The 230,137-nt window shown below is 71.8% G+C and carries 191 protein-coding genes, 5 tRNA genes, 8 pseudogenes and 2 riboswitches (1 of these 206 cut by a window edge); of the genes and pseudogenes, 62 read left to right on the top strand and 142 right to left on the bottom strand.

Annotated features, from left to right (window positions below):
- From CTZ28_RS19630 to CTZ28_RS19620, 3 genes are all read right to left on the bottom strand, one after another.
- Positions 1-814 carry the 5' portion of an aldehyde dehydrogenase family protein gene (locus CTZ28_RS19630; RefSeq protein WP_121890940.1) on the bottom strand. Its footprint begins 632 nt before the window's first position, so only the first 814 of its 1,446 coding nucleotides appear in the window; the start codon lies at positions 812-814; its stop codon lies off the left edge, out of view.
- A gap of 219 nt (positions 815-1,033) precedes the next feature.
- The gene (locus CTZ28_RS19625; protein WP_121890939.1) at positions 1,034-2,695 is read right to left on the bottom strand and encodes a PucR family transcriptional regulator; all 1,662 of its coding nucleotides are present in this window, start codon (positions 2,693-2,695) and stop codon (positions 1,034-1,036) included.
- Positions 2,696-2,900: 205 nt separating this feature from the next.
- Positions 2,901-5,069 (bottom strand): ATP-binding protein, encoded by a 2,169-nt coding sequence (locus CTZ28_RS19620; RefSeq protein WP_121890937.1) that lies wholly within the window; start codon positions 5,067-5,069, stop codon positions 2,901-2,903.
- Positions 5,070-5,349: 280 nt separating this feature from the next.
- Between CTZ28_RS19620 and gabT the strand changes: the two genes are divergently transcribed.
- Entirely contained in the window at positions 5,350-6,684 is a 1,335-nt protein-coding gene (gene gabT / locus CTZ28_RS19615; protein ID WP_121890935.1) for a 4-aminobutyrate--2-oxoglutarate transaminase, read from the top strand.
- 213 nt (positions 6,685-6,897) lie between these two features.
- A pseudogene (locus CTZ28_RS19610) lies at positions 6,898-7,781 on the top strand (phosphatase PAP2 family protein).
- Here CTZ28_RS19610 and CTZ28_RS19605 read toward each other — a convergent pair.
- The 8 genes from CTZ28_RS19605 to CTZ28_RS19570 all read right to left on the bottom strand — a co-directional run bounded on the left by CTZ28_RS19605 (position 7,720) and on the right by CTZ28_RS19570 (position 17,466).
- Positions 7,720-9,528: a chitinase gene (locus CTZ28_RS19605; protein ID WP_121890933.1), complete on the bottom strand. Its 1,809-nt coding sequence runs from the start codon at positions 9,526-9,528 to the stop codon at positions 7,720-7,722. The pseudogene CTZ28_RS19610 and the gene CTZ28_RS19605 overlap by 62 nt on opposite strands.
- 106 nt (positions 9,529-9,634) lie before the next feature.
- Entirely contained in the window at positions 9,635-10,087 is a 453-nt protein-coding gene (locus CTZ28_RS19600) for a hypothetical protein (RefSeq protein WP_121890931.1), read from the bottom strand.
- Between the two features lie 208 nt (positions 10,088-10,295).
- Positions 10,296-11,708: an NAD(P)/FAD-dependent oxidoreductase gene (locus CTZ28_RS19595; RefSeq protein WP_121890929.1), complete on the bottom strand. Its 1,413-nt coding sequence runs from the start codon at positions 11,706-11,708 to the stop codon at positions 10,296-10,298.
- Positions 11,705-12,505 (bottom strand): ABC transporter permease, encoded by an 801-nt coding sequence (locus CTZ28_RS19590; protein ID WP_121890927.1) that lies wholly within the window; start codon positions 12,503-12,505, stop codon positions 11,705-11,707. The genes CTZ28_RS19595 and CTZ28_RS19590 overlap by 4 nt, the downstream gene beginning before the upstream one ends.
- Complete coding sequence (locus CTZ28_RS19585) at positions 12,506-13,435, bottom strand: ABC transporter permease (RefSeq protein ID WP_121890925.1); 930 nt, start codon at positions 13,433-13,435, stop codon at positions 12,506-12,508.
- 2 nt (positions 13,436-13,437) lie between these two features.
- Entirely contained in the window at positions 13,438-14,610 is a 1,173-nt protein-coding gene (locus CTZ28_RS19580; RefSeq protein WP_183154470.1) for an ABC transporter ATP-binding protein, read from the bottom strand.
- A gap of 5 nt (positions 14,611-14,615) precedes the next feature.
- Positions 14,616-15,863, bottom strand: a complete 1,248-nt coding sequence (locus tag CTZ28_RS19575) for a polyamine ABC transporter substrate-binding protein (protein ID WP_121890920.1) — start codon at positions 15,861-15,863, stop codon at positions 14,616-14,618.
- A 64-nt stretch (positions 15,864-15,927) separates the two neighbouring features.
- A complete protein-coding gene (locus tag CTZ28_RS19570; protein ID WP_121890918.1) occupies positions 15,928-17,466 on the bottom strand; it encodes a gamma-aminobutyraldehyde dehydrogenase in 1,539 nt (512 codons plus the stop codon).
- A gap of 210 nt (positions 17,467-17,676) precedes the next feature.
- Between CTZ28_RS19570 and CTZ28_RS19565 the strand changes: the two genes are divergently transcribed.
- The gene (locus tag CTZ28_RS19565; protein ID WP_121890916.1) at positions 17,677-18,237 is read left to right on the top strand and encodes an NADAR family protein; all 561 of its coding nucleotides are present in this window, start codon (positions 17,677-17,679) and stop codon (positions 18,235-18,237) included.
- A 178-nt stretch (positions 18,238-18,415) separates the two neighbouring features.
- On the opposite strand, the gene CTZ28_RS48375 is transcribed toward CTZ28_RS19565, so the two are convergent.
- Positions 18,416-19,612 carry a hypothetical protein gene (locus tag CTZ28_RS48375; protein ID WP_259471694.1) on the bottom strand — a complete coding sequence of 399 codons (1,197 nt, stop codon included), beginning with the start codon at positions 19,610-19,612 and terminating at the stop codon, positions 18,416-18,418.
- Positions 19,613-19,636: 24 nt separating this feature from the next.
- Here CTZ28_RS48375 and CTZ28_RS19555 point away from each other — a divergent pair.
- Positions 19,637-20,820: pseudogene (locus tag CTZ28_RS19555) on the top strand (adenosine deaminase).
- 54 nt (positions 20,821-20,874) lie between these two features.
- Positions 20,875-21,558, top strand: coding sequence for a glycerophosphodiester phosphodiesterase (locus CTZ28_RS19550; protein ID WP_121890956.1), 684 nt, complete (start codon positions 20,875-20,877; stop codon positions 21,556-21,558).
- Between the two features lie 243 nt (positions 21,559-21,801).
- Here CTZ28_RS19550 and CTZ28_RS19545 read toward each other — a convergent pair whose 3' ends face one another.
- Positions 21,802-22,338: a hypothetical protein gene (locus CTZ28_RS19545; protein ID WP_121890913.1), complete on the bottom strand. Its 537-nt coding sequence runs from the start codon at positions 22,336-22,338 to the stop codon at positions 21,802-21,804.
- Between the two features lie 301 nt (positions 22,339-22,639).
- Positions 22,640-23,230, bottom strand: coding sequence for a TetR/AcrR family transcriptional regulator (locus CTZ28_RS19540; protein WP_121890911.1), 591 nt, complete (start codon positions 23,228-23,230; stop codon positions 22,640-22,642).
- A gap of 81 nt (positions 23,231-23,311) precedes the next feature.
- Between CTZ28_RS19540 and CTZ28_RS48370 the strand changes: the two are divergent.
- Positions 23,312-23,725 (top strand): annotated as a pseudogene (locus tag CTZ28_RS48370) (hypothetical protein); the annotation flags it as partial.
- A 59-nt stretch (positions 23,726-23,784) separates the two neighbouring features.
- Here CTZ28_RS48370 and CTZ28_RS19530 read toward each other — a convergent pair.
- The 3 genes and pseudogenes from CTZ28_RS19530 to CTZ28_RS19510 form a co-directional block, all read right to left on the bottom strand.
- Positions 23,785-25,188, bottom strand: a complete 1,404-nt coding sequence (locus tag CTZ28_RS19530; protein ID WP_121890955.1) for a VanZ family protein — start codon at positions 25,186-25,188, stop codon at positions 23,785-23,787.
- 119 nt (positions 25,189-25,307) lie between these two features.
- Positions 25,308-25,880, bottom strand: a pseudogene (locus CTZ28_RS49555) (hypothetical protein); the annotation flags it as partial.
- 158 nt (positions 25,881-26,038) lie between these two features.
- Positions 26,039-27,487 (bottom strand): gamma-aminobutyraldehyde dehydrogenase, encoded by a 1,449-nt coding sequence (locus CTZ28_RS19510; protein ID WP_121890909.1) that lies wholly within the window; start codon positions 27,485-27,487, stop codon positions 26,039-26,041.
- 169 nt (positions 27,488-27,656) lie between these two features.
- Here CTZ28_RS19510 and CTZ28_RS19505 point away from each other — a divergent pair, with 169 nt between their 5' ends.
- The 6 genes from CTZ28_RS19505 to CTZ28_RS19480 all read left to right on the top strand — a co-directional run bounded on the left by CTZ28_RS19505 (position 27,657) and on the right by CTZ28_RS19480 (position 33,347).
- Positions 27,657-28,175 carry an Lrp/AsnC family transcriptional regulator gene (locus CTZ28_RS19505; RefSeq protein ID WP_121890907.1) on the top strand — a complete coding sequence of 173 codons (519 nt, stop codon included), beginning with the start codon at positions 27,657-27,659 and terminating at the stop codon, positions 28,173-28,175.
- Positions 28,160-29,542 (top strand): aspartate aminotransferase family protein, encoded by a 1,383-nt coding sequence (locus CTZ28_RS19500; RefSeq protein ID WP_398656279.1) that lies wholly within the window; start codon positions 28,160-28,162, stop codon positions 29,540-29,542. The genes CTZ28_RS19505 and CTZ28_RS19500 overlap by 16 nt, the downstream gene beginning before the upstream one ends.
- Before the next feature lie 230 nt (positions 29,543-29,772).
- Positions 29,773-30,513 (top strand): ABC transporter ATP-binding protein, encoded by a 741-nt coding sequence (locus CTZ28_RS19495; protein ID WP_121890903.1) that lies wholly within the window; start codon positions 29,773-29,775, stop codon positions 30,511-30,513.
- Complete coding sequence (locus CTZ28_RS19490; protein ID WP_121890901.1) at positions 30,495-31,916, top strand: hypothetical protein; 1,422 nt, start codon at positions 30,495-30,497, stop codon at positions 31,914-31,916. The genes CTZ28_RS19495 and CTZ28_RS19490 overlap by 19 nt, the downstream gene beginning before the upstream one ends.
- A gap of 104 nt (positions 31,917-32,020) precedes the next feature.
- The gene (locus CTZ28_RS19485) at positions 32,021-32,428 is read left to right on the top strand and encodes a VOC family protein (RefSeq protein WP_121890899.1); all 408 of its coding nucleotides are present in this window, start codon (positions 32,021-32,023) and stop codon (positions 32,426-32,428) included.
- 220 nt (positions 32,429-32,648) lie between these two features.
- Entirely contained in the window at positions 32,649-33,347 is a 699-nt protein-coding gene (locus CTZ28_RS19480) for an LAETG motif-containing sortase-dependent surface protein (protein ID WP_121890897.1), read from the top strand.
- 227 nt (positions 33,348-33,574) lie between these two features.
- Here the strand turns inward: CTZ28_RS19480 and CTZ28_RS19475 are convergent, their stop codons facing one another.
- The 9 genes from CTZ28_RS19475 to rpsB all read right to left on the bottom strand — a co-directional run bounded on the left by CTZ28_RS19475 (position 33,575) and on the right by rpsB (position 43,728).
- Complete coding sequence (locus tag CTZ28_RS19475; RefSeq protein WP_121890895.1) at positions 33,575-34,594, bottom strand: ABC transporter ATP-binding protein; 1,020 nt, start codon at positions 34,592-34,594, stop codon at positions 33,575-33,577.
- Positions 34,594-36,231, bottom strand: coding sequence for an ABC transporter permease (locus CTZ28_RS19470; RefSeq protein WP_121890954.1), 1,638 nt, complete (start codon positions 36,229-36,231; stop codon positions 34,594-34,596). The genes CTZ28_RS19475 and CTZ28_RS19470 overlap by 1 nt, the downstream gene beginning before the upstream one ends.
- A 98-nt stretch (positions 36,232-36,329) precedes the next feature.
- Complete coding sequence (locus CTZ28_RS19465; protein ID WP_121890893.1) at positions 36,330-37,403, bottom strand: thiamine ABC transporter substrate-binding protein; 1,074 nt, start codon at positions 37,401-37,403, stop codon at positions 36,330-36,332.
- A gap of 243 nt (positions 37,404-37,646) precedes the next feature.
- Positions 37,647-38,753 carry a dual-specificity RNA methyltransferase RlmN gene (gene rlmN / locus CTZ28_RS19460; protein WP_121890891.1) on the bottom strand — a complete coding sequence of 369 codons (1,107 nt, stop codon included), beginning with the start codon at positions 38,751-38,753 and terminating at the stop codon, positions 37,647-37,649.
- A gap of 194 nt (positions 38,754-38,947) precedes the next feature.
- Positions 38,948-40,132: a phosphatidate cytidylyltransferase gene (locus tag CTZ28_RS19455; RefSeq protein ID WP_121890889.1), complete on the bottom strand. Its 1,185-nt coding sequence runs from the start codon at positions 40,130-40,132 to the stop codon at positions 38,948-38,950.
- Positions 40,132-40,689 (bottom strand): ribosome recycling factor, encoded by a 558-nt coding sequence (frr, locus tag CTZ28_RS19450; RefSeq protein WP_121890953.1) that lies wholly within the window; start codon positions 40,687-40,689, stop codon positions 40,132-40,134. The genes CTZ28_RS19455 and frr overlap by 1 nt, the downstream gene beginning before the upstream one ends.
- 145 nt (positions 40,690-40,834) lie before the next feature.
- Positions 40,835-41,593, bottom strand: coding sequence for a UMP kinase (pyrH, locus tag CTZ28_RS19445; protein WP_121890887.1), 759 nt, complete (start codon positions 41,591-41,593; stop codon positions 40,835-40,837).
- Between the two features lie 189 nt (positions 41,594-41,782).
- Positions 41,783-42,619 (bottom strand): translation elongation factor Ts, encoded by an 837-nt coding sequence (gene tsf / locus CTZ28_RS19440; protein WP_121890885.1) that lies wholly within the window; start codon positions 42,617-42,619, stop codon positions 41,783-41,785.
- A 158-nt stretch (positions 42,620-42,777) separates the two neighbouring features.
- Positions 42,778-43,728 carry a 30S ribosomal protein S2 gene (rpsB, locus tag CTZ28_RS19435; RefSeq protein ID WP_121890883.1) on the bottom strand — a complete coding sequence of 317 codons (951 nt, stop codon included), beginning with the start codon at positions 43,726-43,728 and terminating at the stop codon, positions 42,778-42,780.
- A gap of 372 nt (positions 43,729-44,100) precedes the next feature.
- Here rpsB and CTZ28_RS19430 point away from each other — a divergent pair, with 372 nt between their 5' ends.
- On the top strand, positions 44,101-44,685 hold the full coding sequence (locus CTZ28_RS19430) for a murein hydrolase activator EnvC family protein (protein ID WP_398656292.1): 585 nt from the start codon (positions 44,101-44,103) through the stop codon (positions 44,683-44,685).
- A 46-nt stretch (positions 44,686-44,731) separates the two neighbouring features.
- Here the strand turns inward: CTZ28_RS19430 and CTZ28_RS19425 are convergent, their stop codons facing one another.
- The 18 genes from CTZ28_RS19425 to proS all read right to left on the bottom strand — a co-directional run bounded on the left by CTZ28_RS19425 (position 44,732) and on the right by proS (position 59,639).
- Positions 44,732-45,289, bottom strand: coding sequence for a TetR/AcrR family transcriptional regulator (locus tag CTZ28_RS19425; RefSeq protein WP_121890881.1), 558 nt, complete (start codon positions 45,287-45,289; stop codon positions 44,732-44,734).
- A 118-nt stretch (positions 45,290-45,407) separates the two neighbouring features.
- Complete coding sequence (gene whiG, locus CTZ28_RS19420) at positions 45,408-46,250, bottom strand: RNA polymerase sigma factor WhiG (protein ID WP_121890879.1); 843 nt, start codon at positions 46,248-46,250, stop codon at positions 45,408-45,410.
- A gap of 311 nt (positions 46,251-46,561) precedes the next feature.
- Positions 46,562-47,722: a DNA-processing protein DprA gene (dprA, locus tag CTZ28_RS19415; RefSeq protein WP_121890877.1), complete on the bottom strand. Its 1,161-nt coding sequence runs from the start codon at positions 47,720-47,722 to the stop codon at positions 46,562-46,564.
- A complete protein-coding gene (locus CTZ28_RS19410) occupies positions 47,719-49,344 on the bottom strand; it encodes a YifB family Mg chelatase-like AAA ATPase (RefSeq protein ID WP_121890875.1) in 1,626 nt (541 codons plus the stop codon). The genes dprA and CTZ28_RS19410 overlap by 4 nt, the downstream gene beginning before the upstream one ends.
- 1 nt (position 49,345) lies before the next feature.
- Positions 49,346-49,780, bottom strand: a complete 435-nt coding sequence (locus CTZ28_RS19405; protein ID WP_121890873.1) for a YraN family protein — start codon at positions 49,778-49,780, stop codon at positions 49,346-49,348.
- Positions 49,781-49,886: 106 nt separating this feature from the next.
- Entirely contained in the window at positions 49,887-50,195 is a 309-nt protein-coding gene (locus CTZ28_RS19400; protein ID WP_003965949.1) for a DUF2469 domain-containing protein, read from the bottom strand.
- 56 nt (positions 50,196-50,251) lie between these two features.
- Positions 50,252-50,776 carry an NUDIX hydrolase gene (locus CTZ28_RS19395; protein WP_121890872.1) on the bottom strand — a complete coding sequence of 175 codons (525 nt, stop codon included), beginning with the start codon at positions 50,774-50,776 and terminating at the stop codon, positions 50,252-50,254.
- Positions 50,766-51,533: a signal peptidase I gene (gene lepB, locus CTZ28_RS19390; RefSeq protein ID WP_121890870.1), complete on the bottom strand. Its 768-nt coding sequence runs from the start codon at positions 51,531-51,533 to the stop codon at positions 50,766-50,768. The genes CTZ28_RS19395 and lepB (CTZ28_RS19390) overlap by 11 nt, the downstream gene beginning before the upstream one ends.
- A 149-nt stretch (positions 51,534-51,682) precedes the next feature.
- Entirely contained in the window at positions 51,683-52,672 is a 990-nt protein-coding gene (lepB, locus tag CTZ28_RS19385) for a signal peptidase I (protein WP_121890868.1), read from the bottom strand.
- Positions 52,560-53,651: a signal peptidase I gene (gene lepB, locus CTZ28_RS19380; protein ID WP_121890866.1), complete on the bottom strand. Its 1,092-nt coding sequence runs from the start codon at positions 53,649-53,651 to the stop codon at positions 52,560-52,562. Before lepB (CTZ28_RS19380) ends, lepB (CTZ28_RS19385) begins: the two co-directional genes overlap by 113 nt.
- Entirely contained in the window at positions 53,644-54,339 is a 696-nt protein-coding gene (gene lepB, locus CTZ28_RS19375) for a signal peptidase I (protein ID WP_121890864.1), read from the bottom strand. The genes lepB (CTZ28_RS19380) and lepB (CTZ28_RS19375) overlap by 8 nt, the downstream gene beginning before the upstream one ends.
- Before the next feature lie 45 nt (positions 54,340-54,384).
- Positions 54,385-54,735, bottom strand: coding sequence for a 50S ribosomal protein L19 (gene rplS / locus CTZ28_RS19370; protein WP_121890862.1), 351 nt, complete (start codon positions 54,733-54,735; stop codon positions 54,385-54,387).
- A 135-nt stretch (positions 54,736-54,870) separates the two neighbouring features.
- Positions 54,871-55,704: a tRNA (guanosine(37)-N1)-methyltransferase TrmD gene (gene trmD / locus CTZ28_RS19365; RefSeq protein WP_121890860.1), complete on the bottom strand. Its 834-nt coding sequence runs from the start codon at positions 55,702-55,704 to the stop codon at positions 54,871-54,873.
- Positions 55,701-56,270, bottom strand: a complete 570-nt coding sequence (gene rimM, locus CTZ28_RS19360; protein WP_121890858.1) for a ribosome maturation factor RimM — start codon at positions 56,268-56,270, stop codon at positions 55,701-55,703. Before rimM ends, trmD begins: the two co-directional genes overlap by 4 nt.
- A 92-nt stretch (positions 56,271-56,362) precedes the next feature.
- Entirely contained in the window at positions 56,363-56,602 is a 240-nt protein-coding gene (locus tag CTZ28_RS19355) for an RNA-binding protein (protein ID WP_003973401.1), read from the bottom strand.
- Between the two features lie 5 nt (positions 56,603-56,607).
- Positions 56,608-57,030 carry a 30S ribosomal protein S16 gene (gene rpsP / locus CTZ28_RS19350; protein ID WP_121890856.1) on the bottom strand — a complete coding sequence of 141 codons (423 nt, stop codon included), beginning with the start codon at positions 57,028-57,030 and terminating at the stop codon, positions 56,608-56,610.
- Between the two features lie 337 nt (positions 57,031-57,367).
- Positions 57,368-57,964 (bottom strand): hypothetical protein, encoded by a 597-nt coding sequence (locus CTZ28_RS19345; protein WP_121890854.1) that lies wholly within the window; start codon positions 57,962-57,964, stop codon positions 57,368-57,370.
- Positions 57,965-58,223: 259 nt separating this feature from the next.
- The gene (proS, locus tag CTZ28_RS19340; RefSeq protein WP_121890853.1) at positions 58,224-59,639 is read right to left on the bottom strand and encodes a proline--tRNA ligase; all 1,416 of its coding nucleotides are present in this window, start codon (positions 59,637-59,639) and stop codon (positions 58,224-58,226) included.
- A gap of 199 nt (positions 59,640-59,838) precedes the next feature.
- Between proS and CTZ28_RS19335 the strand changes: the two genes are divergently transcribed.
- Positions 59,839-60,696, top strand: coding sequence for a class I SAM-dependent methyltransferase (locus CTZ28_RS19335; protein WP_121890851.1), 858 nt, complete (start codon positions 59,839-59,841; stop codon positions 60,694-60,696).
- On the opposite strand, the gene ffh is transcribed toward CTZ28_RS19335, so the two are convergent.
- From ffh to nsdA, 5 genes are all read right to left on the bottom strand, one after another.
- The gene (gene ffh, locus CTZ28_RS19330; RefSeq protein WP_121890849.1) at positions 60,693-62,243 is read right to left on the bottom strand and encodes a signal recognition particle protein; all 1,551 of its coding nucleotides are present in this window, start codon (positions 62,241-62,243) and stop codon (positions 60,693-60,695) included. The two genes, CTZ28_RS19335 and ffh, sit on opposite strands and share 4 nt — an antisense overlap.
- A gap of 155 nt (positions 62,244-62,398) precedes the next feature.
- Positions 62,399-64,843 (bottom strand): [protein-PII] uridylyltransferase, encoded by a 2,445-nt coding sequence (locus CTZ28_RS19325; RefSeq protein WP_121890847.1) that lies wholly within the window; start codon positions 64,841-64,843, stop codon positions 62,399-62,401.
- A gap of 56 nt (positions 64,844-64,899) precedes the next feature.
- A complete protein-coding gene (locus CTZ28_RS19320) occupies positions 64,900-65,238 on the bottom strand; it encodes a P-II family nitrogen regulator (protein ID WP_003997576.1) in 339 nt (112 codons plus the stop codon).
- Positions 65,235-66,572 (bottom strand): ammonium transporter, encoded by a 1,338-nt coding sequence (locus CTZ28_RS19315; RefSeq protein WP_121890845.1) that lies wholly within the window; start codon positions 66,570-66,572, stop codon positions 65,235-65,237. Before CTZ28_RS19315 ends, CTZ28_RS19320 begins: the two co-directional genes overlap by 4 nt.
- A gap of 335 nt (positions 66,573-66,907) precedes the next feature.
- Positions 66,908-68,380 carry a transcriptional repressor NsdA gene (gene nsdA, locus CTZ28_RS19310; RefSeq protein WP_121890843.1) on the bottom strand — a complete coding sequence of 491 codons (1,473 nt, stop codon included), beginning with the start codon at positions 68,378-68,380 and terminating at the stop codon, positions 66,908-66,910.
- Between the two features lie 456 nt (positions 68,381-68,836).
- Here nsdA and CTZ28_RS19305 point away from each other — a divergent pair, with 456 nt between their 5' ends.
- Positions 68,837-69,493, top strand: coding sequence for a bifunctional DNA primase/polymerase (locus CTZ28_RS19305; protein WP_121890841.1), 657 nt, complete (start codon positions 68,837-68,839; stop codon positions 69,491-69,493).
- A 1,127-nt stretch (positions 69,494-70,620) separates the two neighbouring features.
- On the opposite strand, the gene ftsY is transcribed toward CTZ28_RS19305, so the two are convergent.
- On the bottom strand, positions 70,621-71,829 hold the full coding sequence (ftsY, locus tag CTZ28_RS19300; protein WP_121890839.1) for a signal recognition particle-docking protein FtsY: 1,209 nt from the start codon (positions 71,827-71,829) through the stop codon (positions 70,621-70,623).
- Positions 71,830-71,936: 107 nt separating this feature from the next.
- On the opposite strand from ftsY, the gene CTZ28_RS19295 reads away from it, so the two are divergent.
- A complete protein-coding gene (locus CTZ28_RS19295) occupies positions 71,937-73,427 on the top strand; it encodes a purine-cytosine permease family protein (protein ID WP_121890837.1) in 1,491 nt (496 codons plus the stop codon).
- A gap of 62 nt (positions 73,428-73,489) precedes the next feature.
- Entirely contained in the window at positions 73,490-74,461 is a 972-nt protein-coding gene (locus CTZ28_RS19290) for an LLM class flavin-dependent oxidoreductase (protein ID WP_121890835.1), read from the top strand.
- 376 nt (positions 74,462-74,837) lie between these two features.
- Here CTZ28_RS19290 and CTZ28_RS19285 read toward each other — a convergent pair whose 3' ends face one another.
- From CTZ28_RS19285 to CTZ28_RS19260, 4 genes are all read right to left on the bottom strand, one after another.
- Positions 74,838-76,256, bottom strand: coding sequence for a sugar porter family MFS transporter (locus CTZ28_RS19285; protein WP_121890833.1), 1,419 nt, complete (start codon positions 76,254-76,256; stop codon positions 74,838-74,840).
- A 218-nt stretch (positions 76,257-76,474) separates the two neighbouring features.
- Entirely contained in the window at positions 76,475-80,029 is a 3,555-nt protein-coding gene (smc, locus tag CTZ28_RS19280; protein WP_121890831.1) for a chromosome segregation protein SMC, read from the bottom strand.
- 259 nt (positions 80,030-80,288) lie between these two features.
- A complete protein-coding gene (locus CTZ28_RS19270; RefSeq protein WP_055623302.1) occupies positions 80,289-80,492 on the bottom strand; it encodes a hypothetical protein in 204 nt (67 codons plus the stop codon).
- Between the two features lie 383 nt (positions 80,493-80,875).
- A complete protein-coding gene (locus CTZ28_RS19260; protein ID WP_121890827.1) occupies positions 80,876-81,157 on the bottom strand; it encodes an acylphosphatase in 282 nt (93 codons plus the stop codon).
- 169 nt (positions 81,158-81,326) lie between these two features.
- Here CTZ28_RS19260 and CTZ28_RS19255 point away from each other — a divergent pair, with 169 nt between their 5' ends.
- Both CTZ28_RS19255 and CTZ28_RS19250 read left to right on the top strand, forming a co-directional pair.
- Positions 81,327-82,376 (top strand): CAP domain-containing protein, encoded by a 1,050-nt coding sequence (locus tag CTZ28_RS19255; RefSeq protein WP_121890825.1) that lies wholly within the window; start codon positions 81,327-81,329, stop codon positions 82,374-82,376.
- A 73-nt stretch (positions 82,377-82,449) separates the two neighbouring features.
- On the top strand, positions 82,450-82,851 hold the full coding sequence (locus CTZ28_RS19250) for a winged helix-turn-helix transcriptional regulator (protein ID WP_183154468.1): 402 nt from the start codon (positions 82,450-82,452) through the stop codon (positions 82,849-82,851).
- Here the strand turns inward: CTZ28_RS19250 and mutM are convergent.
- The 8 genes from mutM to CTZ28_RS19210 all read right to left on the bottom strand — a co-directional run bounded on the left by mutM (position 82,841) and on the right by CTZ28_RS19210 (position 90,969).
- Positions 82,841-83,701, bottom strand: coding sequence for a bifunctional DNA-formamidopyrimidine glycosylase/DNA-(apurinic or apyrimidinic site) lyase (gene mutM / locus CTZ28_RS19245; protein WP_121890822.1), 861 nt, complete (start codon positions 83,699-83,701; stop codon positions 82,841-82,843). The genes CTZ28_RS19250 and mutM overlap by 11 nt on opposite strands.
- 82 nt (positions 83,702-83,783) lie before the next feature.
- Entirely contained in the window at positions 83,784-84,635 is an 852-nt protein-coding gene (gene rnc / locus CTZ28_RS19240) for a ribonuclease III (protein WP_183154467.1), read from the bottom strand.
- A gap of 7 nt (positions 84,636-84,642) precedes the next feature.
- Positions 84,643-84,816, bottom strand: a complete 174-nt coding sequence (gene rpmF, locus CTZ28_RS19235) for a 50S ribosomal protein L32 (RefSeq protein WP_007493396.1) — start codon at positions 84,814-84,816, stop codon at positions 84,643-84,645.
- A 2-nt stretch (positions 84,817-84,818) separates the two neighbouring features.
- A complete protein-coding gene (locus CTZ28_RS19230) occupies positions 84,819-85,472 on the bottom strand; it encodes a YceD family protein (RefSeq protein WP_121890818.1) in 654 nt (217 codons plus the stop codon).
- A 133-nt stretch (positions 85,473-85,605) separates the two neighbouring features.
- Positions 85,606-86,703, bottom strand: a complete 1,098-nt coding sequence (locus tag CTZ28_RS19225; RefSeq protein ID WP_121890816.1) for a cell division initiation protein — start codon at positions 86,701-86,703, stop codon at positions 85,606-85,608.
- Between the two features lie 57 nt (positions 86,704-86,760).
- On the bottom strand, positions 86,761-87,240 hold the full coding sequence (gene coaD / locus CTZ28_RS19220; RefSeq protein WP_220795361.1) for a pantetheine-phosphate adenylyltransferase: 480 nt from the start codon (positions 87,238-87,240) through the stop codon (positions 86,761-86,763).
- A gap of 26 nt (positions 87,241-87,266) precedes the next feature.
- Positions 87,267-87,854, bottom strand: a complete 588-nt coding sequence (rsmD, locus tag CTZ28_RS19215; protein WP_121890812.1) for a 16S rRNA (guanine(966)-N(2))-methyltransferase RsmD — start codon at positions 87,852-87,854, stop codon at positions 87,267-87,269.
- 61 nt (positions 87,855-87,915) lie between these two features.
- Positions 87,916-90,969 (bottom strand): helicase-related protein, encoded by a 3,054-nt coding sequence (locus tag CTZ28_RS19210; RefSeq protein WP_121890810.1) that lies wholly within the window; start codon positions 90,967-90,969, stop codon positions 87,916-87,918.
- 166 nt (positions 90,970-91,135) lie between these two features.
- Between CTZ28_RS19210 and CTZ28_RS19205 the strand changes: the two genes are divergently transcribed.
- Positions 91,136-92,965 (top strand): HSP90 family protein, encoded by a 1,830-nt coding sequence (locus tag CTZ28_RS19205; RefSeq protein WP_121890808.1) that lies wholly within the window; start codon positions 91,136-91,138, stop codon positions 92,963-92,965.
- Entirely contained in the window at positions 92,962-95,889 is a 2,928-nt protein-coding gene (locus CTZ28_RS19200) for a tetratricopeptide repeat protein (RefSeq protein WP_121890806.1), read from the top strand. The genes CTZ28_RS19205 and CTZ28_RS19200 overlap by 4 nt, the downstream gene beginning before the upstream one ends.
- Positions 95,890-95,949: 60 nt before the next feature.
- On the opposite strand, the gene CTZ28_RS19195 is transcribed toward CTZ28_RS19200, so the two are convergent.
- Complete coding sequence (locus CTZ28_RS19195) at positions 95,950-97,707, bottom strand: DAK2 domain-containing protein (RefSeq protein ID WP_121890804.1); 1,758 nt, start codon at positions 97,705-97,707, stop codon at positions 95,950-95,952.
- Positions 97,708-97,965: 258 nt separating this feature from the next.
- Between CTZ28_RS19195 and rpmB the strand changes: the two genes are divergently transcribed.
- Complete coding sequence (rpmB, locus tag CTZ28_RS19190) at positions 97,966-98,151, top strand: 50S ribosomal protein L28 (protein ID WP_004924906.1); 186 nt, start codon at positions 97,966-97,968, stop codon at positions 98,149-98,151.
- 131 nt (positions 98,152-98,282) lie between these two features.
- On the opposite strand, the gene thiD is transcribed toward rpmB, so the two are convergent.
- Entirely contained in the window at positions 98,283-99,077 is a 795-nt protein-coding gene (gene thiD, locus CTZ28_RS19185; protein WP_121890803.1) for a bifunctional hydroxymethylpyrimidine kinase/phosphomethylpyrimidine kinase, read from the bottom strand.
- Positions 99,074-100,039, bottom strand: a complete 966-nt coding sequence (locus tag CTZ28_RS19180) for a thiamine-phosphate kinase (RefSeq protein WP_121890801.1) — start codon at positions 100,037-100,039, stop codon at positions 99,074-99,076. Before CTZ28_RS19180 ends, thiD begins: the two co-directional genes overlap by 4 nt.
- Before the next feature lie 206 nt (positions 100,040-100,245).
- On the opposite strand from CTZ28_RS19180, the gene CTZ28_RS19175 reads away from it, so the two are divergent.
- Positions 100,246-100,479 carry an Lrp/AsnC family transcriptional regulator gene (locus tag CTZ28_RS19175; RefSeq protein WP_009190833.1) on the top strand — a complete coding sequence of 78 codons (234 nt, stop codon included), beginning with the start codon at positions 100,246-100,248 and terminating at the stop codon, positions 100,477-100,479.
- A 20-nt stretch (positions 100,480-100,499) separates the two neighbouring features.
- Complete coding sequence (locus CTZ28_RS19170; protein ID WP_121890799.1) at positions 100,500-101,015, top strand: DUF3515 domain-containing protein; 516 nt, start codon at positions 100,500-100,502, stop codon at positions 101,013-101,015.
- Positions 101,016-101,111: 96 nt separating this feature from the next.
- On the opposite strand, the gene CTZ28_RS19165 is transcribed toward CTZ28_RS19170, so the two are convergent.
- The 3 genes from CTZ28_RS19165 to CTZ28_RS19155 all read right to left on the bottom strand — a co-directional run bounded on the left by CTZ28_RS19165 (position 101,112) and on the right by CTZ28_RS19155 (position 104,123).
- The gene (locus tag CTZ28_RS19165) at positions 101,112-102,269 is read right to left on the bottom strand and encodes a D-alanine--D-alanine ligase family protein (protein WP_121890797.1); all 1,158 of its coding nucleotides are present in this window, start codon (positions 102,267-102,269) and stop codon (positions 101,112-101,114) included.
- An 82-nt stretch (positions 102,270-102,351) separates the two neighbouring features.
- Positions 102,352-103,362 carry an NAD(P)H-dependent glycerol-3-phosphate dehydrogenase gene (locus CTZ28_RS19160; RefSeq protein WP_121890795.1) on the bottom strand — a complete coding sequence of 337 codons (1,011 nt, stop codon included), beginning with the start codon at positions 103,360-103,362 and terminating at the stop codon, positions 102,352-102,354.
- Positions 103,359-104,123: a lysophospholipid acyltransferase family protein gene (locus CTZ28_RS19155; protein WP_121890793.1), complete on the bottom strand. Its 765-nt coding sequence runs from the start codon at positions 104,121-104,123 to the stop codon at positions 103,359-103,361. The genes CTZ28_RS19160 and CTZ28_RS19155 overlap by 4 nt, the downstream gene beginning before the upstream one ends.
- Positions 104,124-104,267: 144 nt before the next feature.
- Here CTZ28_RS19155 and cofC point away from each other — a divergent pair, with 144 nt between their 5' ends.
- Both cofC and CTZ28_RS19145 read left to right on the top strand, forming a co-directional pair.
- Entirely contained in the window at positions 104,268-104,906 is a 639-nt protein-coding gene (gene cofC, locus CTZ28_RS19150; protein WP_121890792.1) for a 2-phospho-L-lactate guanylyltransferase, read from the top strand.
- 9 nt (positions 104,907-104,915) lie between these two features.
- Positions 104,916-105,128: a hypothetical protein gene (locus tag CTZ28_RS19145; protein ID WP_121890790.1), complete on the top strand. Its 213-nt coding sequence runs from the start codon at positions 104,916-104,918 to the stop codon at positions 105,126-105,128.
- Between the two features lie 99 nt (positions 105,129-105,227).
- On the opposite strand, the gene CTZ28_RS19140 is transcribed toward CTZ28_RS19145, so the two are convergent.
- The 4 genes from CTZ28_RS19140 to leuC all read right to left on the bottom strand — a co-directional run bounded on the left by CTZ28_RS19140 (position 105,228) and on the right by leuC (position 108,528).
- Positions 105,228-105,866 (bottom strand): HU family DNA-binding protein, encoded by a 639-nt coding sequence (locus tag CTZ28_RS19140; RefSeq protein WP_121890788.1) that lies wholly within the window; start codon positions 105,864-105,866, stop codon positions 105,228-105,230.
- A gap of 137 nt (positions 105,867-106,003) precedes the next feature.
- Positions 106,004-106,234 (bottom strand): SCO5555 family protein, encoded by a 231-nt coding sequence (locus tag CTZ28_RS19135; RefSeq protein ID WP_121890786.1) that lies wholly within the window; start codon positions 106,232-106,234, stop codon positions 106,004-106,006.
- Between the two features lie 264 nt (positions 106,235-106,498).
- Positions 106,499-107,092, bottom strand: coding sequence for a 3-isopropylmalate dehydratase small subunit (gene leuD / locus CTZ28_RS19130; RefSeq protein ID WP_121890784.1), 594 nt, complete (start codon positions 107,090-107,092; stop codon positions 106,499-106,501).
- Between the two features lie 5 nt (positions 107,093-107,097).
- Positions 107,098-108,528, bottom strand: coding sequence for a 3-isopropylmalate dehydratase large subunit (leuC, locus tag CTZ28_RS19125; protein WP_121890782.1), 1,431 nt, complete (start codon positions 108,526-108,528; stop codon positions 107,098-107,100).
- A gap of 190 nt (positions 108,529-108,718) precedes the next feature.
- Here leuC and ndgR point away from each other — a divergent pair, with 190 nt between their 5' ends.
- Positions 108,719-109,435, top strand: a complete 717-nt coding sequence (gene ndgR, locus CTZ28_RS19120) for an IclR family transcriptional regulator NdgR (RefSeq protein ID WP_121890780.1) — start codon at positions 108,719-108,721, stop codon at positions 109,433-109,435.
- 507 nt (positions 109,436-109,942) lie between these two features.
- Here ndgR and CTZ28_RS19115 read toward each other — a convergent pair.
- Positions 109,943-110,461, bottom strand: coding sequence for a DUF4188 domain-containing protein (locus CTZ28_RS19115; protein WP_121890951.1), 519 nt, complete (start codon positions 110,459-110,461; stop codon positions 109,943-109,945).
- Between the two features lie 90 nt (positions 110,462-110,551).
- On the opposite strand from CTZ28_RS19115, the gene CTZ28_RS19110 reads away from it, so the two are divergent.
- A complete protein-coding gene (locus CTZ28_RS19110; RefSeq protein ID WP_121890778.1) occupies positions 110,552-111,196 on the top strand; it encodes a MerR family transcriptional regulator in 645 nt (214 codons plus the stop codon).
- A gap of 69 nt (positions 111,197-111,265) precedes the next feature.
- On the opposite strand, the gene CTZ28_RS19105 is transcribed toward CTZ28_RS19110, so the two are convergent.
- The 9 genes from CTZ28_RS19105 to CTZ28_RS19065 form a co-directional block, all read right to left on the bottom strand.
- Positions 111,266-111,338, bottom strand: a tRNA-Glu gene (locus CTZ28_RS19105).
- Positions 111,339-111,366: 28 nt separating this feature from the next.
- Positions 111,367-111,438: transfer RNA gene (locus CTZ28_RS19100), tRNA-Gln, on the bottom strand.
- A 21-nt stretch (positions 111,439-111,459) separates the two neighbouring features.
- A tRNA-Glu gene (locus tag CTZ28_RS19095) sits at positions 111,460-111,532 on the bottom strand.
- A gap of 27 nt (positions 111,533-111,559) precedes the next feature.
- A tRNA-Glu gene (locus CTZ28_RS19090) sits at positions 111,560-111,632 on the bottom strand.
- A gap of 39 nt (positions 111,633-111,671) precedes the next feature.
- A tRNA-Gln gene (locus CTZ28_RS19085) sits at positions 111,672-111,743 on the bottom strand.
- A 90-nt stretch (positions 111,744-111,833) separates the two neighbouring features.
- Entirely contained in the window at positions 111,834-112,565 is a 732-nt protein-coding gene (locus tag CTZ28_RS19080) for an HAD family hydrolase (protein WP_183154466.1), read from the bottom strand.
- Between the two features lie 53 nt (positions 112,566-112,618).
- Positions 112,619-114,142 carry a glutamate--tRNA ligase gene (gltX, locus tag CTZ28_RS19075; protein WP_121890774.1) on the bottom strand — a complete coding sequence of 508 codons (1,524 nt, stop codon included), beginning with the start codon at positions 114,140-114,142 and terminating at the stop codon, positions 112,619-112,621.
- Positions 114,135-114,920, bottom strand: coding sequence for a fumarylacetoacetate hydrolase family protein (locus tag CTZ28_RS19070; RefSeq protein WP_121890772.1), 786 nt, complete (start codon positions 114,918-114,920; stop codon positions 114,135-114,137). The genes gltX and CTZ28_RS19070 overlap by 8 nt, the downstream gene beginning before the upstream one ends.
- Positions 114,921-115,121: 201 nt before the next feature.
- Entirely contained in the window at positions 115,122-115,310 is a 189-nt protein-coding gene (locus CTZ28_RS19065) for a hypothetical protein (protein WP_121890770.1), read from the bottom strand.
- 567 nt (positions 115,311-115,877) lie between these two features.
- On the opposite strand from CTZ28_RS19065, the gene CTZ28_RS19060 reads away from it, so the two are divergent.
- The 8 genes from CTZ28_RS19060 (at position 115,878) to CTZ28_RS19025 (ending at position 126,426) form a co-directional block, all read left to right on the top strand.
- A complete protein-coding gene (locus CTZ28_RS19060) occupies positions 115,878-119,678 on the top strand; it encodes a sensor histidine kinase (protein WP_121890769.1) in 3,801 nt (1,266 codons plus the stop codon).
- A gap of 9 nt (positions 119,679-119,687) precedes the next feature.
- A complete protein-coding gene (locus tag CTZ28_RS19055; RefSeq protein ID WP_121890767.1) occupies positions 119,688-120,101 on the top strand; it encodes a roadblock/LC7 domain-containing protein in 414 nt (137 codons plus the stop codon).
- 111 nt (positions 120,102-120,212) lie between these two features.
- Positions 120,213-120,611 carry a DUF742 domain-containing protein gene (locus tag CTZ28_RS19050; RefSeq protein ID WP_121890765.1) on the top strand — a complete coding sequence of 133 codons (399 nt, stop codon included), beginning with the start codon at positions 120,213-120,215 and terminating at the stop codon, positions 120,609-120,611.
- Complete coding sequence (locus CTZ28_RS19045) at positions 120,592-121,167, top strand: GTP-binding protein (protein ID WP_054219273.1); 576 nt, start codon at positions 120,592-120,594, stop codon at positions 121,165-121,167. Before CTZ28_RS19050 ends, CTZ28_RS19045 begins: the two co-directional genes overlap by 20 nt.
- A 385-nt stretch (positions 121,168-121,552) precedes the next feature.
- Entirely contained in the window at positions 121,553-124,780 is a 3,228-nt protein-coding gene (locus tag CTZ28_RS19040) for a nitrate- and nitrite sensing domain-containing protein (RefSeq protein WP_121890763.1), read from the top strand.
- Between the two features lie 10 nt (positions 124,781-124,790).
- Positions 124,791-125,204 carry a roadblock/LC7 domain-containing protein gene (locus CTZ28_RS19035; RefSeq protein WP_004983065.1) on the top strand — a complete coding sequence of 138 codons (414 nt, stop codon included), beginning with the start codon at positions 124,791-124,793 and terminating at the stop codon, positions 125,202-125,204.
- Between the two features lie 96 nt (positions 125,205-125,300).
- Positions 125,301-125,864: a DUF742 domain-containing protein gene (locus CTZ28_RS19030; protein WP_121890761.1), complete on the top strand. Its 564-nt coding sequence runs from the start codon at positions 125,301-125,303 to the stop codon at positions 125,862-125,864.
- The gene (locus tag CTZ28_RS19025; RefSeq protein ID WP_121890759.1) at positions 125,845-126,426 is read left to right on the top strand and encodes a GTP-binding protein; all 582 of its coding nucleotides are present in this window, start codon (positions 125,845-125,847) and stop codon (positions 126,424-126,426) included. Before CTZ28_RS19030 ends, CTZ28_RS19025 begins: the two co-directional genes overlap by 20 nt.
- 569 nt (positions 126,427-126,995) lie before the next feature.
- Here the strand turns inward: CTZ28_RS19025 and CTZ28_RS19020 are convergent.
- Both CTZ28_RS19020 and CTZ28_RS19015 read right to left on the bottom strand, forming a co-directional pair.
- The gene (locus tag CTZ28_RS19020; RefSeq protein WP_121890757.1) at positions 126,996-127,193 is read right to left on the bottom strand and encodes an acyl-CoA carboxylase subunit epsilon; all 198 of its coding nucleotides are present in this window, start codon (positions 127,191-127,193) and stop codon (positions 126,996-126,998) included.
- 66 nt (positions 127,194-127,259) lie between these two features.
- Complete coding sequence (locus CTZ28_RS19015; RefSeq protein WP_121890755.1) at positions 127,260-128,855, bottom strand: acyl-CoA carboxylase subunit beta; 1,596 nt, start codon at positions 128,853-128,855, stop codon at positions 127,260-127,262.
- 434 nt (positions 128,856-129,289) lie between these two features.
- Between CTZ28_RS19015 and CTZ28_RS19010 the strand changes: the two genes are divergently transcribed.
- Positions 129,290-129,886 (top strand): YceI family protein, encoded by a 597-nt coding sequence (locus CTZ28_RS19010; protein ID WP_121890753.1) that lies wholly within the window; start codon positions 129,290-129,292, stop codon positions 129,884-129,886.
- Positions 129,887-129,915: 29 nt separating this feature from the next.
- On the opposite strand, the gene CTZ28_RS19005 is transcribed toward CTZ28_RS19010, so the two are convergent.
- The 3 genes from CTZ28_RS19005 to CTZ28_RS18990 form a co-directional block, all read right to left on the bottom strand.
- Positions 129,916-131,298 (bottom strand): hypothetical protein, encoded by a 1,383-nt coding sequence (locus CTZ28_RS19005; protein ID WP_121890751.1) that lies wholly within the window; start codon positions 131,296-131,298, stop codon positions 129,916-129,918.
- A gap of 190 nt (positions 131,299-131,488) precedes the next feature.
- On the bottom strand, positions 131,489-133,099 hold the full coding sequence (cimA, locus tag CTZ28_RS19000; RefSeq protein ID WP_121890749.1) for a citramalate synthase: 1,611 nt from the start codon (positions 133,097-133,099) through the stop codon (positions 131,489-131,491).
- Positions 133,100-133,382: 283 nt separating this feature from the next.
- A complete protein-coding gene (locus CTZ28_RS18990; protein ID WP_121890745.1) occupies positions 133,383-134,684 on the bottom strand; it encodes an MFS transporter in 1,302 nt (433 codons plus the stop codon).
- Between the two features lie 8 nt (positions 134,685-134,692).
- Here CTZ28_RS18990 and CTZ28_RS49550 point away from each other — a divergent pair.
- Positions 134,693-134,972: pseudogene (locus CTZ28_RS49550) on the top strand (hypothetical protein); the annotation flags it as partial.
- On the opposite strand, the pseudogene CTZ28_RS18985 reads toward CTZ28_RS49550, so the two are convergent.
- The 3 genes and pseudogenes from CTZ28_RS18985 to CTZ28_RS18970 all read right to left on the bottom strand — a co-directional run.
- Positions 134,954-135,076: pseudogene (locus CTZ28_RS18985) on the bottom strand (transcriptional regulator); the annotation flags it as partial. The pseudogenes CTZ28_RS49550 and CTZ28_RS18985 sit on opposite strands and share 19 nt — an antisense overlap.
- 358 nt (positions 135,077-135,434) lie before the next feature.
- Complete coding sequence (locus tag CTZ28_RS18975; RefSeq protein ID WP_121890743.1) at positions 135,435-136,523, bottom strand: branched-chain amino acid aminotransferase; 1,089 nt, start codon at positions 136,521-136,523, stop codon at positions 135,435-135,437.
- A gap of 242 nt (positions 136,524-136,765) precedes the next feature.
- Positions 136,766-137,809, bottom strand: a complete 1,044-nt coding sequence (locus tag CTZ28_RS18970) for a 3-isopropylmalate dehydrogenase (protein WP_121890741.1) — start codon at positions 137,807-137,809, stop codon at positions 136,766-136,768.
- A gap of 153 nt (positions 137,810-137,962) precedes the next feature.
- Between CTZ28_RS18970 and CTZ28_RS18965 the strand changes: the two genes are divergently transcribed.
- Positions 137,963-139,528 (top strand): purple acid phosphatase family protein, encoded by a 1,566-nt coding sequence (locus CTZ28_RS18965; RefSeq protein ID WP_121890739.1) that lies wholly within the window; start codon positions 137,963-137,965, stop codon positions 139,526-139,528.
- A gap of 75 nt (positions 139,529-139,603) precedes the next feature.
- On the opposite strand, the gene CTZ28_RS48355 is transcribed toward CTZ28_RS18965, so the two are convergent.
- The 4 genes from CTZ28_RS48355 to CTZ28_RS18945 all read right to left on the bottom strand — a co-directional run bounded on the left by CTZ28_RS48355 (position 139,604) and on the right by CTZ28_RS18945 (position 143,912).
- On the bottom strand, positions 139,604-139,735 hold the full coding sequence (locus CTZ28_RS48355) for a hypothetical protein (RefSeq protein ID WP_086025501.1): 132 nt from the start codon (positions 139,733-139,735) through the stop codon (positions 139,604-139,606).
- A gap of 280 nt (positions 139,736-140,015) precedes the next feature.
- The gene (locus CTZ28_RS18955) at positions 140,016-140,555 is read right to left on the bottom strand and encodes a GNAT family N-acetyltransferase (RefSeq protein ID WP_121890737.1); all 540 of its coding nucleotides are present in this window, start codon (positions 140,553-140,555) and stop codon (positions 140,016-140,018) included.
- Between the two features lie 764 nt (positions 140,556-141,319).
- Positions 141,320-142,951, bottom strand: coding sequence for an L-glutamate gamma-semialdehyde dehydrogenase (gene pruA, locus CTZ28_RS18950; protein WP_121890736.1), 1,632 nt, complete (start codon positions 142,949-142,951; stop codon positions 141,320-141,322).
- 34 nt (positions 142,952-142,985) lie between these two features.
- The gene (locus CTZ28_RS18945) at positions 142,986-143,912 is read right to left on the bottom strand and encodes a proline dehydrogenase family protein (RefSeq protein ID WP_121890734.1); all 927 of its coding nucleotides are present in this window, start codon (positions 143,910-143,912) and stop codon (positions 142,986-142,988) included.
- Positions 143,913-144,075: 163 nt separating this feature from the next.
- Between CTZ28_RS18945 and CTZ28_RS18940 the strand changes: the two genes are divergently transcribed.
- Complete coding sequence (locus CTZ28_RS18940; protein WP_398656246.1) at positions 144,076-145,263, top strand: PucR family transcriptional regulator; 1,188 nt, start codon at positions 144,076-144,078, stop codon at positions 145,261-145,263.
- Between the two features lie 124 nt (positions 145,264-145,387).
- Here CTZ28_RS18940 and serA read toward each other — a convergent pair whose 3' ends face one another.
- From serA to CTZ28_RS18910, 6 genes are all read right to left on the bottom strand, one after another.
- On the bottom strand, positions 145,388-146,977 hold the full coding sequence (serA, locus tag CTZ28_RS18935; RefSeq protein WP_121890730.1) for a phosphoglycerate dehydrogenase: 1,590 nt from the start codon (positions 146,975-146,977) through the stop codon (positions 145,388-145,390).
- Positions 146,978-147,209: 232 nt separating this feature from the next.
- Positions 147,210-148,208 carry a ketol-acid reductoisomerase gene (gene ilvC / locus CTZ28_RS18930; RefSeq protein WP_121890728.1) on the bottom strand — a complete coding sequence of 333 codons (999 nt, stop codon included), beginning with the start codon at positions 148,206-148,208 and terminating at the stop codon, positions 147,210-147,212.
- Positions 148,209-148,326: 118 nt separating this feature from the next.
- A complete protein-coding gene (gene ilvN / locus CTZ28_RS18925) occupies positions 148,327-148,851 on the bottom strand; it encodes an acetolactate synthase small subunit (RefSeq protein WP_121890726.1) in 525 nt (174 codons plus the stop codon).
- Positions 148,852-148,871: 20 nt separating this feature from the next.
- Entirely contained in the window at positions 148,872-150,722 is a 1,851-nt protein-coding gene (locus CTZ28_RS18920; RefSeq protein ID WP_183154465.1) for an acetolactate synthase large subunit, read from the bottom strand.
- A gap of 352 nt (positions 150,723-151,074) precedes the next feature.
- A complete protein-coding gene (locus CTZ28_RS18915) occupies positions 151,075-154,101 on the bottom strand; it encodes a putative bifunctional diguanylate cyclase/phosphodiesterase (protein ID WP_183154464.1) in 3,027 nt (1,008 codons plus the stop codon).
- Positions 154,102-154,496: 395 nt separating this feature from the next.
- Positions 154,497-155,447 carry a 2-hydroxyacid dehydrogenase gene (locus CTZ28_RS18910; RefSeq protein WP_121890720.1) on the bottom strand — a complete coding sequence of 317 codons (951 nt, stop codon included), beginning with the start codon at positions 155,445-155,447 and terminating at the stop codon, positions 154,497-154,499.
- A 74-nt stretch (positions 155,448-155,521) separates the two neighbouring features.
- On the opposite strand from CTZ28_RS18910, the gene CTZ28_RS18905 reads away from it, so the two are divergent.
- Together CTZ28_RS18905 and CTZ28_RS18900 are read left to right on the top strand one after the other, a co-directional pair.
- Complete coding sequence (locus tag CTZ28_RS18905; protein ID WP_121890718.1) at positions 155,522-156,520, top strand: aldo/keto reductase; 999 nt, start codon at positions 155,522-155,524, stop codon at positions 156,518-156,520.
- 95 nt (positions 156,521-156,615) lie between these two features.
- Entirely contained in the window at positions 156,616-157,785 is a 1,170-nt protein-coding gene (locus CTZ28_RS18900) for a PQQ-dependent sugar dehydrogenase (protein ID WP_183154463.1), read from the top strand.
- Between the two features lie 33 nt (positions 157,786-157,818).
- On the opposite strand, the gene CTZ28_RS49300 is transcribed toward CTZ28_RS18900, so the two are convergent.
- From CTZ28_RS49300 to CTZ28_RS18825, 15 genes are all read right to left on the bottom strand, one after another.
- On the bottom strand, positions 157,819-160,923 hold the full coding sequence (locus tag CTZ28_RS49300; protein ID WP_121890714.1) for a helix-turn-helix transcriptional regulator: 3,105 nt from the start codon (positions 160,921-160,923) through the stop codon (positions 157,819-157,821).
- A 164-nt stretch (positions 160,924-161,087) separates the two neighbouring features.
- Complete coding sequence (locus tag CTZ28_RS18890) at positions 161,088-161,282, bottom strand: hypothetical protein (RefSeq protein ID WP_121890712.1); 195 nt, start codon at positions 161,280-161,282, stop codon at positions 161,088-161,090.
- Positions 161,283-161,480: 198 nt separating this feature from the next.
- Complete coding sequence (locus CTZ28_RS18885) at positions 161,481-162,086, bottom strand: hypothetical protein (protein ID WP_121890710.1); 606 nt, start codon at positions 162,084-162,086, stop codon at positions 161,481-161,483.
- A 35-nt stretch (positions 162,087-162,121) separates the two neighbouring features.
- Positions 162,122-162,697, bottom strand: a complete 576-nt coding sequence (locus CTZ28_RS18880; protein WP_121890708.1) for a GNAT family N-acetyltransferase — start codon at positions 162,695-162,697, stop codon at positions 162,122-162,124.
- Positions 162,675-164,903: an MMPL family transporter gene (locus CTZ28_RS18875; RefSeq protein ID WP_121890706.1), complete on the bottom strand. Its 2,229-nt coding sequence runs from the start codon at positions 164,901-164,903 to the stop codon at positions 162,675-162,677. The genes CTZ28_RS18880 and CTZ28_RS18875 overlap by 23 nt, the downstream gene beginning before the upstream one ends.
- Before the next feature lie 234 nt (positions 164,904-165,137).
- Entirely contained in the window at positions 165,138-166,652 is a 1,515-nt protein-coding gene (gatB, locus tag CTZ28_RS18870) for an Asp-tRNA(Asn)/Glu-tRNA(Gln) amidotransferase subunit GatB (RefSeq protein WP_121890704.1), read from the bottom strand.
- 15 nt (positions 166,653-166,667) lie between these two features.
- On the bottom strand, positions 166,668-166,910 hold the full coding sequence (locus tag CTZ28_RS18865) for a hypothetical protein (protein ID WP_121890702.1): 243 nt from the start codon (positions 166,908-166,910) through the stop codon (positions 166,668-166,670).
- Positions 166,907-168,400: an Asp-tRNA(Asn)/Glu-tRNA(Gln) amidotransferase subunit GatA gene (gatA, locus tag CTZ28_RS18860; protein ID WP_121890700.1), complete on the bottom strand. Its 1,494-nt coding sequence runs from the start codon at positions 168,398-168,400 to the stop codon at positions 166,907-166,909. Before gatA ends, CTZ28_RS18865 begins: the two co-directional genes overlap by 4 nt.
- Positions 168,401-168,402: 2 nt before the next feature.
- Positions 168,403-168,699, bottom strand: coding sequence for an Asp-tRNA(Asn)/Glu-tRNA(Gln) amidotransferase subunit GatC (gene gatC, locus CTZ28_RS18855; protein ID WP_018544665.1), 297 nt, complete (start codon positions 168,697-168,699; stop codon positions 168,403-168,405).
- 92 nt (positions 168,700-168,791) lie between these two features.
- Positions 168,792-169,286 (bottom strand): cupin domain-containing protein, encoded by a 495-nt coding sequence (locus CTZ28_RS18850; RefSeq protein WP_121890698.1) that lies wholly within the window; start codon positions 169,284-169,286, stop codon positions 168,792-168,794.
- Positions 169,287-169,585: 299 nt separating this feature from the next.
- The gene (locus CTZ28_RS18845) at positions 169,586-171,823 is read right to left on the bottom strand and encodes a putative bifunctional diguanylate cyclase/phosphodiesterase (protein WP_121890696.1); all 2,238 of its coding nucleotides are present in this window, start codon (positions 171,821-171,823) and stop codon (positions 169,586-169,588) included.
- A 260-nt stretch (positions 171,824-172,083) separates the two neighbouring features.
- A complete protein-coding gene (gene ligA / locus CTZ28_RS18840) occupies positions 172,084-174,276 on the bottom strand; it encodes an NAD-dependent DNA ligase LigA (RefSeq protein WP_121890694.1) in 2,193 nt (730 codons plus the stop codon).
- A gap of 15 nt (positions 174,277-174,291) precedes the next feature.
- The gene (locus tag CTZ28_RS18835; protein ID WP_121890692.1) at positions 174,292-175,296 is read right to left on the bottom strand and encodes a methionine synthase; all 1,005 of its coding nucleotides are present in this window, start codon (positions 175,294-175,296) and stop codon (positions 174,292-174,294) included.
- Between the two features lie 628 nt (positions 175,297-175,924).
- Positions 175,925-176,623 (bottom strand): SDR family oxidoreductase, encoded by a 699-nt coding sequence (locus CTZ28_RS18830; protein ID WP_121890690.1) that lies wholly within the window; start codon positions 176,621-176,623, stop codon positions 175,925-175,927.
- Between the two features lie 18 nt (positions 176,624-176,641).
- Positions 176,642-177,181: an LOG family protein gene (locus CTZ28_RS18825; protein ID WP_121890688.1), complete on the bottom strand. Its 540-nt coding sequence runs from the start codon at positions 177,179-177,181 to the stop codon at positions 176,642-176,644.
- Positions 177,182-177,232: 51 nt separating this feature from the next.
- Between CTZ28_RS18825 and CTZ28_RS18820 the strand changes: the two genes are divergently transcribed.
- Both CTZ28_RS18820 and CTZ28_RS18815 read left to right on the top strand, forming a co-directional pair.
- On the top strand, positions 177,233-177,571 hold the full coding sequence (locus tag CTZ28_RS18820; RefSeq protein WP_121890686.1) for a DUF427 domain-containing protein: 339 nt from the start codon (positions 177,233-177,235) through the stop codon (positions 177,569-177,571).
- A gap of 50 nt (positions 177,572-177,621) precedes the next feature.
- Positions 177,622-178,398: an alpha/beta fold hydrolase gene (locus CTZ28_RS18815; protein ID WP_121890684.1), complete on the top strand. Its 777-nt coding sequence runs from the start codon at positions 177,622-177,624 to the stop codon at positions 178,396-178,398.
- Between the two features lie 166 nt (positions 178,399-178,564).
- On the opposite strand, the gene mnmA is transcribed toward CTZ28_RS18815, so the two are convergent.
- Positions 178,565-179,695 carry a tRNA 2-thiouridine(34) synthase MnmA gene (mnmA, locus tag CTZ28_RS18810; RefSeq protein WP_121890682.1) on the bottom strand — a complete coding sequence of 377 codons (1,131 nt, stop codon included), beginning with the start codon at positions 179,693-179,695 and terminating at the stop codon, positions 178,565-178,567.
- Positions 179,696-179,755: 60 nt separating this feature from the next.
- On the opposite strand from mnmA, the gene CTZ28_RS18805 reads away from it, so the two are divergent.
- Entirely contained in the window at positions 179,756-180,436 is a 681-nt protein-coding gene (locus CTZ28_RS18805) for an N-acetylmuramoyl-L-alanine amidase (protein ID WP_121890680.1), read from the top strand.
- Between the two features lie 143 nt (positions 180,437-180,579).
- Here CTZ28_RS18805 and CTZ28_RS18800 read toward each other — a convergent pair whose 3' ends face one another.
- From CTZ28_RS18800 to CTZ28_RS47055, 3 genes are all read right to left on the bottom strand, one after another.
- A complete protein-coding gene (locus CTZ28_RS18800; RefSeq protein ID WP_121890678.1) occupies positions 180,580-181,743 on the bottom strand; it encodes a cysteine desulfurase family protein in 1,164 nt (387 codons plus the stop codon).
- Between the two features lie 148 nt (positions 181,744-181,891).
- A complete protein-coding gene (locus CTZ28_RS18795; protein ID WP_121890676.1) occupies positions 181,892-182,158 on the bottom strand; it encodes a DUF4190 domain-containing protein in 267 nt (88 codons plus the stop codon).
- 61 nt (positions 182,159-182,219) lie between these two features.
- Positions 182,220-182,387: a hypothetical protein gene (locus CTZ28_RS47055; RefSeq protein WP_183154462.1), complete on the bottom strand. Its 168-nt coding sequence runs from the start codon at positions 182,385-182,387 to the stop codon at positions 182,220-182,222.
- 132 nt (positions 182,388-182,519) lie between these two features.
- Here CTZ28_RS47055 and CTZ28_RS18790 point away from each other — a divergent pair, with 132 nt between their 5' ends.
- A complete protein-coding gene (locus CTZ28_RS18790) occupies positions 182,520-183,146 on the top strand; it encodes a TetR family transcriptional regulator (protein ID WP_121890674.1) in 627 nt (208 codons plus the stop codon).
- Between the two features lie 26 nt (positions 183,147-183,172).
- Here CTZ28_RS18790 and CTZ28_RS18785 read toward each other — a convergent pair.
- A pseudogene (locus tag CTZ28_RS18785) lies at positions 183,173-183,575 on the bottom strand (DNA-binding transcriptional regulator); the annotation flags it as partial.
- 178 nt (positions 183,576-183,753) lie between these two features.
- On the bottom strand, positions 183,754-184,632 hold the full coding sequence (locus CTZ28_RS18775; RefSeq protein ID WP_121890673.1) for a thioesterase family protein: 879 nt from the start codon (positions 184,630-184,632) through the stop codon (positions 183,754-183,756).
- A 157-nt stretch (positions 184,633-184,789) separates the two neighbouring features.
- On the opposite strand from CTZ28_RS18775, the gene CTZ28_RS18770 reads away from it, so the two are divergent.
- Entirely contained in the window at positions 184,790-186,016 is a 1,227-nt protein-coding gene (locus CTZ28_RS18770) for an alpha/beta hydrolase (RefSeq protein WP_121890671.1), read from the top strand.
- On the opposite strand, the gene CTZ28_RS18765 is transcribed toward CTZ28_RS18770, so the two are convergent.
- The 9 genes from CTZ28_RS18765 to CTZ28_RS18720 form a co-directional block, all read right to left on the bottom strand.
- Positions 185,925-186,581 carry a trimeric intracellular cation channel family protein gene (locus CTZ28_RS18765; protein WP_121890950.1) on the bottom strand — a complete coding sequence of 219 codons (657 nt, stop codon included), beginning with the start codon at positions 186,579-186,581 and terminating at the stop codon, positions 185,925-185,927. The two genes, CTZ28_RS18770 and CTZ28_RS18765, sit on opposite strands and share 92 nt — an antisense overlap.
- 123 nt (positions 186,582-186,704) lie before the next feature.
- Entirely contained in the window at positions 186,705-188,099 is a 1,395-nt protein-coding gene (locus CTZ28_RS18760) for an ABC transporter ATP-binding protein (protein ID WP_183154461.1), read from the bottom strand.
- Between the two features lie 23 nt (positions 188,100-188,122).
- On the bottom strand, positions 188,123-189,217 hold the full coding sequence (locus CTZ28_RS18755; RefSeq protein WP_121890667.1) for an ABC transporter ATP-binding protein: 1,095 nt from the start codon (positions 189,215-189,217) through the stop codon (positions 188,123-188,125).
- Positions 189,214-190,212, bottom strand: a complete 999-nt coding sequence (locus CTZ28_RS18750; RefSeq protein WP_121890665.1) for an ABC transporter permease — start codon at positions 190,210-190,212, stop codon at positions 189,214-189,216. Before CTZ28_RS18750 ends, CTZ28_RS18755 begins: the two co-directional genes overlap by 4 nt.
- A gap of 138 nt (positions 190,213-190,350) precedes the next feature.
- Positions 190,351-192,147 (bottom strand): ABC transporter substrate-binding protein, encoded by a 1,797-nt coding sequence (locus CTZ28_RS18745; protein WP_121890663.1) that lies wholly within the window; start codon positions 192,145-192,147, stop codon positions 190,351-190,353.
- A 76-nt stretch (positions 192,148-192,223) separates the two neighbouring features.
- Positions 192,224-193,231, bottom strand: coding sequence for an ABC transporter permease (locus tag CTZ28_RS18740; RefSeq protein WP_121890662.1), 1,008 nt, complete (start codon positions 193,229-193,231; stop codon positions 192,224-192,226).
- Between the two features lie 328 nt (positions 193,232-193,559).
- Positions 193,560-194,348: an enhanced serine sensitivity protein SseB C-terminal domain-containing protein gene (locus CTZ28_RS18735; protein ID WP_121890660.1), complete on the bottom strand. Its 789-nt coding sequence runs from the start codon at positions 194,346-194,348 to the stop codon at positions 193,560-193,562.
- 433 nt (positions 194,349-194,781) lie between these two features.
- Positions 194,782-195,567, bottom strand: a complete 786-nt coding sequence (locus tag CTZ28_RS18725; RefSeq protein WP_121890658.1) for an enhanced serine sensitivity protein SseB — start codon at positions 195,565-195,567, stop codon at positions 194,782-194,784.
- Positions 195,568-195,633: 66 nt separating this feature from the next.
- Positions 195,634-196,308: an AAA family ATPase gene (locus tag CTZ28_RS18720; RefSeq protein WP_121890949.1), complete on the bottom strand. Its 675-nt coding sequence runs from the start codon at positions 196,306-196,308 to the stop codon at positions 195,634-195,636.
- A gap of 175 nt (positions 196,309-196,483) precedes the next feature.
- Positions 196,484-196,580: riboswitch (glycine riboswitch) on the top strand.
- Positions 196,581-196,689: riboswitch (glycine riboswitch) on the top strand.
- A gap of 40 nt (positions 196,690-196,729) precedes the next feature.
- Between CTZ28_RS18720 and gcvT the strand changes: the two genes are divergently transcribed.
- The 4 genes from gcvT (at position 196,730) to CTZ28_RS18700 (ending at position 201,084) form a co-directional block, all read left to right on the top strand.
- Complete coding sequence (gene gcvT / locus CTZ28_RS18715; RefSeq protein ID WP_121890656.1) at positions 196,730-197,848, top strand: glycine cleavage system aminomethyltransferase GcvT; 1,119 nt, start codon at positions 196,730-196,732, stop codon at positions 197,846-197,848.
- Between the two features lie 133 nt (positions 197,849-197,981).
- Positions 197,982-198,359: a glycine cleavage system protein GcvH gene (gcvH, locus tag CTZ28_RS18710; RefSeq protein WP_121890654.1), complete on the top strand. Its 378-nt coding sequence runs from the start codon at positions 197,982-197,984 to the stop codon at positions 198,357-198,359.
- Positions 198,360-198,374: 15 nt separating this feature from the next.
- Complete coding sequence (locus CTZ28_RS18705; protein ID WP_121890652.1) at positions 198,375-199,637, top strand: serine hydroxymethyltransferase; 1,263 nt, start codon at positions 198,375-198,377, stop codon at positions 199,635-199,637.
- A gap of 79 nt (positions 199,638-199,716) precedes the next feature.
- Positions 199,717-201,084, top strand: a complete 1,368-nt coding sequence (locus tag CTZ28_RS18700) for an L-serine ammonia-lyase (RefSeq protein ID WP_121890650.1) — start codon at positions 199,717-199,719, stop codon at positions 201,082-201,084.
- Between the two features lie 134 nt (positions 201,085-201,218).
- On the opposite strand, the pseudogene CTZ28_RS18695 reads toward CTZ28_RS18700, so the two are convergent.
- A pseudogene (locus CTZ28_RS18695) lies at positions 201,219-201,584 on the bottom strand (hypothetical protein); the annotation flags it as partial.
- A 43-nt stretch (positions 201,585-201,627) separates the two neighbouring features.
- Complete coding sequence (locus tag CTZ28_RS18690) at positions 201,628-202,317, bottom strand: FadR/GntR family transcriptional regulator (RefSeq protein WP_121890648.1); 690 nt, start codon at positions 202,315-202,317, stop codon at positions 201,628-201,630.
- 206 nt (positions 202,318-202,523) lie between these two features.
- On the opposite strand from CTZ28_RS18690, the gene CTZ28_RS46615 reads away from it, so the two are divergent.
- A complete protein-coding gene (locus CTZ28_RS46615) occupies positions 202,524-202,739 on the top strand; it encodes a hypothetical protein (protein WP_147481168.1) in 216 nt (71 codons plus the stop codon).
- Positions 202,736-203,521: an ABC transporter ATP-binding protein gene (locus CTZ28_RS18685; RefSeq protein WP_121890646.1), complete on the top strand. Its 786-nt coding sequence runs from the start codon at positions 202,736-202,738 to the stop codon at positions 203,519-203,521. The genes CTZ28_RS46615 and CTZ28_RS18685 overlap by 4 nt, the downstream gene beginning before the upstream one ends.
- A gap of 40 nt (positions 203,522-203,561) precedes the next feature.
- Here the strand turns inward: CTZ28_RS18685 and CTZ28_RS18680 are convergent, their stop codons facing one another.
- Positions 203,562-203,774 carry an EF-hand domain-containing protein gene (locus tag CTZ28_RS18680; RefSeq protein WP_121890644.1) on the bottom strand — a complete coding sequence of 71 codons (213 nt, stop codon included), beginning with the start codon at positions 203,772-203,774 and terminating at the stop codon, positions 203,562-203,564.
- Positions 203,775-203,833: 59 nt separating this feature from the next.
- On the bottom strand, positions 203,834-204,769 hold the full coding sequence (locus CTZ28_RS18675; protein WP_121890643.1) for a MerR family transcriptional regulator: 936 nt from the start codon (positions 204,767-204,769) through the stop codon (positions 203,834-203,836).
- Positions 204,770-204,827: 58 nt separating this feature from the next.
- Between CTZ28_RS18675 and CTZ28_RS18670 the strand changes: the two genes are divergently transcribed.
- Positions 204,828-205,496 (top strand): GNAT family N-acetyltransferase, encoded by a 669-nt coding sequence (locus tag CTZ28_RS18670; RefSeq protein WP_121890641.1) that lies wholly within the window; start codon positions 204,828-204,830, stop codon positions 205,494-205,496.
- On the opposite strand, the gene CTZ28_RS18665 is transcribed toward CTZ28_RS18670, so the two are convergent.
- The 7 genes from CTZ28_RS18665 to CTZ28_RS18635 form a co-directional block, all read right to left on the bottom strand.
- Positions 205,450-206,070 carry an ADP-ribosyltransferase gene (locus CTZ28_RS18665; protein ID WP_121890639.1) on the bottom strand — a complete coding sequence of 207 codons (621 nt, stop codon included), beginning with the start codon at positions 206,068-206,070 and terminating at the stop codon, positions 205,450-205,452. The two genes, CTZ28_RS18670 and CTZ28_RS18665, sit on opposite strands and share 47 nt — an antisense overlap.
- Before the next feature lie 77 nt (positions 206,071-206,147).
- Positions 206,148-207,338 carry a YncE family protein gene (locus CTZ28_RS18660; protein WP_121890637.1) on the bottom strand — a complete coding sequence of 397 codons (1,191 nt, stop codon included), beginning with the start codon at positions 207,336-207,338 and terminating at the stop codon, positions 206,148-206,150.
- On the bottom strand, positions 207,338-208,144 hold the full coding sequence (locus CTZ28_RS18655; protein WP_121890635.1) for a polysaccharide deacetylase family protein: 807 nt from the start codon (positions 208,142-208,144) through the stop codon (positions 207,338-207,340). The genes CTZ28_RS18660 and CTZ28_RS18655 overlap by 1 nt, the downstream gene beginning before the upstream one ends.
- A 103-nt stretch (positions 208,145-208,247) precedes the next feature.
- Complete coding sequence (locus CTZ28_RS18650) at positions 208,248-208,751, bottom strand: ATP-binding protein (protein WP_121890633.1); 504 nt, start codon at positions 208,749-208,751, stop codon at positions 208,248-208,250.
- Between the two features lie 276 nt (positions 208,752-209,027).
- The gene (locus tag CTZ28_RS18645; RefSeq protein ID WP_121890631.1) at positions 209,028-209,795 is read right to left on the bottom strand and encodes an enoyl-CoA hydratase/isomerase family protein; all 768 of its coding nucleotides are present in this window, start codon (positions 209,793-209,795) and stop codon (positions 209,028-209,030) included.
- A gap of 987 nt (positions 209,796-210,782) precedes the next feature.
- Complete coding sequence (locus tag CTZ28_RS18640) at positions 210,783-212,051, bottom strand: L,D-transpeptidase (protein ID WP_398656223.1); 1,269 nt, start codon at positions 212,049-212,051, stop codon at positions 210,783-210,785.
- Between the two features lie 176 nt (positions 212,052-212,227).
- Positions 212,228-213,460: a L,D-transpeptidase gene (locus tag CTZ28_RS18635; RefSeq protein ID WP_121890627.1), complete on the bottom strand. Its 1,233-nt coding sequence runs from the start codon at positions 213,458-213,460 to the stop codon at positions 212,228-212,230.
- Between the two features lie 234 nt (positions 213,461-213,694).
- Here CTZ28_RS18635 and glgX point away from each other — a divergent pair, with 234 nt between their 5' ends.
- From glgX to CTZ28_RS18600, 7 genes are all read left to right on the top strand, one after another.
- Positions 213,695-215,950, top strand: coding sequence for a glycogen debranching protein GlgX (gene glgX / locus CTZ28_RS18630; protein ID WP_121890625.1), 2,256 nt, complete (start codon positions 213,695-213,697; stop codon positions 215,948-215,950).
- Between the two features lie 428 nt (positions 215,951-216,378).
- On the top strand, positions 216,379-218,229 hold the full coding sequence (locus CTZ28_RS18625; protein ID WP_121890624.1) for an ABC transporter ATP-binding protein: 1,851 nt from the start codon (positions 216,379-216,381) through the stop codon (positions 218,227-218,229).
- The gene (locus CTZ28_RS18620) at positions 218,226-220,112 is read left to right on the top strand and encodes an ABC transporter ATP-binding protein (protein ID WP_183154460.1); all 1,887 of its coding nucleotides are present in this window, start codon (positions 218,226-218,228) and stop codon (positions 220,110-220,112) included. Before CTZ28_RS18625 ends, CTZ28_RS18620 begins: the two co-directional genes overlap by 4 nt.
- 118 nt (positions 220,113-220,230) lie before the next feature.
- On the top strand, positions 220,231-221,943 hold the full coding sequence (locus tag CTZ28_RS18615) for an ABC transporter transmembrane domain-containing protein (protein ID WP_121890622.1): 1,713 nt from the start codon (positions 220,231-220,233) through the stop codon (positions 221,941-221,943).
- Positions 221,940-223,700, top strand: a complete 1,761-nt coding sequence (locus CTZ28_RS18610) for an ABC transporter ATP-binding protein (RefSeq protein ID WP_121890620.1) — start codon at positions 221,940-221,942, stop codon at positions 223,698-223,700. Before CTZ28_RS18615 ends, CTZ28_RS18610 begins: the two co-directional genes overlap by 4 nt.
- A 351-nt stretch (positions 223,701-224,051) precedes the next feature.
- On the top strand, positions 224,052-225,707 hold the full coding sequence (locus CTZ28_RS18605; protein WP_121890618.1) for a M4 family metallopeptidase: 1,656 nt from the start codon (positions 224,052-224,054) through the stop codon (positions 225,705-225,707).
- A gap of 71 nt (positions 225,708-225,778) precedes the next feature.
- Positions 225,779-226,294: a DUF1990 domain-containing protein gene (locus CTZ28_RS18600; RefSeq protein ID WP_121890616.1), complete on the top strand. Its 516-nt coding sequence runs from the start codon at positions 225,779-225,781 to the stop codon at positions 226,292-226,294.
- Between the two features lie 390 nt (positions 226,295-226,684).
- On the opposite strand, the gene glgP is transcribed toward CTZ28_RS18600, so the two are convergent.
- Positions 226,685-229,306: an alpha-glucan family phosphorylase gene (gene glgP / locus CTZ28_RS18595; protein ID WP_121890615.1), complete on the bottom strand. Its 2,622-nt coding sequence runs from the start codon at positions 229,304-229,306 to the stop codon at positions 226,685-226,687.
- Positions 229,307-229,667: 361 nt separating this feature from the next.
- On the opposite strand from glgP, the gene CTZ28_RS18590 reads away from it, so the two are divergent.
- The coding region (locus CTZ28_RS18590) for a maltotransferase domain-containing protein (RefSeq protein ID WP_121890947.1) at positions 229,668-230,137 on the top strand (470 nt) is incomplete at its 3' end.

Raw genomic sequence — 230,137 nt, 5'->3', positions numbered from 1 at the left:
CGGTCCAGTCGAGGTCGGCGTCGCTCGCGTAGTCGGCGAGGACCAGCGCCGCGCCGTTGCCGCCCAGCTCCAGCGTGCAGTGCTTGCGCGGCACCGAATCCATGATCGCGTAGCCGACCTTCTCGGAACCGGTGAAGGAGATGACCGGCAGCCGCTCGTCCTGCACCAGGGCGGGCATCCGGTCGTTGCTGACCGGCAGGATGCTCCAGGAGCCCGCGGGCAGCTCGGTCTCGGCCAGCAGCTCGCCGATGACCAGGCCGGACAGCGGGGTCGCCGGGGCGGGCTTGAGGATGATCGGCGCGCCGGCGGCGATCGCCGGGGCGACCTTGTGGGCGCACAGGTTCAGCGGGAAGTTGAACGGCGCGATGCCGAGCACGACGCCCTTCGGGAAGCGCCGGGTGAGCGCCAGCCGGCCCTGGCCGCCGGCGTCGGTGTCCAGCCGCTGGGCCTCGCCGCCGTTGAACCGGCGGGCCTCCTCGGCGGCGAACCGGAACACGGACACGGCCCGGCCGACCTCGCCGCGCGCCCACTTGATCGGCTTGCCGTTCTCGGCGGAGATCAGCCGGGCTATCTCCTCGGTGCGCTCGCCCAGACGCCTGCTGACATGGTCGAGGGCGGCGGCCCGGACGTGGGCCGGGGTGGCGGCGAACTCGTCCCGCACGGCGTACGCGGCGGCCACGGCCTCCTCGACCTGGGCGTCCGTCGGCACGCTCACCGTACCGACGAGCCGGCCGTCCCACGGGGAGGTGACGTCGAAGGTGTCCTCGCCGGTGGCCTGGCGGCCGGCGAGCCAGAAGGCGTGGGTGGAAGTCATCTGAGAGTCCCGGCCCTTCCGCGTTGGGGATGTTCTTGGCTTTCGTGGTCCACCGTAGGGCGGGGCCGGGCCGGGGTCGCTTGTCCGAGTCGTAGCAGTGCGGGCGCGGGTTTCTACGCTTTGTCGTACGGGGCGCTGTCGTACAGGGCTTTGTCATACGCGGCGATGCCGTGCGTGCCGGTGGGCCGGGACCTGAGCGCTCCGCTGGAACTGCCGTGCCTAGTCCGTCGCCGTCGCCTTCAGGGCCAGCCACAGTTCCATGCGGACGTCCGGATCGTCCAGGGACCGCCCGAGGATCTCCTCGACCCGGCGCATCCGGTAGCGCAGCGTATGCCGGTGCACGCCCAGGTCGGCCGCCGCCGCGTCCCACTGCCCGTGCCGCGACAGCCACGCCCGCAGCGAGGCCACCAGATCGCCCCGGCCGGTCGCGTCGTGCTCGTACAGCGGGCGCAGCAGCCCGTCCGCGAACGCCTTCACCGCGTCGTCGGCGAGCAGCGGCAGCACGGATCCCGAGGCCAGCTGGTCGTGCTCCACCAGCATCCGGCCGCGCCGCCGCGCCACCGACAGCGCCTGCTCGGCCTGCTTGTAGGCGGCGGCGGTCGCGATCGGCCCGGCGGGCGCCGACATGCCCACGATCAGTTCGTCCTCCTCCACGGCGACCGGCTCGGGCGCGGCGCGCGCCGCCTCCAGCGCCATCGCGTACCGCCTGCCGGCCGCCACCGCGGCGCCCCCGTCGGCGGCCAGCACCACCAGCCGCTCCCCCTCGGGCACCACCAGCACGGCCTCCCCGGATCGCGCGGCGGCGGACTCCACGGACTCGGCGAGCCCGCTCAGCCGGTCGCCGCCCGGGTCCACGGCGGCGAGCGCGGCGACCGAGCCCGCCTTGGCCAGGGGTACGCGCGCGTGCCCGTCGGCGTGCGCCCGCGCGGCCGTGCCGGAGACCGGCTCGGCGACGATCAGCCGGAACGGCGCGTCGAGGAGCCCGCCGTACAGGTCCCCGGCGACGGCCCTGGCGTGGTCCGGCTGCCCGGCGAGCAGCATCCGCAGCACGGCCGCGCCGATCCGCTGCTCCGCCGCGTGCAGCGACCGGGAGCGCTCGGTGGTCAGGGTGAGCAGGGCGATGGCGGAGTGCACCGCGTACCGCTCGGCGGTGCCGAGGGGAGCCGCGGTGCCCACGGCGAGGGCACCCCGCGGGCGCCGCCCGGTGCCGAGGGTGTGCAGCTCGACCCGGTCCTCGTGCTCCGGGCCGCCGACCACCGACGAGGCGGGCGCGGGCCGGTCCCGCAGCCGTTCCACGTCCGGGGTGAGCCGGGCGGCCCGCCGCCCCGCCCACTCGGGCGCGGTGGCGACCACCGCGCCCGCGACGTCGTACAGCGCGGCCCACCCGTCGACCTGCGCGGCGAGCGCGGCGAGCAGCCCCTCCGGGCCGGCGTTCAGGGCCTGCCGGGTCAGTTCACGCTCGGCGGCGAACCCGGCGGTCACCGCCCGGTACTGGTCGGCGGCGATCGCGGCGGACACCGCCTTGCTGATCGCGAGGAACGGGGTGCGGCGCGGCACCTCGAGCAGCGGCAGTCCCTCCTGTTCGGCCGCGTCGACGAGGGCCTTGGGGGTCTCCTCGTAGTTGACGCCGACGGCGAAGCCGAGCCCGACGACCCCGGCGCCCGCCAGCCGGCGCACGTACCGGCGCATCGCCTCGGGATCCTCCGCGTCCAGCTTCAGCGCGGTGATCAGCAGCAGTTCCCCGCCCTCCATGTACGGCACGGGGTCGGCGAGCTCACTGACGTGCGCCCAGCGGACGGGCACGTCGAGGCGGTCCTCGCCCGCGCGCACGATCAGTTTGAGCGCGGAGTGGTGGACGAGCGAGGCGAGCGTCGGAGGCATGGGGCCTTCAGGTCGAGTGGGATCGGACGGTCATGCGGAGATCGAGTGATCGTTGTGATCTATTGGCCGCCGCGTATGAACAGCCTATGCCGATTCTGCCTGACCGTACGGTCGACCGGTGATCCGATGGATGAACCGGCCGATCGTCCTCTCCCGGTCTCGCACCCGGTCTCGGCCCCGATCCCGGGGCCCGCCCCGACGCTCCTCAGCCCCGGAGGTCCACCAGCAGCGGCGGGGCGTGCTCGCCCCGCACCGTCGTCAGGGACAGCACCGCGTGCCCCGGCGGCAACGCGTGCGCCAGCTCCGAGGCGGACCAGCGCTCACGCTCGACCTGCCGGACGGTGACGGCCCGCGCGGTCGGCGCCTTGCCGGTGATCACCCGGCGCACCATGTGCACGGCCTTGCCCGCCGGGGTCTCGGCGATGATCTGCCGGTCGGTCACGTCCCGGGCCTCGGTCCACTCCTTGCCCCACACCTCGGCGAAGTCCTGCCCGTCCCACGGCGTCAGCCCGGACAGCGCCATCCGGCAGCCCACGGCCCCGAGGAGCGGACCACGCAGCGGCCGGGGCACATCGTCCAGGGTGCGCAGGGTGAGCACGGCTCCGGCGTTGCCCGACCGCAGCCGCTGGATGCCCCGCACCGACTCCGGGGTCACCACGCCCGTCGCGTCGTCCAGCACCAGACAGGCGAACAGCGACCTGTCCTCCCGTACCGCGACGCTCGCCGTGAACTGGGCGAGCACCAGCCGGGCCAGGATCCGCGAGGCGTCCGCGTGCCCGCGCTCGGGCAGGTCGATACGGACCCGCACGGGATGGTCGAGGGCCTTGAGCGAGAACGGCCGGGACTGGCCCGAGGTGTCGAAGAACCCGGCGAAGGCGGGCCGGTCGAGCAGCGCGATCCGGTCGGCGAGCACCGCGCCCACGTCCCCGGGGTGCCCCAGCTGCCGCTCCCGCGCGTCCAGTTCGCGCAGCAGCGACTCCTGCCCGGCCTCCTGCACCGCCTTGCGCAGCGCGGCCAGCGGCCCCGGCGTGCCGTCGAGCAGCCGGCGCAGCTCCGGCACGGAGGGGAAGCGGCCGTGCACCGCCCGGAACGGGCCGAGCAGCTGGGCGAGGACGGTGGTGGAACGGCGGCTGTCGCTGCCGGGGTGCGGGTCGGCGAGGTCGCCGACGAGGGCCTCGGCGAGGATGGCCGCGGCCTCGTCCGGGTCGGTGGTGCCGCCGTACAGATCCAGGTCGTGGACCGAGTCGGGGTGGGCGATCCGGACGACGACGTCGTAGGCGTCGGCCGGGCCGAGCCCGGCGCCCGCCGCGCCGACCACCACGACGCAGGCGCGGCCGGCGAGCGCGTGCAGGGACAGCGACTCGGCGAGCGGCCGCACGATGCCGCCGGTCTTGCCGGCGCCGGCCGGGCCCACGGCCAGCAGCGAGGTGCCCAGCAGCTCGGGGCCGAGGGCGAGGCCGCTGCCGCGGTACTGGTAGGGGTTGCGCGGATCGTCGGCGGTCGCACCGAGCCGCACCTGCCCGGTGACCAGGTCGTGCCGCGCCTGCCGCCCCGGCAGGTCGCGCGCGCCTGACGGGTGCGGGCAGGCGGCGGCGCCGTCCTTGACCACGGCGGCCGAGAAGGCGGCCAGGCTGTGCCGGCCGCTGCGCACGCCCTGCCAGGCGCGGGCGATCCGGGCCAGGTCGACGTCCCGCATCAGCCCGGACCTGGCCTCCGCGCCGAGCCGCTCCGCGGCGTCCACCGCCCCGGCGGCCCGCAGCTGGGGCCACTGCGCCGGGTCCTCCTCGGGGGCGGGCGGGCGCTCGGTGATCTGGACGGCCCGGCTCCAGGCGGGCGGCCCGAAGCGCCGCCAGACCTCGCCCCACCGGCCGAGCCGGCCGACGACGAGCATGATGGCGACGGCGATCAGGGTGTAGTAGCCGTACCAGAGGACGGCGTTCCCGACGCGGTTGTCGCTGTGCCGCCAGGAGCCCGGGGTGAACAGTTCGAGCGGCAGCACCCACCAGCCGCCGAGGTAGCCGTTCCACAGCAGGGACCAGACGAGCCAGCCCACCAGGAACGCGATCACCGCTCCGCTCAGCAGCTGGCGTGCCGGGGCCTGCTCGGGCTCCTCCGCGGGGCGCGGCCGGTGTCCGAAGCGCCAGACGCCGGGTGCCGCGTCGGGGCGGGGCGTGCGCAGCCAGGACAGGAACGCCGAGCCGTCCGGCAGCGGTGGCACCCCGGGCGGCAGCGCGGGGCGTGGCGGCAGCGCGGGGCTCTCCCGCGGCGCCGGGGAGCCGTCCTGCGGCGCCGGGGAGCCGTCCTGCGGCACCGCCGGACGCGGCACGGGATTCGCGTGTGTGCCCCGCGCGTCCTGCGTCCCGTCGCTGTCCATCGCCCTTGCCCCCCGACCAGCCGCTCCGACCACCATCAGCGAGTCAATCTAACGCCCTCGCAAGGGGAGTTCACCGCTTACGCGGCCGAGCCCGCCGGCCTCAGGGCCGGCTCGCTATGTCCACCGCGGACAACGGCACCCCGCGACAACTCCCACATGGAGCATGCCCACCGTCCCGCCGCGGCCCTAGCCTGCGAAGAAAGAAGGCAAGCGTCCGCAAACGCACCGCCCGGCACCGCCCGGGAGACCGCCCGGTACGCAAGATCATCAGGGAGCCCCCATGTCCGCACTTCCGCAGGAGCGTCGCGTCGTCACCGCCATCCCCGGCCCGAAGTCGCAGGAGCTGCAGGCCCGCCGTACCGCCGCGGTCGCCCAGGGCGTGGGCTCCACGCTGCCGGTGTTCGTCACCCGCGCGGGCGGCGGCGTCATCGAGGACGTCGACGGCAACAGCCTCATCGACTTCGGTTCCGGCATCGCCGTGACCTCGGTCGGCGCCTCCGCCGAGGCCGTCGTACGCCGCGCCTCCGCCCAGCTGGCCGACTTCACCCACACCTGTTTCATGGTCACCCCGTACGAGGGATACGTGGCCGTCGCCGAGGCGCTGGCCGAGCTGACCCCGGGTGACCACGCCAAGAAGTCCGCGCTGTTCAACAGCGGCGCCGAGGCGGTCGAGAACGCGGTCAAGATCGCCCGCGCGTACACCAGGCGCCAGGCCGTCGTCGTGTTCGACCACGGCTACCACGGCCGTACGAACCTCACGATGGCGCTGACCGCGAAGAACATGCCGTACAAGCACGGCTTCGGCCCGTTCGCGCCCGAGGTCTACCGGGTCCCGGTCGCCTACGCCTACCGCTGGCCGACCGGCCCGGAGAACGCGGGTCCTGAGGCCGCCGCGCAGGCCGTCGACCAGATGTCCAAGCAGGTCGGCGCGGACAACATCGCCGCGATCATCATCGAGCCGGTGCTCGGCGAGGGCGGCTTCATCGAACCGGCGAAGGGCTTCCTGCCCGCGATCCGCCAGTTCGCCGCCGACAACGGCATCGTCTTCGTCGCCGACGAGATCCAGTCCGGCTTCTGCCGCACCGGTCAGTGGTTCGCCTGCGAGGACGAGGGCATCGTGCCCGACCTGATCACCACGGCCAAGGGCATCGCGGGCGGCCTCCCGCTGGCCGCCGTCACCGGCCGCGCCGAGATCATGGACGCCGCGCACGCGGGCGGCCTGGGCGGCACCTACGGCGGCAACCCGGTCGCCTGCGCCGCCGCGCTCGGCGCCATCGAGACCATGAAGGAGCTCGACCTCAACGCCAGGGCGAAGAACATCGAGTCGATCATGAAGGGCCGGCTGGCCGCCATGGCCGAGAAGTTCGACGTCATCGGTGACGTCCGCGGTCGCGGCGCCATGATCGCCATCGAGCTGGTCAAGGACCGCGCCACCAAGGAGCCCCACCCGGAGGCGACCGCCGCGCTCGCCAAGGCCTGCCACCAGGAGGGACTGCTGGTCCTGACCTGTGGCACCTACGGCAACGTGCTGCGCTTCCTGCCCCCGCTGGTGATCGGCGAGGACCTGCTGTCCGAGGGCCTCGACATCATCGAACAGGCCTTCGCGCGCATCTGATCCACCCGGCGGCGCAGCCGGTCCACACAGCGAACTCCCAGCTCATGCACGGGATACCCGGCACATGAGCCCCATCCGCCCCGGACCTGTCACCCCCCGCGGTGCCGGGCCGGGGCGGCGGCCGTCAGGCCGTGTGAAGAAGGTGTGGGAGGTGGATGGCGGGTCGCCGTTCGGTCTGTCTCTGGGCCACCCCCTGGCGTAGGTTCTCACCAGATGAGAGATACACCCCGCCCACAGGGGACTGTGGGCGAACTCAGGCCGGGGCCTCCCCAGCTTCGACCTGGTCGTGCCCTCGCGCACACACCCGGGGCCTCCGGCCCCGGTTCTCCTCACCGATCGGACGGCCGTTCGCCCCAAACCCCCCGGGGCGTGCGGCATTCCGATCCGGACGGCCGCCTCGGAACTACCCCCCCTGTTCCGGGGCGGCCGACCTCCTTCCTCCTTCTCCCGGGCCTCCCGGCCCTGCTTCTCGCCCTGATCACCTGGCAGGTCGTGGCCGACGGCCCGCTGGTGCGCGCGGACGAGCGGCTGAGCCGGGCCCTGCGGCACCCGGACCGGTTCTCCGGACTCCTCTCCGATCTCGGCACGTCCAGGTCGCACTCCCGGTGCTCGCGGCCGTCCTCGTCCTGGTGTCCGGGCAAGGCCGCCGGGCAGGTGTGCGGTGCTGGTGGGCGGCGCCCGCGGCGGCGGCCGTGCTGATGGTCCTGGTGCCGGCGCTCGTGGTGCCCCTGAAGGACTGGACCGCCCGCCCCGGCACCCCGGCCGTGCCGCCTGGCCTCGGCTACTACCCCTCGGGCCACACCGCCACCGCCGTCGTCGCCTACGGTGCCGCGACACTGCTCCTGCTGCCCCGGCTGGGCGGTGCCCGCGCCCGCCGCGCCCTGGTCCTCGGCTGCGTCGCCGTGAACCTCGCCGTCGGCTTCGCTCTGGTGCGGCGCGGCTACCACTGGCCGCTGGACGTGCTGGCCAGTTGGTGCCTGGGCGCGGTGCTGCTGTGGGCGCTGTGGCCGCTCGCCCGCCGGGGCGGCGGGCCGGTCAGCCGAAGTAGGCGTCGAAGTTCTTCTGGAACTCCCAGTTCCCGAACCGGTCCCAGTTGACGGACCATGTCATCAGGCCGCGCAGTGCGGGCCAGGTGCCGTGGGTGGCGTAGGAGCCGCAGTTCGTCTTCTTGGTCAGGCAGTCGAGGGCCTTGGTGACCTCGGCCGGGGCGACATGGCCGTTGCCCGCGTTCACGGACGCCGGCATGCCGATCGCGATCTGGTCGGGCCGCAGCGGCGGGAAGACGTTGCCGGCGTCGCCCGCGACCGGGAAGCCGGTCAGCAGCATGTCGGTCATCGCGATGTGGAAGTCGGCGCCGCCCATGGAGTGGTACTGGTTGTCCAGACCCATGATGGGACCCGAGTTGTAGTCCTGGACGTGCAGCAGGGTCAGGTCGTCGCGCAGGGCGTGGATGACCGGCAGATAGGCGCCGCAGCGCGGGTCCTGGCCGCCCCACTGGCCGGTGCCGTAGTACTGGTAGCCCATCTGCACGAAGAAGGTCTCCGGGGCCATGGTCAGCACGAAGCCGGAACCGTACCTGGCCTTCAGGGTCTTCAGGGCGGAGATGAGGTTGACGATCACGGGGGTCTTCGGGTTCTTGAAGTCCGTGTCGTCGGCGTCCAGGGACAGCGAGTGGCCCTCGAAGTCGATGTCGAGGCCGTCAAGGCCGTAGTCGTCGATGATCTTCGAGACGGAGGAGACGAAGGTGTCACGGGCCGCGGTCGTGGTCAGCTGGACCTGCCCGTTCGCGCCGCCGATCGAGATCAGCACCTTCTTGCCCGCGGCCTGCTTGGCCTTGACGGCCGCCTTGAAGTCGGCATCGCTCTCCACGTTCGGGCACTCGGTGACCGGGCAGCGGTCGAACCGGATGTCGCCCGAGGTGGCCGAGGTCGGCTCGCCGAAGGCGAGGTCGATGATGTCCCAGCTGTCGGGGACGTCGGCCAGGCGGGTGTAGCCGGAGCCGTTGGCGAAGGTGGCGTGGAGGTAGCCGACCAGCGCGTGGGCCGGGAGGTCGGAGGTGCCTCCGCCGCCGGATCCCGCGGAGGTGGTCGCGGTGACCGTCGCCGATTTCGCGGACTCGCCCGCGTCGTTGACGGCCGTCACCTGGAAGCTGTACGCCGTGGCGGCCGCCAGTCCGCCGACCGTCGCCGAAGTACCGCTCACGGTCTGGACCTTGACGCCGTCCCGGTAGACCGCGTAGCCGGTCGCGCCCGTGACGGCGGACCAGGACAGGGCGACACCGGAGGAGGTGACGGTGCCGGTGCGCAGGCCGGTGGGCGCGGCGGGCGGCTGCGCGGTGCCGGCGCCGGGGCCGGTCAGGGAGATGTCGTCGGCGTAGTAGGCGCCGGTGCCGTACCAGCCGTGCGTGTAGAGGGTGACCTTGGTCGTGCCGGGGCCGGTGCGGAAGGTGGTGGTCAGCCGCTGCCAGTCGGGGGCGGACTGGGTCCAGGTGGAGACGTCGGTGGTGCCGGTGCCGCTGGCGCCGAGGTAGACGTAGGAGCCGCGGACGTAGCCGGACAGGGTGTACTGCGCGTCGGGCTGCACGGTCACGGTCTGCGCGCACTGGGCGTTGTCGCTGCCGGCCGGGGTCGCCTGCAGCGCCGCGGCGCCGCTGTGCACGGGAGAGCCGACGGCCGTGCCCGCCGTGCAGGTCCAGCCGTCCAGGCCGGACTCGAAGCCGCCGTTGCGGGCGAGGTCCGCGTCGGCCGCACGGGCGGCCGACGAGAGCACGGTGATTCCGGGTACGGCCAGCAGGGCGGCCGTGAGTGCGGCGAGCAGGGATCTGGTGCGGTGGGGGCGGTCCACAAGTGCCTCCGGGCATGGGGGAATTGGAGGGTGGAGCGCGCTCAATTTGGTCCAGACCAATCCTGTTGTCAAGACCTCCGGTGGTCAACCGGGGCCGGACCGCCCGCTACCCGTCACGTTCCACCGCCGCCACGGCCGCCGCCTCGTGCATCGCCAGTTCCAGCAGCGCCGGGTCGGTGAGCGTGCCGGAGCCGTCCGGGGCCACCAGCCAGCGCACCCCGCGGGTGGCCCGGCCGGGGTACGGCACGACGATCCAGGTGCCCCGCCCGGCCGTACGGATGCCGGTACCGAGCCAGCGCGCGGCAGTGCCCGGCGGCACGAAGAAACCCACCCGGTTGTCCCCGAAGTCGACCAGCACCGGGCCGGGTTGATCGAGGATACGGGTGAGCACGTCGAGCGTCGGGAAGCCGAGATCGCCCGGCAGGATGAGCACGTCCCAGACCTTGCCGGCGGGCAGCAGCGCGACCCCGTGGGCGCTGCGCTCCCATTCCCAGCGGCAGGACTCGGGGTCCGGTGCGACGGATGCCAGCCACTCGACGGCCGTCTTCGCCCCAGTCATCGCAAGACCTCCCTCTCAGTCATGGACGCCGATGGCGTCACAGGTGAGAGAGAGGTCTCCCGCCGAGCATTACGCGACTTACCCAACCCATCCCAAGTGAACTGAATCACACCCAACAACCCCCCGAAGGGGCGCGGGGAACTGCGCGCCCAGCCACCACACACCCGCAGACGACCGACAACCCATCACCGCCGACCCAGCGGAGCGCCTAGCTGTCGAACCCCAGCCCCAGCCGGTCCATCGTGCGCAGCCACAGGTTGCGGCGCCCGTGCCGGCTGTCCGCGCGGGCCAGCGACCACTTGGTGAGGGCGATGCCGGTCCAGGCGAACGGCTCGGGCGGGAAGGGCACCGGTTTCTTGCGGACCATCTCCAGCGCGGTGCGCTCCGTCCGCTCCCCGGCCAGCAGGTCCAGCATCACGTCGGCACCGAACCGGGTGGCACCGACACCGAGGCCGGTGAAGCCCGCCGCGTACGCCACCTTCCCCTGGTGGGCGGTGCCGAAGAACGCCGAGAAACGCGAGCAGGTGTCGATCGCGCCGCCCCACGCGTGCGTGAAGCGGACGCCCTCCAACTGCGGGAAGCAGGTGAAGAAGTGCCCGGCGAGCTTGGCGTACGTCTCCGGGCGGTGCTCGTACTCGGCGCGCACCCGGCCACCGTACGGGTAGACCGCGTCGTAGCCGCCCCACAGGATCCGGTCGTCCGCGGACAGCCGGAAGTAGTGGAACTGGTTGGCGCTGTCCCCGAGTCCCTGCCGGCCCCGCCAGCCGATCGACGCCCGCTGCCCGGGTGTCAGCGGCTCGGTCATCAGGGCGTAGTCGTAGACCGGGACGGTGTAGGCGCGCACCCGCCGGACCAGGTTCGGGAAGACGTTGGTGCCGAGCGCGACCTGCCGGGCGCGGATCGCGCCGTACGGGGTGCGCACCGCCATCCCGGCGCCGTACGGCCGCAGGGTCAGCGCGGGCGTGTGCTCGTACACCCGCACCCCGAGCCCCCGGCAGGCGCGCTTGAGGCCCCAGGCCAGCTTGGCGGGGTGCAGCATGGCCACACCCCGGCGGTCCCACAGCCCCGCCCGGAAGGTCGGCGAGTCCACCTGTTCCCGGACCGCGTCGGCGTCCAGGAACTCGATGCCGTCGGCGAGGCCCCGCTCGCCCAGTTCCCGGTGCCAGGCGCGCAGTTCCTCGGCCTGGTAGGGCTCGGTGGCGACATCGATCTCGCCGGTCCGCTCGAACTCGCAGTCGAGGGAGTGACGGGCGACCGCCTTCTCGATCTCGTCGAGGTTGCGGGCGCCCAACTCCTCCAGCCGGTGGATCTCGTCCGGCCAGCGGGTCAGGCCGTTGCCCAGCCCGTGGGTGAGGGAGGCGGCGCAGAAGCCGCCGTTGCGGCCCGAGGCGGCCCAGCCCACCTCGTGGCCCTCCACCAGCACCACGTCCCGGTCCGGGTCGCGCTCCTTGGCGATGAGCGCGGTCCACAGGCCGCTGTAGCCGCCGCCGACGACCAGCAGGTCGCAGGTCTCGGCCCCGGTGAGGGCGGGCTCGGGGCGGGGCTTGCCGGGGTCTTCCAGCCAGTACGGGACCGGCTGGGCTTCGGAGAGGGACGCGGTCCGGTCGTGGATACGGCTCATGCCTTCTGCCTGTTGCGGCGGTTTCCGACGGCCATGGAGGCCAGGACGAACAGTACGGCGATCAGGAACATGGCCGTACCGATGACATTGATCTGAACGGGCGTTCCGCGCTGCGCCGAACCCCACACGAACATGGGGAAGGTGACCGTCGAGCCCGCGTTGAAATTGGTGATGATGAAATCGTCGAAGGACAGCGCGAAGGACAGCAGCGCGCCCGCGGCGATTCCGGGGGCCGCGATGGGCAGCGTGACCCGGACGAAGGTCTGCACGGGACCCGCGTACAGATCGCGGGCGGCCTCCTCGAGCCGTGGGTCCATCGACATCACCCGGGCCTTGACCGCGGTGACGACGAAGCTGAGGCAGAACATGATGTGAGCGATCAGAATCGTCCAGAACCCCAGCTGGGCGCCCATGTTGAGGAACAGGGTGAGCAGCGATGCCGCCATGACGACCTCGGGCATGGCCATCGGCAGGAAGATCAGCGAGTTGACCGCGCCGCGTGCGCGGAAGCGGTAGCGGACCAGCGCGAAGGCGATCATCGCGCCGAGCACGGTGGCGCCGACCGTCGCCCACACGGCGATCCGGAGGCTGAGGGAGAGCGAGCCGCACATGCCGGCGACACCGCACGGGTCCTTCCAGGCGTCCGTGGAGAACTGCTGCCATGCGTAATTGAAGCGTCCGTTGGGTTTGTTGAACGAGAACACCGTGACAATGACGTTCGGCAGCAGCAGATAGCCGAGGGTCAGCAGTCCCGCGATGACGACGAGACGGCGCCTGAGCCAGTTGACGAAGGGCATTTAGACCAGATCCTCCGTCCCGGACCTGCGGATGTAGAAGGTGACCATGAAAAGGATCGCGGCCATCAGAATGAAGGAGAGCGCGGCGGCCGTCGGATAGTCGAGGATCCGCAGGAACTGCGTCTGGATGACGTTGCCGATCATGCGGGTGTCGGTGGAACCGAGGAGTTCGGCGTTGACGTAGTCGCCGGTCGCCGGGATGAAGGTCAGCAGCGTGCCGGAGACCACGCCCGGCATGGACAGCGGGAAGGTCACCTTGCGGAAGGTGGTGAAGGGCTTGGCGTACAGATCGCCGGCCGCCTCGTGCAGCCGCCCGTCGATGCGTTCCAGCGACGTGTACAGCGGCAGGATCATGAACGGCAGGAAGTTGTAGGTCAGACCGCACACCACCGCCAGCGGCGTGGCCAGCACCCGGTCGCCCGCGGTCCAGCCGAGCCAGCTCGTGACGTCCAGGAGATGCAGCGAGTTGAGCGCGCCGACTACCGGTCCGTTGTCCGCGAGGATCGTCTTCCAGGCGAGCGTGCGGATCAGGAAGCTGGTGAAGAACGGCGCGATCACCAGGATCATGATCAGGTTCCGCCAGCGGCCCGCGCGGAAGGCGATCAGATACGCCAGCGGGTAGCCGAGCAGCAGACACAGGACGGTCGCCGCGGCGGCGTAGAAGACCGAGCGCAGGAACTGCGGCCAGTACTCGCCGAGCGCGTCCCAGTAGGTGGCGAAGTGCCAGGTGACCTTGTACCCCTCTTCCAGGGACCCCGTCTGCACGGACGTGGACGCCTGGTAGATCATGGGCAGCGCGAAGAAGACCACCAGCCAGAGGATGCCGGGCAGCAGCAGCCAGTACGGCGTCCAGCGGCCGCGGCTGCGCGGGGCCTTCCGCTCGGTCGCGGCAGGGCGGAGAGGCGGGGGCGCCTCGGTGAGCGTCGACATCGCTACGCGGCCTCTTCCTCGACGCTCTCCACGCCGGCGGAGCCCGTTGTCCCGGCAAGCAGGGACTGGGCCGCGTCCAGGCCGAAGGTGTGGGCGGGGCTCCAGTGCAGGACCACGTCGGCGCCGGGCACGAGCCGGCCGTCCCGCTCGACGTTCTGCACGTACACCGCGAACTCGGGGCACACGGCGCTGTCCACGACGTACTGCGTGGAGACGCCGATGAAGCTGGCGTCCGCGATCGTGCCGGTGACGCGGTTGCGGCCCTCGGGGATCTCGCCCGCGTCGTCGACGTGCGTGAGGGAGATCTTCTCCGGGCGGATGCCGACCAGCACCTTGTCACCGGTCCGCGCGGACGCGGAACATCGCGCCTCGGGCAGCACCAGCTTTCCGCCGCCCGCGTCGAGGACGATGTCGCCGCCGCCCCGGGTGTCCACCTCGGCCTCGATGAGGTTGGAGGTGCCGAGGAAGTTGGCCACGAACGTGGTCCGCGGGTTCTCGTACAGCTCGGTGGGCGGGCCGAGCTGTTCGACGCGGCCCGCGTCCATCACCGCGACCGTGTCGGCCATCGTCATGGCCTCCTCCTGGTCGTGGGTGACATGGATGAAGGTGATGCCGACCTCGGTCTGGATCCGCTTCAGCTCCAGCTGCATCTGGCGGCGCAGCTTGAGGTCGAGGGCGCCCAGCGGCTCGTCCAGGAGCAGCACCTTGGGGTGGTTGATCAGGGCGCGGGCCACCGCCACACGCTGCTGCTGGCCGCCGGAGAGCTGGTGCGGCTTCTTGCGCGCCTGCTCGCCCAGCTGCACCAGGTCGAGCATCTCCTCCACCTGCTTCTTCACCGACCTGATGCCGCGCCGGCGCAGGCCGAAGGCGACGTTCTCGAAGATGTCCAGGTGCGGGAAGAGGGCGTAGGACTGGAAGACCGTGTTCACCGGCCGCTTGTACGGCGGCAGCCGGGTCACCTCCTGCTCGCCGAGGTGCACGCTGCCCGAGGTCGGCTCCTCCAGGCCCGCGATCATGCGCAGGGTGGTGGTCTTGCCGCAGCCCGAGGCGCCGAGCAGGGCGAAGAAGGAGCCCTGCGGCACGGTCAGGTCCAGCGGGTGCACGGCGGTGAAGGAGCCGTAGGTCTTGCCGATCCCCACGAGGCGGACGTCGCCGCTGCTGTCTGTGGTGTTCATCCTCGTCACGCCCCTGTGAGCTTCGCGAACTTCTCTTCGTAGGCCGTCTCTTCCTTCTGCGTCAGCGCGCGGAAGGCATGGGACCTGGCCTGCATGGCCCGGTCGGGCAGGATCAGCGGATTGTCCGCCGCAGACTTGTCGATCTTCTCCAGATAGGGCTTCACGTCGTCGACGGGAGACACGAAGTTGACGTAGGCGGCGAGCGCCGCGGCCTCCTCCGGCTGGTAGTAGAAGTCGATCAGCCGCTCGGCGTTCGTCTTGTGCCGCGCCTTGTTCGGGATCAGCATGTTGTCGGTCGACGTCATGTAGCCGCCGGCCGGGATGATGTAGTCGACGTCCGGGCTGTCCGCCTGGAGCTGGACGATGTCGCCGCCCCAGGCCACGCAGGCGGCCAGGTCGCCCTTGGTGAGGTCCGACGTGTAGTCGTTGCCGGTGAAGCGGCGTATCTGACCCTTGTCGACGGCCTTCTGCAGCCGGGCGATCACCGCGTCGAAGTCGTCGTCGGTGAACTTCCCCGGGTCCTTGCCCATGTCGAGCATGGTCATGCCGATGCTGTCGCGCATCTCCGACAGGAAGCCGACCCGGCCCTTGAGCCTGGGGTTGTCGAGCAGGTCGGAGACCGACTTCACCTCGACGCCGTCGAGCGCCTTCTTGTTGAACGCGATGACGGTCGAGATGCCCTGCCAGGGGTACGAGTAGGCGCGTCCCGGATCCCAGTCGGGGTTGCGGAACTGGGGCGACAGGTTGGTGAAGGCGTGCGGCAGGTTGGCCGCGTCCAGCTTCTGCACCCAGCCCAGCCGGATCACCCGGGCGGCCAGCCAGTCGGTGAGGACGATCACGTCGCGGCCGGTGTCCTGGCCCGCGGCGAGCTGCGGTTTGATCTTGCCGAAGAACTCGCTGTTGTCGTTGATGTCCTCGGTGTACTTCACCGCGACACCGGTCTGCCGGGTGAACGCGTCGAGCGTCGGACGGCTCTTGCCGCTGTCGTCGACGTCGATGTACTCGGGCCAGTTGGAGAAGTTGACGACCTTCTCCTCCGCCGAGCGGTCCTCGGCGGACGCGCCGCCCTGCGTCTTGCCCGCCGCGGGGATCCCGCAGGCGCTCAGCGCCCCGAGTCCGCCCACCGCGAGCGCGCCGCCCGTGGCGGCGCGCACCAGTGAACGGCGGGTCAGCGCGGCCCTGCCGTTCCGGAAGCTGCGCCGCATGGCGGCCACTTGGGCCGGGGTGAGGCGGTCGGGCTCGAACTGCTCCATGCGCGTGGTGCCCTTTCGGGAGGGAGGGCCGGCCTGCCGTGGTCGGCGACCGGACCCGTCGTCTCTATCGGTCCCCGAAGATCGTGCGGTGCCAGTCCTTCCTGGCAACCGCCGTGTTGTCGAACATGACGTGCTTCACCTGCGTGTACTCCTCGAACGAGTACACGGACATGTCCTTGCCGAAGCCGGACTGTCCATATCCGCCGTGCGGCATCTCGCTGATGATCGGAATGTGGTCGTTGACCCAGACACAGCCCGCCTTGATCTCGCGGGTCGCGCGGTTCGCCCGGTAGACGTCCCGGCTCCACGCGGAGGCGGCGAGGCCGTACGGGGTGTCGTTGGCCAGCCCGATCCCCTCGTCGTCACCGTCGAACGGCAGGACGACCAGCACCGGACCGAAGATCTCGGACTGGACGACCTCGCTGTCCTGGGGCGCGTCGGCGATCAGGGTGGGCCGATAGTACGCGCCGTGCGCCAGATCGCCCAGAGGGGCCGCGCCGCCGGTCACCACGCGCGCGTAGCCGCGGGCCCGGTCGACGAAGCCGGCCACCCGGTCACGCTGGGCGTGCGAGATCAGCGGGCCGAGATCGGTGCCGGGCGCGAACGGGTCGCCGAGCCGGACGCTCTCCATCAGGGCGGCGGTCTGCTCGACGAACGCCTCGTACAGCGGGCGCTGCACGTACGCGCGCGTGGCGGCCGTGCAGTCCTGCCCGGTGTTGATGAGGGCGCCGGCGACCGCGCCGTTGGCGGCGGCCTCCAGGTCGGCGTCGTCGAAGACGACGAAGGGCGCCTTGCCGCCGAGCTCCAGATGGATGCGTTTGACGGTGGCGGTGGCGATCTCGGCGACGCGCCTGCCGACCGCCGTGGAACCGGTGAACGAGGTCATGGCCACGTCGGGGTGACCGACGAGGTGCTCCCCCGCCTCCTTGCCGGTGCCGGTGACGATGTTGACGACGCCGTCCGGGATGCCCGCGGCGGTCGCGGCCTCGGCGAACAGCAGCGAGGTCAGCGGGGTCAGCTCGGCGGGCTTCAGCACGACGGTGTTGCCCGCGGCGATCGTCGGCAGGATCTTCCAGGCGGCCATCTGGAGCGGGTAGTTCCAGGGGGCGATCGAGCCGACGACGCCGATGGGCTCCCGTCGTACGTACGACGTGTGGTCCCCGGAGTACTCGCCGGCGGACTGCCCCTGGAGGTGCCGGGCGGCGCCCGCGAAGAAGGCCGTGTTGTCGATGGTCCCGGGGACGTCGAACTGGCGGGTCAGTTTGAGCGGCTTGCCGCACTGGAGGGACTCGGCGCGGGCGAACTCCTCGGCGTGGTCCGCGAGGACGGCGGCGAACCGGTGCAGGGCGTCGGAGCGCTCACCGGGGGTGAGGGCGGACCAGGCCGGGAAGGCCGCGCGGGCGGCGGCGACCGCGGCGTCCACGTCCTCGGGGCCGGCCAATTCGTAGCGGTACACCTCTGTGCCGGTGGCCGGATCGACCACGGAGTGGGTGCGGCCCGACGTGCCCTTCGTCAGGCGTCCGGCGACGTACTGCGCCCCGTCCGCGAAGCGCTCCTGCGCCGGGAATCGTCGTTCCGGGGTGGCGGTGCCCGGGTGGTGCATGTCGCTCTCCTCCGCCGTCGTCCCGTCCCGGGGGGAGCGGGTGGCGTAGCGCCGGCTCGAATTGAGTGCCGATCCTGACAGAGCAAAGGGACTCCAACAAGTGATTCCGTTGTTTCCATTTGGTTACGCAACGGAATCTGTCGGCCAGGTGTCGAGTCAGCCTGGAAAACGGGGGACGGAGTGTCAGTGGTGCCTGCCAAACTGACGTGCATGGGGACGATCGATTCGGTGGAGACGCTGATCAGGGAGGTCCGCGCGGGGGCGCGCGTGAAGTTCCTGCACTTCTGGGGGCACCGTCCGCGGTCGGACGGGCGGGTCGGGACGAGCTGTCTCAGCCAGTGGTGGCCGGCACCGTTCGTGGTGGACACAGTGGAGTACGCGGCGGCCGAGCACTGGATGATGGCCGAGAAGGCGAGACTCTTCGGGGACGCCGGGGCGGAGCGCCGGGTACTGGCCGCGGAGCACCCGTCCCGGGCCAAGAAGGCGGGGCGGCTGGTGCGGGACTTCGACGAGAGCGTGTGGGAGCGGGAGCGCTTCCGGATCGTCGTCGAGGGCAGCGTGCACAAGTTCGGCGCGCATGCCGGGCTGCGGGAGTTCCTGCTGAACACCGGCGGACGGGTCCTGGTGGAGGCGAGCCCGGTGGACCGCGTGTGGGGCATCGGCCTCGCGGCGGACGACGAGGCGGCCTCCGACCCGGAACGCTGGCGCGGCCCGAATCTCCTGGGCTTCGCCTTGATGGAGGCCCGCGAACGACTCGCGCGACACGGCTGAACCGGCGCGCGGACGCGCCACGGGAATCCTCGCGTCCCCCGTGAGGCCGGCCCGGGTGAGCGACTTGAGCGACTCGGGTGCGCGGGTGCGGGCCGGTGGGTGGGGCGGGGCCCCGGTCCGCACCGCCCCACGAGCCGCGGCGGCCCGGTCGAGCCGTGCCGTTGGGGGCGGGCCGGGGTCAGGCGGCGATGAGGAAGGCCAGCATGACCAGGGCGAGGACGATGCCGGACGCACCGCAGATGACGCCGGCCAAAGCCTGGCCGGGGTTCGTCGCCTCGCCGCGGTGGGCCCTGCCGCGGCCGATCCCGCCGAAGATCACGGCCAGCACGCCCAGCAGGATCGCCACCGGCCACATGCAGAAGCCGATCGCCGCCAGGATGCCCAGCACCATCCCGGCCGTGCCCAGCCCGTTGCTCGGCATCGGCTGCATGCCGGGCCAGCCGTAGGAGCCGGGACCGGCGGCGGGCGGCACCGGGTAGCCCGGGCCGGGCATGTGCGGCGCCGGGTAGCCGTAGCCCGCGGGGCCGCCCGGATAGCCGTACGGGACCTGGCCGGGGCCGCCGGGGGCGATGGGCGGCGGCGGGACCGGCGCGCTCTGGGGCTGTGCGGCGGGGGGTGCGAAGGGCGCGCCCTTGGCGGACTCCGCGCTCGGCGGGGCGAACGGATTGTCCGGGCCGGCCGCGGGCGGCATGGCCGTCCCGGGCGCGGCGAAGGGGTTCGCGGGCTGGGCCGCGGGCAGTGTGCCGCCCGGACCGGGCGCGGCAAACGGATTCGCACGCTCGGCCGCGGGCGGTGTGCCGGCCGGACCGGCCCAGGGCGGCGGCGCGCTCGCCTCCGGGGACGAGGTGACCGTCTGCTGGTCGTGCACGGCGGGCGGGGCCGGGGTGCCGGGGCCGCCCGCGACGACGGTGTTCCCTGGTCCGGCCGCCGAGGCGCCGGGCGCGGGGGCGGTGTCCGCCGGTGCCGCCCAGGGGTCCACACCGGGCCGGGGTGCGGTGGCGTCGGCCGATATGTCCGCCGGCGCCCGGTCGGCGGGCGGGGCCCACGGGTCGGGAACCGTCTCGCGGCCCGTGGACGCCGACGGACCCGGGGCGGCTCCGGCGCCCGCGTCCCATGCCCCCGTGTCCGTACCGGCCTGCGCGGGCCAGACCCCCGTGGCCGGAGCGGCGGGCCCGGGTCCTGACCGGGGATCCGGACCGGCCGGTGCCGGCCAGGACACCACGGTTGCCCCGCCGTCGGCGTCCGTACCGCCGGGCGCGGTCGCGCCGCCACCCCTGACGGGCGCGGCAGGTCCGATGGCCCAGGTGTCGGGCGAGGCAGCGTCGCCAGGCGTCGCTCCGCTCTCCGCGGTGTTCTGCCGTGCCTCGTCGGACATGGCGCACGGTCCCCTCTCGTCGGCGTGCCGTCATGCTACGGGCAGGACGGTGCCGCCCCGGGCACGGCCTACGATGATCCCCGAGTCACCGATCAGCCGATCACCCGCGCCCGGATCCCGGTCCGCCGGCGCCGTTCCCGGGGAGGGACCTCTTGACCGACAGCGCCGCACCCGCCGCCCGCGACCCGCGCGCCTTCATCGCCGGACTGCCCAAGGCCGAACTGCACGTCCACCACGTCGGCTCCGCCTCCCCGCGCATCGTCTCGGAACTCGCCGCCCGCCACGCCGACTCCAAGGTCCCCGCCGACCGGGACGCGCTGGCCGAGTACTTCACCTTCACGGACTTCGCCCACTTCATCGACGTGTACCTGTCCGTCGTCGACCTCATCCGCACCCCGGAGGACGTCCGGCTGCTCACCTACGAGGTGGCCCGCGACCTGGCCCGGCAGCAGGTGCGGTACGCCGAGCTGACCATCACGCCGTTCTCCTCGACCCGCCGCGGCATCGACGAGCGCGCCTTCATGGACGCGATAGAGGACGCCCGCAAGGCGGCCGAGGCCGAGTTCGGGACCGTGCTGCGCTGGTGCTTCGACATCCCGGGCGAGGCGGGTCTCGAGTCCGCTCAGGAGACGGTCCGGCTCGCCACCGACGACCGGCTGCGCCCGGAGGGCCTGGTCTCCTTCGGGCTCGGCGGACCCGAGATCGGTGTGCCCCGGCCGCAGTTCAAGCCGTACTTCGACCGCGCCATCGCCGCCGGGCTGCGCTCCGTGCCGCACGCCGGTGAGACGACCGGCCCCGAGACGGTCTGGGACGCGCTGACCGAGCTGCGCGCCGAGCGCATCGGGCACGGCACCAGCTCGGCACGCGACCCCGAGCTGCTCGCGCACCTCGCCGCCCACCGCATCCCGCTGGAGGTCTGCCCGACCTCCAACATCGCCACCCGCGCGGTCCGCACCCTCGACGAGCACCCGATCAAGAAGTTCGTCGAGGCCGGCGTCGTGGTCACGGTCAACTCGGACGACCCGCCGATGTTCGGCACCGACCTCAACAACGAGTACGCGGTGGCCGCCCGGCTGCTCGACCTCGACGAGCGCGGCCTCGCCGACCTCGCCAAGAACGCGGTCGAGGCGTCCTTCCTGGAACCGGCGGGCAAGGCCCGGATCGCCGCCGAGATCGACACCTACACGGCGGAGTGGCTCGCCTCCTGAGCCCGGCGCGCGGTGTTCACCCGCAGCGCGGTGTTCACCCGCAGAATGGGGTCCATGCAGACCGTGACCGCCGTCGCGCACCGCGGCGACCCCTATCGCTTCCGCGAGAACACGATCGACTCGCTGCGTTCCGCGCTCCTGCGGGGCGCGGACGCGGTCGAGTTCGACGTACGGCTCACCCGTGACGGCGTGCCCGTGCTGCTGCACGACGCGACGCTGGAACGGCTGTGGGAACAGGACCGGCCGATCGGCTCGCTGTCCGCCGCCGAGGTGCGCGGACTCACCGCGGGCGGCGTGCCGACGCTGGAGGAGGCGCTGGCCGCGACGGACGGCAGCCGGGTGATGGTCGACCTGCCGGGCCGGGTCGAGCGCCGGACCGCGCGCCGGATCGTGGAGGTCGTCCACGCGTCCGGGGCGCGGGACCGCGCCTACTACTGCGCGGGCGCGGAGGCGATGCTGGCCGTCCGCGCCGTCGACCCTGCCGCCGAGATCGCGCTGACCTGGACGACGCTCGCGCCGCCGCGGCCGGCCCTGCTGGCGGCGGTGGGCCCGCGCTGGCTCAACTACCGCTTCAGCCTGGTGAGCCGGGACCTCGCCGCCCACGTCCATCACGGCGGCCGGCTGCTGTCCGTCTGGACCCCGGACACCCGCCGCACCATGCGCCGCCTCCTCGACCTGGGCGTCGACTCGATCACCACGAACCGCATCGACACCCTCTGCGCCCTCCGCCAGGGCTAGGAATTCCCACACCTGAGCGTCCGCAGCGCGGCCGTCGCCTTCGGCAGCCCGGAGCGGTCCGGTCCCCCGGCGTGCAGGGGGTGCGCACGAGGCGGCGTACGACGGCCAGTGCCTGCACGTCGTACGCCGCACAGCGGCACCGCGGGCGCGTGCCGAGCGCTCGGTGTCTGCGGCGGCCGGAGTTCAACGGGCTGGTCACGAGCCGCGCGTACGACGGCTCACCGGCCCGGAACGCCGGAAACGCTACGCAAGCGAACCCTGAACACCCGGCACGGGAGCGGGTCCGCCGGTCAGCCGCTCCAGTTGCTTGATCTTCTTCCGTACGACGTACAGCGGGACGACGCCGAACACACCGAAGGACATGTCGATCACGCTCCACCAGAAGGGGATGCCGCGGATCGGTCCGCAGACGAGGGCGAGCGGGACGATCCCGGCGCAGGCGATCATCCCGAACTCCACGACCCAGATGTTGCGGACGGGGTCGCGGTAGGGGCCGTAGAAGGCGACGGCGATGACGAGGTGGGCGAAGGCCAGCCAGTCCGTGCCGTACAGCAGGAACGGGTACGAGGCGTCGGCCTCGTCCAGCCCCTGCCGCACCCGCGTGATCCAGTCGGCGAGCGCCGGCAGGTGCTCCGGCACGGACATGGCCCGCAACACCTCCTCCGCCCAACGGAGTTCATGCACGAGCGGAAAGGCGGTGGCCCCGCTGAGCACGAGACACACGACAAAACAGGCCAACCAGACGCGAATGCCCTTGAGCAGGGCGGCTCTGTCGCTCATACCGGCAGCCTACGCGCGAAGTTGAACACGTTCAAAAAACTTCCCGACCGCCCACCGGGCCACCTGGCCGGAGCACGGACCGCCCGGGACCGGCCAGGCCGTGGGGGGCACCCTCAGCGAACTCGCCCCACCCTGAGTGCACTTCCGTGATCTGCGGCGCGCCCCGCCGAGGACCGACCGCACGACGCGAACTCGGGCCGGGATCCGCGGCTTTCGCGCGGGCGGCGGCCCGCCGGCGCTGGAGGCGCGGCACCGGAGCATGCCGGCCGACCCGGCGAGTCCGGCGATCGCGGCGTCGCACTCAGCGGCTCAGATGACCGCGCCGCAGTATGCCCTCGACACCGCGGAGGAAGGTCTCGCCGATCAGCTCCGGATCGAAGAGACAGCCCGCGGCCATCGCACCGTCTCTCAGCATGACGAAGTGCCGGCCGGCGTCCTCGGCAGCCGCTTCCCAGACATCCGTCAGCAGGTCGGTGACCGTACGCAGGAACCACTGCCGGTGGGCGAGGACAGCCTGGTGAATCGGATGATCGGGGTCGGGATACTCGGCCACCGCGTTGAGGAAGGCACATCCACGGAACCCAGGGGACCGGATGTCCTCGACGATGAACGCGCTCACGGCCCGGATGACGTCGGCCGCCGGCCGGCCACTGGCCTCCGCCTCGGCCACCCGGCCGCGGATCGCCTGATCGGCTGCGCTCAGGTAGGCAAGAACGAGATCTTCCTTGCCGGGGAAGTGCCGGTACAGGGTGGCCCGCGTCACCTGTGCTTCCGCCACGATCCGATCGATGCCGACGGAGTGGATCCCCTCCGTGTAGAAGAGCCTGCTCGCCGTTCCGAGCAGCCGCGATCGCGCTTCTGATGTCCGGCCGCCGGGCTCGCTCCCACTCATGCCGCCCAGCCTATCAGATAGAACGTTCGGTCTTGACCGGACCCTCCCCTCGCCGCCGACGTCTCGGCGCCCCTCCGCCGGCTGTACTTCGTACGGTTCGGATTCGCTGTCGTCTGGGCCGGCTTGCTGTTCGTCACCGCGTCGGATCTCGGGCCGGTCAGCGTGACGCTGCTGGTGCTGTATCCCCTTTTCGACGTGGCCGCCGCCGTCGTCGACTCCCGAGCGTCCAAGGCGACCGGTCCGGTCCGGGGCCCGCACGCAAACATCGCGATCAGCTCACTCGCCGGCATCGGCCTGGCCGTCGCGGCGTCGTCCGGTATCCCGGCGACCCTGCGCGTGTGGGGAATCCGGGCCATCGTCTCGCGGCTCGTCCAGCTCGCCGTCGGCGTCGGCCGCCGAAAGCCGGGCGGCCAGTGGGCGATGATCGCAAGCGGCTCCATATCGACGCTCGCAGGGGCGTCGTTCTGCCTACAGGCCTCCGCCGAAGACGCATCGCCGAACCACCACAGCCCACCGGAACCCAGCCGCACGCCTGGAACTGCAGGCGGCAGCGGTCAACCAGCCGTGACCGGCGTGTCCGCACCGTCATACACCTGCCCGCTCACCGCATCCACCCGCCATGTGTCCGCGCCCGGCGCCAGCGGATCAGCTGCCTGTCCGTCTCCGCTCGGCGACACACTCACGAGCCATTCAGGCCGCCAAGTGCCATCCCGCTCGGCCGCCTTGAGCATGAACGCTTTGGTCTGGAACGTGTCCGGAACGCTGCCTCCGTGAGCCCGCACCAGTGCGGCCATGGCCTTGCGCACCGCCTTCTCTGCCTGCCCGGCTTCCAGCTCTGCCTTCTCCAGCGTCAGTTGCGTCGGGCCAAGAGTGACGTCCAGCCGTGCGATGTGCCCGGTTCTGCCAACCTGCACATCCAGCATCCGGGGCATCAGTACGTCGCCGTCGAGCCACCGCCAGCTGGTGATCCAGCCGAGCTTCGCCCCTTCGGCCACCGGGTACGTGCGGTGCACGACCGCACCCGCTGCCCACGGATAACGCTCACGCATGTACAACTCCGCGACCGCGTACGCTTCTTGCTTCGTGGACGGCTCCTGTGCTCCTGCCACCGGTAAGCCCATGACGCTGGGACGATCGCTCTCTTCGAGCAGCACGTTCAGGTGCTTCTTGTCCGGCCACGAAAGGCTTCCGCTCGCGAACTCCTCGGGGTGGCCCTTGTCCCGGCTGAGCAGGTTGAAGATGACGTTCTTGCAGGGTGCGCCCACGCACGGCTGCTGGTAGATGTGCCCGAGCTCGTACCGGTCGCCGAAAGCCTCTTTCACCGCGTGCCGGACGGCTTGCCGCTGACCGGAGTTCGCCTCCGACAGCCCGCTCCCATCCACGTGCTGGAACGTCACCATCGGACGGGCCACGCCGGCGCCCAGCGTGAGGAACGCGGCGGAGGCGATCAGCGACGGCTTCACACCCTTTCGCCAGTCGAGCGGCCCCCGCACGGCAAGTGCCGCCGCCGCAACGGCAAGACCTGCCAGGCCACCGAGAATGTTCATCTCCGCGTCCGCGCTGTCGCACACACGGCCCAGCCCATCCGCGGTGGCCTGCGTGAACTCGATGGCCAGGGGCAGCACGACGACACCGACCAGGACGGGCAACAGCCGACGCACAGCGAACAGGGCGAAGCATCCGACCGGCACCGTCATGGCGAGATTCCACAACCCCTGGATGGTGTGGAAGGGCTCGGCGAGATCGTGGTTGATGACGCACGTTCCGTTGGCCGGACCGCCGTCCATGAAGGTGACACCGAATATGCCGGTCAGCGTGCCGACCAGCCAGAACCACCACACGCCGTGGGGACTGCCCAGACGGCGAGCGAGCAGCCATGCCGCACCCCCCAGGACGAGGGCGACCGGCACGTACGCCGCCAGGTAGTCGTAATGACCTTGGAAGACCGCGTCATACACAGGCGTGTTCCTTGCACCGTCAGAGCTGGAAGCGGAATAGGGACCGCCTGAGCAGACGGGGCCCGTGGGGCCGCTGGTTTCAACAGCGCGCAACCGACGCCTGGAAAGCGCCACCGCTTCGGGCAGGTCAGCGGATTGTCGGCGAGGGCCGCGGTGTCCTTGTCCTTGGCGGCGGCGAGCACGTCCTCGGCCGCCGGGACCGGGCAGACATAGTTGACCCAGGCGGCCAGCTCCGCACCCTCCTCGGGCACGACGAAGCGGATGCCGGGGTTGTCGGCCTGCAGCTGGATGACGTCCCCGGGGTTGGCCTGGCAGGCCGGCACATCCACTCGCGACCCAGCTGCCGGCGGTCGTACGCGATGCCGGTGACCCCCGACCGGTACGGCACGGAGAACACGCGCCCCGGGTCGAAGGCGGGCGAGTTCTTCGGCAAGATCAGCCCCGCGCTGATGAACCGCCAGCCCACCGGCCGGGACCTGACCTGGTTCCAGGAGATGGACCGCGCCCGGCAGCCCAACGTGGCGAAGCATCCCGACCGCGGCTGAGGTGTCCGGCACGGCACGGTCGGCGGGCGCAACGTACGCGGCGGGCTCTCCGCAGCCGGACAGGGTGCCGAGCGCGGCGCTGCCGCCCAGCGCGCGCAGCACGGAACGGCGGGAGAGCGGAGGCTTCTGCACGGAAGTCCTGGGCACCCGCGCAGCATGCCGAACCGCACGAGGCGGGGACAAACGACGCTGCCGTCCGGCCGCCGGAACGCACCGGCCCCGGACGGGTGTCCCGTCCGGGGCCGGTGGGCGCCTGCCGCCGCGGAGGACCGCCCGCGCGGCGCGCCCCTGCCTGCGGAGAGCGCTCAGGCGTCCAGCGAGGTCATGACGTGCTTGATCCGGGTGTAGTCGTCGAAGCCGTACGCCGACAGGTCCTTGCCGTAGCCGGACTTCTTGAAGCCGCCGTGCGGCATCTCGGCGACCAGCGGGATGTGGGTGTTGATCCACACACACCCGAAGTCCAGCTTCTTGGACATCCGCATGGCGCGGGCGTGGTCCTTGGTCCAGACGGAGGAGGCGAGGGCGTACTCGACGCCGTTGGCCCACTCCACGGCCTGGTCCTCGTCGGTGAAGGACTGGACGGTGATGACCGGTCCGAACACCTCGTTCTGGATGATCTCGTCGTCCTGCTTGAGGCCCGAGACGACGGTCGGGGCGTAGAAGTAGCCCTGCTCGCCGACCTGCCGGCCGCCGGACTCGACCTTGGCGTGCGCGGGCAGCCGCTCGATGAAGCCGGCGACCTGCTTGAGCTGGTTCGGGTTGTTCAGCGGGCCGTAGAGGACGTCCTCGTCGTCCGGCTGCCCGGTCTTGGTGTCGGCGGCGGCCTTGGCCAGCGCGGCGACGAACTCGTCGTGGATGGATTCCTGGACGAGGACGCGGGTCGCGGCGGTGCAGTCCTGGCCGGCGTTGAAGAAGCCGGCCACGGAGATGTCCTCGACGGCCTTCGGGATGTCGGTGTCCTCGAAGACGACGACCGGTGCCTTGCCGCCCAGTTCCAGGTGGACGCGCTTGACGTCCTTGGCCGCGGACCCGGCGACGGAGATGCCGGCGCGGACGGAGCCGGTGATGGAGGCCATCGCCGGGGTGGGGTGCTCGACCATCAGGCGGCCGGTGTCGCGGTCGCCGCAGATGACGTTGAAGACGCCCTTGGGCAGGATCGAGCCGAGGATGTCGGCGATCAGCACGGTGGAGGCGGGGGTGGTGTCCGAGGGCTTGAGGACGACCGTGTTGCCCGCGGCGATCGCCGGGGCGAACTTCCACACGGCCATCATCATCGGGTAGTTCCACGGCGCGACCTGTGCGCAGACGCCGACCGGCTCGCGGCGGACGATGGAGGTCATGCCCTCCATGTACTCGCCGGCCGAGCGGCCCTCCAGCATCCGCGCGGCGCCCGCGAAGAAGCGGATCTGGTCGACCATCGGCGGGATCTCCTCGGAGCGGGTCAGGCCGACCGGCTTGCCCGTGTTCTCCACCTCGGCCGCGATCAGTTCCTCGGCGCGCTCCTCGAACGCGTCGGCGATCTTCAGAAGGGCCTTCTGCCGCTCGGCGGGCGTGGTGTCGCGCCAGCCGGGGAAGGCCGCGGCGGCGGCCGCCATCGCGGCGTCCACGTCCGCCTGGCCGGACAGCGGCGCGGTCGCGTACGCCTCGCCCGTCGCGGGGTTGACCACCTCGGTGGTCCGTGCGTCGGCGGCGTCCCGGAACTCACCGTCGACGTAATTGCGGAGCTTGCGCAGCCGCCCAGGCTCGGTGCTCACTGCCGGCCTCCTGTCAGGTCAGAACTGTCCAGTCGCTGAGACACCCACCCTAGTCCGGGACTCGACGTTTTCAACACCCCTGTTCGGGCTATTGCTGCGAAATCCGCAAGTCTCGATGGCGTAAACAACGAATTTCATCGAAGGAGCCTTGCGGAACTGTCGAGACGTCGTGCACAGTGAGGCCGTGGCCAGTCGAAGCGCAGACCAGAGGGACTCGTCCCGCGAGTCCAGGCACGGCACTCCTCACCTGGATGCCGTCTCCCTCGCCATCATCGAGCAGCTCCAGGAGGACGGCCGCCGGCCCTACGCCGCCATCGGCAAGGCCGTGGGCCTCTCCGAGGCGGCCGTGCGCCAGCGCGTCCAGAAGCTGCTCGACCAGGGCGTGATGCAGATCGTCGCCGTCACGGACCCGCTCACCGTGGGCTTCCGCCGGCAGGCGATGGTCGGGATCAACGTCGAGGGTGACGTCGAGTCCGCGGCCGATGCGCTGAGCGCCATGTCGGAAGTCGAGTACGTGGTGATGACCGCGGGCTCGTTCGACATCCTCGCCGAGATCGTCTGCGAGGACGACGACCACCTGCTGGACGTCATCAACAAACGCATCCGGGCCCTGCCCGGGGTGCGCTCCACCGAGAGCTTCGTCTACCTCAAGCTCAAGAAGCAGACCTATATGTGGGGAACCCGATAGCCGTGAGCACAAAGGACCTGAGCCGCACCGCGTACGACCACCTGTGGATGCACTTCACCCGCATGTCCTCGTACGAGAACTCCCCCGTCCCGACCATCGTCCGGGGCGAGGGCACCTACATCTACGACGACAAGGGCAAGCGCTACCTCGACGGTCTCGCGGGTCTGTTCGTGGTCCAGGCCGGTCACGGTCGCACGGAACTCGCCGAGACCGCCTTCAAGCAGGCCCAGGAACTGGCGTTCTTCCCGGTGTGGTCCTACGCCCACCCGAAGGCCGTCGAACTGGCCGAGCGGCTGGCCGACCACGCGCCGGGCGACCTGAACAAGGTCTTCTTCACCACCGGCGGCGGCGAGGCCGTCGAGACCGCCTGGAAGCTCGCCAAGCAGTACTTCAAGCTGACCGGCAAGCCCACCAAGTACAAGGTCATCTCCCGTGCGGTCGCCTACCACGGCACCCCGCAGGGCGCCCTGTCCATCACCGGCCTGCCGGGTCTGAAGGCCCCCTTCGAGCCGCTGGTGCCGGGCGCGCACAAGGTGCCCAACACCAACATCTACCGCGCCCCGCTCTTCGGCGACGACCCGGAGGCCTTCGGCCGCTGGGCCGCCGACCAGATCGAGCAGCAGATCCTCTTCGAGGGCCCGGACACCGTCGCCGCGGTCTTCCTTGAGCCGGTGCAGAACGCCGGCGGCTGCTTCCCGCCGCCGCCCGGCTACTTCCAGCGGGTGCGCGAGATCTGCGACCAGTACGACGTGCTGCTGGTCTCGGACGAGGTCATCTGCGCCTTCGGCCGGCTCGGCACGATGTTCGCGTGCGACAAGTTCGGCTACGTACCGGACATGATCACCTGCGCCAAGGGCATGACCTCGGGCTACTCCCCGATCGGCGCCTGCATCGTCTCCGACCGCCTGGCCGAGCCGTTCTACAAGGGCGACAACACCTTCCTGCACGGCTACACCTTCGGCGGCCACCCGGTCTCCGCCGCGGTGGGCCTCGCCAACCTCGACCTGTTCGAGCGCGAGGGCCTCAACCAGCATGTGCTCGACAACGAGCCCGCGTTCCTGGCCACCCTGCAGAAGCTGCACGACCTGCCGATCGTCGGCGACGTCCGCGGCAACGGCTTCTTCTACGGCATCGAGCTGGTCAAGGACAAGGACACCAAGGAGACCTTCGACGAGGAGGAGACCGAGCGCGTCCTGTACGGCTTCCTCTCCAAGGCGCTCTTCGACAACGGCCTGTACTGCCGGGCCGACGACCGCGGCGACCCGGTCGTCCAGCTCGCCCCGCCGCTGATCTCCGACCAGGAGACCTTCGACGAGATCGAGCAGATCCTGCGTGCGACGCTGACCGAGGCGTGGACCAAGCTCTGAGCCCGGCACCCGGCGCGGCGGTGCGCCTTTCCCCGCCGCACGGCTGTTCAGCCGACCAACACCGGCCCCGGTGCCGTCCGTTCGAGTGAGAACGGCGGCCCGGGGCCGTGTGCTGTCCGGCCACCCGGCGGCGGCTGCCTAGCGTGCCAGTGACCGATCGGCCCGGCCTTCGTTCCCCCGGAAGGGGGATCAGAGGCCGGGAAAGCGGATCAGAACCGAGGTGTACGCCCATGGAGGCCCCGCCGGACAACGACGTGCTCTGGGCACGCTCCCTGCACTTCACCTACGACGACGGCTCGCCCGCCCTGGGCGGTGTCTCGCTCGGTGTGCGGGAGGGCGAGATCGTCGCCGTCAGCGGGCCGCGCGGCAGCGGCAAGACCACCCTGCTGCGCTGTCTGTCCGGGCTCCTGCCGGTGCGGCGCGGCGAGGTCTGGTTCAACAGCACGCCCGTGCACACCATGGGCGCGCTGACCCGGGAACGCCTGCGCCGCGACCGGTTCGGCTGGATCGACCCGGCGCCGCTGCTCGTCCCCGAGCTGAACGCCTGGGAGAACACCGCGCTGCCCCTGATGCTGCGCGGCACCAGCCGCCGCCGGGCCAAGAACGCCGCCCTGGAGTGGCTGGAGCGGCTCGACGTCGGCGAGCTTTCCCGCCGGCATCCGCGCGAGCTGCGGCAGGCCGAACGCCAGCGCGTCGCGATCGCCCGGGCGCTCGCCCCCGCCCCCACGGTGCTGTTCGCGGACGAGCCCACGGCTCCCCTGCACCGCGCCGACCGCGCCCAGGTGCTGCGTACGCTGACGACGGCGGCCCGCACCCATGGCATCACCGTCGTCCTCGCCACCCACGACGCGGAGACCGCGGCCCTCGCCGACCGCACGGTGGCGCTGCTCGACGGGCGGCGCGTGACCACCGTGCACCTGCCTCCGGTGACCGAGTCGGAAGGCCGGGCCGCGTGCTCGCTCTCCGTCTGACCCGCGGCGCCCACCCCGCCGTCCATCTGCGCCGCCTGCTGGTGGCGGCGGCCGCGGCGGGCACGGGCTTCCTGCTGCTGAGCACCCTCACCTATGCGCTGGGGCACCCCGCCGACCCGACGGAATCGGTGAACCGCCTCGCCTGGTGCACGGTGCCGCTGGCCGCCACCGTCCACTTCGCGGTGGCGGTCGCCCGCACCGACCCGGGCACCAGGCCCCGCCCTGGGCTCTCCGCCCTCGGGCTCGGCCCGGGCGGGCTGATGGCGATCTCGGTCCTGACCACGGCCCTGTCCTGCACGCTGGGCTCGATGGTGGCCCTCCTCGTCTTCCTCCATCTGCGCGGCGATCTCACGGGCATGCCCTTCGACGGGGCGCAGCGGGAGCTGCTGGCCGCGGGCGAGCCGCTGCCCGTACCGGCCGCGCTCACGCTCCTCGCGCTGGTCCCGTTGCTCGCGTCGGGCACGGTGGCCCTGGTGCTGCGGCCCCGGGACGCCCGCCCCGCGCGGCGCGCGGCATGGACGTACGGCCGCTTCGGCTCCTACGGGCGCGCGCGGTCGCCCGAGGCCCTCGGGACGCACGCGGGGTTCGCCACGCAGTCGCGGGGCGGCATGCCGGGCGCCCGTCCGGCCACCGGGGCGCGGGCCGTCACCACGGTGCCCGTCCCGCACAACGGCGACGGCGAGCAGCCGCCCGGCCGCGGGAGCGATCTGCCCGCCCCGGCGGACCCCGAGCAGGACCCCGCGCACCCCGACCGGCTCGACGACGCGCCGGGCTCCGGCTCCGTGTCCCCGGGCGACGGCTGGCGAGACGCCCTCGCCGACCCGCGCCGCGCGCCGTCCGGCCTGCCCTGGGGCGTCGCGGTCCTCGCCGTGGGCCTGGCCGTGGAGACGTACGCCGACCAGTCCGACGCCGCCGACCCGGCCCTCCCCGGTGTGCTGATCGGCTGGGCGCTGACCGCCGTGGGCCTGGTCCTGGCCGGCCCCGGCCTCACCCACCTGTGCGGCCGGCTGCTGCAGGTGGCCCGGCCGGGCGCGCTGCGGCTGCTCGCCGGCCGGGCGCTGATGGCGGAGGCCGTCCGCATCGGCCGCCCCCTCGGCGTGGTCTGCGCGGTCGTCTCGGGCGCGGCCGCGCTGACCGCGTTCTCCTCCACCGCCTCGTCCTACGATCCGGTCACCGTCTTCGGCGTCCTCCTCGTCACCGGCTGCACCCTGGCGACCCTGCTGACGGCGGCCGTGGAGGCCCGGCAGTGCCGCGCCGACGCCATGGCCGCCCTGCTGCGGCTCGGCGCCCCCATGACCCTGCTGCGCTGCGCCGCGGTCCTGCGCGCGAGCGCCCTGCTCGCCCTGTTCGGCCCGCTCACCGTGGTGGTGGCCGACCTGGTGGCGCTCCCGCTGGGCCGCTGAGGGATCCGTACGGCCGCACGGAAAAGGTCGACGGCCGCCGATGAGTTTTCCGACGGCCCCCGGTCTACCCCCTCGAACGGCACCGACCCGAGGGATGAGGCCCCATGTACCAGCAGATGATCTTCGTGAACCTGGCCACACACGACGTCGAGGCGTCGAAGAGGTTCTTCACCGCGCTGGGGTACACGATCAACCCGCAGTTCAGCACGGACGACTGCGTCTGCGTCGTCATCAGCGACACCATCGTCGCGATGCTGCTCAGCAAGCAGCACTACGCCACCTTCACCTCGAAGGAGATCGTCGACTCGGCCAAGTCCAGCGAGGTGCTGGTGTGTCTGAGCGCCGAGAGCCGCGAGAAGGTCGACGAACTGGTGGACAAGGCGATCGCGGCGGGCGGCACGGCGAGCGGCACCCCCCAGGACCACGGCTTCATGTACGGCCGCGCCTTCGACGACCTCGACGGCCACACCTGGGAGGTCATGTGGATGGACCCGGCGGCGGTGCAGGGCTGACATCGCGCCGGTCGGCCGGATCAAGTCGGCTCCCGAGTCGTCGAAACCTCCGGGGAGTTAACAAGAGTGCAAAGTCAACGCCCGTGGGCGGCATCCGGATTGACAGTGCTTATAGAACGCTTATAGACCTGTGAGTCTCATGGGGGCGGTGATGTCTGACCTCGTCGTCACCTCATCTCCCCCGCAAGCCCCCCGCAGATGCACTCTGTAAAGGACAAACGTGTCCATAACTCGCCGTAGCGCACGTCGTTCCGTGCGCATTCTGGGTGTTGCCTCCGCGACCGTGGCGCTCGCTCTGGGCGTCACCAACTCCGCGTTCGCGTGCAACATCCGTGAGTTCTCCGCCGAAGCCAAGTGCGACGGCACCGACGGCGTCATCGTCGTCACCGACAAGGACCCCTCCGGTCAGCCCGCTGTGATCACCGTGTTCCTGGAGAACAACGGTGCCGACGAGAAGCAGGTCGGCGAGCCGCAGGAGATCAAGGGCTCGCGTCAGGGCACCACTGTCTCGTTCACCGAGGACTGGAAGCCCAACGCGACGTACCGGATCCACGTCAAGGCCGGCAACCTGGTGGACGAGGACATCAAGCCCAACCTCACCACCCCGTCCACGGCCTGCAAGACCGAGGACACCCCGGCCCCGACGCCGTCGGAGACCGCCCCGTCGCCGTCGGAGTCCGAGTCCACCCCGGCCGAGTCCGAGACCCCGACCCCGTCGGCCTCGGAGAGCACCAGCACCGCCCCGGCGGAGACGTCGAGCAACGCACCGTCCCCGGCGGTCGGTGACTCGAACCTCGCCGAGACCGGTGCGAACTCCAACACCGGTCTGATCGCCGGTGTGGCCGCCGCCTTCGTCGCCGTCGGCGGTGGCGCGGTGTTCTTCGGCATGCGCCGTCGCGGGGCCAACAGCGCTCGCTGACACCCCGGTTCGGCATGACGCCGTGGCCCGTCCCCGCAGTGCGGGGGCGGGCCACGGCCGTTCGGCCGAAGGCCGTACGCGCCGGCCAGAACGCCGGCAGCCCGCGCTCGCCGACGACCTCCGGCTCCGGACTGTCAGCACGAGATCCAGCCACGCGTCGATCGCGTCGGCGGCGATGCCGGGCGCGACCTCGTACGGCAGCCTGGCTCACCGTAGGCCCGCGGCCGTCAGTCCAGGACGACGATCTCCGCCGCGTCGAACCCCACCCCGACCTCGCTGCCGACCTCCGGCGCCACCCGCAGCGCACACGCCGCCTCCAGCCGCGGCCCGTCCGCCGGCTGAAGGCGCACGGCCACATGGGTGCCCCTGAAGGTGCGGGCGGTCACCGTGCAGCGCAGCCCCTCGTCGGCCGGCCCGAGCCGCACACCGGCGGGCCGCACCAGCAGCGTGCGCCGGCCCTGGGGCGCGGGCTCGGACACCGGGAGCTTCCCCCACGGGGTGACCGCGACCGCCCCGGTGACCTGTGCCCCGACGACGTTCTCGAAGCCGAGGAAGCGGGCCACGAACTCGTCCGCGGGCCGCTGCCACACCTCAAGTGGCGTACCGGACTGGGCGATCCGGCCGTCACGCATCACCACCACCCGGTCGGCGAGCGCGAAGGCCTCGCCCTGGTCGTGTGTGACGGCGAGCACGGTGGTGCCCAACCGGTCGAACAGCTCCCGCAGTTCGACCACCAGCCGCTCACGCAGCGAGCGGTCGAGCTGACCGAGCGGTTCGTCCAGCATCAGCAGCCGCGGTCGGGGCGCAAGGGCCCGGGCGAGCGCCACCCGCTGCTGCTCGCCCCCGGAGAGCCGGTCCACGGCCCGCCGGGCGGCACCCGGCAGCCCCACGAGGTCCAGCAACTCCCGTACGCCGGCATGCTGCCGCTCCTTGGACGCGCCGCGCATCCGCAGCCCGAACGCCACGTTGCCGCCCACGTCCCGCTGCGGGAACAACTGGTGGTCCTGGAACATCAGGCCGACCTCGCGCCGGTGCGCGGGCACTCCCGTCCGGTCCTTCCCGTCGAGCACGACCCGCCCGGCGTCCAGGGGCTGCAGTCCGGCCACCGCCCGAAGGAGCGTCGACTTGCCGCTGCCGCTGGGCCCGAGCACACACACGATCTCGTGCTCGGCCACCTCCAGGTCCACGGCGTCGAGCACGGTCCGCGCGCCGAAGCGGACGGTCGCGGACGTGAGGCTCAGCAGCATCAGAACTCCCCGGTCCGGTGCGGGCGGAGCCGTTCGAGCACCAGCAGCGCTGCCGCGCACACCACCATCAGAATCGTGGAAAGGGCCATCGCCTGGCCGTAGTTGAGGTCACCGGGCCGGCCGAGCAGCCGGGCCACGGCGACCGGCAGCGTGGGGTTGTCGGGCCGCGCGATGAACACGGTCGCGCCGAACTCCCCGAGCGACACGGCGAACGCGAACCCGGCCGCGACCAGCAGCGCCCGCCGCACCAGCGGCAGATCGACCTCCCGCCACACCCGCCAGGGCGACGCCCCGAGCACGGCCGCCGCCTCCCTCAGCCGCCCGTCGACGGCCCGCAGCACCGGCAGCATGGTCCGCACCACGAAGGGCACGCCGACCAGCGCCTGTGCGAGCGGGACGAGGATCCAGGACTGCCGCAGGTCCAGCGGCGGTGCGTCGAGCGCGATCAGGAAACCGAAGCCGACGGTCACGGCCGAGACGCCGAGCGGCAGCATCAGCAGCGCGTCGAAGCCCCGGACGATCCGGTCCGCGACGGGAGTTCCCCCGGCCGAGCGCGGCCGGGCCGGCGGGAGCCGGGACAGCGCGGCGGCGGCGAGGGAGCCGATCAGCACCGCGATGGCGGTGGCGACGACCGCGTACCGCAGGGAGTTCCCGACCGCCGCGATCGGCGCCACCAGGAACGTGCCGCCGTCCTCGTGGGTCAGGGCCCGGTAGTAGCGCAGGCCGGGGGCGTCGAGGGAGCGCTGCACCAGCACCCCGAGCGGCAGCAGGACGAGCGCCACGACGGTGGCCAGGACGCCGGCGAGCAGCGCCCACTGGCCCGCCCCACGCGGCCGGCGCGCCGTCAGCGAGGCGTCGACCAGGCGCAGCGCGGTCTCCCGCCGCCGCACCGTCCAGGCGTGCACGGCGAGGACCGCGGCCACCGCCGTGAACTGGACGAGGGTGAGGACCGCGGCCGTGGACAGGTCGAAGATCTGGGACGTCTGCCGGTAGATCTCCACTTCGAGCGTGGCGAAGGTGGGGCCGCCGAGGATCTGCACCACGCCGAAGGAGGTGAAGGTGAACAGGAACACCATCAGCGCGGCGGCGGCCACCGCCGGGGCCAGCGCCGGCAGGGTGACCGTGCGCCAGGCGGTCAGCGGCGCGGCGCCCAGCATCCGCGCGGCCTCCTCCTGCCGTGGGTCGAGCCCGGACCACAGGCCGCCGACCGTGCGGACGACGACGGCGTAGTTGAAGAAGACGTGCGCGAGCAGGATCGCCCACACGGTGGTGTCCAGCCGTACGCCCCACAGGTCGTCGAGCAGCCCGCCGCGCCCGACGAGCGCGAGGAAGGCCGTGCCGACCACGACGGTCGGCAGCACGAACGGCACGGTGACCACGGCCCGCAGGACCCGCTTGCCCGGGAAGTCGAGGCGCGCGAAGACATACGCGCCGGGCAGCGCGACCAGCAGGGTGAGCGCGGTGGAGGCCAGCGCCTGCCAGGTGGTGAACCACAGCACGTGCCGGAGGTCGGAGCGGGTCACGACGTCCGCGATCCGCCCCAACTGCCAGCCGCCGTCCGGCCTCAGGCCGCGGGCGACGATGGCCGCCACGGGCCAGGCGAAGAAGACGGCGAAGAACGCGACCGGCCCGGCCATCAGCGCGAGCCGCGCCACGCTCCCCGTACGCCGCCCGCGCGGGACCGTACCGTCCGCCCCAGCCGCCCCGCCCGCTCCCACTGATCCGTCTGCTTCGGCTACTTCAGTACGAGCGCGGTCCACGACTTGACCCACTGGTCACGGTTGGCGGCGATCCGGTCGGGCGCCAGGGTCTCGGGATCCTTGGCCTGCGGGCCGTACTTCACGAACTCCTGCGGCACCTTCGCGTCCGCGCGCACCGGATGGACGAACATGTTGAGCGGCATGTCCTCCTGGAACTCCTTGCCGATCAGGAAGTCCAGGAGCGCCTTGCCGCCCGCGCTGTTGCGGGCGCCCGTGAGCAGTCCGGCGTACTCGGTCTGCCGGAAGCAGGTGCCGGTGGCCACCCCGGTGGGCGCGGTGGCCGGCTTCGGGTCGGCGTAGACGACCTCGGCGGGCGGCGAGGAGGCGTACGACACGACGAGCGGCCGGTCACCGCCCGCCTTGCGGCCGCCGGCCGAACCGGAGAACTCCTCGTCGTAGGCCTGCTCCCAGCCGTCGACGACCTTGACGCCGTTGGCCTTCAGCTTCTTCCAGTACTCAGGCCAGCCCCCGTCGCCGTACCGGGCGGCGGTGCCGAGCAGAAAGCCGAGGCCGGGCGAGGAGGTGGCGGCGTTCTCGGTGACGAGGAGGTTCTTGTACGCGGGCTTGACCAGGTCGTCGAAGGTCTGCGGCGGGGTCAGCCCGTGCCGGTCGAAGTACGCCTTGTCGTAGTTGACGCAGATGTCGCCGGTGTCGATGGGCGTGACCCGGTGCCCGGACGTGCCGGCCCGGAACGCGGCCCCGATCCGGTCGGAGCCCTTGGCCTCGTACGGCTGGAACAGCCCGTTGTCGAGGGCCCGCGACAGCAGGGTGTTGTCGACGCCGAAGAAGACGTCGCCCTGCGGGTTGTCCTTGGTCAGGATCGCCTTGTTGACGGCCTGTCCGGCATCGCCGTCCTTGAGGACCTTGACGGTGTAACCGGACTGCTTCTCGAAGTCCTTGAGGACGTTCTTCGAGACGGCCCACGAATCGTGGCTGACGAGCGTGACGGTCTTGGTGTCCGCGGCGCCCCCGCCGTCGGTGGACCCGCACGCGGCCAGCGTGACCAGTCCGAGCCCGGCCGCGACGGCCACAAGGGTCTTGGTGTGCAACTGAATTCCTCCTGGGGTTGACCAGGAAGAGACGCGGCCCTGCCCGGAGGCCGTAAGGGGCGTCCGGGCAGGGCGCAACAGCTTGAGTGAGGACCGATCTCCCTACCCAGAATGACCTGGGCGAGGTTCGGAGGGTCTGCGGCCCATGTGCCGCACTCTCAGCGCTGTGGCGCTCCCCTGTCGGAATGTGAGGTTCGCAATATGAAGTTGTGACGTAATGGACGGCCTCAGACTACCCCCCGGCTACCGCTCGGTGGCAGCCAGCTGACCGCAGGCCCCGTCGATCTCCTGACCGCGGGTGTCCCGGACGGTCACCGGCACCCCGTGCGCCTCGATGGCCGCCACGAAGGCCTTCTCGTCCTCGGGCCTGGAGGCGGTCCACTTGGAGCCCGGCGTCGGGTTGAGCGGGATCAGGTTGACGTGCACGGGCCTGCCCTTGAGCAGCCGGCCGAGCCGGTCGCCGCGCCACGCCTGGTCGTTGATGTCCCGGATCAGCGCGTACTCGATGGACAGCCGGCGCCCGGACCGCGCCGCGTACTCGAAGCCGGCGTCGAGCACCTCGCGCACCTTCCACCGCGTGTTGACGGGGACGAGGGTGTCGCGCAGTTCGTCGTCGGGCGCGTGCAGCGAGATGGCGAGGCGGCACTTGAAGCCCTCGTCGGCGAACCGGTGGATGGCCGGGACGAGTCCGACGGTGGAGACGGTGATGCCGCGCTGGGACAGCCCGAGCCCGTCCGGCTCGGGATCGGTGAGGGCCCGGACGGCGCCCACGACCCGCTTGTAGTTGGCGAGCGGCTCGCCCATGCCCATGAAGACGATGTTGGACAGCCTGGCGGGGCCGCCGGGCACCTCGCCGTCCCTGAGCGACCGCATGCCGTCCACGATCTGGTGCACGATCTCGGCGGTCGACAGGTTGCGGTCGAGACCGGCCTGCCCGGTGGCGCAGAACGGGCAGTTCATCCCGCACCCCGCCTGTGAGCTGATGCACATCGTCACCCGGTCCGGGTACCGCATGAGCACCGACTCAACGAGCGTCCCGTCGAACAGCCGCCACAGCGTCTTGCGGGTGGTGCCCTGATCGGTCGACAGATGCCGGACGACCGTCATCAGCTCGGGGAACAGCGCCTCGCGCAGCCGGGCCCGCGACCCGGCGGGGATGTCGGTCCACTGCTCGGGGTCGTGCGTGTACCGCGCGAAGTAGTGCTGCGAGAGCTGCTTCGCCCGGAACGGCTTCTCGCCGATCGCGGCGACGGCCTCCTTGCGTTCGGCGGGCGACAGATCGGCGAGATGCCGCGGCGGCCGCTGAGCACCGCGCGGGGCGACGAAAGTGAGTTCTCCGGGTACAGGCATGGTGTCGTCCAGTGTCGCACGAGCGGCATGCCCGCCATGTCCGGCGGCCTCGGGGCGCTCAGTGCCCCGACCCGACAGGGGCGCGGGGCACTGCGGGACCGGCCGCGACGGAGCCGTGTGGGCGTCCCCCTGGTCGAGCGGGGCCGGGAACCCGGGGAGAGCGGCGGCCCGTCACGGCCCTGTCGGCGGCGTGCTCACGCGGATCCGACGAACAGCACCATCAGCAGCCACACCACGGGCGCCGTCGGCAGCAGCGAGTCGAGGCGGTCCATGATGCCGCCGTGACCGGGGAGCAGGGTGCCCATGTCCTTGATGCCGAGATCCCGCTTGATCATGGACTCGCCGAGGTCGCCGAGGGTGGCGCTGGCCGCGACCGCGAGGCCGAGGAGCAGGCCCTGCCACCAGGCGCCGCCGTCGATCAGGAACTGCATGCACAGGGCGCCCGCGACCATCGCGAACAGCACCGCGCCGAGCAGCCCCTCACGGGTCTTGCCGGGGCTGATGCGCGGGGCGAGCTTGTGTCTGCCGAAGCGCCAGCCGACCGCGTAGGCGCCGGTGTCGCTGACGACCGTGAGGATCAGGAAGGTCAGGACGCGACGCGGACCGTCGTCGGCGTCCAGCATCATCGCCACGAACGTGGCCAGGAACGGCACATAGAAAGCCGCGAAGACGCCCGCCGTGACGTCCTTGAGATAGCCCTCCGGTGGCTGCGTCATGCGCCACACCAGGACCGCGAGCGCGGTCAGCGCCATGGCCACCCAGGCGCCCTGGGCGCCCCGGACGTATCCGGCGACGACCATCGCGGCGCCGCCGAGCGCCAGCGGGACCAGGGGCGCCTTGATGCCCTTGCGCTCTTGGAGCCGGTTGGTCAGCTCCCACAGCCCGACCACGACGGCGACGGCTATGACGCCGACGAAGACGGCCTTGACGATGAACAGGGAGGCGAGGATGACCACGCCGAGCCCGACGCCGACGCCTATCGCGGCACCCAGGTCCCGGCCCGCACTCTTCTTCTGCGGTGCGGGCGCAGGCTGTGGTGCGTCGGGCATGGGCTCCGGATTCTGCGGCACCGCCCCGTGGGGGTGCGCCGACGGGGTCTCGGGGTGGTACGCACCGTTGGGGTACGCACCGCTGTGGAACGTCTCGTCTCGGGTCGGGGGGCCGCTCGGCCGAGCGGCCCTCCGGCCCCTGTCCTGGTCTCCGCCATGCGCGGGTACGTCGTCCGGGACGATGGGCATGGGGCGAGTCTGCTGGGCGTCATGCGCATCGTACGCGGGACCCGCCGGGGCGGCCGCCCGGCCGTACCCCTGCCCGGGACCGTGGTCGGTGGGCCCCCAGTACCCGGCCTGTGGCGGCGCCCCCCAGGAAGAGTCGTTCATCAGACCTCGAGCAGTTCCGCTTCCTTGTGCTTGAGGAGCTCGTCCACCTGGGCGACGTACTTCGCCGTGGTGTCGTCCAGCTCCTTCTCCGCACGGCGGCCCTCGTCCTCGCCGACCTCGCCGTCCTTGATCAGCTTGTCGATGGCTTCCTTGGCCTTGCGCCGCACGGAACGGATGGAGATCTTGGCGTCCTCGGCCTTGCCCTTGGCGACCTTGATGTAGTCGCGACGGCGCTCCTCGGTGAGCTCGGGGAACACCACACGGATGATGTTGCCGTCGTTGCTGGGGTTGACGCCCAGGTCGGAGTCGCGGATCGCCTGCTCGATGTTGCGCAGCGCGCTCTTGTCGAACGGGGTGACGACCGCCATGCGCGGCTCCGGCACGGAGAACGAGGCCAGCTGGTTGATCGGCGTCGGCGCGCCGTAGTAGTCGGCCACGATCTTGTTGAACATCGCCGGGTGCGCACGGCCGGTGCGGATCGCGGCGAAGTCCTCCTTGGCGACCACGACGGCCTTCTCCATCTTCTCCTCGGCTTCGAGGAGGGTCTCTTCGATCACCACTTGCTCCTGCGTGTCTTGAGTAGGCCCGGCTGCGGTTCCTTGTCGGGGCCCACGGCCGGCTGCGTCGCGTCTTCTTCCTGCACGGTTCCCGACCCGGCAGGTCATTGTCCATCCCCCGGTCAGGGTCCGGGTGATTCTCCGGTCAGTGCCGACCGTCCTGGTCACCCACGAGTGTGCCGATCTTCTCACCCTTGACGGCGCGGGCGATATTGCCCTCGGTGAGAAGCTCGAAGACAAGGATGGGCAGCTTGTTGTCGCGGCACAGCGTGATGGCGGTGGCGTCGGCGACCTTGAGGTCCCGGGTGATGACCTCGCCGTAGCCGAGGGAGTCGAACTTGACGGCGTCCGGGTTGGCCTTCGGGTCGGAGTCGTAGACCCCGTCCACCCCGTTCTTGCCCATCAGCAGCGCCTCGGCGTCGATCTCCAGGGCGCGCTGGGCCGCGGTGGTGTCGGTGGAGAAGTACGGCATGCCCATACCGGCACCGAAGATCACCACGCGGCCCTTCTCCAGGTGGCGCACGGCACGCAGCGGGATGTACGGCTCGGCGACCTGGCCCATGGTGATGGCGGTCTGCACCCGGGACTGGATGCCCTCCTTCTCCAGGAAGTCCTGGAGGGCGAGGCAGTTCATCACCGTGCCGAGCATGCCCATGTAGTCGGAGCGGGCCCGGTCCATGCCGCGCTGCTGGAGCTCGGCACCGCGGAAGAAGTTGCCGCCGCCGATGACGACGGCGATCTGCGCACCGTCCCGGACGACGGCGGCGATCTCACGGGCGATCTTGTGCACCACATCGGGATCCACGCCCAGACCCCCGCCGCCGGAGAACGCCTCTCCGGACAGCTTCAGCAGAAACCGGCCGCGTACTTTGCCGTCGTCGCGCTTCTGGGTATTGGTGGTCATGGGATCCGCCTCTTTCACGTGGTGCGCATACCAAGAAGGCCATTGCCGGTGGGGTCGCTCTTCGCTCCCATGCGCGGCAATGGCCTCCTCGTCAGATCTGCTGCCGTCCGCCGCGTGCCCGGGTGCGGCGGTGTGCGCGGACGACTGCTGTCGACCCTATCGGGGTCGCGTGTCGATCGCGGTACGGACTCAGATGCCGACCTTGATGCGCGTGAAGCGCTTCAGGGTGACACCGGCCTCCTCCAGCACCTTCTGGACCGACTTCTTGTTGTCGAGAGCGTACGGCTGGCCCAGCAGCGTCGCGTCCTTGAAGAAACCGTTCAGGCGGCCCTCGACGATCTTGGCGATCGCGGCCTCGGGCTTGCCCTCGGCGCGGGTGGTCTCCTCGGCGATGCGGCGCTCGGACTCGATGACCTCGGCCGGGACGTCCTCCTTGGAGAGGTACTTCGGCGCGAAGGCGGCGATGTGCTGGGCGACGCCCTTGGCGATCTCGGCGTTCGGCTTGTCGAACTCGACCAGGACACCGATCTGCGGGGGCAGGTCGGGCATGGTGCGGTGCATGTACGCGGTCACGAAACCGTCGGCGAACTGCGCGAAGCGGTCCAGGACGATCTTCTCGCCCAGGTTGGCGTTGGCCTCGTCCACGAACGCCTGGACGGTCTTGCCGGCCTCGATCTCGGAGGCGAGCAGCGCCTCGAGGTCGGCCGGGGAGGTCTTCGCGACGTGCTCGGCGATGGCGCCGGCGACGGCCTGGAACTTCTCGCCCTTGGCGACGAAGTCCGTCTCGCACTTCAGCTCGACGAGGACGCCGGAGGAGTTGTCGTCGGCGATGACCGAGACCACGGCGCCGTTCTCGGCGGAGCGGCCCTCGCGCTTGGCGACGCCCTTCTGGCCCTTGATACGGAGCGCCTCGACGGCCTTCTCGACGTTGCCCTCGGCCTCGTCCAGCGCCTTCTTGCAGTCCATCATGCCGGCGCCGGTGAGCTCACGGAGCTGCTTGACGTCAGCGGCGGTGTAGTTCGCCATGAGTCTGTGAATCTTTCTCGAAGTCTGGAGAATCGAAGATCTGCACGGTCTGCGATCTACATGTACGTGCAGATCCCCGACTCGGTGCTGACCTACGGGTGAACGGCGGGAGCGGACTTCATGTCGCCGCTCCCGCCGTCAACGCTGGCGCTGACGGGTCAGGCCTGCTCGCCCTCGGCGGCCGGGGCCTCGGCAGCGGGAGCCGCAACGGCGGCCGGCGCGTCCTCGGCCGGAGCCTCGACGGCCGCCGGAGCCTCGACAGCAGCCGGCGCCTCGGCAGCAGCGGGAGCCTCGACAGCGGCGGGAGCCTCCGCGGCCGGAGCGTCCTCGGCCTTCTTCTCGCCCTCGAGCAGGTCGCGCTCCCACTCGGCCAGCGGCTCGCCCGCGGCCTTCTCGCCCTTGCCCTCGGTCGCGACACCGGAGCGCGCGATCAGGCCCTCGGCGACGGCGTCGGCGATCACACGGGTGAGCAGGGTGACGGAGCGGATCGCGTCGTCGTTGCCCGGGATCTTGTAGTCGACCTCGTCGGGGTCACAGTTGGTGTCGAGGATGGCGACGACCGGGATGTTGAGCTTCCGGGCCTCGCCGACCGCGATGTGCTCCTTCTTGGTGTCCACGATCCAGACGGCGCTGGGCACCTTCTGCATCTCGCGGATACCACCGAGGGTCTTCTCCAGCTTGGCCTTCTCGCGCGAGAGCACGAGAAGCTCCTTCTTGGTCAGACCGGAGGCCGCGACGTCCTCGAAGTCGATCTGCTCAAGCTCCTTCAGGCGCTGCAGACGCTTGTAGACGGTCGAGAAGTTGGTGAGCATGCCGCCCAGCCAGCGCTGGTTGACGAAGGGCATGCCGACGCGGGTGGCCTGCTCGGCGATGGCCTCCTGCGCCTGCTTCTTGGTGCCCACGAACATGACCGTGCCGCCGTGGGCGACGGTCTCCTTGACGAACTCGAAGGCGCGGTCGATGTACGACAGCGACTGGAGCAGGTCGATGATGTAGATGCCGTTGCGCTCGGTGAAGATGAAGCGCTTCATCTTCGGGTTCCAGCGGCGGGTCTGGTGACCGAAGTGGACGCCGCTCTCCAGCAGCTCCCGCATCGTGACGACGGCCATGGCCGTATCTCCTTGGATTTCTCGGTTGTGCCGCGGATGCCGGACGGCTTCCGCGCCTGACGCCCACGTGCGCCGTTGCCACAGGAGGACCGAGGGGCGCTGACACCAACGGACGTTGCCGGCCGGTGTGTGTCGGGGCGTGCGAAGTCGACCCGGTGACCCGAGTCGCCACCAGAAGTGTACGGGACCGGCGAGGTACCGGGTGACGCCGTTGTCCACAACCCGTCAGTAGTCCACCGGTCCCGGCCATGATCGACGAAGCCGCGGGACGGTTCTCGCATGAGTGCGACGACAGCGAGGCGTGCGACGCGGTCCGCGCGGGGCCCGCGTACGGTCCGGGCCGGGTGGGCGTGGGTGTGGGTGTGGGCGGTGGTGCTTGCGACGGTGGTGCCGGCCGCGGTCCTGGGCGGTCCGGCCCTCCCGGCCCGGGCACAGCCGCCGGGGCCGGCGGCCGTCACGCTCCCGCCTCCCGCGCCACCTCCTGCCCCGCCCCCGTCGGCCCCGGTCCCGGCGCTCGCCCGGGTCTGGCCGGTGGGGACCCGGCCCGTGGTGATACGGGGCTGGGAGCCGCCGGCGACGGCGTACGGCCCCGGGCACCGGGGCGTCGATCTGGGCGCACCGTCCGGTGCTCCGGTGCGGGCGGTGGCGGCGGGCCGGGTGTCCTTCGCGGGCCGGGTCGCCGGTCGGGGCGTGGTCTCCGTCGAGCTGGCGGGCACGGACCTGCGGACGACCTACGAGCCGGTGGACCCGTCGGTGCGCACGGGCGACGAGGTGGCGGCGGGCGAGGTGGTGGGGCGGGTGGCGGCGACCGGATCGCACTGCGCCGCCGGCACCTGTGTCCACTGGGGACTGCTCAGGGGCGACACCTATCTGGATCCGCTCCTGCTGCTGCCCCCGTGGCTGCTGCGCCGGGGCCCGTCGAGACTGCTGCCGGTCCTGGGTGTGCCGCCCTCCTGAGGGCGGGCTGGGCCCTGCCGCCGGGCCCCTCCTGCCCCGGCCGGACTCAGCCCCGCACGCCCCGCAGGGCCATCGTGACGGCCGCGTCGGTGATGTCGGCGGGATCCTCGGCCGCGCCCAGCTCGATGCGCCGGACCGCCGCGTCGACCACGCCCTGCAGCAGCATCGCCGCCAGCCGCGGCTGGGCGTGCCCCATCTCCTCCAGCGCCTCGCCGATCATTGTGACGAGCCCGCCGTGCGCGGCCCGGATCTTCTCCCGCGCCCCGGCGTCCAGCTCGCTCGCCGAGATCGCCACGACGGCCCGGTGCCGCCGGTCCCCGACCAGCGCCAGCTGCTTGCGCACATACGCCTCGACCTTGCCCTCGGCCGTGTCCGCCCGCTCCATCGCCGCCGACACCTCGGCGGCCCACACGGGGAAGTCGACCTCGCACAGCTCCTCGACGACCGCGGCCCGCGAGCGGAAGTACTCGTACACGGACGATCGCGCGAGACCCGTGCGTTCGGCGAGGGCGGGGAAGGTCAGCGCCTCCGTACCGCCCTCGGACAGCAGGCTCCGAGCCGCGTCCAGCAGAGCGGCTCGCTGCATCGACCGGTGCTCGGCCACGGAGGCCGCTCGAATCCTTGGCACGCCCCCCACTGTACGGACGCGTCCGCCCGGACGGGAGTCGACCGGTGCCCCAGGGACGTTCGCACCGGTCGGCCCGGCCGCCGTCCCTGGCCCGTCATCGGCCAAAACTGGCCAGCTTCGCCCGCAGCTGGAGCACGGACTTCGTGTGGATCTGGCTGACCCGGCTCTCGGTCACCCCCAGCACGTTCCCGATCTCCGCCAGCGTCAGCCCCTCGTAGTAGTACAGCGTCACGACGGTCTTCTCCCGCTCCGGCAGGGTGTTGATCGCCCGCGCCAGGAACCGCCGCAGCTCCCGGTCCTCGGCGACCTCCACCGGGTTGTCCGCGGCGGTGTCCTCCAGCGTGTCCATCAGGCTCAGCCGGTCCCCGCCCTCGCCCCCCACATGCAGCAGCTCCTCCAGGGCCACCACGTTCGCCAGGGACAGCTGGCCGAAGACCGCGTGCAGCTCGTCGATGCCGATCCCCAGCTCCGCCGCCACCTCGCCCTCCGACGGCGTGCGCCGCAACCGCGCCTCCAGCGTCGCGTACGCCCGCTCCACGTTCCGCGCCTTCTGCCGCACCGAGCGCGGAATCCAGTCCAGCGCCCGCAGCTCGTCGATCATCGCGCCCCGGATCCGCGTGATCGCGTACGTCTCGAACTTGATCTCCCGCCCGACGTCGAACTTCTCGATCGCGTCGATCAGCCCGAACACGCCCGACGACACGAAGTCGGCCTGCTCCACATTCGGCGGAAGTCCCACGCTCACTCGTCCCGCCACATACTTCACCAGCGGTGAGTAGTGCAGGATCAGCTGCTCCCGCAGCCGCTCGTCCCCCGTCGCCTTGTACGACCGCCACAGCTCGTCGAGTGTCGAGGGAGCGGGCGGCCGCGCGCTGCCACCGTCGCGGGCGGCTGGGGGGATGGCCGCCCGGTCGGACCCGGAGGTGTGCTGGGGCATTCGTCGCCTTGTGCCGTTCTGCCGTGAAGTGCTGTGAAGTGCTGTGAAGTGCTGTGAAGTGCTACGGAGCGGGGTGCCTGAGTGGGCTGTCGGACTGGTATCTGGTTGGGCCGGTCTGCGCCGTGGTCTCGTGAGCGTAGCGTGACTGAGGTGTCGCGGTGTGCGAACGGTGGGGCTCCACCCGGTGGCGGGCACGCTCCGGGACGCGCTCGGGCGGGCCCGGCACATCGCTGTGCGTGACCTGTGCAGCGGGCCAACTCCGGGAAATCCCAAGGACATCGGGATTCCCCCGGACGGCCGAACACCCTCGGTCAGCGAGCGGCCCGGCCGGACCGGACCGACATCACCGCCTGGCGTGTCAACTTCCAGCCATCGCCGTGTCGTTCGACGTACCCAAGTGCTCTAAGCTCGTACAACCTCGCGATCACCTCGTCCGGTGTGGTCTGCGCGTCCGAGGCGATCTCCCGCGGCTGCGCGGGCCGGCGCGCGGGCAGGGCGGCCAGGACCTGACGGGCGCCGGGTTCCAGCAGGTCGCGCGGGAGCACCGGGCCGCGCCGGGCCGGGGCCAGCTCGCCCATGTCCCCGACGAGTTCGACGACGTCCGCGGCATCGGTGACGAGCACGCCCTCCCCGCGCAGCAGTTCGTGCACGCCCGCGGAGAGCCCGCTGGTGGCGGGCCCGGGCACGCCCATCGTGAACCGCCCGAGGCGCTGTGCCGCGCGCGCCGTCACCAGGGAACCGCTGCGGTGGGCGGCCTCCACCACGACCGTGCCCCGGGTGAGCGCCGCGATCACCCGGTTCCGCAGGATGAACCGGCTCGGCGTCGGATGGTCGCCGGGCGGCAACTCCCCCACCACCAGCCCCTGTTCCGCGATCCTGGTGATCAACTCGGCGTGTCCGCGCGGGTAGGGCCGGTCGACACCGCAGGCCAGGACGGCGACGGTGGCACCGCCCGCGCCGAGGGCACCCCGGTGGGCGGCGCCGTCGATGCCGTAGGCGCCGCCGGACACCACGACCCAGCCGCGCTCGGTGAGCCCCGCGGCGAGCGTGGCCGCCATGTGGGCGCCGTACCCGGTACAGGCCCGGGCGCCGACGACGGCGACCGATCTCAGCGCCCATATCCGCAGGCTGGGCCGGCCACGCAGCCACAGCCCCACGGGTCGGGCGTCCCCGAGGTCGTCGAGCTGGGCCGGCCACTCGGTGTCCCCCGGGGCGACGAACCGCACCCCGGCGGCGCGCGCGACCGCCAGGTCCCGGTGCGGCTCGGCCCGCGCGGCGCGCGCCCGCAGCCCGGACCAGCGCGTCCCGCTCACCCCCGGCAGCGGCTCCCCGCCGTCCCGCAGCCGCCGGGCGACCTCCCGCACCCCGTACTCCCGCAACCACCGCCCCCCGACCTCGTCACCGGGTTCGACGACACGGGTGAGCAGGACGCGGAGGAGCAGTTCGCCGTCCGGCTCGGTGTCTGCGGTCACGCCGGTGCCCCGATGGCCATGGGCACGCCCCGTGGGACGCCGGTGCGCAGTTGCAGGGCGAGCGCGACGTCGGTGGCGTCCGGCCGGTCGTGACCGGCGAGATCGGCCACCGTCCAGGCGACACGCAGGACCCGGTCGAGCCCCCGGGCCGTCAGTACGCCCCGCTCCAGGTTCCGCTCCGCGTCGTCCATCGCGCCGCTCGCGGCGTGCCAGCGGCTGCGCAGCTCCCGCCCGGGCACGTCGCTGTTGGTCCGCCACGGGCTTCCCGTGAACCGCGCGGCGGCACGCTCCCGCGCCTCCCGGACCCGGTCGGCGACCGTCGCGGAGGACTCGCCGCGGGCGCCCGGCTGGGTGAGCTCGGCGCGCGTCACGGGATCCACCTCGACGCGGAGGTCGACCCGGTCGAGCAGCGGACCGGACAGCCGCGCCTGATAGCGTCGGATCACCGACGGCGGGCACTCGCACAGGGCGTCCCGCTGCGAGAAACGTCCGCACGGACACGGATTGGCCGCCAGCACCATCAGGAACCGGGCCGGGAACCGGACCACTCCGGCGCTGCGCGCGATCACCACATGCCCCGCCTCCAGGGGCTGCCGCAGCGCGTCCAGGGTCTGGCCGTGGAACTCGGGCGCCTCGTCGAGGAAGAGCACGCCCCGGTGGGCCAGGGACACCGCGCCGGGACGCGCGATGCCGGGGCCGCCGCCGACGAGGGACTGCATGGTGGCCGAGTGGTGCGGGGCGCAGTAGGGCGCGACGTCGATCAGCGGTTTGCCCGGCGGCAGCAGCCCGGCCACCGAGTGCACCGCCGTGACCTCCAGCGATTCCTCCCGGCCGAGCCGGGGCAGCACGGCGGGCAGCCGCTCCGCCAGCATCGTCTTGCCCGCACCGGGCGGTCCTTCGAGGAACAGGTGGTGACCGCCCGCGGCGGCCACCTCCACCGCCGTGCGCGCCGAGTGCTGGCCCACCACGTCGGCGAGGTCATGGTCATGGTCGTGCTGGGCGGCGCCGATGCTGTGCATGCCGGTGGCCGCGCCCGTGCCGGGCACCCGCAGGCCCGCGAGGAGCGGATCCGGTCGGCCCAGGTCGTCGGGTTTCTCGTCGGGTACGGGTTCGTCCGTCAGCAGGGCGATCAACTGGCGCAGGCTGCGGATGCCGAGCACCGACACCCCGGGCACCAGCGCCGCCTCGGCCGCGGCGCACTCGGGCACCACCACCTGCTCGTATCCGGCGTCGGCCGCGGCCAGCACCGCCGGCAGGATGCCCCGGACCGGGCGCACCCGGCCGTCAAGCCCCAGCTCACCGATCATCACGATGTCGGCGAGCACCCTGGGATCGATCCGCTCGGCGGCGCCGAGCACCGCGCACGCCACGGCGAGGTCGAAGCCGCTGCCGGCCTTCGGTACCGAGGCCGGGCTGAGGCCCACCGTGAGCTTCTTCTGCGGCCACTCGGCGCCCGAGTTGACCACCGCGGCCCGAACCCGGTCCCGGCTCTCCGTCAGGCTCTTGTCCGGCAGCCCCACCAGCGTGAACGCCGCCACCCCCGGCTCCAGGTCGGCCTGGACCTCGACCACCACGCCCTCGACGCCCACCAGCGCCACGGAGCACGTACGGGCGAATCCCATCTCAGGCCACCCCCCGCGCGTGCTCGACCACGGGGGCTCCGCGGTCCGGGAGCAGGACGCCTACCAGGTCGATGCGGACGCCGCCGGGTGGGGCGCCGCCATGGCTCTGGATCCAGCGTTCGGCGAGGCCGCGGAGGCGCTCCGCCTTCTCCGGGGTCACCGCGGCCATCGGATGCTCGTAGCCCCCGCCCCGGCGCGTCTTCACCTCGCAGACGACGAGCGCGTCCCCGTCCCGGGCCACGATGTCGATCTCGCCGGACCTGCCGCAGCGCCAGTTGCGCTCCAGGACCGTCATCCCGGCCGCGGTCAGCCGCCGGACGGCCAGATCCTCGCCGTACCTGCCGAGTGCGTGACGTGCCTGGTGCGTCCTTCGGGACCGACGGGTCTGCTCTGACCGGTTCGTCTGTTCTGATGCGTGCGTCTGCTGTGCGTTCATGCGGGCACCACCTCCGGCACCCACCGTCGCGCGCCCGGCCGGAAGAAGTGGATCTTGGTGGGTTACCCGCCGGTTGTGGACAACCCCGTCACCCGTCCGAGGGCCTTCACCCGCCCGGCAGCTCCAGATCGCTCTTGTTCAGCTCCTCAATGTTCACGTCCTTGAACGTCAGAACGCGTACCTGCTTCACGAAACGGGCCGGGCGGTACATGTCCCAGACCCAGGCGTCCGCCATGGACACCTCGAAGAACACCTCGCCCTGGACCGAGTGCACCTGCATCTCGTAGTCGTTGGTGAGGTAGAAGCGCCGCTCGGTCTCGATCACGTATTTGAACAGACCGACGACATCGCGGTACTCCCGGTAGAGCTTCAGCTCCATCTCGGTCTCGTACTTCTCGAGGTCCTCGGCGCTCATGGCATGTTCCCCTTCAGCCGTGCGATCCCACCATTGTGCGCCAGTCCCGCGTCCCTCTAGACGATTTCCGTGTCAAGGGTCATGGGCCCGGCCGGGGGACCTTCGTCGAGCAGCGTCCGGAGCAGCCCGGCGAGTCTGGTCGGGTACACCGTCTCATGCGTACGGGCCAGTTCCCGACACGTCCACCAACGCGCTCCGGCGACGCTGCGCCGCTCCAGCTCGGTCAGGGCCATGGCCTCGGTCGTCGTCTGCGCCGTACGGGCCAGGTAGTACCACTCGTCCTGGTCCCAGCGGCGGCCGGCGAACGGGAAGGAGCACCGGCGCCGCCACAGCACCGGCCCCAGGTCGACCTCGGTGATGCCGGTCTCCTCGGCCAGCTCCCGCAGCGCGGCCTGGGCGCGCGTCTCGTCGCCCTCCAGGCCGCCGCCGGGCGTGAACCACCAGTCGTCGGCCGGGTCGTCCGGCTCGTGTCCGTGCAGCAGCAGGATGCGGTCGTCGGGGTCCAGCAGCACCACCCGTGCGACCTTGCGCAGGCCCCCCGTGTACCCGTCCTCGCCCGCGTCCCTGGCCTCAGTGGACACCGGCGGGCTCCGGACGGGTGCGGGAGCGGCCCAGCCGCTTGGCGACCGGCCCGTAGGCGGCGCCGCCGAGGACGAGGGCGGCGCCGACGACGATCAGGACGACGACGAGGCGCAGCGGCCCGGGCTGGGAGAGCGCCCCGAGGGCCTCGAAGCCGGTGGGGGCCTTGAGCATGCCCTTCATGGGCCAGGCGACGGCGTCGACGCGGGCGGACACGGCGCTGCGGGCGACGGTGCCACGGGCGGCGTCGGTGAGGTGGGCGGTGGAGTCCAGCGAACCCTGCCGCTCGTCGCCGAGGAGGAAGAGGCGGCCCGCGGGGACCTTGACGGTCGGGAAGTCCGACATCTCGGCGAAGTCGCCCTTGGGGAGGTAGGGCTCCTCGATCTGTTCGCCGTTGACGGTCAGCTTGCCGTCGGTGCAGCAGGCGACGGTGTCGCCGCCGACCGCGACCACGCGCTTGACCACGTCGGAATTGGTCACCCAGGTCTTGTCGCGGAAGACGACGACGTCGCCCCGGCGTATCTCGCCGCCGTCGACGCGCTCCGCGAGGACGCGGTCGCCGGCGTCGATCGTCGGGGTCATCGAGCCGGTGGGCACGGTGTACGGCCGGTAGACCACCGCTCCCCACGCGAATCCCCCGAGGAACAGCACCAGGCCCAGTGCCACGGCCACCCCGGACAGCCGGTGACCGAGCGGGCTGCCGATCTGCGCCGCGCCGGTGCCGCTCGGGGCCGTATGTGTCGTGCTCTCGCCACCCATGGACCCGCACCCTACCGGGCGGTTCCGAAGCGGGCCCAGCCTCCCTCCCGACCCGGTCGGGAGCGGGGCCGAACCCAGGCTTCCCCGGACGTGGCGGCCCGGCCTTCCCCGGGACGTGGCGGCCCGGGCGTACGGCCCGGGCGGCAGTTTCAGCGGGTCCGGCTCGCCGCGGCCCGGCGGCGGCGCCACACCGCCACCGGCAGGACGCCCACGAGCGCGATGCCCTCGGGGGCCACCGACAGCGAGGCGGCGGAGGGGGCCTGCTGGTCGAGGCCGGGCTGGTCGAAGGTGTCCGGGACCGGCAGGGTGCCCCAGCGGTTGATCGGCCAAGCCTTGACGATGGCACGCCCGACGACCTTGTCGACCGGGACCATGCCGTGGTTCTTGTCGGCCTGGTTGTAGCGGGAGTCGCGGGAGTTCTGGCGGTGGTCGCCCATCACCCAGAGGTAGCCCTCGGGGATCTTCACACTGAACTGGCCGCCCTGGTCGTCCATGCTGCACGGGGTGTTGCCGGGGTAGACATACGACTCGTTCAGCGCCCTGCCGTTGACCAGCAGCGGGCCGGTGTTCTTGCACTCGACCGTGTCGCCGCCGACCGCGACGACCCGCTTGATCAGGTCCTTCTCCTCCGCGGACGGCATCAGGCCGATCCAGCTGAGGACCTGCTGCACGGCGTTCGGAGTGGGCGTCGGCTCGCCCGCCAGCCAGTTGTCCGGGTCGTGGAAGACGACCACCTCGCCACGCTCCGGCTCCGAGCCGAACCACGGAGTGAGCTTGTCGACCAGGACGCGGTCACCCTGCTGCAGGGTGTTCTGCATCGAGTCCGACGGGATCGAGAACGCCTGCACCAGAAACGTCTTGATCAGCAGCGCCAGCACCAGCGCGATGCCGATCAGGATCGGCAGTTCCTTCCAGAAGGAGCGCGGCTTCTTCGGCCCGGGAGCCGAGTCGCCCCGCCCCCGGTCCGCCGTGCCGTCCACCGGGGGCTGCCCGTCGGCAGGCATGGCGTCTCGCGCCGCCCCTGCGTCATTCCCGGAGGTCACGACGCCGTCCGCCATGGGGCCGCTCGATTCCACGGGGCGCCCGCGGTGTTCCTCGCCGTCGTGTCCCGACCGTGCGCCAACCGCCACATCCCCCACGCCAACTCCTCACTCTGTGCCGCCGCCTGCTCCGGGTACGGTGCAGGCCCACCACTCCCATAACGAGCGGGAGTTCCGCAGGAGTCGGGAGCCGGATCATTCCGTTCGGATCGTCGGAGGCAACCCTATGCGACAGCCGGGGAGCAGCGGTCGACCCCGACACGGAGTTCGTCACGCTTGCGAAGGTTTTTGGCTCGGTCAGGCTGGACCAGTGGCCGATGGGCCAGCCGATGATCATGGCCCGGCCCACCACGGAGTCCACGGCGACCGTGCCGCCGTAGTCGGTGTCCTGGTGGGCACGCGAGTCCGCGGAGTTGTCGCGGTGGTCGCCCATCACCCACAGCCGCCCCTGGGGGACAGTGACGTCGAACGGCGTCGCGGAGGGCGCGTTGCCGGGGTACAGGTAGTCCGTCTCGGACAGGGCAACGCCGTTGACGGTCATCCGGCCCTGCGCGTCGCAGCACTTGACGTGGTCACCGCCGACGCCGATGACCCGCTTGATGAGGTCCTTCTCGTTGTCGGAGGGCAGCAGACCGATGAAGGTGAGCCCTTCCTTGACCTGTTTGACGACGATGGGGTCGTTCTTCTTGGTGGTCTGCTCGTCGGCCAGCCAGCCGCCCGGATCGTGGAACACGACGACGTCCCCGCGCTCCGGCTTGGAGCCGAACCAGGGGGTGAGCTTGTCGACCAGGACCCGGTCGCCGATCTGGATCGTCTGCTCCATGGAGCCCGACGGGATCACGAAGGCCTGCACGAGGAAGGTCTTCAGGACCAGCGCTATCAGCACGGCCACACCGACCAGGAGCGGTATCTCGCGCACCGCGCTGCGCCTGCGCCTGCGCTTGACCTTGCGCTGGAGCTTGCGCCGCTCCGCGCGGGTGCGTCCGCCGGCCGGGCCGGCCGCGCGCCGGGCCCCGGTGGGCAGCAGGTTGTCGGCGGCGCCGCTGGGCACACCGCGCGGCCTGCCCCGGTTACCCATGCGCGTCCTCCGCGGCGGGCACGCGCGCGTAGGCGTCAGGGCGGTGCAGGTGGGTCCAGTGCGCGAAGGGCCAGGCGATCCAGTCGGCCCGCCCGATCACATCGCCGACGGGGATCATGCCGCCGCCCGGGGAGCCCAGGTGGTCGCGGGAGTCGCTGGAGTCGCTGCGGTGGTCGCCGAGCACGAACAGCCGGCCCGGGGGCACGACGACGTCGAAGGGCACGCTGGACGGGCTGTCCCCGGGATGGAGGAACGCCGTCTCGTCGACCGCTCGGCCGTTCACTTCGATCCTCCCCTCCTTGTCGCAGCACACCACATGGTCTCCGCCCACACCTACAACGCGTTTGATGTAGTCCGCGTCCCCGAAATACCCGGTTCCGTCGAACACGACGACATCACCGCGCTGCGGCTCGGCACCAAAACGGTACGCCAACTTATTTACGAGAACGCGGTCCCCGATCCTCAATCCGCCCTCCATGGATCCGCTCGGGATCTGGAAGGGCTGCGCCACGAACGTGTTGAGGAGCAGCAGGAACAGCAGACAGACGAAGAGGGTGAGGGTGATCCGTCCGCCCGGCAGCCAGTCGGCGAATCGCGACACCAACGCGAAACGCGACCGCCTCTCCGCGCCCGGTGTACCGGGGCTGGAGGTGCGGTCGCGTCGCATCGGCTGTGCTTCGGTGTCCATCGGGGGCTGATGCTATCCGGCCCCGCCGCGGACTCCGCGAAGCGCTCAGTTCTCGCGCTTCTCCTTGATCTTCGCGGCCTTGCCGCGCAGGTCACGCAGGTAGTACAGCTTGGCGCGGCGCACGTCACCCTTGGTGACGAGCTCGATCTTCTCCACGATCGGGGTGTGCACCGGGAAGGTGCGCTCGACGCCGACGGAGAAGGAGACCTTGCGGACCGTGAAGGTCTCGCGGACACCGGAGCCCTGGCGGCGGATGACTACGCCCTTGAACTGCTGCACACGGGAGCGGTTGCCCTCGATGACGCGGACGTGCACGTTGACGGTGTCACCCGGGCGGAAGGCCGGGACGTCGCTGCGCAGCGACGCGGAGTCGACGGAGTCGAGCAGGTGAGACATGTCGTCTGCTTTCTTCGCTGATGCCACAGGTCATCAACGGGAACTAGAAGTTCGGGAGGTGTGCCGTGCGGGTCGGGACGGGCGTCGTGTCCCCCTGTGGCAGGGGCGCACGCCGGACGGACGCACAACAGCGACCTATTGTTCCATGCCTTCTGGTCTGCGCCAAAATCGGCCGTACGGCTCGCCGTCCGGGTCCGGGGCCCAGCCGAGGATGGAGAGCATCTCGCGGTCCTTCTTGTCGAGGCCCTTGGGGTCGCAGCGCTCGATGAGGTCGGGCCGGTTGGCCGCCGTGCGCTTCAGGGCCTCGTCCCGGCGCCAGCGGGCGATCTTCCCGTGGTGGCCGCTGAGCAGCACGTCCGGGATGTCACGGCCGCGCCAGAGGGGCGGCTTGGTGTAGACGGGGCCCTCCAGGAGGCCGGCCATCGCACCGGGCGCGAAGGAGTCGTCGCGGTGGGACTCGGCGTTGCCGAGGACACCGGGCAGCAGCCGTGCCACGGCCTCGGTGACGACGAGGACGGCCGCCTCGCCGCCGGCCAGCACATAGTCGCCGATGGACACCTCGTACACCGGCATCCGTGCCGCGTACTCGTCCGTGACGCGCCGGTCGATGCCCTCGTAGCGGGCCGGCGCGAAGATCAGCCAGGGCCGTCCGGAGAGCTCGACGGCCAGTTCCTGGGTGAACGGGCGGCCGCTGGGGGTGGGCACGATCAAGGCGGGCGCCCGGGAGCCGGTCTCGTAGCCGTCGGCCAGCACGGAGTCGAGGGCCTCTCCCCACGGCTCGGTCTTCATGACCATGCCGGGGCCGCCGCCGTACGGGGTGTCGTCGACCGTGTTGTGGCGGTCGTACGCCCAGGTCCGCAGCTCGTGCACGTGCACGTTCAGCTGCCCGCGCGCGCGTGCCTTGCCGACGAGGGACACATTCAGCGGTTCCAGGTACTCGGGGAAGATCGTCACGACGTCGAGCCTCATGCGCCGTCGCCCCCGGACTCGGCGCCGCGTCCGTCGGCGGCCTCGTCGCCGGCCGCGTGGTCGTCGATGAGGCCGGGCGGGGGTGCGACGACGGCCTTCTGCTCCGCCAGGTCGATCTCGGTGACGATCTCCTCGACGAAGGGGATCAGCACCTCGCTGCCGTCGGGCCGCTCGACGATGAACAGATCCTGGGAGGGCAGATGGGAGATCTCGGTGATCCGGCCGATCTCCGTGCCGTCCTCGGTGACCACGTCGAGGTCGATCAACTGGTGGTCGTAGTACTCGTCCTCGCCCTCGGGCAGTTCCTCCGGGTCGATCTCGGCGATCAGGAGGGTGTTGCGGAGGGCCTCGGCGCCGTTGCGGTCCTGGACGCCCGCGAAGCGCAGGAGCAGGCGGCCGCTGTGGACGCGGCCCGTCTCGATGGTGAGCGGTCCCGCGGAGGCGGGGTCGGTGGTGAGCACGGCACCGGGCGCGAGCCTGAGTTCCGGCTCGTCGGTACGTACCTCGACGGTGACCTCACCCTTGATGCCATGGGCACGGCCGATCCGTGCGACTACCAGCTGCACGTGTCCAAATCTCCTGTCGATCTCCTGTCATACGACTGCGGGCCGGGGACGGCCCAGTGGCCTTCCCCGGCCCGAGCCGGTTGCGAAAAGCGTCAGCGGACGTGGTCGACGTCGACGAGGTCGACGCGGACTCCGCGACCGCCGATGGCGCCCACGACGGTGCGCAGTGCGCGCGCGGTGCGGCCGTTGCGGCCGATCACCTTGCCGAGGTCGTCGGGGTGCACCCGGACCTCCAGGACGCGCCCGCGGCGCAGGTTGCGCGAGGCGACCTGCACATCGTCAGGGTTGTCGACGATGCCCTTCACCAGGTGCTCAAGCGCCTCTTCGAGCATGCTGCTCAGGCCTCGGTCGACTCGGAGGACTCGGCGGCGGCCTCGTCCTTCTTCTCGGCCTTCTTCTTCTGGGTGATCGCCTCACCCTTGCCCTCGTCCTCGCCGCCGAGCGCCTCGAACGACGGACGCGTGGCCTTCGGCGCGGCGACGAGCAGCGGCGCCGGAGCGGGCTCGCCCTTGAACTTCTGCCAGTCGCCGGTCTTCTTCAGGATGGCGAGCACGGGCTCGGTCGGCTGCGCGCCGACCCCGAGCCAGTACGCCACACGCTCGGCGTCCACCTCGATGACCGACGGGTTGTAGGTCGGGTGGTACTTGCCGATCTCCTCGATCGCCCGGCCGTCACGGCGGGTGCGGGAGTCGGCGATGACGATGCGGTAGTGAGGCGAACGGATCTTGCCCAGACGCTTCAGCTTGATCTTGACTGCCACGGGAGTGGGTTCTCCTGGATTTGACGTGGTGGGGCACAACGAGATGCCGCGTGGGGTTGCGGTACCCGAGTGGCCCGATGGACGCGTCAGCCGGAGGAGAGAGGGGTCCTGTACGGCTGTCGAGTACAGCTAGCCATTGTGCCACACCCTGCGGGCCGCTCTCGGCCGACGGTACGCGGGCCGTATTCGGGCATGCCCGGCAGGCACCCGGCGTGGAGGTGAAGTCACGCTCACGTCGGGTGCGCTGCCCGGTGCTGCGAGGTGCCGCCGGACAGCGGCACCCTGCATCGCTCGGCCCCACCGGCACCCACGAGATGCCGGTATCGCGGCCCGCGGATTACGCCGCTCCCACGACCTCCGGGATCCGGAACGGCTTGCCGCAGCCGCCGCACATGATGGGCGCCTGGGCCAGCACCGACGGCACGACCCGGACGTTGCGCCCGCAGTCGCAGACGGCCTTGACGCGGACGCCGCCGCCGGAGGAGCCGTGCCGGGCGGCCGGGCCGCGGAAGGTGCGGGAGGTGTCGGCGGAGGTGGCCGCCAGATGGGCCTTCAGCGCGCGCTGCAGCCGCTCCATGGTCGGGCGGTAGCGCCGCTTCGCCTCGGGATTGAGCGTGACCAGCGAGAAGCCGCTGCTGGGATGCGGCTCGTCGGGGTGGTCAAGGCCCAGCTCCTCGGCGATGGCGAGGAATCTCCGGTTGTGGTAGCGGCCGGCTCGGGAGGTGTCGCGCACGCCGCGGGCGGCGGCGACGCCGTGGACTGCCTCATGGAGCAGTCGCTCGAAGGAGAGTTCGTGCCCGCACGCGGACGACGACTCTCCGATCAGGGACTCTGGCGCGGCAAGGTCGGGCAGCTCGGGGTGGTACCGCTGAATGTCGGCCCACGCCTGTGCCAGCTCTGCGGCGAGAACAGGTGGTGTCTGTGTCGTGCTCACGTAATGACAACGAGCCGGAGTGCCGCTGTGTTCCGATTCCGGGGCATCCCAAATAATTTGCACGTACCCGTCAGTTGCCGCTGATGCGTCCTGACGAGGGCGGGTGCGCTGATCTGCGGAGAAGCCGCGCAGCTCATACCAAGCCGGTACGTAGTCCGCCGTAGGACCCGGCGCGTGGACCGTGTCCGCGCGCCGGGGCGACTGCGGTCGGCTGATGCGCAAGAGGCGTTTCGGCCGCTCTCGCGACGAAGACGCCGCCTCAGTACGCGCGCGCGACGACCGCGACGTTACCGGGGGCGTCGTCGGCGTCCGGCACCGACCCGTCCGCGGCGACCAGACACCGTACGGTGACGGCGTGCTCGGCCAGCCTGGCCTCGCCCTCTTCGCCGAGGACGGCCCACGGGATGCGCGCCCAGCCACCGGCGGTGGCGGCCTCGACGGCCTCCTCCACGGTGGTCACATCGGTGGTGCGGGACTCGCGGCGCTCCCGGGACTGGCGCAGGAGCAGCGCCTGGTCCTCGTCGAGGATCTGCGGGAGCAGCCCGGCCAGCGCGTCCAGGGCGACCGGCGCCTTGCCCCCGGGAATCCGGCGGACCAGCATCGCGGTGCCGTTCTCCAGATCGCGCGGGCCGACCTCGATGCGTACGGGCACGCCCTTCAGCTCCCAGTCGACGGCGCGCCGGCCGAACGGGATGTCCGTACGGTCGTCCACCCGGACCCGGATCCCGGCCGCCGTCAGCCGCTCGCCGATCTCGCGCACCTCGGCCACGACCGCCGCGTCGTCCTTCACCCCGAGGACGACGACCTGGATCTGCGCCAGGCGGGGCGGCACGCGCAGCCCGTCGTCGTCACCGTGCATCATCACCAGGGCGCCGACCATGCGGGTGGTGGAGCCCCAGGAGGTCTGCCAGACGTACTCCTGCCGGCCGTCCTTCGACAGGTACTGGGTGTGGAAGGCCTTGGCGAAGTTCTGGCCGAGTTCATGGCTGGTGCCCAGCTGGAGGGCCTTGCCGTCGCCCATCATGCCCTCCAGGGTGAGGGTGTTGATGGCGCCGGCGAAGCGCTCGGCGGCCGTCTTGCGGCCCGCCAGGACGTCCATGGCGAGCACGTTCTCCATGAAGTCGGCGTACACGTTCCGGTGGATGTGCGCGGCGTAGTCCCGGGCGTCCTCGTACGTGGCGTGCGCGGTGTGGCCCTCCTGCCAGAGGAACTCCGTCGTCCGCAGGAACACGCGCGGGCGCAGCTCCCAGCGCACGACGTTCGCCCACTGGTTGATCAGCAGCGGCAGATCGCGGTAGCTCTGCACCCACTTGGCGAAGTAGTCGTTGACGATCGTCTCCGAGGTGGGCCGGACGACGACGGGCTCCTCCAGCTCCTTGCCACCGCCGTGCGTGACGACGGCCAGCTCCGGCGCGAAGCCCTCGACGTGCTCGGCCTCCCGGGTCAGGTACGACTGCGGGATGAACAGGGGGAAGTAGGCGTTGGAGGCACCGGACTCCTTGATCCGGGCGTCCATCTCGGCCTGCATCCGCTCCCACAGCCCGTACCCGTACGGTCGGATCACCATGGTGCCGCGCACCGGACCGTTGTCGGCCAGCTCGGCCTTGTTGATCAGATCCTGGTACCAGCGGGGGAAGTCGACCGCCCGGGGTGTGAGAACGGGTGCCTTTGCCATGGCGCGATGGTACGGGTCCACGTTGCCGGGATGTGAATTCTCGCCACAGCCGCCGGGAAGCCGAGCACCGGGCTCCACGACCCCTGGACGCCGTCGCGAGCCCGGAGTTACCTGGCACACGTGGAGCGTGCGCGCGCACGGCACGGGGGCCACACAACCGCGCACACCGGCAGCCTTCGGCGGATTGGGGCGCTTGTCCATGACACCCACGCTCCTGCGGCAGCACCCGTCCCACGCGGGACCCGCGCCCCGTGCTGACGGGGACGCACGCGCGCGTGACTGGTCCGAGATCCAGGAGCGGATGCTGGTCCCGCTCCACGAGTCGGTCTACGAACGTCTTGAAGTCGGCCCCGCCACCAGGCTGCTGGGCCTTCGCTGCGGTTCCGGGCTCGCCCTGCTGACGGCGGCCTCCAGAGGGGCCGCGGTGACCGGCGTGGACTCCGCCCGGCCCGAACTCCTCGCCCTCGCGCGCCAGCGCCTGCTGCCGGACGCGTGGAGCGCGCGCACGCGTGCGCGCGCCCGGACCGTCGACGGCTCACCGGGGGACGCGGCCGACGCGGAGACACCCCCGTTCACCCTGGTGACCGCCTTCGAACCGATCGGGTGCGCGACGGGCGACGCCGAACGGCTGGGCGCACTGCTCAGCGCCGCGACACCGCTCGCCGCGCACGGGGCGGCCGTGGTGCTGACCGGCTGGGGCCCACCGGAGCGCTGCGCCACCTCGTCCGTGCTGCGGATGGCCGCCAAGCCGGCCGATCCCCTGCGCGGCGCGGGCCGTCGGCACCCGGCCCGGCGCGACGACCTGGAGGAGATCGCCCGGCGGGCCGGGCTGCGGCCGGCCGGTTCCGGCCGGGTGGCCTGCCCGTTCGGATACGCGGACCCCGACAGCGCGGTACGCGGTCTGCTGTCGACGGGGCTGTTCGACGCGGCGATCGCCACCACCGACCGGGCGCAGGTGGACAAGGAGCTGCGGGAGGCGCTGCATCCTTACCGGCGGCAGGACGGAACGGTATGGATGCCGAACGTCTTCCGCTATCTGATCGCCCGCGTTCCCTAGCCCATGAACTTCTTGAACTCGTCCGGCAGCTCGAAGTCCTGCCCGCCCTGCTGCGGCAGGCCGAAGGCGCCGCCCTGCTGGGCCCCGGCCTCACGCCGCTGGGCCGCCTCCAGCTCCTGCTGCTTGCGCTTCATCGGGTTGCCGGAACGCTGCTTGCCCTTGGCCTTCTTCGGCTGCTTCTTCGTCCGGCCGGGGCCGCCGCCCATGCCCGGGATCCCCGGCATGCCGGGCATGCCGCCGCCCTGAGCCATGCGGGACATCATCTTGCGCGCCTCGAAGAACCGCTCGACCAGGTTCTTGACCGCGCTGACCTCGACGCCCGAGCCCTTGGCGATACGGGCGCGGCGCGAGCCGTTGATGATCGTGGGTTCCTGGCGCTCACCCGGGGTCATCGACTTGATGATCGCGGCGGTGCGGTCGACGTCACGCTCGTCGAGGTTGTTGATCTGGTCCTTGATCTGCCCCATGCCGGGCAGCATGCCGAGCAGCTTGCTGATGCTGCCCATCTTCCTGACCTGCTCCATCTGGGCCAGGAAGTCGTCCAGGGTGAAGTCCTGGCCCTTCTTGGACGCCAGCTTGGAGGCCATCTTCTCGGCCTCTTCCTGACTGAACGTCTTCTCCGCCTGCTCGATCAGGGTGAGCAGATCACCCATGTCGAGGATGCGGGAGGCCATCCGGTCCGGGTGGAACGCGTCGAAGTCCTCCAGCTTCTCGCCGTTCGACGCGAACATGATCGGCTTGCCGGTGATCTGGCGGATCGACAGGGCCGCACCGCCGCGGGCGTCGCCGTCGAGCTTGGAGAGCACCACGCCGTCGAAGCCGACGCCGTCGCGGAAGGCCTCGGCCGTGTTGACGGCGTCCTGACCGATCATCGCGTCGACGACGAAGAGGATCTCGTCCGGGGAGACCGCGTCCCGGATGTCCGCGGCCTGCTGCATCATCTCCTGGTCGATGCCCAGGCGGCCGGCGGTGTCCACCACCACGATGTCGTGGACCTTGGACTTCGCGTGTTCGATGGATTCCTTGGCGACCTTGACCGGGTCACCGACGCCGTTGCCCGGCTCGGGCGCGTAGACCGCGACGCCGGCGCGCTCGGCGACGACGCTCAGCTGGTTGACGGCGTTCGGGCGCTGGAGGTCGGCGGCGACGAGCAGCGGCGAGTGGCCCTGCTCCTTGAGCCACCGGCCGAGCTTGCCCGCGAGGGTGGTCTTACCGGCACCCTGCAGACCGGCCAGCATGATCACCGTGGGCGGCTGCTTGGCGAAACGCAGCCGCCGGGTCTCACCGCCGAGAACCTGCACAAGCTCGTCGTTGACGATCTTGAGAACCTGTTGGGCGGGATTCAGCGCCTTGGAGACGTCCGCACCGAGTGCGCGCTCCTTGACGTTCTTGATGAACGTCCGAACGACAGGAAGGGCGACGTCGGCTTCGAGCAGCGCGATGCGGATCTCACGCGCCGTGGCGTCGATGTCCGCTTCGCTCAGACGCCCCTTGCCGCGCAAGTTTTTGAAGGTGGCTGAGAGGCGATCGGAGAGAGTATCGAACACGGCGGCGTCGGTCCTCGGAGTCGGAAGCTGGGTCGCCCTCCAGAGTATCTGGCCCCGCAAGCGAATCGGCCCTGCCCGCCGAGTTCAGCGGGCAGGGCCGGAACCCCCGCGCCAGCGGGGAGTACATCCTGTATACGCACTACATGACCGCAAGGTCACGCCCGCAGCGTCTCCTCCAGCGCCCGGGCCAGCGACCCCGCGTCCTCCGCCGGCAGCTGCGCCCCCGTCCCCGTCGTGACGTAGAACGCGTCGACGGCGTTGGAGCCGAGCGTGCTGACGTGCATGCTCCGCACCCGCACCCCCGCCTTCTCCAGGGCCGTGCCGATCCGGAACAGCAGCCCCGGCGCGTCCTGGGCGCGGACCTCGATCACCGTGGCGTGCCGGGAGGCGGCCGGGGCGACCGTCACCCGGGGCGGCGGGGCCACCCAGCCGCGGCGGCGCGGATAGGCCGCGTCCCGTTCCGCGAGCCGGCCCGCGACGTCCAGGCTGCCGTCCAGCGCCCGTACCAGGTCGGCGCGGAGCCGGGCCGCCTGCGGCAGCGAGCCGTACTCCGCCGCGACCCGCCAGTTCAGCAGCAGGACCGAGCCGTCGTCGACGTCGTCCGGCAGGCGCAGGGCGCGCAGCTCGGCGGTGCGGACGGTGAGCCGGTGCACGGCCAGCACGCCGGCCGCCGCGGGCAGCACCCCCGGCTGGTCGGGCACGGCGATGAGGAGTTCGACGCCCAGCGGCTCGGGGGCGCCGGGTGGCTCCTCGTCCGTCGCGGGTTCCGCCTGCGCGCGCAGCGCGAGCACCGGTCCGCCGGTACGGAACGCCTCGATGGCGAGCCGCTCCTGTTCGGCCGTGGCTGCGGGCTCGGGCTCGTCGGGGGCGTCCCCTGCCAGCACCGCCGCGACCCGTTTCACCAGGTCGGTGACCAGGTTGCCGCGCCAGGACGACCAGGCGGCCGGCCCGGTGGCCAGCGCGTCCGCCTCGGTCAGCGCGTGCAGCAGCTCCAGCGTGCTCGGGGTGCCGACCGCGTCGGCGACCGCGCGGACGGTGGCCGGGTCCTCCAGGTCGCGCCGGGTGGCGGTCTCGATCAGCAGCAGGTGATGCCGTACGAGGGCGGAGAGCACGGCCGCGTCGGCGCGGTCGAAGCCGATGCGCGCGGCCACGTCCTTGGCGATGATCTCGCCGGCCACCGAGTGGTCGCCGGGCCAGCCCTTGCCGATGTCGTGCAGCAGGGCGGCGACCAGCAGCAGGTCGGGGCGGCCGACCCGGCGGGTCAGCTCGGAGGCGCGGACCGCCGTCTCGATCAGGTGCCGGTCCACGGTCCACACATGGACGGCGTTGCGCTGCGGGCGGCAGCGCACCCGCTCCCAGTCCGGCAGCAGCCGGGTGATGAGCCCTTCGGCCTCCAGCGCCTCCCAGACGTCCACCGTGGGGCGGCCCGAGCCGAGCAGGGTGACCAGCTGTTCCCGGGCCTCGGCGGGCCAGGGCGTGGGCAGCGGGCGGACGGTGGCGGACAGGCGCCGTACGGCGTGCAGGGAGAGCGGGAGGCCGGCCTGCGCGGCGGCGGCCGCGGCGCGCAGCGGGAGCACCGGGTCGCGTTCGGGGCGCGCGGCGCGGGCGAGCACCACCTCGCCGTCCTGCTCCACCACGCCCTCGGCCAACGGTGACCGTTCGGTGACCGGTTTGCCGCCCAGCATGGCGCGCAGCCGCGGACGCACGGCGCGCGACCGCAGTACGCGCCCCACTTCGCGCCAGGTGACATCACTGGCGTACGAGATGACACGGGCCGCCTCGTACACCTGCCGCAGGAGTGTGTCGGCGTCCAGCAGGCCCAGGTCCGCCGCCACCTGGTCCTGCTCCTGGAGGGCGAGGCGGTCGGTGGCACGGCCGGTGGCCAGGTGCAGGGCGTCACGGACGTCGAGCAGGCGCCGCCGGGCGTCCGCGAGGCCCTCGCGGGGGGCGTCCGCGAGCCAGGACGCGGCGACCGCGCGCAGGGCGGTGGCGTCCCTGAGGCCGCCGCGGGCCTCCTTGAGATCGGGTTCCAGGAGGTACTGCAGCTCGCCGTGGCGCGCGGCGCGTTCGGCGCACAGCTCCTGGAGTTCGGGCAGGCGTTTCGGCGCCTGGTTGCGCCAGTCGGCGAGCACGGCCGTGCGCATTGCGGAGGTGAGGCCCAGGTCGCCCGCGAGGTGCCGGGCGTCGAGCAGTCCGAGCTGGACCTTGAGGTCGTCGCCCGCCGTCTTCCGGGCCTCCGACGGCGTGCGCACGGAGTGGTCGAGGGCGAGGCCGAGGTCCCAGACCGGGTACCAGATGCGGTCGGCCAGGGCGGCGACCGCCTTGGTGTCGCCGCCGTCGTGCAGCAGCAGGAGGTCGAGGTCGCTGCGCGGGGACAGCTCGCCGCGGCCGTAGCCGCCGACGGCGACCAGGGAGACGCCTCTGAGGCCCTCGGCCGCCGCGGTGAACAGCCCGGTCAGCCAGTCGTCGGTCAGCTCGGCGAGGGCCGCACGGCGCGGCGGCCCGGACCGCGCCCCCTCGGTGAGGAGGCGCAGCCGGGCCGCCGCGTAGCCGCTGGGTCCCGAGTCCTGTGCGTCTTTCCGAACATCCGTACCCGTCACCCGGCGACTCCTGTCCTTGTTCTGCTGGACGGCCTTCTGTTGGACGGCGCGTCCGGTCAGAGGGCGTCCGGGCCGCGCTCACCGGTGCGCACCCGGACGGCCGTCTCGACCGGCAGGGACCAGACCTTGCCGTCGCCGATCTTGCCGGTGCGGGCGGCCTTGACGATGACATCGATCAGCTGCTCGGCGTCGTCGTCCTCGGCCAGCACCTCGATACGGATCTTGGGTACCAGGTCGACCGTGTACTCGGCACCGCGGTAGACCTCGGTGTGTCCCCGCTGCCGGCCGTAGCCGCTGGCCTCGGTGACCGTCAGACCGTGCACCCCGAAGGCCTGCAGGGCTTCCTTGATCTCGTCGAGCCGGTGCGGCTTGACGACGGCGGTGATGAGCTTCATGCGTCCACCTTCTTGCTCTGCTTGGCGGCCAGGGCGGGCGCGGCGGTGCCGACGACTCCGCCGCCGGCGCCGCTGAAGTCGTATGCGGTCTCGGCGTGCTCGGCCTGGTCGATGCCGGAGACCTCTTCATCCTCGGTGACCCGCATGCCCAGGGTCTTGTCGAGGAGGAAGGCGAGGATGGCGGAGGCGATCAGGGAGTAGGCGAGGACGCCGAAGACGCCGGCGCACTGCTTCCAGAACTGGTCCAGACCGCCGCCGTAGAACAGGCCCTCGACGTCGGACTGGCCCTTGCCGCTGGCGAAGAAGCCGATGAGCAGGGAGCCGACGATGCCGCCGACCATGTGGACGCCGACCACGTCGAGGGAGTCGTCGTAGCCGAACTTGTACTTCAGGCCCACGGCCATGGCGCACAGGACACCGGCGATGACGCCGACGGCGATCGCGCCGAGCGGGGAGACCGCGCCACCGGACGGGGTGATCGCGACCAGGCCGGCGACCGCGCCGGAGGCGGCGCCCAGCGTGGTGAACGCGCCGTGCCGGATCTTCTCGTAGGCGAGCCAGGCCAGCATGGCGGCGGCGGTGGCGACCTGCGTGTTGACGAACATCAGCGCGCCGACGCCGTCCCCGTTGCCGAGCCAGGAGCCGGCGTTGAAGCCGAACCAGCCGAACCACAGCAGACCGGCGCCGAGCATGACCAGCGGGAGGCTGTGCGGGCGCATCGGGTCCTTCTTGAAGCCGACGCGCTTGCCGATGACGAGGATCACGCCGAGGGCCGCGGCACCCGCGTTGATGTGGACCGCCGTACCGCCGGCGAAGTCGATCACGCCGAGGTCGAAGGCCCAGCCGCCGGAGCCCCACACCCAGTGCGCCACCGGGAAGTAGACGACCGTGGCCCACAGGACGAGGAAGACGGCCCACGCCGAGAACTTCACACGGTCCGCGAGGGCGCCGCTTATCAGGGCGGGCGTGATGATCGCGAACATCAGCTGGAAGACCGCGAAGACGAAGACCGGGATCGTGTAGCCGTCCCAGAGGGCCATCTTGTCGATCCCGCTGAAGCCGACGAAGTCGGAGGTCCAGCCGACGACGGAGCCCTTGTCGGCGCCGAAGGCCATGGAGAAGCCGTAGAGCACCCACAGAATGGTGACGATGCCCAGGCTGATGAAACTCATCATCAGCATGTTCAGGGTGCTCTTGACGCGGACCATGCCTCCGTAGAAGAAGGCCAGGCCCGGGGTCATGAGCATCACCAGGGCGGAACAGATGAGCATGAAGCCTGTGTCCGCGGCGGACAGCTTGGGTGCCTCCGCGGCAAGCGTGATGGCTGGTGCCATCGGCGTCTCCTCGTCGGTTGGTACGGCCCGTGCGGGCGAAGCCTGAGAGTGGTCCGGCCATGAGAGATGGGCCGGTTATGCGCCCCGAGACTGGCGCAGCGCGGTTTCGGTCGAAGCCCCTCGATGTTTCACCGGGGTGACGAAGGCGCCGTGCGTGTTACGCGTCGATGAACTGCCGGATTCGGGCGACGTCCATCGTTATCGTGGCGCAACCTTCTCCGTGGGAAACGGACCGGGGAGAACGAACCGGCCGCGGGCGGACCTCCGATGACCTGGCGTGGGGGAGCCGAGTCGGGCTGTTCGGGAGGGCCGGCCGCGGCCGGGGCTCTGCGGGGTCAGACCGCTTCCGCGGCCTCCGGGAGGGTGCTGGCGAGCAGGTCGGTGAGGTCGATGACCTCGGCGAGATCGCCGAAGTCGCGCACGGCCGTGTCGACGGTCTTCCGGATACGCGTGTTCACCCGCTCGGAGCGCACCTTCTTGGCGACGCTCATCGCCTGCATGGCGTACGCCGTGCCCTGTCCGGGCTCGCGGCGCAGCAGGTGCACGGTGGCCATGCCGATCAGGTTCAGTGCGTACGACCGCTGGTGTTCGTGGTCCACGGCGAACAGCTTCACGGCCCGCTGCATCAGCGGCTCGGCCAGGGAGGCGTAGGCGGGGCTGCGGCCGGCGACGTAGGCGAGGTCGCGGTAGGAGTGGGAGTTCTCGCCGTACAGCTCGGCCTCGGAGAAGAAGCGGATCCAGTCGGGGTCCGGCTCGTCCCAGTCGTCGGCCTCGGCGAAGACGTCCTCGGCCATCCGCACCGCCCGTTTGCACTTGCCCGGCTGCCCCATGTTGGCGTAGGCGCGGGCCTCCATCGCATACAGCATGGACTGGGTGCGCGGGCTCGCGCAGTCGCGGCTGCCGTACTGGGCGAGGTGGATCAGTTCCAGGGCGTCGTCGGGCCGGCCGAGATGGATCATCTGGCGGCTCATACTGGAGAGGATGTACGAGCCGAGGGGCTTGTCGCCCGCCTCCTTGGCGGCGTGCAGGGCGAGGACGAAGTACTTCTGCGCGGTGGGCTGGAGCCCCACGTCGTAGCTCATCCAGCCGGCGAGTTCGGCGAGTTCGGCGGCGACCTTGAACAGCTTCCTGGTGGTGGCCGCCGGCTGGGGTTCCTGGAGGAGGTCGGTCACCTCGTGCAGCTGGCCGACGACCGCCTTGCGGCGCAGGCCGCCGCCGCACTGGGCGTCCCACTGGCGGAACATCACCGCGGTGGACTCCAGCAGGTCCAGCTCGGGCCTGGACAGCCGGCCGGGGCGCCGGGACTCGGCGGGCTCGGGCTCGGGCTGCGGGGAGGCCGGCGAGGGGACGAGCCAGCGCTGCATCGGTTCGATGAGGGACGGGCCCGCGGACAGGGCCAGCGAGGTCCCGAGGAAGCCGCGCCGCGCCAGCATGAGGTCGCTGCGCGAGTACTCGCTGAGCAGGGCCACCGTCTGCGGGCCCGTCCAGGGCAGGTCGACGCCGGTCGCGGAGGGTGTGGGGCGGGCGGCGCGCAGGCCGAGGTCCTCGACGGAGACGACGCAGCCGAACCGCTCGGAGAACAGTTCGGACAGGATCCTGGGGATCGGCTCGCGGGGGTTCTCGCCGTCCAGCCAGCGGCGCACCCGGGAGGTGTCCGTCGAGATATGGCTGGCCCCCAACTGGCGGGCCCGGCGGTTCACTTGACGGGCCAGCTCGCCCTTGGACCAGCCGCTGCGCACGAACCACGAACCCAACAGCTCGTTGGGGCGCTTGTCAGCGTTCGTCCCACTACCGCCGTTGCCGCCCACTGGAACGCCCCCATTCCTGAGACCACTTGTCACCGCGTGCGCCAAGCCCTATCAGAATGCCGGTGACTACGGCCGCCCGTCCGACGAATCTCACCCGTCGAACGGAATGCCGCCTTGCCTCCGGCATACCCATGAGCGCATGTGCCCCGGGCCTCGTGCACTCAAAGTAATCCTACGATCACCCGCCCAGCCATGGCGAACACAGAAACGCCACCATTCGCCACCCCTTCGAATGAACTCCCGGTCGCCCGGGCGCGATTCACTTGACATAGGACGGCTGAAAGTAGACGCAGCGGTGCACTCGGGGGCGCGTATATCTCAGCGCACCACCGGTGACGCTTCATGGCGCCGCTCGGTTCCCGCAGAGGCGGGGGTAGACGGAGCCGTATGGTCACGTTCCGCTTCCGTCTCGTTCCGCGTCGTAACCATCGGCGCGCAGGACCCGTTGGAGGGGGCATGGGCTTCACGATCGGCGGCATGCGCGAGAACCGCACCGGCACACGTCGGCGCGGTCGCTCGTCGGACTGCACCGCAGTCGCCGAGTTCACCGGACTGTGGGGCTGGGACGTGGTGCCGGGCGCACGGGCCGAGGGGGGCGCCTGTTCGTGCGGCCGGGCGGACTGCCGGGCGCCGGGCGCACATCCACTGGAGTTCGCGCCCCAGATCTCCGCCGGGGCCACGCTCGACGAAGTCACCAAGGCCTGGGGCGAGTTCCCCGGCGCCGCGGTGATGCTGCCGGTCGGCCGCGCGTTCGACGTGCTGGAGGTGGCGGAGTCCACCGGGCGCCGCGCGCTGGCCCGTCTGGAGCGGATGGGGCTGCCCCTGGGCCCGGTCATCGCGACCCCCGACGGCCGCGCCCAGTTCCTGGTCGCCCCCGGCGCCGCCGCCGGACTCCCCACACTCCTCTACCGCCTGGGCTGGGACGACCCGTCCTCCCTCGACCTGCGCGGCCTCGGTCCGGGCAGGTACATCACGGCGCCGCCCTCCGACCGGGGCGGCCTCGGCCCGGTCCGCTGGCTCCGCCCGCCCGCCCTCGACTCGGCGACCAGGCCCCCGGCGGCCCGCCTCCTCCTGGGCACCCTGGCCTATGTGACCCACCGCTCACGAGCCTGACGCTCGCCGGGCCTCCTGCCCCCCGGGGGGCGTTCGGCGCGCCTTGTCAGCGCCGGTGAACGGCATCCGGGCGGAGAAGGGCAACGCCGTGCGGTGCACCTCGTCGGGCCCGACGGCGTGCCGCGGTGGAAGTAGGCCGACTTCGACACGACCGAGGCGTTCGGGTCCCGAACCCGAAGGGGCGGCCCGGCGGGCGGCCGGACGCGAGCACCCTGGTCGGCGACGACCCGCACGGGGACGAGATAGCCCCACAGGCGGGCGGACGCGAACTCCCTGGTTGGCGACGACCCGCACGGGAACGAGATAGCCCCACAGGCGGCCGGACGCCAACACCCCGGTCGACGACGACCCAAACGGAACAAGGCGGTCCGGCGGGCGCGGTCGCGTCGCAGACCCGGCCGGGGTCGTCGTCGGCGACCAGGGCCGACCGGGCGCGAGGGTCCGGCCGGATGCGCACGTGCGGCGAAGCCCCCTCCCCCGAACCGGCGCGCGCCCGGACCGGCACACGCCCCCCGACCCGGCATCCGTCCAGGATCGGTACGCGCCCCCAGACCGGCACACGCCCCGAGACGCGGCACCCGTCCCGGACCGGCGCGCGTCCTCCGACCCGGCACTCATCCAGGACCGGCGCACGCGCCCAGACCCGGCGCCTACCCCGAACCCGCACGCACCCTCAGACCGAGCACCCATCCAGGACCGGCGCACGCCCACACACCCAGCACCCACCCCAGACCGACCGGCACCCGGCACCCGGCACCCGGCACCCGGCACCCGCCTAGGATCGGCGCACGCGCCCAGGCCGGCACATGCCCCGGATCGACACACGCCCCAGACCGGTGCGCGCCCGCAGGCCTGCGCGCGCACCCAGACGCGGCACCCGTCCAGGACCAGCGCACGCCCACAGACCGACACCCGCCCCGGACCAGCACACGCCCACAGACCGACACCCACCCAGGACCAGCACACGCCCCCAGACCGACACCCCGCCCCAGACCAGCGCGCGTCCCCAGGCCCTCATGTGCCCCAAGCCCCCCACGCATCCCAGGTCCGCACGTGGCGGCGCCCGCTCCCGAGTGGGCTCGGGGGCGGGCGCCGGATGCCGGGTGAGGGGTCTCTCGGGCGGGGGGTCACTCCCCGATCAGGGCGTCGACGAACGCCTCCGGCTCGAACGGCGCCAGGTCGTCCGCGCCCTCACCGAGGCCGACGAGCTTGACCGGGACGCCCAGCTCGCGCTGGACGGCGACCACGATGCCACCCTTGGCCGTGCCGTCGAGCTTGGTCAGCACGATGCCGGTGATGTCGACGACCTCGGCGAAGACCCGGGCCTGGACCAGCCCGTTCTGCCCGGTGGTGGCGTCGAGGACGAGCAGCGCCTCGTCGAGCGGGGCGTGCTTCTCGACGACGCGCTTGACCTTCCCCAGCTCGTCCATGAGCCCGGTCTTGGTGTGCAGCCGCCCGGCGGTGTCGATGAGCACCACGTCGACGCCCATCTCCTTGCCCTCCTTCACCGCGTCGAACGCGACGGAGGCGGGATCCCCGCCCTCCGGTCCGCGCACGGTGTAGGCGCCGACCCGCTCGCCCCAGGTCTGCAGCTGGTCGGCGGCGGCGGCCCGGAAGGTGTCGGCGGCGCCGAGGACGACGGTGCGCCCGTCGGCGACCAGGACGCGGGCCAGCTTGCCGGTGGTGGTGGTCTTGCCGGTGCCGTTGACGCCGACGACCATGACGATGCCCGGCTTGCGGTCCTCCGGCTCGGTCTTCACCGTACGGTCCATATCGGTGCCGACGAGCTTGAGCAGCTCCTCGCGCAGCAGCCCGCGCAGCTCCTCGGGGGTGCGGGTGCCGAGCACCTTCACGCGCTCGCGCAGGCCCTCGACCAGCTCCTGGGTGGGCTGTACGCCGACATCGGCGGTGAGCAGCGTGTCCTCGATCTCCTCCCAGGTCTCCTCGTCGAGGTGCTCGCGCGACAGCAGCGTGAGCAGCCCCTTGCCGAGGGCGTTCTGCGAGCGGGAGAGACGGGCCCGCAGCCGCACCAGGCGGCCCGCGGTGGGCTCCGGGATCTCGATCTCGGGCGCCGGCAGCTCTTCGACGGCGGGCGGCTCCGCGACGGCGGTCGGGGCCGAGCCGCCCGGGAGGTCCACCTCCTCGATCGTCCGGCGCGGTTCGTCGTGCGGAGTCTCGGCCTCGTCGCCGACGTGCGGCTCGGCCGGAGGGGCGGTGATGTCGGGCGCGGCGGGCGGCGGGGGCAGCGACCTGCGGCGCCGGCTGCCGATGACGAGCCCGCCGATCGCGCCGAGCACGACCACGGCGATGACTACAGCAAGGATGACGGTTTCCATAACCCGACCAGTATCAGCCATGGGTACAGGCCTGACCCAGCTTGTGCGTTCCTCCAAGCAGCAAAGTCACTTCAGGAATTTTGTCGGCTTACGTACGATGTCTCCCCATGGGCACCGACGCCGACCACAAGGGCGCCAGGCCACCCCGCGCGGGATCCGCGCGGGGCCTCGGTCTCGAAACCCGCGGCATCGAACCGGTCCCGCCGGAGGAACGCACCGCGCGGGCCCGCGGACTCGTCCCCACCTGGATCGCCGCCAACATCACCGTCCTGCTGCTGACCCTGGGCGCGGGCCTGACCGTGACGTACGGGCTGAACTTCTGGCAGATCCTGGTGGTCGGCAGCGCGGCGCCGCTCGTCTCGTTCGGCCTCGTCGGGGTGCTCGGCATCGCGGGCAAGCGCGGCGGCGCGCCCGGCATGGCGCTGTCCCGCGCGGTGTTCGGCCAGCGCGGCAATCTGCTCCCCGGTGCGCTGATCTGGGTCGCCCGCTGGGGCTGGGAGACGATCAACGCGGTGACCGGCGCCTACGCGCTGCTCACCGTGCTGGACATCACCCTCGGCGTCCGACGCAACGGCTTACTGGCCGTCACCGTGCTGCTGTTCTTCGTGCTCGCCACGTTCGCGATCTCGGGTCTGGGCATCCGTGCGGTGCGGTCCTGCGCGGCATGGGCGTCCTGGCTGTTCGGCGCCTTCTCCGTGCTGGTCCTGTGCCATCTGATCGCCAGGACGGACTGGAGCGGGGTCTTCGCGCACGCGGCCGGGCCGGAATCCGCGATGATCGCGGGTATCGGACTGATCGCCGCGGGCGGCATCAGCTGGGCGCCGACCTCCTCGGACTTCACCCGCTATCTGCCGCGTACGGCCTCGTCGCAGGCGATCGTGCTGGGTACGGTCGCCGGTGCCGGTGTCGTCGTCCTGCCGATGGTCCTGATGGGCGCCGTGATGGCCGCCTCCACCCCGCATCTGGCCGTGGCGGCCGATCCCGCCGCCTTCCTCGGCCGGGCCCTGCCGCCGTGGCTCGCGGTCCCGTATCTGCTCATCACCCTGGTCGGCACGCTGCTGATCAACGCGATGTCGATGTACTCGGCGGGCTTCACCGCGCAGACGCTCGGTTTCAAGGTCCCGCGCCCCTGGGCGGTCTCGGTCAACGCGGTGATCTCGCTGGTCCTCGGCGCCGCCCTGATGCTGGTGGCGACGTCCTTCCTCGACTCCTTCGTCGCCTTTCTGTCGCTGCTCGCGGTGGCCTTCTCGGCCTGGGCCGGGGTGTTCGGCACGGACATGCTGCGCCGCCGGGAGTACGACGCGCGGGCCCTGCTCGACACCACGCGCACCAGCGCCTACTGGTACCGGGGCGGCTTCTCCCCCGCCGCCGTCACCGCCTGGGCGCTCGGCCTCACCACGGGCCTGCTGTTCACGAGCTCGGACTGGTTCACCGGCCCGCTCGCCGCGAACAACCCGGTCGGCCGGTACGGGCTCGGCTGGGTGGCCACCGTCCTCGTCGCGGGCCTGGTGTACGCGGTGCTGCCGAAACCGCCGGTGGTGCCGGCCGCGCCGGACGGATCGGGGGCCGCCGAGGAGTCCACGACTCTGGCCGTCTGACGCATCGTCAGCTAACGTCCCCGCGACCGCAGCCAACCGACCCGGTGACAGGAGGACCTCCCATGCCCGCAACGGTCGTCCGTTTCAATCTCGTCGAGCCCGGCGCCGGCCCCGCCGAGCTCGCCGCCCGCTACCGGACCGCCCTGGAGATGGCCGGCTACGCCGACGAGCACGGCATCACCACGGTGCAGACCGAGGAGCACCACGGGGTCGCCGACAACTGGATGCCCTCGCCGTTCGTGTTCGCGGGCGCGGTGTTCGGGGCCACGCGCCGGATCGCCGTCACGGTGTCCGCGGTGATCGGCCCGCTGCACGACCCGCTGCGGCTGGCGGAGGACATCGCCGTGCTCGACCTGCTGAGCGGCGGCCGGCTGGTCACCGTCGCGGGGATCGGGTACCGGCCCGAGGAGTACGCCCGCTGCGGCGTGGACTGGAAGCGGCGCGGGCGGCTCCAGGACGAGCTGCTGGACACCCTGCTGAAGGCCTGGACCGGCGAGGAGTTCGATTACCGGGGCCGGACGGTCCGGGTCACCCCGCGTCCGTGCACCGAGCCGCACCCGCTGCTCCTGGTCGGCGGCTCCTCCCGGGCCGCGGCACGCCGGGCGGCCCGGCTCGGCCTGCCGCTCTTTCCCAGCGCGCACCTGCCGGAGCTGGAGGCGTACTACAAGGAGCGGCTCGTCGAGTACGGCACGGAGGGCTGGACCCTGATGCCCGCCGCCGAGACCCCGCTGCTGCACATCGCCGAGGACCCGGACCGGGCGTGGGCCGAGTACGGGCAGTACTTCCTGCACGAGGCCCTTACGTACGCCTCCTGGCAGTCCGGGGACATCCGCTCCGCGGTGCGCTCGGCGGCCACGACGGTGGACGAGCTGCGCGCGGAGGGCGTGTACCGGATCCTCACCCCCGAGGCATGCGTGGCCCAGGGCCTGGACAACCTGGTCCTGCACCCCCTGGCAGGCGGCATGCCCCTGGCCGAGGGCTGGCGCAGCCTACGCCTGTTCGCGGAAGAGGTACTCCCCGCCCTGGAGAGTTGACGCCCTCAGCGGTGGCCCGCGTCTGTACGCGGAGCGGGTACTCCCGGCCTCGGTGGGCTGACGCCGTCCACGAGCGCGCCACACCCGGCCCGGCGCAGGGCCGGGGCGGCAACGGCGGACGGCCGGATCGCGGTGATCACCGAAGGTCCCGGGCGTCGCGGTCCGCCGAGGAGCGCCGACACCCTTCTGCGGGCCGGCCAAGGAGCATCGAGCCGGCCACGCCCGGCGCGGAGAGGGGGCCGCCGTCCGCATGCGATGACCGCACTCCGCGGCCCGCGGAGTCCGCTGTGTTCGGCAGCATCCCGAAGGGGCGCGGAGCCGTATCACCTGTGGCTCCGCCGGAGCCCGCACAGTGCAGCCCCCTCCAGCGGAGCGCTCAGCCCATCTCCTCCAGCGCCTTGCCCTTCGTCTCCTTGACGAACCTGAGGACGAACGGGATGGAGAGCGCGGCGAAGACCGTGTAGATCACGTAGGTCGCGGAGAGGTTCCAGTCGGCCAGCGACGGGAAGCTCGCGGTGATGGCCCAGTTGGCGATCCACTGCGCGGAGGCGGCCACGCCCAGGGCGGCGGCGCGGATCCGGTTCGGGAACATCTCGCCGAGGAAGACCCAGACGACCACGCCCCAGGAGAGCGCGAAGAAGAGCACGAACACATGGGCGGCGATCAGGGCGACCCAGCCCTGGGTGGCCGGCAGCTTGCCGTCGACCAGGTGGTGGGAGAACGCCCAGGCCTCCAGCGCGAGACCGACGACCATGCCGACCGAGCCGATGAGCGCGAGCGGCTTGCGGCCGATGCGGTCCACGAAGATCATCGCGATCACGGTGCCGACGATGTTGATGATCGACGTGGTGAAGGAGTACAGGAACGAGTCCGTCGGGTCGACGCCGACCGACTGCCACAGCGTCGAGGAGTAGTAGAACGCGACGTTGATACCCACGAACTGCTGGAAGACCGACAGGCCGATGCCGATCCAGACGATCGGCTTGAAGAAGAAGGAGCCGCCGAGCAGGTCCTTGAAGGTGGACTTGTGCTCGCTCGTCATGGCGTGCTCGATCTCGGTGACCCGGGCGTCCAGATCGACTCCCGTGCCCTCGACCTCGGCAAGGATCTCGCGGGCCCGCTCGCGCCGGCCGACGGAGAGCAGGAAGCGGGGCGACTCGGGGATGGCGAAGGACAGCAGGCCGTAGAGGGCGGCCGGGACCACCATGACGCCGAGCATGACCTGCCAGGCCTCCAGGCCCATCAGCCGGCCGCGCTGGTCGCCGCCTGCGGCGTTCAGCAGCCCCCAGTTGACCAGCTGCGAGACGGCGATGCCCACCACGATCGCGGCCTGCTGGAAGGAACCGAGGCGGCCGCGGTAGGCCGGTGGGGCGACCTCGGCGATGTAGGCGGGGCCGATGACCGAGGCCATGCCGATGGCGAAGCCGCCGACGATCCGCCAGAAGGCGAGGTCCCACAGCGCGAAGGGCAGTGCGGAGCCGACGGCGCTGACGGTGAACAGGACCGCGGCGATCTGCATGCAGCGGATGCGGCCGATGCGGTCCGCTATCCGGCCGGCGGTCGCGGCGCCGATGGCACAGCCGATCAGAGCGATGGCGATGACCTGCGCGAGCGCGGCGGAGCCGATGTCGTAGCGGCTGCGGATGGCCTCCACGGCGCCGTTGATCACGGAGCTGTCGTAGCCGAAGAGGAAGCCGCCCATCGCGGCCGCCGCGGCGATGAATATGACGTGCCCGAGGTGGTCGGGGTGAGCCGTCCCGGCTCCTGACTGGGGTGCCTGCGCTGTGCTGGTCACATGTAACTCCTCGGGCCACCGGCAACGCCGCCGGGGTAGGCGTGATCTCTTGCAGGTACCAGTGGCGCACACCATCACGCCGCTCACACCTGAAGTCAAAAGCAACGTTGCAGAGACTATGTCTTCAAGTTTCGAAGTCAAAAGTCGATCACTGTGGGCTAGGAGATAGCCGAGAGAGAGTCGACCCTGTGAGTCGCGTTCACTTCTTGAAGTGAAGATCAGCGGAGTCGCTGCGAGATGACCTTCGACACACCGTCGCCCTGCATGGAGACGCCGTAGAGCGCGTCGGCGACCTCCATCGTGCGCTTCTGGTGGGTGATCACGATCAGCTGGGAGGCCTCCTGCAGCTCCTGCATGATGCGGATCAGCCGCTGGAGGTTGGTGTCGTCCAGAGCGGCCTCGACCTCGTCCATGACGTAGAAGGGGCTGGGCCGGGCCTTGAAGATGGACACGAGCAGCGCGACGGCGGTGAGCGAGCGCTCACCGCCGGACAGCAGGGAGAGCCGCTTGACCTTCTTGCCCGGCGGCCGGGCCTCCACGTCCACGCCCGTGGTGAGCATGTTGTCGGGGTCGGTCAGCACCAGCCGCCCGTCACCGCCCGGGAAGAGCCGGCTGAAGACGCCCTCGAACTCCCGGGCCGTGTCCCGGTAGGCCTCCGCGAAGACCTGCTCGACGCGCTCGTCGACCTCCTTCACCACTTGAAGCAGGTCGGCGCGGGTCTTCTTCAGGTCCTCCAGCTGCTCGCTGAGGAACTTGTGGCGTTCCTCCAGCGCGGCAAACTCCTCCAGGGCGAGCGGGTTCACCTTGCCGAGCTGCTGATAGGCGCGCTCGGCGGCCTTCAGCCGCTTCTCCTGCTCGGCGCGTACGAACGGCCGCGGCCGGTTGCGCGGGTGCTCCGGGTCCTCGGGCAGCACCTCACCCTCGGCGGGCGGGGAGGGCGGCACCGGCTGGTGCGGGCCGTACTCGCCGACGAGTCCGGCCGGCTCCACGCCCAGCTCCTCCAGCGCCTTGGTCTCCAGCTGCTCCATCCGCAGCCGCTTCTCCGCGCCGAGCACCTCGCCCCGGTGCACCGAGTCGGTCAGCTTGTCGAGTTCGGCCTTGAGGTCGCGGCCGGCGTTCCGGGCGGCGGTCAGCTCCTGCTCCCGGCGCGCCTTGGCCGCCTCGGCGGCGGTGCGCTCCGCGTCGGCCCGGCCCAGCGACACCTCGACGTGCGCGAGCAGCTGGCGCGTCCCGAAGGCCACGGCCTCCGCCACGGACGCCTCGTAACGCAGCCGGGCGCGCCGCTGTTCGGCACGCGCGCGTGCCTCGCGTTCCGCGCGGGCGCCCCGGTCGAGGCCGTCGGCGCGCCCGGCGAGCCCCTTGACCCTTTCCTCGTGGGTACGGACCTGGAGCCGTGCCTCCATCTCGGTCTGCCGCGCGTTGGCGCCGTCGGCGGCGAGCCGGTCCCGCGCGGAGGTGTCCGGCTCCTCCTCGATCGGCATCTCCTCGGCGACGGCGAGCCGTTCGGCGAGTTCCTCGGCGTCCTGCACGGCCCGGTCCAGCGCCTCCTGCGCCCGGGCCGCCGCCGCGGTGGACCGCTCGGCCTCGCCGGCCGCGCCCCGTGCCTGCCCGGCGAGCCGCCCGAGCTGCTGGGCGACGGCCGACTTCTCCCGGTCGGCGGCCCGGCGCCGCTCCCCCAGCTCCTCCACGAGCGCGGCGCACTCCCGGCGCCGCTCCCCCGCCGCGTCCTGTGCCTCGGTCAGCTCCGCGCACCGCACGGCCAGCTCGTCGAGCTCGGCGGCGGCCTCGTCGACGGACGCCTGCACTTCGAGCAGGCTGGGCGCCCCGGCCGAACCGCCGTGCGCCACATGGGCGCCGAGCAGGTCGCCCTCGGCGGTGACCGCGGTCAGCCCGGGATGCGCGGCGACCAGTTCCTCGGCGTCGTCGAGCGTGCCGACCACGACGACGCCGCGCAGCAGCCGCCGCACGGCGGGCAGCAGCGCGGCGGGGCCCTGGACGAGGTCGGCCGCGTACGGCGGCCCGTCCGGGCGCGGCTGCTGCGCTACATCGTCCGGGGCGCCGCCCAGCAGCAGCGCCGCGCGGCCCGCGTCCTGCTTGCGCAGCAGCCGGATGGCGTCCGCGGCCGAGGCGGGCGTGGTCACGGCGATCGCGTCCGCCGCCGCGCCGAAGGCCGCCGCCAGCGCGGCCTCGTGGCCCGGCGCCACGGTGAGCAGTTCCGCCGCCGGGCCCAGCACGCCGGTGAGCCGGTCCTTGGCCCCCAGGAGCGCGCCGGTGCCGTCCTTGCGGCGCAGGCCCAGCGCCAGCGCCTCGTGCCGGGCCTGGGTCGCGGCGCGCCTGCGCTCCGCCGCGGTGGCCGCCTCCCGTGCGGCCGTCAGCTCGGACTCCGCCTCGGCCAGCGCCGTCTTCGCCGCGTCGTGCCGCTCGCCGAGTTCGGCGTCGCCGGCGTCGAGGCCGTCGACCTCGGCCTTGAGCGCCTCGTACTCCTCCTGCGCCCGCACGGCGCGGTCCTGGGCCTCGTCCCGTGCCACGGCCAGCCGGTCGATCTCGGACTGGGCCGCGGCGGCGCGCGAACGGGCCGCGTTGACCTGACCGTTCAGCCGGGCCAGGCCCTCCCGGCGGTCGGCGATGGCGCGCGCCACGTCCTTCAGGCGGCGTTCCTCGGCGGCGAGTTCGCGTTCCAGCTCGGCGCGGTGGCTCACGGTGTCGTCGAGGGCACGCTGAGCCGCCTCCAGGGCCGCCGCCAGCTCGGCCTCCTGCTCGCGGATCCGGGCGGCCTCCCGCTCCATGTCCTCCGGGTCCCGGCCGCGCCGTTCCTCGGGCGGCGCGGAGGTGGCGCTCTTGACCCGGGCGTCGGCCAGCGAGATCGTGCCGCGCACCCGCTCGGCCAGCTGGGACAGCTCGTACCAGGTCTGCTGGGCGCGCTGCAGCCGGGGGGTGAGCCGGCGCACCTCGTCCTCGAGGAGCGCCTCGCGCTGGAGCGCCTTCCTCAGCTCCTGCTCGGCGGCCTCCTTGCGCTCCTTCAGCGCCGCCTCGTCGGCGATCTCGGCCTTGAGCGCCTCGCGGAGCCGTACGAGGTCGTCGGCGAGCAGGCGCAGCCGCGCGTCCCGCAGGTCCGCCTGGATCACGGCCGCGCGGCGCGCGACCGCCGCCTGCCGGCCGAGCGGCTTCAGCTGGCGGCGCAGCTCGTCGGTGAGGTCCTGCACGCGCGCGAGGTTGGCCTGCATCGCGTCCAGCTTCCTGAGCGCCTTCTCCTTGCGCTTGCGGTGCTTGAGGACGCCTGCGGCCTCCTCGATGAAGGCGCGGCGGCCCATGGGGTCGGCGTGCAGGACGGAGTCGAGCTGGCCCTGGCCGACGATGACGTGCATCTCGCGGCCGATGCCGGAGTCGGACAGCAGTTCCTGGATGTCGAGGAGGCGGCAGGTGTCGCCGTTGATCTGGTACTCGCTGCCGCCGTTGCGGAACATGATCCGCGTGATGGTGACCTCGGCGTACTCGATGGGCAGCGCGCCGTCGGAGTTGTCGATGGTCAGGGACACCTCGGCGCGGCCGAGCGGCGGACGGCCGGTGGTGCCGGCGAAGATGACGTCCTCCATCTTGCCGCCGCGCAGCGACTTGGCGCCCTGCTCGCCCATGACCCAACTGAGCGCGTCGACGACATTGGACTTGCCCGAGCCGTTCGGTCCGACGACGCACGTGATTCCCGGCTCGAACCGGAGCGTGGTCGCCGAGGCGAACGACTTGAACCCGCGCAGGGTCAGGGCCTTGAGGTGCACGCCGGTGGACTTTACCCGCCGCCGCTATCTCACTCCATGAACCCACGCAAGCTCGCGGTTTCACGCATGAACATGCAGGGCACACCAGACGTTAAAGAAGGTGAAAGGATGCGCGGCGGAAAGAAAGACCCCATAGGAGAGCCGGGCAAGAAAGCGCAAGAAAGAAGGGACGCCGAGGCGTCCCTTGCAACTCTGACAACTTAGCGGTTGATACGGGCAGCCCAACCACTGCGCGTGCTGTCGTGGAGCGATGCAGTGATCAGGTGAGCGCAGGCTCCGCCTGGTGTGCGTCGATGCTCTCCATGATCCTGTCGTGAGAAGCGGCAGCCGTCAGCGCCTCGTTCTCGGCCTGGATCCGTACGAGCTCGGATTCCAGATCCTGGACGCGCTGCTGGAGCCGTCGCATCTCGGCGAGGAGTCGAGGGTCGGAGCCGCCGACGTAACCGAGAAGCGCCTTTGCCATGATGGATGGTCCTCCACACTGAGTGACCGACCGAATCGGTGTGGGTCGTGAGGGATTCGCACCCGCGGTGCTTGACACTGTCGAGTGTTGCTCTGCTGTTGCTCCATGCCAAACAGCTAAGGTGCGCGGGGCTTTCAGCGTCTCACCAAAAAGTTTGACGGTCAACACGATCACGCCCCGTATTGGCGGGCATCCCGGGGGCGCGCGGCCGGAGGACGGGCTGCGCTGCGGCTCCTGCGGGGCCTCGGGGCGTGACGATCATCGCTTGCCCGGGAGCCTGCCACGCCCTGCGGTTCTTGGCAACCACCAGGTCATTTCTGCCGTGGGCAGGTGCCGGTGGCAGGTCCCTCCGCTTCGGCCCGCGGTGCCTCGCCGGCCGGGGGTCAGCGTACGGCGAATCCCTCATAACCCCCGCGAGGTGTGTCCCATATCTCGGTGACGCCGTCCACCCGCCCGGGCGTGTCGTCGCCCTGCAACCAGTCGAGGAGCCCTTCGCAGCCTTCCCGGGGGCCCTCGGCGACCACCTGGACACGCCCGTCCCCGAGATTGAGAGCAAAGCCACTCAGGCCACCGATCTCCAGCGCCTTGGCGCGCGTGAACCAGCGAAAACCCACTCCTTGGACATGTCCGCGCACCCAGGCGACCAGTCGCACTTCCTCGCTCATGGCTGCAACCTAACCGGCCAATGTCCCTTGGGGCACTTCCTCCCCAGGCGTCATGCGGTACCGTCCCGACCCAAATGAATCTCATATGAAACTCACTCGATCGAGTGAGTTGGGTTGACCCACGGAATCGCATGGGGGGGTCGACCGCGAGACCGAGGAAGGCCAGGACATGGGACGCCACCGACGCGCCGCCGCCGGCCGCGCCGCCACGGGTCGCGCCGCGGGCATCACTCCGATGGGCACCGCGCCCTATCTGAACCCGGGGACGTACGCCGAGGCCGACGCGAGGAGCACGGCGTACCTGTACGCGACGGAGGAGCGGCCCGGGCCGGACGGCGGCGGCTTCTTCGTGGGGGAGTTCGCCCCCGTGGACGACGACGCGCCGCGTGAGCCGGGGCACCGGCGGAAGAAGAAGGCCTCGACGCCCGTGCGCTCGAGTCTGCTCGGCGTCTCCGCCGCCGTCGCCCTCGGCACGGTCGCGGTGGCCACGGGCGTGGTGCCCGGCCTGGGCAACTACCGGACCGGCGGCACCGGCGACAGCGACAGCGTGCAGGCCGACGGGGTGCCGAGCAACACGGCCACCGAGCAGGGCGGCACCACCGGTGCCACCGGCGGCGGCGAGCCCGGGCGCGACAGCGGCTCGGCCGGTCTCCCCGGCGCCCCCCGGTCGACCTCTGCGGCACCGTCCGCCCCGGCCTCGTCGGCGCCCGCGCCGTCCCGGACGGCGCCGACGAAGCCGGCGGCCACCGCCACGCCCACGAAGCCACCGGCCGAGACGCCGTCGGCGCCGGCCGCCCCGGAGCCGACTGAGCGGACGTCCGCGCCGACCACGGTCTCCGCGCAGGCCGCCGCCGAGGCGGCGGTGCTGCGGCTGGTCAACGAGGAACGGGCGAAGGAGGGGTGCAGCGCCCTGACGGCGAACGGCGCGCTGACCCGGCTGGCCGAGGCCTTCAGCGAGGACATGGCCGCGCGCGACTTCTTCGACCACACCGACCCGGACGGGGCGTCCCCCTGGGACCGGGCGACCGAGGCGGGCATCACCGGCCTCGGCGGCGAGAACATAGCCCGGGGCCAGGCCGACGCGGCCGCCGTGATGGCGGCCTGGATGGACAGCCCGGGACACCGGGCCAACATCCTGAACTGCGACTTCAAGACCTTGGGCGTCGGCGTGCACTTCGCGTCCGGCGGCCCCTGGTGGACGCAGGACTTCGGTTACTGACCCGACCCTCGGTGCGCTAACTCATGGTTAGTGCAACCTATCGGTTAGCGCTGTGCTCGCGTACGCTTGTGTCATGACCGCGACCCAGGAACGCCCGGAGGAGCAGCACCTCCCCTACGACGTGTTCGCCAGGGCCTGCCCGTCGCGCGGCACGCTGGAGCACGTCACGGGCCGCTGGGGCGCGCTCACCCTGGGTGCCCTGCACGAGGGCTCGTACCGCTTCAACGAACTGCGCCGCCGTGTCGACGGCGTGAGCGAGAAGATGCTGTCCCAGACACTGCACGCCCTGGAGCGCGACGGCCTGGTGCACCGCGAGGCCCAGCCGACGAACCCGCCCCGCGTGGACTACGAGCTGACGCCCCTGGGTCACGCGGTCGCCGAGCGCCTGCTGGCCCTCATCCACTGCGTGGAGGGCGCCATGGACGACGTCCTGACCGCCCGCACGGTCTACGACACCCGCACCGCTACCGCGTGACGCGCGGCGGGCGCTGGCACTTCGGGCAGAAGTAACTGGACCTGTTCATCCACGAGCGGCGGCGCACGGGCGTGCCGCAGCGCCGGCACGGCAGCCCCTCGCGCCCGTACGCGTCCAGGGACCGGTCGAAGTAACCCGATTCGCCGTTCACATTGACGTACAGGCTGTCGAAGCTGGTGCCGCCGACGGCGAGGGCCGCGGTCAGCACGTCCCGCACATGGCCCAGCAGCCCGGCCGTGCCCGGCCGGGTGAAGTGCGCGGTGGGACGCTCGTAGTGGATCCGTGCCCGCCACAGGGCCTCGTCCGCGTAGATGTTGCCGACGCCACTGATCAACGACTGGTCCAGCAGGGCCCGTTTGATGGTGGTCCGCTTCCGGCGCAGCGCCTGGTGGAAGGCCTCGTCGTCGAAGAGCGGATCGAGCGGGTCACGGGCGATGTGCGCGATGGCGTCGGGCAGCCCGTCGGGCGTGTTGGGGTGCAAGGACAGCCCGCCGAAGGTGCGCTGGTCGACGAAGCGCAGCTCCGTGCCCAGGTCGTCGGCGAACCGCACGCGGATTCTGAGGTGCTTCTCGTCCGGCGCCTCGTGCGGCTGGACCAGCAGCTGACCGCTCATCCCGAGGTGGGCGAGGACCGACTGGTCCGTGTCCTCCAGCGGCAGCCACAGGTACTTGCCCCGGCGGCCGGGAACGCCGACGCGGTGGCCCTTGAGGCGGTGCGTGAAGTCGTCGGCGCCGGCCATGTGCCGCCGTACGGCACGCGGGTGCAGCACCTCGGCCTCGGCGACGGTGCGGTGCGCGACCCACCGCTCCAGGCCCCGGCGTACGACCTCGACCTCGGGCAACTCGGGCATGGGACCCCCGTGACGGACCGTGTGGGAAGCCGAGCGCCCGCCCCCCGTCGGAGGGGGCGGGCGGTTCGGATGTGCGTGATGGTCAGGCGGATGCGGCCGTCGCGTCGGGGTCGTCGCCGGTGGCCTCTTCGGCCGCGCCGACGGCCTCCTCGGCGCCCTGCCCCGTCTTGGCGCGCTCGTCCGCCGCGGCCCGGATGGACCGCCAGGCGGACTCGGCGGCCTGCTGTTCCGCCTCCTTCTTGCTGCGGCCGGTGCCGGTGCCGTACGAGACGCCTCCGACGCGGGCGGCAGCAGTGAAGGTCTTCTCGTGGTCGGGTCCGGTCTCCGTGACCAGGTACTCGGGCACGCCGAGTCCCTCCATCGCGGTGAGCTCCTGGAGGCTGGTCTTCCAGTCCAGGCCGGCTCCGAGGTTCGAGGACTTCTCGATCAGCGGGTCGAAGAGCCGGTGCACCAGCTCGGACGCCGCGTCGAGGCCCTGATCGAGATAGACCGCGCCGATCACCGCTTCGAGGGTGTCGGCGAGGATGGATGCCTTGTCCCGGCCGCCCGTGCCCTCTTCACCGCGGCCGAGCCGGATGAAGGAGCCCAGTTCGAGACCCCGGCCCACCTCCGCGAGCGCGCGCGAGTTCACCACCGCGGCCCGCAGCTTGGCCAGCTGGCCCTCGGGCAGGTCGGGGTGGATGCGGTACAGCGTGTCCGTGACGACGAGGCCGAGGACGGAGTCCCCGAGGAACTCCAGCCGCTCGTTCGTCGGCAGACCGCCGTTCTCGTACGCGTAGGAACGGTGGGTCAGCGCTCGCACCAGAAGGGCGGACTCGAGCTTGTAACCGAGCCGCCCTTCCAGAAGCGTGTGGGACGAGGCCGTGTTGTCCGCTGGTCCGCTTCCGCTCGCGCGGGAAGAGTTCTTCTTCGGCGTGGACACAGTGCCTCTCACCAGCCGCTCAGACCTCGAGGACCTGGCGCTTGTTGTAGGTGCCGCATGACGGGCACGCGATGTGCTGCAGCTTGGGCTCGTGGCAGCGCTCGCACGCAACCAGGGTGGGGACCGCAGCCTTCCACTGCGACCGGCGGTGGCGCGTGTTGCTGCGCGACATCTTCCGCTTCGGAACAGCCACGGCTACTTCTCCTGCTTCTCGTCGGCGCGTGCTGATCGAGGCACGTCGCCGCCCATCTCGTCCTTCTCGCCGTCCGTCATGGTGTCGGCGAGTCCCTGCAAAGCCGCCCACCGGATGTCGACGGCGGCGTGGTGGTGGTCCGGGTCGTCCGCGAGCCGCGCTCCGCACTCGGAGCACAGGCCCGGACAGTCGTCCCGGCACACCGGCTGCATCGGCAGTGCGAGCACCACCGCATCGCGCAGCACGGGTTCGAGGTCGAAGAGTCCGTCCTCGATGAAGAGCCTGTCCTCGTCGTCCTCGGCGTCGTCGCCCGGTTCCGCGATCACGCGGCCCCGGTCGTCGGCGTCAGGGTACGAGAACATCTCCTGGAAGTCCGCTTCGAGCGGCAGCTCGACCGGCTCCAGACACCTTACGCACTCCCCCTGGGCGGTGGCACGGGCGGTGCCTGTGACGAGCACCCCTTCCATGACCGACTCAAGTCGGAGTTCGAGCTCCACCGGGGCGCCTTCCGGCACCTCGACGACCCCCTGCAGACCGAAGTCCTTGGGGGCGTCGACCGTGCGGGTCAGCCGCTGGAGCGCGCCGGGACGCCGCCCCAGCTCGTGTGTGTCGAACACGAACGGGTTGCGGTGGTCGAGGCGGGCGTTGGCGGCCATTCCTGCTTTCGGTCTTCTGAACTCAGAGGGACGCCACCCGGCGGTGTTCCGGGGCAGCGCTGATCGCGGCTGTGGGCGCGACCGAAGAGCCAGGATACTGGACCTTTCGCTCACGGCCCAATCCGCTGCTCCGCTACAGGCCCCGGCCCTGTTCGTACGCCCGCAGCTGCTCGGCGCTGATCATGCTGGTGTCGAAGAGGCTGGTCTCGTCGAGGGCGTAGCCCGGCTGGGCCGGCTGCCGGGCCTCGGCGCCCTGGGCCTGGTCGTAGCCGGCCTGCTGGACGTCGTAGCCCTGGCCCTGGAAGGCGGGGTCCGCGGCCGGGGCGTAGCCGGCGGCGTACGGGTCGCTCTGCTGGTAGCCGTACGGGTCCTGCTGGGCGTAGCTCTGCTGCTGCGGGAAGCCGGCGTACGGGTCGGGCTGCTGCTGGTAGCCGTAGGCGGGCTGCGGCTCGTATCCGGCGGCGGGCTGCTGCGGTGCGGGCTGCTGCTGGGCCGACCGCTGGGCCGGGGCCTCGGCCAGGGCCGCGAGGTCGGCGAGGTAGTCTGCGTCGCTGGAGTGCTGGTAGGTCGTGGTGTCGTCGGCGAGGGCGCCGAGGTCGTCGGAGGCGATCCGGCCGTGCAGCTTCTGCCGGCCGCGGCCGACGGCCTCCAGGGTCTTGGCCAGGACCGCCTCGAAGGCGCCCAGCTTGGCGTCCACGTACTCGTCGGCGGTGCGCCGCAGGGTCTCCGGATCCTGGCTGCGCTCGGGGGCGTCCTCGTCCGCGTAGCCGTCCGCGTCCAGGCCGGGGCCCGTGCCCAGCAGCTTCTCGCGGCCACGGCCGACGGAGCCGAGGGTCTTGGTGAGCACGACCTCGAAGTTGGCGAGCTTGGAGTCCACGTAGTCGTCGGCCTCGGCCCGGACCTCCTCCGCCTCCTGGCGGGCCTCGCCGAGGATCCGATCCGCCTCGGACTGGGAGCGGCGGGCGACCTCGGTGTCGGAGACCAGCGAGCCGCGCTCGGCGTGCGCGCTCTGGATGATCTGCTCGGCCTGCTGGCGGGCCTGCTCGACCATCTGCTCACGGCCGCCGATCAGCTCCTGGGCCTGGGCGAGGGAGCCGGGCAGGGCCTGGCGCACCTCTTCGAGCATCGCGAGCAGGTCGGCGCGGTTGACCACGCACGACGCCGACATGGGCATGGCCCGGGCGCTGGAGACCGCGGCCACGATCTCGTCGAGCTTGTTCTGCACGTCCACCTGTGCTCGCCACTCTCTACAGCTGTGTTGGAGACGGACGGGACGACTGTAGCCCCATCAGTCCTTGCGGAGACGCTTGTTGAGGGCCTCCAGGACCACCGGCGGCACCAGGTGCGAGACGTCCCCGCCCCAGGTCGCCACCTCCTTGACCAGGGATGAGGAGAGGAAGCTGTAGGTGGGGTTGGTGGGGACGAAGAGAGTCTCGACGCCCGAGAGGCCGTTGTTCATCTGCGCCATCTGCAGCTCGTAGTCGAAGTCGCTGACGGCGCGCAGGCCCTTGACGATGGCGGGGATGTCGCGCTCCTTGCAGAAGTCGACCAGCAGGCCGTGGAAGGACTCGACCCGTACGTTCCCGTACTCGGCGGTGACCTGGCGGATCAGGTCGATCCGCTCGTCGATCTCGAACAGGCCCCTCTTGGACTTGTTGATCATGACCGCGACATAGACCTCGTCGTACAGACGAGAGGCGCGGGAGATGATGTCGAGATGTCCGTTGGTGATGGGGTCGAACGACCCGGGACAGACGGCGCGGCGCACTTGTGATCCCTCGCTCTCCGGTCCGGTCATCGTGCGTCTTTGCACATAGAGGCGGCGCGACCGTACCAAAACGTTCCCTCGCCGTAGCGACGGGCCCGGAGCGCTTCGAAGCCGTCCGGCCAGTGGAATTCCCCGCCTCTGGTGCTGCGCTCCACGGTGACGAGGGCTTCCTTCGTGAGCCAGCCCTCCGTGCGTAGTGTGAGCAGAATCTCCCGAAGATCGTCGTCGGAGACGGCGTACGGGGGATCGAGGAAGACGATGTCGTACGGCTCGGCCGGGGCCGGCGCGCGCACGATCTGCTCCGCCCGGCCCGCCCTGACCTCGGCTCCCGGCAGGCCCAGGGTGCGCACGTTCTCGCGGACCGTGCGGGCGGCCCGGGCGTCGGCCTCGACGAGCAGCGTGTGGCCGGCGCCGCGGGACAGCGCCTCCAGGCCGACGGCGCCCGAACCCGCGTAGAGGTCGAGGACGCGTTCGCCGTCCAGGGGGCCGCCCAGCAGGGACTGCCAGGTGGAGAAGAGCCCCTCGCGCGCCCGGTCGGAGGTGGGGCGGGTTCCGTTGCCCGGCGGAACGGCCAGACGGCGTCCGCCGGCCCGGCCGGCGATCACGCGGGTCATCTCGGGTCCTTGTCGGGGTGCTGGGCACGGGGTGCGCTCGGGTGGTGGCGATCCCAGTGTCTCAGCCCTTCTCCAGATACTGCTCCCGCTCCTCGTCCAGCAGCGCGTCCAGTGCGGTGCGCAGTCCGGGCAGCCGCTCCAGTTCGGGGTCGGCGGCCACCACCGCGGCCGCCTCCTCGCGGGCCTCGGCGATGATCTCCTCGTCCTCGATGACGGCGAGGACCCGCAGGCTGGAGCGGGCGCCGGACTGGGCCTGGCCGAGCACGTCCCCCTCCCGGCGCTGCTCCAGGTCGATACGGGACAGCTCGAAGCCGTCGAGGGTGGCGGCGACGGCGTTCAGCCGCTGGCGGGCCGCGCTCGCCTCGGGCATCTCGGTGACCAGCAGGCACAGCCCGGGGGCCGAGCCACGGCCGACGCGGCCGCGCAGCTGGTGCAGTTGGGAGACGCCGAAGCGGTCCGCGTCCATGATCACCATCGCGGTGGCGTTCGGGACGTTGACGCCGACCTCGATGACCGTCGTGGCCACCAGGACGTCGGTCTCGCCAGCCGTGAAGCGGCGCATGACCGCGTCCTTGTCGTCGGGCTGCATCCGGCCGTGCAGCACCTCGACCTTGAGGCCGCGCAGGGGGCCGGCGGAGAGCTGGGCGGCCACGTCGAGGACGGCCAGCGGGGGCCGCTTCTCCGCCTCGTCCTCCGGCGACTTCCTGGCGCCGCCCTTCTTCGGGTCGTCCTCCTCGTCGCCGATGCGCGGGCAGACCACGTACGCCTGGTGGCCGCCCGCCGCCTCCTCGCGCACCCGCTCCCACGCGCGCGCGAGGAAATGGGGTTTGTCGGCGGCCGGCACGACATGGCTCGCGATCGGCGAACGCCCGGCGGGCAGTTGGTCGAGGACGGAGGTCTCCAGGTCGCCGAAGACGGTCATGGCGACGGTCCGCGGGATCGGCGTCGCGGTCATGACCAGCAGATGCGGGGGCTGCTTCCCCTTGCCGCGCAGGGCGTCGCGCTGCTCCACGCCGAAGCGGTGCTGCTCGTCGACGACGACCAGCCCCAGGTCGTGGAACTGCACCTTGTCCTCGATCAGCGCATGCGTGCCGATCACGATCCCGGCCTCCCCGGTGACCAGGTCGAGCAGCGCCTGCCGGCGGGCCGCGGCCCCCATGGAGCCGGTGAGCAGCACCACCTTGGTGGCCTGCTCGGCGCCGCCCAGCATGCCTCCCTCGGCCAGCTCGCCCATCATCTCCACGATCGAGCGGTGGTGCTGCTGGGCCAGCACCTCGGTCGGCGCGAGCATGGCGGCCTGACCGCCCGCGTCGACGACGGCGAGCATGGCGCGCAGCGCGACCATGGTGTTGTGGGTCACTGTGAAGTTGTCGGTGACGTAGGCACGGCTCGGGTGGGCGACGCTGATGCACTGGACGGGCTTTCGCCCCACGTACTCCACCGCGCGAATCCCGCGTCGGAAGGCGGGGTCCTCCGGGCGGGGACCCACCTGTGCGGCCTTGCGTGTCAGCCTGAACGGCGCGTACAGGTCGGGCAGGGACACGGAGACGTCGAGCGCCGCCCGCTCCGGCACGATCCGCGCCCGCCCGCCCAGGGAGCGCACCAGCCAGGCGACATCCTCCGCGAGACGCGGCGAGGCCGAGCGGAACGAGGCGCCGGAACCGTCCGTGTGCACGGTGCCGCCGGTGTCCATGAGCCCCTGGAGCACGGCGAGACGGTTCTTGATCGAGGTGTTCTTGAAGACATCGGGAACGCGTGTGTCCAGGTGGTGCCGGCGCGAGCCGTCTCCCAGGCGGAGGCCGAACAGGTACGGATCATGAGGCGGCCCGGAGTCGTCCCCGAGGTCGACCGGGGTGGCGGCCGGGAGGTACCACTTCGGCGATCCGTCGGCCTCGACGATGTCCTGTCGGATCGCCCGAGTCGTCATGACCTCGGGGGCCTGACCTCGTTGCCACGCACCGCTCGTGGCGACGATCCAGAGGTGCTCGTCGTCGCACTCGACGGAGCTTCCGTCGGAGAGGAGCAGCCGCCAGACATCGCGCTCTCCCTGCGGGAAGACCCCGTCGATCAGTGCGATCTCCCCGTCCGGCACGACGACTTCGTCCCCGGTCCGCACGTCCCCCATCCGGCGGAAACCGGCAGGCGTGAGCACGAGGGAGTCGAGGGGCTGTGCCTTGCCCGAACCCACCTCGCCCTGGAGCAGCCGGTGCATCGGGTGTTCGGTGGCCAGGCCGTCGAAGATCTCCTTGGAGACCTTGCGCTGGCCCTCGGTGAGCGTGAACGGCAGCCGGTCGTCGAAGGCGGCCAGCAGGCCGTCGGGGGCGGGTCTGCGCGGGACGGCGGGAAGCTGGGCGTCGGCGTGCCGGCGGCGGGCGAGCGCCACCTGGAGGACGAACGCCTCGTCCCACTTGAGGCGGGCGCGGGCGTCGGCGATGTCCGCCTTGGTGTGCGGGCGGTGGATCTTGTGCAGGGCCTCGGGCAGGGAGACCAGTCCGCGGCCCGCGCGCAGGGACTCGGGCAGCGGGTCCACGGCATCGGCCGCGCCGGGCAGCACCGTCTGCATCGCCTTGCCGATCTTCCAGGACTCCAGCTTGGCGGTGGCCGGGTAGATCGGGATCAGGGCACCGGCCCAGCTCTCCGCCGTCTCCGCCGCTTCGTCGTCGGCGCCGCGCAGCAGCTCGTACGCCGGATGGGCGAGCTGGAGCCGGCGGTTGAAGACGGAGACCTTGCCCGCGAACATCGCGCGGGTGCCCGGCAGGAGTTCCTTGTGGGGCTTGTGGACGCCGTTGCCGAAGAAGACCAGTTGGAGCCGGCCGCTGCCGTCCGTGATCGTCACCTCAAGCCGCTGGCCCTTGCCGCGCGCGGCCTTGGCGGAGGCGAACGAGTGCAGCCGGGCGTCGGCGACCTGGGCGACCACCGTGACGTGCTCGTCCATGGGGAGGTCGGCGAGGTGGGTGAGCTGCCCACGCTCCTCGTATCTGCGGGGGTAGTGGTGCAGGAGGTCGCCGACGGAGTGCAGGCCGAGGTGCTCGGCCATCACCTTCGCGGTGGCGGGGCCGAGCACTGACTTCAGCGGCTGGTTCAGTGGTTCTTCCAGTGCGGGCACGAGATCCATTGCACACCACGACACCGACAATGCCGTATACGTCCCGGGAAACCCCTGGTCAGGCGGGCTGTTCGGGCTCTAGGATGACGCGCTCCGGCCCATGCCCGCGGTCACCGCCCCACCGGGACCGCCCGACCCCGCGCCGTCGCGAAGTCCCCCCGCCGGCGCTGCGACGATGGACTCCCAGACCTCACAGCCACCCCAGGCATCACCGTCACCTCATACGTTCCAGGTCGACCTGCGTGGACTCGTGGACCTGCTCTCCCACCACCTGTACTCCAGCCCGAAGGTCTATCTGCGCGAGCTGCTGCAGAACGCCGTGGACGCCATCACCGCGCGGCGGGCCGAACAGCCCGGCGCCCCGGCCCGGGTGCGGCTGCACGCCGACGGCCGCACCCTGCGCGTGGACGACACCGGCGTCGGGCTCACCGAGTCGGACGTGCACGGCCTGCTGGCGACGATCGGCCGCAGTTCCAAGCGGGCGGACGGTCTTCAGGAGGCCCGCTCGGACTTTCTCGGCCAGTTCGGCATCGGGCTGCTCGCCTGCTTCGTGGTCGCCGAACGGATCCGGGTGGTCAGCCGCAGCGCCCGTGCGCCGGGCGCCCCGCCCGTGGAGTGGACCGCGCGCGACGACGGTTCGTACACGGTGCGGACGCTGCCGGAGTCGGCGCGGCCCGAACCGGGCACCACCGTCCACCTGGTGGCGCGGGCCGGAGCCGGCGAGTGGCTCACGCCCGAGCGGGTCCGCACGCTGGCCCGGGACTTCGGCTCCCTGTTGCCCTACGACGTGCGGGTCGGCGACGAGCCGGTCACCGACCTGCCGGCGCCCTGGGACCGCCCTCACCCCTCCCCCGCGGCCCGGCGGGTGGCCCTGGCCCGGCACTGCCAGGGCCTGTTCGGCTTCACCCCGCTGGACTCCATCGACCTGAACGTGCCGCTGGCCGGTGTCCGCGGGGTGGCGTACGTGCTGCCGGCGGCGGTCAGCCCGGCCCAGCGGGCGACGCACCGGGTGCATCTGAAGGGCATGCTGCTCACCGAGCGCGCCGAACAACTGCTGCCGGACTGGGCGTTCTTCGTGCGCTGTGTGCTGGACACGGACAGCCTGCGGCCCACCGCCTCGCGCGAGTCGCTCTACGAGGACGAGACCCTCGCCGCCGTGCGGGAGGCGCTCGGCGAGCGGATCCGCTCCTGGCTGACCGGGCTGGCCGCGAACGACCCGGAGCGGCTGGCGGCCTTCCTGTCGGTGCACCACCTGGGCGTGAAGTCCCTGGCGCGGCACGACACGGAGATGCTGCGCACGATGCTGCCGTGGCTCCCCTTCGAGACGACCGACGGGCGGCTGTCCCTGGAGGAGTTCGCGCAGCGCCACCCGGTGGTGCACTTCACGCGCGCGGTCGAGGAGTACCGGCAGGTCGCGCCGATCGCCTCCGCGCAGGGCATCGGCGTGGTCAACGGCGGCTACACGTACGACAGCGATCTGGTCGAGGCCCTGCCGTCGGTGCGCCCGGGCACGGTGGTCGCCGAACTGGACGCGGACACCGTGACCGCCCATCTGGACGCGGTCGATCCGGCCGAGGAGCTGGCCCTGTCCGGGTTCCTGGCCGCCGCCCGGGCCAGGCTTGACCCGCTGGGCTGCGACGTCGTGCTGCGCGCCTTCCACCCGCTGTCCGTGCCGGCGCTGCACCTGGACGACCGGGCGGCCCGGCACGAACAGGCCCGCGCCGAGGCCGAGGAACAGGCCGACGACCTGTGGGCGGGCATCCTCGGCTCGCTGCGCGGCAGCGCCCCGCGCGCGCGTCTCGTGCTCAACCACCTCAACCCGCTGATCCGCAGGATCGGCGCGTTGAAGGACGCCGAGCTGATCGGCACGGCCACGGAGTCCCTGTACGGGCAGGCGCTGCTGATGGCGCAGCGCCCGCTGCGGCCCGCCGACTCCGCACTGCTCAACCGCGCGTTCATCGGCCTCCTGGAGTGGGCCACACACGGGGAGGACGGTCACCGATGAGCGAGGTCAGCGACTTCGACGCGCTGCGCCGGGCGATGGCGGAGAACGGCGAGCGGCCGGAGGGTCCGGCCCGCAACGCGCGGGCGGAACAACTGCTCGCCGAGGCGGAGCGGCTGGACATCCCGCTCGCCGTGATCGAGGCGCTCGGACACCAGCTGAAGGTCTACAACTACAGCTCCGAGAAGGACAAGATGTTCGTCCCGTTCGCGCGGCTGCTGCGCATGTGGGACGAGCGCCCGGAGGACTTCGACGCGCACGAGACCCACACCCTGCACTGGGTCTTCAAGTGGATGTCTGTCGGCATGCTGGACCAGCCGCACATCCCGCTCGCCTCCGTCGAGACGTGGCTCGCCGAGATGGCGCACCGCTACCGGCTGGCCGGGCACTCCGAACGGGCCGTGCGCGGGGCCGAGTTCAGCGTGGCCGCGCACATCGGGGACCTGGACCGCGCCGAGCGGGCGTACGCGGCGTGGCTGGCCGCCGACCGGGACAGCATGGCCGACTGCCACGCGTGCGAGCTGCACAGGCAGGGCGGCTGGCAGGTGCGGCGCGGCCGGGACGCCGAGGCGATCGAGCTGTGGCGGCCGGTCCTGGAGGGCGAGTACACCTGCGCCCACGAGCCGCACACCGTCCTCGCGGCCTCCCTGCTGCCGCTGCTGCGCCTCGGCCGCGCGGAGCAGGCCCGCGCCCACCATCTGCGCGGCTTCCGGCTGGTGCGGCCCCTGGAGAGCATGCGCGGCGCGTACGCGGACCACGTGGAGTTCTGCGCGCTGACCGGCAACGAGGCGCGCGGCCTGGAACTGCTCGCCGAGCGCCCCGCGTACTTCACGGACAGCGGGCAGCCACGCAGCCGGCTTGACTTCCTCGCCGTGGTGACGCTGCTGATGGACCGCCTGACCGGGCTGGGGCTCGGCGGGCAGCGGGTGCCGGGCCCGAGCGGGCGGGCGTGGACCGCGGGGGAACTCGCCGCCCACACGCGCGTGGCGGCCCTGGAGCTGGCCGAGCGGTTCGACCGGCGCAACGGCACGCCGTACGTCGGCGAGCGCACGCGCGCGCGGATGGCGCAGCGCCCGCTGGCGGAGCGACTGCCGCTGGGGGTGCGTACGGCCGCCGTGCGCACCCCCGCGCCGCCCGCGCCCGCCGCCGCGGCCCCGGCGGCGGAGCCCGGCCCGGCCGACCTGTCCGCCCTGCTCGACGAGGCGCGGCGGCTGGCGGACACGCTGCGGCCGCATGCCGTCGAGGCATGGGCGGCGGTCGCCAGGGCCGCGGAGGGCGTCGAACTGGACGCGCGCACGCGCGCGGAGATCGCCGACCACGCGGCGATGGACCGCGGCCCCGAGGGCGTCGAGCTGTTCGAACAAGCCGCCGAGCTGTACGCGGAGGCGGGCGACCCCGGGGAGGCGCTGGCGGCACGCGCGCGTGCGGCGTACATACGCGCCCTGTCGGGCCGGGTCGACGAGGGGCTCGCGGCGGTCGCCGGTCCGTACGACGAGGTGCTCACGCTGTACGCCGAGGACGCCACGGGCCTGCGGCAGGCGGCGGCGGTGCTGATGAGCCGGGCGCGGATCCTGATGCGGCGGCTGCACGAGGGCCAGGACGAGGCGGCGGACGCCGCCCCCGCCGCCGAGCGGGCCGTGCGGGAGCTGCTGGCCCTGGTCGACGGCCGCACCGGGGACGACGTACGGCTGGTCTCCCGGGTCGCCGAGGGGCGGGCGATGCTCGCGCAGCTCGCCGAGCACACCGGGGACGAGGACACGGCGGCGGATCTGTTCCGGCAGGCCGTGGACCGGTTCGTGGGCGCGGGGCTGCCGTGGTTCGCGGTGGAGTACGAGGCGCGGCTGGCCGCCCTCGCCCACCGGCGTGACGACATGGTGGAGGCGGAGCGTGCGCTGCGGGCGGCCCTGGAGCACGGCGGGCCGTACGTGGAGGCCGTCGGCCGGGCCCAGCTGCACCTCCAGCTCGCCGAGGTCGTCGGGGGCCGGGGCGAGCTGCGGGAGGCGGCGGAGCACGCCCTGGAGGCGGCGCACTGGGCGGACGAGGCCGCGCAGAGCACCACGCTGGGCTCCTGGGCCCGGCACCAGCTGGGCGGCTTCCTGCTGCGGCAGGGGCGGTTCGCGGAGGCCGCCGAGGTGCTGGAGTCGGCGCTGCCGGATTTGAGCGCCGAGACGCACGGCGAGGGCGCGATCGTGCAGACGCAGTGGTGGCTCGGGGACTGTCTGGGCGAACTCGGCGAGCACCGCGCCGCCGCCGAACGCCGGCTCCAGGCCGCCGAGATCGCCCGGCACTGGCCCGAGCAGCACGACCATGCCACGCTCGCCCATCTCGCCGCCGAGTCCCTCGGGCAGGCGGGGCTGCCCGCCGAGGCGGAACGGGCCTATGCCCGCGCGGGCGACCTGTGGCGTTCGCTCGGCGATGTCCACGGCCTCGTCCGCTCGCTGCGCGCGCGGGCGTGGCTGGCGCTGGGCTCAGCGGCCGGGGCCGACGGGGCGCGGCAGCTGATGACCGAGGCGGTGCGGACGTGCGCGGGGGCGCGTCAGGCGGCCGGCGACGAGCCGGACCGACGCCGGCTGACCGCCGAACTCGCGTACACGCACCGGCAGTTCGGCGACCTGCTGGCCCGCTCGGTGGCCGAGGAGGCCGACGACGACGCGATCCGGGCCGCGTTCGAGGAGGCGCTGTCCCAGGTCACGTTGGCGATCGAGGTGTTCGCGCTGCTGCCGGGCGACGCCGTGCACGACCGCACCGGAGCCGAACTGGCGGCCGGCTGGCTGGAGGCCGACCTGGGCCGGCCCGCCGCGGCGGCCGCACGCGCGCGTGCGGTGCTGGCGGCGTACGAGGGGGCCGACGAGGCGGACGGGACGGTACGGGAGCGGCGGGCGGAGGCGGGCCAGATGCTGGACCTCGCGGTGCGCCAGGAGGACTGACGGCCGGGCGGCGGGCCGGGGTTTCCCGGCCGTGGCCCGGCGGACCGGCGGCGTCCCGTGTCACTCCACGCCGATCAGGAGCAGTGCCCCCTGCCGCCCCCCGCGGTAGACGACGGTGTCGACGGCGAGATACGACTCACGCACGCGTGCCGCCAGCCGGTCGGCGGCCTCGGGGGGCGCGTCGTCGCCGAGGACGACGGTGACCAGTTCCCCGCCGGCCTGGAGCATGCGGTCCAGGACGGCCTCGGCGGTGGCGGTGACGTCCGAGCCGATCACCGCGACGTCGCCCTCGACGAGGCCGAGGACGTCACCGGCCTGGCAGATGCCCGCCATGGTCCAGGACTGGCGTTCGGCGACCGTGACCTCGGCGTAGCGGGTGGCGCCCGCGGCGGAGGTCATCTGGACGACGTCCTCGTCGAAACGGCGCTCCGGCTCGTGCACGGCGAGCGCGGCGATCCCCTGGACCGCGGAGCGGGTCGGGATGAGGGCGACCCGGACGCCCTCGGCACGGGCCTGCTCGGCCGCCGCGGCCGCGGTGTGCCTGAGCTCGCCGTCGTTGGGCAGCAGCACGACCTCGCGCGCGTGGGCCCGCCGTACCGCCTCGACCAGCTCGCCGCTCGCGGGCGGCTCGCCGGGGCGGGCGAGCACGGTGGTGGCCCCGGCCTCGGCGTACAGCCCGGCCAGCCCCTCGCCGGGCACGACCGCGACGACGGCCCGCTGCACCCGCTCCCGGGGCGGCAGCGCGCCGCCCCGGGTGTGGACGTCGCCACGGCCGAAGTGGGTGATCCGGATCCGGTACGGCCGCCCGGCCTCGACGCCCGCCTCCACCGCCGCGCCCGCGTCGTCGACGTGCACGTGGACGTTCCACAGGCCGTCGCCGCCGACCACGACGAGGGAGTCCCCGAGGCCGTCGAGCCGGTCCCGCAGCCGGTCCACGGCGGCGTCGTCGGCCTCCAGGAGATAGATCACCTCGTAGCCGGGCCCGTCCGGCTCCGCGCCGTTGCCGCACCCGGCGTCCTCGGCGCCGGCCGCCCCGCGCGCGTGCGCCGGTGCGACGGGCCGTTCGGTGTCCGTGCCGGGCGCCACGCGCGCGTACGTCCCGCGCACCGGGACGGCGGCGCCCGGTGCCTCCCCCGTGAACGTCTCCACCAGGGCCGCGAGCACCGCCACCAGCCCCCGGCCGCCCGCGTCGACCACTCCGGCCCGCTCCAGGACGGCCAGCTGCCCCGGGGTCGCCGCCAGGGCCGTGCACGCCCCCGCGTAGGCGGCCCGCGCCACCGCGCCGCAGTCGCCCTCGACGTCCCCGGCGGCCTCCGCCGCCGCCGAGGCGACCGAGAGCACGGTGCCCTCGACCGGATGGGCCACGGCCCGGCGGGCGGAGTCGGCGGCGTGCCGCAGGGCGAGCCGCAGCCCCGGCCCGTCGATGTGAGCCGTCTCACCCGGCTTCTCCCCGGTCTCCCCCGGGCCGGTCCCGGCGGTGAGCACCTGCGCCATGCCGCGCAGCAGCTGGGCGAGGATCGTCCCGGAGTTCCCGCGGGCCCCGATCAGGGCGCCGTGCGCCATGGCGTGCAGGGCCTCGGCCGGCGACGGCGCGGCGCCCTCCCCGGCGCCCACCTCGTACCCGGAGAACACCGCCTCGACCGCGGCGGCGGCCGACTCCAGCGTCAGATACAGATTCGTCCCGGTGTCGCCGTCCGCCACCGGGTACACGTTGATCGCGTCGATCTCCTCACGGGCCCGTCCCAGCGCCCGCAGCGCGTGACCGCACCAGCTGCGCACCGCGAGAGCATCGAAGAATGTCTGCGGCACCTGCGCCACCTGCGCCTCCCTGAGCCGGCCGGACGTGGACGCAGCGTAGACCCCGGACGCCCGCGGGCCTCAGCAGGGCCGGGCACGGGCCCTGAGCTGCCATGGTAGTTTCGTGGTACCGGCGCAGCCGTTGTATGCTGCTCCGGTTGCCCGATCCTGAATCGGGCCATTCACCTGGCACCGCCACTCAAGGTCTCGGATCCTAGGATCTCGGTCCCGGCATGCTGGGATCAACCGTAAGTGCATCTGAAGTCTTTGGAGTGACCCGTGGCTGCCAACTGCGACGTCTGCGGCAAGGGGCCGGGCTTCGGCAACAACATCTCGCACTCGCACCGCCGTACGCCCCGCCGCTGGAACCCGAACATCCAGCGTGTGCGTACCGTGGTCGGCGGGACGCCGAAGCGCGTGAACGCCTGCACCTCGTGCATCAAGGCCGGCAAGGTCTCGCGCTGACGCACTGCTGAGCGCGCGGCCACCGTCGGTTCGCCGCATCGAGCCGGTCCACCTCCGGGTGGGCCGGCTTTTTGCCGTGCCCGCACGCCGCGCCGGTGACGCCGTGCCCCGCCGGGCGCCCGCGCGGACCGTCAGCCCCGCCCGAGGCGCCATCCGTGGTCCACAGGACCGATCCCGCCGCCCAGCGCGAACCCGCCCGCGATCGCCCCGGTGACGTACTCCTTGGCCGCGGCCACCGCCTCCGGCACGGACCGGCCCTGTGCCAGCCCCACGGCGATCGCGGACGCCAGCGTGCAGCCGGTGCCGTGCGTGTGCCGGTTGTCGAGCCGGGGCGCCCGCAGCCAGTGCTCCCGTGCACCGTCCGTGAGCAGGTCCACGGCGTCCCCGGACAGGTGCCCGCCCTTGATCAGCACCCAGGCCGGCCCGTACGCCAGCAGGGCGGCGGCGGCCTCGCGCATCCCGGACTCCGACTCGACGCGCACTCCGGTGAGTTGGGCCACCTCGTCGAGGTTCGGAGTGACCACCGTCGCCGCGGGCAGCAGCGCCGTGCGCACCGAGTCCAGTGCGGAGGCGGCCAGCAGCGAATCGCCGTGCTTGGACACGCCCACCGGGTCGACGACCGCGGGCGCGTCCGTCCCGCCGATCAACTCGGCGACCGCCTCGACGAGTTCGGCGGAGGCCAGCATCCCGGTCTTCACGGCCTGGACGCCGATGTCGTCGACGACGCTGCGGTACTGGGCGCGCACCGCCGCCACCGGCAGTTCCCAGGCGCCCTGCACCCCGAGCGAGTTCTGCGCGGTGACCGCGGTGATCACGCTCATGCCGTGCGCCCCCAGCGCCAGCATGGTCTTCAGGTCGGCCTGGATGCCCGCGCCGCCGCCGGAGTCGGAGCCGGCGACCGTCAGCACCCTGGGTGGCGCGCTCATGACTCGATGTCCCCGAAGTGGTCCCAGCCGCCCTTGTCGGTCCAGGGCGCGCCGTCGACCGTCACCTGGGGCAGCGCCGAGGGGTTGAGTACCTCGCCGATCACCTTCCAGCGGGCGGGGAGCTTCACGTCCGGCGGGAAGGTCGCCACGATCGCATGGTCCTCTCCGCCGGTCAGCACCCACTGGAGCGGGTCGACGCCGACGGCCTGCCCGATGTCGTTCATCTGGGACGGGATGTCGATGGCGCCGGACCGGACGTCGATACGGACCTTGCTGGCCTCCGCGATGTGCCCGAGGTCGGCGATCAGCCCGTCGCTCACGTCGCACATCGCGGTCGCGCCGAGCCCGGCGGCGGCCGGACCCGCGTGGTACGGCGGCTCGGGGCGGCGGTGGGCCTCGACGAAGGCGCGCGGCGAGCGGAAGCCCCGGGAGAGCACCGCGTACCCGGCCGCTGACCAGCCCAGCCAGCCGGTGACCGCGACGAGGTCGCCGGGCTGCGCGCCCGCCCGGGTCACGGGCTCCTGGTTGCGCAGATCGCCGAGCGCGGTGATCGACACCATGATCGTGTCGCCGCGCACCACATCGCCGCCGACCACCGAGGCGCCGGCGACCTGGCACTCGTCGCGCAGTCCGTCCATCAGCTCACTGGGCCAGGTGACCGGGAGTTCGGCGGGTACGACCAGGCCGAGCAGCAGGGCGGTGGGCACGGCGCCCATGGCCGCGATGTCGGCGAGGTTCTGCGCGGCGGCCTTGCGGCCCACGTCGTACGCCGTGGACCAGTCGCGGCGGAAGTGCCGTCCCTCCAGCAGGATGTCGGTGCTCGCCACCACCCGGCGGTCGGGCGCGGCGACCACCGCGGCGTCGTCGCCGGGCCCCACCCGGACCGCCGGGGTGGTCGTCAGACGGGAGGTGAGCTCCCTGATGAGCCCGAATTCCCCTAGCTCACCAACAGTGCCCTTCATTTCCCTTTCGCCCCTTCTGTGCCTGTCCGCGCCCGCTCGTACCTCATCGTCGTCCTCGATACGGTCGAGACGGCCGTCAACTTCCGTCGTGCCTGCACCCCGGCGCGCGGACCCCGCTCTCCGCAGGTCTCCCCGTGACGAGCGGCGACGCGATACCGTGGCGTTCCTTTTCCCCACATGATCCTCGTGGCCGCCCTGGAGGTTCCGTGGTACAGGCGTACATCCTGATCCAGACGGAGGTCGGCAAGGCGTCGACCGTCGCCGAGACGATCAGCAGGCTCCCTGGAGTGATCCAGGCCGAGGACGTGACGGGACCTTATGACGTCATCGTGCGCGCACAAGCGGACACCGTGGACGATCTGGGTCGCATGGTGGTCGCCAAGGTCCAGCAAGTGGACGGCATCACCCGCACCCTGACCTGCCCGGTCGTCCATCTGTAGCCCCCGTCTACCCTTGGCCGGTGAACATCTTCCGGCACCGGCTCCTCGGTCTGCCCGCGCTCGCCCTGCTGATCTCCGTCGCGGGCTGTTCCTCAGCAGACGACGACGCCACCGCCGCGGTTCCCAGCCCGGACGCGAAGACGGCCGGGTTGTGTCAGAACCTGGACAAGGCGCTGCCGGGGACGCTGGACGGACGGAGCCGCAACGACCCCGAGCCCCGGTCCGCCTTCACGGCGGGCTGGGGAAGCCCGGCGATCATACTGCGCTGCGGTGTCACCCGGCCGCCCAAGATGACCGACCCCGCGGTCGCGAACGGCGACGACCCCGGCGCGATCGGGGGCGGCGTGAACGGCGTCGACTGGCTGATGGAGAAGCAGTCCGACGGGACGATGCGGTTCACCACGGCCAACCGCGAGGCGTATGTGCAGGTGACCCTGCCGAAGGGGGACGGCGACCAGGAGAGTTCGACGGTACTGGTCGGCCTCGCACCGGCCGTGAAGAAGGCGATCCCCGAGGGAATCGCCTCCATGACCTGACTCCCCCGCGCCCCAAAGGGGCGCGGGGAACTGCGCGCCCAGCCACGACGCAGCCGCAGACAACCGACGACGTGAACGGCTGAACCCGCGGAGCGCTCAGCGCAGACCCGTGGAGCGCCGCAGCGCAGCCCGCACCAGCAGATCCACCAGCTCGGGATAGCTGATCCCGGACGCCTGCCACATCTGCGGGTACATCGAGATCGGCGTGAAGCCGGGCATCGTGTTGATCTCGTTGATCACGAACTCGCCGTCCTCGGTGAGGAAGAAGTCCGCGCGGACCAGCCCCTCGCAGGAGGCCGCCTCGAAGGCCGCCACCGCGAGCCGCCGCACCTCGGCGGTCTCCTCCTCGGTCAGCGGCGCGGGCACGATGCCGGGCGTGGAGTCGATGTACTTGGCCTCGAAGTCGTAGTACGCGTGCGCGTCCGGCGGCGGGATCTCGGCCGGTACGGAGGCCCGCGGGCCGTCCTCGAACTCCAGCACCCCGCACTCGATCTCGCGGCCCCGCAGCGCGGCCTCGACCAGGATCTTCGGGTCGTGCGCCCGGGCCTCGGCGATCGCCTCGTCCAGCCCGGACAGGTCGTCGACCTTGGTGATGCCGATCGACGAGCCCGCGCGCGCGGGCTTCACGAACAGCGGCCAGCCGTGCTCCCCGGCGAAGTCGACGATCCGGCTGCGGGCGGCGGACTCGTCGCGCTCCCACTCCCGCGGCCGGATCACCAGGTACGGGCCGACCGCGAGCCCGAAGGAGGTGAAGACCCGCTTCATGTACTCCTTGTCCTGGCCGACGGCCGAGGCGAGCACGCCCGAGCCCACGTACGGGACGCCGGACAGCTCCAGCAGCCCCTGGAGGGTGCCGTCCTCGCCGTACGGGCCGTGCAGCACCGGGAAGACCACGTCGACCTCGCCCAGCGCCTTCGGCACGGAGCCGGGCTCGCTGTAGACGACCTCGCGGTTGCCCGGGTCGACGGGGAGCACCACGGCGCCCTCGCTCGACTCGGCGAGTTCCTCGACCTCGGGCGTGCGGCGTTCGGCGATGGCCATGCGCTCCGGGGCGTCCGCGGTGAGCACCCAACGCCCGTCCCGCGTGATGCCGATCGGCAGCACGTCGTACTTGGTGCGGTCGATGGCGCGCAGCACGGCGCCCGCGGTGACCATGGAGATCCCGTGTTCGGAGCTGCGCCCGCCGAACACGACGGCCACACGCGGCTTGCGCGGCTGCTGCTCAGGGCTCTGGGGGAGGTTCTCGGTGCTCATATCGCGTTGAGAGTACCCGTTGGTAGTGGTCGGACACAGCGTCTGCCCCGAACGCAAACGGACCAAATACGGCCCGGTTCGCTCACCGTCGTTCGGGTTTGGCGCTGCGCGACATCAGTTCCTTGAGCGCCACGACCGGCGGCTTGCCCTCGTGCACGATGCCGACGACCGTCTCCGTGAGGGGCATGTCGACGCCGTGCCTGCGGGCCAGATCGAGCACGGACTCGCAGGACTTGACGCCCTCGGCGGTCTGCCTCGTGACCGCGATGGTCTCCTCCAGGGTCATGCCCTTGCCGAGGTTGGTGCCGAAGGTGTGGTTGCGGGACAGCGGCGAGGAACAGGTGGCCACCAGGTCGCCCAGGCCCGCGAGTCCGGAGAAGGTCAGCGGATCGGCGCCCAGCACCACGCCGAGCCGGGTGGTCTCGGCGAGCCCGCGCGTGATCAGCGAGCCCTTGGCGTTGTCGCCGAGCCCCATGCCGTCGGCGATGCCCACGGCGAGGCCGATGACGTTCTTCACGGCGCCGCCCAGCTCGCAGCCCACCACGTCGGTGTTGGTGTACGGACGGAAGTAGGGCGTGTGGCAGTGAGCCTGGAGCCGCCGGGCCACCGCCTCGTCGGTGCAGGCGACCACGGCCGCCGCGGGCATCCGGGCGGCGATCTCCCGGGCCAGATTGGGGCCGGTGACCACGGCGATCCGGTCGTGACCGACCTTGGCGACGTCCTCGATCACCTCGCTCATCCGCATCGTGGAGCCGAGTTCCACGCCCTTCATCAGGGAGACGAGGACCGTGTCGGGCGCGAGCAGCGGGACCCAGTCGGCCAGGTTCGCGCGCAGTGTCTGCGAGGGCACCGACAGCACCGTGAAGTCGGCGCCGGCCGCGGCCTCGGCGGGGTCGGTGGTGGCCCGCAGGTTCGCCGGCAGCTCGACACCGGGCAGATAGTCGGGGTTGGTCCGCGTGGAGTTGATCGCCTCCTCGACCTCCGGGCGCCGGGCCCACAGGGTGACCTCGCACCCCGCGTCGGCCAGCACCATCCCGAACGCCGTACCCCACGAACCGGCGCTGAAGACCGCCGCTTTGACAGGCTCGCTCACTTGCCGCCGTTCCCTTCCTGACCGCTCTGCGCCCGCGTCCTGCGTCGCTGCTCGATCCGCTCCCGACGCGGATCGTACGGCGTATCGGGCGCCTTCTCGCCGCGGATCTCCTCCAGCTGGCGGGTGATGGCGGACATGATGACCTCGGTGGCCTCCTTGAGTACCTCCGCGGTCATCTCCTGGTCGTAGAAGCGCGACAGATCCACCGGCGGGCCCGCGAGCACGTGGTGCGTCTTGCGCGGCAGGATGTCGGGCCTCTTGGCGTACGGCGGCAGCAGCTCGTTGCAGCCCCACTGGGCGACGGGGATGACCGGGCACTTGGTCTGCAGGGCCACCCTCGCGGCGCCGGTCTTGCCCGTCATGGGCCAGCCGTCCGGGTCGCGGGTGAGGGTGCCCTCGGGGTAGAAGGCGACGCACTCGCCGCGCTCCACCGCGTCGATCGCGGCCCGGAAGGCGCTGAGCGCGTCGGTGCTCTCCCGGTACACGGGGATCTGTCCGGTGCCGCGCATCCCGGCCCCGACGAAGCCCTTCTTGAAAAGACCGCTCTTCGCCAGGAATCGCGGCACCCGTCCGGTGTTGTACTGATAGTGCGCGTACGCGAGGGGATCGATGTGGGAATTGTGGTTCACCACCGTGATAAATCCGCCCTCGGCCGGAATGTGCTCCATTCCACGCCAGTCCCGCTTGATCAGAACCACCAGCGGCGGTTTGCAGATCACCGCGGCGAAGCGGTACCAGAAGCCGATTCTGCGGCGGGACACGCGTGCACCTTCCTCTAGAGCCTGGGGAGCCGCACAAGTGTCGCTCCAGGCCGCCCGTATGTCGAGGACACCGTACGCCCCGCCGCCCGGGCCGCCGGATGACCCGGGTGACAATGACCGCGACGAGAGAGGGACGGTACGTCGGTGCAGTGGACCTTGGTCATCCCCGTGAAGCCCTTGGCGCTGGCCAAGAGCAGGCTCGCGGACACCGCGGCCGACGGGCTGCGCCCGGGGCTGGCGCTGGCGTTCGCGCAGGACACGGTGGCGGCGGCGCTGGCCTGTGGGGCGGTGCGGGATGTGGCGGTCGTCACGGACGACGCGCTGGCCGGCCGGGAACTCACGGCGCTCGGCGCCCGCATCGTCCCGGACGAGCCGGGCGGCGGCCTGAACGCCGCCCTGGCGCACGCGGCCGGTGTCGTACGGTCGGCGCGCCCGGGAGCCGCGGTGGCGGCCCTGAACGCCGATCTGCCGGCGTTGCGCCCGCCGGAATTGGCCCGGGTGCTGGACGCCGCGGCCGAATTCCCGCGTGCCTTTCTCCCTGATGCCGCCGGAATCGGCACGACGCTGCTGGCGGCGGCCCCCGGGCGGGAATTGCGCCCGGCTTTCGGCGGCGATTCCCGCGCCCGGCACGGTGCGTCGGGCGCGCGGGAACTCCGGCTGGACACGGTGGACTCGGTACGGCAGGACGTGGACACCGGCGCCGATCTGCGCGCGGCACTGGTGCTCGGGGTGGGTCCGCGCACCGCGGCGGCGGCCGCGCGGCTGCTGATCCCCGGGCAGTAGGCTGCCGTCATGCAGGCGACCGCATACACGTACGACCCCGAGACCCGCAGCGGGCAGGTGCTGCTGGACGACGGCACCCCGGTGCCCTTCGACGCGCCGGCGTTCGACGCGGGCGGGCTGCGGCTGCTGCGGCCCGGGCAGCGGGTGCGGATCGAGACGGAACCGGCCGACGGGGCCGGCCCGGGCCTGCGGATCACCCTGGTGACCCTGCAGACGCTCTGAGCGGCGAGATATGACGCCCTGAACGCGAAAAGCCCCCGAACGCGCCGCGGGCCGGACTCCCGAGGGAGTCCGGCCCGGCGTGTGAGTGCCCTGGTGCCCTTACGCCTTGCGGGCGGTGACCTTCTTGGCGGTGGTCTTGCGAGCCGTCGACTTCTTGGCCGGGGCCTTCTTCGCCGGGGCCTTCTTGGCCGTCGCCTTCTTCGCGGTGGCCTTCTTCGCGGTGGTCTTCTTGGCGGCCGCCGCGGTCTTCTTGGCGGTCGTCTTCTTGGCCGTGACCTTCTTGGCGGCCGCCGTGGTCTTCTTGGCGGTCGTCTTCTTCACCGCGGCCTTCTTCGCCGCTGCCGTGGCCTTCTTGGCGGTCACCTTCTTGGCGGCGGCCTTCTTGACCGTCGCGGCAGCACCGCCGGTCAGGCTGCCCTTGGGCGCCTTCTTGACCGAGACCTCGCCGCCCCGCGGGAGCTTCTTCGAGCCGCTCACCAGGTCCTTGAAGCCCTGACCGGCACGGAACCGCGGCACCGAGGTCTTCTTGACCCGAACCCGCTCGCCCGTCTGGGGGTTACGGGCGTAACGGGCGGGGCGGTCCACCTTCTCGAAGGACCCGAAGCCGGTGACCGAGACCCGCTCGCCCGCGACGACCGCGCGGACAATGGCGTCCAGGACATGATCGACAGCATCGGCGGCCTGCTGGCGGCCACCCATCTTGTCGGCAATCGCTTCTACGAGCTGCGCCTTGTTCACGTCTTCCCCTTCGGAGACATCGCCAGAACGAAACTGATCTAGCTTTTTCGCACGTTAGGCAGATATATACCGCAAATCAAACACGAAACGGGCTAATCACCCTTGTGCCGCAACGGACTCGGTCCTCCCGGACTTGTTCAGCGTTCCTCTTCGGGGAATCGACCCGCGTCGAGGTCCGCGGTGAACCGGTCGAGCCGCCTTGCCGCGTCGGCGAGATCGTGCTTGGCCACGGCCGTAATGACCAGCAGCTTCCGGGCCAGCGCCATCCGTACGCCCTCCGGGACTTGCAGTGCGCGCACCCTTGCGTGCGCTTCCTTCAGTTGGTCCGCGACCGCCGCATAGAGCTGGAGTTGGCCGTCGTGTTCCATGCACAGATTGTGCCATCTGGGGCGAGTTGTCGCCTGCCCAGGGGGCAACTGCCGCCGCTCCGGGCCGTCCGGGCGCCCGCGAGATCCGGCGCCCCGTCGGACCTCTACCCCGCTGATCACCCACGTAACGTGGGGAGTTGAGAGACGGACGGGGGCGGGTCGGGGCCGTTCGGGTGCAGACATGGCTGTACCCCCAATCGTGGCGATCGGGGGTACAGAGAGGGTGTTGGCGTGGCCGGATCTCGACCTGTCGGGCCGGTTGGCTCAGACCTTCAGCGTCCGCGGCTTGTAGGCGGGCCGCTTCGCCTCGTACGCGGCGATGTCGGCCTCGTTCCGCAGGGTGATGGAGATGTCGTCCAGCCCGTTCAGCAGCCGCCAGCGGGAGTTCTCGTCCAGCTCGAAGGAGGCGGTGATGCCCTCGGCGCGCACCTCACGCGTCTCAAGGTCCACAGTGACCTCAGCAGTGACGTCCTTCTCGGTCAGCTCCCACAGCGCATCCACGATCTTCTGCTCCAGGACCACCGTGAGCAGACCGTTCTTCAGCGAGTTGCCGCGGAAGATGTCGGCGAACCGGGAGGAGATCACGGCCTTGAAGCCGTAGTTCTGCAGCGCCCAGACCGCGTGCTCACGGGAGGAGCCGGTGCCGAAGTCGGGGCCGGCGACCAGCACGGTCGCGCCCTGCCGCTCGGGCCGGTTGAGGACGAACTCCGGGTCCTTGCGCCAGGCCTCGAACAGCCCGTCCTCGAATCCGTCCCTGGTCACCTTCTTGAGCCAGTGAGCAGGGATGATCTGGTCGGTGTCGACATTGCTGCGGCGCAGCGGGACGGCCCGGCCGGTGTGCGTGGTGAATGCTTCCATGGCTCTCAGACTCCAGCGGGCGTACGGGTGTCGGCGTCGGACAGGTCGGCGGGGGACGCCAGGTGACCCAGGACCGCCGTAGCGGCCGCGACCTGCGGCGACACCAGGTGCGTACGGCCGCCCTTGCCCTGCCGGCCCTCGAAGTTGCGGTTGGAGGTGGACGCGGAGCGCTCACCCGGGGCGAGCTGGTCGGGGTTCATGCCCAGACACATCGAGCAGCCCGCGTGCCGCCATTCGGCGCCGGCCTCCTTGAAGACCACGTCCAGACCCTCGGAGACGGCCTGCAGACCGACCCGCGCGGAGCCCGGGACGACCAGCATCCGTACGCCGTCGGCGACTTTGCGGTCCTTGATGATGCCGGCGGCGGCGCGCAGGTCCTCGATGCGGCCGTTGGTGCAGGAGCCTACGAAGACGGTGTCCACCTTGATGGAGCGCAGCGTCTGACCGGCCTCCAACCCCATGTACTCCAGGGCCTTTTCGGCGGCGAAGCGCTCCGAGGCGTCCTCGTACGAAGCCGGGTCGGGGACCGCCGACGAAAGCGGCGCGCCCTGGCCGGGGTTGGTGCCCCAGGTGACGAACGGCGAGAGCTCGTCGGCGTTGATGACCACTTCGGCGTCGAAGACCGCGTCCTCGTCCGTGCGCAGCGTCTTCCAGTACGCCACCGCGGCGTCCCAGTCGGCGCCCTCGGGGGCGTGCGGGCGGCCCTTGAGGTAGGCGAAGGTCGTCTCGTCGGGGGCGATCATGCCCGCGCGGGCGCCGGCCTCGATCGACATGTTGCAGATGGTCATCCGGGCCTCCATCGAGAGCTTCTCGATGGCGGAGCCGCGGTACTCCAGGATGTAGCCCTGGCCGCCGCCGGTGCCGATCTTCGCGATGATCGCCAGGATCAGGTCCTTGGCGGTGACGCCCCCGGGCAGTTCGCCCTCGACCGTGATCGCCATGGTCCTCGGGCGGGCCAGGGGCAGCGTCTGGGTGGCCAGCACATGCTCCACCTGGGAGGTGCCGATGCCGAACGCCAGAGCGCCGAAGGCGCCGTGCGTGGAGGTGTGGGAGTCGCCGCAGACGACCGTCGTACCGGGCTGGGTCAGGCCCAGCTGGGGGCCGACGACATGCACCACGCCCTGCTCGACGTCGCCCAGCGGGTGCAGCCGTACCCCGAACTCGGCGCAGTTCTTGCGCAGGGTCTCCAGCTGGGCGCGGGAGACCGGGTCGGCGATGGGCTTGTCGATGTCGAGGGTCGGGGTGTTGTGGTCCTCGGTGGCGATGGTGAGGTCGAGGCGGCGCACCCGGCGGCCGTTCTGCCGCAGACCGTCGAAGGCCTGCGGGCTGGTCACCTCGTGCAGCAGGTGCAGATCGATGAAGAGGAGGTCGGGCTCGCCCTCGGCGCGCCGGACGACGTGGTCGTCCCAGACCTTCTCCGCGAGTGTCCTACCCATCGCTTTCCCTCCGGCCGGCAATGCTGCACCGGCCCAACTAGAGATTTCTCAGGAAACGGCGCCCGCGCCCCTGTTCTCCGGACGTCCGCCGCCAAGCCCGTCGGTCCGCGGGCCGCTGTGACTTCCAGAGTGGCGTGTTCCACCGAAAATTGAACTTGCGTTTCACAGAGTGAGACGCGAGTATCGTTGCATGGACAACAGTAGCGGCGTCGGCGTTCTGGACAAGGCGGCCCTCGTCCTGAGCGCTCTGGAGTCCGGGCCGGCCACCCTCGCGGGTCTGGTCGGCGCCACCGGACTGGCACGACCCACGGCTCACCGGCTGGCCGTGGCGCTGGAACACCACCGCATGGTGGCACGCGACATGCAGGGCCGTTTCATCCTCGGACCGCGGCTGTCCGAGCTGGCCGCGGCGGCGGGCGAGGACCGCCTGCTGGCGACGGCGGGCCCGGTGCTCACCCATCTGCGGGACATCACCGGCGAGAGCGCGCAGCTCTATCGGCGCCAGGGCGACATGCGCATCTGCGTGGCCGCCGCGGAGCGGCTGTCCGGACTCCGGGACACGGTGCCGGTCGGCTCCACGCTCACGATGAAGGCGGGCTCGTCCGCGCAGATCCTGCTCGCCTGGGAGGAGCCCGAGCGGCTGCACCGCGGCCTGCAGGGCGCCCGCTTCACCGCGACGGCCCTGTCCGGTGTGCGGCGCCGCGGCTGGGCCCAGTCCATCGGCGAGCGCGAGCCGGGCGTGGCGTCCGTCTCCGCGCCGGTCCGCGGCCCCTCGAACCGCGTCGTGGCCGCCGTGTCCGTCTCCGGCCCCATCGAACGGCTCACCCGGCACCCCGGCCGGATGCACGCCCAGGCGGTCATCGACGCCGCCGGCCGCCTCTCCGAGGCCCTGCGCCGCTCAGGCTGACCCACGCACAACACCGGGAAGACCCGCCTCAACGCCGCGGCAGGCTCTCCCCCACGCACCCGGCCACGCCGCCGGCCAACTCTCCGAGGCCCTACGCCGCCAGGGTGAGCCACACTCAACACCGGGAAGGCCCACTTCAACGCCGCGGCAGACCCTCCCCTGCACACCCGGTCCTCCAGGCCACCACCGCCGACCGGTCCCGCACCGCCCGGCCCACCCAGCACCCGAGCCGGACGCACGCCCAAGCGGTCATCGACGCCGCCGGCCGCCTCTCCGCAGCCCTACGCCGCTCAGGCTGAGCCACACCCAACACCAGGAAGGCCCGCCTCAACGCCGCGGCAGACCCTCCCCTGCACACCCGGTCCTCCAGGCCACCACCGCCGACCGGTCCCGCACCGCCCGGCCCACCCAGCACCCGAGCCGGACGCACGCCCAAGCGGCAATCGACGGACGGCCCTCCTAGCTAGGCCCCGCGCCGCTCAGGTTGAGCCGCGTGCCCGTCCGTGCTCAGCCTGTCTTTCCGGTCGCCTTCGTCGATCGGTAGCCGAAGCGGTCCCGTGCCGTGCGGCCCCGCCGCTCGACCGGCGCCTGTCCGTGGGCCCGCGCGAGGCCGAAGGGCGGCATGTCGAGGTAGATCGACTCGTACGAGCCCTCCGGCACCACGTACGTCTCGTGCCACAGCCCCACATGCCCGCGCACCCTGCCCTTGCGCTCCATGCGGTTGGTGATCGCCCACACCCTGTGATGCAACATGGCGGGTGAGGACGCGTACGCGTAGAGCTGCTCCTTGGACTCCCAGTACTGGACGACGTAGTACGTGCGCGGCGAGGCGGTCAGCAGGACGCGCGCCAGCAGCCCGATGTCACCGTCCCGCGCCAGCTCCCGCAGCATGCGGAACATCGACACCAGGGCCGGCAGCCAGTGGTGCACGGCCCAGAAGCGGTTGATGCGCAGGCCGATGAGGAGGACCACCACGTCCCCCTCGGCGGCCGCGGTCGTACGGCCCGACACCGGCTTCGCGAACATGGCGACCTCCAACGACACTCATCGGATAGCGGCACTATCCGTCCATGTGGTGCTTGGATAGTGACACTTCCCAAGGAGAGGCGCAAGACAGTGCGACTGGCGGAGCTGAGCGCGCGCAGCGGGGTGTCCACGGCGACGATCAAGTACTACCTGCGGGAGGGGCTGCTGCCCCCCGGCCGTCAGGTCAACACGACGACGGCCGACTACGACGAGGAGCATCTGCGCAGGCTGCGCCTGGTGCGCGCGATGATCCACGTCGGCCGGCTGCCGGTGGCGACGGTCCGCGAGGTGCTCGGGCACATCGACGACGACTCACTGGGCCGCACGATCCGGCTGGGCGCGGCGCTGTGGGCGCTGCCGCAGGCCGCCGAGCCGGACGAGGAGGACGAGTACGTCCGGGCCGCGCGCACGGAGGTGGACCGGCTCCTTGCGGCGCTGGGCTGGACGAACGCCCAGGCGCTGACCACGATCTCCCCCTCCTACCGCTCGCTGGTGCTGGCGGTCGCCGCGTTCCGGCGGCTCGGCTACGGCTGGGGGGCGGAACTGCTCGCGCCGTACGCCCAGTTGATGCACCGGGCGGCCGTCCTCGACCTGGATTTCATGGAGACCCACCCGTCGGAGACGGAGCAGGTGGAGACCGCGGTCCTGGAGACGATCCTCAACGAACCGGTGCTGCAGGCGCTGCACCGGCTGGCCCAGGAGGAGGAGTCGGCGCGGCGCTACGGCTTCGAGTAGACCCGGATGCCGCACCGGCCCCGGACACGGCGAAGGCCCTCCACCGAGGTGAAGGGCCTTCGTTCCGTGTACCCCCGACCGGATTCGAACCGGCGCTACCGCCTTGAGAGGGCGGCGTGCTAGGCCGCTACACAACGGGGGCGAGGATCGTACGTTTCCGCAGATCCGAGCTGGTCTACCTGGACTCGAACCAAGACTAACTGAACCAGAATCAGTCGTGCTGCCAATTACACCATAGACCAATGATGGTTTAGACCAGTCAGTACCCCCGACCGGATTCGAACCGGCGCTACCGCCTTGAGAGGGCGGCGTGCTAGGCCGCTACACAACGGGGGCCCTAGCGTCCCAAGATGATCGGGACCGTACCCCCGACCGGATTCGAACCGGCGCTACTGCCTTGAGAGGGCAGCGTGCTAGGCCGCTACACAACGGGGGCTTGCGGATGAGATCCGCTGATGCAGATGAGCTCTGCGAGCTGGCCTACCTGGACTCGAACCAAGACTAACTGAACCAGAATCAGTCGTGCTGCCAATTACACCATAGGCCACTGGAACGCAAGCCCCGCAGGGGATCTTGTTCTAGTTGTGCGCCCGGTTCCCTGGCCTTCCGGCCCGCTCACCGCGGCGCAGGAAGAACATTACCCGAAGGTGGACGGGGCTCCAAAACGGGTATCGGCGTGGACGATCGCGGGGAGTTCGGCCAGCGAGGAGATCCGGTGGGCCGCGGCGGCGGCCGCAGCGGCGGCCGGCGCCCCGCCGCGATCGATCCACACGGACAGCAATCCGGCCTCGGCCGCGCCCCGTCCGTCGATCTCCGGGTGGTCACCGACGTACGCCACCTCGTGCGGCGGCAGTTCCAGTGCCTCGCAGGCCGCCAGGAACGCCTCGGGGGCGGGCTTGGAGACGCCGAGTTCCGCCGCGCACAGCACCGCCTCGAAGCGGTCGCGCACCCCGAGGACGCGCAGCTTGTGCTCCTGGACGCGGGTGCTCGAATTGGACAGCACCGCGTGCCGGTGGCTCGCGGCGAGGACGTCGAGGACGGGCAGCACGTCGGGGAACAGGCTCCAGGCGGCCTCGTAGTGCGCGATGTAGCGCCCGAACCAGGCCTCGGCCTCGTCGTCGGTCAGCTCCGCCCCAAGAAAGTCCCGCACCCGGTCCCGGCGCTGCTCCTCGAAGCCGACCTCACCGGCTCCGAACCGCGCCCACTGCACGTCGGTGATCTCCCGCCAGCGCGCGAGGGCCTGCTCCACGCCGTCGTACGCGGGCAGCAGGCCCTCCGCCGCCAGGTGGGCCCGCATGCCGGCCCGGTCGGCGGTCGTGTAGTCGAAAAGGGTGTCGTCCACGTCCCAGACCACGGCTCGGATGCTCATGGGCCGACGGTAGCGCGCGGCCGGGCCGCGCGCCGCCGTTGTGCGCCATGCCGTTATGCGGTGAGCTTCGCCAGGGCCGCGTCGATGCGGGCCAGCGTCCGCTCCTTGCCCAGCACCTCCAGGGACTCGAAGAGGGGCAGGCCGACCGTGCGGCCGGTGACCGCGACCCGCACCGGGGCCTGGGCCTTGCCCAGCTTGAGACCATGCGCCTCGCCGGCCGCCAGCACGGCCTCCTTCAGGGACTCGGCCGAGGCCCAGTCGGCCGGCTCCAGCTTCTCGCGGGCCGTGCGCAGCACGGCGTCCGAGCCCTCCTTCATCGCCTTCGCCCAGCTCGCCTCGTCGAGGACCGGCTCCGGCAGGAACAGGAAGTCGACGTTGTCCGTGATCTCCGACAGGACCTTCAGGCGGGTCTGCGCGTGCGGGGCGATGGCCTGCCACTTCGTCTCGTCGAAGGCCTCGGGCGCCCAGGGCGCGAACGGGGCCTGGAGCCACGGGCGGCAGCGCTCCGTGAAGTCCTTCACGTCCAGCAGCCGGATGTGGTCGGCGTTGATCGCCTCGCACTTCTTCAGGTCGAAGCGGGCCGGGTTGGGGTTCACGTCGGCGATGTCGAAGGCCGCGACCATCTCGTCGGTCGTGAAGATGTCCTGGTCGGCGGAGAGCGACCAGCCGAGCAGGGAGAGGTAGTTGAGCAGCCCCTCGGGGAGGAAGCCGCGCTCCCGGTAGAGGTTGAGGGAGGACTGCGGGTCCCGCTTGGAGAGCTTCTTGTTGCCCTCGCCCATCACGTACGGCAGATGGCCGAAATCCGGGATGCCCTTGGCGATGCCCAGCTCGATCAGCGCCTTGTAGAGGGCGATCTGGCGGGGGGTGGAGGAGAGCAGGTCCTCGCCGCGCAGGACGTGGGTGATCTCCATGAGGGCGTCGTCGACCGGGTTGACCAGCGTGTACAGGGGTGCGCCGTTGGCGCGGACGATGCCGTAGTCGGGCACGTTCTCCGGGGTGAAGGTCAGCTCGCCGCGGACCAGGTCGGTGAAGGTGATCGTCTCGTCCGGCATGCGGAAGCGGACGATCGGGGTGCGGCCCTGGGCCCGGTACTCCTCGACCTGGGCGGGGGTCAGGTCGCGGCAGTGGCCGTCGTAACCGGACGGCCGGCCGGCCGCGCGGGCCGCCTCGCGGCGGGTGTCCAGCTCCTCCTGGGAGCAGTAGCAGTGGTAGGCATGGCCGGCGTCGAGCAGCTTCCCGGCGACCTCGGCGTAGCAGTCCATGCGCTGCGACTGGCGGTACGGCGCGTGCGGGCCGCCGACCTCCGGGCCCTCGTCCCAGTCGAAGCCCAGCCAGCGCATCGCGTCGAGGAGCTGGTCGTACGACTCCTCGGAGTCGCGGGCCGCGTCGGTGTCCTCGATGCGGAAGACGAGCGTGCCCTGGTGGTGCCGGGCGAACGCCCAGTTGAACAGGGCGGTGCGGACCAGGCCCACATGGGGGTTACCGGTGGGCGAGGGGCAGAAACGGACCCGTACGGGGGATGCGGGTACCCCCTGCTCGAGCGAAGCCGAGAGCTTGGGGGAGAGTGCGCTAGCCACGCTTGACAACCTTGTTGGTGAGAGTGCCGATGCCTTCGATGGTGACGGCGACCTCGTCGCCGACGTTGAGGGGGCCGACCCCAGCCGGGGTGCCGGTGAGGACCACGTCGCCGGGGAGCAGCGTCATGGCCTCGGTGATGTTGACGATCAGATCCTCGATGGGGTGGATCATCTCGCTCGTGCGGCCCAGCTGGCGCTGTTCGCCGTTGACGGTGAGCTGGAGGGTGAGGTCGTTCGCGCGCTCCAGGTCCAGGTCCGTCTCCACCCAGGGGCCGAGCGGGCAGGAGGTGTCGAAGCCCTTGGCCCTGGCCCACTGCTTCTCGCGCCGCTGGACGTCACGGGCGGTGATGTCGTTGGCGCAGGTGTAGCCGAAGATCACGTCCTTGACACGGTCGCGCGGGACCTCGCGGCACATCCGGCCGATGACCACCGCCAGCTCGGCCTCGTGGTGCAGTTCCGTGGAGAACGACGGGTACTGGATCTCGTCGCCGGGGCCGATCACCGAGGTGGACGGCTTGAAGAAGGCGAACGGGGCGTCGGGCACCGCGTTGCCCAGTTCCTTCGCGTGCTCCGCGTAGTTGCGGCCGAAGGCCACGACCTTGTTGGGGAGCACCGGCGGGAGCAGCCGGACCTTGCTCAGCGGGACCTTGGTCCCGGACAGCTCGTGGTCCGCGAACGGGATGCCCTTGATGATGTCGAGGACGAGTTCGTCCTGCTTGTCGCCCTCGACCGCGCCGAAGGCGACGTTCCCGTCGATGGAGAACCTGGCGATGCGCACGGGATGCTTGCGCCCCTTAACTGAAGAGGACCGCGTCGGCTGGAGACCGGCTGGATGTCCGCTGGAGTCTGACGCTCCAGGCTAACGCGGCAGCGGGGCCGTAACCTCGCGGATTACCGGGTACGACGAAGGGCGCCACTCCGCAGAGGGGCGCCCGTGCCGTCCGGTGGGCCGTGTCCCGCGGTGCGCGGCCCGCGCGCGCTACTCCGCGGGGGTGGCCGCGACCGGAACCTCCATGAGGACCGTGCGCCGCGGGTTGGCGGTCTGGGCCGGGAGATCGAGGGGGTGCTCCGGCTGTTCCGGTGCCTGCAGCTCGCCGGCGTCGTCGAGGTGGGCGAGAGTGGTGCGACGCGGGTTGGCTATGGTGCGGAACATCATCGTGGTCTTCACGGTTGTAGGAGCCCTGTCCTGTGTGGGTTGGCAGATACTTCCCTCTTGTAAAGCGTCAGGCTAAACATCCGATTCCCCACAGCCGTCGCGAAGCGCGCATGATCGGCGTGTGAGTTTGCTCACGAATCCAGGCACGAACCGGTCAATTCCGGCCGCCAACTCGCCTCAATGAAACGGACATTGCGGCCCTGAAGCTGCCATTCCGCTCCTGATCATGGCGACTGGGACACGGTCCGACCGTCGGTGACTCGCAGGGGTAAGTCCGTTATGTGCGAGATCTTTTTCCACGTCTCGTGACGCCCCACTCACACGCTGTCACAGAGGTCACGGGCTGGCCCACGGGCCTTGTTGGAGATCCGGCACTGTGCTGGAATTCCACGGACCGCCGCGGGAATCGAGCCGGCGCTCAGGGGGCGCAAAGCAGCGCCGCGTGGCGGCGGGTCAGGGGGAACCAGCGCCGGTCACTCACGACCACCTGGGGGGCGTACTTCACGGTCGCTCCCCACAACGCCGACACCGCCCGTCCGCTCACGCGGAGGGGCGCCTGGTCCAGAGGTTGCGACGCTAGTGCAGGGACGTTTCAAGAGGGATGGCAGCGCTCCGGCGGAGCCTGGGGCGCACGGCGGGACCGACCGCGGCGCCTCGCCCCAGCACGCCCAGAACCCGGGCCCGACCCCGACCGGCGACGGCGGAGAGCGCCCCGGGCGCCCCGGCACGCCGCCCACACCGCCGAGCCCCGCACCACCGGCCAAGCCCGCCAAGGGCCCGACCGGCCCCGGATCGCGAATAGCCCTGCGCAACTGGCGTATCTCCACACGTCTGGTGTCGCTGCTCGCGCTCCCCGTGGTCGCGGCCACCTCGCTGGGCGCGCTGCGCATCAACCAGTCCATGGACGACATCCAGCAGCTCGACAACATGAAGCTGCTGACGGACATGACGAAGCAGGCGACCGAGCTCGCCGCGGCGCTCCAGGAGGAGCGCGACCAGTCCGCCGGACCGCTGGCGCACGGCCTGAAGGCGGACAATTTCACCGTCAAGGGCTACCAGGACCGGACCGACCGCGCCCTCACCAACTTCCTCAACGCCTCCGAGGACATCGACGCCGCGAGCAAGGGCGGCAACCTCCAGGGCGTCCGTGACAGCCTCGTCGGTCTGGCCGGCCAGCTGGACGGCCTGGCCAAGATCCGCCGGTCCGCGTACCAGTCCAAGGACAACTCGACCCAGACGGTCGAGGCGTACCACCGGCTGATCAACCAGCTGATCGGCCTCTCCTCGGACATGGCGCAGGCGTCGAGCAACCCGGAGATGATCCAGCGCACCCGCGCCCTGGCGGCCTTCTCCACCGCCAAGGAGTACGCGTCCGTGCAGCGCGCCGTCATCGCCGCGGCCCTGCCCGACACCAACAAGACGCAGGGCATCCTCTCCGACAACGACCGGCTCTACGGCGATTCGGCGCTGCAGAGCGAGTCCTCCGAGCTGAACATCTTCCGCAAGCTCTACTCCGCGCAGGGCGCCGAGGAACTCCTCAAGCCCATCGACGAGGGCAACCCGACCATCGAGTCGGCGGACACCTACGCCAAGCGCGCGCTCGGCGGCGAGGACGGCATCAGCGGGCTCCCGAAGCGCTCCTACCGCGACTGGGTGGACGACAGCTCGACCAAGATCGAGCAGATGAAGAAGATCGAGCACACGCTGCTCGAAGAGATGGAGCAGAAGGCCCGCGAGCTGCGCAGCGCCACCGAGCGCGACGCGATCATCTCCGGTGCGCTGATCCTGATCGTCCTCGGCGTCTCCCTGGTCGGCGCGTTCGTCGTCGCCCGGTCCATGATCCGCTCGCTGCGCCGGCTCCAGGAGACCGCGACCAAGGTCGCCCAGGACCGCCTGCCCGAGCTGGTCAAGCAGCTGTCCGAGTCCGACCCGCAGGACGTCGACACCTCCGTCGAGTCGGTCGGTGTGCACTCCCGGGACGAGATCGGCCAGGTGGCCGCGGCCTTCGACGACGTGCACCGCGAGGCGGTCCGCCTCGCCGCCGAGCAGGCCCTGCTGCGGGGCAACGTCAACGCGATGTTCACCAACCTCTCGCGCCGCTCCCAGGGCCTCATCCAACGCCAGCTGTCGCTCATCTCCGAACTGGAGTCCCGCGAGGCCGACCCGGACCAGCTGTCCTCGCTGTTCAAGCTGGACCACCTGGCCACGCGTATGCGCCGTAACGGCGAGAACCTCCTGGTCCTGGCCGGTGAGGAGCCCGGCCGCCGCTGGACCCGCCCGGTCCCGCTGGTCGACGTGCTCCGCGCCGCCGCCTCCGAGGTGGAGCAGTACGAACGGATCGAGCTGGCCTCGGTGCCGACCACCGAGGTCACGGGACGCGTCGTCAACGACCTCGTGCACCTGCTCGCCGAGCTGCTGGAGAACGCGACCTCGTTCTCCTCGCCGCAGACCAAGGTCAAGGTCACCGGTCACGCCCTGCCCGACGGCCGAGTGCTGATCGAGATCCACGACACCGGCATCGGCCTCTCCCCCGAGGACCTCGCGGCGATCAACGAGCGGCTCGCCTCGCCGCCCACCGTGGACGTCTCCGTCTCCCGCCGCATGGGCCTGTTCGTGGTCGGCCGGCTGTCGCAGCGGCACGGCATCCGCATCCAGCTGCGCCCGTCCGACTCGGGCGGTACGACGGCGCTGGTCATGCTGCCCGTCGATGTCGCCCAGGGCGGCAAGAAGCCCGCTCCGGGCCAGCCGGGCGTGCCCGCCACGGGCGGCCCGGCCGCGGCGCAGGCCGCCGCGGGCGCGGCCGCGGCCCGGCGAGGCGCAGCCCCTGGCGGCGCCGGTTCCCTCGGCGCCGGTGCCCCCGGCGGCGGTGGCCGCCACGGCACCGGATCCGGTGGGCGCGGCCAGGTCGGCGCCGGCCAGGGGCCACGGGCCGCACTGCCCGGCACGGGCCCGGGCGGCCGGCCGGGTGCGCCGGGTGGCGCACGCGGGCCGCAGCAGGGCCCGGCCGGCGCGGGCGCCGGAGTCTTCGGAGGTCAGGCGCCGAACGCTCCGCAGGGTCTGCACGCCGCCGGCCCCGGCGGGCCGGGACAGGACATGTTCGGCGGCCGTGCCCCGGTGCCCCCGCAGCGCGGCAGCGGCGCCGACCAGGGCCGGCAGCCGCAGCTGCCGCCGCGCGGCGGGCCGCGGGCCGAGCTGCCGGGCGGCAACCCGCAGCCGCGCACGCCGAGCTGGGGCGACGAGAGCGGACAGCCGCTGTCCCGGGCCTCGCTGGACGCACCGCGCGGCCATGACGAGCAGGACCCGGCGCAGACCTCGCGCATACCGCGGTTCGACGACCGCCAGGGCCCCGGCGCGACAGCGGAGATGCCGGCGATCCCGGCCGACGCCCCGCAGGGTCCGGCCGCCACCGGCGAGTTCCCCCGCCCGGACTTCACCGGTGCGAACGGCCCCCAGAACACCGGCCAGTTCGCCCGCCCCGGCTTCGACGCCCCGCAGAACGGCGGCCAGTTCGGCCACCCGGGCGGACCCGGCCAGCAGGGTCCGGGCCAGTTCGTCCGCTCCGACGTCTTCGGTACGCCACCCGGCCAGCAGGACGCCCCCGCCCCGGACCGGTTCACCGCCCAGCAGGCGTACGACGGCGGTCAAGGCGGCCGGTTCACCACACCGGGCTACGACAACAGCGGCGCCACGGGGCAGTTCGCCGCGCAGGGCTACGACAGCGGCGCCACCGGGCAGTTCCCGGTGCAGGGCTACGACAGCGGCTCCAGCGGTCAGCACGCGCTGCCCGGCCGGCCGAACCAGCAGCACACGGGCCAGTTCGAGCGGCCGCAGACCAACGGCCGCGGCACCGACTTCTCCGGGCAGCGCCCGCCGGCCCCGCCGCAGCGCCCGCCCCACCAGGGGCCGGAGGCGCTGCCCCCGGCGAGCGGTCCCGGTGACGGTCGTACCCCGCTGTACGACACCCTGGAGACCAACTGGTTCCGCGGCGGCCAGCAGGAGCGGCAGCAGGGCAACGGCTCGGCTCCGGCCGGGCAGCAGCCGCAGGGCGGTCCGGCTCCGGCCACGGGACCACAGCGTCCCGTCACAAGTTCCTGGCGCAGCTCGCCGAACGACGAACTCGTCCGGCAGGCCGAGCGGGTGCGGCAGCCCGCAGCGGGCGGGGTCACCACCTCCGGTCTGCCGCGCCGGGTGCCCCGGGCGAACCTCGTCCCGGGCACGGCTCAGCAGCAACAGCACCAAAGCGGTCCGCAGGTCTCGCGCTCGCCCGATGACGTGCGTGGCCGGCTGACCAATCTCCGTCGGGGTATCGCGCAGGGTCGTCAGGTCAACAACGGCCAGACCGGCAGCTTCCCGAGCCCCACTCACCAGCAGGAGCGTTAGTTGAGCCAGATGAGCCAGGCGGCACAGAATCTCAACTGGTTGATCACCAACTTCGTGGACAACACCCCAGGGGTGTCCCACACCGTCGTCGTGTCCGCCGACGGACTCCTTCTGGCCATGTCGGAAGGCTTTCCCCGGGACCGCGCCGACCAGCTCGCGGCCGTCGCGTCCGGGCTCACCTCGCTGACAGCCGGGGCCTCCCGGATCTTCGAGGGGGGCGACGTGGCGCAGACGGTCGTCGAGATGGAACGCGGCTTCCTTTTCCTCATGTCCATCTCGGACGGCTCGTCCCTCGCCGTCCTGGCCCACCCCGAGTGTGACATCGGCCTCGTCGGTTACGAGATGGCACTCCTCGTCGACCGCGCGGGCGCCGTCCTCACGCCCGACCTGCGCGCCGAACTACAGGGCAGTCTGCTCCACTGACCGGCCCCGGATCCACCCAGCTCACCAAATCACCGTCCGGCCGCCACAATCCCCCCACCGGCCCCGTCAGACGGCACGACTGACCGACCTGCTGTCCCGCCCGGAGGATTCATGACCCCGCCCACCGCCTCTCATGATCCGTACGCGGAGCCGTACGGGGACGAGGGCGACCAGCCGCTGGTACGTCCGTACGCGATGACCGGCGGCCGGACCCGGCCGCGCTACCAGCTCGCCATCGAGGCACTGATCAGCACCACGGCCGACCCGGCAGCGCTCATGGGGCTGCTCCCGGAGCACCAGCGGATCTGCCACCTGTGCCGCGAGGTGAAGTCCGTGGCCGAGGTGTCCGCGCTCCTCACCATGCCTCTGGGCGTGGCCCGGATCCTGGTCGCCGACCTCGCCGAGGCCGGCCTGGTCGCCATCCACCAGCCGGGTGGCGACGAGAACAACGGCGGTGCACCGGACGTGACACTGCTCGAAAGGGTGCTCAGTGGACTTCGCAAGCTCTGACGGGGGCCGGGCCACCACCTCCGCGAAGATCGTGGTGGCGGGTGGCTTCGGCGTCGGCAAGACGACCTTCGTCGGTGCCGTCTCGGAGATCAACCCGCTGCGCACGGAGGCCGTCATGACGTCCGCCAGCGCGGGCATCGACGACCTCACCCACACCGGGGACAAGACCACCACCACGGTGGCCATGGACTTCGGCCGCATCACGCTCGACCAGGACCTGATCCTGTACCTGTTCGGCACCCCCGGCCAGGACCGGTTCTGGTTCATGTGGGACGACCTGGTGCGCGGTGCCATCGGCGCGGTCGTGCTGGTCGACACCCGTCGGCTGGCCGACTGCTTCCCCGCGGTCGACTACTTCGAGAACAGCGGTCTGCCGTTCGTCATCGCGCTCAACGGTTTTGACGGCCACCAGCCGTACACCCCCGACGAGGTCCGCGAGGCGCTGCAGATCGGCCCGGACACACCGATCATCACGACGGACGCCCGGCACCGGGCCGACGCCAAGAGTGCGCTGATCACGCTGGTCGAGCACGCGCTCATGGCGCGGCTGAGGTAGCACTCAAGTCGGAAGCGGCATACGGCAGTTGTCGTATGGAAAGCGGAGTCGGCTGTGGCTTTTGACACGGCCGGCTCCGCTGTTCATAACGTTTCGGCAGAGGAATCGGGTGGCGTGGCCACGCGTCGCGGTCGGCCGATGCCGCTGCGCTCACAAATGCCCCGCCTTTTGGCGGGGCTCGCTCTTTATGACCGTTTTATCTGCGGTTTGCGTCACTCGGAATCCACGGTTCTCACTGTTTGGAAGTGCGCTGGTCGTCGTGCTGGAATGCCTGAACTGCCCATTAGTCAAAGACGTACTCAGTAGCTGAGTGGTCCCTGACCTACGGGGCTCTGAGAGACTGCGGCACGACGTAGGTGCCCGCCGCCGAGAGGTTGTTGGTCGAGTGAGGCGAAGCAAGAGTGGTCCCGCGCCGTCGGCCCGGGGCAACTTCACCCCGCCGCCGCGCGCTGCGGCGCCCGCCCCTGTGCCCGGTCCTGAGCGGTCGGCGGCTCCCGCCCCACGCGGCGGCCGTCTCTCTCCGCGGAACTGGCGGGTGCCGACCCGGCTGAACGCGATCCTGCTGATACCCGTGATGGTCGGTCTCGTCATGGGCGGCTTCCAGGTGAAGAGCTCGATCGACACCTGGCAGGAGGCACGGGACGCGGAGAGCACCGCACGCCTGGTCCGCGCCGCCCTCACCTATGCCGACGCCCTGTACGTCGAGCGCGATGTCTCCGCGGCGCCGCTGCTGCTGAACACGGACCAGAACACCGTCACCGAGGCCCGCAAGAAGACCGACCAGGCCGCCGACGTCTTCGATCAGGCCGCGCAGGGCATGCCGCAGAAGGCCGGCCTCGAGCGCCGTCTGACGCTGTTCCGCCAGGAGGAACCCAAGCTCCAGGCCCTGCGCGCGAACGCCTACTCCACCAAGCTCACCGGCGTGAACACCGAAGAGGGGTACGTCGGGATCGCCCACCCCCTGATGGAGTTCGCCAACGAGCTCGGTCTGGGCACCGGCAACATCACCTCCTACGGCCGTACCGTCTACGCCATCTCACTGACCAAGGCCGCGCTGTCGCTGGAGCGGTCCATCGGCATGCACCTGCTGGTCAAGCCCGGCCCGGACGCGCCGAACCTGGCCACCCAGCGGGTCGCCCTCTCCTCCTACGCCTACCTGGAGCGGGTCGCCGTCGAGGAGTACCGCGCCGGTGGCACCGAGGCGGACGCCCAGAAGCTCATCGACGCCGAGAAGAAGATCAAGGCCGACGGCGCCGCGATGGCCCAGGAGGCCACGGCCAAGGACCCGAAGTACATAGCCCCGCCGTCCAACCCGACCACGATGGTCTCGGCCGTGGCCACGCTGCCGGACACCAGCCCGCTCGCCCGTGAGCAGCTCGCCCAGAAGGGCATCACCGCGCAGAACTGGTGGGCGGTCAACACCCTCAAGTTCAACGCGTACCGCCAGATCGAGGCGGACCTGGCCGACAAGGCGGTGAGCGAGGCCTCCGGCATCGCCACCGACGCCCGGACCGCCGCGATCATCACCGGTGCCGTGGTCGTGGTCGCCCTGCTCGTCGCGTTCATCCTGGCCGGTGCCGTCGCCCGGCAGATGAGCCGCTCGATGCGGCAGCTGCGCAACGCCGCCTTCGGCATCGCCGAGCAGCGCCTGCCGATGCTGGTCGACCAGCTCTCCCGCACCGACCCCGGCCGCGTCGACACCCGGGTCGCACCGATCCCGATCGCCTCGACCGACGAGATCGGCGAGGTCGCCCGCGCCTTCGACCAGGTCCACCGCGAGGCCGTCCGGCTCGCCGCCGAGCAGGCCCTGCTGCGGGGCAACATCAACGCGATCTTCACCAACCTCTCGCGCCGCAACCAGTCGCTGATCGAGGGCCAGCTGACCCTGATCACCGACCTGGAGAACAACGAGGCCGACCCGGACCAGCTGGAGAACCTGTTCCGGCTGGACCATCTGGCGACCCGCATGCGCCGCAACGGCGAGAACCTCCTCGTCCTCGCCGGCGAGGAGCCCGGCCGCCGCTGGGACCAGCCGGTCCCGCTCGTCGACGTGCTGCGCGCCGCCTCCTCCGAGGTGGAGCAGTACGAGCGCATCGAACTGTCCGGTGTGCCGGAGGCCGAGATCCACGGCCGCGCGGTCACCGACCTCGTCCATCTGCTGGCCGAGCTGCTGGAGAACGCGACGACGTTCTCCTCGCCGCAGACCAAGGTTCGCGTCACCGCCACGCGGCTGCCCGACGGTCGGATCATGATCGAGATCCATGACAAGGGCATCGGCCTGACCGCCGAGGACTTTGCGGACATCAACCACAAGCTGGCCAACCCACCGACCGTGGACGCGGCGATCTCCCAGCGCATGGGCCTGTTCGTGGTCGGCAGGCTGTCCGACCGGCACGGCATCCGCGTCCAGCTGCGGCCCTCCGGCGAACAGGCCGGCACGACCTCCCTGGTGATGCTGCCCGACGCCATCACGCACGGCGGTGGCGGCGAACAGCCGCTGGACCGCGAGGAGTTCACGGTCTCGCAGATCATCTCGGAGCAGCAGTTCCAGGGTGAGAACTTCAGCCAGCCGTCGCCGATGCGGACCGCGGCAGAGCTCGGCTTCGACGACAGCCGCTACACCGACGTCCCCGACGACATCCGCGAACTGGACCCGGTGGGCCGCTCGCTGATACGCGAGGAGCGCCGCGCGGCCCTGGAGTCCCAGGCACCGGACCCGGCCCAGCCCGTCCAGGGACCGCAGGAGACACCCGAGGCGCCCTCCTACATCGAGGAGTTCGACGCCCAAGGCTACGACGCCGGCCGTACCGGCTACCAGGAGCAGCCCGCGGCCTACGACCCGCAGCCGGCCTACGAGGATCCGGGCCGTGCGGCGTACGACGAGCAGTACTTCACGGCGGGCGGCGGTCTCCCGCAGGGCGACGCCTTCCCGTCGCACGGCGGCTACCCGGAGCCGTCGTATGCGGAGCCCGTCCAGCAGGAGCAGACCGGCGCCCACGCCGGCGCGGCCGACTCCTTCCGCGCCTTCGAGGAGCCCTCCTACCAGGAAGGCTGGCCACAGCCTGACGCCTTCCAGAACGGATATCCGGCCCAGTACGCTCCCGAAGCGGAATCTGCGCAGGCCGGTGACGTGGCGGAGCAGGACCGCGTAGGCTTCGAACGTCCGGGACCGGCTTCCGCCGCTGTCCACGAGCTGACCGACGCCGGGCTGCCCCGCCGCGGATCCACCGCGAGCGGTCCGAACGGCAACGGTACGGGCGGCGTGGCGGGCGGCCCCCAGGAACCGGCGGCTCCCGCGGAGAACAACGGTGACAGTGGCTGGCGTTCGACCAACGACGAGCGCTGGCAGCAGGCTTCACAACTGCGGAAGCCCAAGGCAGGCGGGGTCACCTCCTCCGGTCTGCCACGGCGGGTACCCAAGGCCAACCTGATCGAGGGCGCCGCGGAAGCCACCCCCCAGGGAGGCCCACAGGTCTCCCGCGCCCCGGAGGATGTCCGGGGCCGGCTGAGCAACCTGCGTCGGGGCGTCCAGCGCGGACGCAACGCGGGCGCGGGCAGTGAAACGAACGGCCAGGGCTTCGGTCCTGACAGCACCTACAACCAGGAGCGTTAGTGTGAGCCCGATGAGCCAGGCGGCACAGAACCTGAACTGGTTGATCACCAACTTCGTGGACAACACCCCGGGGGTGTCCCACACGGTGGTGGTCTCCGCCGACGGACTCCTTCTGGCGATGTCCGAAGGGTTTCCCCGCGACCGCGCCGACCAGCTCGCGGCCGTCGCCTCCGGTCTGACGTCTCTGACCGCGGGCGCTTCCCGGATCTTCGAGGGGGGCAGCGTGAATCAGACGGTTGTGGAGATGGAGCGGGGATTCCTCTTCATCATGTCCATTTCTGACGGCTCGTCGCTCGCAGTCCTGGCACACCCGGAGGCGGACATCGGTCTCATCGGGTACGAGATGGCACTTTTGGTGGACCGCGCGGGCACGGTTCTCACCCCGGATCTCCGAGCGGAGCTTCAGGGAAGCCTTCTCAACTAACAGACAGACGGTGCGTTTTCGGGTCCCGGGGCCGTAAGGTTTCGGGACGCGGCACCCCAGGGACGGGTGCCCGGCACGGTCGGAGGAGGAGAGAAAGTGGCAACACCCCCAAACGGTTCGTCTGCAGGCAACTGGTCGTACGGCCCTGCCCAGGGCGACGGTTCGACGAACCGGTACAACTTCCCCTCCACCCCGAGCCACCGGCAGCCGTACGCACCGCAGGGCCCCGGCCCTTCGCCGTACGACCAGCCGCCGGCACCGCGCATCCAGCCGGTGCAGCCGCAGCGCCGTCCCGAGCCGGCGCCGGCCACGGCGGCGAACAACCCCTTGGTGCGTCCGTACGCCATGACCGGCGGCCGGACCCGCCCGCGGTACCAGCTCGCCATCGAGGCGCTGGTGCACACCACTGCGCAGCCGCACCAGATGCAGGGCCAGTTGCCCGAGCATCAGCGGATCTGCCACCTCTGCCGAGAGATCAAGTCGGTCGCCGAGATCTCGGCGTTGCTGACCATTCCCCTCGGCGTGGCCAGGATCCTCGTCGCCGACTTGGCGGAGGCGGGCCTGGTCGCCATTCATCAGCCCGGCGGCGACGAGAACGCCGGTGGCCAGCCAGACGTGACACTGCTCGAAAGGGTGCTCAGTGGACTTCGCAAGCTCTAGCGGCGGTCCTTCCCGCTCCACCACCTCTGCGAAAATCGTGGTGGCGGGCGGCTTCGGCGTGGGTAAGACCACGTTCGTCGGCGCTGTCTCGGAGATCAACCCGCTGCGCACAGAGGCCGTCATGACGTCCGCTTCGGCAGGCATCGACGATCTCACCCACACCGGGGACAAGACGACCACGACGGTCGCCATGGACTTCGGCCGCATCACCCTGGACCAGGACCTGATCCTGTACCTGTTCGGCACCCCCGGCCAGGACCGGTTCTGGTTCATGTGGGACGACCTGGTGCGCGGTGCCATCGGCGCGGTCGTACTGGTCGACACCCGTCGGCTGTCCGACTGCTTCCCCGCGGTCGACTACTTCGAGAACTCGGGTCTCCCCTTCGTCGTCGCCCTGAACGGCTTCGACGGCAACCAGCCGTACACGCCCGACGAGGTGCGCGAGGCGCTGCAGATCGGGCCGGACACGCCGATCATCACGACGGACGCCCGGCATCGGGCCGATGCCAAGAGTGCGCTGATCACTCTCGTGGAGCATGCGCTGATGGCTCGGCTCCGCTGAGTGTCGCTGACGGTTGTGCGCCGGGTGCGGGTGGTTCGTGGCTGGGCGCGCCGTTCCCCGCGCCCCTTTGGGGGCGCGTCACCCGCTCCGGTGGTTCGGCTACCGGGGTGCCACGGGCGGTTGTGCGCCGGGTGCGGGTGGTTCGTGGCCGGTCGCGCCGTTCCCCGCGCCCCTTCGGGGGCGCGTCACTCGCATGGGCGGTTGTGCGCCGGGTGCAGGTGGTTCGTGGCCGGTCGCGCCGTTCCCCGCGCCCCTTCGGGGGCGCGTCACTCGCATGGGCGGTTGTGCGCCGGGTGCAGGTGGTTCGTGGCCGGTCGCGCCGTTCCCCGCGCCCCTTCGGGGGCGCGTCACTCGCATGGGCGGTTGTGCGCCGGGTGCAGGTGGTTCGTGGCCGGTCGCGCCGTTCCCCGCGCCCCTTCGGGGGCGCGTCACTCGCATGGGCGGTTGTGCGCCGGGTGCGGGTGGTTCGTGGCTGGGCGCGCCGTTCCCCGCGCCCCTTTGGGCGCGCGCTAAGAAGGGCCCCTCTTTTGAGGGGCCCTTCTTGGTTGGCGTTTGTTGAGCGGCGCAGCCTAGCCGTGCCAGCTGTGTGGTGCCCGGAAGCCGGGCTCGCGGTCCAGGCGGCGCCAGCCGGCCTTGGCACGGCCTCGGTACGCGGGGGCAGCCTCGGAGTTGCGGGCGGCGGCACGGGCCAGCAGGATCGCCGTTATGGCGGCGACCTCCTCGGGCTCGGCGTGGCCCTTCTCGACGCGGATGTCGGGAGTGTTCATGGCTGTCAGTCTCCGTGAGAGAGGTTTCCGCGGGGGAACGGGTGGGTTACCGCGGATCCGCTGGGGTCACTGCGGGGGGTTGCCGTGCTTGCGCGAGGGCAGGTCGGCGTGCTTGCTGTGCAGCATCACCAGGGACTTGGCCAGCACCTCGCGGGTCTCGGCCGGGTCGATGACGTCGTCGACCAGACCGCGCTCGGCCGCGTAGTACGGGTGCATCAGCTCGGCCTTGTACTCCTTGACCATCTTCTGCCGCATGGCCTCGGGGTCCTCGGCTCCCGCGATCTGCCGACGGAAGATGACGTTGGCCGCGCCGTCCGCACCCATCACGGCGATCTCGTTGGTGGGCCAGGCGTAGGTGAGGTCCGCGCCGATGGACTGGCTGTCCATGACGATGTAGGCACCTCCGTACGCCTTGCGGAGGATCAGCGAGATCCTCGGCACGGTGGCGTTGCAGTACGCGTACAGCAGCTTCGCGCCGTGCCGGATGATCCCGCCGTGTTCCTGGTCGACACCGGGGAGGAATCCCGGGACATCCAGGAAGGTGACGATCGGAACGTTAAAAGCGTCACACATCTGGACAAAGCGCGCAGCTTTTTCGCTGGCCTCGATGTCCAGCACGCCCGCGAGCACCTGCGGCTGGTTGGCGACGATACCCACGACCTGGCCGTCGATCCGGGCCAGCGCGCAGATGATGTTGCGGGCCCAGCGCTCGTGGACCTCCAGGTACTCGCCGTCGTCGACGATCTCCTCGATGACCTTGGCCATGTCGTACGGCCGGTTGCCGTCCGCCGGGACCAGGTCGAGCAGGGCGTCGCTGCGCCGGTCCACCGGGTCGGTCGACTCGACGCGCGGCGGGTTCTCCCGGTTGTTCTGCGGCAGCAGAGAGAGGAGGTAGCGCACCTCCGCGATGCAGGTCTCCTCGTCGTCGTAGGCGAAGTGGCACACACCGGAGGTCTCGGCGTGCACGTCCGCGCCGCCCAGGCCGTTCTGGGTGATCTCCTCGCCGGTGACCGCCTTGACCACGTCCGGCCCGGTGATGAACATCTGCGAGGTCTCACGGACCATGAACACGAAGTCCGTCAGCGCCGGGCTGTAGGCGGCGCCGCCCGCGCACGGGCCGAGCATCACGCTGATCTGCGGGATGACCCCGGACGCCTTGGTGTTGCGCTGGAAGATGCCGCCGTAGCCGGCGAGCGCGGAGACGCCCTCCTGGATCCGGGCGCCGGCGCCGTCGTTGAGGGAGACCAGCGGGGCGCCGGCCGCGATGGCCATGTCCATGATCTTGTGGATCTTCGTGGCGTGGGCCTCGCCCAGCGCGCCGCCGAAGATCCGGAAGTCATGGGCGTAGACGAAGACCGTACGGCCCTCCACCGTGCCCCAGCCGGTGATCACACCGTCCGTGTAAGGCTTCTTGGCCTCCAGGCCGAACCCGGACGCCCGGTGCCGGCGCAGCTGCTCGACCTCCTGGAAGGACCCCGGGTCCAGGAGCAGCTCGATCCGCTCCCGGGCGGTCAGCTTGCCCTTGGCGTGCTGCGCCTCGGTCGCCTTCTCGCTGGGACCCGCCAGCGCCCGCGCACGGATGGCGTGCAGCTCGGCGACCCGCCCGCGCGCGTCCGTCGGCTCGCCGCTCGGCTCACCCGTCGTCTCTTCCAAAACGGTCATGTAGCGACCTTACGAAGGACACCAAGGAAAGCGGGCCGTCGACTCCGTACAGTCTCCGGCCCGTTTTCCTGGTACCACTGAACAGAACCTGACCACCATGCAGCCGTTCCGACTGCTCAGGAGGCGTCACGCTTGTAGAGATGACACAAAGTCGTCACCGGCGGGCCACCTCACATTCGCGCCCGGCACATGCCCTCCCCGGAGTGACACAGCACCTCAAACGGCGGCCCCCGAAGCACAGCGGTTCGCTCCGCAGAGCCTAGCGGTACAACCACCCCGGCAAACCGGCCGCCCCGCCTGCCGGAAGTTGCCAGGGAGGTGCGACACGCCTGTAGATGATGTTGAATATTGAACGGAATGGGTCTACGGTCTTCCGTACTGGCCTCATTGAACATTCAACATCAATGACCCCTCAGTCACTCAAGGAGCACAAGATGGGCATCTTCGGCCGCAAGAACGCCGACGAGACGACCGGCGCGGTGAGCCCCGACCTGGCCTCGGTCACCGGCGACTACACGATCGACGCGGCGCACACCACGCTCGGCTTCGTCGCCCGCCACGCCATGGTCACCAACGTCAAGGGCAGCTTCTCGGAGCTGTCCGGCACGCTGCACCTCGACGGCGACGACCCCGCCAAGTCGACCGCCTCGCTGGACGTCACGATGGACAGCATCGAGACCGGCAGCGCCGACCGCGACGGCCACCTGAAGTCGGCCGACTTCTTCAAGATCGACGAGTTCCCGACGATGACCTTCCGCTCCACCCAGGCGGAAGCCCTGGGCGGGGACGACTACCGGATCACCGGCGACCTGACCATCCTCGGCGTCACCCGGCCGCTCGCCATCGACCTCGAGTTCAACGGCTCCGCCAAGGACCCCTTCGGCAACGAGCGCGTCGGCTTCGAGGGCAAAGCGGAGATCCTGCGCTCCGAGTGGGGTCTGACCTGGAACGCGGCCCTGGAGACGGGCGGCGTCCTGGTCTCCGACAAGATCAAGCTCAACTTCGACATCTCGGCGATCAAGAACGCCTGAGCGACCGGCCGGCGACCGGCCGGCCGGCCTCAGAACCCGCCGCCGAAGTCGCCGCCGCTCCCGCCGAAGTCGCCCCCTGAGTCGAAGCCGCCGCCGTCGCCGAAGCCGCCCCCGAAGTCGTCGGGGTCGAAGTCGGCGCCCGACACGTCCCCGCCCTGATAGCCGCCCGCGCCGAAGTCGCCGTAGCCCGTGCCGTAGTCGGCCGCGTACGCCGGGGTGGCCATCGCGCTGCCGAGCAGCGTCCCGACGAGGAGGCCCGGCAGGATGCCGCCGCCGAAGTAGCCGCCGGCCCAGGGGCCGTAGACGGGGCCCGCGTCCCAGTAGGGGCGGCGGCCCTGGTCGGTGTCGACCTCGCGGACCGCCGGGTCGCGGCCGTCGGCCAGGCGGGTGGCGTCGGCCGCGCAGACCGGGACCTCGCGCGCGGCGCCGCCGGGCGGGGTCCAGTCGGCGTCGGTGACCGAGGGCCCGTGGCGGGGGTCGAAGAAGCAGGGCGGGCGGCGGGCCGGCAGCGGGCGGCCCGCGCGGCGGGCGGACAGCTGCGCGAGCGAGAAGCGCCCGTCCTCCAGGGTCCGGGTGACGGCGCGCACGTCCTCGGGTCTGCGCGCCTCGGCCATGTACTGCTTCGCCTGCTCGTAGGCGTCCAGTGCCCGCTCGTAGTCCGCGCGCATGGCGTCGTCCGCGCCGGCCTCGGCCGGATGGAAGTCCAGCCGGTCGAGCTCCTCGCCGAAGGCGGTGATGTCCTCGTCCACGACCACCCGCAGCCGTTCCAGGGCCGCCCGCTGCCCCTGCTCATGGTGCCGGCGGCTGCGCCGCACCAGGGTGTAGGCGCACAGGCCGCCGGCGACCAGCACGGCGGCCGTGGTGATCAGCGCGGTGGTGGACGTGCCGCCGCCGGACGAGCCCCAGGACGAGGGGGCCCGGCCGTGCATGGTGGCGAGGGCGCGGTCGGTGAAGTCGGTCAGCTGGGTGCCGGCACTCTCCCCCTGGACGCTGGTGACGAGGTTCCGCACGGCCGTGCGGGACAGGACCGAGGAGTCGGCACGGGCGTCGAAGCGGTCGCCGAGGCGGACGGCGTACAGACCGGTGATCCCGGTGGCGGTGCGCAGGTCCGTGAACAGGTTCCGGGTGGGATGGCCGGCCGGCAGGACGGCGACGAAGACGGGTTTGCCGGACGCCTCGATCCGATCGGTCAGGGCCCGCGCGTCCACCGCCGACAGCTGTCCGCCGGCCGCCGGATCGACGTACACCGGGCTCTTGCGGAGGGCGTCGGCGATGGCCGAGACGCCGGTGGCCGCCGTGGCGCCGGGCGCGAACGCGGTCATGGCGACCAGCGCCAGGACGGCCAGCAGCAGCGCCGGAAGGCTCTGGGCCCGTCGTACGGCCGCGGGTGCGGCCCTCGGTACGGCCTTCATACTTCGAAGCTACCCGAAGCCCCCCATAGGGGGTTATCCGGGCAAATGGCCCACATGGCAGGGTGCGGTCGCCCCGGCCGCCGTACCCGTCCAAGTCCCGCCCGCGGCAGGCCCGTTGTCCCTGGGGACCGGCGGGGCCGCCGGCCGCGCGGGGTGGGTCACCGCCGGGATGCGGTGACCCACCCACGGGCTACTTCGCCGGTTCGACTCCCGCCCGGAGCAGGCCGTAGGTGTAGGCGTCCTCCAGGGCCTGCCAGGAGGCCGCGATGACGTTCTCGGCGACGCCCACCGTGGACCACTCGCCGGCGCCGTCGGAGGTGGCGATCAGGACCCGGGTGGTGGACTGGGTGCCGTGCTTGCCCTCCAGGATGCGGACCTTGTAGTCGACGAGGTCGAGCTTGGCGAGCTGCGGATAGATCTTCTCCAGCGCCACCCGCAGGGCCCGGTCGAGGGCGTTGACCGGGCCGTTGCCCTCCGCCGTGGCGACGATGCGCTCGCCCTTGGCCCAGAGCTTGACCGTGGCCTCGTTGGCGTGGGTGCCGTCGGGGCGGTCCTCGACGATGGCCCGCCAGGACTCGACCCGGAAGTACGTCAGCGGCCTGCCCTCGGCCTCGGCGCGCAGCAGCAGTTCGAACGAGGCGTCCGCCGCCTCGTAGGTGTAGCCCTTCAGCTCGCGTTCCTTGACGCGCTCGACGACCCGGCCGACCAGTTCGCGGTCGCCGCCCAGGTCGATGCCGAGTTCCCGGCCCTTCAGCTCGATGGAGGCGCGGCCGGCCATGTCGGAGACCAGCATGCGCATGGTGTTGCCGACCCGTTCGGGGTCGATGTGCTGGTACAGGTCCGGGTCGACCTTGATCGCGGAGGCGTGCAGGCCGGCCTTGTGGGCGAAGGCGGAGACACCGACGTACGGCTGGTGGGTGGAGGGGGTGAGGTTGACCACCTCGGCGATCGCGTGCGAGGTGCGCGTCATCTCGCGCAGCCGGCCCTCCGGGAGGACCTTCTTGCCGTACTTCAGTTCCAGGGCGGCGACCACCGGGAAGAGGTTGGCGTTGCCGACCCGCTCGCCGTAGCCGTTCGCCGTGCACTGCACATGGGTGGCGCCGGCGTCCACGGCCGCGAGGGTGTTGGCCACCGCGCAGCCCGTGTCGTCCTGGGCGTGGATGCCGAGCCGGGCGCCGGTGTCCGCGCGGACCGTGGAGACCACGGCCTGGATCTGGGCCGGGAGCATGCCGCCGTTGGTGTCGCACAGCACCACCACGTCCGCGCCGGCCTGCGCGGCGGTGCGGACGACCGCCTTCGCGTACTCGGGGTTGGCCCGGTAGCCGTCGAAGAAGTGCTCGCAGTCGACGAACACCCGGCGGCCCTGCGCGCGCAGATGCGACACGGTGTCGCGGATCATCTCCAGGTTCTCGTCGAGCGTGGTGCGCAGCGCCAGTTCGACATGCCGGTCGTGCGACTTGGCGACCAGCGTGATGACCGGGGCGCCGGACTCCAGCAGCGCCCTGACCTGCGGGTCGTCGGCGGCCTTGGCGCCGGCCCGCCGAGTCGAGCCGAACGCGACGAGCTGGGCGTGCCGGAAGTCGATCTCCTGCCGGGCGCGGGCGAAGAACTCGGTGTCCCGGGGGTTCGCTCCGGGCCACCCGCCCTCGATGAAGCCCACTCCGAAGTCGTCCAGGTGCCGTGCGATGGCGAGCTTGTCCGCGACGGTGAGGTTGATGCCCTCGCGCTGCGCGCCGTCACGCAGCGTGGTGTCGAAGACGTGGAACGAGTCGTCGAGCTCGCTGGTTTCCGTCTCGGTCATGGTCTCAAGGCTCCTGTTTTGGATCTCGGTCTTACCGGAATGACCGGCTCCACCGTCCCCCCAGTATTCCCTCGCGCTCCGCTCCCGGCTGAAGATGGGCCAGGAAACGAAAAAACCCCTCGCGGGTGCGAGAGGTCTGCGCGCGGGTCGAGGACGACGGTGGCCACCCGTACCTGGTCGTACGTGGTGGTCACTGCGGACCGGCGCGCCTGCTGCCAATAATCATGGCGAACGAGAGCACGGGGGCAGTCTGGCACAACTCACCCCCGGCTCACCGTCCGTCTCAGGATGCGGTCGTCACCTGGGACGCCTCGCGAGACGCCACCCGCGTCAGATCCAGGTCCTTCGTCTCCCGCATGGTGATGTACACCACGAGAGACACGGCGGCACAGCCGGCCACGTACCAGTAGAAGCCGGACTCCGCACCCGCGTCCTTGAACCACAGGGCGACGTATTCCGCCGTGCCGCCGAACAGCGCGTTGGCGATCGCGTAGGGCAGCGCCACGCCCAGCGCGCGCACCCCCGTCGGGAACAGTTCCGCCTTCACGCACGCGTTGATCGAGGTGTAGCCGGTGACCACGACGAGCGCGAGCAGGGAGAGACCGAGGGCGGGCCAGTAGCCGCCCGCGTGCTTCAGCAGGGTCATGATCGGCACGGTGAGTACGGTGGAGCCGACCGCGAAGGTGATCAGCAGCGGGCGGCGGCCGATCCGGTCGGAGAGCCGGCCCGCGAGGGGTTGCAGGCAGGCGAAGACGATCAGCGCGGTGAAGGAGACGAGGGTGGCGGTCTCCTTGGCCAGGCCGGCCGAGTTCGACAGGTACTTGGTGAGGTAGGTGGTGTACGTGTAGTAGGCGACCGTGCCGCCCATGGTCAGCGCGACGACCAGGAAGGCCTCCCGCCGGTACCGCCACAGCGCGCGCAGGGTGCCGCGCTCCTCCGTGCCCGTGGTGTCCTCCGCGTACACCTCGGTCTCCAGCATGGTGCGGCGCAGATAGAAGACGACCGCGGCGCCGAGCGCGCCCACCACGAACGGGATGCGCCAGCCGTAGCTGTGCAGCGCGTCGTCGGACATGGTGCGCTGGAGGACGATCAGCAGGCCGAGGCCGACGATCTGGCCCGCGGTCATGGACACGTACTGGAAGCTGGAGGCGAAGCCGCGCCTGCGCGGGTCCGTCGCCTCGGTCAGATAGGTGGCGCTGGCCGCGTACTCGCCGCCCACCGACAGCCCTTGCAGCAGCCGGGCAACGAGCAGCACGAGCGCGCCACCGTAGCCGGCCACCGAGTAGGTCGGCGCGACGGCGATGAGCAGCGCGGACGCGGACATCAGCGTGACGGTCAGGGTCAGCGCGGCCTTGCGTCCCCTGCGGTCGCCCACCCGGCCGAGCAGCCAGCCGCCGACGGGGCGCATGAAGAACCCGACGGCGAAGATGCCGGCCGTGTTCATCAGCTGGGCCGTGGGGTTGCCGCTCGGGAAGAACGCCCCGGCGAAGTAGGTGGCGAAACTCGCGTACACGAACCAGTCGAACCACTCGACCATGTTGCCCGCCGAGCCGATCCAGATCCTCTTCCAATGCTCTCGTCCCATGGCCGTAACGTGCCGGGTGTTCGCAGGTGCGACAAGAGCGCATCGGATTGTGTTCATTGCGTTCACGGGGCCGTACGGGACCCGGGACCCGGGACCGGCCGGTGCCACGCAGGCCGCCCGCCCTGCTTCTTCGACCCCCGCCACGGGCCCTCGGTCACCGACGCCGACTGGACCCCGCCCGGCGGCGCCGCGCGCGAGGTCCCGGTCTGCGCGGCCGACGCCACCCGCCTGGCCGACGGCCGCGACCCGGCGGTCCGCGAGGTCGACACCGCGGCGAAACGGTCGCCGTCGACCGGCCGGAACGCGCCGCGCGAGATGCCCTCGGCGGTCAACGCGACGAGGTCACGGTGCCAGGCACTCTCGTCCGCGGCCGGCCGGGCGCGGACGTCGTCGGCGACGGACCATCCCGGGCGGCGCACCACCGCGACCGGCTCGAAGCGGCACCGGAGGCGGCTAGGGTCTTTCGTTTGGATCAGGCCGGATCAGGGAGCGGGGTCTGGTGCCGTGGATCGCAAGGCGGAGGAGGGCGGCAGGGCGGAGCCCTGACAACCGACGACAACGCCGCGAGGCGCGGTGCCAGGGCCCGCGAGCCCGGCATGATCCAAACGAGAGGCCCTAGGTCGTCCGGGCCCGCGAAGGCGGGGTCGGCGTCCGGCCGGGCCGTCCGGGCGTTCCGGCGGCCGTGGGACCCCGGCGGCCGGATCCACCCCGGGCCCGCGGTCCGGGGCGGCCCTCGCCGGTGCGGTGGACTCAGCCGAGCGGGTGCATCCAGCCGTGCCGGTCCTCGGAGACGCCGCGCTGGATGTCGAGGAGCGCCTGGCGGAGTTCGAGGGTGACCTTGCCGGGCTCGCCGTCCGACTGCTTCCACTCGGCGCCCGCGCGCTTGACCGTGCCGACCGGGGTGATCGCGGCAGCGGTGCCGCAGGCGAACACCTCGGTGAGGGTGCCGTCCTCCGAGTCGCGCTGCCACTGCTCGACGGAGACCGGGGACTCCTCCGACTCGTAACCGAGGTCGCGGGCCACGGTCAGCAGGCTGTCACGGGTGACGCCCTCCAGGATCGAACCGCTGAGCGGCGGCGTGACGATCTTGTTGCCGTACACGAAGTACAGGTTCATGCCGCCTAGTTCCTCGACCCACTGGTGCTCGACCGCGTCGAGGTAGCAGACCTGATCGCAGCCCTCGGCCGCGGCCTCGGCCTGGGCAAGCAGGGAGGCGGCGTAGTTGCCGCCCGTCTTGGCGTCGCCCATGCCGCCGGGGACGGCGCGGACCCGGTTCTCGGAGACCCAGATGGAGACCGGCTTGACGCCCCCGGCGAAGTACGCGCCGGCCGGGGAGGCGATGACGAGGAACAGATACTCGTCGGCCGGCTTCACACCCAGGCCGACCTCGGTCGCGATCATGAAGGGCCGCAGATAGAGGGATTCCTCGCCACCGTGCGCGGGCACCCAGTCCTTGTCCTGCCGGACCAGGGCGTCACACGCCTCGACGAAGGTCTCCACCGGCAGTTCGGGCATCGCGAGCCGACGGGCGGAGCGCTGGAAGCGCTTGGCGTTCTGGTCCGGGCGGAAGGTGGCCACGGAGCCGTCGGGGCGCCGGTAGGCCTTGAGCCCCTCGAAGATCTCCTGCGCGTAGTGCAGGACGTTGGTGGCCGGGTCGAGAGGGATCGGCGCGTACGGAACGAGCTGCCCGTCGTGCCAGCCCCGGCCCTCGGTCCACTTGATCGTCACCATGTGGTCGGTGAAGTGGCGGCCGAATCCGGGGTTGGCCAGGATCGCCTCCCGCTCCGCTGCGGGCAGCGGGCGGGCGGAGGGCTTGAGCTCGATCGTGGGCGTCGTCATGAGTGGTAGTCCTTCACCGGTTGTAGTGACGGGCCGCGCTCACGTCCGTCCGGCCGGTGGCCGGTGCTAGGACGTCCGAGCATTCCCTCATGCCGCGGCTCCGCGTTTGATTATCACGCGGTGCGCGGACGGAAGGAATCGGGGTGAATGCGGCCCAGGGGTCGATGGTGGCACCCGGCGGGGACATGGGGAAGCCGCCGGGCGCCTGAGCCACCCGACGGCTTGATGCAGCGCGGCGGGGCTCAGCCGGCTACGCGTACGGAGAGCGCGTCGCCGATCTCCGAGGTGCTGCGGGCGGGCTTGGCACCGCGCTCCGCGAGGTCGGCGGAGACGGCGTCCTCGATGCGGGCCGCCTCGGCGTCGTGGCCGAGGTGGCGCAGCAGCAGCGCGACGGACAGCACGGTGGCGGTGGGGTCGGCCTTGCCGAGGCCCGCGATGTCCGGGGCCGAGCCGTGGACCGGCTCGAACATGGACGGGAACGCGCCGCTCGGGTTGATGTTGCCGGAGGCGGCCACGCCGATGCCGCCGGAGACGGCCGCGGCGAGGTCGGTGATGATGTCGCCGAAGAGGTTGTCGGTGACGATGACGTCGAACCGTTCGGGCTGGGTGACCAGGTAGATGGTGGCGGCGTCGACGTGGATGTACTCGGTGGCGACCTCGGGGTACTCCGCGGCCACCTTGTTGAAGATGTTCGTCCACAGGTGCCCGGCGAAGGTCAGCACGTTGTTCTTGTGGACCAGCGTGAGCTTCTGGCGCGGGCGGGCCTGGGCACGGGCGAAGGCGTCGCGGACCACGCGCTCCACACCGAAGGCGGTGTTGACGGAGACCTCGGTGGCGACCTCGTGCGGGGTGCCCGTGCGGATGGTGCCGCCGTTGCCCGTGTAGGGGCCTTCGGTACCCTCGCGGACGACGACGAAGTCGATCTCGGGCTGGCCGGCCAGCGGGGTGGCGACACCGGGGAGCAGCTTCGACGGACGCAGGTTGACGTGGTGGTCGAAGGCGAAACGGAGCTTGAGCAGGAAGCCGCGCTCCAGGACGCCGGAGGGGACCGACGGGTCGCCGATCGCGCCGAGCAGGATGGCGTCGTGCTGCTTGAGCGCGTCGAGGTCGGCGTCGGTGAGGGTCTCACCGGTGGCGTGGTAGCGCTTGGCTCCGAAGTCGTACTCCTTGGTCTCCAGCTTCACATCCTGCGGAAGGACGGCGGAGAGGACCTTGAGGCCTTCGGCCACGACCTCCTGGCCGATGCCGTCGCCGGGGATGACTGCGAGATTGAGGCTGCGAGACATGCGGGCACCCTACTCCTCGTCCCATGGGATGACATGGGGTGTCCGCCATGCGGACGGCGGCGGGCCGCTCCGACGAGTGACCGAGCCGGCGCTTCGACGGGTGTTCACCCGGAAGTGGGGCAGTTGTCGGCAGCCGGTGGAAAGTTCACCGTCATGGAGACCCCCGACTTCGGCATCCCGCGGCGGCTGGCGAGCCGGATGAGCATGGCCGAGCAGTACGAGTATCTGCGGACCCGGCTCTCCCGGCGCCGCACCCTGGTGACGGCGGGCGCGGTGGCGGGCGGGCTGCTGACCGGCTGCTCGGGGCCGTACGGGCCGGCGTCCGCGCCCGCCTCCGGTCCCGCCGCGGCGACCTCGCGGGTCGCGGGCGCCGCGATCGCCCCGTTCGGCCGTCATCTCGCGTTCGGCGCCGACCCGAAGACCCGGATGCGGATCTCCTGGCAGGTGCCGCTCGCGGTCCGCCGGCCCTTCGTACGGGTCGGGTTGCGCCCCGACGACCTGAGCCGCCGGATCGACGCGGAGCTGCGCGATCTGCACACACCGGGCCTTGCCGGGGTGCGCCCGGCGGTCGAGCAGTACTACGTGCACGCGGCCCTGGACGGTCTGCGCCCCGGCACGACGTACTACTACGGCGTCGGCCACGACGGCTGGGACCCCGCCTCCCCCGCCCACCGCTCGACGATCGCCTCGTTCCGCACCGCGCCCGCCACCCCGGAGCGCTTCGTCTTCACGGCCTTCGGCGACCAGGGCGTGGGCAAGAGCGCGAGCGCCAACGACGACGTCCTGCTGCGCCAGCGGCCGGCCTTCCATCTGCACGCGGGCGACATCTGCTACGCGGACGCCAACGGCACCGGCAGCACGTCGGACGGCTACGACCCGCAGTACTGGGACCTGTTCCTGCGGCAGACCGAGCCGGTCGCCCGGTCCGTCCCCTGGATGGTGACCACCGGCAACCACGACATGGAGGCCTGGTACTCCCCGGACGGCTACGGCGGCCAGCTCGCCCGCTTCTCGCTCCCGGACAGCGGCTTCGATCCGCACGGGACACCGGGCGCGTACGCCTTCACGTACGGCAACGTCGGCTTCGTGGCACTGGACGCGAACGATGTGTCGTACGAGATCCCGGCCAACCTCGGCCACACGGACGGCCGGCAGACGAAGTGGCTGGACAGCACCCTGGGCGAGCTGCGCTCCGCGCGGGACGTCGACTTCGTGGTCGTCTTCTTCCACCACTGCGCGTACTCCACCTCCACGCACGCCTCCGACGGGGGCGTGCGGGACGCGTGGCTGCCGCTGTTCGCCCGGCACCAGGTGGACCTGGTGATCAATGGGCACAACCATGTGTACGAGCGGACCGACGCGGTGCGCGGCGGCGAGGTCGGCCGGGCGGTGCCGATCGGCGGGTCCACGGATCCGGTCCGGGACGGGATCGTGTACGTCACCGCGGGCGGCGGCGGCCGCAACCTCTACTCGTTCCCGTCCGGGGTCAAGGACAGTTACGGGGGGAACGTCACCCGGCACGACGCGGTGCGGAGCTTCCACTGGACGAGGTCCCGGGCCGCCGAGGCGGAGACGGTGGAGTGGTCGCGGGTGCGCTACACCGGCTTCTCGCTGCTCAAGGTGGAGGCGGAGGGGGGCGCCGCGCCGCGGCTGACGGTGTCCGCGCTGGCGCAGAACGGCGACCGGATCGACCACTTCGAGGTGCGGCGCGGCCGGTAGGGCCGCGCCGCACCCCGTGCGGGTGCGGCTCCCGGCTTCAGGGGGTCAGCGCGCCGCGCGGGCCCGGTTCAGTGATCAGTGACCGGTCTGGCCGCCGTTGTCGCGGCGGTCGAGGGCGCGCTGAAGGGCAGCGGCGGCGTTCTTGCGGTCGGACTCACTCGTGCGGGACACGTGGCGGACTCGGCGGCGGACGGTCGTCTCGGCCATGCGGATCGACTCCTTCGCGATACACCTGGAGTACGGAACACCTGGGGTACGGAAAAAAAAGGGGGGTTACGAGACGCCGGAGGGGCGGGGAGCGGTGCCGCAGGGGTTGCCTGCACGGGCCCGGCTCACGACCGCCATTCGCTGGATCGCGCGAGACGCTCGGCTCCTACAAAGCTAAAGGAGGACGGCGCTGCTGTCTCCTAATTAGTCGGACTTCCTACTATCTGAGACGGCGGATCCGGTCACACCCCTGTGACCTGCGGATTCATCATCCGCAGGGTCAGAGCACATCCCCGTCACGCCAGTCGAAGACCAGTTCGTGATCGGGGTCGGGCGGAGCGGCCAGCGCGGGGCGCACCAGGAGGCCGCCCTCCTCGTCCGCGAGCCGCACGATCCCGTCCGGCGAGAGTGCGTGGATCCGGCCGGTCCAGGGGCGCCAGCCGCGGGGCCCGTAGAGCAGGGCGCCGTCCTCGCTCGCCGACAGCGCGCCGAGGTCGTACGCCCGGTCGACCACCCGTTCCAGGGCGCCCATCACCTGCCCGCCCAGGCCCCGGCGGCGCTCGGCGGGCCGTACCACGACGGCCTCGACGTACCCGATGCGCAGCCACCGCCCCCGGTGCCGCGCCCGCCGCATGACGACCGAGCCGTGCGCGACGATCCCGTCCTCGCCGTGCACCAGGGCGTGCATGCCGCCCAGCGCGTGCTCGAAGTCCGCATCACTGAACCCGCCGGCGAAACCGTCGTGCAGAAGGGAACGGACGGCGCGGAGATCGGCGGAATCCAACTCGGCGGTGTGAGCGGTACGCACGGTGAAGGCCATACGCCAATCATCTCGACTACGGCGGGAATCGCCCCGGGGAGTCCACGGCGGTGCGCCGGGCGGATGTGACGACGGGTACGCCGAGGGCGGCACAGGCCACCACCGGTTCGGGGGTGCCCCCGGTCCGCAGACTCGCCGCAGACGGTCCGTCAGTTCCCCGGCCGGGCCGTTCGGCGGCCGACCGCACCCACCCATGGCTCACTGCCCGCGGCACCGGGCCCGATACGCGGCCACCGCCGCCGACCAGGACCGGGCGGCAGAGCAGATCCGCGAGGAAACCCAGCCGAAGGATCCGCGCCGGCCGGCGGGCCGACCACCGTGGCCGTCACCAGGGCCGTCGTGGACTCCGGGCTGACCGACAGCGGACGTAAGCAGACAACCGCCCCCGGCCGGCAGATCGCCGCGCAGCCGGGCCCGTCGGCGGACGTGGGCACCGGGCCCGGACGACAGGAGCGGCCCCCTGCGTCCGCGCGAGCCTTCGGTCATGGCGGTTCCCCCGTCCTCGGGCCCTGGTGACGTCCCAGCAGCTCCCACTCCCGGTCCCAACGGGCCATACGGCCGGAGCACCCGCTGCGGGTGGGGCAGTGCGTAGGTCGGCACGAAACGCGCGCTCGTCCCAGCGGATCACCGGGTTCGCGTCCGCCAGGAGCCCGGCGGGATCGCCGAACAGGCCCCGCTCGCCGTGGCACGGTGCCGGACATGGATACGGGCCGGGAAGCCTGTTTAGGGGGGTCAGGCTTCCCGGCCCGCGTTCGGGGGGCTGGTCAGCCCATGTGCGGGTACGGGTAGTCGGTCGGCGCGACCAAGGTCTCCTTGATGGCGCGGGTCGAGGTCCAGCGCAGCAGGTTCTGCGGGGCGCCGGCCTTGTCGTTGGTGCCGGAGGCGCGCCCGCCGCCGAAGGGCTGCTGGCCGACGACGGCACCGGTCGACTTGTCGTTGATGTAGAAGTTGCCCGCGGCGTAGCGGAGCTTCTCCATCGTGTACGCCGCCGCCGCACGGTCGTTGGCGATGACCGAGCCGGTGAGGGCGTAGTCGGAGACCGACTCCATCTGCGTCAGCATCTCGTCGTACGCGTCGTCCTCGTAGACGTGAACGGCGAGGACCGGGCCGAAGTACTCGGTGCGGAAGACCTCGTTCTCCGGGTCGGTGCACTCGATGACGGTGGGGCGGACGAAGTAGCCGACCGAGTCGTCGTAGGAGCCGCCCGCGACGATCGTGCAGGCCGGGTCCTCCTTGGCGCGGTCGATCGCGGCCTTGTTCTTGGCGAAGGCCCGCTCGTCGATCACGGCGCCGATGAAGTTCGCCAGGTCGGTGACGTCACCCATGGTGAGGTGGTCGACCTCGGCCGCGAACTCCTCCTTGAAGCCGGAGTTCCACAGGGACGCCGGGATGTAGGCGCGGGAGGTGGCCGAGCACTTCTGGCCCTGGTACTCGAAGGCGCCCCGGGTCAGGGCGGTCCTGAGGACCGCGCGGTCGGCGCTCGGGTGGGCGACCAGGAAGTCCTTGCCGCCGGTCTCGCCGACCAGCCGCGGGTAGGAGCGGTACTTCTCGATGTTCTCGCCGACCGTCTTCCACAGGTACTGGAAGGTCCTGGTCGAGCCGGTGAAGTGGATGCCGGCCAGGTCGCGGTGGACCAGGGCGACCTCGGAGACCTCGATGCCGTCGCCGGTGACGAGGTTGATGACGCCCTTGGGCAGGCCGGCCTCCTCCAGGAGCCGCATCAGCAGGACGGCGGCGTGGGTCTGGGTCGGGGACGGCTTCCAGACGACCACGTTGCCCATCAGCGCGGGCGCGGTGGGCAGGTTGCCCGCGATCGCCGAGAAGTTGAACGGCGTGATCGCGTAGACGAAGCCCTCCAGCGGGCGGTGGTCGAGCCGGTTCCACACGCCCGGGGAGTTGGCCGGGGGCTGCTCGGCCAGGATCTGACGGGCGTAGTGGACGTTGAACCGCCAGAAGTCGACCAGCTCGCACGGGGTGTCGATCTCGGCCTGCTGCACGGTCTTCGACTGGCCGAGCATCGTGGAGGCGGCGATCGTCTCGCGCCAGGGGCCGGCCAGCAGTTCGGCGGCGCGCAGGATGATCGCGGCGCGGTCGTCGAAGGACATGGCGCGCCAGGCGGGCGCGGCGGCCAGGGCCGCGTCGATGGCGTCCTGGGCGTCCTGCCGGGTGGCGTTGCGGAGCGTGCCGATGACGGCCTTGTGGTGGTGCGGCTGGACGACCTGGAAGGCCTCGCCGCCGCCCATCCGCTGCTCGCCGCCGATGGTCATCGGCAGCTCGATCGGGTTCTCGGCCAGCTCCTTGAGCTTGGCCTCCAGACGGGCACGCTCGGGCGAGCCGGGGGCGTAGCCGTGCACCGGCTCGTTGACGGGGGTGGGGACCTGGGTCACAGCGTCCATGGGATCCGTAACTCCTTGACTTGAGCGGTGTGGTTCAGCCCTTGGTGATCATGCTGCGCGCGAAGAACCGCAGGTTGGCCGGCTTCTCCGCGAGGCGCCGCATGAAGTAGCCGTACCAGTCGGTGCCGTAGGCGGTGTAGACGCGCATGCGGTGGCCCTCGGCGGCGAGCCGCAGATGCTCCTCGCTGCGGATGCCGTAGAGCATCTGGAACTCGTACTCGTCCGGCTTGCGGCCGGCCTTGCGGGCGAGCTCCTGGGCGATGGAGATCAGCCGCGGGTCGTGGGACCCGATCATCGGGTACCCCGTGCCGTCCATCAGCGTCCGCAGGATCCGTACATACGCCTTGTCGATCTCGTGCTTCTGCTGGTACGCGACCTCGGCGGGCTCCTTGTAGGCGCCCTTCACGAGCCGCACCCGGCTGCCGCTCGCGGCGAGCCGACGGGCGTCGGCCTCGGTGCGGAAGAGGTAGGCCTGGATGACACAGCCGGTCTGCGGGAAGTCCGTCCGCAGCTCCTCGTGGATCGCGAACATCGAGTCGAGGGTGGTGTGGTCCTCGGCGTCGAGGGTGACGGTCGTGCCGATGGCGGCGGCGGCCTCGACGACGGACCGCACGTTCTTCAGGGCCAGTTCGTGGCCGCCGTCCAGGGACTGGCCGAACATGGAGAGCTTGACGGACATCTCGACCTTCCGGCCGAGCCCCAGGTCCGCCAGGCGGCCGGTCAGTTCGAGATAGGCGTCCCGGGCCGCGGTGGCCTGCTCGGGGGTGGTGATGTCCTCGCCGACGACGTCCATGGTCAGTTCGAGACCCTTGCCGGTCAGGTCCTGGATGACCGGGACGATGTCGGCCACCGTCTCGCCGGGGATGAAGCGGTCGACGACCTGCTTGGTCACGGGGGCCGCCGAGATCAGGCGGCGCATCCGGTCGCTGCGCGACGCGGCGAGAATCACGGGACCCAGCACGGGGCACCTCCACAACAGAGCACCGAAGGGCCGACAGCCGACGAATCGGGTACGGCACGGAGAACCACCGTGAAACCTAAGGATCCCTCCGATCGTGGGCCATCGACAGCTGTCACGCATCCGCTCACCCGATCTCAGACAGATGTATGAAGGCAGCTCGGAAATGCGGGAGAATGCCCGGGTGACGGCGGATTACAAGGGTGACTACCAGGAGCTGGTGGACGAGATCTCGGAGCTGCTGGGCGCGCCGGCGACCCTGGAGAACCGGGACTTCGAGCTGATCGCCTTCGGCGCGTACGACAGCGAGGGCGAACTGGACGCGTCGGCCCTCGACCCGGTCCGCACCCGGTCGATCCTGACCCGGCGCTCGACGGCGGCGGTCCGCACCTGGTTCGAGGGCTTCGGCATCACCCGGGCGACCGGGCCGGTGCGCATCCCGCCCACCCCGGAGGCCGGGGTGTACCGGGGCCGCATCTGTCTGCCGGTGCGCCATCGGGGTGTCGTCCTCGGCTACGTCTGGCTCCTGGACGACGATCCGGGTCCGAGCGAGCGGCAGCTGGCCGCGGCGATGCCGGTCACCGCCCGGATCGGCGCGCTGCTCGCGGACGAGGCGCAGGCCGGCGCCGATCTGACCCGGGAGCTGCGGGCGGTGCTGACCGCGGAGCGTGGCTGGCAGCGGGACATGGCGGTGGCGGAGCTGCGCACCGCCCTGGGCGCCCGGTCGGACGGCCCGCACACCGTGGTGTGCGTGGCCCCCTGGCCGTCGGCGGACCCGGACGACGCCCCCTCGGTCCGTACGCTGCCGGGCGCCACCGCGTTGTGCACGGTGCCCTGGGGCGCCGCCAGGCAGTCGCTGGCGCTGCTGGTGCGGCTGCGGTCGACGGCCACGGCGGGGCCGGCGGTGTCCGCGGCGGGGCGGCTGCTGGAGCGGGCGGACGGGAGGCGGGCGGCCGGGATCGCGGCCGCCCGGACGGGGCTCGCCGAACTGGGGACCGCCTGGCAGGAGGCGGTCGGGGCGGCGCGCGCGGCGCTGGCCGAGCCGAGGCTCGGGCCCATCGCCGAATGGGCGCGCATCGGGCCGTACCGGCTGCTGACCTCCCTGCCGCACGAGGCGGCAGCCGATCCGGCGGTCGCCCCGCTGCTCGCCCCCGCCCACCACGAGCTGGCCCGCACCGCCGAGGTGTTCCTCGACTGCGCGGGCCAGGCCGGACGCACGGCCGCCGAGCTGGGCATCCACCGCCAGACCCTCTACTACCGGCTGTCCCGGGTCGAGCAGCTGACGGGCCTGGACCTGGACAACGGCGAGGACCGACTGCTCCTGCACATGGCCCTGAAGGGAGCACGCCTCTAGCGGCGTACCGGTTCGGCCACGCCCTGAAGGGGCGCGGGGAACGGCGCGACCAGCCACGACGTTCCCCGCGGACGACCGACGACCGGTGGTGAGCCGAGGGGGCAAAGCCCCCGGGTACGGCGGCTCAGACCAGGTTCACCGAGCGGGCGGACGCCGCGCCGATCTCCGCCGCGACCTCCCCCAGCACAGCCGCGCCCACCGTGTCGTCCACGGTCAGCACGGCCAGCGCCTCGCCGCCCACCGTGGCGCGGGCCACCTGCATGCCGGCGATGTTGATGCCCGCCTCGCCGAGGATGCGGCCGACGGTGCCGACGACACCCGGACGGTCCTCGTACCGCAGCACGACCATGTGGTCGGCGAGGGCGAGGTCGACGTCGTACTCACCGACGGCGACGATCTTCTGCACGTTCTTCGGGCCGGTCAGCGTGCCGGAGACCGACACCTCCTCGCCGCCCGCGAGCGTGCCGCGCACGGTGACGACGTTGCGGTGGTCCGCCGACTCGGAGCTGGTGGTCAGGCGCACCTCGACGCCCCGCTCCTGGGCGAACAGCGGCGCGTTCACATACGACACCGTCTCGGCGACGACGTCCTCGAAGACACCCTTGAGGGCGCTCAGCTCCAGCACCTTCACATCGTGCTGGGTGATCTCGCCGTACACCTCGACATCGAGCCGGACGGCGACCTCACCGGCGAGCGCGGTGAAGATCCGGCCGAGCCGCTCGGCGAGCGGCAGGCCCGGCTTGACGTCCTCGGCGATGACACCGCCCTGCACATTCACTGCGTCCGGGACCAGCTCGCCCGCGAGAGCCAGCCGCACCGACTTGGCGACCGCGATGCCCGCCTTCTCCTGGGCCTCGTCGGTGGAGGCGCCGAGGTGCGGGGTGCACACGACCTGGTCGAACTGGAACAGCGGGGAGTCCGTGCACGGCTCCTTGGTGTACACGTCGAGGCCGGCGCCGGCGACCCGGCCCTCCTTCAGCGCCGCGTACAGCGCCTCCTCGTCGACGATGCCGCCGCGCGCCGCGTTGACGATGCGCACGTTCGGCTTGACCTTGCGCAGCGCCTCCTGGCCGATCAGCCCGAGGGTCTCGGGGGTCTTCGGCAGGTGCACGGTGATGAAGTCGGACACCTCCAGCAGCTCGTCAAGGGACAGCACCTTGACGCCCATCTGGGCGGCCCGGGCGGGCTGGACGTAGGGGTCGTACGCGACGACCTTCATGCCGAAGGCGGACATGCGCTGCGCGACGAGCGCGCCGATACGGCCGAGGCCCACGACGCCGAGGGTCTTCTCGGCCAGCTCGACACCGGTGTACTTGCTGCGCTTCCACTCGGCGTTCTTCAGCGCGGCGTTGGCCTGCGGGATATTGCGGGCGGTGGCGAGGATCAGGCCGCAGGCCAGCTCGGCCGCGGTGACGATGTTGGAGGTGGGGGCGTTGACGACCATCACGCCGGCCTTGGTGGCGGCGGAGACGTCGACGTTGTCCAGGCCGACGCCGGCTCGCGCGACGACCTTCAGCTGGTGCGCGGCGGCGATGGCCTCGGCATCCACCTTGGTGGCGGAGCGGATCAGGATCGCGTCGACGTCGGCGATGGCAGGGAGCAGTTCGGCTCGGTCGGCGCCGTTGCAGTGCCGGATCTCGAAGTCGGGGCCGAGCGCGTCCACGGTCGCGGGCGACAGCTCTTCGGCGATGAGTACGACAGGTTTCGAGCTCACGTGAGTCCTCACAAGTCCAAAGCGTGCGGACGGCCGTCCCGACGGCCGCAGGCGGAGGAGAGGGGGCTAGCCGCGGAAGACGCACGACGCTGTGGGCCTGACGCGTGTTGTGCAGCAGTGTAGTGGCGTGGCGAAAGCCGTTCTGCGCCTCTGCGGAAGGATCACCCGTCCGGGGCTGGACGGGATGGACAACGGGGCCGGAGCGATCCGCCCCGGCCCCGTTTCATGAGGCTTACGCCTCCTCGTTCACCCAGCTCATCAGCTTGCGCAGCTGCTTGCCAGTGGTCTCCAGCAGGTGCTCGGAGTCCTGCTTCTTGTACTCGTTGTACTTCTTCAGACCACCGTGGTACTCCTCCATCCAGTTCGTGGCGAAGGAGCCGTCCTGGATCTCGGAGAGGATCTGCTTCATCTCGGCCTTGGTGGCGTCGGTGATGATCCGCGGACCGCTGATGTAGTCGCCCCACTCGGCGGTCTCCGAGATCGACCAGCGCATCTTCTCCAGGCCGCCCTCGTACATGAGGTCCACGATCAGCTTCAGCTCGTGCAGGCACTCGAAGTAGGCGATCTCCGGCTGGTAGCCGGCCTCGGTCAGGGTCTCGAAGCCCGCCTTGACCAGGGCCGCGGTGCCACCGCACAGCACGGCCTGCTCACCGAAGAGGTCGGTCTCGGTCTCCTCGGTGAAGGTCGTCTTGATGACGCCCGCGCGGGTGCCGCCGATGCCCTTGGCGTACGACAGGGCCAGCGCGAAGGCGTTGCCGGAGGCGTCCTGCTCGACGGCGACGATGCAGGGAACGCCGCGGCCCTCCTCGTACTGGCGGCGCACCAGGTGGCCCGGGCCCTTCGGGGCGACCATGCACACGTCCACGCCGGCCGGGGGCTTGATGAAGCCGAAGCGGATGTTGAAGCCATGGCCGAAGAACAGCGCGTCGCCGTCCTTCAGGTTCGGGGCGATGGACTCCTCGTAGACCTGGCCCTGGATCGGGTCCGGCACCAGGATCATGATGACGTCGGCCTCGGCGGCGGCCTCCGCCGGGGTCACCACGCGCAGGCCCTGCTCCTCGGCCTTCGCCTTGGACTTCGAGCCCTCGTGCAGACCGACCCGGACGTCGACACCGGAGTCGCGCAGCGACAGGGCGTGCGCGTGGCCCTGGCTGCCGTAGCCGATGACCGCGACCTTGCGGCCCTGGATGATGGACAGGTCGGCGTCAGCGTCGTAGAACAGCTCGGCCACTTTGGGTTCTCTCCTTGGTGTGCAGGTGTTGCTCCCACCGTATGACGGTGGAGGGAAAGGACGATTCGGGGTCTCGGCATACGGGCGGCCAGGTTCCCCCGGCCGGCCCGATGCGTCGTTATGCCGACCGGTCGAGTGCGCGCAGCGACCGGTCCGTGATCGAGCGGGCACCGCGCCCGATCGCGATGGTGCCGGACTGGACCAGCTCCTTGATGCCGAACGGCTCCAGCATCTTGAGCATGGCGGACAGCTTCTCGCCGGATCCGGTGGCCTCCACGGTCACGGCCTCCGGGGAGACGTCGACCGTCTTCGCGCGGAACAGCTGGACGATCTCGACGATCTGGGAGCGCGTCTCGTTGTCGGCGCGCACCTTCACCAGAACGAGTTCGCGCTGCACCGCCTGTGCCGGCTCCAGCTCGACGATCTTCAGGACGTTGACGAGCTTGTTGAGCTGCTTGGTCACCTGCTCGAGCGGCAGGTCCTCGACGCCCACCACGATGGTGATGCGGGAGATGTCGGGGTGTTCCGTGACGCCGACCGCGAGCGAGTCGATGTTGAAGCCGCGGCGGGAGAACAGGGCGGCGATCCGGGCGAGGATACCCGGCGTGTTCTCCACCAGGACGGAGAGCGTGTGCTTGGACATTTCTCTGTGGTCTTCCTCGCTCAGTCGTCTTCGTTGTCGCCGAAGTCGGGGCGGACGTCCCGGGCGGCCATGATCTCGTCGTTGGAGGTGCCGGCGGCGACCATCGGCCAGACCATCGCGTCCTCGTGGACGATGAAGTCGATGACGACCGGGCGGTCGTTGACCGCGTTCGCCTCCTCGATGACCTTGTCCAGGTCCTCCGGGGACTCGCAGCGGATCGCGTAGCAGCCCATCGCCTCCGACAGCTTCACGAAGTCGGGGACGCGGGTGCCCGCGCTCGGCTTGCCGTCCTCCCCCGGGCCGGAGTGCAGGACGGTGTTGGAGTACCGCTGGTTGTAGAACAGCGTCTGCCACTGGCGGACCATTCCGAGGGCGCCGTTGTTGATGACGGCGACCTTGATCGGGATGTTGTTCAGGGCGCAGGTGGTCAGCTCCTGATTGGTCATCTGGAAGCAGCCGTCGCCGTCGATCGCCCAGACCGTGCGGTCGGGCCTGCCTGCCTTGGCGCCCATCGCGGCCGGGACCGCATAGCCCATGGTCCCGGCGCCGCCGGAGTTCAGCCAGGTGGCGGGCTTGTCGTACGCGATGAAGTGCGCGGCCCACATCTGGTGCTGGCCGACGCCCGCCGCGAAGATCGTTCCCTCCGGCGCCAGCCGGCCGATCCGCTCGATGACCTGCTGCGGCGAGAGCGAGCCGTCCGCGGGCTGGTCGTAGCCCAGCGGATAGGTCTCGCGCCAGCGGTTGAGGTCCTTCCACCAGGCGCTGTAGTCGCCCGTGTGGCCCTCGCTGTGCTCCTTCTGCACGGCCTGGATCAGGTCGGCGAGGACCTCGCGGGCGTCACCGACGATCGGCACGTCGGCGGCGCGGTTCTTGCCGATCTCGGCGGGGTCGATGTCGGCGTGGACGATCTTGGCGTACGGGGCGAAGCTGTCCAGCTTGCCGGTGACGCGGTCGTCGAAGCGGGCTCCGAGGGCGACGATCAGGTCGGCCTTCTGCAGCGCGGTGACGGCGGTGACCGCACCGTGCATGCCCGGCATTCCCACGTGCAGCGGGTGGCTGTCGGGGAATGCGCCGAGCGCCATCAGGGTGGTGGTGACGGGCGCTCCGGTGAGTTCGGCGAGGACCTTGAGCTCGGCGGTGGCCTGCGCCTTGATGACGCCGCCGCCGACGTACAGGACGGGACGCCGGGCGGCGGTGATCAGCTTGGCCGCCTCGCGGATCTGCTTGGCGTGCGGCTTGGTCACCGGGCGGTAGCCGGGCAGGTCCATGACCGGCGGCCAGGAGAAGGTGGTCTGCGCCTGGAGGGCGTCCTTGGCGATGTCGACCAGGACCGGGCCCGGGCGGCCGGTGGCGGCGATGTGGAACGCCTGCGCGATCACCCGCGGGATGTCCTCGGCCTTGGTGACCAGGAAGTTGTGCTTGGTGATCGGCATGGTGATGCCGACGATGTCCGCCTCCTGGAAGGCGTCCGTGCCGATCGCCTTGGACGCGACCTGGCCGGTGATCGCGACCAGCGGGACGGAGTCCATGTGCGCGTCCGCGATCGGTGTGACCAGGTTGGTGGCGCCGGGACCCGAGGTGGCCATGCACACGCCGACCTTGCCGGTCGCCTGCGCGTACCCCGTGGCCGCGTGCCCGGCACCCTGCTCGTGGCGGACCAGCACGTGGCGGACCCGGGTGGAGTCCATCAGCGGGTCGTACGCGGGCAGGATCGCACCGCCGGGAATGCCGAATACGGTGTCGGCGCCGACCTCCTCAAGCGAGCGGATGAGGGACTGCGCACCCGTGACGTGCTCGACGGGCACGGACTGCTGTCCTCCGGAACGGGGCCGCGGCTGCGGATGATGGGCCCCGGTGGCCTGCTCGGTCATCGGCATTCTCTTCTCGATGCTGAGGGTTTTTGCGAGGTTTGTGCGGTGTTGTCCTGCTGCACGACTGGTGCCCGTGCAACAAAAAACCCCTCGTGCCGTAGGGCAAGCGAGGGGAGCGCGCCGGTGAGGTCGCTGGGGTTTCCGGATCGTCCTCCGGCGGGTCCCAGCTCAACCGACGCGCTGTCCAAGTACGAGAATTCGGGTGCGCATGGCACCGACCCTCCCCCCGGCACACACCACGTGTCAAGTGAGTGGGACGGGAGTCTCATTATGTGAGCCTAGGCCAGGTCCGCGCCCGGGCCCGGCGGACACACCTCCGGTGTACACCCTGGCGCGGCTTTTCATGGCTCGGTCACCCCCGGGGCGCCGCGGTCGGCGTCGGGGCCACGACCGTGCTCAGCCCTTCGGGCCTCATCGCTCCCCCGGTCTCGCCACCGACGGGTCCCTTCGGCTCCCTCGCACCGCCCGCGAACGCCGGTTCGGCCGGTCCGTGCGGCACCGGATAATGGCCGGATCCGAGCGCCCGGCGCAGCCGGTACTCGTCCAGTGGCGCGGCGAACGCCATGCCCTGCCCATGGGTGCAGCCCATCGCGCGCAACGCCACGACCTGCTCCGGAAGGTCCACGCCTTCGGCCACGGACTGCAGCCCGAGGTCGGCGGCGATCCGCAGCAGCCCACTGGTGATCTTGTGCAGCCGCGCGGACTCGACGACGCCGTCGACCAGACCGCGGTCGAGTTTCAGCACATCGACGGGGAGCCTGCGCAGGGCCGTGATCGCCGCGTAGCCGCTGCCGAAGCCGTCCAGCGCGATCCGCACGCCGAGCCGCCTGAGCGCACCGAGCCGGCGCTCCAGCTCGTCCAGGGGGACCCGGGCGTCGGTGTCCGCCAGCTCGATCAGCAGGGACCCCGACGGCAGCCCGTGCCGGGTCAGCAGGGCCTCCACCGAGCCGAGCGGCATCGACCGGTCCAGCAGCCGCCGCGCGGGCATCCGCACGGCCACGGGTACGGCGAGTCCGGTCGCGGCCCGCTCGGCGGCCCGGGTCACCGCCTCCTCCAGGATCCAGCGGTCCAGCTCCGAGGTCCGGTCGCTGTCCTCGGCCACCCGCAGGAACTCGGCCGGCGTGAACAGCACCCCCTGGGAGGAGCGCCAGCGCGCCTGCGCGGAGGCCGACATGACCCGGCCGCTGGCCAGGCACACCACCGGCTGGTGCAGCAGCGTGAACTCGCCGTCGTGCAGCGCGGCGCGCAGCCGGGTGGCCAGCTCCGCCTTCCGTACGACGTCCTGCTGCATCTGCGGCTTGTACAGCTCGACGCGGCCCTTGCCCGCCGACTTCGCTCGGTACATCGCCAGGTCGGCGTTGCGCAGCAACTCGCCTGCGCCCAGGCCCGGTTCGGCGAAGGCGACGCCGATGGAGGCGTTGACCCGGACATCGTTGCCGTCGATGAGGTAGGGCTGGGAGAGGGTGGTCCTGAGGCGGTCGGCCAGCTCCAGGATGTTCCGCTCCCGGGCACCGCGGTCCCGGGTGCCGTCCCCGACGATCAGGGCCGCGAACTCGTCGCCGCCCAGCCGGGCCGCGGTGTCCCCCTGCCGGACCGCGTCCTGGAGTCTGCGGGCGGCCTGGACGAGCAGTTCGTCCCCGGCCTGGTGCCCGATCGTGTCGTTGACGGCCTTGAAGCCGTCGAGGTCGATGAAGAGGACGGCCGTGCCGTGCAGGGCGGCGGCGCGGTCGGAGGCGCGGCGGCCGGACAGGGCCTGCTGCACGCGCCGGGTGAACAGGGCGCGGTTGGGCAGGTCGGTGAGCGGGTCGTGTTCCGCGCTGTGCTGCAGCTGTGCCTGCAGGCGCACTCGCTCGGTCACGTCCCGGCTGTTGAAGATGAGGCCGCCGTGGTGACGGTTGACGGTCGACTCGACATTGAGCCAGCCGCCGTCGCCGGACCGGAAGCGGCACTCGATGCGGGTGGTGGGTTCTTCGAGGGGGCTGGCGGTGAGGAAGCGGCGCACCTCGTGCACCACACAGCCCAGGTCCTCCGGGTGGATGAGCGTGGCCAGTTCGCTGCCCACCAGGTCGTCCGCGGACCGGCCGTAGACCCCGGCGGCGGCCGGGGAGACGTACCGGAGGATGCCGTTGGGCGCGGCGATCATGATGACGTCGCTCGACCCCTGCACCAGGGAGCGGAAGTGGTTCTCCTTCTGCGCCAGTTCCTGGGTGAGGGTGATGTTGTCGAGCAGCATGATGCCCTGGCGCACGACGAGCGCGAGCACCACACAGCCGGCGGTGACGAGCACGACGTGGTCGGGGCTGCGGCCGTTGAGGACGTTGTACAGGATGCCCAGGGTGCACACCGCGGCGGCCAGGTACGGGGTGAGCGCGGCCAGCGAGCCGGTGAGCGGCCGGCCGGCCGGATACCGGCTGTGCTCGTTCCCCTGGCCGGGCGGCGGATGCCCGTGCTCGCCCCTGCGCGGTACGGGCGGGCGCGGGTGGACCGCGCGCGCGTGCCGGCCACCGGACCGGTCGGGCTCGCGCTGCCCCTGGCGCGGGGGCGCCGCCCAGGGGGCGTAGGCGAGCAGCAGCGAGCCGGCGAACCAGCCCGCGTCGAGCAGCTGCCCGGAGCGGTAATTGCTGTGCAGCAGCGGCGAGGTGAACAGCGCGTCGCACATCACGGTCAGGGCGAGCGCGCCGATCGCCGTGTTGACCGCCGTGCGGTTGCCCGGTGAGCGTCGGAAGTGCAGCGCGAGCACCATGCTGACCAGGGCGATGTCGAGCAACGGGTACGCCAGTGACAGCGCGGTGTGCGCGACGCTCGACCCGTCGAACCTGGCGGCCTGCGCGAGCGCGAGACTCCAGGACAGCGTGAGCAGCGAACCGCCGATCAGCCAGGCGTCCAGCGCCAGGCACATCCAGCCCGCCCTCGACACCGGCCGCTTGGCGAGGACCAGCAGGCCCACGATCGCGGGCGGCGCGAAGCACAGGAAGAACAGGTCGGCGAAGCTGGGGCTGGGCATGGGCCGCCGCAGGACGACCTCGTACCACCCCCAGACCGTGTTGCCGAGGGCCACCATCGCCGAGGAGAGGGCGAACAGCAGCCAGGCGGGTCGAAAGCGGACTCGGCGGCTGCGGGCGTAGCACAGACACGAGACCGCGGCGGTGCCCGCCGCCGCGGCCAGCCCGAAGTCACCCATGATCAGCGCGATTTCGCTCGAACCCCAGTCGAGCGCGGAACCGACGGCGTATCCCGCGCACAGCAGGGCCAGAACGAGCTGACGGATCATGCCGGACCCGCCGCCGACGGCCGGCGGACGGGGCAGCGGGGGCCCTGCCGGGTGCTGCGTGCGCAACGTCCCGCGCAGGGGGGTCGTCACCGTGGGTGGCGAACTCACCGGTCCCTCCCACTCCCTGCCGCTCCCGGGTCCCGGGGGGCCCGGTGCATGTGCCTCCTGCGCCCGCTGTGGCCGGTGTGGCTGCGGTGGTGGCTGGTGTGATGGCCGCGTCTGTGCGCCGCCCTGCGCCAGGGCCGCCGTCGGCGGCCCCGCCGCGTCGGATCGTTGGTCCATAGGCCGTGCATCGCCCGTCGCCCCCCTCACATCTCTGAAATGTCCATCCCCGGCGCCGAACGGTGCGCGGCGCAGCCCCTGTCGGGACGATACACCAGTCTCGTCACTCAGGGACATAGCTTCTCTACGCTCAGTGACGGCCCACGAGATGTGCGTACCCACCGCGTCCAGAAGGATGCGGAGGGTACCCGAAACGGATTACACGTCTGCCGCGTCGGCCGTCACGCGCCCGTGGAGCCCGTCGTAAGGATCACGTTTCGCAACGGCTCATGGTTCACGAAACGGCTCAACTGGTCCGTCAGCAGCCGCTTGGCGCGCGGCAGGAAGGCCGACGTGGGCCCGCCCACGTGCGGGCTGATCAGCACGCCGGGCGCCTGCCACAGGGGATGGCCCGGCGGCAGCGGCTCCGGGTCCGTCACGTCCAGGGCGGCGGTGATCCGGCGGCTCTCCAGCTCCGTCAGCAGCGCCTTGGTGTCGACGACGGGTCCGCGGGCGACGTTGACCAGCAGCGCTCCGTCCTTCATCCGGGCGAGGAAGTCGGCGTTGACCAGACCCTGCGTGGTCTCGGTCAGCGGCGTGGACAGGATCACAACGTCCGCCTCCGGAAGCAGAACGGGCAGTTCGGTGAACGGATGCACCGGACCGCGCGCCGAAGTGCGCCCGGAGCGCGCGACGCGCGCCACCCGCGCGAGTTCAAACGGCGCGAGCCGGTCCTCGATGGCCTCGCCGATGGAGCCGTAACCGACGATGAGGGCGTTCTTGTCGGCGAGGGCCGGGTGGAACCCGCCGGCCCACTCCCCTCTGTCCTGGGCGCGCACGAAGTCCGGGATGCCGCGCAGCGAGGCCAGGATCAGGGCCAGCGCCAGCTCGCTCGTGCTCGCCTCGTGCACCCCGCGCGCATTGCACAGCCGGACGCCCGGGCGCAGCTGCCCGAGACCCGGCAGCACATGGTCGATGCCCGCGGACAGCGTCTGTACGACCTGCACGCCGCTCATCTCCGGCAGCGGGCGGACGCAGAGGTCGCTGGGCCTCATGTAGGGGACGACGTAGAAGGCGCAGTCGGCCGGGTCCGCGGGGAACTCCTCTCCCCCGTCCCAGAACAGGTAGTCGGGCCCGTCCGGAAGCCCCTCGATCTCCTCCGGCGGGATGGGCAGCCATACGTCAGCAGTCATGCTCTGGAGGCTATGTCAGGCGCGGAATCCGGCAGAGGTTAGGTTGGGGGCCGAAGAGGGAGGTTAACGAGCAGGTGGAGCGCAGGACGATCGGCGCGGGGGCGCTCGCGGTGGGGGCCGTCGGACTCGGCTGTATGCCGATGAGCTGGGCGTACAGCGGGTCGCGGCAGCGGGGGGACGAGTCGCTCCGGGCCGTGCACCGGGCCCTGGACCTGGGCTCCACGCTCCTGGACACGGCCGACATGTACGGCCCGTTCACCAACGAACTGCTGATCGGCCGGGTGCTGAAGGAGCGGCGCGCGGAGGCCTTCGTGTCGACCAAGGTGGGGCTGCTGGTGGGCGAACAGCACGTCGTGGCCAACGGCCGCCCCGGGTATGTGCGGCGGGCCTGCGACGCGTCGCTGCGGCGGCTGCAGACCGACGTGATCGACCTGTATCAGCTCCATCGCGCCGACCCGGAGGTCCCGGTCGAGGAGACGTGGGGCGCGATGGCGGATCTGGTCCGGGCCGGGAAGGTCCGGGCGCTGGGCCTGTGCGCGGTGGGCGCACGCGGCGGGCGCCGCTCGGGAACCGGGCTGCACGACGCGACCCTGCGCCAGCTCCGGCGGGTCCAGCAGGTCTTCCCCGTGAGCGCGGTGCAGGCGGAGCTGTCGGTGTGGTCGCCGGAGGCGCTGGAGGCACTGCTGCCGTGGTGCGCAGCGCACGGCGTCGGCTTCCTCGCCGCGATGCCGCTCGGCAACGGCTTCCTGACCGGCACGCTGACCCCCGGCGAGGGCTTCGAGCCGGACGACGTACGGGCCCGGCATCCGCGTTTCACGGCCGAGATGATGGCCGCCAACCAGCCCGTCGTGGCCGGGCTGCGCCGGGTGGCCCGGCGGCACGGCGAGCAGGTCACGCCGGCCCAGGTGGCGCTGGCCTGGACCCTGGCGCAGGGCCGGCACGTGGTTCCGGTGCCGGGTGCGAAGCGGGAGCGCTGGGTGACGGAGAACGCGTCCGCCGCGGCCGTCTCCCTGACCCCGGACGATCTGACGGAACTGTCCCTGCTGCCGCCGGCCCGGGGTTCCTGGGACTGACGGCGCGGATGTCTCCGGCCATCTGGGAACTCGGGCGGGGTGAGCGGTGTAAGAGATAGAGAGAGCGTCGCCGCAACCGCCGCGTCGAAGGGACCATGATCGTGCAACGTCGAGCTGTGTCGGCCGTGCTGGCCGCAACCGCGCTCCTCCTGACGGCCGGCTGCTCCTCCGCCGGGGGCGGCCCGCCGGGCGGGAACGGGAGTACGACCGCGCAGGGGGCGACGTCCGCCGTCTCCCCCACCGCGCAGTCGGCCGAGCCGACCCCGCCCGCCAAGGGCTCGGTGAAGGTGCTGTGGACCGTCACGGAGAATCTGAGATCGCCCTGGGGCCTGGCTCCGCTGCCCGGCGGCGGCCTGCTCGTCTCCTCCCGGGACGACGGGACGATCACCCGGGTCGACGAGACGACGGGCCGGCAGACCGAGCTGGGCAAGGTGTCCGGGGTGTCCCCGGACGGCGAGGGCGGCCTCCTGGGCATCGCCCTCTCCCCCGACTACGCCTCCGACCACATGATCTACGCGTACTTCACCTCGGCCTCGGACAATCGGATCGTCCGCATGCTGTACGACGGGCGGAAGCATGCCGGCGAACAGCTCGGCGCGCCCGACACGGTCTTCCGGGGCATCCCCAAGGGCTTCATCCACAACGGCGGACGCATCGCCTTCGGCCCGGACGGCATGCTCTACGCGGGCACGGGCGAGAGCGGCCGGCGGGGTCTGTCCCAGGACCTGAAGTCCCTGGGCGGCAAGATCCTGCGGATGACCCCGGAGGGCGAGCCCGCCCCCGGCAACCCGTTCAAGAACTCCGTCGTGTACACCTATGGCCACCGCAATGTGCAGGGCCTCGCGTGGGACAGCAAACAGCGCCTGTTCGCCTCGGAGTTCGGCCAGGACACCTGGGACGAGCTGAACGCGATCAAGCCGGGCGACAACTACGGCTGGCCGGACGCCGAGGGCAAGTCGTCGGACACCCGGTTCCACAACCCGATCGCCCAGTGGCACACGGATGTCGCCTCCCCCAGCGGCATCGCCTATGTGAACGGTGCCGTCTGGATGGCCGGGCTCAGAGGCCAGCGGCTGTGGCGCATCCCGCTGAAGGGCACGCAGGCCGCGGCGGAACTCCAGGCGTTCCTGAAGGGCACCTACGGCCGGCTCCGTACGGTCGTCGCGGCGGGCGGCGACAAGCTGTGGCTGGTCACGAGCAACACGGACGGCCGGGGCAGCCCGAAGAAGGGAGACGACCGGATCCTGGAACTGCAGGTGCGATAGGGCGACAGCGACCGACGTCCGGGCTCCGGTGCGCTACGGCCGTGACCGCGCGGTGAGCCGGTCGTCCGCCCCGGGCGGCAGCGGCGGGAACAGACCCAGCCGATGAGCCACCGCCGCCGCCTCGCCCCGTCCCGAGACCCCGAGCTTGCCCAGGATGTTGGAGACGTGGACGCTCGCGGTCTTCGGGGAGATGAAGAGTTCCTCGGCGATCTGGCGGTTGGTGCGGCCCGCGGATACCAGGCGGAGCACATCGCGCTCCCGGCTGGTGAGACCCAGCGCCTCGACCGGGTCGGCCGGGGCGGGCGTCCGCCGCGGGGCACAGGACAGCGTGAGGCGGGCGCGCTGGGCGAGAAGCGCGACGGCGTCGGCGAGCGGGCGGGCACCCAGGTGCTCGGCGACGGCTCCGGCCAGCCGGAGCAGCTCCGTGGCGCGATCCCGCTCGTCGTCCCCGCCGGCGGACGGATCCCCCGGGCGTCCGCCGCCGGAGGACAGCAGGGCCGCCGCGAGCCGGTGGCGGACGCGGGCGAGGTCGTAGGGGCGGTCCAGGGACTCGAAGGCGGTGACCACCTCGGACCAGGTGTCGGGGGTGTCCTCGCCCGCGGCGCGCCGGAGTTCGGCGCGGACCCATGCGTCGTGGGCGCGCCAGACGGGCGCGCCAGTGGTGAGTTTCCTGGCCGTGGCGGCGATGCGGTCGAGCGCTTCGGGCCGGCCGGGTTCCGCCGCGGGCAGGGCGCGGGCGTCGGCCTCCGCGGTGGCGGCGGCCCGGACCAGCGGCCAGGCGTAGCGGTAGCTGCCGGGCGGGACGCCGGCGTCCAGGGCGCGGTGCAGTTCGGCGCGGGCGTCGAGCAGGCGGCCCTCCGCCGCGGCGACGCCGACCGCGACCCGGGCCAGCGGCAGCCACTGCTGGGGCATCGCGTCATGGGTGCCGAAGCAGCCGCGGGCGGCGGTGAGTTGGCGGGCCGTCTCGGCCAGGTCGCCGCGTCCGAGGGCGAGGCGTGCCAGGGACAGCGCGGCCGAGCCCAGGGGCTTGGTGCCGGGGCCGCGGCGGGTCGTGTCCGCCGCGGCGGACGCGGCCTGTCTCCAGCGGCCGAGGGCGTACTGGGACTCGGCGAGGTTGGCCCACAGCCAGGCCTCGGAGCCGAGCAGGCCGAACCTTTGGGTGTAGCCGATCCCTTCGTCCAGGATGGGGGCGGCCTCCCGGGAGCGGCCGACCGCTTCGAGTTCGGCGGGCAGGTTCACATAGGCACGGCCCGCGACATGGGTGTAACCCTCCTGCACGGACAGGTCCTTGACCTGGCGCAGTTCGGCGAGCCCGGCCTCGACGTCGCCCGCGTCGACCCGGAGGGTGCCGAGGGTGATGCGCGCGTCCAGTTCGGTCTCGCGGGCGTCGACCATGCGCGCGTACTCCACGGCCCGTTCGGCGGCGGCGAGGGCCTCGGGGCCCGGCTCGTGCAGCATCGACCAGTTGGCGACGCTGGCGAGCACGTCGGCGTGCACCTCGGAGGGGGGCAGTCCGCGTACCAGTTGCTCGGCGGTGGCCAGTTCGTGCCGTCCGTCGCCGCGTCCCAGCGCCTGGACGAGGCTGGAGCGCTGGGTCCAGAACCAGGCGGCGCGCAGCGGGTCGTCCTCGTCCGCCAGGAGGTGCAGCGCCCGCCTGGTGATCTTCAGGGCGCGTTCCCGTTCACCGCACATCCGTCCGGCGACGGCGGCCTCGGCCATCAGGTCGAGATAGCGCAGCGGGGCGGCGGTGGCGGTGGCGGCACAGGGTGGATACACCTCGGCGCAGTCGACGGGGCGCAGCGCGGCCCTGACCGGGTCGGGGGCGGTGTCCCACAGTTCCATCGCCCGCTCCAGGAGCCGGAGTTGCTCGGTGTAGGCGTACCGGCGGCGGGCGACGACGGAGGCGTCGAGGACGGCGGGCAGGGCCTTGGCGGGGTCGTGGGCGTGGTACCAGTGGCTGGCCAGCCGCATGACGCGTTCGTCGGCGGGGACGAGCGCCGGGTCGCGCTCCATGGCTTCGGCGTAGCGACGGTTGAGGCGGGAGCGTTCACCGGGCAGCAGATCGTCGGCGACGGCCTCGCGGACCAGGGAGTGGCGGAAGCGGAAGCCGTCGCCGCCGGGGGCGGTGAGGAGGATGTTGGCGTTCACGGCGACGCGCAGCGCCTCGATCAGGTCGTCCTCGGCGAGCCCGGCGACGGCGGCGAGGAGCGGGTAGGCGACCGTGGCACCACCCTCGGCGACGATCCGGGTGACCCGCTGGGCGGACTCGGGCAGCGCCTCCACCCGGACCAGGAGCAGATCGCGCAGGGAGTCGGTGAGGCCGGTGCAGCAGCCCTCGCAGGCCGCGACGGCGAGTTCCTCGACGAAGAAGGCGTTGCCGTCGGAGCGTTCGAAGATCTCGTCGACCTGGGCGGGGTCCGGTTCGGCGGCGCGGATGCCGGCGATCTGACGGCCGACCTCCTCACGGTTGAAACGGGCGAGTTCGACGCGGCGGACGGTGCGCAGCCGGTCGAGTTCGGCGAGCAGGGGGCGCAGCGGATGGCGGCGGTGGATGTCGTCGGAGCGGTAGGTGGCGAGGACGACGAGACGGCCGGCGCGCAGGGTGCGCAGCAGGTAGGAGAGCAGGTGGCGGGTGGAGGCGTCGGCCCAGTGCAGGTCCTCCAGGACGAGGACGACCGTGCGGTCGGCGGCGACGCGTTCCAGCAGGCGGGCGGTGAGTTCGAAGAGGCGGGCCAGGCCCTCCTCGTCGTGCCGCCCCGGGGCGCGGGCGGGCGCGGCCTCGCCGAGTTCGGGCAGGAGCCGGGCCAGGTCCTCCTGCTGGCCCGCGGCGGCCGCGGCGAGTTCGTCGGGCAGGGCGCCGCGCAGGGCGCGCAGGGCGGTGGAGAACGGGGCGAACGGCAGTCCGTCGGCGCCGATCTCGACGCAGCCGCCGAGTGCGACGACGGCGCCCTGACGGCCGGCGGCGGTGGCGAACTCCTCGACCAGCCGGGTCTTGCCGACGCCTGCCTCGCCGCCGACCAGCAGCGCCTGGGGCTCGCCTGCGGCGGCACGGGCGAGCGCGTCGTGCAGTGTGTGCAGTTCGTCGGTGCGGCCGACGAACACGGGACTGACGGACCTGGTCTCCACGGCTCCGAGCATCGCACGGCGGTCCGACAGCGCGGCATCCGTTTTCCACCGGGAGGGCGGGACGGTCGCCGGGTCCGGCGCGGGCGGCCGGGTGGTACGGCGGACCGGGTGGGGTCGTCCGCGGGCCGGGAGCGGGCGGCGGTCCTCCGCGCGGCCGCCCGCTTCCGCCGAGGCGCTCATGCGGTGCGGGCGAGCCGATGGCGGCCCGGGCGCCCGGTATCGGAGGGGGCCTCACGGCCGGCGCGGCGGCGGGCCGCCGGCGCGCGGCGGGCTGCGCGGCGTCCGCGCAGCGCCTCGCGGACCAGGCGCTCGTACGCGGCCCGGCGGTGCAGTTCGGCGGCGCGGATCCGGTGGAGTTCGTACTCGATCATGTCGGGTCCCCTGGGAGAGTCGGGTTTCGGCATCGCGGTCGGCGATGCCTCCACCGTCGTCGGCCAGGGGGGCGCGGCGCATCGGGAGAGTTGTGCATCTTTCGGCGGGTGGCGGGCTCCGGAGGCGCGTAAGGGGCCTTAGGCGTGCCCCGTAAGGTGCTTACGGAGGTCCCAAGGCCCCTGATGGAGGTGGCTGGTTCAGCTGGTCGAGGGCAGTCCGAGGAGTGCGTCGGAGTACTTGAGGACGGCCAGCAGCAGGCCGAGGACGCCGAGCGAGACGCCGGCCCAGGCGACCGACTTGATCCAGCCGGCCTGCGGTGTGCCGGGGGCGCCGAACGCGGGCCGGGCCAGCACGACGACGCCGGCGATCAGCGCCGCCAGCGCGAACGCTCCGGCCCACAGCGCGGTGGTCTGCCAGGCGTCGCCGTAGACCGCTTGCACCTGCGTGGCGACGCTCGCGTTCGACGAGGTCTTCAGCTGGCCGATCAGGGTCGCGCGCGCGGCGGCGACGGTGCCGATCCAGCCGCCGGTCAGCGAGACGAGGCCCAGTACGGCGGAGACGACGGCTGCGGCGCCCAGTCCGACCCCGGACGGACCGTCCTTCGCCTCTTCCTCGACCGGCGCCTCGGCCGACCCCTCGGCCGCTTCCTCAGCCGTCTCCCCGGCCGCCTCATCGGTCCGGTCTGCGGCTTCGGCCCCGCTGTCCGCGGCGTCCTGCGCCTTGCCGGTGGCCGCCTCGGCCTCGCCGGTCCTGGTCTCGGTCTCGGTGCCGTTCCCGGCGTCGTCCACTGTCTTCGTTCCCATGACCCGCACGGTACGGACGCTTCCTGAGAAGTCCCTTAATGATCGTTGTGAGCGGCACGCGCGCGTGCGGCGCGCCATTCGGGGGCGAGCACCGACCACACCTCGGTGTCGTGCCTGACGCCCCGATGGAGGTGGTTCTCGCGGAGCACCCCGTCCTGGGACATCCCCAGCCGCCGCGCGACATTGATGCTCGGCCGGTTGCCGGACGCCGCGTACCACTCCACCCGGTGGATGCCGCGCTGCTCGACCGCCCAGTCGATGAGCACGGTCGCGGCGCGGGTGACGAGTCCGCGCCCGGCCGCGGCGGGCTCCAGCCAGCAGCCGACCTCGCAGGTGCCCTGCTGCGCGTCGAACGTCCGGAACAGCACGCCGCCGACCAGCTTCCGGTCCAGCCAGATGCCGTGCAGGCCACCGCTGTCGGCGGCGCGCTTGTCGGCGTGGTCGGTGAGGACGTCCCGTGCGGAGTCGACGTCCGTCGCCCGGGCGCCGAAGGCGATGTACTGCCCGATGAACTCGCGGCCCCGGTCCAGGTGCGCGAGGAACTCCTCGGCGTACCAGGGGTCCAGAGGCCGCAGTTCGGCGCCGTCGTCACCCAGGGTTGTCGCGTACATCCTGATGTTGCTCCTTCTCCAGTTCCGCCACGACGGCGTCGAGCCTCTCATGGGCGGCGCGGCATTCGGGCGGTTCGATGCTGATCCTGGGCAGGCGGCGGTCGAGCCAGCCCGGCAGCCACCAGTTGGCGCCGCCCAGAAGGTGCATCAGGGCGGGCACCAGCAGGGTCCGCAGCACGAAGGCGTCGAGGGCGACGGCGACGGCCAGCGCGATGCCGAACATGGCGATCACGCGGTCGCCGCCGAGCACGAAGGCGAGGAACACCGAGATCATGATGACGGCCGCGGAGTTGATCACCCGGCTGGTCTCCGCGAGGCCGACACGGACGGCGCGCCGGTTGTCGCCCGTCGCCAGCCACTCCTCGTACATCCGGCTGACCAGGAAGACCTGGTAGTCCATGGAGAGCCCGAAGAGCACCGACACCATGATCACGGGGAGGAAGGGCTCGATCGGTCCGGCCCGGCCGAGCCCCAGCGGTTCGCTGCCCCAGCCCCACTGGAAGATCACGACGACGATGCCGAAGGCGCCCGCGACGGCGGCGAGGTTCATCGCGGCGGCCTTCAGCGGGATCCCGATCGACCGGAAGGCGAGCAGGAGCAGCACACAGCCGAACCCGATGACGACGCCGACGAACAGCGGCAGCTTGCCGACGATCACGCGGGCGAAGTCGTCGTAGCTCGCGGTCACTCCGCCGACGTGCACGTCGAGCGAGGTGCCCTGCTCCGCGCGGGGCAGGATCTCGTGGCGCAGCCGGTCGACGAGGTCGCTGGTCTGCCGGGACTGCGGCGCGGAGCCGGGCACGACGGTGAGGTACGCGGTGTCGCCTCCGGTGTTGAACCGCGCCGGTGCCACGGACGCGACGCCCGGGGTGGCGCGCAGGGTGGCGTCGAGGTTGTCGAGGGCGAGCCGGGCGTCGGCCCCGTCGACGCGTGACACCAGCGTCAGCGGTCCGTTGACGCCGGGGCCGAAGCCGTCGGCGATGAGGTCGTACGCCTGCCGAGTGGTCGAGCTCCTGGGGTCGTTGCCCTGGTCGGAGGTGCCGAGGTGGAGGGTGAGGGTGGGCAGCGCGAGCAGGGCGACGACGGCGAGGGCGACCGAGCCGAGCAGCCTCGGGTGGCGTTCCACGAACGCCGACCAGCGGGCGGCGAGGCCGGTGGGCAGTTCCGGCTGCGGACCGTGCTCGGCGAGCCGCTGCCGTTCGCGCCGGCTCAGCGCGCGCTCGCCGATGAGGGAGAGCAGGGCGGGCAGCAGGGTCACGGAGGCGGCGACGGTGAGGACGACGGTCAGCGCGGCGGCGACGGCGACCCCGTTGAGGAAGCTCAGCCGCAGGATCAGCATGCCCAGCAGGGCGATGCACACGGTGGCGCCCGCGAAGACGACCGCGCGTCCGGTGGTGGCGACGGCCTCGGTGACGGCCTCGGTCACGGTGAGGCCGCGTTTCAGTCCGCGGCGGTGCCGGGTGACGATGAACAGCGCGTAGTCGATGCCGACGCCGAGCCCGATGAGCAGGCCGAGCATCGGCGCGAACGCGGCGACGGTCATGGCGTGGCCGAGCAGCGCGATGCCGGCGTACGCGGTGCCCACGCCGACCAGGGCGGTGGCGATGGGCAGCAGGGAGGCGGCGAGCGAGCCGAAGGCGAGGAAGAGCACCACGGCGGCGACGACCACGCCGATGGCCTCGGCGAGGTGCCCGCTCGACGCCGCGGTGAGCCCGATGGCGCTGCCGCCCAACTCGACCCGCAGCCCGTCCGTCTCGGCCGACTTGGCGGTGCGGACGACGGCCTGGGCCGCGGACCTGTCGATGTGCTCGACGGACTGGTCGAAGGTGACGACGGCGTACGCGGTCCGGCCGTCGCGGCTGATCTGCCCGGTGCCCTGGCCGTCGTAGGGGCTGGTCACCGAGGACACTCCGGGCAGGTCCGCGATCTCGTCCAGGGTGCGGCTCATCGTCTGCTCGACGTCGGCGGCGCGGACGCCGCCGGATCCGGTGCGCCAGACGACGGTGTCGCTGTCACCGCCCAGGCCCGGGAAGCCCGCGCTCAGCAGTTCGCCGGCGCGGCCCGCTTCGGTGCCGGGCACCTCGTAGCTCGTGGAGTACGCGGAGCCGGTGACGGCGGCGGCAGCGGTGACTCCGCCGAAGGCGAGCAGCCAGAGCAGGACGGCGACCAGACGGTGCCGGACACACCAGCGTGCAAGGGCTGCCACGAACCTGCTCCCAGAGTGATGTGCGGATCTTTTGCCGGGAACGAACGTCTATGAACGAAACAGCCCGCAAAGAACGCATGAGCAATCGAAGACCACTCTTGCAGCTGAAGGAGATCGTTTGCCCGGTTCGTGGGGTTCTTCACACGAGGCGGAAACCGGGAACTTCCCAGGAGACGCCCCGGGGGACGCATCGCAGCCGATGCGTCCCCCGGGGCGGTTGGTGCACGCGGTGGTTCAGCCCTCGCTGACGCCCAGCTTCTCCAGGATCAGCTCCTTGACGCGGGCCGCGTCGGCCTGGCCGCGGGTGGCCTTCATGACCGCGCCGACCAGGGCGCCGGCCGCGGCCACCTTGCCGCCGCGGATCTTGTCCGCGATGCCCGGGTTGCCGGCGATGGCCTCGTCGACGGCCGTGCCGAGCGCCGAGTCGTCGGAGACGACCTTCAGACCGCGCTTCTCGACGACCTCGTCCGGGGTGCCCTCGCCCGCGAGGACGCCTTCGATGACCTGGCGGGCCAGCTTGTCGTTCAGGTCGCCTGCGGCCACCAGCCGGGTGACCCGGGCGACCTGCTCGGGCGTGATCGCCAGCTCCTCCAGCGCCTTGCCCGACTCGTTGGCGCTGCGCGCCAGTTCGCCCATCCACCACTTGCGGGCGGAGGCTGCGTCGGCGCCGGCGTCGATGGTGGCGACGATCGGTTCCAGCGCACCGGCGTTGAGGATCGCCTGCATGTCGGTGACCGAGATGCCCCACTCCGCGAGCAGGCGGCTGCGGCGGGCCAGCGGCAGTTCGGGCAGCGCGGCGCGGATCTCCTCGACCCAGTCGCGCGCGGGGGCCACCGGGACGAGGTCGGGCTCCGGGAAGTACCGGTAGTCCTCGGCCTCCTCCTTGACCCGGCCCGAGGTGGTCGAACCGGTGTCCTCGTGGAAGTGCCGGGTCTCCTGCACGATCGTGCCGCCGGACGACAGCACGGCCGCGTGCCGCTGGATCTCGAAGCGGGCCGCGCGCTCCACGGAACGCAGCGAGTTGACGTTCTTCGTCTCGGAACGGGTGCCGAACTTGTCGGCGTCCTTGGGCATCAGCGACAGGTTGACGTCGCAGCGCATCTGGCCCATCTCCATGCGGGCGTCGGACACGCCGAGCGCCTTGATGACCTCGCGCAGCTCACGGACGTACGCCCGGGCGACCTCGGGGGCGCGCTCGCCCGCCCCGACGATCGGCTTGGTGACGATCTCGATGAGCGGGATGCCCGCGCGGTTGTAGTCGAGCAGGGAGTGGGACGCGCCGTGGATACGGCCGGTCGCGCCACCCACATGGGTGGACTTGCCGGTGTCCTCCTCCATGTGGGCGCGCTCGATCTCCACGCGGAAGGTCTCGCCGTCCTCCAGCAGTACGTCGAGGTAGCCGTCGAAGGCGATCGGCTCGTCGTACTGGGAGGTCTGGAAGTTCTTCGGCATGTCCGGATAGAAGTAGTTCTTCCGGGCGAAGCGGCACCACTCGGCGATCGAGCAGTTCAGCGCGAGACCGATCTTGATCGCGGATTCGACGCCGGTCGCGTTGACGACCGGGAGCGCGCCGGGCAGGCCGAGGCAGGTCGGGCAGGTCTGCGAGTTGGGCTCGGCGCCCAGTTCGGTGGAGCACCCGCAGAACATCTTGGTCTTGGTGCCGAGTTCGACATGGACTTCGAGGCCCATGACGGGGTCGTAGGACGCCAGCGCGTCCTCGTACGACACCAGGTCGGTCGTGGTGGTCACGGTGAAACTTCCCTCTCAGCCCAGCAGGACGTCGTCGTCGCCCAGCCGCTTCAGCTCGCGGTAGAGGAGGGCGAGGCCGGTGACGATGGCGACGGCGGACACGGTGGCATCGATCAGGCGCAGCCTGTCGTGCTCGGCGCGGGCCTTCTTGATCTGCTTGGCGACGCCGACCGCACCGAACGCGGTGGTGGCCATGGACAGGTACGTGCCGGACTTCGACTTCTTGAAGCCCTTGGCCTTGGACAGTGCCTTGCTCACAGCGACGGAGCCTCCTCCAGCAGCGGATGCCCCCACTTTTCCACGAAGGCGGCCTCGACGGCGGCGCCGACCTTGTACAGCCTGTCGTCCTTCATCGCGGGAGCGATGATCTGCAGGCCGACGGGGAGGTTGTCCTCCGGGGCGAGCCCGCAGGGCAGCGACATGGCCGCGTTGCCCGCCAGGTTGGTCGGGATGGTGCACAGGTCGGCGAGGTACATGGCCATCGGGTCGTCGGCGCGCTCGCCGATCGCGAAGGCGGTGGTCGGGGTGGTCGGCGAGACGATCGCCTCGACCTGCTCGAAGGCCTTCTCGAAGTCGCGCGTGATGAGCGTGCGGACCTTCTGCGCGGAGCCGTAGTACGCGTCGTAGTAGCCGCTCGACAGGGCGTACGTGCCGAGCATGATGCGGCGCTTGACCTCGGGGCCGAACCCCGCCTCACGGGTGAGGGAGGTGACCGCTTCGGCCGAGTGACCGCCGTCGTCGCCGACCCGGAGGCCGTAGCGCAGGCCGTCGAAGCGGGCCAGGTTGGAGGAGCACTCGGACGGCGCGATCAGGTAGTACGCCGACAGGGCGAGGTCGAAGGACGGGCAGTCCAACTCGACGATCTCGGCGCCCAGGTCCTTCAGCACTCCGACGGCCTCGTCGAAGCGCTGGATGACACCGGCCTGGTAGCCCTCGCCGCGGAACTGCTTGACCACACCGATGCGCATGCCCCGCACCGAGCCGTTGCGGGCGGCCTCGACGACCGGCGGGACCGGGGCGTCGATGGAGGTGGAGTCCAGCGGGTCGTGTCCGGCGATGACCTCGTGCAGCAGGGCAGCGTCCAGGACCGTGCGGGCGCAGGGGCCGCCCTGGTCGAGGGAGGACGAGAAGGCCACCATGCCGAAGCGGGAGACGGCGCCGTACGTCGGCTTGACGCCGACGGTGCCGGTGACGGCGGCCGGCTGGCGGATGGAGCCGCCGGTGTCCGTGCCGATGGCGAGCGGCGCCTGGTACGAGGCCAGCGCGGCGCTGGAGCCGCCGCCGGAGCCGCCGGGGATCCTGGTGAGGTCCCAGGGGTTGCCGGTCGGGCCGTAGGCGCTGTTCTCCGTCGAGGACCCCATGGCGAACTCGTCCATGTTGGTCTTGCCGAGGATCACGACGTCGGCGGCCTTCAGCCGCTTGGTGAGCGTCGCGTCGTACGGCGGGATCCAGCCTTCGAGGATCTTCGAGCCGACGGTCGTGGGAACGCCCTCGGTGGTGAAGATGTCCTTGAGTGCGAGGGGGACTCCGGCCAGCGGGCCCAGCTTCTCGCCGCGCTCGCGCTTCTCGTCGACGGCGCGGGCCTGGGCGAGCGCGCCCTCGCGGTCGACGTGCAGGAAGGCGTGCACCTTCTCGTCGACGGCGTCGATGCGGGCGAGATGGGCCTCGGTGACCTCGACGGCCGTCAGCTCGCCGGAGGCGATCTTCGCGGCGGTCTCGGCGGCCGTGAGCTTGATGATGTCCGTCATGGTCAGTCCTCCCCCAGGATCTGCGGCACCTTGAAACGCTGCTGCTCCTGGGCCGGGGCGCCGGACAGCGCCTGCGCGGGGGTGAGCGAGGGACGGACCTCGTCCGCGCGCATGACGTTGGTCAGCGGGAGCGGGTGCGAGGTCGGCGGTACGTCTTGGTCGGCGACCTCGCTGACGCGGGCGACCGCGCCGATGATGTCGTCGAGCTGGCCCGCGAAGTGGTCGAGTTCTTCGGGCTTCAGCTCCAGACGCGCCAGCCGGGCGAGGTGGGCGACCTCCTCGCGCGTGATGCCAGGCATGCAGCGATCCTCTGGGGTGAGTGTGTGTGGTTTGGAGCCAATCCTATGGGGCGGGGCCCGGTACCCGTGAAACGGTTTGCCGGGGCCCGCCGTCAGCCGCGCCGCGCCTCCCATGCCGCGCTGCTCAGGAAGTGGTTGTCGTACCGCTCCTGGACCTCCAGCAGGCTCTCCGGGGTGGCCTCGCCGAGGGCGACGCGCCGCAGGTGGCGGAAGTACTCGAAGCGCTCGACGCCTGGGGTGATGACGATGAGCAGGTCGGCGTCGGCGCCGGGTACGGCGGCGAAGGCGTGCGGCTTGCCCGGCGGGACCACGACGAGGTCACCGGGTCCTGCCGTGACGACGTCCTCGCCGGAGAGGATGTCGGCTGCGCCGTCGAGCAGGAAGAACATCTCGGCGGAGTTGTCGTGCCAGTGCGGTCTGGCGCCGTCGGCGCCCGCCGTGAGGGTGACCCGCTGCGTCGACAGGGCGCCGCCGGTCCGGCTGCTGTCGGCCAGCAGGCGCACGGTGGTGGGCGCTCGGCCGACGACCTCGGCCTCGGCCGCCCGGACGATCACGGACTCGTCGAACTGCGGAACGAACAGCGACATCCCAGAACCCCCTGATGACGGTGGCGCCGCGGTGCGGACGGCGGAGAGTGCGGCACTCATCCGTACAACGACCGTGACGACGCGGTGGATCCCGAAGACGACGGCCTGCGTACCCCGGGAACGGACGAAGCCGAACGGGCAGATCGGTACGGCGGGTCATTCGGCGGCCGCAACCACGCCGTCGTCCCCTCAGGCGGCAACGACCGTGGAGACGCAACGGATCCCAAAGGCAACCGCCTCCGCACCCCCGGCACGGACGCCACGCCAGCGAAGCCGCACAGGCAGGCGGGTGCGGCTGGTCATTCGGCGGCCGGCAGTGCGGCACGCGGTCGCTGCCATCCGCGGGATCCGCGCGCCCGCAGCCACGCCGTCGTCTCCTCGGGCGGCATCGCCGCGGCGACCAGCCATCCCTGTACGGCGTCGCAGCCGAGGTCGCGCAGCCGCTCCCAGGTCTCGTCGTCCTCCACGCCCTCGGCGACGACCAGGAGCCCCAGCGAGTGCGCCAGGTCGACGGTGCAGCGCACGATCTCCGCGTCCTCGTTGTCCACGGCCAGCCGGGCGACGAAGGACCGGTCGATCTTCAGTTCGCTCACCGGCAGGCGGCGCAGATGCACCAGCGAGGAGTATCCGGTTCCGAAGTCGTCCAGGGACATCTTCACGCCGTGCCCGGTGAGCCCGGCCAGGGTGTCGGCGGCCCGCTGCGGATCCTCCAGCAGGACATGCTCGGTGATCTCCAGCTGGAGCGCTCCCGCGGGCACTCCGTGCCGGGCCAGCCGGGCGGCGACGGAGCCCGCGAAGCCGGGCGTGTGGACGTCGCGCGGGGAGACGTTCACCGCCACCGGCACCCGCAGCCCCTGGGCCCGCCACTTGGCGACCTGACCGAGCGCGGTCTCCAGCACGTACTCCGTCAGATGGGGCATCAGCCCCGAGGACTCGGCGATCGCGATGAACTCGTCCGGCGGCACCTTGCCGCGCTCGGGGTGCACCCAGCGCACCAGCGCCTCCAGGCCGGCCACCTGTCCGTCGAAACGGACCTTCGGCTGGTAGTGCAGCTGCACCTCGTGCGCGTCCAGCGCCCGGCGCAGATCACCCAGCAGCCCGAGCCGGTCCGGGGTGTTGGAGTCCCGCTTGGACTCGTACACCTCGACGCCCGTGCGGTCCCGCTTCGCCTGGTACATCGCCACGTCCGCGCGGCGCAGCATGCCCTCGGCGTCGAGCGCGTGGTCCGGGAAGACGGCGACGCCCGCGCTGGCCTCCAGGACGAGGGTGAGCCCGTCGAGGTCCAGCGGCGAACTGAGCGCGGTGACGAGGTTGCGGGCGACCCGGATGGCGGACGTCGTGGAGTCGGCGACCGGCAGTAACACGGCGAACTCGTCGCCGCCGAGGCGCGCGGCCTCCGCGCCCCGCGGCAGCGCGAGGCGCAGCCGGTCGGCTATCTGGAGCAGCAGCCGGTCCCCGGCGAGATGCCCCAGGGTGTCGTTCACCGAGCGGAACCGGTCGAGGTCGATCAGCATGAGCGCGGACCGGGCGCCGATGCGTTCGGCGTCGTCGAGAGCCGTCCAGATACGTTCCTGCAACCACTGCCGGTTGGGCAGTCCGGTCAGCGGATCGCGCAGTTGTTCCTCGGCCCGGGCCCGGGCGATCCACAGGGTGGAGTCGAGGGCGATCAGCGGGATGGCGAACAGCGGGAGCAGCACCGGTTGGGCGACCGCGACCACGCAGATCAGCGGTGCGATGCCGAGCAGCGCGACCGCGACGAGGCCCTGTCTGATGAGGGCGGTGCGGGCGACGGTGGGCAGGCCGCCGCCGCGCGGGGCGCTCAGGTACCACAGCAGGACGCGGGTGACGACGAGGTAGGCCGCGGCGACCAGCACCACCTCGGGCACGGTGGTGACGTCCCAGTGGTCGGGGTTCCAGGGGTCCTCGACGGTCGGTACGCGGCCGAAGGAGCCCAGCAGCAGGGCGGCGGCGCCGATGCCGAGGATGTCCACCGCGCCGTGCAGCGCGCCCTGCCGCCAGCGGTGCCTCCGGGCGACGCCGACCAGGACGACGACGGTGAGGCTGACCATGCCGGCGGGCACCCAGCCGTAGAGCAGCAGGACGGCGAGGGTGAGCGCGGCGCCGGAGCCGGTGCCGCCCCACCAGCGGCCCCGGCCGAGCATGACGAGGTGGCCGACGATGATGCCGGTGAGCACCGCCAGCGACCAGCCGACGGTGCCGGACGGGAAAAGGGCGTGGTTGCCGGTGAACGCCCGGTAGAACCCGGCGCCCAGTGCGAACCCGGCGGCCGCGACGACGACCCCGGGCAGCGCGGGCCAGGCCGGCTGGTGCTGGTCGGAGCCGGCCAGCGCGGGGGCGCCTTGGGCCATCAGGGGGACGGCGCCCGCCTCCGACGCCATGCGCGGTGCGGTGGCGCGTCCGCCGGCGCCCGCGCGCTCCGCGGCCCGGCCCGGCCACCGGCTCCCCCGCCATGCGACGACCGCCCTGCGGCGCAGGCGCAGCCACGCGTCCGGGGCGGCGCTCTCGGTCGGTTCCATTCCCGTCCCTCTCACAGCCGGCGGTGCCCACGCCACGCGCCCCGACACCCGACATCCGTCGACGGGTCCGCGTTGGAACAACCCTTCCCCGTGCTGTTCGGACACACGGGAATGCCCCGACCGCAGCTGGGCACGGCAGGCGCACATCTCAACAGTAGGCTGCAGAAGGCTTTCACGGGCAGCGGTCGTCGACGGTTGCCCGATTGCGCCCCGGCCACCCGTAAGCATCTGGTATGCGCCGATCGGGTGGCCTTCAACCGCTACTCACCGGTCGGAAGGGCGACTTCGGCCGCCGCCTCGGGCCCCTGTGCCAGCAGGACACCGAAGCCGTCCTCGTTCAGAACCGGCACCTTGAGCTGCATGGCCTTGTCGTACTTCGATCCCGGGTTGTCACCCACGACGACGAACGAGGTCTTCTTCGACACCGATCCGGTCACTTTCGCCCCGCGGCCCTGCAACGCGTCCTTGGCGCCGTCGCGGGTGTAGTTCTCCAGGGTTCCGGTCACGACGACGGTGAGCCCCTCCAGCGGGCGCGGGCCCTCGTCCTCGCCCGACGACTCGTCCTCCAGGGGGACTCCGGCCGCCTTCCACTTGCGGATGATCTCGCGGTGCCAGTCCTCGGTGAACCACTCCTTGACCGCGGCGGCGATGATCGGGCCGACGCCGTCGATGCCCGCCAACTCCTCCTCGGTGGCCTGCTCGATGCGGTCGACGGAGCGGAACTCGCGGGCGAGCGCCTGGGCGGCGACCGGTCCGACATGGCGGATGGAGAGCCCGTTGAGGAACCGGGCGAGCGGACGCTCCTTGGCCGCCTCGATGTTCTGCAGCAGTGCGAGGGTGTTCTTCTTCGGCTCGCCCTTCTGGTTGGCGAAGACCGTGACGACCTTCTCCTGGCCCGTCTTGGGGTCCCGCTTGGGCAGTCCGCTGTCCGGGTCGAGCACATACGCCCTGATGGGCAGCAGCTCGTCCACGGTGAGGTCGAACAGGTCGCCCTCGTCGGTCAGGGGCGGGTCGGCCGGCTCCAGCGGCCGGGTGAGCGCCGCCGCGGCCACCTCGCCGAAGTTCTCGATGTCCAGGCACTCCCGGCCGGCGAGGTAGGAGACGCGCTCCCGCAACTGGGCGGGGCACGCGCGCGCGTTGGGGCAGCGCAGATCGATGTCGCCCTCTTTCATGGCGCGCAGCGGCGTCCCGCACTCCGGGCACTCGGCGGGCATCACGAACTCCCGCTCGGTGCCGTCGCGCAGGTCGACGACCGGCCCGAGGATCTCCGGGATGACATCACCGGCCTTGCGGATCACCACGGTGTCGCCGATGAGGACGCCCTTGGCCTTCACCACGTCCTGGTTGTGCAGGGTGGCGAACTCGACCTCCGAACCCGCCACCGTGACCGGCTCGACCTGGGCGTACGGCGTGACACGGCCGGTGCGGCCGACGCCCACCTTGATGTCGATGAGCTTGGTGTTGACCTCCTCCGGCGCGTACTTGTACGCGATCGCCCAGCGCGGGGCGCGGGCGGTGGAGCCGAGACGGCCCTGGAGGCGGATCTCGTCGAGCTTGACGACCACGCCGTCGATCTCGTGCTCCACGGAGTGGCGGTTCTCGCCGTAGTAGGAGATGAACTCCCGTACGCCGTCGAGGTCGTCGACCACCCGGTTGTGCGGGGAGGTGGGCAGGCCCCAGCCCTTGAGCAGGTCGTAGGCGTGGGAGAGGCGGGTGAAGCCCGAGTAGCCCTCCAGGGCGCCGATGCCGTGGACGACCATGTGCAGGGGGCGGGTGGCGGTGACGCGCGGGTCCTTCTGGCGCAGCGAACCGGCGGCCGCGTTGCGCGGGTTGGCGAACGGCTTGTCGCCGGCCGCGACCAGCCGCTCGTTCAGCTCCAGGAACTTCTCCATCGGGAAGTAGACCTCGCCGCGGATCTCCACGACGTCGGGGACGTGCTCGCCGTGCAGCCGGTCCGGGATCTCGGTGATCGTACGGACGTTGGGCGTGATGTCCTCGCCGGTGCGGCCGTCGCCGCGGGTCGCCGCGCGGGTGAGCCGGCCGCGCTCGTAGGTGAGGTTCACCGCGAGGCCGTCGACCTTCAGCTCGCACAGGAAGTGGAACTCCTGGTCGCCGAGCTCGCGGTGGATACGCTCGGCCCAGGCGGCGAGTTCCTCGTCGTTGAAGGTGTTGTCGAGGGAGAGCATGCGCTCGCGGTGCTCGACCGCGGTGAACTCCGTCTCGTACGCCCCGGCGACCTTCTGCGTCGGCGAGTCGGGCGTGCGCAGCTCCGGATACTCCTCCTCCAGCGCCTCCAGGGAACGCAGGAGCTTGTCGAACTCCGCGTCGCTGATGACGGGAGCGTCCTTCACGTAGTACCGGAAGCGGTGCTCCTCGATCTGCTCAGCGAGCCGCGCGTGCTGGTCGCGTGCTGCGGCGGGCACCGTCGTCTCCGCTTGCTTGTCGCCGGCCACCGTGTTGTCCTCCCGTTACTCTGGGTTGTCCGCGAGGGACCTCGCCGCCCGGACGCAATGGGCGAGCGCCGCGCGGGCGTACGCGGGGGAAGCGCCCGCGAGACCGCACGACGGGGTGAGCGTGACCGCGTCCGCGAGAAGCCCCGGATGCAGCCCCAGCCTGCGCCACAGCGTCCTGACACCCACGACGCTACCGGCAGGGTCTGACAATGGGCCGTCCGTGGCCGGCACGACACCGGCGAACAGTCGCGTGCCGCCCTCCACGGCCTCTCCGATCGCCTCGTCGTCACGCTCGGTGAGGAGTGCGAAGTCGAACGAGACGGCAGCGGCGCCCGCGCGGCGCAGCAGGGCGAACGGGACGTCGGCCGCGCAGGAGTGGACGACGACGGGTCCGTCGCCGTGCGTTTCGACGATGTCCCGCAGGGTGGCCGCCACGACCTGCCGGTCCACGGCCCGGTGGGTGCGGTAGCCGCTGGCCGTGCGGACCTGTCCGCGGAGTACGGCGGTGAGGGACGGCTCGTCGAGCTGGAGCACGAGCCGGGCGCCCGGGACACGGCGGCGTACCTCGGCGAGGTGCAGGCGCAGGCCCTCGGCGAGCGAGGCGGCGAGGTCACGGCAGGCGCCGGGGTCGGCGAGGACGGCCTCGCCGTTCTTCAGCTCCAGGGCGGCGGCCAGTGTCCAGGGGCCGACCGCCTGCACCTTGAGGTCGCCCTCGTAGCCCTGGGTGAACTCCTCCAGCGCGTCGAGGTCCTCCCTCAGCCAGGACCGGGCCCGCTTGGTGTCCCGGCCCGGGCGGTCGCCGATCCGCCAGCCGCTGGGCTCCACGCGTGCGTACAGCTCGACGAGCATCCCCGCGGTCCGCCCGATCATGTCGGCGCCGGGGCCGCGGGCGGGCAGCTCGGGCAGATGCGGGAAGTCCTCGAAGCTGCCGGTGACGGTCTTGGCCGCCTCCCGTGCGTCCGTGCCGGGCATGGATCCGACTCCGGTGGCTCCCGGGAACCTGAACTCGTTGTCACTCACCCCGGAAGCGTAAGCGCTCCGCTTCGGGCTCCCCGTCCTCGCCCACCCACCCACCCGACTCGGCCCGCCGACAAGTGCCCCACCAGGAGGCGCCGCCGGCCCCGGTCCGCGTCAACCACCCCGATCTGCGGCTGAGCACGAAACCCCTTCGCCTGGGGGCAGTGGGCGCGGGCGCGGTGTCCGGGGCCGGGCTGGTCGGGCGAGGTCCGCATCGAACCGTCCGGCCGGCGTTTGAGGGCGAGGGGCGTTCCGGGCCGGAGCCGGGAGGCGGGGAGTCGCGTCCCCAGGGACGCGACGGGCAGCAGCGGCGGACACCGGCCCGGTGTCCGGGGCGGGGCTGGTCGGGTGGGGGGCGCGGATGGCTGCAGCGGCGGGCGCGGGCACGGTGTCCGGGGCCGGGCTGGTCGGGCGAGGTCCGCAGCGAACCGTCCGGCCGACCTTTGAGGGCGGGAGGCGTTCCGGGCCGGAGCTGGGAGGCGGGGAGTCGCGCCCCCAGGGACGCGACGGGCAGCAGCAGCGGACACCGGCCCGGTGTCCGGGGCGGGGGTGGTCGGGTGAGGTCCGGATCGAACCGGCCGGCCGGCGTTTGAGGGCCAGGACCGTTCAGGGTCGAAACGAGGGGCTGCGGTCAGTGGCCCGGGCGGACTGTCATGTCGTTGATCTCCGCGTCGCGCGGCAGGTCCAGGGCCGTCAGGATCGTCGTCGCGACCGATTCTGGGTCGATCCAGCGGGTCGGGTCGTACTCCTTGCCCTCCTGCTGGTGGACCTTGGCCTGCATGGGGCCGGCGGTGCGGCCGGGGTAGACGGAGGTGACCCGGACCCCGTTGCCGTGCTCCTCCTCGCGCAGGGCGTCGGCGAGCGCCTTCAGGCCGTGCTTGGCGGCGGCGTACGCGGCCCAGCCGGCGTGGGCGTTCAGGCCCGCGCCGGAGTTCACGAAGACCACGTGCCCGCGGGCGGCCCGCAGCTGGGGCAGGAAGTGGCGGGTCAGCTCGGCGGGCGCGATCAGGTTGACGTTGAGCTGGTGCCGCCAGGACTTGGGGGTCAGCTCGTCCACCCCGCCGAGGTCGACCACGCCCGCGACGTGCAGCAGCGAGTCCACCCGGTCCGGGAGCGTCTGGTGCGAGAAGGCCCAGGACAGCCGGTCCGGGTCCGCGAGGTCACCGACCAGGGTGCGCGCCCCGGGGAACTCCGCGGCGAGATCCTTCGCGCGGGCCGCGTCGCGCGCGTGCAGGACGAGTTCGTCCCCGCGCGCGTGGAGGCGGCGTGCCACGGCCGCGCCGATGCCCGAGCCCGCCCCGGTGATCACATGAGTAGCCATGCGGGCCATGGTCGCATCGGCGACACGTCACTCGATGCCCCGGCTCTCCTCCAGGTACGCCATCGCCCCGACCGGCTCCTCGGCGAAGAACACCAGGTCGCTCAGCGGCCGGGGCAGGAAGCCCTCGGCCTCCATCCGGCGGAACTGCTCCTTGAGGCCGTCGTAGAAGCCCGCGGTGTTGAGGAGCACGACCGGCTTGTCGGTGTGCCCGTGCTTCTTCAGCTCCAGGATCTCGGTGGCCTCGTCGAGCGTCCCGGTGCCGCCCACCATGATCACCACGGCGTCGGCCTTCGCCAGCAGCAGCCGCTTGCGCTCGGCGAGGTCCTTGGCGACCACCATCTCGTCCGCGCCGTTCCGCGCCTTCGCCGCCAGGAACTCCACGGAGACGCCGAGCAGGCTGCCGCCCGCCTCCTGCACGCCGTCCGCGACGACCTTCATCAGACCCACGTCGGAACCGCCCCACACCAGCGTGTGGCCGCCCTTGCCGATCAGGGTCGCGAAGTCGCGCGCGGGGCGCGTGTAGCGGTCGTCGAGGTCGGCGGCGGAGAGGAAGACGCAGATATTCATGCGCCCCACCGTACGCGGGAAGAAGTCGGGGCCGAGGGGTGCTGTTCCTATATGGCCGAAGGACACACCATCACCATCGAACAGGGCGGGCAGCACGTGCGCGTGGTCCACGGGGACCAGGTGCTCGCCGAGACCGACCGCCCCCTGCTGCTGCGCGAGACCGGCTGTCCCGTGCGGTACTACATCCCGGCCGAGGACGTGCGCCTCGACCTCCTCACCCCCTCCGAAACCCACACCTACTGCCCCTTCAAGGGCACGGCGTCCTACTGGTCGCTGCCGGACGCGCCGGACCTCGTCTGGGGCTATCCGGAGCCCAAGGACGACGTGGCCCGGATCAAGGACCATCTGTGCTTCTTCGAAGCGGAAGTGTCGCCCGCTGAAGTGGCGTGACCGAAGTGTCTGACCGATGACCGGCGTGCCGGATGGCAGTCTGCACAGGCATGGACAAGCAGATTATTTCGCCTGACGGCACGCCCCTCGCGTACGGACGCGCGGGAGCGGGCCCTGCCGTCGTCCTCGTGAGCGGCGCGATGTCGACGGGCGGGACGCTGGCCCCGCTGGCCAAGCGGCTCGCGGACCGGTTCACCGCCGTCGTGTACGACCGCCGGGGCCGCGGAGCGAGCGGTGACACGCCGCCCTACGCCGTCGCCCGTGAGGTCGAGGACCTGGCGGCGCTGATCGAGGCGGTGGGCGGCGAGGCGGCCCTGTACGGCGTCTCGTCGGGCGGCGCGCTGGCGCTGGAGGCGGCGGCGAGCGGCCTGCCGGTCCGTCAGGTCGCCGTGTACGAACCGCCGTTCGCCCAGCCCGGCGGGGAGAAGGAGCGCACCGAGTACACCGAGCGGCTCACCGAGGCCCTCGCCCGGGGCCGGCGTGGGGACGCGGTCGAGCTGTTCCTGCGGCTCACCGGGCTGGCCGAGCAGATGATCCAGGGTGCCCGGCAGTCCCCGATGTGGGCCGACATGGAGACGATCGCACCGACCCTGGCGTACGACGACGCCATGCTGGGCGGCGGTGTGCTGCCGCGGGAGCGGATCGCGGCGATCGGCGTGCCGGTGCTGGCCGTGGCGGGCGGGGCGAGCCCCGACTGGCTGCGGACGTCGGCCGCGGAGGTCGCGGAGGCGGCCCCCCGGGGCACGTTCCGCACCCTGGAGGACCAGACCCACATGGTCGACCCGGACGTCCTCGCCCCGGTTCTGGCCGAGTTCTTCGCCGGCTGAGCGCTCCGCTGGAAAAGCCGCGATGTGCCGTCGGTCGTCCGCGGCACCATCGTGGCTGGTCGCGCAGTTCCCCGCGCCCCTTCAGGGCGCTGCCGAACCGCAGCAGACTTCACCGGACCGGCTCAGGACGGACCCGCAGCGCCCTCCCGGAGCCGCCGGGGTGTGGCTACACCGCCGCGGCCGTCGCGCGCGTGGTCGACGCGATCGTCGCCGAGCCCACCACGCGCGTGCCGTCGTACAGGACGATCGCCTGGCCGGGGGCGATGCCGCGGACCGGGGCCGTGAACGACACCTCCAGGGCGCCGTCCACCAGTCCGGCACGCACCTCGGTCTCGTCGCCGTGCGCGCGCAGCTGGGCCGAGTAGCTGCCGGGGCCGGCGGGGGCCGCGCCGCACCAGCGGGGCTTGATCGCGGTCAGCGCGGTGACGTCCAGGGCGCCGGCCGGGCCGACCGTCACGGTGTTGGTCACCGGGGAGATGTCGAGGACGTAGCGGGGCTTGCCGTCCGGGGCCGGGGTGCCGATGCGCAGCCCCTTGCGCTGGCCGATGGTGAAGCCGTACGCCCCCTCGTGGGTGCCCAGCTTGGCGCCGGTCTCGTCGACGATGTCACCCTCGGCCGTGCCGAGCCGCCGGGCGAGGAAGCCCTGGGTGTCGCCGTCCGCGATGAAGCAGATGTCGTGCGAGTCGGGCTTCCTGGCGACGGCGAGCCCGCGGCGCTCGGCCTCGGCGCGGATCTCGTCCTTGGTGGTCACCGTGTCGCCCAGCGGGAACATCGCGTGCGCCAGCTGCCGGTCGTCCAGCACGCCGAGCACGTACGACTGGTCCTTGGCGAGGTCGGAGGCGCGGTGCAGCTCACGGGTGCCGTCGAGGCGCGTCACGATCTTCGCGTAGTGGCCGGTGCAGACCGCGTCGAAACCCAGGGCCAGCGCCTTGTCCAGGAGCGCGGCGAACTTGATCTTCTCGTTGCAGCGCAGGCACGGGTTGGGGGTGCGGCCGGCCTCGTACTCGGCGACGAAGTCCTCGACCACGTCCTCCCGGAAGCGGTCGGCGAGGTCCCAGACGTAGAACGGGATGCCGATGACGTCGGCGGCGCGGCGGGCGTCGCGCGAGTCCTCTATGGTGCAGCAGCCCCGGGCGCCGGTGCGGAACGACTGCGGATTCGCGGAGAGCGCGAGGTGGACGCCGGTCACGTCGTGGCCCGCCTCGGCCGCGCGGGCGGCGGCCACGGCGGAGTCGACGCCGCCCGACATGGCGGCGAGGACGCGGAGGGGACGGGTGCGCTGCGGGGTGTCAGTCATAACCCCTCCAGAGTACGGGGACGCGGGAACCCGGGCTCGCGAGTATCCGTTGACGATCACATGGGGGAGCGAAAGCGGGACAGCGACCGGAAGCTGGGCAGGCGTGCGCTGCTGGTCGGCGGCGCCGTGGCGGCGGTGGGCACGGCCGCGCTGGCCCGCGAGGAGCTGGCCCACCTGTGGTGGCGGCTCCCGGGGGTGGAGAAGCCGCGGGTGGCGGGCGCGGTGGACTTCCGGGGCGCGCGCTGGGTGGCGGCGTCCTCGGCGAACTACCGGCGGGCGGACCGGCCGGCCGACTACTCGATCGACCGGGTGGTGGTCCATGTCACGCAGGGCGGCTACCGCAGCGCGGTGCAGGTCTTCCAGGACCCGGGGCACGGGGCTGCCTCGCACTACATCGTCCGCAAGGACGGCCGGATCACCCAGCTGGTGCGCGAGCTGGACGTGGCGTTCCACGCGGGGAACCGGGAGTACAACGAGCGCAGCGTCGGCATCGAGCACGAGGGGTTCGTGGAGCGCGCCTCCTCCTTCACGGACGAGATGTACGCGGCCTCCGCGCGGCTGACGGCCGCGATATGCGGGCGCTACGGCATACCCGTGGACCGGAAGCACATCATCGGTCATGTGGAGGTGCCCGGTACGGACCACACGGACCCGGGGCGCCACTGGGACTGGGACCGGTACCTGCGGTTGGTGCGCGAGACATCGACCGACCGGCCGAAGGCATCGGCGTCGGCAGTGTGACGCCGGCAGGCCCGCTCGGCCGGGTGCAGCCGGCCGTGTCGGGTGCCGGCGGGGCAGGTCGAGCGGCGCCGCGGGCCTTCGGCCAGGGTCTTTTGTTTGGATCAGGCCGGATCAGGGGCCCGGCATGATCCAAACGAGAGGCCCTAGGTGAGGCCGGCTGCGCGGGCTCGTTCCACCGCGGGGCCGATGGCCTTGGCGACGGCCTCCACGTCGGCCTGGGTGGAGGTGTGGCCCAGGGAGAAGCGGAGGGTGCCGCGGGCCAGGTCCGGGTCGGTGCCGGTGGCCAGCAGGACGTGGCTGGGCTGGGCGACGCCCGCGGTGCAGGCGGAGCCGGTGGAGCACTCGATGCCCTGGGCGTCCAGCAGGAGCAGCAGCGAGTCGCCCTCGCAGCCGGGGAAGGTGAAGTGGGCGTTGGCCGGCAGCCGGTCCACGGGGTCGCCGCCGAGGATGGCGTCCGGCACCGCGGAGCGCACGGCCGTGACGAGTTCGTCGCGCAGGGCGCCGATCTCACGGGCGAACCAGGCCTGCTGACCGGCCGCCAGCCGGCCGGCGACGGCGAAGGAGGCGATGGCTGGGACGTCGAGGGTGCCGGAGCGGACATGCCGTTCCTGGCCGCCGCCGTGCAGGACAGGTACGGGGGTGTACTCACGGCCGAGGAGCAGGGCCCCGATGCCGTACGGACCGCCGATCTTGTGACCGGAGACGGTCATCGCGGCGAGCCCGGAGGCGGCGAAGTCGACCGGAACCTGGCCGAACGCCTGCACCGCGTCGGCGTGCAGCGGGATGTCGAACTCGCCCGCCGCATCGGCCAGTTCACGGACCGGCTGGAGGGTGCCGATCTCGTTGTTGGCCCACATGACCGTGGCCAGGGCGACATCGTCGGGGTTGCGTGCGATGGCCTCGCGCAGGGCGTCCGGGTGGACGCGGCCGTACCGGTCGACGGGGAGGTACTCGACGGTGGCGCCCTCGTGCTCGCCGAGCCAGTGGACGGCGTCGAGGACCGCGTGGTGTTCGACGGGGCTGGACAGGACGCGGGTGCGGGCCGGGTCGGCGGCACGGCGGGCCCAGTACAGGCCCTTGACGGCGAGGTTGTCGGCCTCGGTGCCGCCGGAGGTGAGGACGACCTCGCTGGGGCGGGCGCCCAGCGCCTCCGCGAGGGCTTCCCGGGACTCCTCGACCGTACGGCGGGCCTGCCGGCCGGAGGCGTGCAGCGAGGACGCGTTGCCGGTGACGCTCAGGTGGGCGGTGAATGTCTCCGCCGCCTGCGGGAGCATCGGGGTGGTCGCGGCGTGGTCGAGGTATGCCATGGTGAGGCCGATTCTACGGCGCCTCCTCCGGCGGCCTCGGGGGGTGTGGGGCTGCTCTCGGCCAGTCGGGGCGGCGGGTGCGGTCCGTGCCCTGGCGCCCATCCCCGCGGTGCCGGGGTCGTGCCGCGAGCAGTGGCGGGCGCCCGGCTCAGAAGCTCCAGGAGACCGTCCCGTCGGCCTGCACGAGGGCCACCAGGACCAGCAGGTCGGCGCCGCCCAGCGCGAGGCCGAGGACGGCGCGGCCGGGGCGGGCGGTGCCGCGCCACAGGGCGACACCGGCCAGCGCGATGGCGATGGGGCCGAGGACGAGATTGAGGACGAGAAGGCCGAGCAGGCCGAGGATGAAGGACGCGACGGCCATGCCGTCGGCGTCGCGCGTACCGGGACGGCGGGTTGCCGGTGCGGTGAGGTGCATGGTGGTCAGCTCCCGACGGTCGGCTGGTTCGGCGGTGGGGTGCGGATGCGGTGCGTCGGGGTCAGTGGGCCGACGGGCCCCGGCGGCGGGCGTGGCGTTCGCGGAGGGCGAAGACACCGAGCCAGACGGCGATGGCGACGGCCGCGCCGGCGGTGAAGGGCAGCGGCGCATGGGCGACGGTGCCCATCAGGACGCCCAGCAGCAGGAGTGCGGCGACGATGAACAGCATGGGATGCGATCCCCTCCGAGGTGCTCTCGTGAAGTCTCGGCGAACCACTGCGGTTACAGTTGTTCACTGACTGCTGAGTCTAACGCGGCGGGCGGCTTTCCCATTCTGGAGAACAGTTGTTAACTGGATGACATGAGTCACACCCTCGGCATCCGGCAGGCCCAGAAGCAGAAGACCCGGCAGGCGCTCCTGGACGCGGCGTTGGGACTGCTGGAGGAGCAGAGCCTGAGCAGCCTGGGCCTGCGCGAGGTCACCCGCGCCGTCGGGGTCGCCCCGACCGCCTTCTACCGGCACTTCCGCTCCATCGCGGACCTCGGTGTGGCCCTGGTCGACGAGGCGCTCGGCAGCCTGCACCCGATGGTGCGCACGACGGTCTCCGCGGCCGGTGACGGCGACGAACGCATCGCCCGCGCCATCGGGTTGATCGCCCGCCATGTGCAGACGCACCCCGCCCACGTCCGCTTCGTCGCCCGGGAGCGGCACGGCGGGGTGCAGCCGGTGCGCGAGGCCATCCGGGACCAGCTGGCGCGGTTCGCCGAGGAGGTGAAGGCCGAGCTGGCCGAGGACCCGGAGGCCGCGGGCTGGCACGACGACGACCTGCTGATGCTGGCCCACCTCTACGTCGACCAGATGATCAGCACCGCCTCGCTGTTCCTGGAGACCCTGGAGGCGCCGGACGCGGAGCGCGAGCGGGTCACCCAGGCCGCGACCCGCCGGCTCCGGCTGATCGGCATCGGCCGCCTGCACTGGCGAGACTGAGCGGAACCGGCCCGCACGGGCGGGGCGAGCAGCTGACGGGCGGCGCGCGCCGTCGGGAACGTCAGCCGGACGCCGGCCCCTTTGTCAACGGACCCGGTCAGCACCGAGGCGAGCGTGCGCCGACATGTCGAGGTGGTCCCGCCGCACGCGCACGGTGACCTCGATCCCGCCCGGGCGCTCTTCCACCTCGCGGCGCAGCACCTCCCAGGCGTCGGCGAGTTCGACGCCGGACTGCCGGCGCACCGGTTCGCCCAGCAGAGGTCGACCGCCTGCTGCGGCCCGCTCTTCCAGCGGGTGGCGTCGACCAGGATGCGCCGGCTGATGACCTCGGCGGCCGGCCGGCGGGGCGGCCATCACCTTGCGCAGCGCCGAGCCGAGGGCGGCGGCCAGGACGGACAGGACCCGCGACTCATCGGCGGTCAGGCCGGTCGGTGCGGGCGCCGTGGGGCGAGGCCCCGGGCGCGCCGCGCTCTCCGGCTACGTGATGGAGAGCGTGACGCGCACCCGGGATCCCTCCGAGGCCCTCGGGCATCCGGATGAACTTGCCCCGGGTCTCGTCGAGTTCGTGCTGGAGAACGCCCGGCGCGGGCCCCGAAGGGGCCGATGGCTACGGCCGGTTGGCGGGCCGGCCGAGCCTGACCCGGGCCAGTTGCCTGGACTGGGCGACCAGCCGGTCCGAGCTGTCCCAGACCTCGGCGTCCTCCTCCAGGAAGCCCCCGGCCAGGTTGCGGGTGGTGATCGACACCCGCAGCGGGCCGGGCGCCGGGCGGTGGCGCACATGCACGGTCAGCTCGACCGTGGGAACCCAGCCGGACAGGCCGAGTTCGAAGGCGGTGGGCGGCAGGGCGTCGACCGCGAGCAGCAGCGAGAGGGGGTCGGCGTCCCGGCCGTCCGCGAGGCCGAACCAGGAGCGCATCTCCCCCTTGCCGGAGGGCGCGCCGAGCGCCCAGCCGAGGGTGGCGGGGTCGAGCTTCAGCATCAGCCGGCCGGTGATGGCCGACCCGCCGGCCACCGGGGTCGGCCCGTCCTGGGGGCCGAAGCACTGGTCCATGGGCGGGAGCGCGGGCGGTGTCGCCGTCGTACGGACGTCGTCCGGGAGCGCGTCGAGATCGCCGTAGGACGCGAGGACGCGGAGGCGCTCGACCTCGTCGCCGTGTTCGTCGCGCTGGTAGAGGGAGGCCTGGCCGGTGGAGAGGGTGCGGCCGGTGCGCACGGTCTCGGTGCGCACGACGGCCGGGCCGGGCCGGGATGCGGTCAGATAGTGCGCGGAGACGGTGAACGGGTCGGAATGCGGAAGGGCGTCCGCGAGGGCCCGGCCGAGAACGGCGAGCAGATAGCCGCCGTTGACCGCGTTGCCGATCGTCCAGCCGGCCCGGAGGTCGATGTCGTAGACGCCGGGCTCGCGGCGGGAGACGGCCGTGTCGCGGTCGAACTCGCTGTCGCCGGGCACGGCCCGCCGGTCGGATGCGATGGCTTGTTCTGACATGCCTGAACCGTACAACGGGAAAATACTAAGCGGTAGCTTTCAAGGGTCCCGATCGGATCACATGACGATCTGTCCACCGGGTGAGGTTCCGGCAATTTCTCGGTAAGTATCCGGACACGTCCGTGACCCGGCGCCTGACTTTCCCCTCTATGGGGACATGAGCCTCACCGGGACTCCGTTCCTCTACACGACCCTCGTGCTCTGCGTCGTCGCTCTCATACTGCCGCTCGTCCTGTGGTCCCGGACGCGGGGGCCCAGGGCCCTGCGTGTCGTCACCCGGGTGCTGATGCTGCTGTTCGCCCAGGGCACCGCCGTGACCCTGGTCTTCGTCCTGGTCAACAACTCCAACAATCTGTACGACAACTGGTCCGATCTGCTCGGCACCGGCAACCACGTGCAGCAGGCCGCGAACCTCGGCCGGGACGGCACCGGCGGCATAGCGCTCCAGCGGCTGCCCAGGGTGAAGCAGGCGTTCCGGGCGGCCGACGGACCCGGTATGCGCGCGGCCGGCGGGGTGCGCGTGACCCAGGTCAAGGGCCGGGTGTCCGGCGTGAACGCGGAGGTCTACGTCTGGCTCCCGCCGCAGTACGGCCAACCCGCCTACCGGCACCGGACGTTCCCCGTGGTGGAGCTGCTGCCCGGCTACCCCGGCTCGGCGAAGGCATGGTTCGGGTCGCTGAAGGTGCACGAGCAGCTGCTGCCGCTGATGGAGAGCGGCCAGGTGGCCCCGTTCATCCTGGTGGCGCCGCGCACCAACCTGCTGGCCGGGGTGGACACGGGCTGCGCGAACACCCCCGGGACGGTGAACGCCGACAGCTGGCTGAGCATCGACGTGCCCAAGATGGTCACGGACAACTTCCGCGCCGAGCCGGGTCCGGCCGGCTGGGCGGTCGCCGGGTACTCGGCGGGCGCGCACTGCGCGGTCAGGCTGGCCGTGGCCCATCCCGACCGCTACCGGGCCGCGGTGAGCCTGTCCGGCTACAACGACCCGATCGGCGAACGGAACTCGCTGACGGCGCTGAACCCGGCCGTACGCGCCCGGAACAACCCCTATCTGCTGCTGAAGAAGGCTCCGGTACCGCCGCGGATCGCCCTCTATGTCTCCGGCGAGTCCGGCGACGGCTACCAGGCCGGCGTGGCCCTGGAGGCGGTGGCCAAGGCACCGACGACCGTGCATGTGGTGTTCCTGCCGCGCAGCGCCGGCGGCCACACCATGGCACTGTGGCGGCCCCAGGTGCCGACCGTGTTCCGCTGGCTGACCGTGCAGATGGGCCAGAGCCGGGTCGGCCGGGCTACTCCTCCGCCACCGTCGACCGCCGGTTCCACGCACGCGGCGCTCGCCAGTGGAAACGCATCGCGAGCAGACGCAGGACGAAGGCGGTGACGGCCGCGAGCCCGCTGGTGAACGGGTTCAGCACGTCGTAGCGCAGGCACAGCACCACCAGGGTGGCACCGACGATCGCCGGGACCGCGTACAGGTCGCGGTCCCAGCGCAGCAGGGAGGGGACCTCGTTGGCGAGCACGTCGCGCAGGACGCCGCCGCCGACCGCGGTGGCCAGGCCCAGCGCCGCGGACGCGGTCAGGCCGAGCCCGTGGGCGTACGCCTTCGTCGTCCCCGCCACGCAGAACAGCCCGAGGCCCGCCGCGTCGAAGACATTGACCGCGACCTGGATGCGCTCCACCTGGGGGTGCAGGAAGAAGACCAGCAGGGCGGCGAGCAGCGGTGTGCTGAAGTACCCCAGGTCCGTGAAGGCGGCCGGCGGGACGGCGCCGATGACCAGATCGCGGAACAGCCCGCCGCCGAGCGCGGTGACCTCGGCGAGCACGGCTATGCCGAAGACGTCGAAGTTCTTGCGCACGGCCAGCAGCGCGCCGGAGATCGCGAAGACGAAGATGCCGACGAGGTCGAGGGTGTGCTGGACGGACGGGCTGAAGAGTTGCTGGAACACCCCGACATTCTCACCCGCGGCGAAACGCGGGCCCGGCGCGGTCTGGCGCCGGACCGGTCCCCGCACAGACCGGACGGGAGGACGCGCCCCGCGCATCCTCCCGTCCGTGCCCGCTGTGTGTCCTCAGGCGTCCTTCGACCCCGGTGTCTCGTCCGCCGCGGCCTCGCCGGCGCCGTCACGAGCGGTGTCCTGGGACTCGCCCTCGGACGCCTCGGAGCCCGCCACCGACTCCTCCGCACGCGACGCGGTCGCCTTCGCGGTCTCCTCGGTGGCCTTTGCGGCGGTCTCCTCGGCAGGTGCCCCGGCGCTCGCCTCGGCGGGTGCCTGCGCGTCCTCCTCCGCCACCGCCGCCGCGACCGCGGCCGACGTCTCCGCCGACTCCTCCAGGACCGCGTCCGGGACGAGTTCCCCGGCTTCCTTCGCCGCGGACAGCAGGACCGTGTCCTGCGGCGCCTGGTCGGCGAAGTTCTCCGGGTGGTGGCAGGCGACCCGCTGACCCGGCTGCAGCTCCACGAGCAGCGGCTCGGTCGTACGGCAGATCTCCGTGGCCTTCCAGCAGCGGGTGTGGAAGCGGCAGCCGCTCGGCGGGGCGATCGGCGAGGGGACGTCGCCCTTGAGCAGGATGCGCTCGCTCTTGGCGTTCTTCCGCCTCGGGTCCGGGATCGGCACGGCCGACATCAGCGCCTTGGTGTACGGGTGCATCGGCGCCCTGTACAGCGACTCGCGGTCGGCCAGCTCCACGATCTTGCCGAGGTACATCACCGCGATCCGGTCCGAGACATGCCGGACGACCGACAGGTCGTGCGCGATGATCACGTACGTCAGGCCCAGCTCCTGCTGGAGGTCGTCGAGGAGGTTCACGACCTGCGCCTGGATCGACACGTCGAGGGCCGACACCGGCTCGTCCGCCACGACCAGCTTCGGGTTGAGCGCGAGCGCGCGGGCGATGCCGATGCGCTGGCGCTGACCGCCGGAGAACTCGTGCGGATAGCGGTTGTAGTGCTCGGGGTTGAGGCCCACGACCGACAGCAGCCGCTGCACTTCCTTCTTGACGCCGCCCTCGGGCGTGACGCCCTGGAGCTTGAAGGGAGCGCCGACGATGGTGCCGATGGTGTGCCGCGGGTTCAGCGACGAGTACGGGTCCTGGAAGATCATCTGCACATCGCGGCGCAGCGGACGCATGCCGCCGACGCCGAGGTGCGTGATGTCCTGGCCCTCGAACTCGACCTTCCCGGCGGTCGGTTCGAGCAGCCGGGTGATCAGCCGGCCCATCGTCGACTTGCCGCAGCCCGACTCGCCCACCACACCGAGGGTCTCGCCGGACCGCACCTCGAAGTCGAGGCCGTCGACCGCGCGCACCGCACCGACCTGCCGCTGGAGCAGGCCCTTCTTGATCGGGAAGTGCTTCCGGAGCCCGGTCACCTTCAGCAGGACCTCGCCGGGGGCGACGCCCTTGTCCAGGGTGGCCGTGCCCGCGGTCTTCGCCGCCGCGCCGTCGCTCGGCGCAGGGCTGCTCACTGCTTTGTCCTCTGCGTTCTCACTCACAGCTTCGGCGCAATCTCTTCGGTCCAGATCCGCTCCCGCTGCTCCTGCGACATATGGCAGGCGGCCCAGTGCCGGCTGCCGACCTCGGTCAGCTCGGGGCGGACCGTGCGGGTGGCGTTGTCCTTCGGGACGTCGGCGTACGGGCAGCGCGGGTTGAAGGCGCAGCCGGACGGAACGTTGATCAGGGAGGGCGGGGAGCCCTTGACCGGGATCAGCCGTTCCTGCTGCTCACGGTCGAGGCGCGGCATCGAGCCCAGCAGGCCCCAGGTGTAGGGGTGGCGGGGCTCGTAGAACACCTTCTCGGCCGGGCCCCGCTCGACGCAGCGGCCGCCGTACATCACCAGGATGTCGTCGGCCAGTTCGGCGACGACGCCCAGGTCGTGGGTGATGATGACGACCGCGGAGCCGAACTCCTTCTGCAGATCCCGGATCAGGTCGAGGATCTGCGCCTGGACCGTCACGTCGAGGGCGGTGGTCGGCTCGTCCGCGATCAGCAGTTCGGGGTTGTTGACCAGCGACATCGCGATCATCGCGCGCTGGCGCATACCGCCGGAGAACTCGTGCGGGTAGCTGTCGACCCGCTTGTCGGGCTGCGGGATGCCCACCCGGTCGAGCATCTCGACCGCACGCCGCCGGGCGGTCTTCTTGTCGACGTTGTGGTGGATCCGGTACGCCTCCACGATCTGCTGGCCGATCGTGTAGTACGGGTGCAGCGCGGACAGCGGGTCCTGGAAGATCATCGCCATGTGCCGGCCGCGCAGCTTGCGCACGTGGTCGGGGTCGGCGGACAGCAGCTCGGTGCCGTCCAGCCAGATCTCGCCGGAGATCTGCGCCTTGCGCTTGCCGTACTGGCCCGCGGTGTGCAGGCCCATGATGCCGAGCGAGGTCACCGACTTGCCGGAGCCCGACTCGCCCACGATGCCGAGGGTCTTGCCCTTCTCCAGCTTGAAGCTGAGTCCGTCGACGGACTTGACCAGGCCGTCGTCGGTCGGGAAGTGCACCTTCAGGTCGCGCACTTCCAGGAAGGCGGTGCTCGGCGAGGCGGTGGTGGGCCCGCCCACGGCCGCTCCGCTCTTGCTGAGTTCGGTCATGCGAGCCTCACTCGGGGGTCGATCACGGCGTAGAGGATGTCCACGACCAGGTTGGCGATGAGCACGGCGAGCGAGGTGATCAGGACGACGCCCAGGATGATGGGCAGGTCCTGGGTCTTGATCGCGGTCAGCACCTCCCGGCCGAGGCCGGGCAGGTTGAACGTGCTCTCGGTGAGGACCGCGCCGCCGATCAGGGCTCCGAGGTCCATGCCGAGCATGGTGAGGATCGGCGTCATCGTCGAGCGCATGGCGTGCTTGCCGATGACGGTCTGCTCCCGCAGGCCCTTGGCGCGGGCCGTGCGGATGTAGTCCTCGCCGAGGATCTCCAGCATGGTGGCCCGGGTGATCCGGGCGTACATCGCCGCATAGAGGAAGGCGAGGGTGATCCACGGCAGGATCATGCCGCCGAACCAGCTGCCGAAGTTCTCGCTGAGGGGCACGTACTCGGCGTCGAACCACTTCAGACTGAAGGCGAAGACCGACAGAGCGATCATGCCCGTGAAGTAGATCGGGAGCGAGACACCGGACAGGGCGATGACCATCGCGCCCCGGTCCCACAGGCTGCCCCGCTTGAGCGCGGAGAGGACACCCGCCGCGACACCGAAGATCAGCCACAGGACGGCAGCACCGAGCGCGAGACCCAGGGTCACCGGGAAGCGGTCGGTGAGCACCGGCCAGATGGCCTGCTCGGTACGGAAGGAGTAGCCGAAGCACGGCGCGGCGCAATGGGTGACGTCACCGCCGGCCGCGTAGGTGCGGCCCGCGAAGATGCCCTTGAAGAACTCCCAGACCTGGGCGTAGATCGGGTCGTTCAGGCCCAGCTTCACCCGCACGGCCTCGACGGCCGCGGGATCGGCCTGCTTGCCCACGAAGCTCGTGGCGATGTCGACGCCCGCCCACTTGGGGACGAGGAAGAAGATGCCGAAGACCACCAGGATGATGACCACGAGCATCACTGCGGCGGCGAACAACCGCCTGATGAGGTAAGCGAGCACAGCTCTCGGCCCGCCGCGGACCGCGGGCCACCAGGGGTACCTCCCACGCCTTTTGGGCGGTAGGGGACTTCTGGTGGCCCGCGATCACGCGTCGCCGGCCTTCACCTGCCTTTCGTGCCGTACGGCGGGTGTGCCGGGTTACTTCGGGTTCTTCAGACCGAGGTTGACGAAGTCGTACATGCCGCTGTAACCGTCGGACGTGTAGACGTTCGCCAGGTTGCTGGAGCGCCAGTTGACGAACTTCTCGAACACGAAGGGCAGGTAGTAGGCGCCGTCCATGATCTTGTGGTTGAGCTCCGTCGCGATCTTGGTCTTGCCCGCGGCGTCCAGCGTGGTGGAGAACTGGTCGAACAAGCCGTCGACGGACTTGTCGTCGATCATGGCGAAGTTGTTGTTGCCGCTCTCCAGGATGTAGCGGCTGTCCCACAGCGGCGCGCCGTAGCCCTGGGCGGACGGGAAGTCCGGGCCCCAGCCCATGATGATGATGCCGTAGCCCTTCTTCTTCACGTTCGCGGGGCTGCCGATGATTCCGCCGTACTGCGAGCCGTCGTACTGGTCGATCTCGGCGTTGATGCCGACCTTCTTCAGCGACGCCTGCATGGACTGAGCGGTGGCCACCTCGACCGGCTTGTTGTTACGGACGGCGATGGTGGTCTTGAAGCCGTTCGGCTGGCCGCAGGCCTTCAGCTCTTCCTTGGCCTTGGCGGCGCTGCCGCTCTTGTTGGCGCCGGCCAGCTCGTACGGGTCGTAGCTCTGGCCCTCGGCGCCCGGCACCGCCGGGGGCAGCATGTTGGTGCCGATGTCGCCACCGGCGAGCGGGCCACCGCGGGCGGTCTGCAGCGACACGTGGTCGGCGCCGTAGATGACGGCCTTGCGGCAGTGGATGTTGTCGAAAGGCTTCACGATCTGCGGGAAGGTGGCGTAGCGGATGAAGCCGGAGACCGGGTTGTCCAGGTTCTCCTTGTGCTGCTTCAGGGCGGTGGTGCGGCCCTGCGGGGACAGGCCGGTCTGGTTGATGTCCAGGTCCAGGTCACCGTTGATCAGGCGCTGGTCGAGCTCGTTGGCGTTGGTGAAGAACTTGACCGTGATCTTGTCCGGGTACGCCTTGCGGACCGGGTCCGAGGCCTGCTTCCACTCGGTGTTGCGGACCAGGGTGAGGTCCTTGTTCGGGTTGTAGGACTCGAACTTGTACGGGCCCGAGGAGAACGGGCGCAGCTGGTACTTGGACTTGGTGTCCTTGTCCTGGCGGACCGGCGAGCCCGAGGTCAGGGCCAGCATGTCCTCGAAGTCCGAGTTGGCCTTCGGCAGGTGGAAGACGATGGTCTTGTCGTCCGGCGTGTCGATCGCCTTCAGGCCGAGCTTGTCCGCGGACTTGTCCTTGTACGGACCCTGGTACTCATCCTTGGGGTCGAGCACCTCCTTCAGGTACGTCGGACCGCCGGAGAGCACGTCCTGTGCCCACACGCGCTCGATGCCGTACTTGACGTCCTTCGAGGTGATCGGCTTGCCGTCTTCCCACGTGATGCCGTCGCGCAGGGTGTACGTGTAGGTCTTGCCGTCGTCGCTGACCTTGGCCACGTCGGTGGCAAGGTCGGGGGTCACCGTGGCGCCTTCCTTGCCCGGGGCCGGCTTGTTCGTGACGAGCTGACGGCTGTAGTAGCGCGAGAAGTCCCACATGAAGCCGTAGTAACCGCGGGTGGTGTCCCACGAGTCGGCGTCCTGGGCGCCACCGAACCGCAGCGTGCCCCCCTTCTTGGCCTGCGAGGCCTGGGCGACCTTGTTGTTCGCGGCGTCGAAGCCCGCGGCGCCGCTCTTCGAGCCCTTGTCGCCACTGTCGTCGCCGCCGCCGCACGCTGCCGTGGTCAGCAGCGCGGCGACCACCGCGGCAGCGGCCACGGCCTGCTTGCGCCGCCCTGAGGTGCGTTGGGTAGTCACGATCTCGGATCCTCCGGATGGATTTGATGAGAGATCCCGTGTATGAGCCACGGGTCGCTTTGGGGGGTACGGCAGTTCAGCGGGAGCCCTTCGGGTCCAGCGCGTCGCGCACGCCGTCGCCGAAGAGGTTGAAGGCGAGGACGGTGATGAAGATCGCCACACCCGGGACCACCATGTACATGGGGTCCGAGTCGTAGTAGTCGATCGCGCTCGAGAGCATCTGTCCCCAAGATGCCGTCGGCGGCTTGACGCCCACGCCCAGGAAGCTGAGTGCCGCCTCGGTGAGGATATTGGTGGGGATCATCATCGTCGTGTAGACGATGATCGGCGCGACGAGGTTGGGCAGCAGCTCCTTGAAGAGGATGTACAACTGCCCCGCGCCCAGCGATCGGGCGGCCTCGACGTACTCCCGCTCGCGCAGGGACAGCGTCTGGCCGCGCACCACGCGTCCGATGTAGGGCCAGCCGAAGAAGCCGATGACCAGGATCATCACGAACACGCGCACGCTCGTACCGGTCAGCCCCAGCATCTCGTTGGGCATGACGGAGACGAGGGCGATGATGAAGAGCAGCTGCGGGAAGGCCAGCAGGCCGTCCATGACCCGGCTGATGACGGAGTCGACCCAGCCGCCGAAGAAGCCCGCGAGGATGCCCAGGACGGTGCCCAGGATCACGGCCACGACCGCGGACAGGAAGCCGACCAGCAGCGAGATGCGGGCGCCGTAGAGGATGCGCGCGAAGATGTCACGGCCGTTGACCGGCTCGACGCCCAGCAGGTGGTCCGCGCTGATCCCGCCCAGCGAGCCGGTGGGAGTGCCGAACAGCGGGTCGATCAGATCCTCGTGGTAGACGTCGGGGTCCTGCCCGACGAGGCTCGTGATCACGGGCGCGAGCAAAGAGATCACGATGAGCGCCAGGACCACGATGCCGCCCGTCAGGGCCAGCTTGTCCCGCTTGAGGCGCTCCCAGGCGATCCGCCCCAAAGAGCGCCCCTGGACGGCCTTGGTGCCGGCGCTGACTGCCGCCGCTTCCTCGGCCGGGCTCGGGGCCGCTTCCGCGGTCGGCTCGTGCAATGGTGCCGTCATCTGGCAGGGACCCCTCTCAACCGGCGGTAGCCGGCCCGCACTTGCCGCTGTGGCGGCATGATCAGTCCGTCGTACAAAGGGCCGACAGGCCCCCTGCTGCGGGAGTCTTCAATGGTTGGGCGATCCGCTGCCAGACTTGGCGGCGAAAGGATGCGTAAACGTGATGCCTTCTGGAGGGTTCCGTTATCCGGACAGTGGGTAACGGGGTCCGGACGTGGAGGAGTTGGATCAACGGGACAGAGTCGGACTTTCCAGCCCGCTCTACCCGCGAAGACTCGCCCCTGTCACCCCGTCACCCGACTTCCCGTCACCCGGCGACGGTACCGCGTCAGTACCTGCCCCGGACCGGGGGATAGCCGTACCCGGCGGCCGGGGCGGGCGGCTGGGCGGCGTGCGCCTCACGGTCGTAGAAGGGCCGGGCGCCGGCCCGCATCCACATGACGACCGGGTCGTACTCGTCCGTCATCGCGACGGTCGACACCGGCAGCCCGTCCGGGACGGCGCCCATCGACTGCTGCATCATCGCGCGTACGGAATCCACTGCCGGTGGCGAAGCGTCGTACACATCCAGGCCGATGGCGAGATACGGCGCCCCGAGGGCCGGTTGGACCCAGGCCCGGCGCAGCGAGCGGACGGCCGGGGTGCGGTGGGCGTTCTGCGCGAGCAGGGCGTAGAACTGCGAGATCTCGATGCCGGGTTCCGACAGCCTGAGCGGGCCGGCCGGCTGCCGGTCCAGACCCGCGGCGATGCGGCGCAGGTCGAGCCAGGGGACGCCGACGCCGCCGCCCGGGGCGTGCGGGTTGAGCCAGAGGCCGTACTGGTCCGGGTAGAGGGTGCGGGCGACGTCGATCCCGTCGACCACTTCGTACGAGCGGTTCCAGCCACTGACGGAGAGTTCCTGGGCGGAGGTGACGCACGGGACGTAGCCGTGGCCGTCGACCTCCATGTTTCCGTACTGGGCGTCGGGGGAGCCGGACTGACCGTGCCACAGGAGCATCCAGACCTGGCCGGAGCCGGGGGTCGCGAGCGCGCGCAGCAGCGCCTCGTAGGCGTCGTAACGCCCGGGCGTGACCTGGCGCAGCGTGTGCTCGACGCTGCCGCTGAGGCTCGCGCTCACCTGACTTACCGCCTCTTCTTCGAGTGCCCCGCGTTCGGAAGACAGCTTAAGCGCCCAGCGCCCCGGAGCCCCGTGTCAGTCACCGAGCACGGGCGAAGTCCACTGTGGTCCAGAGCAACGCCCCCAAAGGGGCGCGGGGAACTGCGCGACCAGCCACGACGGTGCCGCAGCCGACCGACGACCGCATCACGGCCGACCCAAGCAGGCCCAGTGAAATCCGCCGCGATTCGACAACGCCCCCAAAGGGGGCGCGGGGAACTGCGCGACCAGCCACAACGGTCCGCAGCCAACCGACGACCCGAAACGCGCAAGCAGATCCACTCAAGCCCGCCGCAGTCCACAACGCCCCCGAAGGGGCGCGGGGAACTGCGCGACCAGCCACGACGGTGCCGCAGCCGACCGACGACCGCATCACAGCCCACCCAGCGGAGCGCTACCGCTCGTAGAAGGGACGCACATTCGTCCTCAGCCAGTCGCCCACCGGGTCCTCGGCGACGTCCAGCAGGACCAGGTTGACCGGCCACCGCACCGGGACCTGTGCCAGGGCCCGGCCCAGCGCCTCCAGCGGCAGCGCCCGCAGATCGCCCTCCCACTGGGTGAGTTCGACGCCCACGAACAGCACCGGGTCAGCCGTCTCGATGGCCGCGAGGCACCGGCGGGCCGTGCGGACCACGCCGGTCGCGGTGAACTCGGCGGAGGCGGCGGACAGGAAGTCGACCGGGTCGTCCTGCCAGTCGGGTTCGAACAGCCGGACCCGGCCGCCGCTCACCGGGCCGTCCAGCGCGGAGCGGCCCGCCCGGCACAGTTCGGCCACCGCGTCCGGCGGGAGCGGGACGCCGACCACGCCGCCCGGGTTGACGGCGATGCCGACCTGCGGGGGCAGACCGCGGGCGAACTCCACGGCGGGGGCGACGGTGTACGACATATGGGAACCGACGACCTGGCGGAACTGCTCCTCGGAGCTGAAGACCGGGACGTGCACCTGCCCCTCGATGTCCACGGTGGGCAGGTCGAGGGGGCCGCTGCGCGGGCCGCCGCCGCCCGGCAGCGGGATCCACAGGAAGCTGCGGCCCAGGACCTCGATGATCCGGGCGGCGGCCGCCGGGACGCCGAGGGATGCCGAGAGCACCTCCTCCAACTCGTTGCCGGGCCACCCGCCGTGTGGATGGGGGTGCGTCTGTGCCGGGAAGTCCGCGGGAATGTCCGCCGGGAAGTCCATCTGCCTACCGCCTGCTGAGAACCGCTGCTGTGGCTGAAAAGGCTAACGGGTGGCGGTGACAGACCCTCACCGTGCGAAGCCGATCCGGTGCAGTACGTCCGCCGCGTCCCGGTCGAGCAGCACCGCCGAGCCGCAGCCCGCGGGCAGTTTCCCCTGCTCCACGGCGCGCAGCAGCCGGGCCGCCGCCCCTCGGTGGCGCAGAAAGGCGTAGCGGGAGACGCCCCGGCCGCGCTCGCGCTGGCCGTCCAGCGCCGTGCCGTGCGGGACGTCGAGGACGATCAGATGCAGTGTGCCGCCGCGGCGGCGGGCCTCACGGGCCAGCCAGCCGCGCACCCAGGACTGGGTGCCGCAGTCGTGCACCACGGCGCCCTCGCCGGTGCGCAGGGCGCGACGCAGCGCGGCGTAGTGGGCGAGGCGGACCAGGGGACGGTAGAGCGCGTACGGCAGGAGGCGCGGGACGCGGGCGTCCCAGCGGTCCCTGGTGTCCTGGGAGTCGATACGGACGGCGTCGGCGTCGACCGCGCGATCCATCAGGGTCGACTTGCCGCTGCCGGGCAGGCCGGTGACCACGGCCAGGTCGTGCGGGCCGAAGAGGAGTGTGTACGGGCTGCGGCCGGCTCGCTCGCGCAGGTCCCGGACCACCGGGGCCGGGCGGTCCGCGCAGTGCTCGACGGCCGGGGCGGCCGGCTGCCTCGGCAGTGCGAGCCCCGTGGTCGTGGCGTACGCCGTGGTCCTGTTCACCGTGATCGTCCTCCCCTTGGGTCCGGACATCCCCATCCCCGTCGAGTGTAAAGAGAAGGTAATGCGCGGTCTCCACGGTGTCATGCGCGTTCTGCCACAGCCCGGTTACAGATCCGGCCTGCCGTGCGGCGGCGATGCGTGCAATGATGTGCCCGCCAACTGCATACCGGCCGTTTGAATCCGCGCGGGAGAGTTCCCAGCAGTCTCGCTGGGACGCCGAAGGAGCAAGTCCCTCCCTTGAATCTCTCAGGCACCGTTACCGCGCGGGCGAGGCACATCTGAAAAGCGGGCCGCTGTCCAGTGGCTCCACCCAAGGTGCAAGCCGTGATCACGCAGGTGGTCAGGGCGAACCTCTCAGGTTCCGATGACAGATGGGGAGGACCTACCTCGCCTTCCCCACGCCCTGGGAGACATCCGTCCGATGAGCAGTACCGAACTCCGTCATACCGCGCTGGACGCGCTGCACCGCTCGCTCGGTGCGACGATGACCGACTTCGCCGGCTGGGACATGCCCCTGCGCTACGGCTCCGAGCGCGAAGAGCACCTGGCCGTGCGCACGAAGGCCGGCCTCTTCGACCTCTCCCACATGGGCGAGATCGCGGTGACCGGACCCGAGGCGGCCGCCCTGCTGAACTTCGCCCTGGTCGGGAACATCGCCTCGGTCGGTGTCGGCCGGGCCCGCTACACCATGATCTGCCGGACCGACGGCGGCATCCTGGACGACCTGATCGTCTACCGGCTCGCCGAGCACGAGTACCTGGTCGTCGCGAACGCCGGCAACGCCCAGGTCGTGCTGGACGCGCTGGTGGAGCGCGGCGCCGGCTTCGACGCGGAGGTCCGCGACGACCGCGACGCCTATGCGCTGATCGCCGTCCAGGGCCCCGAGTCCCCCGGCATCCTGGCCGCCCTGACCACCGCCGATCTGGACGGCCTGAAGTACTACGCGGGCCTGCCCGGCACCGTCGCCGGTGTGCCCGCGCTGATCGCCCGTACCGGCTACACCGGCGAGGACGGCTTCGAGCTGTTCGTGAAGCCGGAGCACGCCGTGGCGCTGTGGCGGGCCCTGACCGAGGCAGGCGAGGGCGTCGGCCTGGTCCCGTGCGGCCTGTCCTGCCGGGACACACTGCGCCTGGAGGCGGGCATGCCGCTGTACGGGCACGAGCTGTCGACCTCGCTCACGCCGTTCGACGCCGGGCTCGGCCGGGTGGTGAAGTTCGAGAAGGAGGGTGACTTCGTCGGCCGCGAGGCGCTGGCGGCGGCGGCCGCTCGGGCCGCGCAGAACCCGCCGCGCGTGCTGGTCGGTCTGGTCGCCGAGGGCCGCCGGGTGCCGCGCGCCGGGTACCCGGTCGTCGCGGACGGCACCGTGATCGGCGAGGTCACCTCCGGCGCCCCCTCCCCCACGCTGGGCCGGCCCGTCGCCATGGCGTACGTCGACGCGACGCACGCGGCACCGGGCACGGCGGGCGTCGGTGTGGACATCCGGGGCAGCCACGAGCCGTACGAGGTCGTGGCGCTCCCCTTCTACCGGCGGCAGAAGTAGAGACTGAACCCGCGGGGCAGGCGGCGGCCCCGGTCCCGCCCCCGCTGTGATGCCGGGCACACCACCCCGTTCACCTGCTTCTTCCACCCTCCCCCGTCATCAGCACTCCCTCGCGTACAGGAGAATTCAGGCCATGAGCAACCCCCAGCAGCTGCGCTACAGCAAGGAGCACGAGTGGCTGTCGGCCGCCGAGGACGGCGTCTCGACGGTCGGCATCACGGAGTTCGCGGCCAACGCGCTCGGCGATGTCGTCTACGCCCAGCTCCCGGAGGTCGGTGCCACCGTCACCGCGGGCGATTCCTGCGGTGAACTGGAGTCGACCAAGTCGGTGTCCGACCTGTACTCCCCCGTGACCGGCGAGGTCACCGAGATCAACGAGGACGTCGTGGACGACCCGTCGCTGGTCAACTCGGCCCCCTTCGAGGGCGGCTGGCTGTTCAAGGTGCGCGTCGCCGAGGAGCCGGCCGACCTGCTCTCGGCCGACGAGTACGTCGCCTTCACCGCCGGCTGAGGAGTCGAGGACCATATGTCGCTGATGAACACCCCGCTGCACGAGCTGGACCCGGACGTGGCCGCCGCGGTCGACGCCGAACTGCACCGCCAGCAGTCCACCCTGGAAATGATCGCCTCCGAGAACTTCGCGCCGGTCGCGGTCATGGAGGCGCAGGGCTCGGTCCTCACCAACAAGTACGCCGAGGGCTACCCGGGCCGCCGCTACTACGGCGGCTGCGAGCACGTCGACGTGGCGGAGCAGATCGCCATCGACCGGGTCAAGGAGCTGTTCGGCGCCGAGTACGCCAATGTGCAGCCGCACTCGGGCGCCTCCGCCAACCAGGCCGCGCTGTTCGCGCTGGCCCAGCCCGGTGACACCATCCTCGGCCTGGATCTGGCGCACGGCGGCCACCTGACCCACGGCATGCGGCTGAACTTCTCCGGCAAGCAGTTCGACGTGGTCGCCTACCACGTGGACGAGGCCGGGCTGGTCGACATGGCCGAGGTCGAGCGGCTGGCCAAGGAGCACCGCCCGAAGGTGATCATCGCGGGCTGGTCCGCCTACCCGCGGCAGCTGGACTTCGCGGAGTTCCGCCGGATCGCCGACGAGGTCGAGGCGTATCTGTGGGTCGACATGGCCCACTTCGCGGGTCTGGTCGCCGCCGGTCTGCACCCGAACCCGGTGGAGTACGCCGACGTCGTCACGTCCACCACCCACAAGACGCTGGGCGGCCCGCGCGGCGGCATCATCCTCGCGAAGAAGGAGTTCGCGAAGAAGCTGAACTCGTCCGTGTTCCCCGGCTTCCAGGGCGGTCCCCTGGAGCATGTGATCGCCGCCAAGGCGGTCTCGTTCAAGGTCGCGGCCTCGGCGGAGTTCAAGGAGCGCCAGCACCGTACGGTCGAGGGCGCCCGGATCCTCGCCGAGCGGCTGACCGCGCCGGACGCGTGTGAGGCCGGCGTGAACGTGCTGTCCGGCGGCACCGATGTGCATCTGATCCTGGTGGACCTGCGCGCCTCCGAGCTGGACGGGCAGCAGGCCGAGGACCGGCTGCACGAGGTCGGCATCACGGTCAACCGCAACGCCGTCCCGAACGACCCGCGCCCGCCGATGGTCACCTCGGGCCTGCGCATCGGCACGCCCGCACTCGCCACCCGCGGCTTCGGGGCCGAGGACTTCGCGGAGGTCGCGGACGTCATCGCCGAGGCCCTGAAGCCGTCGTACGACGCGTCCGCCCTGACGGCGCGGGTGCGGGCGCTGGCCGCCAAGCACCCGCTCTACCCCGGACTCGGCAAGTAGTCCCGCCGTACGGGGTGCCGCGCCCGCGCGTTGCTGAGCGCGGCACCCCGTCCCGCACCACCCGTATGGAGGAGGCACCGTGGCCATCTCGGTGTTCGACCTGTTCTCGATCGGCATCGGCCCGTCCAGCTCCCACACGGTCGGCCCGATGCGCGCGGCAGGCATGTTCGCCCGCCGGCTGCGCAACGAGGGCCTGCTCGGCACCGTGGCGTCGGTCCGTGCCGAGCTGTACGGCTCACTGGGCGCGACGGGCCACGGCCACGGCACGCCGAAGGCCGTGCTGCTCGGCCTGGAGGGCGCCGCGCCCCGGACGGTGGATGTGGAGGGCGCCGACCAGCGGGTGGCGGACATCCGGGAGTCGGGCCGGCTGCTGCTCCTCGGCGAGCACGAGATCGCGTTCGACGCCGACGCGGACATGGTCCTGCACCGCCGCAAAGCCCTGCCGTACCACGCCAACGGTATGACCCTGTGGGCGTACGACGCCGGGGGTACCGAGGTGCTGAGCAAGACGTACTACTCGGTGGGCGGTGGCTTCGTCGTCGACGAGGACGCGGTCGGCGCCGACCGGATCAAGCTCGACGACACGGTGCTCAAGTACCCCTTCCGCACGGGCGACGAGCTGCTGCGGCTGAGCCGCGAGACCGGGCTGTCGATCTCCTCGCTGATGCTGGAGAACGAGCGCGCCTGGCGCACCGAGGAGGAGATCCGCGCGGGTCTGCTGGAGATCTGGCGGGTGATGCGGGAGTGCGTGGCGCGCGGCCTGTCCCGTGAGGGCATCCTGCCGGGCGGCCTGAAGGTGCGGCGCAGGGCCGCCGTGTCGGCCCGTCAGCTGCGCGCCGAGGGCGACCCGCTCGCGCACGCGATGGAGTGGCTCACGCTCTACGCGATGGCGGTGAACGAGGAGAACGCGGCCGGCGGGCGGGTCGTGACCGCCCCGACGAACGGCGCGGCCGGCATCATCCCGGCGGTCCTGCGCTACTACCTCGACTTCGTGCCCGGCGCCGACGAGGACGGCGTGGTCCGTTTCCTGCTCGCGGCGGGCGCGATCGGCATGCTGTTCAAGGAGAACGCGTCCATCTCCGGCGCCGAGGTCGGCTGCCAGGGCGAGGTCGGCTCCGCCTGCTCCATGGCGGCGGGCGCCCTCGCGGAGGTGCTGGGCGGCAGCCCCGAACAGGTCGAGAACGCCGCCGAGATCGGCATGGAGCACAACCTCGGCCTCACCTGCGACCCGGTCGGCGGCCTGGTCCAGATCCCCTGCATCGAGCGCAACGGCATGGCCGCCGTCAAGGCCGTCACCGCGGCCCGCATGTCCATGCGCGGCGACGGCTCCCACAAGGTCTCCCTCGACAAGGTCATCAAGACCATGAAGGACACGGGCGCGGACATGTCAGTCAAATACAAGGAAACAGCCCGCGGCGGCCTGGCGGTCAACATCATCGAGTGCTGAGGGAGCGTCCCTCCGTACTCGCACCGGCAGATGAGCCATGTCCGCCCACGTCGAAGCCCTCGTCGTGGCGGACCTCGCGGGCAGGGGTGCCTGGGCCCGGAGGGGCTGGTCGGCGATGGTCCGCCGCGCCGGGGTTACGCCCGGGAGTCCGGCAGTTGCTCCGGCGACGCCTTTGCGAGGGCCTGGCGCACTGCCTCGGTGTCCGCCCGCAGACCGTACACCGGAGTGCCCGGCTGCTGACGCCAGGACTCGTCGATGCCGCCCGCGTCCACCGCGTCAAAGCCCAGCTCGTCGATCAGGACGCGCACGGCCCGCTCGGCCGCCCCGTCGAGCAGCCCCGACGGCAGGTCTGGGGCCGTGACCACGACGGTCTGCGCGCCGCTGGCCGCCTCCGCGGCCGGAACGGGCGTCGTGCCGGGCTTCCGGGCCGGGTCGGTGAGGGGGTGCGGAACGCGGGAGTCGGCGACGGACACGTCGTGGCCGAGGGCGGTGCGCCGCCGATGATGCCGATCTTCATGACAGACCGGCCGGCAACGCTCGCGGTCAGTACGCCTGGGGTCCGCCGAACGGGTCCTCCAGTTCCGCGCGCAGGACGTTCGCCGCGGTCTCCGCGTCCCCGTCGGCGATCGCACGGGCCAGGGCCGCATGGGCGTCATGGCCGGTGGCCGGGTCCTCGACGCGCTGTCCGGTCAGCGCCAGCAGGTCGGCCAGGCCCTCCCGGAGCACCGGGGTGAACTCGGCGAACAGATCGGCGAGCACGGGGTTGTGCGCGGCGGCGACCACAGCCGCGTGGAAGGCGATGTCGGCGTCGACGAACGCCCGGTCGTCCGCCGCGGCGGCGGCCCGGCGGCCGTCGAGCGCGACCCCGATCGCCGCCACGTCCTCGGGGGTGCGCCGGGCGGCGGCCAGCCGGGCCGCGTGCACCTCGACCGCCATGCGGACCTCGTAGACATCGGTCACCGCGGCCCGGCGCAGCCGAGTCGGCCAGTCCTCGACGGGCTGCGTCGCGACGACGAACACACCCGCGCCCTGCCGGGGCCGCACCAGCCCGGCCCCGGTGAGCGCGCGCAGCGCCTCGCGGACGGTGGAGCGGCCCACGCCGAGTTCCCCGGCGAGGGTGGTCTCGCCGGGCAGCCGGGTGCCGACGGGCCAGTGGCCGGCGGCGATCTGCTCGCGCAGGCGGGCGGCGGCCTGCTCCACCAGGGGGCTGGGGCGGACGGGACCTAGGGCCATGGACTGTCACCAACTCGTCGGGCGCCGGAGCGCACAGGAGACTCTCACTTGTCTGAGGACCTGAGGAGTGGCTAGCGTACCCCCGTGACGCTTCGCGGTCCGCTTCTCCTCGGCTGCCGCGGCGGGGCCTGACGCGACCGGCACCCCGCCGCGGAGCGCCGTGCCGCCGGTCACCGTCCGACCGAGCCGAAGGGCACCACCCGACGATGACCACCGTCCTGACTCCGCGCTGGAATCCGCAACGCCCCAGCCCCATGCCGTACCACCGCCACCGGGCCTGGCCTGCCGCCCGCCTGCCCCGGACCGGCGGGTCGGCGGACGCCGGGTACGTCGTCGAGGTCCTGGAGACCGTCGCGAGCGGGCCGTTCGCCCTCGCGGAGTGCCGGGTGGGCGCCCGCACGGTGCCGGGGGTGCGCCGGTGATCGTCCTGCGCGCGGAGGACGTGCACGTCGTGCGCGACGGCCGGCCGATCCTCCAGGAGGTCTCACTGACCGTGCGGGCGGGCGAGCACTGGGCGCTGCTCGGCGCCAACGGCGCCGGGAAGTCCACCCTGCTCGGCCTGCTCGGCGCCCTGACCCATCCGACACGGGGCACGGTCGAGGTGCTCGGCCGCCGCCTCGGCCGGGTCGACGTACGGGAGTTGAGGTCGTACGTGGGACACGTCGACCCCCGCCACCCGCTCACCGAACCGCTGACCGTGCACAGCGTGGTGCTGACCGGGCTGACCAACTCGGTGGCCCCGCTGCCCCGCTGGCGGCCGACGCCGGAGCAGGAGGCGCGGGCCGACCGGCTCATCGACACGCTCGGGCTGGCCGGCCACCGCGAGGCCCGCTGGCCCACGCTCTCCCAGGGGCAGCGCGGCCGGACCCTGATCGCGCGGGCGCTGATGCCCGAGCCGCGGCTGCTGCTCCTGGACGAGCCGGCCACCGGGCTCGACCTGCCGGGCCGGGAACATCTGCTCGGCGCGCTGGACACGCTGCGCCGGGAGCATCCGCGGCTGGCGACGGTGCTGGTCACGCACCATCTGGAGGAGCTGCCGGCCGGCACCACGCACGCGCTGCTGCTGCGCGACGGGCGCGGTCTCGCGCAGGGCCCGGCGGCGGACGTGCTCACCGGTGACCGGCTCGGCAAGTGCTTCGACCTGCCGCTGGTCCTGGAACGCCACGGCGGCCGCTGGAACGTGCGCGTCGAGCGCCCGGCATGAGAACGGGGGCGCCCGGCCGGGCGCCCCCGTTCCGCTCAGGTCACTTGTTCAGGTAGGCCCAGAACTCGTCGAACGACAGCACCTTGTCGCCGTTGAGGTCACGGGTCTTGATGATGACCTCGGCCACCGCCTCGGTGACGTTCCAGTCGCCCCCCTGGGCCAGGGCGGTCTTGAACTCCGCGGCGGTGATGAAGCCGTCGCCGTCCGCGTCGATCCGCTCGAAGTGCTTGCGTGCCTCGTCGATGTCCGCCACCGATCCGCCCCTTTTGCTCGTGTTTCTCGTGCCGTGTCGGCGTAGTGCCGCGGGTCAGATTAACTGCCGGCGCGCGCCCGCAGCGCGGTGACCACCCACGCGAACTCCTCCTGGTGCCGCGGGGGCTCCTCGTGTCCGGCGACGGCGGCGGCCAGCTCGCGGTAGCGGGCGACCTGGGTGCCGAGGTCGATGCGGCGCAGCACCGCCGCGTGGTCCGCGCCCTCGCCCAGCAGCTCGGTCAGCACGGCGTCGGCCTCCGGGCCCTCGGGCGCGGCGCCGCGCGCCCGCGCGGCGCCGACCAGGTCGACGAGGCGCCGGAAGAACCACAGGGACGCGCCGGCCGGGGTGTCCGGGCCGCGGTCCGCCGCGTTGATCTCGATGTTCCGGCGCATCGCGGCCCGGAAGTCCGGGTCCTGGAGCAGCTCGGCCAGCTCCACCCAGGCGTCGACCTGGTCCGGGGTCGGGTCGTCGGGCAGGCTCACCCCGGTGTGCCGCATCCGCTCCCGGATCGCGGGGTCGGCGGTGTCCAGCCCGCGGAAGGTCTCCTCCACGAACTCGTCCACGATCCGCCGCCGTTCGGCGGCCGACAGCCGCGCCAGCTTGTTCATGAGCGTCATCTCCGCTGCGGTCGAGCCACGTCGCGCCACGGTCGACAGCACCGCCCGGGTCACCCTCAGCGAACGTATCTGGGCGTCGAGGGCCGCCACGTGAGCGGCCGCGACCTCCGCCACCGTCCGCTCACCGGACAGCACCTCACGCACCTGTGCCAGGCCGAGGCCCAGTTCGCGCAGGGTGCGGATCAGTTCGAGGCGGGCGACGGACGCGGCGTCGTAGAGCCGGTAGCCGCCCGCTGAGCGGGCCACCGGGTCGAGGACGCCCTCGTCGGACCAGTAGCGGATGGTGCGCACGGTCAGCCCGGTGGACCGGGCCAGCTCACCGATGGTGAAGAGACCGGTGCCGTCGTACGGGGGGTGTCCCCCCGGATGGTGCCGCATGTCTGCGAGTCTGGGCCCTCCAGCGGGTGGAGACACAAGGAGTCCCGGGAGGGCGGGCGTGACACAGACCCTGCGGGACCTGCTCGACGCGGCGGCCCGGGGCGTCTTCCCGCCGGACGACGGCGGCACGACCGTGGTGCCGCAGCACGCGCACCGCCATGCGGGGGTGATCGCCTTCACCGCGCACGCCGTGGTGTTCACGGACGAGGACGAGCGGTGGGTGCGCGGGGCGCTCGCCGCGGTGGACTGCGATCCGCTCGCCGCCGCCCTGCATCCGCGCTTCCTGGTGGACTTCATGGCGCGCACGGGGCGCGTCCATGACACGGTCGACGCGCTGCTGGTCGGCGCTCCCCTGCCGGACCGGCCGCCGCTCGCGCTCCGGGAGATCGCGGACTCCGGTCATCCCCGGGTCGCCGCTGCCCGCGGGCACCGCGACCAGGTGCGCGCCTGGGCGGCGGACGGCGGGGTGGTGGCGCTGGGCCGCGGGGTGGCCGGGCGGCTGGAGGTGTCGGTGGAGGTGGCCGAGGGGGCGCGCCACCGGGGGCTGGGGCGGGACCTCGTGGCGGCGGCGCTGCGGCTCGCCGACGAGCCGGTGTGGGCCCAGGTGTCGCCGGGGAACGCCCGCAGCCTGCGGGCGTTCCTGGCGGCCGGCTATCGCCCGGTGGGGGCGGAGGCGCTGCTCAGTGCCACGGCACGTAGTGCGGATTGCTCCGGCAGTCGTTCATGATCTCGGTCTTGGTCGTCCTGTCGACCGGGCAGACGCCGATGATGTACTTCCGCTGGATGCCGCCGGGGAAGGCGACCTCCACCTGGTCGGCCCACTTGTGGGTGTCGCCGATGGTCTTGTTCACGTCGACGCCGCCCGGGGCGTCGACGTAGTAGTTGTAGCCGGACTTGTACCAGGTCTTGTACAGGTCGTGGTCGTACGTCGTGGAGACGTACGGCGAGGGCTGGTTGACGAGGACGTACCGCTCGACGTCGTACTGCCCGTTCACCACGTCCTTGGGCCGGAAGCCCTGCTCGAAGACGACGGACGGGGCGCGGCTGTCGCTGCGGTACAGGGTGCCGCACGTGGTGCGCCACACCGGCTTCGGCGTGATCCGGTCGATGTCGACGCGGCGGTCGGCGGCGGCCTTGATCCGGTCCTCGAACCGGGGGCAGGCCGGGGCGGCCTGGGCGGCGGCCCGGGCGGGCGCCTTCGCGGGGGCCGAGGCGGCCGGGGCGGCGGCCGTCGTGGCGAGGACGGCCGCGAGGGAGAGGGCGGCGGCGGTGACGCGGCGCCGCGGACGAGTGCTGGTCATGCGGAGCACGATCCCGGTTCCGGGGTCATGGAGCCGGGATCGTCACCCCATCGGGGGCGTGTCCAACTGACCGGTTCTCAGCGGAAGATGCCCGTGTGTCCGAGCGAGTAGCGGCCCGGCTGCGGATAGACGGCGAGTCCGTGCGGGCCGCTGCCGACCTTGATGCGGGCCAGCTGGGCGCCGGTGCGGGTGTCGATGGCGTACACCTCGGAGTTGTAACGGCCGGACAGCCACAGCACCTTGCCGTCCGCGGAGACGCCGCCCATGTCGGGGCTGCCGCCGCCGGGCAGGCGCCACTTGCCGGTGAGCTTGCCCCGGCCGAAGTCGAGGAGGGAGATGGTGCCCTCGCCCCGGTTGGAGATGTACATCGTGCGGGAGTCGCGGCTGACGTACAGGCCGTGGCAGCCGTTGCCGGTGGCCAGGAACCGCGGCTTGTCGAAGGCGTCGCCGTCCAGGATCCACAGCCCGTTGGCCTTCATGTCGGCGATGTAGAACAGCTTGCCGTCGGGCGACATCTTGACGTCCTGGGGCATCGCGCCCTGCAACGGCAGCTTCTGCTGCGCGACGACCTCCATCCGCGCCGTGTCGACCTTCAGCAGTTCGCCGCTGAACTCGCAGGAGACGATGAAGTAGCGGCCGTCGAGAGAGAAGTCGGCGTGGTTGACGCCGTAGCAGCTGACCGGGACGGCCTTCGCGGTCTTCATGGTGTGCGGGTCACGGAAGACCAGCTGGCGGTCGAGGGAGGCCATGACGATCGCGTACTTGCCGTCGGGTGTGAAGTAGAGGTTGTACGGGTCGTGCACGGAAACCGGCTTGCCCGCCTTCCCGGTCCTCGGGTCGATGGGGGTCAGGGAGTTGCCCCGGTCGTTGTTGACCCACAGCGTCTTCAAGTCCCAGGAGGGCACGACGTGCTGGGGCTGGACGCCGACCGGGATCGTCTCGATGACCTTGTACGTCGTCGGGTCGATCACGGTGACGGTGTTGGAGTTGGTGTTGGGGACGTAGATCCGGGACTGGAAGTCCTTGGCCACCGGGGAGAGCAGGCCGGGGCGGTCGGCGGCGTAGACGTCCTTCGGGTCGAGCACCGGCGGCATGCCGGGCAGTCCGTCGCCCTGCTGCGTCGACCGGGCGGGAACGGGCGCCGAGGGGGTCGCCGGGTCCGTGCGGTGCTCGTTGTCGCTGCCGCAGGCGGACAGCAGGGTCAGGGCGGACAAGGCGGACAGGGCGGCACCGGCGGCCAGGCCGCGGGCGGCGAGGGTGGGTTGCATCAGCTCAGCAGCTCCGTGGTGGTGACCGCGTGCAGTCCGCGGCGGTCGAGTTCTTGCAGGACGTCGGGGAGGGCGGTCACCGTGTCCGGGTAGCCGAAGTGCAGGCTGACCACCGATCCGCCGGTGACCTCGGCGAGGACCTTGCGGGTGACGGCGGGTGCGCCCGGCCGGGTGTAGTCGAGCGAGTCGACGTCGTACGACAGCACGTGCGGGTAGCCCGCGGCGCGGGCCAGCCGCTCGACCAGCGGGGAGGCGGTCGGGGCCCGGGACGGGCGGAACCAGCTGCCGATCGAACCGGTGAGGCGTGTCAGCCGGTCCGCGCAATCGGTGATCTCGGCGCGGGCGTCGGCCTCGGTCATGGTGTTGATCGAGACGTGCCGCTGGGTGTGGTTGCCGAGGTCGTGGCCGCCGTCGAGGATGCGGCGGGCCAGCTCGGGGTGCTCGTCGAGCCAGCTGCCGACGGCGAGCACGGTGATGCGGGCGCCGCGCCGCTCGGCCTCGGTGAGCAGGGCGCGGGCGAGCGCCGGGTCGCCCTGGCCGTGGAAGGTGAGGGCGACCCGGGGCCGGTCGCGCGGGCCGTGGGTGATCTGGGCGGGCTGCCGGGGGAAGGCCCGGGGCGCGGGGGCGGCGCGGGACGTGGTCTTCGCGGGGCCGGGCGAAGGGGTGGCGGTCGTGGTGGGGCGGGTGGGGACGGGCTGCCCGGAGCCCGCTGCGGACGCGCACCCGGCGGCGAGGACACCGCCGGTGACGAGCCCGGCACCCGCCCGCAGCGCCCCGCGGCGGTCGGTCGTGGTCACGCGCACCATTTAAGGGGTATTAGGCAGAAAAAACGCCGATTGCGCCCATCGAGGGACAGTTGTCGGGTCGCCCCGCACAGCGCCGCGTACGCCCGTGGTGGCGGGCGGGCCGTCAGCGGTCGGCCACCCGCATCTCGAACCAGGTCGTCTTGCCGCGCGGCAGCAGGTCCACGCCCCAGCGGTCGGACAGCGTGTCCACGAGGAACAGTCCACGGCCGCTGATGTCCAGCTCCTGAACCGGCATCAGACAGGGCAGTCCGCGGGAGGGGTCGCGGATCTCGACCCGGATCCAGCCACGGCGACGGCGCAGGCGCAGGCCGAAGACGCGGGCGCCGGTGTGGCGCACGGCGTTGCCGACGAGTTCGGAGACGAGCAGGACGGCGTCCTCGGTCAGCTTCGGGGTCAGCCCCCACTGGCGCAGGACGACGACCTGGGCGAGCCGGCGCGCGGTGGCCGCCGACTCGGGGCGGGACGGCAGCGGGACCTCGGCCTCGGCGGGGTTGCCGAACAAGTCCAGTGCTCTGAGGGCCCGTTCGTCCTCGACCGCGGGCGACCAGCGCGCCGCGGTCGCACGGCCGTGTCCCCGCGGCTGTCCCATGCCCTCCAGGCCCGCCATGCCCCCATCATGGCCGCCTCGGGCGCCGTCCGTGGCCGTTCCGGGGGAAAACACCCCTGGAGAGGTTCCCGCATGCAACATCCGTTCGGCATATACCACCGGCATCTCAGGGCTGATGGCAGCCCTGTTGACCTGCGGAAAGGGTTCACTCCCGGGCAAGAGACGGGCCTCCTCGACAAGGCAGGCTTAAGACTGCCTTAAGGCTGCCATAGTCCGCCCCGTCGGGGGACCCGGATGAGACATCGCGTCAACTGCAAGTGTTTCCGCCGGTATACCTCAGCGGAACTTGGCCTTGCCCGGGCCCTCCTCCACGAAGCTGCGCATGCCCCGCTCGCGGTCCTCGGTGGCGAACAGCCCCGCGAACCAGGTCCGTTCCACGGTGAGCCCGGTGTCGAGGTCCGCCTCGAGGCCGGTGTCGATCGACTCCTTCGCCGCGCGCAGTGCGATCGCCGGTCCCTGCGCCAGCTTCGCGGCCCAGGCGTGCGCCTCGGTGTAGACGTCGGCGGCCGGGACGACCCGGTCCACCAGGCCGATGGCCAGCGCCTCGTCGGCCTTGACCTGACGGCCCGTGAAGATGAGGTCCTTGGCCTTGGCGGGGCCGATCAGCCGCGGCAGCCGCTGGGTGCCGCCGGCGCCCGGGATCAGGCCGAGCAGGATCTCCGGCTGGCCCAGCTTTGCGTTGTCGGCGGCGATGCGGTAGTCGGCGCACAGCGCCAGCTCGCAGCCGCCGCCGAGCGCGTACCCGGTGACGGCCGCGACCACCGGCTTGGGGATGCGGGCCACGGCGGTGAAGGAGTCCTGCAGACCGCGGGCGCGCAGGACCATCGCGGCGTGGTCCATGGCCCGCATCTCCTTGATGTCCGCGCCCGCCGCGAACACCTTCTCGCCGCCGTAGAGCACCACGGCGCGCACGTCGTCGCGGCGCGTGGCCTCCTCGGCGAGTTCCCTGATCCGTTCCTGCACGGCGACGTCCAGCGCGTTCATCGGCGGCCGGTCGAGCCGCAGCGTACCGACGCCTTCGGCGACTTCCAGATGTACGGTCATGCTCCGCAGGTTAGCGGTCGTTCACGCACCGTGGGCCACCCGAGACACCGCCGAGGTAGATGGCGCGCGCCCCGTGACTGCCATGGCGGCCGCCGACAGGCGCTCACACGCCGTGGGACGAGCGGGACGCCGCAGGCTCGCCACCACGGTCGGGTACCCGTCCCCCCAAGCCGGCAGGCGCTCACGCGCCATGGGGCGGGCGGGACACCGTCGGCTCACCACCGCGGTAGATGGCGCGCGCCCCGCAACTGGCGGGGCAACCGCCGACAGGCGCTCACGCGCCACGGGGCGAGCGGGACGCCGCAGGCTCGCCACCGCGGTCGGGTACGCCCGCCCCCAAGCCGGCAGGCGCTCACGCGCCACGGAGCGGGCGGGACGCCGTCGGCTCGCCGCGCGGTGCGCCCGCCCCACGCGCGGCGGAACCGGAACCTCCCCACCACCGCACAGACCCACACAGCCGTAACCGGCGCGGCAGCCGCCGGCAGGCGTTCACGCGCCGTAGGCCGGGCAGGACGCCGTCGGCTCACCACCCCGGTGGGATGCCCGCACCCGCGTGGCAGAGCCGCACAGCGCTACGGCGCCGCGTCCCTGATGGAGCGCGCGGGAGAACCACGCCGCCGGGGGGCTCCTGCTCCCCGCGCAGACTCATGCAGCCGGGCGCGGTAGCTGCCGGCAGGCGTTCACACGCCGTAGGCCGGACGGGACGCCGTCGACTCGCCCGCAGGGTGGGGTGCACCCGCCCCGCAACTGGCGTGGCAACCGCCGCAGGCCTTCACGCGCCGCAGGGCGGGCGGGGCGCCGTCGGCTCACCACACCGGTGGGATGCCCGCACCCACGCGGCGGAGCCGCTGCGGCGCCGTGCCTCTGATGGAGCACGCTGAAGGGCGCGGCAGCCGCCGGCAGGCGTTCACGTGCTGTCGGCTCGGCGGAAACGGGAACTCCGCGTCACCGTGCAGACCCACGGAGCCGCCGGCAGGGGGTTCGGTGTTATGCCGTCCACTGTTTCCAGGTCATGTTCCAGCCGTTGAGCCCGTTGTCCGGGGCCACCGTGCGGTCGTCGGAGTTCTTCACGACCACCACGTCGCCGATCATCGAGTGGTTGAAGAACCACGCCGCCGGGGCGCTCCCGTCCCCGCCGCCGCGCACATCGCGCAGGCCCACACAGCCGTGGCTGGCGTTGTAGTTGCCGAAGGCGCCGCCGCCCCAGTAGTTGCCGTGGATGAAGGTGCCCGAGGTGGTCAGGCGGATGGCGTGCGGCACGTCCTTGATGTCGTACTCACCGCCGTAGCCGACGGTCTCGCCGTTCATCCGGGTCACCGTGAGCTTCTCGCTCATGACCATCTGCCCGTTCCAGGTGTCGTAGCCGGGCTTGCCGGTGGTGACCGGGATGGTCCTGACGACCTTGCCGTCCTGGGTGACCTTCATCGTGTGCTTCCTGGCGTCCACCACGGAGACCTGGTTGCGGCCGATGGTGAACTTCACGGTCTTGGCCTGCTTGCCGTAGACGCCCGGCCGGCCCTCGACGCCGTCGAGGTTGAGCCGGACGGTGACCTTCGTGCCCGCCTTCCAGTACTTCTCGGGACGGAAGTCCAGGCGGTCGTTGCCGAACCAGTGGCCCTCGACGGCGACGGCCGGCTCGGTCGTGATGCTGACGGCCTTCTCGACGTCCCCGGGGTGGGTGATGCCACGGGTGAAGCGGAGCGAGAACGGCATTCCGACGCCGACCGTGGAGCCGTCCTCGGGAGTGAAGTAGCCGACGAAGGTGTTCCGCGGTGTCAGCGTGGTGAAGCTGGAGTCCTCGGCGGCCTCGCGGCCCTCGGCGTCCTTGGCGACCGCGTGCACCGTGTACTTGGTGGCGGCGGCCAGATGGGTGGCGGGCTGCCAACCGGTGCCCCCACCGGTGAGCGTGCCGTCGACCGTCCTGCCCTTGGCGTCCTTGACGACCACCTCGGTCAGCCTGCCCTTGGCCGCGGCGACCTTCAGCGCCCCGCTCGTGCCGACCGACTTGGCGCCGTCCTCGGGGGCGATGGTGACGACGGCCTGCGACTGCTTGCTCTGCTGTGTCGAGGAGTCCTTGCCCTTGCCGTCCTGGGAGCCGGACCCGGAGTCCGCCCCTCCACCGCCGCACGCGGTGACGGCCATGAGCAGGACGCCGGCTATGAGCGCCGGCAGCCCGTGCCGCCTCCGTCCACCGCCCTCCGGATCCGTCCGCCGCCCCGCGTCAACCGACGCCCCCGATATCGGCCGCACGTTCAACTCTGCTCCCCTCGCCGGGCCCTGGTCGGGCCCCCGCCCCGGTACGTCCCCGCGCACTCTGGCGCATAGTAACCGCAGGATTTTGAGCTACGTGTCAGGCAAAGGTCACCGTTCCGTCGCAACTTCCGCCGGGGGCGGCCACCTCGTCGGCCGCCCCAACCGGTCTCCCCACCCTGTTATTTGACCGCGCCGCCCGCCTTCCACTCCTTCCACCGCATGTTCCATCCGCCGAGGCCGTTGTCGGGAGCGACCGTCTTGTCGTCGCTGTTGACCACCTCGACGACGTCACCGATGAGGCTGCGGTCGAAGAACCAGCCCGCGGGCGTGCTCGAACTGACGCCCTGGACATCGCTCAGCCCCACGCAGCCGTGGCTGACGTTGACCACCCCGGGGGCTTCCGGAGACCAGTAGTTGCCGTGCACAAAGGTCCCGGATTCGGTGAGCCTCATGGCGTGCGGGACGTCAGGGATGTCGTACTCGCCACCGAAGCCGACCGTATCGCCGTTCATGCGGGTGACCTCGTACATCTCCATGACCACCATCTTCCCGTTGTACGTGGTCTTCCCCGGGGCCCCTGCCGTGATCGGCACCGTGGACAGCAGTTTGCCGTCGCGCCGTACCTGCATGGTGTGCGCCGTCGCGTCGACCAGCGAGATCTGGCTGCGGCCGACGGTGAACTCGACCGTCTTGCGCTGCAGTCCGTAGACGCCGCGCGCCCCTTGGACGTCGCGCAGCGCCAGATCGACGCTGACCTTGGTGCCGGGCTTCCAGTACTTCTCGGGGCGGAAGTCGAGCCGGTTCTTGCCGAACCAGTGCGGGCGGATCTCGACGGCGGGCTTCGCCGTGACGCGGACGGCGCGTTCGACGGCGGCGCGGTCGGCGATCTCCCGGTTGAAACTCAGCGAGACGATCATCCCGGTGCCCACGGTGGAGCGGTTCTCCGGGGTGACGTACGCGATGAACCGCTCCGCCGGGACCTGGGTGGTGAACTCGGTGTGCCGGGCCGAGCGGCGCCCGTGCCCGTCCAGGGCCACGACGTCCACCGTGTACTTGGCGGCGAGCGCGAGCGCCCGTTCGTCCGGCTCCCAGACCATGCCGTCGCCGATGATGCGCCCGGCGACCTGGGTGTCCTGGGCGTCCTGGTGCTTGACCACCCGCACGGACTCCAGGCGTCCGCTCGTCACCCGTACCCGTAGCCGTTCGCCGGGGCGCACGTTCTTGCCGCCGTCGTCCGGGGAGACGCGGATGGCCTCTTCGGGGGTCTGTGGCTTGCCGAACACCCGGTCGATGCCGAGGTCGTCCGCGCCGTCCGAGGTGCAGCCGGCGGCGCCCGCCAGCAGCCCTGTCCATGTCAACACCGCGGCCAGTGCGGCCGTCGCGCGCCGTGCGCGCCCATGTGGATGCCTCACGCGTGACTCAACGACGGCCCCGCCCTGGGGAAACGTGAGTGCGACGCACGCTCTGGGCAGAACAGTGGGGAGGACGACGAGATGGGGAGCCGCCGCGCCCGCGCGAGCCGTCGCGGGCGCGCCGTGTCATACGGGCGGGCGCGCCGTGGACCCGAGGGTCCGGCGCGCCCCGGCGCATGGCACGGGCCGGGTGCGCCCCGTGGGCGGACGAGCCGACGCAGAGGGGCCGACAGGGTGACGAGCGCAGCCGAGCAGCGGGCAGCGGCTCAGGGGCGGGCCGGGCAGGGCGGCGCTCCGGCCGCCGCGACCGCCGGTGCCAGGCGGCCGGAGCCGCCCGCCACGGCCGCCCGGCCGGGCGCGCCCACGCCCCTCGGGGCCCGCTTCCGGCCCGGCCCGGACGGGACCGAGGGAACCAACTTCGCGCTCTGGGCGGGCGGGGCGGAGGCGGTCCAGCTGTGCCTCTTCGACGACGCCGGCCGGGAGACACGGGTGCGGCTGACCGAGCTGACGCACGAGATATGGCACGGCTTCGTGCCGGGCGTGCGGCCCGGCCGGCGCTACGGCTACCGGGTGCACGGCCGCTGGGACCCGTGGACCGGCGCCCGGTGGAACCCGGCCAAGCTGCTCCTCGACCCGTACGCGCGCGCGGTGGACGGCGATTACGCCGCCTTCGGGCTGCCACCCGAGGTGTACGGGCATGTGCGGGACTGGCCGGAGCAGCACGTCGCCGACACCGTGCGCGACGACCGGGACTCGGCGCCGTTCGTCCCCAAGGGCGTCGTCGTCCACGATGACGACGACTGGGCCGACGACCGCCGGCCCAGGACACCGTGGGCGGACTCGGTCATCTACGAGCTGCATGTGCGCGGCTTCACCAAGCTGCACCCGGGCATCCCCGAGGAACTGCGCGGCACCTACGCCGGGCTGGCCCATCCGGCGGCCGTCGAGCACCTGGTGCGGCTGGGCGTGACCGCCGTGGAGCTGCTGCCCGTGCACCAGTTCGCGCACGAGGACCATCTGCTGCGCCGTGGCCTCGGGAACTACTGGGGCTACAACTCGATCGGCTACTTCGCCCCGCACGCGGCCTACGCCGCCTCCGGTACGACCGGCGAGCAGGTCGGCGAGTTCAAACGCATGGTCCGCGCCCTGCACGCGGCCGGCATCGAGGTCATCCTCGACGTGGTCTACAACCACACCGCGGAGGCGGGCGAACTGGGTCCGACGCTCTCCCTCAAGGGCATCGACAACCGCGGCTACTACCGCCTCCAGGACGACGCCCGCCGGTACGCCGACTACACCGGCTGCGGCAACACCCTGCACGTCGTCCAGCCGCAGGTGCTGCGTCTGATCACGGACTCGCTGCGCTACTGGGTGACGGAGATGGGCGTGGACGGCTTCCGGTTCGACCTGGCGGCCGCGCTGGCCCGTTCGATGCACGACGTCGACATGCTCTCCCCGTTCCTCGCGGTGATCGCCCAGGACCCGGTGCTGCGCCGGGTCAAGCTCATCGCCGAGCCCTGGGACATCGGCTCGGGCGGCTACCAGGTCGGCGCCTTCCCGCCGCTGTGGACGGAGTGGAACGACCGCTACCGGGGCGCCGTCCGCGACTTCTGGCGCGGCGCGCTGCCGGACGTGCGCGACCTCGGCTACCGCCTTTCGGGCTCCAGCGACCTGTACGCCTGGGGTGGCCGCCGCCCCTACGCCTCGGTCAACTTCGTCACCGCGCACGACGGTTTCACCCTCCGCGACCTGGTGTCCTACGAGCGCAAGCACAACGAGGCGAACGGCGAGCAGGGCCGGGACGGCTCCGACGACAACCGCTCGTGGAACTGCGGGGCCGAGGGCGAGACGGACGAGGAGCGGATCCGGGCGCTGCGGCGCCGGCAGCTGCGCAACCTGCTCAGCACGCTGCTGCTGTCCACGGGCGTGCCGATGCTGGTGGCCGGCGACGAGCTGGGCCGCACCCAGCGCGGCAACAACAACGCCTACTGCCAGGACAACGAGATCAGCTGGCTGGACTGGTCGCTGCTGGCGGAGCCCGGCTGGCGGGCCCTGTTCGAGCTGACGTCCCGGCTCATCGCCCTGCGCCACCGGCATCCGGTGCTGCGCCGCCGGGCGTTCTTCTCCGGGCGCCCGCACTCGGCGGACGGCCTGCGCGATCTGGCCTGGTTCACCGCGCGGGGCGAGGAGATGACCGAGGGCGACTGGTACGCGCCCGCCGCCGCGCTCGGCATGTATCTCTCGGGGCGTGACATACCGGGCCGCGACGAGCGGGGCGCGCCGATCCTCGACGACAGCTTCCTCGCCGTGCTGCACGCCGGGGACCGGCCGGCGCCCTTCGTCCTGCCCGGCCCGCCGTGGGCGGACCGCTACGAGGTCGTCGTCGACACGTCCCGGGAGGAGCAGGCGGCGGCACCGGGGGTGGTGCATCGGGCGGGGGCGGCGGTCAGCTTGGGGGGGCGGGCGGTGTTGCTGTTGCGCGTGCTTTGAGCTCCGCTGGTTGGGCGTGCGTTGCGTGGGCGTTCGTCTGCGGCGCCGTTGTGGCTGCGCCTGTGTTCGGCTGCGGCACCGTTGTGGCTTGTCGCGCCCGCGCGGCGGAGCCGCATATCGATACAGCCCCGCGCCCCTATGGGGCGCTGCCGTGCGGGGCGCTGACATACGAACCGGGCGTGCTGCATCGGTGTTCGACTGCGGCGCCATTGTGGCTTGTCGCGCAGTTCCCCGCGCCCCTTTGGGGCGCTGGCGTGCGGGGCGTTGGCGTGTGGGGTGCTGTGTGCGACCCGGGGGCGCTTCCGTGCGACCCTGTGTGCTGCTGGGTGCTGTGGGGTGCGTATTCGCTGGTCGTAGGGCTAATTGGGGAGGGGAGTCCGGCCGAAACTCGGTGGGCGGTGTCGGTGCCGGTCCGTAGGCTCCGTGTGATGCCCACGACACGTGCAACCACCGAGGACCGTCCTGACCGTTCCGCCGTGCGCACCCTGCTGCGGCTGTGGCCGTTCGTACGCCCAGTGCGGGTGCGGCTGTTCACCGCCGCGTTCGTCGCGGTGGTCGCCTCCTGCCTGAGCCTGGTGATCCCGCTGGTCCTGAAGTGGATGGTGGACGGGCCGGTAGCCGACCGGGATCCGGCGGGCGTGTGGCTGGGCGCGCTGTATCTGCTGCTGCTCGGGATCGCGGAGGCGGGCCTGTTCGGGCTGCGGCGATGGCTGGTGGCCCGGCCGCTGTCACATGTCGAGGCGGAGCTGCGGGCGGAGCTGTACGGGCATCTGCAACGGCTGCCGGTGGCCTTCCACGACCGCTGGGCCTCGGGCCAGTTGCTCTCCCGGGGCACCACCGACCTGATGCTGCTGCGTATGTTCCTCGCCTTCCCGTTGACGTTCCTGCTGGTCAACGGCGTGACCATCCTGGTCGGCATGGCGATCATGGTGTCCCAGGACTGGCTGCTTGGGCTGATCGTCCTCGGGCCCGCGGTGCCCCTGATGTGGACCTGCCTGGTCTTCGAACGGCGCTACGCCCATGTGGCGCGGCTCGCCCAGGACCAGGTCGGCGATCTGACGACGGTCGTCGAGGAGAGCGTGCTCGGCATCCGCATCATCAAGGGGTTCGGCCGGCACCGCAGTCAGGCGCGGGCGTTCCGGGAGCTGTCGGGGACGCTGCGCGGCACGGAGCTGCGCAAAGCACGGCTGCTGGCGTCGATCTGGGCGGTCATCGTGACGCTGCCGGAGGCCGCGATCGGGGCGGCGCTGGTGCTGGGGGCCGTACGGGTGGCGGACGGGCAGCTGTCCGCGGGGACGCTGGTCGCCTTTCTGAGCACGGCGCTCGCGCTGCGCTGGCCGGTGGACTCGATCGGGTTCCTGCTCGCGATGACGCAGGAGGCGGCGACGGCGACGGAACGGTACTTCGAGGTGCGGGACGCGCACGTGGAGGAGCCGGGTGCGGCCGGCGGACCGGTCCGGAAGCCGGGGCCGGCCGACGGCGGACTCCGCTTCCACGGCGTCCGGTTCCGCTATCCCGACGCCCCGCCCGGTTCCCCGCCCACCCTCGACGACATCGACCTGCACATCCGCCCCGGCGAGTCCATGGCCCTGGTCGGGGCGACCGGCAGCGGGAAGACCACCCTCACGGCGCTCGTCCCCCGGCTGCACGAGGTCACCGCCGGGCGGATCACGCTGGACGGGCACGACATCACCGCCCTGTCCCGCGCGGAACTGCGCACGCAGGTGGCCGTGGCGTTCGAGGAACCGACGCTGTTCTCCGTGTCCGTCGGCGAGAACGTGCTCATGGGCGGCGACGGGAACGCCGGCCGCGCGGACCTGGAGCGGGCGCTGTCCGTCGCGCAGGCCGAGTTCGCGCACACCCTGCCGCAGGGCACGGACACCCAGGTCGGCGAGCAGGGGCTGAGCCTGTCCGGCGGGCAGCGGCAGCGGATCGCGCTCGCCCGGGCGGTGGTGGGCCGGCCGCGCTTCCTCGTGCTGGACGACCCGCTGTCCGCCCTCGACGTGCACACCGAGGCCGCCGTGGAGGCCGCGCTGCGCCGGGTCCTCGCGGACACCACCGCGCTCATCGTGGCCCACCGCCCCTCGACGGTGCTGCTCGCCGACCGCGTCGCCCTGCTCTCCCAGGGCCGCATCGCCGCGGTCGGCACCCACCACGAACTGCTCCGCACCAACCCGGAGTACGCCCACCTGATGTCCGGCGAACAGCCCGGGGACGAGCGCGCCGGCGAGCCGCGGGCCGCCGGTGCGCCGGCCGGGGAAGTGGAGGACGCACGATGACCGCTCCCGCCTCGTCGGCGCCCCCGCCCGCCGCCGGCTCCGGGTCCCGGCCGGACGCGGGGGACGCTCCGCTCCGGCCGCTGGACTCCGGGGACCCCTTCGACCGGGACGTGCTGCCCACGCCGCCCGGTGCCACGTCCGCCCTGCTGCGCTCGCTGCTCGCCCCGCTGAAGGCCCGCGTCGCCGTCACGACGCTGCTGCTGCTGTTCCAGCAGGCCGCCGTGCAGGCCGGTCCGCTGCTGGTGGCGTACGCCATCGACAGCGCCGTACCGGCGATCCGTCGGGACGACCACGGCCCGCTGATCGCGGTCGCCGTCGGCTATCTGCTGTGCGCTCTGCTCTCCGGCGGCCTCCAGTTCGCGTTCATCGAGGCGGCCGCGCGCGTCAACCAGGACGTACTGCTGGATCTGCGCGGCCGCATCTTCCGGCACGCGCAGGCGCTGAGCGTCGACTTCCACGAGCGGTACACCTCGGGCCGGCTCATCTCGCGCTCCACCACGGACGTCGAGTCGCTGCGCGAACTGCTCAGCGAGGGGCTGCAGGAACTCGTCACGGTGATCCTGTCCTTCGTCTACATCTCGGCGCTGCTGCTCTGGCTCGACCTGGGCCTCGGCGCGGTCGCGGTGGCCTCCTTCGGGCCGCTGTATCTGCTCGTACGGCTCTACCAGCGGCGCGCGGGGCGGGTGTTCCAGCTCCGGTCCACGGCCATCGCGGCGGTGATCGTGAAGTTCGTGGAGACGATGAACGGCATCCGGCCGGTGCGCGCCTTCCGCCGGGAGGCCGTGAACGACGCCGAGTTCGGCGTCCTCAACCGGCGCCACGAGCGGACGAACGGCGACGCCCTGCTGGAGATGGCCCGCTATGTCGTCGGCTCCCGGCTGGTAGCCAACACGGCGGTCGCGGTGATCGTGCTGTGGGGCGCCTACCGGGTGGCGTCCGGCTCGCTGGCGCTGGGGGTGCTGGCGGCGGCGGTGCTGTATCTGCGCCGCCTGTACGACCCCATCGACCGGCTGGGCATGTTCCTCAACTCCTACCAGTCGGCCGCCGCCTCGCTGGAGAAGATCGCGGGCCTGCTGGCGCAGACCCCGTCGGTGCCGGAGCCGGGCACGCCCCGCCGGCTGCCGGCCCGGGCGACCGCCGACCGGCCCGGCCGCGAGGTGGTCTTCGACGGCGTCCGGTTCGCCTACCGCACCGGCGGCGAGGTGCTGCCCCGCTTCGACCTCACCCTCCCGGCCGGTCAGACGGTCGCCGTGGTCGGTTCGACGGGCGCGGGCAAGTCGACGCTGGCCAAGCTGCTCGCCCGGTTCTACGACCCCTCCGACGGCCGGGTCCTGCTCGACGGCGTGGACCTGCGGGAGCTGTCCGCGCCCGAACTGCGCCGCGGGGTGGTGATGGTGACGCAGGAGGCGTTCCTGTTCTCGGGCACGGTGGCCGAGAACATCGCGATCGGCCGCCCGGAGGCCACCCGCGAGGAGATCGAGCGGGCGGCGAAGGCGATCGGGGCGCACGAGTTCATCGACGCGCTGCCGGACGGATACGACACGGACGTACGCAAGCGGGGCGGCCGTATCTCGGCCGGTCAGCGTCAACTGGTCGGTTTCGCCCGGGCGTTGCTCGCCGATCCGGCGGTGCTGATCCTCGACGAGGCGACCAGTTCGCTGGACGTGCCCGGGGAGCGGGCGGTGCAGCGGGCCATGTCGACGGTGCTGCGGGGCCGTACGGCCGTGGTGATCGCACACCGGCTGTCGACCGTGGAGATCGCCGACCGGGTGCTGGTCATGGAGCACGGCCGGATCGTCGAGGACGGCGGCCCCGGCGAACTGATCGCGGGGACGGGCCGGTTCGCGGACCTGCACCGGGCCTGGCGGGACAGCCTGGCCTGAGCAGGACCGGGGCCTGGGGAACGGCACCGCCGGCCACGACGGTGCCGCAGCCGGCCGACGGCACGTCGCGGCAGTTCCAGCGGAGCGCTCAGCAGACCGGAACGGGACGGGAGCATGGATGATCGACGCGTACGAGGATCCAGGGACACCCGACACGCGCGGTGGCTGGCGGTTCCTGTGGTGGCTGGTGCGGTGCCAGCCGGGCCGGTCGCTGGCCGGGGCGCTGCTGGGCAGTGTCTGGCTGGTGCTGATGGCGGCGGCGCCGTATCTGATGGCCCGTGCGGTCGACGACGGGCTGCTGGCGGGTGACCTGGGCGCGCTGGCCGCCTGGACCGTGGTGCTGTTCCTGGTCGGGGCGGTCAACTCGTGGCTGAGCATCATGCGCCACCGCACGATGACGCGGGTGCGGATGGACGCCAACTTCCGCACGGTCAAGGTGGTGGTCGGGCACGCGGTGCGGCTGGGGGCCGCGCTGCCGCGGCGGGCCGGGGCCGGGGAGATCGTCACGGTCGGTGTCGGCGATGTGCGGACGATCGCCGAGTCGCTGACCGTCGTCGGGCCCGGGGTGGGTGCCGTGGTGGTCTATGTCGTGGTGGCCGGGGTGCTGCTGTCGATCTCGCCGCTGCTGGCCGCGGTCGTGCTGTTCGGGATGCCGGTGATCGCGCTGGTCGCGGGTCCTTTGACGGTGCGGTTGCAGGCGGCGGAGACCGAGTACCGGGAGCGGCAGGGCGTGCTGACCGCGCGCATCGGCGATCTGGCGGGCGGGCTGCGCGTCCTCAACGGTCTCGGCGGCAAGGGGCTGTTCGCGGACGCGTTCCGGCGTGACGCACGGCGGCTGCGGGCGCAGGGCTACCGGGTGGGTGCGGTGGCCAGCTGGGTGCAGGCGCTCGGGGTGGGCCTGCCGACCCTGTTCCTGGCGGTGGTGACCTGGCTCGCGGCCCGGATGACCGCCGAGGGCGCGCTGAGCATCGGCGAGTTGGTGGCGGTGTACGGCTATGTCGCCGTGCTGGTCGGGCCGGTGGCCTTCTTCCTGGAGATGGGCTACCAGCTCAGCCGGGGCGTGGTGGCCGCGCGGCGGGTCGTGGCGCTGCTGCGGCTCGCCCCGGAGCCGGACGAGGGGACGTGTCCCGGCCCGGCGGAGCCGGCCGCGCTGGTCGATCCCGCGTCGGGGGTGCGGGTGCCGCCGGGGCGGCTGACCGCGCTGGCCGGTGCCCGGCCCGCGGACTCCGCGGCCGTGGTCGACCGCCTCGGCCGGTTCGCGCCGTCCGCCGCCACCTGGGGCGGGGTACGGCTCGACGCGATCCCGCTGGCCGAGGTGCGGGCCAGGATCCTGGTCTCCGACAACGAGGCCGACCTGTTCGCGGGGACGCTGCGGGAGGTGGTGGCCGGGCACCGGGAGTGCGACGCCGCCGCGCTGGGGCGCGCGCTGCACGTGGCCGCCGCCGACGACATCGTGCAGGGCCTGCCGGACGGGCCGGACTCGGCGGTGTCCGCGCAGGGCCGCAGCCTGTCGGGCGGCCAGCGGCAGCGGGTGCGGCTGGTCCGGGCGTTGCTGGTGGACCCGGAGGTGCTGCTCGCGGTGGAGCCGACGTCGGCGCTGGACGCGCACACGGAGGCCACGGTCGCCCGCCGGCTGCGGGCCGCCCGCGCCGGCCGTACGACGGTGGTGACCACGACCTCCCCGCTGGTGCTGGACCGCGCGGACACCGTGCACTACCTGGTGGACGGCAAGGTCGCGGCCACCGGCAGCCACCGCCGGCTGCTCGCGGACGAGCCCGGCTACCGGGCCCTGGTGGCGCGGGACGACGCTGCCGAGGAGGTCGTGCGGTGACGCCGTCCGCGGGACAGCTGCCCGTCGCCGGACGGGCCGACGTACGCCGGGCGACGGTGCGGCTGGTGCGTGCCGACGGGCGGTCCTTCGCCGCCGCGCTGTTGCTGAACGCGCTGGCCGCCGCGGCGGGGCTGGCCGGGCCGTGGCTGGTCGGCCGGATCGTGGACGAGGTGCGGGCCGGGGCCGGTGTCGGGGTGGTGGACCGGCTGGCGTTCGGCATCCTGGTGTGTGCGCTGGCCCAGCTGCTGCTGGCGCGCTGGGCCCGCTATGTGGGGTACCGGTTCGGGGAGCGGACGCTGGCCCGGGTCCGCGAGGAGTTCGTCGACCGGGCCCTGGCGCTGCCCGCCGCGACGCTGGAGCGGGCGGGCACCGGTGACCTGACCGCGCGCGGCACCGCGGACGTGGCCGCGGTCGGCACGACGCTCCGGGACGTGGGGCCCGAACTGCTGGTCTGCTCCGTCCAGGCGCTGTTCGTGCTCGGTGCCGTGTTCGCGCTGGACCCGCTGCTGGGCGCGTTCGGGGTGCTCGGGACGGCCCCGATCTGGTGCGCGCTGCGCTGGTATCTGCGCCGGGCCCGGGACGGCTATCTCGCCGAGGGCGCGGCCACCTCGCAGATCGCGGAGATCGTCGCGTCGACCGCGTCGGGGGCCCGGACGGTGGAGGCGTTCCGCCTTGAGGAGCGGCGGATCGCGGCGAGCCGGGACGCGCTGGAGACGTCCCGGCGGACCCGGCTGTACACGCTGTATCTGCGCACGGTGTTCTTCCCGGCGGTCGAGGTGTCGTACACGATCCCGGTGGCGGGGGTGCTGCTGGTCGGCGGGGTGCTGCACGCGCGCGGGGCGGTGGGCCTGGGCGCGGTGGTGGCGGCGGCGCTGTATCTGCGGCAGTTCACCGAGCCGCTGGACCAGATCCTGATGCGGATCGAGCAACTGCAGAGCAGCAACGCGTCGTTCGCCCGGGTGGAGGGGCTGGCCCGGGCACCGCGTTCGGTGCCGGACGGCGGCGCGCCGGCCCCGGCGGACGACCGGATCGATGTGTCCGGGGTGCGGTACGCCTACGAGCGGGGCGGTGAGGTGCTGCGCGGGGTCGATCTGACGGTGCGGCCGGGCGAGCGGATGGCGGTGGTCGGGCCGTCGGGCGCGGGCAAGACCACGCTGAGCCGGCTGCTGGCGGGCGTCGACGCGCCGGGCGCGGGCACGGTGTCGGTGGGCGGGGTGCCGATCGCGGGGCTGGCGCCGGAGCGGCTGCGCCGGCAGGTGGTGCTGGTCACGCAGGAGCACCATGTCTTCCTGGGCACGGTCCGGGACAATCTGCGGATCGCCGAACCGGCGGCCACGGACGAGGAGTTGTGGGCGGCACTGGCCGCGGTGGGCGCCGATGCCTGGGTGCGTGGGCTGCCGGACGGCCTCGATGCCCGGCTGGGCCCGGGCGGGACGGCCACCGACGGGTCCCAGGCCCAGCAGCTCGCCCTGGCCCGGGTGGTGCTGGCCGACCCGCACACGCTGATCCTGGACGAGGCCACGGCCCTGCTGGACCCGGCGACCGCGCGGCACACCGAGCGCGCCCTGGCCGCCGTCCTTGCGGGCCGTACGGTCATCGCCATCGCCCACCGTCTGCACACCGCCCACGACGCCGACCGGGTGGCCGTGCTGGAGGAGGGCCGGCTCACCGAACTGGGCACGCACGACGACCTGGTGAAGGCCGACGGGGCCTATGCGGCGCTGTGGCGGACGTGGCACGCGGACGGTACGCCGTGAGCGGTCGGGCCGGGCAGGTCCAGGTCGGGGAACGGTTCACACATGAACATCCGGTCACCGAACCGATTCCGGCCAAAGTTTTGACGCAGCCCTGACAAGACTCCGCGCGAACCGCACTCGGCCGCGGCGGGAACGGCACACCCTTCCGGGGCGCACCCCGGGAGCGACCTGGGCTCCTCTCCTGGCGGCGCTTCCCGGACAACCGGTTTTCGGTCAACATCACGCCAGGGTCATGACATGTACACACCCCTGGTGTCACTCTTCCTTCACCCGCCGCAGCACAGCACGTTCACCACTCCCTCCGGTCGGCGCCCCCGCGCTGCCCGGACTCCCCCACACGAAGGAGTTCGAGTGAGCCCCCTCTACGCGCGTCGTCAGCGCACCACTCTGGCCATCGCCACCGCTGTCGCAGCCGGCGCCCTCTTCACCACCGGCCTGACCGCCAGCGCCTCCGCGCAGACCCCGGCCGGGGCCGCCGCCGCGAAGCCGCTCGCCGCCGCCCCGACCGCGCTGTCGGCCGCGGCCCGCGGCGAACTGCTCCAGCAGGCACGGTCCGACGCCGCCGAGACCGCCCGCACCATAGGCCTCGGCGCCGAGGAGAAGCTGGTCGTCAAGGATGTCGTGAAGGACGTCGACGGCAGCGTCCACACCCGCTACGAGCGCACCTACGCGGGCCTGCCGGTGCTCGGCGGCGACCTGATCGTGCACACCTCCGGGACCGGCACGACCGAAGGCGTCACCAAGGCCACGAAGCACACCATCGAGGTGGCCTCGCTCACGCCGCGGATCGCCGCCGCCAAGGCCGAGCAGCAGGCGCTGGGCGCCGCCGAGGCCGCCGGCTCGGCCAAGACCGAGGCGGACGGCGCCCGCAAGGTGATCTGGGCCGGCTCCGGCAAGCCCGTCCTCGCCTACGAGACCGTCGTCGGCGGCTTCCAGGACGACGGCACCCCGAACGAACTGCACGTCATCACCGACGCGGCCACCGGCGAGAAGCTCTACGAGTACCAGGGCATCGAGACCGGCACCGGCAAGACCCTCTACTCGGGCACGGTCACCCTGAGCACCACGCTGTCGGGGTCGACGTACCAGCTGTACGACACCACGCGCGGCGGCCACAAGACGTACAACCTGGCGCGCGGGACCTCCGGCACCGGCACCCTGTTCACCGACGCCGACGACGTCTGGGGCACCGGCGCCGCCTCCAGCTCCACCACGGACCAGACGGCCGCCGCCGACGCCGCCTACGGCGCGCAGGCCACCTGGGACTTCTACAAGAGCACCTTCGGCCGCAACGGCATCAAGAACAACGGCCAGGCCGCCTACTCGCGGGTCCACTACGGCAACGCCTACGTCAACGCGTTCTGGTCCGACAGCTGCTTCTGCATGACCTACGGCGACGGCTCAGGCAACACCCACCCGCTGACCGCGCTGGACGTGGCGGGCCATGAGATGAGCCACGGCGTGACCGCCAACACCGCGGGCCTCAACTACTCGGGCGAGTCCGGCGGTCTGAACGAGGCCACCTCCGACATCTTCGGCACCGGCGTCGAGTTCTACACCAACAACGCCTCCGACGTCGGCGACTACCTCATCGGCGAGAAGATCGACATCAACGGCAACGGCACCCCGCTGCGCTACATGGACAAGCCCAGCAAGGACGGCGCCTCGGCCGACTACTGGTCCTCCAGCGTGGGCAACAAGGACGTGCACTACTCGTCCGGCGTCGCCAACCACTTCTTCTATCTGCTGTCGGAGGGCAGCGGCGCGAAGACGATCAACGGGGTGTCCTACAACTCCCCGACGTACAGCGGCTCCACGGTCACCGGCATCGGCCGGGACAAGGCGCTGCAGATCTGGTACAAGGCGCTGACCACGTACATGACGTCCACGACCAACTACAAGGCCGCCCGCACGGCGACCCTGAACGCGGCGACCGCCCTGTACGGCTCCGGCAGCGCCGAGTACACCGCGGTGGCCGCCGCCTGGACGGCGGTCAACGTCACCTGATCCGAGGACAGTGGACGGGGCGGCCCCCCAGGAGGAAGGCATTCCGGGGGGCCGCCCTACCCTTGGGTGTCATGTCTTCGGCAGACTTCACCTATGAGCCGGTCGGCGCGACCCGCGATGACCTCACCGCCTGCCCGCCCGGCTTCCACCCGCTGCATGTGCGCACCCGCATCGGCGAGGGCGAACAGGTGTTCCGCCGGGCCGTCGAGACGGTCCTCACCTGGGAGATGCACCGCGCGCTGGGCGTGGGCATCGAGGCGGACGCCGACCGGGCGGCCCCCGGCGTCGATGTCACGGTCACTCTGGCGGGCCTGGTCAAGGCACCCTGCCGCGTGGTGTGGACGGTGGCGGAACCCCGCCGGGCCGGCTGGGCGTACGGCACCCTTGAGGGCCATCCGGAGTGCGGCGAGGAGGCCTTCGTGGTCGACCGCACCGGCGACGGCACGGTCTGGCTGACCGTCGCGGCCTTCAGCCGCGCAAACTCGTGGTACGCCCGCGCAGGCGGCCCGGCAACCCGCGCCCTCCAGCACGCATACGCCCGCCGCTGCGGAACCGTACTAAGAAAACTATGCGGCGAAAACACCTGACCGCACGCCCAACCACAACCCACCCCCGCCCCGCCAGGGGCGCGGGGAACGGCGCGACCAGCCACAACACACCCGCAGACGAACGACGACGCACCGCCCCCCAAGGGGCGCGAGGAACTGCGCGACCAGCCACAACGCACCCGCACACAACCGACACCCCCGCCCCCACCCCGCCAGGGGCGCGGGGAACTGCGCGATCGGCCACAACGCACCCGCAGACGAACAGCAACGCGCCACCACCCCCCAAGGGGCGCGGGGAACTGCGCGATCAACCACGACACACCCGCACACAACCAACAACGCACCCCCAAGGGGCGCGAGGAACTGCGCGACCAGCCACAACACACCCGCAGCCAACTGACAACGCACCACCCCCGCCAAACCAAGCGGTCAGCGCAAAAGCACGCCCGCCCCCTCCCCCGTACCATCCTCCGTCGGCAACGCCACCAGCCCCAGCTCCGCGCCGGAGGCGAGCAGGCGGTGTGCCGGCAGGACCCGCACCGTGTAGCCGTAGGGGCCACTGCGGTCCAGGGACAGTGGGCCCTCGTACACCCAGCGTCCCTCCAGATCGGGGCCGCCCGTCGGCTTCAGCGGCACCGCCGTCGCGTCGGCGATGCGGTCCTCCAGGTCGACCCGGCCCGCGACGGCCTGCACCTCGACCTCGTCGGGCCCGAGGCCGCCGAGGCCGACCACCACCCTGAGCCCCAGGGTGGCCCCCAGTTCCGCGGTGGCGGCCGGGGCCGTCGCCTCCACGTGGTCGACACTGACGCCGTGCCAGGCCGCGCGCACCCGGGCCTTCCAGGCGGCCAGCTCGCGCGCCGCGTCCGCGGTCAGCGCGCGGTGCGCGTGGGCGGCGGGCGTGTAGAGCCGCTCGACGTACTCGCGGACCATGCGTCCCGCCAGCACCTTCGGCCCGAGGAGGGTCAGGGTCCGGCGGACCATCTCGATCCAGCGGTCCGGCAGTCCGCCGCGGCCCCGCTCGTAGAAGCGCGGGGTCACCCGCTGTTCCAGCAGGTCGTAGAGGGCGGCGGCCTCGATGTCGTCGCGGCGGTCGGGGTCCGTGCCCGCCCCGTCCGCGGTCGGCACGGCCCAGCCGAAGTCCGGCTGGAACCACTCGTCCCACCAGCCGTCCAGCACGGACAGGTTGAGACAGCCGTTGAGGGCCGCCTTCATCCCGGAGGTGCCGCAGGCCTCCAGCGGGCGCAGCGGGTTGTTCAGCCAGATGTCGCAGCCCGGGTAGAGCTTCTGCGCCATGGCCATGCCGTAGTCCGGGAGGAACACGATGCGGTGGCGCACGCGCGGGTCGTCGGCGAACCGGACCAGTTCCTGCACCAGGCGCTTGCCGCTGTCGTCCGCCGGGTGCGCCTTGCCCGCCACCACGATCTGGACCGGCCGCTCGGGGTGCAGCAGGAGATCCATCAGCCGGTCCCGGTCGCGCAGCATCAGGGTGAGGCGCTTGTACGACGGGACCCGCCGCGCGAAGCCGACGGTGAGCACGTCGGGATCCAGGACGCCGTCGATCCAGCCCAACTCGGCGGTACCGGCGCCGCGCTGCCGCCAGGAGACACGCAGCCGCTCCCGCACCTCCACCACCAGTTGCTCGCGCAGCCCCCGGCGCAGCTCCCAGATGTCCTGGTCCGGGACGCCCGCGAACCGGTCCCAGCGCTCCGCGCCGCCGGCGGCGAGCGCGTCCCCGGCGCGCCGCTCCCCGGGTTCCCGGGCACCGAGCCGCAGCACGTCAGGGGCGACCCAGGTGGGGGCGTGCACCCCGTTGGTGACGGAGGTGATCGGCACCTCGTCGGCGTCGAATCCCGGCCACAGCCCGGCGAACATCTCGCGGCTGACCCTCCCGTGCAGCAGGGAGACGCCGTTGGCGCGCTGGGCCAGCCGCAGGCCCATCACGGCCATGTTGAACAGGTTCGGCTCGCCGCCCGGGTAGGTCTCCATCCCCAGGCGCAGAATCCGCTCGACGTCGATGCCGGGCAGTTCCGCGTCGGGGCCGAAGTGACGGGCGACCAGTTCCCGGTCGAAGCGGTCGATGCCGGCCGGGACCGGGGTGTGGGTGGTGAACACGGTCCCGGCCCGCACGGCCTCCAGCGCCGCGTCGACGTCCTGTCCGCCCGCGCGGAGCTCGGCGATCCGCTCCAGTCCGAGGAAGCCCGCGTGCCCCTCGTTGGTGTGGAAGACCTCGGGCTCGGGGTGGCCGGTCAGCCGGCAGTACGTCCGCACGGCCCGCACACCTCCTATCCCGAGGAGCATCTCCTGCAGCAGCCGGTGCTCGCTGCCGCCGCCGTACAGCCGGTCGGTGACGCCGCGTTCGCCGAGGTCGTTCTCCTCGACGTCCGAGTCGAGCATCAGCAGCGGCACCCGGCCCACCTGCGCGAGCCAGATGCGGGCGCGCAGCCGCCGGCCGCCGGGCAGCGCGAGTGAGACCTGGGCCGGGCTGCCGTCCTCCTCCCTGAGCAGCGTCAGCGGCAGTTCGTTGGGGTCGAGGACGGGATAGTGCTCCTGCTGCCAGCCGTCCCGGGACAGGGTCTGCCGGAAGTAGCCGTGCCGGTAGAGCAGGCCGACCCCGATCAGGGAGACGCCCAGGTCGCTGGCCGCCTTCAGATGGTCACCGGCGAGGATGCCGAGCCCGCCGGAGTACTGGGGCAGGGCGGCCGTGATGCCGAACTCGGGCGAGAAGTAGGCGACGGCGGACGGCAGTCCGGCGGGCTGGGTCTGGTACCAGCGCGCCCCGCCGACATAGTCGTCGAGGTCGGCGGCGACCGCGGCGAGCCGGCGCAGGAAGCGGCGGTCCCCGGCCAGCTCGGCCAGGCGCGCGGGGCGCACGCTGCCCAGGAGCCGTACCGGGTCGCCGCCCGAGGAGGCCCAGCGGCCGGGGTCGACGGACTGGAACAGGTCGCGCGTTTCCGCGTGCCAGGACCAGCGCAGGTTGCGCGCCAGCTCGCTCAGGGGGCGCAGGGGCTCGGGGAGAACGGGACGGACGGTGAACCGACGGATCGCCTTCACATTCCACCTCGGCGCGGTTGCTCGGGGAGACGCACGGCACCGTGCGTCTCGTCGTCTGTGCCGACGGTACCGGTGTCGGCCCGGCCACCGCCGGGGCATCGCCGGGCGCCCCCCAGACGGATCCGGACCGGGACGGAACCGGCCATATCCGCGCCGGTGCACGCAGGGGGGCGTGCGATGCGCGGCCGACCCGGTGCGCGGACATACGCGTGAGTAGTTAACGAAGTGCCGGATTGCTCACCCGAATAGGGTGGGAAGGCTCCTCCGGTACGCCCCTCAGGCGCACCGCAGCCACCCCGCAGGACCCACCTCCCCACACCCCTCCGCCCACACACCCACGTTGACGCGGACAGGAGCGGTCATGCCCGCCACGCACCCCTCGTCACCCTCCCCGACCAGCAGCAGGAACGGCCCGTCGGCCGGGCCGCCGGAGCGGACGGCCGACGCCGTGACACCGGCGGGCCGCGGCGGTGCCCGGCCACCCTCCCGGGAGCGGCCGCCCGCGGGCGGGGACACCGTCGTCGGCCGCATACCCGTTCTCGACGTCCGCCCTGTGGTCCTGTGTGGGCGCCGGCCCGCGAAGGCGGTCGTCGGGGAGACGTTCCAGGTCTCCGCGACCGTGTTCCGCGAGGGCCACGACGCGGTGGCCGCCAATGTGGTGCTGTGCGATCCGGAGGGCCGGCCCGGCCCCTGGACCCCGATGCGCGAACTGGCCCCCGGCACCGACCGCTGGGGCGCGGACGTCACCCCGGACGCGATGGGCCACTGGACCTACCACGTGGAGGCATGGGGGGATCCGGTCACCACCTGGCGGCACACCGCACAGATCAA

This window comes from Streptomyces shenzhenensis (assembly GCF_003688995.1).
Lineage (GTDB): Bacteria > Actinomycetota > Actinomycetes > Streptomycetales > Streptomycetaceae > Streptomyces > Streptomyces shenzhenensis_A.
This window is presented reverse-complemented; position numbering and strand designations above follow the sequence as displayed.

What these genes read in the sequence shown, in the direction of transcription:
- CTZ28_RS19625 (WP_121890939.1), bottom strand. Translation starts at nt 2,695, where the DNA reads ATGCCTCCGACGCTCGCCTCGCTCGTCCACCACTCCGCGCTCAAACTG.
- CTZ28_RS19620 (WP_121890937.1), bottom strand. Translation starts at nt 5,069, where the DNA reads ATGGACAGCGACGGGACGCAGGACGCGCGGGGCACACACGCGAATCCC.
- gabT (WP_121890935.1), top strand. Translation starts at nt 5,350, where the DNA reads ATGTCCGCACTTCCGCAGGAGCGTCGCGTCGTCACCGCCATCCCCGGC.
- CTZ28_RS19600 (WP_121890931.1), bottom strand. Translation starts at nt 10,087, where the DNA reads ATGACTGGGGCGAAGACGGCCGTCGAGTGGCTGGCATCCGTCGCACCG.
- CTZ28_RS19595 (WP_121890929.1), bottom strand. Translation starts at nt 11,708, where the DNA reads ATGAGCCGTATCCACGACCGGACCGCGTCCCTCTCCGAAGCCCAGCCG.
- CTZ28_RS19590 (WP_121890927.1), bottom strand. Translation starts at nt 12,505, where the DNA reads ATGCCCTTCGTCAACTGGCTCAGGCGCCGTCTCGTCGTCATCGCGGGA.
- CTZ28_RS19585 (WP_121890925.1), bottom strand. Translation starts at nt 13,435, where the DNA reads ATGTCGACGCTCACCGAGGCGCCCCCGCCTCTCCGCCCTGCCGCGACC.
- CTZ28_RS19580 (WP_183154470.1), bottom strand. Translation starts at nt 14,610, where the DNA reads ATGAACACCACAGACAGCAGCGGCGACGTCCGCCTCGTGGGGATCGGC.
- CTZ28_RS19575 (WP_121890920.1), bottom strand. Translation starts at nt 15,863, where the DNA reads ATGGAGCAGTTCGAGCCCGACCGCCTCACCCCGGCCCAAGTGGCCGCC.
- CTZ28_RS19570 (WP_121890918.1), bottom strand. Translation starts at nt 17,466, where the DNA reads ATGCACCACCCGGGCACCGCCACCCCGGAACGACGATTCCCGGCGCAG.
- CTZ28_RS19565 (WP_121890916.1), top strand. Translation starts at nt 17,677, where the DNA reads ATGGGGACGATCGATTCGGTGGAGACGCTGATCAGGGAGGTCCGCGCG.
- CTZ28_RS48375 (WP_259471694.1), bottom strand. Translation starts at nt 19,612, where the DNA reads ATGTCCGACGAGGCACGGCAGAACACCGCGGAGAGCGGAGCGACGCCT.
- CTZ28_RS19550 (WP_121890956.1), top strand. Translation starts at nt 20,875, where the DNA reads ATGCAGACCGTGACCGCCGTCGCGCACCGCGGCGACCCCTATCGCTTC.
- CTZ28_RS19545 (WP_121890913.1), bottom strand. Translation starts at nt 22,338, where the DNA reads ATGAGCGACAGAGCCGCCCTGCTCAAGGGCATTCGCGTCTGGTTGGCC.
- CTZ28_RS19540 (WP_121890911.1), bottom strand. Translation starts at nt 23,230, where the DNA reads ATGAGTGGGAGCGAGCCCGGCGGCCGGACATCAGAAGCGCGATCGCGG.
- CTZ28_RS19495 (WP_121890903.1), top strand. Translation starts at nt 29,773, where the DNA reads ATGGAGGCCCCGCCGGACAACGACGTGCTCTGGGCACGCTCCCTGCAC.
- CTZ28_RS19485 (WP_121890899.1), top strand. Translation starts at nt 32,021, where the DNA reads ATGTACCAGCAGATGATCTTCGTGAACCTGGCCACACACGACGTCGAG.
- CTZ28_RS19475 (WP_121890895.1), bottom strand. Translation starts at nt 34,594, where the DNA reads ATGCTGCTGAGCCTCACGTCCGCGACCGTCCGCTTCGGCGCGCGGACC.
- CTZ28_RS19470 (WP_121890954.1), bottom strand. Translation starts at nt 36,231, where the DNA reads ATGGCCGGGCCGGTCGCGTTCTTCGCCGTCTTCTTCGCCTGGCCCGTG.
- rlmN (WP_121890891.1), bottom strand. Translation starts at nt 38,753, where the DNA reads ATGCCTGTACCCGGAGAACTCACTTTCGTCGCCCCGCGCGGTGCTCAG.
- CTZ28_RS19455 (WP_121890889.1), bottom strand. Translation starts at nt 40,132, where the DNA reads ATGAACGACTCTTCCTGGGGGGCGCCGCCACAGGCCGGGTACTGGGGG.
- pyrH (WP_121890887.1), bottom strand. Translation starts at nt 41,593, where the DNA reads ATGACCACCAATACCCAGAAGCGCGACGACGGCAAAGTACGCGGCCGG.
- tsf (WP_121890885.1), bottom strand. Translation starts at nt 42,619, where the DNA reads ATGGCGAACTACACCGCCGCTGACGTCAAGCAGCTCCGTGAGCTCACC.
- rpsB (WP_121890883.1), bottom strand. Translation starts at nt 43,728, where the DNA reads ATGGCCGTCGTCACGATGCGGGAGCTGCTGGAGAGCGGCGTCCACTTC.
- whiG (WP_121890879.1), bottom strand. Translation starts at nt 46,250, where the DNA reads ATGCCCCAGCACACCTCCGGGTCCGACCGGGCGGCCATCCCCCCAGCC.
- CTZ28_RS19410 (WP_121890875.1), bottom strand. Translation starts at nt 49,344, where the DNA reads ATGGGATTCGCCCGTACGTGCTCCGTGGCGCTGGTGGGCGTCGAGGGC.
- CTZ28_RS19405 (WP_121890873.1), bottom strand. Translation starts at nt 49,780, where the DNA reads ATGAACGCACAGCAGACGCACGCATCAGAACAGACGAACCGGTCAGAG.
- CTZ28_RS19400 (WP_003965949.1), bottom strand. Translation starts at nt 50,195, where the DNA reads ATGAGCGCCGAGGACCTCGAGAAGTACGAGACCGAGATGGAGCTGAAG.
- lepB (WP_121890870.1), bottom strand. Translation starts at nt 51,533, where the DNA reads ATGGGTGGCGAGAGCACGACACATACGGCCCCGAGCGGCACCGGCGCG.
- lepB (WP_121890866.1), bottom strand. Translation starts at nt 53,651, where the DNA reads ATGGGTAACCGGGGCAGGCCGCGCGGTGTGCCCAGCGGCGCCGCCGAC.
- lepB (WP_121890864.1), bottom strand. Translation starts at nt 54,339, where the DNA reads ATGGACACCGAAGCACAGCCGATGCGACGCGACCGCACCTCCAGCCCC.
- rplS (WP_121890862.1), bottom strand. Translation starts at nt 54,735, where the DNA reads ATGTCTCACCTGCTCGACTCCGTCGACTCCGCGTCGCTGCGCAGCGAC.
- trmD (WP_121890860.1), bottom strand. Translation starts at nt 55,704, where the DNA reads ATGAGGCTCGACGTCGTGACGATCTTCCCCGAGTACCTGGAACCGCTG.
- CTZ28_RS19355 (WP_003973401.1), bottom strand. Translation starts at nt 56,602, where the DNA reads ATGCTCGAAGAGGCGCTTGAGCACCTGGTGAAGGGCATCGTCGACAAC.
- proS (WP_121890853.1), bottom strand. Translation starts at nt 59,639, where the DNA reads ATGGCAAAGGCACCCGTTCTCACACCCCGGGCGGTCGACTTCCCCCGC.
- CTZ28_RS19335 (WP_121890851.1), top strand. Translation starts at nt 59,839, where the DNA reads ATGACACCCACGCTCCTGCGGCAGCACCCGTCCCACGCGGGACCCGCG.
- CTZ28_RS19320 (WP_003997576.1), bottom strand. Translation starts at nt 65,238, where the DNA reads ATGAAGCTCATCACCGCCGTCGTCAAGCCGCACCGGCTCGACGAGATC.
- CTZ28_RS19315 (WP_121890845.1), bottom strand. Translation starts at nt 66,572, where the DNA reads ATGGCACCAGCCATCACGCTTGCCGCGGAGGCACCCAAGCTGTCCGCC.
- CTZ28_RS19305 (WP_121890841.1), top strand. Translation starts at nt 68,837, where the DNA reads ATGGGCTTCACGATCGGCGGCATGCGCGAGAACCGCACCGGCACACGT.
- ftsY (WP_121890839.1), bottom strand. Translation starts at nt 71,829, where the DNA reads ATGGAAACCGTCATCCTTGCTGTAGTCATCGCCGTGGTCGTGCTCGGC.
- CTZ28_RS19295 (WP_121890837.1), top strand. Translation starts at nt 71,937, where the DNA reads ATGGGCACCGACGCCGACCACAAGGGCGCCAGGCCACCCCGCGCGGGA.
- CTZ28_RS19290 (WP_121890835.1), top strand. Translation starts at nt 73,490, where the DNA reads ATGCCCGCAACGGTCGTCCGTTTCAATCTCGTCGAGCCCGGCGCCGGC.
- CTZ28_RS19270 (WP_055623302.1), bottom strand. Translation starts at nt 80,492, where the DNA reads ATGGCAAAGGCGCTTCTCGGTTACGTCGGCGGCTCCGACCCTCGACTC.
- CTZ28_RS19260 (WP_121890827.1), bottom strand. Translation starts at nt 81,157, where the DNA reads ATGAGCGAGGAAGTGCGACTGGTCGCCTGGGTGCGCGGACATGTCCAA.
- CTZ28_RS19255 (WP_121890825.1), top strand. Translation starts at nt 81,327, where the DNA reads ATGGGACGCCACCGACGCGCCGCCGCCGGCCGCGCCGCCACGGGTCGC.
- CTZ28_RS19250 (WP_183154468.1), top strand. Translation starts at nt 82,450, where the DNA reads ATGACCGCGACCCAGGAACGCCCGGAGGAGCAGCACCTCCCCTACGAC.
- mutM (WP_121890822.1), bottom strand. Translation starts at nt 83,701, where the DNA reads ATGCCCGAGTTGCCCGAGGTCGAGGTCGTACGCCGGGGCCTGGAGCGG.
- CTZ28_RS19230 (WP_121890818.1), bottom strand. Translation starts at nt 85,472, where the DNA reads ATGGCCGCCAACGCCCGCCTCGACCACCGCAACCCGTTCGTGTTCGAC.
- rsmD (WP_121890812.1), bottom strand. Translation starts at nt 87,854, where the DNA reads ATGACCCGCGTGATCGCCGGCCGGGCCGGCGGACGCCGTCTGGCCGTT.
- CTZ28_RS19210 (WP_121890810.1), bottom strand. Translation starts at nt 90,969, where the DNA reads ATGGATCTCGTGCCCGCACTGGAAGAACCACTGAACCAGCCGCTGAAG.
- CTZ28_RS19205 (WP_121890808.1), top strand. Translation starts at nt 91,136, where the DNA reads ATGGACTCCCAGACCTCACAGCCACCCCAGGCATCACCGTCACCTCAT.
- CTZ28_RS19200 (WP_121890806.1), top strand. Translation starts at nt 92,962, where the DNA reads ATGAGCGAGGTCAGCGACTTCGACGCGCTGCGCCGGGCGATGGCGGAG.
- thiD (WP_121890803.1), bottom strand. Translation starts at nt 99,077, where the DNA reads ATGAGCGCGCCACCCAGGGTGCTGACGGTCGCCGGCTCCGACTCCGGC.
- CTZ28_RS19180 (WP_121890801.1), bottom strand. Translation starts at nt 100,039, where the DNA reads ATGAAGGGCACTGTTGGTGAGCTAGGGGAATTCGGGCTCATCAGGGAG.
- CTZ28_RS19165 (WP_121890797.1), bottom strand. Translation starts at nt 102,269, where the DNA reads ATGAGCACCGAGAACCTCCCCCAGAGCCCTGAGCAGCAGCCGCGCAAG.
- CTZ28_RS19145 (WP_121890790.1), top strand. Translation starts at nt 104,916, where the DNA reads ATGCAGGCGACCGCATACACGTACGACCCCGAGACCCGCAGCGGGCAG.
- CTZ28_RS19135 (WP_121890786.1), bottom strand. Translation starts at nt 106,234, where the DNA reads ATGGAACACGACGGCCAACTCCAGCTCTATGCGGCGGTCGCGGACCAA.
- leuD (WP_121890784.1), bottom strand. Translation starts at nt 107,092, where the DNA reads ATGGAAGCATTCACCACGCACACCGGCCGGGCCGTCCCGCTGCGCCGC.
- leuC (WP_121890782.1), bottom strand. Translation starts at nt 108,528, where the DNA reads ATGGGTAGGACACTCGCGGAGAAGGTCTGGGACGACCACGTCGTCCGG.
- ndgR (WP_121890780.1), top strand. Translation starts at nt 108,719, where the DNA reads ATGGACAACAGTAGCGGCGTCGGCGTTCTGGACAAGGCGGCCCTCGTC.
- CTZ28_RS19115 (WP_121890951.1), bottom strand. Translation starts at nt 110,461, where the DNA reads ATGTTCGCGAAGCCGGTGTCGGGCCGTACGACCGCGGCCGCCGAGGGG.
- CTZ28_RS19080 (WP_183154466.1), bottom strand. Translation starts at nt 112,565, where the DNA reads ATGAGCATCCGAGCCGTGGTCTGGGACGTGGACGACACCCTTTTCGAC.
- CTZ28_RS19055 (WP_121890767.1), top strand. Translation starts at nt 119,688, where the DNA reads ATGAGCCAGGCGGCACAGAATCTCAACTGGTTGATCACCAACTTCGTG.
- CTZ28_RS19050 (WP_121890765.1), top strand. Translation starts at nt 120,213, where the DNA reads ATGACCCCGCCCACCGCCTCTCATGATCCGTACGCGGAGCCGTACGGG.
- CTZ28_RS19035 (WP_004983065.1), top strand. Translation starts at nt 124,791, where the DNA reads ATGAGCCAGGCGGCACAGAACCTGAACTGGTTGATCACCAACTTCGTG.
- CTZ28_RS19020 (WP_121890757.1), bottom strand. Translation starts at nt 127,193, where the DNA reads ATGAACACTCCCGACATCCGCGTCGAGAAGGGCCACGCCGAGCCCGAG.
- CTZ28_RS19015 (WP_121890755.1), bottom strand. Translation starts at nt 128,855, where the DNA reads ATGACCGTTTTGGAAGAGACGACGGGTGAGCCGAGCGGCGAGCCGACG.
- CTZ28_RS19010 (WP_121890753.1), top strand. Translation starts at nt 129,290, where the DNA reads ATGGGCATCTTCGGCCGCAAGAACGCCGACGAGACGACCGGCGCGGTG.
- CTZ28_RS19005 (WP_121890751.1), bottom strand. Translation starts at nt 131,298, where the DNA reads ATGAAGGCCGTACCGAGGGCCGCACCCGCGGCCGTACGACGGGCCCAG.
- cimA (WP_121890749.1), bottom strand. Translation starts at nt 133,099, where the DNA reads ATGACCGAGACGGAAACCAGCGAGCTCGACGACTCGTTCCACGTCTTC.
- CTZ28_RS18990 (WP_121890745.1), bottom strand. Translation starts at nt 134,684, where the DNA reads ATGGGACGAGAGCATTGGAAGAGGATCTGGATCGGCTCGGCGGGCAAC.
- CTZ28_RS18975 (WP_121890743.1), bottom strand. Translation starts at nt 136,523, where the DNA reads ATGACGACGCCCACGATCGAGCTCAAGCCCTCCGCCCGCCCGCTGCCC.
- CTZ28_RS18970 (WP_121890741.1), bottom strand. Translation starts at nt 137,809, where the DNA reads ATGTCTCGCAGCCTCAATCTCGCAGTCATCCCCGGCGACGGCATCGGC.
- CTZ28_RS18965 (WP_121890739.1), top strand. Translation starts at nt 137,963, where the DNA reads ATGGAGACCCCCGACTTCGGCATCCCGCGGCGGCTGGCGAGCCGGATG.
- CTZ28_RS48355 (WP_086025501.1), bottom strand. Translation starts at nt 139,735, where the DNA reads ATGGCCGAGACGACCGTCCGCCGCCGAGTCCGCCACGTGTCCCGCACG.
- CTZ28_RS18955 (WP_121890737.1), bottom strand. Translation starts at nt 140,555, where the DNA reads ATGGCCTTCACCGTGCGTACCGCTCACACCGCCGAGTTGGATTCCGCC.
- pruA (WP_121890736.1), bottom strand. Translation starts at nt 142,951, where the DNA reads ATGGACGCTGTGACCCAGGTCCCCACCCCCGTCAACGAGCCGGTGCAC.
- CTZ28_RS18940 (WP_398656246.1), top strand. Translation starts at nt 144,076, where the DNA reads ATGCGGGAGAATGCCCGGGTGACGGCGGATTACAAGGGTGACTACCAG.
- ilvN (WP_121890726.1), bottom strand. Translation starts at nt 148,851, where the DNA reads ATGTCCAAGCACACGCTCTCCGTCCTGGTGGAGAACACGCCGGGTATC.
- CTZ28_RS18920 (WP_183154465.1), bottom strand. Translation starts at nt 150,722, where the DNA reads ATGACCGAGCAGGCCACCGGGGCCCATCATCCGCAGCCGCGGCCCCGT.
- CTZ28_RS18910 (WP_121890720.1), bottom strand. Translation starts at nt 155,447, where the DNA reads ATGACTGCTGACGTATGGCTGCCCATCCCGCCGGAGGAGATCGAGGGG.
- CTZ28_RS18900 (WP_183154463.1), top strand. Translation starts at nt 156,616, where the DNA reads ATGATCGTGCAACGTCGAGCTGTGTCGGCCGTGCTGGCCGCAACCGCG.
- CTZ28_RS49300 (WP_121890714.1), bottom strand. Translation starts at nt 160,923, where the DNA reads ATGCTCGGAGCCGTGGAGACCAGGTCCGTCAGTCCCGTGTTCGTCGGC.
- CTZ28_RS18890 (WP_121890712.1), bottom strand. Translation starts at nt 161,282, where the DNA reads ATGATCGAGTACGAACTCCACCGGATCCGCGCCGCCGAACTGCACCGC.
- CTZ28_RS18885 (WP_121890710.1), bottom strand. Translation starts at nt 162,086, where the DNA reads ATGGGAACGAAGACAGTGGACGACGCCGGGAACGGCACCGAGACCGAG.
- CTZ28_RS18880 (WP_121890708.1), bottom strand. Translation starts at nt 162,697, where the DNA reads ATGTACGCGACAACCCTGGGTGACGACGGCGCCGAACTGCGGCCTCTG.
- gatA (WP_121890700.1), bottom strand. Translation starts at nt 168,400, where the DNA reads ATGACGGACATCATCAAGCTCACGGCCGCCGAGACCGCCGCGAAGATC.
- gatC (WP_018544665.1), bottom strand. Translation starts at nt 168,699, where the DNA reads ATGCCTGGCATCACGCGCGAGGAGGTCGCCCACCTCGCCCGGCTGGCG.
- CTZ28_RS18850 (WP_121890698.1), bottom strand. Translation starts at nt 169,286, where the DNA reads ATGTCGCTGTTCGTTCCGCAGTTCGACGAGTCCGTGATCGTCCGGGCG.
- CTZ28_RS18845 (WP_121890696.1), bottom strand. Translation starts at nt 171,823, where the DNA reads ATGGAACCGACCGAGAGCGCCGCCCCGGACGCGTGGCTGCGCCTGCGC.
- CTZ28_RS18830 (WP_121890690.1), bottom strand. Translation starts at nt 176,623, where the DNA reads ATGGCCCGCATGGCTACTCATGTGATCACCGGGGCGGGCTCGGGCATC.
- CTZ28_RS18825 (WP_121890688.1), bottom strand. Translation starts at nt 177,181, where the DNA reads ATGAATATCTGCGTCTTCCTCTCCGCCGCCGACCTCGACGACCGCTAC.
- CTZ28_RS18820 (WP_121890686.1), top strand. Translation starts at nt 177,233, where the DNA reads ATGGCCGAAGGACACACCATCACCATCGAACAGGGCGGGCAGCACGTG.
- CTZ28_RS18815 (WP_121890684.1), top strand. Translation starts at nt 177,622, where the DNA reads ATGGACAAGCAGATTATTTCGCCTGACGGCACGCCCCTCGCGTACGGA.
- mnmA (WP_121890682.1), bottom strand. Translation starts at nt 179,695, where the DNA reads ATGACTGACACCCCGCAGCGCACCCGTCCCCTCCGCGTCCTCGCCGCC.
- CTZ28_RS18805 (WP_121890680.1), top strand. Translation starts at nt 179,756, where the DNA reads ATGGGGGAGCGAAAGCGGGACAGCGACCGGAAGCTGGGCAGGCGTGCG.
- CTZ28_RS18800 (WP_121890678.1), bottom strand. Translation starts at nt 181,743, where the DNA reads ATGGCATACCTCGACCACGCCGCGACCACCCCGATGCTCCCGCAGGCG.
- CTZ28_RS18795 (WP_121890676.1), bottom strand. Translation starts at nt 182,158, where the DNA reads ATGCACCTCACCGCACCGGCAACCCGCCGTCCCGGTACGCGCGACGCC.
- CTZ28_RS47055 (WP_183154462.1), bottom strand. Translation starts at nt 182,387, where the DNA reads ATGCTGTTCATCGTCGCCGCACTCCTGCTGCTGGGCGTCCTGATGGGC.
- CTZ28_RS18790 (WP_121890674.1), top strand. Translation starts at nt 182,520, where the DNA reads ATGAGTCACACCCTCGGCATCCGGCAGGCCCAGAAGCAGAAGACCCGG.
- CTZ28_RS18775 (WP_121890673.1), bottom strand. Translation starts at nt 184,632, where the DNA reads ATGTCAGAACAAGCCATCGCATCCGACCGGCGGGCCGTGCCCGGCGAC.
- CTZ28_RS18770 (WP_121890671.1), top strand. Translation starts at nt 184,790, where the DNA reads ATGAGCCTCACCGGGACTCCGTTCCTCTACACGACCCTCGTGCTCTGC.
- CTZ28_RS18755 (WP_121890667.1), bottom strand. Translation starts at nt 189,217, where the DNA reads ATGACCGAACTCAGCAAGAGCGGAGCGGCCGTGGGCGGGCCCACCACC.
- CTZ28_RS18740 (WP_121890662.1), bottom strand. Translation starts at nt 193,231, where the DNA reads ATGACGGCACCATTGCACGAGCCGACCGCGGAAGCGGCCCCGAGCCCG.
- CTZ28_RS18725 (WP_121890658.1), bottom strand. Translation starts at nt 195,567, where the DNA reads ATGGACTTCCCGGCGGACATTCCCGCGGACTTCCCGGCACAGACGCAC.
- gcvT (WP_121890656.1), top strand. Translation starts at nt 196,730, where the DNA reads ATGAGCAGTACCGAACTCCGTCATACCGCGCTGGACGCGCTGCACCGC.
- gcvH (WP_121890654.1), top strand. Translation starts at nt 197,982, where the DNA reads ATGAGCAACCCCCAGCAGCTGCGCTACAGCAAGGAGCACGAGTGGCTG.
- CTZ28_RS18705 (WP_121890652.1), top strand. Translation starts at nt 198,375, where the DNA reads ATGTCGCTGATGAACACCCCGCTGCACGAGCTGGACCCGGACGTGGCC.
- CTZ28_RS18690 (WP_121890648.1), bottom strand. Translation starts at nt 202,317, where the DNA reads ATGGCCCTAGGTCCCGTCCGCCCCAGCCCCCTGGTGGAGCAGGCCGCC.
- CTZ28_RS46615 (WP_147481168.1), top strand. Translation starts at nt 202,524, where the DNA reads ATGACCACCGTCCTGACTCCGCGCTGGAATCCGCAACGCCCCAGCCCC.
- CTZ28_RS18675 (WP_121890643.1), bottom strand. Translation starts at nt 204,769, where the DNA reads ATGCGGCACCATCCGGGGGGACACCCCCCGTACGACGGCACCGGTCTC.
- CTZ28_RS18665 (WP_121890639.1), bottom strand. Translation starts at nt 206,070, where the DNA reads ATGACCAGCACTCGTCCGCGGCGCCGCGTCACCGCCGCCGCCCTCTCC.
- CTZ28_RS18660 (WP_121890637.1), bottom strand. Translation starts at nt 207,338, where the DNA reads ATGCAACCCACCCTCGCCGCCCGCGGCCTGGCCGCCGGTGCCGCCCTG.
- CTZ28_RS18655 (WP_121890635.1), bottom strand. Translation starts at nt 208,144, where the DNA reads ATGGTGCGCGTGACCACGACCGACCGCCGCGGGGCGCTGCGGGCGGGT.
- CTZ28_RS18650 (WP_121890633.1), bottom strand. Translation starts at nt 208,751, where the DNA reads ATGGCGGGCCTGGAGGGCATGGGACAGCCGCGGGGACACGGCCGTGCG.
- CTZ28_RS18645 (WP_121890631.1), bottom strand. Translation starts at nt 209,795, where the DNA reads ATGACCGTACATCTGGAAGTCGCCGAAGGCGTCGGTACGCTGCGGCTC.
- CTZ28_RS18625 (WP_121890624.1), top strand. Translation starts at nt 216,379, where the DNA reads ATGCCCACGACACGTGCAACCACCGAGGACCGTCCTGACCGTTCCGCC.
- CTZ28_RS18620 (WP_183154460.1), top strand. Translation starts at nt 218,226, where the DNA reads ATGACCGCTCCCGCCTCGTCGGCGCCCCCGCCCGCCGCCGGCTCCGGG.
- CTZ28_RS18615 (WP_121890622.1), top strand. Translation starts at nt 220,231, where the DNA reads ATGATCGACGCGTACGAGGATCCAGGGACACCCGACACGCGCGGTGGC.
- CTZ28_RS18600 (WP_121890616.1), top strand. Translation starts at nt 225,779, where the DNA reads ATGTCTTCGGCAGACTTCACCTATGAGCCGGTCGGCGCGACCCGCGAT.